Source organism: Pseudomonas sp. S2_H10 (genome assembly GCF_054668285.1).
The window spans coordinates 920,108-1,150,793 of sequence record NZ_CP162754.1; the positions used below are offsets into that span (position 1 = coordinate 920,108).

At 60.9% G+C, this 230,686-nt stretch carries 186 protein-coding genes, 3 rRNA genes and 10 pseudogenes (2 of these 199 cut by a window edge); 92 read left to right on the top strand and 107 right to left on the bottom strand.

Translation table 11 applies throughout. From position 1 onward, the window contains the following. From exaC to AB4O16_RS04040, 3 genes and pseudogenes are all read left to right on the top strand, one after another. Positions 1-753, top strand: the final stretch of a protein-coding gene (gene exaC, locus AB4O16_RS04030; RefSeq protein ID WP_460157070.1) for an acetaldehyde dehydrogenase ExaC. It extends 768 nt beyond the left edge of the window; the window shows 753 of its 1,521 coding nt (coding positions 769-1,521); the start codon falls outside the window, past its left edge; the stop codon is at positions 751-753. 187 nt (positions 754-940) lie between these two features. Further along, a pseudogene (locus tag AB4O16_RS04035) lies at positions 941-1,966 on the top strand (HAMP domain-containing protein); the annotation flags it as partial. 27 nt (positions 1,967-1,993) lie between these two features. Continuing rightward, positions 1,994-2,824 (top strand): methyl-accepting chemotaxis protein, encoded by an 831-nt coding sequence (locus AB4O16_RS04040; RefSeq protein ID WP_460158032.1) that lies wholly within the window; start codon positions 1,994-1,996, stop codon positions 2,822-2,824. Between the two features lie 204 nt (positions 2,825-3,028). On the opposite strand, the gene AB4O16_RS04045 is transcribed toward AB4O16_RS04040, so the two are convergent. The 5 genes from AB4O16_RS04045 to AB4O16_RS04065 all read right to left on the bottom strand — a co-directional run bounded on the left by AB4O16_RS04045 (position 3,029) and on the right by AB4O16_RS04065 (position 9,281). Then, a complete protein-coding gene (locus AB4O16_RS04045) occupies positions 3,029-3,460 on the bottom strand; it encodes a glycine zipper domain-containing protein (protein WP_460157071.1) in 432 nt (143 codons plus the stop codon). Positions 3,461-3,706: 246 nt separating this feature from the next. Next, the gene (locus AB4O16_RS04050; RefSeq protein WP_460157072.1) at positions 3,707-4,948 is read right to left on the bottom strand and encodes a thiolase family protein; all 1,242 of its coding nucleotides are present in this window, start codon (positions 4,946-4,948) and stop codon (positions 3,707-3,709) included. Then, entirely contained in the window at positions 4,945-6,828 is a 1,884-nt protein-coding gene (locus AB4O16_RS04055; protein WP_460157073.1) for a feruloyl-CoA synthase, read from the bottom strand. Before AB4O16_RS04055 ends, AB4O16_RS04050 begins: the two co-directional genes overlap by 4 nt. 90 nt (positions 6,829-6,918) lie before the next feature. Next, positions 6,919-8,367, bottom strand: a complete 1,449-nt coding sequence (locus AB4O16_RS04060) for an aldehyde dehydrogenase (RefSeq protein ID WP_460157074.1) — start codon at positions 8,365-8,367, stop codon at positions 6,919-6,921. Positions 8,368-8,450: 83 nt separating this feature from the next. Beyond that, on the bottom strand, positions 8,451-9,281 hold the full coding sequence (locus tag AB4O16_RS04065; RefSeq protein ID WP_056722899.1) for a p-hydroxycinnamoyl CoA hydratase/lyase: 831 nt from the start codon (positions 9,279-9,281) through the stop codon (positions 8,451-8,453). Between the two features lie 214 nt (positions 9,282-9,495). Between AB4O16_RS04065 and AB4O16_RS04070 the strand changes: the two genes are divergently transcribed. Further along, entirely contained in the window at positions 9,496-9,984 is a 489-nt protein-coding gene (locus tag AB4O16_RS04070) for a MarR family winged helix-turn-helix transcriptional regulator (protein WP_460157075.1), read from the top strand. A gap of 809 nt (positions 9,985-10,793) precedes the next feature. Here AB4O16_RS04070 and AB4O16_RS04075 read toward each other — a convergent pair. After that, entirely contained in the window at positions 10,794-12,101 is a 1,308-nt protein-coding gene (locus AB4O16_RS04075) for an OprD family porin (RefSeq protein WP_371925936.1), read from the bottom strand. A 346-nt stretch (positions 12,102-12,447) separates the two neighbouring features. Here AB4O16_RS04075 and mhpT point away from each other — a divergent pair, with 346 nt between their 5' ends. The 4 genes from mhpT (at position 12,448) to AB4O16_RS04095 (ending at position 17,784) form a co-directional block, all read left to right on the top strand. Next, complete coding sequence (mhpT, locus tag AB4O16_RS04080) at positions 12,448-13,665, top strand: 3-(3-hydroxy-phenyl)propionate transporter MhpT (RefSeq protein WP_460157076.1); 1,218 nt, start codon at positions 12,448-12,450, stop codon at positions 13,663-13,665. Positions 13,666-14,319: 654 nt separating this feature from the next. Further along, positions 14,320-15,654, top strand: a complete 1,335-nt coding sequence (locus AB4O16_RS04085; RefSeq protein WP_460157077.1) for an MFS transporter — start codon at positions 14,320-14,322, stop codon at positions 15,652-15,654. A gap of 141 nt (positions 15,655-15,795) precedes the next feature. Then, positions 15,796-16,986 (top strand): OprD family porin, encoded by a 1,191-nt coding sequence (locus AB4O16_RS04090; RefSeq protein ID WP_460158033.1) that lies wholly within the window; start codon positions 15,796-15,798, stop codon positions 16,984-16,986. An 84-nt stretch (positions 16,987-17,070) separates the two neighbouring features. Beyond that, positions 17,071-17,784 carry a GntR family transcriptional regulator gene (locus AB4O16_RS04095; protein WP_460157078.1) on the top strand — a complete coding sequence of 238 codons (714 nt, stop codon included), beginning with the start codon at positions 17,071-17,073 and terminating at the stop codon, positions 17,782-17,784. Positions 17,785-17,793: 9 nt separating this feature from the next. Here AB4O16_RS04095 and AB4O16_RS04100 read toward each other — a convergent pair whose 3' ends face one another. The 10 genes from AB4O16_RS04100 to AB4O16_RS04145 form a co-directional block, all read right to left on the bottom strand. Beyond that, a complete protein-coding gene (locus tag AB4O16_RS04100; protein ID WP_460157079.1) occupies positions 17,794-18,744 on the bottom strand; it encodes a PDR/VanB family oxidoreductase in 951 nt (316 codons plus the stop codon). A 73-nt stretch (positions 18,745-18,817) separates the two neighbouring features. Beyond that, positions 18,818-19,876 carry a Rieske 2Fe-2S domain-containing protein gene (locus AB4O16_RS04105; protein ID WP_460157080.1) on the bottom strand — a complete coding sequence of 353 codons (1,059 nt, stop codon included), beginning with the start codon at positions 19,874-19,876 and terminating at the stop codon, positions 18,818-18,820. A 362-nt stretch (positions 19,877-20,238) separates the two neighbouring features. Further along, positions 20,239-21,066 carry a nitrilase-related carbon-nitrogen hydrolase gene (locus AB4O16_RS04110; protein ID WP_460157081.1) on the bottom strand — a complete coding sequence of 276 codons (828 nt, stop codon included), beginning with the start codon at positions 21,064-21,066 and terminating at the stop codon, positions 20,239-20,241. Positions 21,067-21,143: 77 nt separating this feature from the next. Beyond that, on the bottom strand, positions 21,144-22,361 hold the full coding sequence (locus tag AB4O16_RS04115; protein ID WP_460157082.1) for a M24 family metallopeptidase: 1,218 nt from the start codon (positions 22,359-22,361) through the stop codon (positions 21,144-21,146). Positions 22,362-22,526: 165 nt separating this feature from the next. Then, entirely contained in the window at positions 22,527-23,411 is an 885-nt protein-coding gene (locus AB4O16_RS04120; RefSeq protein ID WP_460157083.1) for a polyprenyl synthetase family protein, read from the bottom strand. 34 nt (positions 23,412-23,445) lie between these two features. Continuing rightward, positions 23,446-24,906 carry an APC family permease gene (locus tag AB4O16_RS04125; protein ID WP_460157084.1) on the bottom strand — a complete coding sequence of 487 codons (1,461 nt, stop codon included), beginning with the start codon at positions 24,904-24,906 and terminating at the stop codon, positions 23,446-23,448. Between the two features lie 169 nt (positions 24,907-25,075). Then, complete coding sequence (locus tag AB4O16_RS04130; protein ID WP_160388062.1) at positions 25,076-26,104, bottom strand: helix-turn-helix transcriptional regulator; 1,029 nt, start codon at positions 26,102-26,104, stop codon at positions 25,076-25,078. A gap of 266 nt (positions 26,105-26,370) precedes the next feature. Next, positions 26,371-27,321 carry a LysR family transcriptional regulator gene (locus AB4O16_RS04135; RefSeq protein ID WP_460157085.1) on the bottom strand — a complete coding sequence of 317 codons (951 nt, stop codon included), beginning with the start codon at positions 27,319-27,321 and terminating at the stop codon, positions 26,371-26,373. 178 nt (positions 27,322-27,499) lie between these two features. Continuing rightward, positions 27,500-28,630 carry an alkene reductase gene (locus AB4O16_RS04140; RefSeq protein ID WP_460157086.1) on the bottom strand — a complete coding sequence of 377 codons (1,131 nt, stop codon included), beginning with the start codon at positions 28,628-28,630 and terminating at the stop codon, positions 27,500-27,502. Positions 28,631-28,833: 203 nt separating this feature from the next. Continuing rightward, on the bottom strand, positions 28,834-30,000 hold the full coding sequence (locus AB4O16_RS04145) for an MFS transporter (protein WP_460157087.1): 1,167 nt from the start codon (positions 29,998-30,000) through the stop codon (positions 28,834-28,836). A 312-nt stretch (positions 30,001-30,312) separates the two neighbouring features. Between AB4O16_RS04145 and AB4O16_RS04150 the strand changes: the two genes are divergently transcribed. Then, a complete protein-coding gene (locus tag AB4O16_RS04150; protein ID WP_460157088.1) occupies positions 30,313-31,206 on the top strand; it encodes a LysR family transcriptional regulator in 894 nt (297 codons plus the stop codon). 91 nt (positions 31,207-31,297) lie between these two features. Here the strand turns inward: AB4O16_RS04150 and AB4O16_RS04155 are convergent, their stop codons facing one another. Together AB4O16_RS04155 and AB4O16_RS04160 are read right to left on the bottom strand one after the other, a co-directional pair. After that, entirely contained in the window at positions 31,298-31,882 is a 585-nt protein-coding gene (locus tag AB4O16_RS04155; protein ID WP_160388057.1) for a hypothetical protein, read from the bottom strand. A 399-nt stretch (positions 31,883-32,281) separates the two neighbouring features. Next, positions 32,282-32,581, bottom strand: coding sequence for a hypothetical protein (locus AB4O16_RS04160; RefSeq protein ID WP_160388056.1), 300 nt, complete (start codon positions 32,579-32,581; stop codon positions 32,282-32,284). Positions 32,582-32,769: 188 nt separating this feature from the next. Here AB4O16_RS04160 and argP point away from each other — a divergent pair, with 188 nt between their 5' ends. Next, on the top strand, positions 32,770-33,774 hold the full coding sequence (argP, locus tag AB4O16_RS04165; RefSeq protein ID WP_460157089.1) for an HTH-type transcriptional regulator ArgP: 1,005 nt from the start codon (positions 32,770-32,772) through the stop codon (positions 33,772-33,774). Between the two features lie 188 nt (positions 33,775-33,962). Next, positions 33,963-34,577 (top strand): LysE family translocator, encoded by a 615-nt coding sequence (locus AB4O16_RS04170; RefSeq protein WP_160388054.1) that lies wholly within the window; start codon positions 33,963-33,965, stop codon positions 34,575-34,577. A 64-nt stretch (positions 34,578-34,641) separates the two neighbouring features. Here the strand turns inward: AB4O16_RS04170 and AB4O16_RS04175 are convergent, their stop codons facing one another. Both AB4O16_RS04175 and AB4O16_RS04180 read right to left on the bottom strand, forming a co-directional pair. Then, positions 34,642-35,313: a tetratricopeptide repeat protein gene (locus AB4O16_RS04175; RefSeq protein ID WP_160388053.1), complete on the bottom strand. Its 672-nt coding sequence runs from the start codon at positions 35,311-35,313 to the stop codon at positions 34,642-34,644. Positions 35,314-35,541: 228 nt separating this feature from the next. After that, positions 35,542-35,979, bottom strand: a complete 438-nt coding sequence (locus AB4O16_RS04180; RefSeq protein ID WP_160388052.1) for an NUDIX hydrolase — start codon at positions 35,977-35,979, stop codon at positions 35,542-35,544. Between the two features lie 343 nt (positions 35,980-36,322). Here AB4O16_RS04180 and AB4O16_RS04185 point away from each other — a divergent pair, with 343 nt between their 5' ends. Then, positions 36,323-37,276 carry an EamA family transporter gene (locus AB4O16_RS04185; protein ID WP_160388051.1) on the top strand — a complete coding sequence of 318 codons (954 nt, stop codon included), beginning with the start codon at positions 36,323-36,325 and terminating at the stop codon, positions 37,274-37,276. Between the two features lie 111 nt (positions 37,277-37,387). Here AB4O16_RS04185 and AB4O16_RS04190 read toward each other — a convergent pair whose 3' ends face one another. From AB4O16_RS04190 to AB4O16_RS04235, 10 genes are all read right to left on the bottom strand, one after another. Then, a complete protein-coding gene (locus tag AB4O16_RS04190) occupies positions 37,388-38,098 on the bottom strand; it encodes a GntR family transcriptional regulator (RefSeq protein ID WP_160388050.1) in 711 nt (236 codons plus the stop codon). Between the two features lie 71 nt (positions 38,099-38,169). Next, positions 38,170-39,192, bottom strand: a complete 1,023-nt coding sequence (locus tag AB4O16_RS04195) for a proline racemase family protein (protein WP_160388049.1) — start codon at positions 39,190-39,192, stop codon at positions 38,170-38,172. 11 nt (positions 39,193-39,203) lie between these two features. Beyond that, complete coding sequence (locus tag AB4O16_RS04200; protein WP_160388048.1) at positions 39,204-40,685, bottom strand: aldehyde dehydrogenase family protein; 1,482 nt, start codon at positions 40,683-40,685, stop codon at positions 39,204-39,206. Further along, a complete protein-coding gene (locus AB4O16_RS04205) occupies positions 40,682-41,980 on the bottom strand; it encodes an NAD(P)/FAD-dependent oxidoreductase (protein ID WP_160388047.1) in 1,299 nt (432 codons plus the stop codon). Before AB4O16_RS04205 ends, AB4O16_RS04200 begins: the two co-directional genes overlap by 4 nt. Then, a complete protein-coding gene (locus AB4O16_RS04210) occupies positions 41,977-43,020 on the bottom strand; it encodes a 4-hydroxyproline epimerase (protein ID WP_160388046.1) in 1,044 nt (347 codons plus the stop codon). The genes AB4O16_RS04205 and AB4O16_RS04210 overlap by 4 nt, the downstream gene beginning before the upstream one ends. Positions 43,021-43,079: 59 nt before the next feature. Beyond that, the gene (locus AB4O16_RS04215; RefSeq protein WP_160388045.1) at positions 43,080-43,961 is read right to left on the bottom strand and encodes a dihydrodipicolinate synthase family protein; all 882 of its coding nucleotides are present in this window, start codon (positions 43,959-43,961) and stop codon (positions 43,080-43,082) included. A gap of 37 nt (positions 43,962-43,998) precedes the next feature. After that, positions 43,999-44,664, bottom strand: coding sequence for an amino acid ABC transporter permease (locus tag AB4O16_RS04220; protein ID WP_160388044.1), 666 nt, complete (start codon positions 44,662-44,664; stop codon positions 43,999-44,001). A gap of 10 nt (positions 44,665-44,674) precedes the next feature. Beyond that, positions 44,675-45,346, bottom strand: a complete 672-nt coding sequence (locus AB4O16_RS04225) for an amino acid ABC transporter permease (protein ID WP_160388043.1) — start codon at positions 45,344-45,346, stop codon at positions 44,675-44,677. Positions 45,347-45,357: 11 nt separating this feature from the next. After that, complete coding sequence (locus tag AB4O16_RS04230; protein ID WP_371925930.1) at positions 45,358-46,179, bottom strand: amino acid ABC transporter ATP-binding protein; 822 nt, start codon at positions 46,177-46,179, stop codon at positions 45,358-45,360. 52 nt (positions 46,180-46,231) lie between these two features. Then, a complete protein-coding gene (locus AB4O16_RS04235; protein ID WP_160388042.1) occupies positions 46,232-47,074 on the bottom strand; it encodes a transporter substrate-binding domain-containing protein in 843 nt (280 codons plus the stop codon). 160 nt (positions 47,075-47,234) lie between these two features. Here AB4O16_RS04235 and AB4O16_RS04240 point away from each other — a divergent pair, with 160 nt between their 5' ends. The 5 genes from AB4O16_RS04240 (at position 47,235) to AB4O16_RS04260 (ending at position 49,742) form a co-directional block, all read left to right on the top strand. After that, a complete protein-coding gene (locus AB4O16_RS04240) occupies positions 47,235-47,522 on the top strand; it encodes a hypothetical protein (protein WP_256678305.1) in 288 nt (95 codons plus the stop codon). Between the two features lie 404 nt (positions 47,523-47,926). Then, positions 47,927-48,202: a metal/formaldehyde-sensitive transcriptional repressor gene (locus AB4O16_RS04245; RefSeq protein ID WP_160388041.1), complete on the top strand. Its 276-nt coding sequence runs from the start codon at positions 47,927-47,929 to the stop codon at positions 48,200-48,202. Positions 48,203-48,222: 20 nt separating this feature from the next. Further along, positions 48,223-49,146 (top strand): CDF family Co(II)/Ni(II) efflux transporter DmeF, encoded by a 924-nt coding sequence (dmeF, locus tag AB4O16_RS04250; protein ID WP_160388040.1) that lies wholly within the window; start codon positions 48,223-48,225, stop codon positions 49,144-49,146. Between the two features lie 39 nt (positions 49,147-49,185). Further along, a complete protein-coding gene (locus tag AB4O16_RS04255; RefSeq protein WP_160388039.1) occupies positions 49,186-49,557 on the top strand; it encodes a hypothetical protein in 372 nt (123 codons plus the stop codon). A gap of 2 nt (positions 49,558-49,559) precedes the next feature. After that, the gene (locus AB4O16_RS04260; protein ID WP_460157090.1) at positions 49,560-49,742 is read left to right on the top strand and encodes a DUF1289 domain-containing protein; all 183 of its coding nucleotides are present in this window, start codon (positions 49,560-49,562) and stop codon (positions 49,740-49,742) included. On the opposite strand, the gene AB4O16_RS04265 is transcribed toward AB4O16_RS04260, so the two are convergent. After that, positions 49,743-50,153 carry a response regulator gene (locus AB4O16_RS04265; protein ID WP_460157091.1) on the bottom strand — a complete coding sequence of 137 codons (411 nt, stop codon included), beginning with the start codon at positions 50,151-50,153 and terminating at the stop codon, positions 49,743-49,745. It abuts the gene before it with no gap. Between the two features lie 709 nt (positions 50,154-50,862). Between AB4O16_RS04265 and gabP the strand changes: the two genes are divergently transcribed. The 6 genes from gabP to arsH all read left to right on the top strand — a co-directional run bounded on the left by gabP (position 50,863) and on the right by arsH (position 55,940). Next, complete coding sequence (gene gabP / locus AB4O16_RS04270; RefSeq protein ID WP_460157092.1) at positions 50,863-52,263, top strand: GABA permease; 1,401 nt, start codon at positions 50,863-50,865, stop codon at positions 52,261-52,263. A gap of 276 nt (positions 52,264-52,539) precedes the next feature. After that, positions 52,540-52,995, top strand: a complete 456-nt coding sequence (locus AB4O16_RS04275; RefSeq protein WP_460157093.1) for a VOC family protein — start codon at positions 52,540-52,542, stop codon at positions 52,993-52,995. A 188-nt stretch (positions 52,996-53,183) separates the two neighbouring features. Beyond that, complete coding sequence (locus tag AB4O16_RS04280; RefSeq protein ID WP_460157094.1) at positions 53,184-53,990, top strand: lytic transglycosylase domain-containing protein; 807 nt, start codon at positions 53,184-53,186, stop codon at positions 53,988-53,990. A gap of 144 nt (positions 53,991-54,134) precedes the next feature. Further along, entirely contained in the window at positions 54,135-54,512 is a 378-nt protein-coding gene (locus AB4O16_RS04285; RefSeq protein ID WP_160388014.1) for a c-type cytochrome, read from the top strand. A gap of 289 nt (positions 54,513-54,801) precedes the next feature. Further along, positions 54,802-55,149, top strand: coding sequence for a metalloregulator ArsR/SmtB family transcription factor (locus AB4O16_RS04290; RefSeq protein WP_160388013.1), 348 nt, complete (start codon positions 54,802-54,804; stop codon positions 55,147-55,149). Positions 55,150-55,241: 92 nt separating this feature from the next. Then, the gene (arsH, locus tag AB4O16_RS04295) at positions 55,242-55,940 is read left to right on the top strand and encodes an arsenical resistance protein ArsH (RefSeq protein ID WP_160388012.1); all 699 of its coding nucleotides are present in this window, start codon (positions 55,242-55,244) and stop codon (positions 55,938-55,940) included. A 121-nt stretch (positions 55,941-56,061) separates the two neighbouring features. On the opposite strand, the gene AB4O16_RS04300 is transcribed toward arsH, so the two are convergent. Next, entirely contained in the window at positions 56,062-57,195 is a 1,134-nt protein-coding gene (locus AB4O16_RS04300) for an aminotransferase class V-fold PLP-dependent enzyme (RefSeq protein WP_460157095.1), read from the bottom strand. Between the two features lie 104 nt (positions 57,196-57,299). Then, complete coding sequence (locus AB4O16_RS04305; protein WP_460157096.1) at positions 57,300-58,517, bottom strand: M24 family metallopeptidase; 1,218 nt, start codon at positions 58,515-58,517, stop codon at positions 57,300-57,302. 160 nt (positions 58,518-58,677) lie between these two features. Here AB4O16_RS04305 and AB4O16_RS04310 point away from each other — a divergent pair, with 160 nt between their 5' ends. The 6 genes from AB4O16_RS04310 to AB4O16_RS04335 all read left to right on the top strand — a co-directional run bounded on the left by AB4O16_RS04310 (position 58,678) and on the right by AB4O16_RS04335 (position 65,076). Further along, positions 58,678-59,244 (top strand): helix-turn-helix domain-containing protein, encoded by a 567-nt coding sequence (locus AB4O16_RS04310; RefSeq protein ID WP_460157097.1) that lies wholly within the window; start codon positions 58,678-58,680, stop codon positions 59,242-59,244. Between the two features lie 264 nt (positions 59,245-59,508). Beyond that, entirely contained in the window at positions 59,509-61,110 is a 1,602-nt protein-coding gene (locus AB4O16_RS04315) for an ABC transporter substrate-binding protein (protein WP_460157098.1), read from the top strand. A 74-nt stretch (positions 61,111-61,184) separates the two neighbouring features. After that, positions 61,185-62,195, top strand: coding sequence for an ABC transporter permease subunit (locus AB4O16_RS04320; protein WP_460157099.1), 1,011 nt, complete (start codon positions 61,185-61,187; stop codon positions 62,193-62,195). 10 nt (positions 62,196-62,205) lie between these two features. Beyond that, a complete protein-coding gene (locus tag AB4O16_RS04325) occupies positions 62,206-63,117 on the top strand; it encodes an ABC transporter permease subunit (RefSeq protein WP_460155684.1) in 912 nt (303 codons plus the stop codon). Between the two features lie 10 nt (positions 63,118-63,127). Continuing rightward, positions 63,128-64,096: an ABC transporter ATP-binding protein gene (locus AB4O16_RS04330; protein ID WP_460155683.1), complete on the top strand. Its 969-nt coding sequence runs from the start codon at positions 63,128-63,130 to the stop codon at positions 64,094-64,096. Next, on the top strand, positions 64,096-65,076 hold the full coding sequence (locus AB4O16_RS04335; protein ID WP_460155682.1) for a peptide ABC transporter ATP-binding protein: 981 nt from the start codon (positions 64,096-64,098) through the stop codon (positions 65,074-65,076). Before AB4O16_RS04330 ends, AB4O16_RS04335 begins: the two co-directional genes overlap by 1 nt. A gap of 163 nt (positions 65,077-65,239) precedes the next feature. Here the strand turns inward: AB4O16_RS04335 and rrf are convergent. The 3 genes from rrf to AB4O16_RS04350 all read right to left on the bottom strand — a co-directional run bounded on the left by rrf (position 65,240) and on the right by AB4O16_RS04350 (position 70,214). Then, positions 65,240-65,355, bottom strand: a 5S ribosomal RNA gene (rrf, locus tag AB4O16_RS04340). Between the two features lie 153 nt (positions 65,356-65,508). Then, a 23S ribosomal RNA gene (locus tag AB4O16_RS04345) occupies positions 65,509-68,402 on the bottom strand. Between the two features lie 275 nt (positions 68,403-68,677). After that, a 16S ribosomal RNA gene (locus AB4O16_RS04350) occupies positions 68,678-70,214 on the bottom strand. The 16S, 23S and 5S rRNA genes sit together here, the layout of an rRNA operon. A gap of 638 nt (positions 70,215-70,852) precedes the next feature. Between AB4O16_RS04350 and AB4O16_RS04355 the strand changes: the two genes are divergently transcribed. Together AB4O16_RS04355 and AB4O16_RS04360 are read left to right on the top strand one after the other, a co-directional pair. Further along, positions 70,853-71,887 carry a sensor domain-containing diguanylate cyclase gene (locus AB4O16_RS04355; RefSeq protein ID WP_160390283.1) on the top strand — a complete coding sequence of 345 codons (1,035 nt, stop codon included), beginning with the start codon at positions 70,853-70,855 and terminating at the stop codon, positions 71,885-71,887. Positions 71,888-72,010: 123 nt separating this feature from the next. Then, positions 72,011-72,565, top strand: coding sequence for a YdeI/OmpD-associated family protein (locus AB4O16_RS04360; protein ID WP_460157100.1), 555 nt, complete (start codon positions 72,011-72,013; stop codon positions 72,563-72,565). Between the two features lie 173 nt (positions 72,566-72,738). Here the strand turns inward: AB4O16_RS04360 and AB4O16_RS04365 are convergent, their stop codons facing one another. The 9 genes and pseudogenes from AB4O16_RS04365 to AB4O16_RS04405 form a co-directional block, all read right to left on the bottom strand. After that, a complete protein-coding gene (locus AB4O16_RS04365; RefSeq protein ID WP_460157101.1) occupies positions 72,739-73,695 on the bottom strand; it encodes a hypothetical protein in 957 nt (318 codons plus the stop codon). Between the two features lie 563 nt (positions 73,696-74,258). After that, the gene (locus AB4O16_RS04370; RefSeq protein ID WP_460157102.1) at positions 74,259-75,416 is read right to left on the bottom strand and encodes an MFS transporter; all 1,158 of its coding nucleotides are present in this window, start codon (positions 75,414-75,416) and stop codon (positions 74,259-74,261) included. 15 nt (positions 75,417-75,431) lie between these two features. Next, a complete protein-coding gene (locus tag AB4O16_RS04375) occupies positions 75,432-75,803 on the bottom strand; it encodes an ethanolamine utilization protein EutQ (protein ID WP_160390287.1) in 372 nt (123 codons plus the stop codon). Next, entirely contained in the window at positions 75,800-77,128 is a 1,329-nt protein-coding gene (locus tag AB4O16_RS04380) for an NAD(P)/FAD-dependent oxidoreductase (protein ID WP_460157103.1), read from the bottom strand. The genes AB4O16_RS04375 and AB4O16_RS04380 overlap by 4 nt, the downstream gene beginning before the upstream one ends. Before the next feature lie 10 nt (positions 77,129-77,138). Then, positions 77,139-78,374, bottom strand: a complete 1,236-nt coding sequence (locus AB4O16_RS04385) for an FAD-dependent oxidoreductase (RefSeq protein ID WP_460158034.1) — start codon at positions 78,372-78,374, stop codon at positions 77,139-77,141. Beyond that, a pseudogene (locus AB4O16_RS04390) lies at positions 78,363-78,524 on the bottom strand (rubredoxin); the annotation flags it as partial. The gene AB4O16_RS04385 and the pseudogene AB4O16_RS04390, both read right to left, overlap by 12 nt. A 12-nt stretch (positions 78,525-78,536) precedes the next feature. Then, positions 78,537-79,982: an aldehyde dehydrogenase family protein gene (locus AB4O16_RS04395; RefSeq protein ID WP_460157104.1), complete on the bottom strand. Its 1,446-nt coding sequence runs from the start codon at positions 79,980-79,982 to the stop codon at positions 78,537-78,539. Between the two features lie 10 nt (positions 79,983-79,992). Further along, a complete protein-coding gene (locus AB4O16_RS04400) occupies positions 79,993-81,180 on the bottom strand; it encodes an aromatic ring-hydroxylating oxygenase subunit alpha (protein WP_460157105.1) in 1,188 nt (395 codons plus the stop codon). Positions 81,181-81,371: 191 nt separating this feature from the next. Continuing rightward, positions 81,372-81,650, bottom strand: coding sequence for a hypothetical protein (locus AB4O16_RS04405; RefSeq protein ID WP_460158110.1), 279 nt, complete (start codon positions 81,648-81,650; stop codon positions 81,372-81,374). Between AB4O16_RS04405 and AB4O16_RS04410 the strand changes: the two genes are divergently transcribed. After that, a complete protein-coding gene (locus AB4O16_RS04410; RefSeq protein ID WP_460157106.1) occupies positions 81,589-83,292 on the top strand; it encodes a BCCT family transporter in 1,704 nt (567 codons plus the stop codon). The two genes, AB4O16_RS04405 and AB4O16_RS04410, sit on opposite strands and share 62 nt — an antisense overlap. Before the next feature lie 74 nt (positions 83,293-83,366). Here AB4O16_RS04410 and AB4O16_RS04415 read toward each other — a convergent pair whose 3' ends face one another. Next, complete coding sequence (locus AB4O16_RS04415) at positions 83,367-84,275, bottom strand: LysR substrate-binding domain-containing protein (protein WP_460157107.1); 909 nt, start codon at positions 84,273-84,275, stop codon at positions 83,367-83,369. 558 nt (positions 84,276-84,833) lie between these two features. Here AB4O16_RS04415 and AB4O16_RS04420 point away from each other — a divergent pair. Together AB4O16_RS04420 and AB4O16_RS04425 are read left to right on the top strand one after the other, a co-directional pair. Then, positions 84,834-85,112, top strand: a complete 279-nt coding sequence (locus AB4O16_RS04420; RefSeq protein WP_160390292.1) for a DUF2790 domain-containing protein — start codon at positions 84,834-84,836, stop codon at positions 85,110-85,112. 280 nt (positions 85,113-85,392) lie between these two features. Continuing rightward, a complete protein-coding gene (locus AB4O16_RS04425) occupies positions 85,393-86,046 on the top strand; it encodes a hypothetical protein (protein ID WP_460157108.1) in 654 nt (217 codons plus the stop codon). A 61-nt stretch (positions 86,047-86,107) separates the two neighbouring features. On the opposite strand, the gene AB4O16_RS04430 is transcribed toward AB4O16_RS04425, so the two are convergent. Both AB4O16_RS04430 and AB4O16_RS04435 read right to left on the bottom strand, forming a co-directional pair. Further along, positions 86,108-86,407 carry a hypothetical protein gene (locus AB4O16_RS04430; RefSeq protein WP_460157109.1) on the bottom strand — a complete coding sequence of 100 codons (300 nt, stop codon included), beginning with the start codon at positions 86,405-86,407 and terminating at the stop codon, positions 86,108-86,110. A gap of 185 nt (positions 86,408-86,592) precedes the next feature. Continuing rightward, positions 86,593-87,234 carry a response regulator gene (locus AB4O16_RS04435; RefSeq protein ID WP_460157110.1) on the bottom strand — a complete coding sequence of 214 codons (642 nt, stop codon included), beginning with the start codon at positions 87,232-87,234 and terminating at the stop codon, positions 86,593-86,595. Positions 87,235-87,481: 247 nt separating this feature from the next. Here AB4O16_RS04435 and AB4O16_RS04440 point away from each other — a divergent pair, with 247 nt between their 5' ends. Then, positions 87,482-92,344, top strand: coding sequence for a HAMP domain-containing protein (locus AB4O16_RS04440; RefSeq protein ID WP_460157111.1), 4,863 nt, complete (start codon positions 87,482-87,484; stop codon positions 92,342-92,344). Next, positions 92,341-93,495: an ATP-binding response regulator gene (locus AB4O16_RS04445; protein ID WP_460157112.1), complete on the top strand. Its 1,155-nt coding sequence runs from the start codon at positions 92,341-92,343 to the stop codon at positions 93,493-93,495. Before AB4O16_RS04440 ends, AB4O16_RS04445 begins: the two co-directional genes overlap by 4 nt. Before the next feature lie 173 nt (positions 93,496-93,668). On the opposite strand, the gene AB4O16_RS04450 is transcribed toward AB4O16_RS04445, so the two are convergent. Genes AB4O16_RS04450 through AB4O16_RS04460 form a run of 3 tightly spaced genes read right to left on the bottom strand, consistent with a single transcriptional unit; the run spans position 93,669 to position 97,746 of the window. Continuing rightward, a complete protein-coding gene (locus tag AB4O16_RS04450; RefSeq protein WP_160390298.1) occupies positions 93,669-94,661 on the bottom strand; it encodes a thioesterase, FlK family in 993 nt (330 codons plus the stop codon). Next, the gene (locus tag AB4O16_RS04455) at positions 94,658-96,271 is read right to left on the bottom strand and encodes a class I adenylate-forming enzyme family protein (RefSeq protein ID WP_160390299.1); all 1,614 of its coding nucleotides are present in this window, start codon (positions 96,269-96,271) and stop codon (positions 94,658-94,660) included. The genes AB4O16_RS04450 and AB4O16_RS04455 overlap by 4 nt, the downstream gene beginning before the upstream one ends. 50 nt (positions 96,272-96,321) lie before the next feature. Continuing rightward, positions 96,322-97,746, bottom strand: coding sequence for a purine-cytosine permease family protein (locus tag AB4O16_RS04460; protein ID WP_460157113.1), 1,425 nt, complete (start codon positions 97,744-97,746; stop codon positions 96,322-96,324). A 143-nt stretch (positions 97,747-97,889) separates the two neighbouring features. Here AB4O16_RS04460 and AB4O16_RS04465 point away from each other — a divergent pair, with 143 nt between their 5' ends. The 3 genes and pseudogenes from AB4O16_RS04465 to AB4O16_RS04475 all read left to right on the top strand — a co-directional run. Continuing rightward, positions 97,890-98,807, top strand: coding sequence for a LysR family transcriptional regulator (locus AB4O16_RS04465; RefSeq protein WP_160390301.1), 918 nt, complete (start codon positions 97,890-97,892; stop codon positions 98,805-98,807). 332 nt (positions 98,808-99,139) lie between these two features. Continuing rightward, positions 99,140-99,475 (top strand): hypothetical protein, encoded by a 336-nt coding sequence (locus AB4O16_RS04470; RefSeq protein ID WP_178120835.1) that lies wholly within the window; start codon positions 99,140-99,142, stop codon positions 99,473-99,475. 309 nt (positions 99,476-99,784) lie between these two features. Beyond that, positions 99,785-99,901, top strand: a pseudogene (locus tag AB4O16_RS04475) (magnesium chelatase subunit ChlI family protein); the annotation flags it as partial. A gap of 20 nt (positions 99,902-99,921) precedes the next feature. Here AB4O16_RS04475 and AB4O16_RS04480 read toward each other — a convergent pair. The 3 genes and pseudogenes from AB4O16_RS04480 to AB4O16_RS04490 all read right to left on the bottom strand — a co-directional run bounded on the left by AB4O16_RS04480 (position 99,922) and on the right by AB4O16_RS04490 (position 105,476). Beyond that, on the bottom strand, positions 99,922-101,136 hold the full coding sequence (locus AB4O16_RS04480) for an aldose 1-epimerase family protein (protein ID WP_460157114.1): 1,215 nt from the start codon (positions 101,134-101,136) through the stop codon (positions 99,922-99,924). A gap of 169 nt (positions 101,137-101,305) precedes the next feature. Next, positions 101,306-103,814: pseudogene (locus AB4O16_RS04485) on the bottom strand (putative bifunctional diguanylate cyclase/phosphodiesterase). An 876-nt stretch (positions 103,815-104,690) separates the two neighbouring features. Then, on the bottom strand, positions 104,691-105,476 hold the full coding sequence (locus AB4O16_RS04490; RefSeq protein WP_460157115.1) for a FadR/GntR family transcriptional regulator: 786 nt from the start codon (positions 105,474-105,476) through the stop codon (positions 104,691-104,693). A gap of 160 nt (positions 105,477-105,636) precedes the next feature. On the opposite strand from AB4O16_RS04490, the gene AB4O16_RS04495 reads away from it, so the two are divergent. From AB4O16_RS04495 to AB4O16_RS04520, 6 genes are read left to right on the top strand one after another with little or no spacing between them, the layout of a single operon-like run. Further along, on the top strand, positions 105,637-106,947 hold the full coding sequence (locus tag AB4O16_RS04495) for an MFS transporter (RefSeq protein WP_460157116.1): 1,311 nt from the start codon (positions 105,637-105,639) through the stop codon (positions 106,945-106,947). 15 nt (positions 106,948-106,962) lie between these two features. Beyond that, positions 106,963-107,937: a D-erythronate dehydrogenase gene (gene denD, locus AB4O16_RS04500; protein ID WP_460157117.1), complete on the top strand. Its 975-nt coding sequence runs from the start codon at positions 106,963-106,965 to the stop codon at positions 107,935-107,937. A gap of 20 nt (positions 107,938-107,957) precedes the next feature. Continuing rightward, positions 107,958-109,250, top strand: coding sequence for a 3-oxo-tetronate kinase (gene otnK / locus AB4O16_RS04505; protein WP_160385877.1), 1,293 nt, complete (start codon positions 107,958-107,960; stop codon positions 109,248-109,250). Then, positions 109,247-109,885 carry a 3-oxo-tetronate 4-phosphate decarboxylase gene (otnC, locus tag AB4O16_RS04510; protein WP_160385878.1) on the top strand — a complete coding sequence of 213 codons (639 nt, stop codon included), beginning with the start codon at positions 109,247-109,249 and terminating at the stop codon, positions 109,883-109,885. The genes otnK and otnC overlap by 4 nt, the downstream gene beginning before the upstream one ends. 34 nt (positions 109,886-109,919) lie before the next feature. After that, entirely contained in the window at positions 109,920-110,711 is a 792-nt protein-coding gene (otnI, locus tag AB4O16_RS04515; protein ID WP_460157118.1) for a 2-oxo-tetronate isomerase, read from the top strand. A gap of 47 nt (positions 110,712-110,758) precedes the next feature. Beyond that, positions 110,759-111,241 (top strand): HIT family protein, encoded by a 483-nt coding sequence (locus tag AB4O16_RS04520; RefSeq protein WP_460157119.1) that lies wholly within the window; start codon positions 110,759-110,761, stop codon positions 111,239-111,241. Positions 111,242-111,296: 55 nt separating this feature from the next. Here AB4O16_RS04520 and AB4O16_RS04525 read toward each other — a convergent pair whose 3' ends face one another. From AB4O16_RS04525 to AB4O16_RS04535, 3 genes are all read right to left on the bottom strand, one after another. Next, positions 111,297-112,580 carry a type II toxin-antitoxin system HipA family toxin gene (locus AB4O16_RS04525; RefSeq protein WP_460157120.1) on the bottom strand — a complete coding sequence of 428 codons (1,284 nt, stop codon included), beginning with the start codon at positions 112,578-112,580 and terminating at the stop codon, positions 111,297-111,299. Further along, positions 112,580-112,876 (bottom strand): helix-turn-helix domain-containing protein, encoded by a 297-nt coding sequence (locus tag AB4O16_RS04530; protein ID WP_160385882.1) that lies wholly within the window; start codon positions 112,874-112,876, stop codon positions 112,580-112,582. The genes AB4O16_RS04525 and AB4O16_RS04530 overlap by 1 nt, the downstream gene beginning before the upstream one ends. A 233-nt stretch (positions 112,877-113,109) precedes the next feature. After that, complete coding sequence (locus AB4O16_RS04535) at positions 113,110-113,826, bottom strand: class I SAM-dependent methyltransferase (RefSeq protein ID WP_460157121.1); 717 nt, start codon at positions 113,824-113,826, stop codon at positions 113,110-113,112. A gap of 213 nt (positions 113,827-114,039) precedes the next feature. Between AB4O16_RS04535 and AB4O16_RS04540 the strand changes: the two genes are divergently transcribed. Beyond that, positions 114,040-114,669 (top strand): dihydrofolate reductase family protein, encoded by a 630-nt coding sequence (locus tag AB4O16_RS04540; protein WP_460157122.1) that lies wholly within the window; start codon positions 114,040-114,042, stop codon positions 114,667-114,669. Positions 114,670-114,690: 21 nt separating this feature from the next. Here the strand turns inward: AB4O16_RS04540 and AB4O16_RS04545 are convergent, their stop codons facing one another. The 17 genes from AB4O16_RS04545 to AB4O16_RS04625 form a co-directional block, all read right to left on the bottom strand. Continuing rightward, positions 114,691-115,833 (bottom strand): acyl-CoA dehydrogenase family protein, encoded by a 1,143-nt coding sequence (locus AB4O16_RS04545; RefSeq protein ID WP_460157123.1) that lies wholly within the window; start codon positions 115,831-115,833, stop codon positions 114,691-114,693. 12 nt (positions 115,834-115,845) lie between these two features. After that, positions 115,846-117,039: an acyl-CoA dehydrogenase family protein gene (locus AB4O16_RS04550; protein WP_160385886.1), complete on the bottom strand. Its 1,194-nt coding sequence runs from the start codon at positions 117,037-117,039 to the stop codon at positions 115,846-115,848. 191 nt (positions 117,040-117,230) lie between these two features. Further along, positions 117,231-118,313 carry a Zn-dependent alcohol dehydrogenase gene (locus AB4O16_RS04555; RefSeq protein WP_460157124.1) on the bottom strand — a complete coding sequence of 361 codons (1,083 nt, stop codon included), beginning with the start codon at positions 118,311-118,313 and terminating at the stop codon, positions 117,231-117,233. Positions 118,314-118,342: 29 nt separating this feature from the next. Then, positions 118,343-119,692, bottom strand: a complete 1,350-nt coding sequence (locus tag AB4O16_RS04560) for a coniferyl aldehyde dehydrogenase (RefSeq protein ID WP_460157125.1) — start codon at positions 119,690-119,692, stop codon at positions 118,343-118,345. Positions 119,693-119,823: 131 nt separating this feature from the next. Then, positions 119,824-120,033: a response regulator transcription factor gene (locus AB4O16_RS04565; protein WP_460157126.1), complete on the bottom strand. Its 210-nt coding sequence runs from the start codon at positions 120,031-120,033 to the stop codon at positions 119,824-119,826. Next, positions 120,009-122,015 carry a MalT transcriptional regulator family protein gene (locus AB4O16_RS04570; protein ID WP_460157127.1) on the bottom strand — a complete coding sequence of 669 codons (2,007 nt, stop codon included), beginning with the start codon at positions 122,013-122,015 and terminating at the stop codon, positions 120,009-120,011. Before AB4O16_RS04570 ends, AB4O16_RS04565 begins: the two co-directional genes overlap by 25 nt. Before the next feature lie 129 nt (positions 122,016-122,144). Continuing rightward, the gene (locus tag AB4O16_RS04575) at positions 122,145-123,512 is read right to left on the bottom strand and encodes a DUF1329 domain-containing protein (RefSeq protein WP_460157128.1); all 1,368 of its coding nucleotides are present in this window, start codon (positions 123,510-123,512) and stop codon (positions 122,145-122,147) included. Positions 123,513-123,538: 26 nt separating this feature from the next. Then, positions 123,539-125,371, bottom strand: a complete 1,833-nt coding sequence (locus tag AB4O16_RS04580; protein WP_160385890.1) for a DUF1302 domain-containing protein — start codon at positions 125,369-125,371, stop codon at positions 123,539-123,541. A gap of 167 nt (positions 125,372-125,538) precedes the next feature. Continuing rightward, positions 125,539-126,327, bottom strand: a complete 789-nt coding sequence (locus AB4O16_RS04585) for a crotonase/enoyl-CoA hydratase family protein (protein ID WP_160385891.1) — start codon at positions 126,325-126,327, stop codon at positions 125,539-125,541. 9 nt (positions 126,328-126,336) lie between these two features. Beyond that, on the bottom strand, positions 126,337-127,338 hold the full coding sequence (locus AB4O16_RS04590; RefSeq protein WP_160385892.1) for an acyl-CoA dehydrogenase family protein: 1,002 nt from the start codon (positions 127,336-127,338) through the stop codon (positions 126,337-126,339). Positions 127,339-127,362: 24 nt separating this feature from the next. Beyond that, on the bottom strand, positions 127,363-128,520 hold the full coding sequence (locus tag AB4O16_RS04595) for an acyl-CoA dehydrogenase family protein (protein WP_160385893.1): 1,158 nt from the start codon (positions 128,518-128,520) through the stop codon (positions 127,363-127,365). Continuing rightward, positions 128,517-129,725 carry a lipid-transfer protein gene (locus tag AB4O16_RS04600; protein ID WP_160385894.1) on the bottom strand — a complete coding sequence of 403 codons (1,209 nt, stop codon included), beginning with the start codon at positions 129,723-129,725 and terminating at the stop codon, positions 128,517-128,519. Before AB4O16_RS04600 ends, AB4O16_RS04595 begins: the two co-directional genes overlap by 4 nt. Positions 129,726-129,753: 28 nt before the next feature. Then, positions 129,754-130,893, bottom strand: coding sequence for an acyl-CoA dehydrogenase family protein (locus AB4O16_RS04605; protein WP_160385895.1), 1,140 nt, complete (start codon positions 130,891-130,893; stop codon positions 129,754-129,756). A gap of 256 nt (positions 130,894-131,149) precedes the next feature. After that, entirely contained in the window at positions 131,150-132,673 is a 1,524-nt protein-coding gene (locus AB4O16_RS04610) for an acyl-CoA synthetase (protein ID WP_460157129.1), read from the bottom strand. A 4-nt stretch (positions 132,674-132,677) separates the two neighbouring features. After that, entirely contained in the window at positions 132,678-134,234 is a 1,557-nt protein-coding gene (locus AB4O16_RS04615) for an acyl-CoA synthetase (protein WP_460157130.1), read from the bottom strand. A gap of 51 nt (positions 134,235-134,285) precedes the next feature. After that, a complete protein-coding gene (locus AB4O16_RS04620; RefSeq protein WP_460157131.1) occupies positions 134,286-135,089 on the bottom strand; it encodes an enoyl-CoA hydratase/isomerase family protein in 804 nt (267 codons plus the stop codon). Positions 135,090-135,127: 38 nt separating this feature from the next. Next, the gene (locus AB4O16_RS04625; protein ID WP_460157132.1) at positions 135,128-136,282 is read right to left on the bottom strand and encodes a CaiB/BaiF CoA transferase family protein; all 1,155 of its coding nucleotides are present in this window, start codon (positions 136,280-136,282) and stop codon (positions 135,128-135,130) included. Between the two features lie 198 nt (positions 136,283-136,480). On the opposite strand from AB4O16_RS04625, the gene AB4O16_RS04630 reads away from it, so the two are divergent. The 10 genes from AB4O16_RS04630 (at position 136,481) to AB4O16_RS04675 (ending at position 147,697) form a co-directional block, all read left to right on the top strand. Continuing rightward, on the top strand, positions 136,481-139,312 hold the full coding sequence (locus AB4O16_RS04630; protein WP_460157133.1) for a LuxR C-terminal-related transcriptional regulator: 2,832 nt from the start codon (positions 136,481-136,483) through the stop codon (positions 139,310-139,312). Positions 139,313-139,595: 283 nt separating this feature from the next. Beyond that, positions 139,596-140,696 carry an acyl-CoA dehydrogenase family protein gene (locus AB4O16_RS04635; protein ID WP_178120533.1) on the top strand — a complete coding sequence of 367 codons (1,101 nt, stop codon included), beginning with the start codon at positions 139,596-139,598 and terminating at the stop codon, positions 140,694-140,696. 27 nt (positions 140,697-140,723) lie between these two features. After that, on the top strand, positions 140,724-141,908 hold the full coding sequence (locus AB4O16_RS04640; RefSeq protein WP_460157134.1) for a lipid-transfer protein: 1,185 nt from the start codon (positions 140,724-140,726) through the stop codon (positions 141,906-141,908). Between the two features lie 29 nt (positions 141,909-141,937). Further along, positions 141,938-142,378: a MaoC family dehydratase N-terminal domain-containing protein gene (locus tag AB4O16_RS04645; RefSeq protein ID WP_150718269.1), complete on the top strand. Its 441-nt coding sequence runs from the start codon at positions 141,938-141,940 to the stop codon at positions 142,376-142,378. 14 nt (positions 142,379-142,392) lie between these two features. After that, entirely contained in the window at positions 142,393-142,809 is a 417-nt protein-coding gene (locus AB4O16_RS04650) for a MaoC family dehydratase (protein WP_460157135.1), read from the top strand. A gap of 30 nt (positions 142,810-142,839) precedes the next feature. Further along, positions 142,840-143,664: an SDR family NAD(P)-dependent oxidoreductase gene (locus AB4O16_RS04655; protein WP_160385904.1), complete on the top strand. Its 825-nt coding sequence runs from the start codon at positions 142,840-142,842 to the stop codon at positions 143,662-143,664. A 185-nt stretch (positions 143,665-143,849) separates the two neighbouring features. Beyond that, positions 143,850-144,494: a TetR/AcrR family transcriptional regulator gene (locus tag AB4O16_RS04660; protein ID WP_460157136.1), complete on the top strand. Its 645-nt coding sequence runs from the start codon at positions 143,850-143,852 to the stop codon at positions 144,492-144,494. Further along, entirely contained in the window at positions 144,491-145,123 is a 633-nt protein-coding gene (locus AB4O16_RS04665; protein ID WP_460157137.1) for an SDR family NAD(P)-dependent oxidoreductase, read from the top strand. Before AB4O16_RS04660 ends, AB4O16_RS04665 begins: the two co-directional genes overlap by 4 nt. An 84-nt stretch (positions 145,124-145,207) precedes the next feature. After that, on the top strand, positions 145,208-146,788 hold the full coding sequence (locus AB4O16_RS04670) for an arylsulfatase (RefSeq protein ID WP_460157138.1): 1,581 nt from the start codon (positions 145,208-145,210) through the stop codon (positions 146,786-146,788). 120 nt (positions 146,789-146,908) lie between these two features. Next, on the top strand, positions 146,909-147,697 hold the full coding sequence (locus AB4O16_RS04675) for a glycosyltransferase family 2 protein (RefSeq protein ID WP_460157139.1): 789 nt from the start codon (positions 146,909-146,911) through the stop codon (positions 147,695-147,697). Between the two features lie 65 nt (positions 147,698-147,762). On the opposite strand, the gene sorB is transcribed toward AB4O16_RS04675, so the two are convergent. From sorB to mqo, 3 genes are all read right to left on the bottom strand, one after another. Then, positions 147,763-148,395 carry a SorB family sulfite dehydrogenase c-type cytochrome subunit gene (gene sorB / locus AB4O16_RS04680; RefSeq protein ID WP_460157140.1) on the bottom strand — a complete coding sequence of 211 codons (633 nt, stop codon included), beginning with the start codon at positions 148,393-148,395 and terminating at the stop codon, positions 147,763-147,765. A 10-nt stretch (positions 148,396-148,405) separates the two neighbouring features. Then, positions 148,406-149,647, bottom strand: a complete 1,242-nt coding sequence (sorA, locus tag AB4O16_RS04685; protein WP_460157141.1) for a SorA family sulfite dehydrogenase catalytic subunit — start codon at positions 149,645-149,647, stop codon at positions 148,406-148,408. A gap of 447 nt (positions 149,648-150,094) precedes the next feature. Further along, positions 150,095-151,741, bottom strand: coding sequence for a malate dehydrogenase (quinone) (gene mqo / locus AB4O16_RS04690; RefSeq protein WP_160385911.1), 1,647 nt, complete (start codon positions 151,739-151,741; stop codon positions 150,095-150,097). Between the two features lie 387 nt (positions 151,742-152,128). Between mqo and ilvD the strand changes: the two genes are divergently transcribed. Next, positions 152,129-153,811, top strand: a complete 1,683-nt coding sequence (gene ilvD / locus AB4O16_RS04695; protein WP_460157142.1) for a dihydroxy-acid dehydratase — start codon at positions 152,129-152,131, stop codon at positions 153,809-153,811. Positions 153,812-153,943: 132 nt separating this feature from the next. On the opposite strand, the gene AB4O16_RS04700 is transcribed toward ilvD, so the two are convergent. From AB4O16_RS04700 to AB4O16_RS04715, 4 genes and pseudogenes are all read right to left on the bottom strand, one after another. Continuing rightward, a complete protein-coding gene (locus AB4O16_RS04700; RefSeq protein WP_371925841.1) occupies positions 153,944-154,807 on the bottom strand; it encodes a methyl-accepting chemotaxis protein in 864 nt (287 codons plus the stop codon). After that, positions 154,802-155,578: pseudogene (locus AB4O16_RS04705) on the bottom strand (MCP four helix bundle domain-containing protein); the annotation flags it as partial. The pseudogene AB4O16_RS04705 and the gene AB4O16_RS04700, both read right to left, overlap by 6 nt. A 76-nt stretch (positions 155,579-155,654) precedes the next feature. Beyond that, positions 155,655-156,329: a DUF2238 domain-containing protein gene (locus tag AB4O16_RS04710; protein WP_460157143.1), complete on the bottom strand. Its 675-nt coding sequence runs from the start codon at positions 156,327-156,329 to the stop codon at positions 155,655-155,657. 498 nt (positions 156,330-156,827) lie between these two features. Beyond that, positions 156,828-157,642, bottom strand: a pseudogene (locus AB4O16_RS04715) (helix-turn-helix domain-containing protein). Positions 157,643-157,776: 134 nt separating this feature from the next. Here AB4O16_RS04715 and AB4O16_RS04720 point away from each other — a divergent pair. Continuing rightward, positions 157,777-158,295, top strand: a complete 519-nt coding sequence (locus tag AB4O16_RS04720) for a carboxymuconolactone decarboxylase family protein (protein ID WP_460157144.1) — start codon at positions 157,777-157,779, stop codon at positions 158,293-158,295. A 26-nt stretch (positions 158,296-158,321) separates the two neighbouring features. After that, positions 158,322-158,573, top strand: a complete 252-nt coding sequence (gene grxC / locus AB4O16_RS04725) for a glutaredoxin 3 (protein WP_160385918.1) — start codon at positions 158,322-158,324, stop codon at positions 158,571-158,573. Between the two features lie 75 nt (positions 158,574-158,648). Here the strand turns inward: grxC and AB4O16_RS04730 are convergent, their stop codons facing one another. The 3 genes from AB4O16_RS04730 to AB4O16_RS04740 are packed head-to-tail and all read right to left on the bottom strand — an operon-like array spanning position 158,649 to position 161,625. Further along, positions 158,649-160,157: a tripartite tricarboxylate transporter permease gene (locus tag AB4O16_RS04730; RefSeq protein WP_160385919.1), complete on the bottom strand. Its 1,509-nt coding sequence runs from the start codon at positions 160,155-160,157 to the stop codon at positions 158,649-158,651. Positions 160,158-160,172: 15 nt separating this feature from the next. Next, entirely contained in the window at positions 160,173-160,658 is a 486-nt protein-coding gene (locus AB4O16_RS04735; RefSeq protein ID WP_160385920.1) for a tripartite tricarboxylate transporter TctB family protein, read from the bottom strand. Position 160,659: 1 nt separating this feature from the next. Further along, positions 160,660-161,625 (bottom strand): tripartite tricarboxylate transporter substrate binding protein, encoded by a 966-nt coding sequence (locus tag AB4O16_RS04740; RefSeq protein ID WP_460157145.1) that lies wholly within the window; start codon positions 161,623-161,625, stop codon positions 160,660-160,662. Positions 161,626-162,015: 390 nt separating this feature from the next. On the opposite strand from AB4O16_RS04740, the gene AB4O16_RS04745 reads away from it, so the two are divergent. The 4 genes from AB4O16_RS04745 (at position 162,016) to AB4O16_RS04760 (ending at position 166,965) form a co-directional block, all read left to right on the top strand. Further along, positions 162,016-162,273, top strand: coding sequence for a DUF2790 domain-containing protein (locus AB4O16_RS04745; RefSeq protein ID WP_460157146.1), 258 nt, complete (start codon positions 162,016-162,018; stop codon positions 162,271-162,273). An 84-nt stretch (positions 162,274-162,357) separates the two neighbouring features. Next, positions 162,358-163,029, top strand: coding sequence for a heavy metal response regulator transcription factor (locus tag AB4O16_RS04750; RefSeq protein WP_046040381.1), 672 nt, complete (start codon positions 162,358-162,360; stop codon positions 163,027-163,029). 8 nt (positions 163,030-163,037) lie between these two features. Beyond that, positions 163,038-164,468 carry a heavy metal sensor histidine kinase gene (locus tag AB4O16_RS04755; RefSeq protein WP_460157147.1) on the top strand — a complete coding sequence of 477 codons (1,431 nt, stop codon included), beginning with the start codon at positions 163,038-163,040 and terminating at the stop codon, positions 164,466-164,468. Between the two features lie 109 nt (positions 164,469-164,577). After that, complete coding sequence (locus tag AB4O16_RS04760) at positions 164,578-166,965, top strand: DUF3772 domain-containing protein (RefSeq protein ID WP_460157148.1); 2,388 nt, start codon at positions 164,578-164,580, stop codon at positions 166,963-166,965. 190 nt (positions 166,966-167,155) lie between these two features. Here the strand turns inward: AB4O16_RS04760 and AB4O16_RS04765 are convergent, their stop codons facing one another. Then, positions 167,156-168,643 (bottom strand): aldehyde dehydrogenase family protein, encoded by a 1,488-nt coding sequence (locus AB4O16_RS04765; RefSeq protein ID WP_460157149.1) that lies wholly within the window; start codon positions 168,641-168,643, stop codon positions 167,156-167,158. A gap of 136 nt (positions 168,644-168,779) precedes the next feature. After that, on the bottom strand, positions 168,780-169,169 hold the full coding sequence (locus AB4O16_RS04770) for a c-type cytochrome (protein WP_150718952.1): 390 nt from the start codon (positions 169,167-169,169) through the stop codon (positions 168,780-168,782). Positions 169,170-169,451: 282 nt separating this feature from the next. On the opposite strand from AB4O16_RS04770, the gene AB4O16_RS04775 reads away from it, so the two are divergent. From AB4O16_RS04775 to AB4O16_RS04785, 3 genes and pseudogenes are all read left to right on the top strand, one after another. Then, the gene (locus tag AB4O16_RS04775) at positions 169,452-170,774 is read left to right on the top strand and encodes an alginate export family protein (RefSeq protein WP_160385927.1); all 1,323 of its coding nucleotides are present in this window, start codon (positions 169,452-169,454) and stop codon (positions 170,772-170,774) included. Positions 170,775-171,047: 273 nt separating this feature from the next. Further along, positions 171,048-172,097: pseudogene (locus AB4O16_RS04780) on the top strand (methyl-accepting chemotaxis protein); the annotation flags it as partial. A gap of 261 nt (positions 172,098-172,358) precedes the next feature. After that, positions 172,359-172,955: pseudogene (locus AB4O16_RS04785) on the top strand (methyl-accepting chemotaxis protein); the annotation flags it as partial. An 865-nt stretch (positions 172,956-173,820) separates the two neighbouring features. Here AB4O16_RS04785 and srmL read toward each other — a convergent pair. After that, on the bottom strand, positions 173,821-174,972 hold the full coding sequence (gene srmL / locus AB4O16_RS04790; protein WP_460157150.1) for a PheS-related mystery ligase SrmL: 1,152 nt from the start codon (positions 174,970-174,972) through the stop codon (positions 173,821-173,823). 319 nt (positions 174,973-175,291) lie between these two features. Between srmL and AB4O16_RS04795 the strand changes: the two are divergent. The 3 genes and pseudogenes from AB4O16_RS04795 to AB4O16_RS04805 all read left to right on the top strand — a co-directional run bounded on the left by AB4O16_RS04795 (position 175,292) and on the right by AB4O16_RS04805 (position 178,904). Continuing rightward, positions 175,292-176,604: pseudogene (locus AB4O16_RS04795) on the top strand (amino acid permease). Beyond that, a complete protein-coding gene (locus AB4O16_RS04800; RefSeq protein WP_460157151.1) occupies positions 176,597-177,877 on the top strand; it encodes an aspartate aminotransferase family protein in 1,281 nt (426 codons plus the stop codon). The pseudogene AB4O16_RS04795 and the gene AB4O16_RS04800 overlap by 8 nt, the downstream one beginning before the upstream one ends. Positions 177,878-177,887: 10 nt before the next feature. Then, positions 177,888-178,904 (top strand): phosphotransferase enzyme family protein, encoded by a 1,017-nt coding sequence (locus AB4O16_RS04805; RefSeq protein ID WP_460157152.1) that lies wholly within the window; start codon positions 177,888-177,890, stop codon positions 178,902-178,904. 171 nt (positions 178,905-179,075) lie between these two features. Here the strand turns inward: AB4O16_RS04805 and AB4O16_RS04810 are convergent, their stop codons facing one another. Further along, on the bottom strand, positions 179,076-179,387 hold the full coding sequence (locus AB4O16_RS04810; RefSeq protein WP_160385932.1) for a DUF6124 family protein: 312 nt from the start codon (positions 179,385-179,387) through the stop codon (positions 179,076-179,078). A gap of 346 nt (positions 179,388-179,733) precedes the next feature. Continuing rightward, positions 179,734-180,816, bottom strand: coding sequence for a sigma-54 interaction domain-containing protein (locus tag AB4O16_RS04815; protein ID WP_160385933.1), 1,083 nt, complete (start codon positions 180,814-180,816; stop codon positions 179,734-179,736). A gap of 429 nt (positions 180,817-181,245) precedes the next feature. On the opposite strand from AB4O16_RS04815, the gene AB4O16_RS04820 reads away from it, so the two are divergent. From AB4O16_RS04820 to AB4O16_RS04845, 6 genes are all read left to right on the top strand, one after another. Further along, entirely contained in the window at positions 181,246-182,319 is a 1,074-nt protein-coding gene (locus AB4O16_RS04820; protein ID WP_460157153.1) for an ABC transporter substrate-binding protein, read from the top strand. 14 nt (positions 182,320-182,333) lie between these two features. Then, positions 182,334-183,557, top strand: coding sequence for a lipase family protein (locus tag AB4O16_RS04825; RefSeq protein ID WP_460157154.1), 1,224 nt, complete (start codon positions 182,334-182,336; stop codon positions 183,555-183,557). A 15-nt stretch (positions 183,558-183,572) separates the two neighbouring features. Further along, a complete protein-coding gene (locus AB4O16_RS04830; RefSeq protein ID WP_460157155.1) occupies positions 183,573-184,781 on the top strand; it encodes an LLM class flavin-dependent oxidoreductase in 1,209 nt (402 codons plus the stop codon). A 4-nt stretch (positions 184,782-184,785) separates the two neighbouring features. Further along, a complete protein-coding gene (locus AB4O16_RS04835; RefSeq protein ID WP_460157156.1) occupies positions 184,786-186,372 on the top strand; it encodes an ABC transporter substrate-binding protein in 1,587 nt (528 codons plus the stop codon). 146 nt (positions 186,373-186,518) lie between these two features. Continuing rightward, the gene (locus tag AB4O16_RS04840; RefSeq protein ID WP_460157157.1) at positions 186,519-189,101 is read left to right on the top strand and encodes a TonB-dependent receptor plug domain-containing protein; all 2,583 of its coding nucleotides are present in this window, start codon (positions 186,519-186,521) and stop codon (positions 189,099-189,101) included. 29 nt (positions 189,102-189,130) lie between these two features. Beyond that, complete coding sequence (locus AB4O16_RS04845; protein ID WP_421141131.1) at positions 189,131-190,216, top strand: LLM class flavin-dependent oxidoreductase; 1,086 nt, start codon at positions 189,131-189,133, stop codon at positions 190,214-190,216. 123 nt (positions 190,217-190,339) lie between these two features. Here AB4O16_RS04845 and AB4O16_RS04850 read toward each other — a convergent pair whose 3' ends face one another. From AB4O16_RS04850 to AB4O16_RS04885, 8 genes are all read right to left on the bottom strand, one after another. Further along, on the bottom strand, positions 190,340-190,798 hold the full coding sequence (locus tag AB4O16_RS04850) for an REP-associated tyrosine transposase (RefSeq protein ID WP_160385940.1): 459 nt from the start codon (positions 190,796-190,798) through the stop codon (positions 190,340-190,342). Between the two features lie 229 nt (positions 190,799-191,027). Continuing rightward, positions 191,028-192,842 carry a dipeptide ABC transporter ATP-binding protein gene (locus AB4O16_RS04855; RefSeq protein WP_460157158.1) on the bottom strand — a complete coding sequence of 605 codons (1,815 nt, stop codon included), beginning with the start codon at positions 192,840-192,842 and terminating at the stop codon, positions 191,028-191,030. Beyond that, on the bottom strand, positions 192,839-193,684 hold the full coding sequence (locus AB4O16_RS04860) for an ABC transporter permease (protein WP_460157159.1): 846 nt from the start codon (positions 193,682-193,684) through the stop codon (positions 192,839-192,841). Before AB4O16_RS04860 ends, AB4O16_RS04855 begins: the two co-directional genes overlap by 4 nt. Positions 193,685-193,694: 10 nt before the next feature. Continuing rightward, entirely contained in the window at positions 193,695-194,756 is a 1,062-nt protein-coding gene (locus tag AB4O16_RS04865; protein WP_160385943.1) for an ABC transporter permease, read from the bottom strand. Continuing rightward, positions 194,749-196,320 (bottom strand): ABC transporter substrate-binding protein, encoded by a 1,572-nt coding sequence (locus AB4O16_RS04870; protein WP_460157160.1) that lies wholly within the window; start codon positions 196,318-196,320, stop codon positions 194,749-194,751. Before AB4O16_RS04870 ends, AB4O16_RS04865 begins: the two co-directional genes overlap by 8 nt. 8 nt (positions 196,321-196,328) lie before the next feature. After that, on the bottom strand, positions 196,329-197,528 hold the full coding sequence (locus tag AB4O16_RS04875; RefSeq protein WP_460157161.1) for an LLM class flavin-dependent oxidoreductase: 1,200 nt from the start codon (positions 197,526-197,528) through the stop codon (positions 196,329-196,331). Positions 197,529-198,646: 1,118 nt separating this feature from the next. Continuing rightward, positions 198,647-199,393, bottom strand: coding sequence for a class II aldolase/adducin family protein (locus AB4O16_RS04880; RefSeq protein WP_460157162.1), 747 nt, complete (start codon positions 199,391-199,393; stop codon positions 198,647-198,649). Positions 199,394-199,408: 15 nt separating this feature from the next. Then, a complete protein-coding gene (locus AB4O16_RS04885) occupies positions 199,409-200,464 on the bottom strand; it encodes an ABC transporter substrate-binding protein (RefSeq protein WP_460157163.1) in 1,056 nt (351 codons plus the stop codon). 430 nt (positions 200,465-200,894) lie between these two features. Between AB4O16_RS04885 and AB4O16_RS04890 the strand changes: the two genes are divergently transcribed. The 15 genes from AB4O16_RS04890 (at position 200,895) to AB4O16_RS04960 (ending at position 220,648) form a co-directional block, all read left to right on the top strand. Beyond that, complete coding sequence (locus AB4O16_RS04890) at positions 200,895-202,160, top strand: acyl-CoA dehydrogenase family protein (protein ID WP_160385948.1); 1,266 nt, start codon at positions 200,895-200,897, stop codon at positions 202,158-202,160. Between the two features lie 154 nt (positions 202,161-202,314). After that, entirely contained in the window at positions 202,315-204,096 is a 1,782-nt protein-coding gene (locus AB4O16_RS04895) for an ABC transporter ATP-binding protein (RefSeq protein WP_460157164.1), read from the top strand. Next, entirely contained in the window at positions 204,089-205,957 is a 1,869-nt protein-coding gene (locus AB4O16_RS04900; protein ID WP_460157165.1) for an ABC transporter ATP-binding protein, read from the top strand. Before AB4O16_RS04895 ends, AB4O16_RS04900 begins: the two co-directional genes overlap by 8 nt. A gap of 169 nt (positions 205,958-206,126) precedes the next feature. Continuing rightward, complete coding sequence (locus AB4O16_RS04905) at positions 206,127-207,092, top strand: hypothetical protein (RefSeq protein WP_460157166.1); 966 nt, start codon at positions 206,127-206,129, stop codon at positions 207,090-207,092. A 176-nt stretch (positions 207,093-207,268) separates the two neighbouring features. Next, the gene (locus AB4O16_RS04910; protein WP_110661682.1) at positions 207,269-208,429 is read left to right on the top strand and encodes an LLM class flavin-dependent oxidoreductase; all 1,161 of its coding nucleotides are present in this window, start codon (positions 207,269-207,271) and stop codon (positions 208,427-208,429) included. A 20-nt stretch (positions 208,430-208,449) separates the two neighbouring features. Next, positions 208,450-209,502 (top strand): ABC transporter substrate-binding protein, encoded by a 1,053-nt coding sequence (locus AB4O16_RS04915; RefSeq protein ID WP_460157167.1) that lies wholly within the window; start codon positions 208,450-208,452, stop codon positions 209,500-209,502. 36 nt (positions 209,503-209,538) lie between these two features. Further along, positions 209,539-210,597, top strand: a complete 1,059-nt coding sequence (locus tag AB4O16_RS04920) for an ABC transporter substrate-binding protein (RefSeq protein WP_110661677.1) — start codon at positions 209,539-209,541, stop codon at positions 210,595-210,597. A gap of 383 nt (positions 210,598-210,980) precedes the next feature. Further along, positions 210,981-213,251 carry a TonB-dependent receptor gene (locus AB4O16_RS04925; protein WP_460157168.1) on the top strand — a complete coding sequence of 757 codons (2,271 nt, stop codon included), beginning with the start codon at positions 210,981-210,983 and terminating at the stop codon, positions 213,249-213,251. Between the two features lie 278 nt (positions 213,252-213,529). Further along, positions 213,530-215,992 (top strand): TonB-dependent receptor plug domain-containing protein, encoded by a 2,463-nt coding sequence (locus AB4O16_RS04930; RefSeq protein ID WP_460157169.1) that lies wholly within the window; start codon positions 213,530-213,532, stop codon positions 215,990-215,992. 237 nt (positions 215,993-216,229) lie between these two features. Further along, positions 216,230-216,991: an ABC transporter permease gene (locus AB4O16_RS04935; RefSeq protein ID WP_460157170.1), complete on the top strand. Its 762-nt coding sequence runs from the start codon at positions 216,230-216,232 to the stop codon at positions 216,989-216,991. A 9-nt stretch (positions 216,992-217,000) separates the two neighbouring features. After that, positions 217,001-217,762: an ABC transporter permease gene (locus AB4O16_RS04940; RefSeq protein WP_160388365.1), complete on the top strand. Its 762-nt coding sequence runs from the start codon at positions 217,001-217,003 to the stop codon at positions 217,760-217,762. A gap of 11 nt (positions 217,763-217,773) precedes the next feature. Further along, entirely contained in the window at positions 217,774-218,568 is a 795-nt protein-coding gene (locus AB4O16_RS04945; protein WP_460157171.1) for an ABC transporter ATP-binding protein, read from the top strand. 57 nt (positions 218,569-218,625) lie between these two features. Next, positions 218,626-219,438, top strand: a complete 813-nt coding sequence (locus AB4O16_RS04950; RefSeq protein WP_460157172.1) for an energy transducer TonB — start codon at positions 218,626-218,628, stop codon at positions 219,436-219,438. 84 nt (positions 219,439-219,522) lie between these two features. After that, on the top strand, positions 219,523-220,245 hold the full coding sequence (locus tag AB4O16_RS04955; RefSeq protein WP_160388362.1) for a MotA/TolQ/ExbB proton channel family protein: 723 nt from the start codon (positions 219,523-219,525) through the stop codon (positions 220,243-220,245). A gap of 1 nt (position 220,246) precedes the next feature. Beyond that, positions 220,247-220,648, top strand: a complete 402-nt coding sequence (locus AB4O16_RS04960) for an ExbD/TolR family protein (protein ID WP_160388361.1) — start codon at positions 220,247-220,249, stop codon at positions 220,646-220,648. A gap of 77 nt (positions 220,649-220,725) precedes the next feature. Here AB4O16_RS04960 and hpaC read toward each other — a convergent pair whose 3' ends face one another. Next, positions 220,726-221,238 (bottom strand): 4-hydroxyphenylacetate 3-monooxygenase, reductase component, encoded by a 513-nt coding sequence (gene hpaC, locus AB4O16_RS04965; protein ID WP_160388360.1) that lies wholly within the window; start codon positions 221,236-221,238, stop codon positions 220,726-220,728. Positions 221,239-221,495: 257 nt separating this feature from the next. Here hpaC and AB4O16_RS04970 point away from each other — a divergent pair, with 257 nt between their 5' ends. Next, complete coding sequence (locus AB4O16_RS04970) at positions 221,496-222,125, top strand: response regulator transcription factor (RefSeq protein ID WP_160388359.1); 630 nt, start codon at positions 221,496-221,498, stop codon at positions 222,123-222,125. Between the two features lie 277 nt (positions 222,126-222,402). Here the strand turns inward: AB4O16_RS04970 and feaR are convergent, their stop codons facing one another. The 9 genes and pseudogenes from feaR to AB4O16_RS05015 all read right to left on the bottom strand — a co-directional run bounded on the left by feaR (position 222,403) and on the right by AB4O16_RS05015 (position 230,289). Beyond that, the gene (gene feaR / locus AB4O16_RS04975) at positions 222,403-223,323 is read right to left on the bottom strand and encodes a transcriptional regulator FeaR (RefSeq protein WP_160388358.1); all 921 of its coding nucleotides are present in this window, start codon (positions 223,321-223,323) and stop codon (positions 222,403-222,405) included. 155 nt (positions 223,324-223,478) lie between these two features. Then, on the bottom strand, positions 223,479-224,429 hold the full coding sequence (locus AB4O16_RS04980) for a PDR/VanB family oxidoreductase (protein ID WP_460157173.1): 951 nt from the start codon (positions 224,427-224,429) through the stop codon (positions 223,479-223,481). Between the two features lie 144 nt (positions 224,430-224,573). Then, positions 224,574-225,314 (bottom strand): SDR family NAD(P)-dependent oxidoreductase, encoded by a 741-nt coding sequence (locus AB4O16_RS04985; RefSeq protein ID WP_460158035.1) that lies wholly within the window; start codon positions 225,312-225,314, stop codon positions 224,574-224,576. A gap of 15 nt (positions 225,315-225,329) precedes the next feature. Then, positions 225,330-225,824, bottom strand: a pseudogene (locus AB4O16_RS04990) (aromatic-ring-hydroxylating dioxygenase subunit beta); the annotation flags it as partial. Beyond that, entirely contained in the window at positions 225,821-227,104 is a 1,284-nt protein-coding gene (locus AB4O16_RS04995) for an aromatic ring-hydroxylating oxygenase subunit alpha (RefSeq protein WP_460157174.1), read from the bottom strand. The gene AB4O16_RS04995 and the pseudogene AB4O16_RS04990, both read right to left, overlap by 4 nt. Before the next feature lie 23 nt (positions 227,105-227,127). Further along, the gene (locus tag AB4O16_RS05000; protein WP_460157175.1) at positions 227,128-228,252 is read right to left on the bottom strand and encodes an amidase; all 1,125 of its coding nucleotides are present in this window, start codon (positions 228,250-228,252) and stop codon (positions 227,128-227,130) included. Further along, entirely contained in the window at positions 228,249-228,719 is a 471-nt protein-coding gene (locus tag AB4O16_RS05005) for a nuclear transport factor 2 family protein (RefSeq protein ID WP_460157176.1), read from the bottom strand. Before AB4O16_RS05005 ends, AB4O16_RS05000 begins: the two co-directional genes overlap by 4 nt. Positions 228,720-228,722: 3 nt before the next feature. Next, the gene (locus AB4O16_RS05010; protein WP_110661140.1) at positions 228,723-229,094 is read right to left on the bottom strand and encodes a hypothetical protein; all 372 of its coding nucleotides are present in this window, start codon (positions 229,092-229,094) and stop codon (positions 228,723-228,725) included. Between the two features lie 31 nt (positions 229,095-229,125). Next, positions 229,126-230,289 carry an acyl-CoA dehydrogenase family protein gene (locus tag AB4O16_RS05015; protein ID WP_460157177.1) on the bottom strand — a complete coding sequence of 388 codons (1,164 nt, stop codon included), beginning with the start codon at positions 230,287-230,289 and terminating at the stop codon, positions 229,126-229,128. A gap of 347 nt (positions 230,290-230,636) precedes the next feature. On the opposite strand from AB4O16_RS05015, the gene AB4O16_RS05020 reads away from it, so the two are divergent. Continuing rightward, positions 230,637-230,686 carry the 5' portion of a sensor histidine kinase gene (locus AB4O16_RS05020; protein ID WP_460157178.1) on the top strand. Its footprint extends 1,432 nt past the window's final position, so the window shows 50 of its 1,482 coding nt (coding positions 1-50); it begins with the start codon at positions 230,637-230,639; the stop codon falls past the right edge of the window.

Sequence of the window (230,686 nt, forward strand, 5' to 3'; positions counted from 1 at the left end):
ATTCCGTCCACCGTGGAGCTGGGTGGCAAATCGCCGAACATCTTCTTCGAAGACATCATGAAGGCCGAACCGTCCTTCATCGAAAAAGCCGCCGAAGGCCTGGTGCTGGCGTTCTTCAACCAGGGCGAAGTCTGCACCTGCCCGTCCCGCGCGCTGGTGCAGGAGTCGATCTACGACGAATTCATGCAAGTGGTGATGACGAAGGTCCTGCAAATCAAACGTGGCGACCCGCTGGACACCGACACCATGGTCGGCGCCCAGGCGTCCGAGCAGCAATTCGACAAGATTCTTTCGTACCTGGAAATCGCCAAGGGCGAAGGCGCCGAGCTGCTGACCGGCGGCAAGGTGGAAAAACTCGAGGGCAGCCTGGCGAGCGGGTATTACATCCAGCCGACCCTGCTCAAGGGCACCAACAAGATGCGCGTGTTCCAGGAAGAAATCTTCGGCCCGGTGGTGAGCATCACTACCTTCAAGGACGAAGCCGAAGCCCTGGCCATCGCCAACGACACCGAGTTCGGCCTCGGTGCCGGCCTCTGGACCCGCGACATCAACCGCGCCTACCGCATGGGCCGCGCCATCAAGGCCGGTCGCGTGTGGACCAACTGCTACCACCTGTACCCGGCGCACGCCGCGTTCGGCGGCTACAAGAAGTCCGGCGTCGGCCGTGAAACCCACAAGATGATGCTCGACCACTATCAGCAGACCAAAAACCTGCTGGTGAGCTACGACATCAATCCGCTGGGCTTCTTCTAAAAGCCGGGGGCGAAACAGGTGTTTCTGTGTCGCCCTGCAGTCAGTCATCGCGGGCAAGCCCGCTCCCACAGGGTTCTGTGTCAGGTTCCAAAAGGTGGATTCACCACAAAACCTGTGGGAGCTGGCTTGCCGGCGATGGCGGTCTCAAAACACAAAAAAATCACTTTCCCGCCGCGCGGAGCTGTCGATGAAAATCCGTTACAAGGTAAGCCTTGTGGCTGCTTGTGTGCTGTTCGTGACCACCAGTCTGCTGTCGCTGGTCCAGGTAGGACAGATACGTACGATTTTGCGTAACCAGGTCGAGGCGAGCATCGCTGAATCGAGCAATGCGGTGGCGCGACAGATTGAAAACTGGCTGAACGGCAAACTTCGCCTGATGGATCTGGCCGCCCAGGCGATCGACCGTCAGTACAGTGCGCAAGCGACCCAAAGCGTCATCGACTCGCCCGTTCTGAAGGATGAATTCAAGCTGGTTTTCGGCGCACTCGAATCCGACGGAAAACCCATCAAGAACACGGCATCGTGGAATCCGAAACCCGATTATGACGGTCGCACCCGCCCTTGGTACGCGACCGGCAAGGCAGGCAGCCAGGCTGTTCTGACCGAACCCTACAAGGACTCCACCACCGGTGAAATCCTGATATCGGCGGTTGCCCGGATCAGCGATGCGGGCCAGCTGCTCGGGGTGTTTGGCGGTGACATCCGCCTGACGTCGGTTGCCGACGCCATCAATACGCTCGACTTCGGCGGAGCCGGTTATGCGTTCCTGCTGAGTAAAAGCGGCAACATCATTTCCCACCCGGACGCTGAACTGAACGGCAAGCCCTACAGCCAGCTTTTCGCCGGAAGCGCCCTTGCGCTCGACAGCCGGCTTCAGGAAGTCAGCAGCGATGGAAAGACACGGCTGGTGTCCTTCATCCCCCTCACCGATCTCAGGGGCATGGACTGGTACATCGGCGTCGTGCTGGATCAGGACATCGTCATGGCCGCCGCCCATACCCTGACCTGGCGAGCCGTCATCGGTACCGGCCTGGGCGTGTTGCTCAGCCTGCTGGTGTTGGGGCTGCTGGTCCGGCGGTTGCTCCGGCCTCTGGATCGACTCAAGGAATCGCTGGCGGACATCAACCGCGGAGAAGGCGACCTGACCCGCCAGTTGCCCGTGACCGGCAGCGATGAAGTGGCGCTGGTCGCCGGGGAATTCAACCAGTTCCTGCACAACCTCAAGACGCTCATTGGCGATGTGAAAAGCAGCTCGCACCAGGTTCGCGAGAGCACCACCGCGACGTCATGTGAAGCGGATCAGGCCGCCGGCCGCGTACAGATTCAATTGCAGGAACTGGATCAACTCGCCACGGCCATGACCGAGATGGCCTCGACAGCGGAGGATGTGGCACGCAACGCTCAGGCCGCGGCCGAAGCGGCGATCGTTGCCACCGGGCAAGCAACGGACGGCGTCGCCCTGGTCTCCAGGTCAACGGGGGCGATCAAGCGTCTGGCTGACGAGATGGACGACACCGGTCATGCCATCAATGAACTGTCCACGCTCAGTCAAAGCATCGAATCGATCGTGGCGGTCATCACCAGCATCGCCGACCAGACCAATCTTCTCGCGCTCAACGCGGCCATCGAAGCGGCACGCGCCGGTGAATCGGGACGGGGGTTTGCCGTGGTTGCCGACGAGGTGCGCTCGCTGGCCTCGCGGACCCAGCAATCCACCCAGGAAATCCGCCTGATGATCGAGCAACTGCAGACGGGGGTCAAACACGCTCAAGGGCGAATGCAGCAAAGCCGCGACACTGCCAGCAAGACGGCAGGCGATGCCGATGCGGCCAATGCAACGCTTGAACGCATACGTGAAGCCATTTACCGCATCAATGACATGAACCTGCAGATTGCCGCCGCCGCTGAAGAACAGAGCGCCACGACCGAGGAAATCAATCGCAATACGAGCAACATCCGCGATATCAGCCTGGAGGTGTCCGGCAGTGCCGAGAAGCAGGTCCGCCAGTGTTCAGTGATGGGTGACCATGTAGGCCAGCAAGACAGGCTTCTCAGCCGCTTCAGAATCTGAATCCGGCACCACGGTCCCTTGTAGGAGCGAGCCTGCTCGCGATGGTCGTCAACGATAACGCGGGTGAACTGGATAAACGCGGTGCACTTGCGTCCATCGCCACGATGCGGCGACCCGACAAGCCGGCTCCTACAGGTTTGCGTTATCTGCCTTTCCCTGGATTGCGTGAAGAACCTTTTAAAGGCGGTGTCTCGGCGCCCGGGATCAGTCGTGATGCTTGTGCTTATGTTTATTCTTGTACTTGTTCTTGTGCTTGTAATCGGAGTCGTGGTGGTCGTTGTCATCGGCCAGATTGTTGCCGACAGCACTCCCTGCCGCGCCGCCCAGCCCGGCGCCGATCAGGCCGCCGGTGGAACCACCGACACTGTTGCCGATGACCTGACCACCCGCCGCACCGAGACCGCCGCCAATCGCCGTCTCGGTCTTCTTGCCACTCTTCGCGGTCATTGCGCCACCGGCCGCGCCACCTACGCCGGCTCCGATCGCAGCGCCAGTACTGCCTCCCATCGCCTGACCGACCACGCTTCCGAGGGCGCCGCCGAGACCGCCACCGACAGCCGTGTTGGTGGTTTCGCCAGCGAGGGAGTACTGCGATACAAGCAGACTTAATGCAATGACAGTGAACGACTTACGCATCAGACAGACCTTTGGAAGTAAACGAGAGCCGAAAAGTCTGTTGCTACGCCGCACTCAGGTCAACAGATATTCGGCGGTGCATTAATCTGGATCAACCGATCGGTGAGAAACAGGACCGCTTGTCGATCAACTGCCCTGCCCGCCCTACCCTCGACGAACCCGGAAACGAAGAAACCCCGCCGAAGCGGGTAATGCGGTTCACGACACAAAACCCGTGGCGAGGCGACGCAACAGGCTGGCTGAATCTCAGGCACGCCAGGCCGGGTTCTCGATCAACAGCGCCATGCCCTGCCCGCCGCCAACACAGGCCGCGGCGACCCCGTAGCGCAGATTGTGCTCACGCAGTTGTCGCGCCAGGGTCAACACCAGGCGCAAGCCACTGGCGGCCAGGGGATGGCCGAGCGCCAGCGAACCACCCTGGACGTTCAGGCGCGAACGGTCCAGTTCCAGTTCCTGAGCCACCGCCAGGACCTGGGCGGCCTGGGCTTCGTTGATTTCAAAGCGGTCGATCTGCTCCAGGCTCAAGCCGCTGCGCTGCAACAGCAGGCGAATTGCCGGGGCCGGACCGATGCCCATGAACTCTGGCGCCACCCCAACCACCGCGCTGGCGCGCAGCAAGGCCAACGGTGTATCCCGACAGGCCGAAGCGCGCCCGACCAGGGCCGCCGCCGCGCCATCGACCACCGCACAACTGTTGCCGGCGGTTTGCACCCCGCCTTCGTGCACGCTGCGCAATCGGGTCAACGCCGCAATGTCTCCGGGCCGTGGGTGGCTGTCTTCACTCACCGTGTCGACGCCGCGTGGCAGGCGGATGCTGCGCGGCTGGTAGCCTTGCAGTTCAAACACCTGATGGCCCACGGCAACGACCTCGGCTGCCAGCCAGCCGGACTGCTGCGCAGCGAACGCCCGTTGATGGCTGGCACAGGCGTAGGCGTCCACCGCTTCGCGACTCAGCCCGTAACGACGCGCCAGGTTGTCGGCGGTGTTTATCATGTCCACCCCGGGAGCCGGGTCGTACAAGGCTTCCCAGAGAAAATCCTTGAACTGCACCTCAGCGCCAAGGCGGAAACCGCCACGATGGGTATAGGCCGCAATCGGATTGCGTGACATCGATTCGGTGGCCACGCACAACGCCAATTGCACGCCGTCATCCAGTTGCTTGGCGGCCTGGCGCAGCAATTCGAAACCGGTCGCGCAGATGCGCTGCACCCCCAGCGCCGGAACCGATTGCGCCACGCCGCTGTACAGGCCGATGTGCCGTGGCAGCAGGTAGGCATCGAAGCTGGCCTGGGCCATGGAACCCGCCAGCACGCTGTCGACCGCCAACGGGTCGACTTGCGCGCGCGCCAGTACTTCGCGCCCGACCTTGATGCCCAGGTCGATCGGCGACACCTCGGCCAATGCCCCACCGAGGTCCACCCACGGCGTGCGCACCGCATCGAAAATTGCCGCATCGGCAAAGGCCGAGTACTGCCCACCTGTGCTCACGACTTCACCCCGGCACGCAGGATGGCCGGATCGAGCCCGCGATACAGCGCCTCGACCTGCTCCGCGCGCCACTGCAATACCGCACGCTGATTGATCGAACCCTTGTCGGTGATTTCCCCCCGGTCGATGGATGCCGGCTCGTCGAGCAAGGCGATCCATTCCAGGCGACTGGCATTGCCCGTGGCCTGGCGATTGAGTCGCTGCAACCAACCGGCAAACCATTCGCGCACCGGCGCGCTGGCCAACACCTCGGTGTCGCTGGCACTGGCCGCCAACCCTGACAGCCGTCGACATTCGAACATCCGTGGAAATACCAGCGCGCCCAGGCATTCGCGGTCCGGCGCGGTGACCACCAGGTCCTGGACATAGGGCGATCCTTCGAGCACCGCGCGGCTGCGCAACGGCCCGACGCTGACGAACACCCCGGATGACAACTTGAAGTCTTCGGCGATGCGCCCGTCGAACATCAGCCCCAATTGCGGATCGCGCGGGTCGGCGAGCTTGAGCGCATCACCGGAACAGTAGAAGCCCTGCCCGTCGAACGCATCGAGGGTCTGCTGCGCTGACCGCCAGTAGCCGGGCATGATGTGCGGCCCGCGAAAGCGCCCTTCCAATTTGCCGTCCACCGGCACCAGGCGCACCTCGCAACCCGGCGCCGGCAGGCCGACGTAACCGGCCATGGACAACGGCCCGGTGGTGAAGGTGCAGGACGGCGAAGCCTCGGTCATGCCGAGCCCGGCCATCATGCGGATACGCTCACCGCAGTGCTGTTCGGCGACGCGATCGAGGCGGTCCCAGACACTTTGCGACAGGCCGGCGGCGGCGAAGAAAAACAGGCTGATGCGTTTGAAAAAGACCTCGCGCAGCTCCGCGTCCTGCTCCAGTGCCGAGGCCAGCTCTTCCCAGCCCTTGGGCACGGTCAGGTAGGCGGTGGGCGATATTTCCTTGAGGTTGCGCAGGGTCTGCGCGAAACCCTGCGCCGTGGGTTTGCCATCGTCCAGGTAAAAGCTGCCGCCGTTGTACAGCACGATGCCGACGTTATGGCTGCCGCCGAAGGTGTGGTTCCACGGCAGCCAGTCCACCAGCACCGGCGGTTCTTCGCCGAACACCGGAAACGTCTGCAACAGCATCTGCTGGTTAGCGCACAGCATGCGTTGGGTGGTGATCACTGCCTTTGGCAATTTTGTCGAGCCAGAGGTGAACAGGAACTTGGCGATGCTGTCCGGCCCCGTGCCGGCAAACGCGGCTTCGGCCTCGGCCCCACCCGGCTGCTCAAGCAGGCTGGCAAAGCTGACCTGGCAACGCCCCGCGACTTCGCCCCGGACGGTAATCATGGGCGTTTCAGCGGGTAGCACGGCATCGATGGCACGCTGGTAGGCCGCGGCATCACCGACAAACACCAGGCCAGGCTGCAGCAGGTCGCAGACGTGACGCAGCTTGGCGAAATCCTGGGACAGCAGCGAATAGGCCGGCGACACCGGGCAGTAGGGAATGCCCGCATACAGGGCGCCGAAGGCGAGTTGCAAATGCTCGATGTCGTTGCCCGAGAGCAGCACCAGCGGTTTTTCTGCAGACAGGCCGTAGCTCAACAGGCTTTGGGCGATGGCCCGGACACTGTCGAGCATCTGCGCGTAGCTGACCCGGCGCCACTCACCGTCGGCCTGGCGGGCGGCGATGAAAGTCTGCTCGGGACGCACCTTGGCCCAATGCACCAGACGGTCGAGCAGTCGCGGTGGATAGTCGGCCAATGGCTCCAGGGAGCGCATGTGCAATGCACCCTGCTGTTCTGTCACCTCGACCGCTGCGCGACCGATGGACACGTGACGGTAGCGCGGCGCGCTGATCTGGGTGTGGGGTTGCGATCTGAATTCGGAACTCACGTGCTTGTTCTCCATCAAGGCACGCTACCACCAAGCCGCACGAACGGGCATGGTAGTGGCTGCAGCCTTTTTTATTGTTATTTCTGCGGTTCAGATCGGGTAATGCCGTGGTCCATGCTGCAAGGTGACCCAGCGCAACTGGGTGAAATGCTCGATGGACGCCTTGCCGCCAAAGCTGCCGTAGCCGCTGGACTTGACCCCGCCGAAGGGCATTTGCGCTTCGTCGTGCACGGTCGGGCCATTGATATGACAGATACCCGACTCGACCCGTTGGGCCAGTGCCAGGGCGCGCCCGGTATCGCGACTGAAAATCGCCGCCGACAAACCGAACTCGGAATCGTTGGCCAGGCGCAGCAACGCTTCATCGCCCTCCCCGCGCAGCAACACCGCCACCGGGCCGAAGGATTCCTCGCGATACAGGCGCATGGTGTCGTTCACGCCATCGAGCAGGGTCGGCTGCAAAATGCTGCCGTCCAGCTGTCCGCCGACCACCAGCCGCGCGCCCTTGGCCAGGGCATCGTCGATCAAACCCTTGATGCGCGTGCCGGCACTGGCATCCACCAGCGAACCGAGTACCGAATCCGCCAGCGCGGGATCACCGGCGCGCAGGGTCTCGACCTTGGCCGCCAGTTTGGCGACAAAGGCGTCGGCGACCTTGGCATCGACGATCAACCGTTCGGTGGACATGCAGATCTGGCCCTGATTGAAGTACGCACCGAAAGCGGCTGCCTCGACTGCAGCATCCAGGTCGGCATCATCGAGCACCAGCAACGGCGCCTTGCCGCCCAGTTCCAGCAGAGCCGGCTTGAGGTGGCGCGCCGAGAGTTCGCCGACAATGCGCCCGACATGGGTCGAGCCGGTGAAGTTGACCCGCCGCACCGCCGGGTTGGCGATCAGCCGCTCGACAATCGCCGCGGCATCCGTCGGGGCATTGCTGATGACGTTGACCACGCCATCACCCAACCCGGCATCCTGCAAGACCTGACCGATCAACCGGTGCACCGCCGGGCTCAACTCGGAGGCCTTGAGCACCACGGTGTTGCCGCACGCCAACGGCATGGCGATGGCGCGGGTGGCGAGAATCACCGGGGCATTCCACGGGGCGATGCCCAGCACCACACCGCAGGGTTGACGCAGGGCCATGGCAAAACTGCCCGGCACATCCGAGGGGATGACTTCGCCATTGATCTGGGTGGTCATCGACGCCGCTTCACGCAGCATGTTGGCCGCCAGTCGCACGTTGAATCCGTACCAGTTGGCCATGGCCCCGGTTTCGCCGGCCGCGGCAATGAACTCGTCGCTGCGCGCCTGCAACTGCTCGGCGGCCTTGAGCAAACGGCTGCGACGTTCATTGGGCGCCAGGGCGGCCCAGGCGGGAAACGCGGCCTGGGCCGCAGCCACCGCGGCATCGGCATCTTCCAGGGTGGCGGCGGCCACCCGCGATACCACTTCACCGGTCACCGGGTTGCGGCGTTCGAAGGTCCGACCGTCGCGGGCAGGCAGCGACTGGCCGCCAATCAGCAGGGGCACGTCCAGCATGGTGATTCCTCTTTATTGTCTTTATCGGGAATACAGTCGAGCGATGCAGAGCGCCGGGGCGGACACGCACCCGGCGATCAGTCTCAACGTTTGTAGGCCTGCAGACCGGGCTTGATGCTCTTGTCGTCGAGGAACTGCTTCATGCCCTGCTCGCGACCACCTTCGGTATCGAGCAGGCGCGACTGGTCGAGCTTGGCGTACAGGTAGTCCTCGTTCTGTTCCCAGGTCAGCTCGCGGCAGCGCTTGAAGCCGTGCTTGGCCGCACGCAGCACCACAGGGTTTTTCTCCAGCAGGTTGCGCGCCAGATCCACGGTGACTTCACGCAATTGCGCCAGGGGCACGCTTTCGTTGACCAGGCCCATCTCGGCGGCTTTCTGCCCGCCAAAGGTCTTGCCGGTCATGATGTAGTACAGCGACTGACGATGACCCACGGTGTCGGCCATGGCCTTGCTCACCAGGTTGCCCGGGGGGATGCCCCAGTTGATTTCCGAAAGGCCGAAGGTCGCTTCGTCGGCGCAGATCGCCAGGTCACAGGCCACCAGCGGGCTGAAGCCGCCACCGAAACACCAGCCGTTGACCATGGCGATGGTTGGCTTGGCGTACATGCGCAGCAATTTCCATTGCCATTGCGAGGCTTCGCGGCGGATCTTTTCCTGAAGGATCTCCGGGCCCGCGTCCACTTCGCGGAAGTATTCCTTGAGGTCCATGCCCGCGGTCCAGGCATCACCGGCACCGGTCAACACCAATACGCCGGCGGCTGGATCCTGCTCCAGGGTTTCCAGTACATCGATCATTTCCCGGTTGAGTGTCGGGCTCATGGCGTTGCGTTTTTCCGGACGATTGAGAATGACCCAGGCGATGCCTTCCTCGATCTCGACCTTGACGGTTGTCCAGCGACCTTCGTAGTTGCTCATGGCGATGCTCTCTTGTTCTTGGCTTGAAGATGACTGGAAATTAAAGGAGCCATTTAGTTATGTCAATTAACTATTAACAAAATTAACCATTTTTTTGTCCACCCGAAAATATCCTCCGAACCCATCGCCCTGAACGACGGGCATAGCCATCAGCGACCAACCCCGGCAAACTAGATACACTTGTTAACCTCCACCTCTTCAGGATTCACCCGCAATGGCCAAGCCTTCTCCCCTCGCCGAACAGAGCGAGTCCACGTCCGCCACCGCCGAGCTGCAGGCACCGCTGGATTCGGCACTGGATGACCTGATCGGCTACGCGATGCGGCGCGCCCAACTCAAGCTGTTCCAGAACCTGATTGGTCGCCTGTCGGCCCACGACCTGCGCCCCGCACAGTTCTCGGCCCTGGCGATCATCGACCAGAATCCAGGGCTGATGCAGGCCGACCTGGCCCGGGCCCTGGCCATCGAGCCACCGCAGGTAGTGCCGTTGCTCAATAAACTGGAAAGCCGCGCGCTGGCGGTGCGAGTACGTTGCAAGCCGGACAAACGCTCCTACGGAATCTTCCTGAGCAAGACCGGCGAAACCTTGCTCAAGGAGCTCAAGCAGATCGCCGCACAAAGCGATTTCGACTCCACTGCATCGCTGACCGGCGAAGAGCGCGAAGAACTGCTGCGCTTGCTGAGAAAGGTTTACCAGGACTGAACGCACGCTGCCGGCACGCCCCCTCCAAAAAAAGGTTCATCACGGATTACCGGGAACCTGTAGGAGCCGGCTTGCCGGCGATGGACTCAAGTGCGCCGCGTTTTTCCAGTTCATGCGCGTTATCGTTAACGACCATCGCCAGCAAGCCGGCTCCTACAAGGGACCGCGTCCGAGACGAGATGATGTGAACGCCAAACTGTAGGAGCCGGCTTGCTGGCGATGGACTCAAGTGCGCCGCGTGTATCCGGTTTACCGCGTCATCGTTGACGACCATCGCTGGCAAGCCGGCTCCTACAAGGGACCGCGTCCGAGTCGAAATGATGTGAACGCCAAACTGTAGGAGCCGGCTTGCTGGCGATGGACTCCAGTGCGCCGCGTTTATCCGGTTTACCGCGTCATCGTTGACGACCATCGCTGGCAAGCCAGCGCCCACAAGGGACCGCGTCCGAGCCGAAATGATGTGAACGCCAAACTGTAGGAGCCGGCTTGCCGGCGATGGACGCAAGTGCGCCGCGTGTTTCCAGTTCATGCGCGTAATCGTTGACGACCATCGCTGGCGAGCCAGCTCCTACAAGGGATCGCGTCCGGGTCGAAATGATGTGAACGCCAAACTGTAGGAGCCGGCTTGCTGGCGATGGACGCAAGTGCGCCGCGTTTATCCGGATCATGCGCGTTATCGTTAACGACCATCGCCAGCAAGCCGGCTCCTACAAGGGTCCATGCCCCCGCTGAAAATGAAGTGACCTCCAAACCAGTGAAAGCCCCCCAAAAAAAGGGACGGCCGGCGGCGAACATCGAAGGCCCCGGGATTACCAGATCGGCAAGGTATAGAGCACCAGGAAGCGGGTCTGGTTTTCATCACGAAACGCCGTACCGCTCGGGAAGTCATTGCGGTAGATCGCCTTGCGCGCCAACAGCCCGACGTTTTTCAGCGGGCCGCTCTGAATGACATAACCCAGTTCCATCTGGAATTCGCGCTCCTTGCGGTCCTCGGCGTTGTAGGCGGCCAACTCGATATTGTCGCCGCGCACGTAACGCAACCTTCCCTTCAAACCGGGCACCCCGGACGCGACGAAGTCGTAGTCATAGATCGCTTGCCAGGTGCGTTCCTTGGCGTTGAGAAAATCCGACGCCATGGTCAGTTCGCTCATGCCCATCAGCTCGGTGCCTGAGATGTACGGCGTTGCCGTGTCGCCACTGGAGTGCATGTAGCCAAGGCTCACCCGGTGCCCGCCGAAGCGGTAGCCGAACAATGCCGAGAGGTTGCGGTTGTCCACCCTGCCCGCCTTGGCGCTGCCATCCTCGCGGCTGAAAAAGCTGCGCAAGTCGCTGGTGAACACCCCTTCGCCCAGCGGCAGGTTGTGCAGCAACGCCAGGGTGTCCTGTTGGTACAGGTCGGTGACCTCGGCATGGTAGGCGCGCAGGCTCAGGTCCTTGTTGACCTGGTAATCACCCCCCAGATAGGCCAGGTGCGAGGTGGTGGCCGCGCCGTTGAAACGCCGGTTCGGCGAGGCGATGGTCATGGCCTGATAGTCCGTGGAATCGCGCTTGTTGATGCGATCGATGTAACCGGTGTTCAGGGTCAGGCCATCGAAATCCCTGGAACTGAGCGTGGTGCCGCGAAAGGTCTGTGGCAGCAGTCGCGACGGGCTGGCAAAGGCAAACGGCAGGAAGATCGAGACATCGCCGCTCTTTACCGTTGTCTGGGCAAACCGCAGCTTGGCCGTCGGCGCCAGCCGCGAATAGTCATCCGCCGCGCGCTTGTCGCTTGCCGACACCGGCAACAGCTCGGTGCCGCTGCGATCCGGAGCGGAGTCGAGCTTGACCCCCAGCAACCCCCGCACATCCAGACCAAAGCCCACAGTCCCTTCGGTAAACCCCGACTCCATGCCCAGGATGAAACCCTGGGCCCACTCCCGCGCGGCAGACTTGGCGCCGCCGTCCTGGTATTCACGGTCCATGTAGTAATTGCGCAGGGTCAGGTTTGCGTGACTGTCCTCGATAAACCCCTCGGCCCGCAGCTGAGAAGGCAGGACGCTGACGCCAAGCAGTGCCACGACCCACCCTGGATGGATGCTGGAGACGCAGGGGAGCGACGCTACGGAACCGGTGTTCATGGGGCGTTTTGGCATGTTCGATGTCCACTTTTTATTGTTGTTTGTGGGTGCCGGATCCGCACGGGATTGCCAGCTTCACGATCAGAGAATGGAAACAGCGACGGGCCGCCGTCAATCGCAGATGACCGATAATCGAACATTAATATCATTATCTTTTTTCACGACGCCTTTTCGATGCGCTTACAACAACCTGTTTTTAAACACTTTATTTGTGTTTTTTTACAATTTTCGGGACAGCATTCTTTTTTTAGTTATCTTTGTTATCTTAATCGTCAGCGGTCACTGACGGCGCACCCAACGCACGGAGGGCTCGACTGCATAACAAAAACAACAATGAGGTTCACCCATGGACAGTCCATCGCGTCGCTCGACGCTGACAATCGCTTTGTGCTTTATCGTTGCGCTGATCGAAGGGTTCGATCTGCAGGCCGCCGGCACCGCTGCCGCGGGATTGCGCCAGAGCTTTACCCTGGACCCGAAGATGATGGGATGGGTGTTCAGCGCCGGGATCATCGGCCTGCTGCCCGGCGCGTTTTTTGGCGGCTGGGTGGCCGATCGTATCGGCCGCAAGAAAATCCTCGTCGGCGCCGTGTTGCTGTTCGGTGTCTTCTCGCTCTGCACCGCTTATGTCGAGAGCTATTCCAGCCTGCTGCTGGTGCGCTTCATGACCGGCCTGGGCCTGGGTGCCGCCCTGCCCAACCTGATTGCCCTGTGTGCCGAGGCCGTGAGCGAGCGCCATCGCGGCACCGCCATCAGCGTCATGTACTGCGGCGTCCCCCTGGGCGGCGCGCTGGCGGCAGTGGTGGCGATGTTTTCCAGTGAACACTGGCAAACCACCTTCATCATCGGCGGTCTGACACCGCTACTGGTGGTGCCGCTGATGGCCCTGCTGCTGCCCGAATCCACTGCGTTCCGCCAGCAACACGTCAGCACCGCCAGCCCACGGTCATCTACCGCCCAGGCGCTGTTCGGCGAAGGACGCGCCCGCTGCACGCTGGCCTTGTGGTTGAGCTACTTCTTCACCCTGACCGTGATGTACATGCTGCTCAACTGGCTGCCCTCGCTGTTGCTGGAACAGGGTTTCACCAAGCCCCAGGCAGGCATGGTGCAAATGCTGTTCAACATCGGTGGCGCCATTGGCTCGCTGCTCGGCGGGGTGATGCTCGACCGCTGCAACGGCCTGAAAGTGGTCCTGTTCGTGTACGCCGGGGTGTTGGCGGCGCTGGCCGGGGTCGGCCTGTCAGTGGGTATCATGCCGATGGCAATCGCCGGGTTTGCCGTCGGGTTGTTCGTCATGGCCGCACAGCTTGTGCTGTATGCACTGGCGCCCCCTTCCTACCCGACTTCGGTGCGCGCCACCGGTGTCGGCGCTGCCGTGGCCATCGGCCGGCTCGGTTCGGTGGCGGGTCCCCTGGCCGCCGGCCAGATCCTCGCCGCCGGTGCCGGCACCACCGGCGTCCTGCTGGCCACTTCTCCGGGGCTGGTCATCGCCGCGCTGTCGATCCTCACCGTGATCACCCGCAACGGAGCGACCACCGAGTCTCAACCGCAAGCGGCAAATTGAGCCCCGCTACCAAGGTTTCAAAAATGAAAATGCCCGGCAATTTGCCGGGCATTTTTTATCGTCACCAAACCAACTGCCCGGTTAACGCAAGCTCGTGCCGTACTGGAGGCGAGAAGCAGAAACCGGCCAGAGGCAGTCACTCGCAGTCCCTTTGGGGTAATGTGCCGAATTGCCCCCTTCAAACTTCGCCCCCCCCTTCACTTGTGGATCTCTAATGACAACCCAACCCGCTATTGTCGAGGTGGTTCAAGAAACCGATCCCGTACTTCTCAGATCTTTGGGCGAAGCGTCACCACCGGCTACCGGTGCAACATCCCGAACCATAGATGCCACACATTGGATCCTTTACTACGAAAAACACATGCCGTCCGATAATCGAACGATTTATTAACATAGATAACTATTTGTTTTTAAACGATTTACTATAGAAAATAGAAAACTCAACGATAAATAATCCATCAATCTACTTTTCAATGGATCCATAAATTGATTGACTGGCACTGCACGGTGTCAGGTACAACGCCTGCCCGCTCATAAAAATAACAAGGGTGTCGGGATGAATGAGTTCTCAATCGGGATCGAGCTTCGGCTTGCACCCAGCTTCGTATGCCTTCCTCGCTTTGCCGTTATGCAGCCTCTTCTCGAGGGGCAGCCATGAGTGTCGATCTGAAGAGCGTGGTAGATGAACGTGCCATGGCGCGCTTCCAATGGCTGGCCGTGGGCATCTGTATTGTCCTGAACATGATCGATGGCTTCGACGTGCTGGTGATGGCCTTCACGGCGTCCTCGGTGTCTGCCGAATGGGGCTTGAATGGCGCGCAGATCGGATTGCTGTTGAGTGCCGGATTGTTCGGCATGGCGGCAGGCTCGCTGTTCATTGCGCCGTGGGCGGATCGTTATGGACGTCGGCCATTGATCCTGTTTTGCCTGCTGCTTTCGGGCATCGGCATGCTGTTGTCGGCCCTGAGCCAGACGCCGCTCCAACTGGCGCTGCTGCGTGGCTTTACCGGCCTGGGTATCGGCGGAATCCTGGCCAGCAGCAACGTGATTGCCAGCGAATATGCCAACAAGCGCTGGCGCGGGCTGGCGGTGAGCCTGCAGTCCACCGGTTATGCCTTGGGCGCGACCCTGGGCGGGCTATTGTCGGTGTGGCTGCTGACGCACTTTGGCTGGCGTTCAGTGTTCATCTTCGGCGGCGTCGCGACCCTGGCGGTGATTCCCCTGGTGTTGCTGTACCTGCCTGAATCGCTGGACTTCCTGATCGCCCGTCGCCCCGCAAATGCCTTGACACGCATCAATCGCCTGGCCGCCCGCCTCGGCCAGCCGGCACTGCGTGAACTGCCCGTCGCCACATCAGTGCCGACGTCAGGCCGTGGCCGCCTGGCACAGTTGCTCTCGCCGGATTCACGGCGCACCACCCTGCTGATCTGGCTGCTGTTTTTCCTGGTGATGTTCGGCTTCTACTTCGTGATGAGCTGGACGCCGAAGCTGCTGGTCTCGGCTGGGCTATCGGCACAGCAAGGCATCAGCGGCGGCGTGCTGCTGAGCGTAGGCGGCATCTTCGGCGCCGCACTGATTGGCGGCCTGGCCTCGCGCTGGCGGCTGACCCGGGTGCTGTCGCTGTTCATGCTCATTACCGCGGGCTTGCTGGTGCTGTTCGTCGGCTCCGCTTCATCAGTATCCATGGCACTCGGCCTGGGTCTGCTGATCGGCCTGTTCGCCAACGGTTGCGTGGCCGGCCTGTACGCGCTGTCGCCGATCGTCTACGACGCCTCAGTGCGTACCACGGGGGTCGGTTGGGGGATCGGTATCGGGCGCATCGGCGCGATCCTGTCGCCCACCGTTGCCGGTCTATTGCTCGACAGCGGTTGGCAGCCACTGCACCTGTATGGGGTGTTTGCCGTGGTCTTCGTGATTGCCGCCGCCGTGTTGCTGCAACTGCGGCCCAAGGCCCAAACACAACCAGGTGCCGAGCCTGTCCAGGCCTGAGCCATGCAGATGTGAGCCGCGCAAAACAGTAGCGATGCCCCGCCCTCGCTACTGACAACATCCTCCAGGAAAACAACAATAATGACCTACTTTCCTCTCCCTCCCCGGGCCCTGCTCGGCGGTGCAATAGCGTTTGCCCTGATGCCTTCGGCGTACGCTGAAAGCAACGGTTTTTTCGAAGATTCCAAGACCAGCCTGACCCTGCGCAACTACTATTTCAATCGTGACTTCAACGATCCCGGCGCCAGCAAGAGCAAGATAGAAGAATGGGCTCAGGGCGCGATTCTCAAGTTCAGCTCCGGTTACACCCCGGGCGTTGTCGGCTTTGGCCTTGACGGTATCGCGATGCTGGGCGTCAAGCTCGACAGCGCCCCGCAGCGCAGCGGTTCGGAGCTGCTGCCGGTGCACGACGACGGTCGCTCCGCCGACGACTACGGACGCGCGGGGCTGGCGGCAAAAATGCGTATTTCCGACACCGAGCTGATGCTCGGCGAGCTCATGCCGGATATTCCTCTGCTGCGCTACGACGACGGACGCCTGCTGCCGCAGACCTTCCAGGGCGCCATGCTGGTGTCCCGGGAGCTTCCCGGCCTGAGCCTGCAGGGCGGTCAATACACCTCGGTGAGCCTGCGCAATTCCTCGGACATGCAAGACCTCTCGGCCTGGGCTGCGCCCACTGTCATGTCGGACGGTTTCAACTATGCGGGTGCCGAATACCGCTTCAACGATCAGCAGACCCTGATCGGCGCCTGGCACTCGCAGCTCGAAGACATCTATCAGCAAAACTATCTGAACCTGCTACACAAACAGAAGCTCGGTGACTGGACCCTCGGCGCGAACCTGGGTTATTTCATCGACAAGGATGACGGCAGCGCCCTGATCGGCCATGTGCAAAGCCATACCGCCTACGGACTGTTCTCTGCCAACCTGGGTGGCCATACCCTGTACCTGGGGCTGCAAAAGGTCAGCGGCGATACCGGCTGGATGTCGGTGTATGGCAGCAGCGGGCGGACCCTGGGCAACGACATGTTCAACGGTAACTTCAGTAACGCCGACGAGCGCTCCTGGCAGGCGCGCTATGACTACAACTTCGTCGCCGTCGGCATTCCCGGCCTGCTGCTGATGACCCGCTATGGTCACGGCGACAACGCCACCACCAAGGCAGGCAGCAATGGCAAGGAATGGGAACGTGACACCGAAGTCAGCTACACCCTGCAAAGCGGCCCACTGAAAAACCTCAGTGTACGGGTCAACAACGCCACCAACCGGCGCAGTTTCAACAGCGACTTCGATCAGACCCGCGTCATCGTCAGCTACCCCCTCTCCCTCTGATCCTCCCGCCAGGGGCGCTCGTCGCCCCTGTATCTCTGCCCTCCTTGCGTTACTATGGCGAACCAACTTCTGGAAGTCGCCTGCATGAGCAAACCGGGTCAAATGGTGCTGGTCGCACTGCGCAAAATGATTGCCTCGGGCGAACTGGCGGCCGGCGAACGACTGATGGAGATTCCGACGGCGGAACGCTTCGGTGTTTCGCGCATGCCCGTGCGCATGGCCTTCCTGACCCTGGAGCAGGAAGGTTTGCTGGTGCGCCATGGTGGCCGGGGCTATCAGGTGCGCTCAGTGAGTGCCGACGATATCGCTGGCGCCGTGGAGGTGCGCGGAGTGCTGGAGGGTTTGGCTGCGCGGCAGAGCGCCGAACGCGGCTTGAGTGAGCAAGCACAGGCGGCGCTGCGCGAATGCCTGGTGCAAGGCGATGCACTGTTCGACAAGGGTTACGTGACGGAAGAAGACCTCGAGGCGTTCCATGACCTCAACATGCGCTTTCACCAGGTGATCGTCGACAGCAGCGCCAACCCGGCGATTGCCGAAGCCCTGGCGCGCAACGACCATCGCCCCTTCGCTTCAGTCTCGGCGCTGGCGATCGATCGTCAGGACATGGCCCGCGAATACCGGCGCTTCAACTTCGCACACATGCAACACCACTCGGTTTTCGACGCGCTGGTCAGCCGCCAGGGCGCTCGCGCTGAAGCCATCATGCGTGAACACGCCAATGCGACACTGCGCTACGCCGAGGTATTCGGTGCGATCAGCAACGGCGACCGGATGAAAGTGATCGCGCGCGGCGAGTGATCGGCCGGTTCAGAGGTCCAGCACCAACAGCTTGGACTTGGCCCTCGAGCAGCAGGGCGTGAACTGATCATTGGCCGCTTGCTCTTCTTCGGTGAGGAACAGGTCACGGTGCTCCGGCACCCCTTCCAGCACCCGGGTCAGGCAGGTGCCGCAGATGCCCTGTTCGCAGGAAAGCGCAATCTCGACGCCGTGGCTTTCCAGCACCTGGACCACCGTCTTGTCGGCCGGAATATCGAACACCTGCCCGCTGCTGCCCAGCTTGACCTGGAACGAACCGTCGGCACTGGTATCCACCGGCGCCGCGGCGAAGTATTCACGGTGCAAGTGCTCATCGCTCCAGCCCTGGGCCTTGGCGCTGTCGAGCACATGCTGCATGAAACCTGAAGGACCGCAGACGTATAGGTGCACGTCAGGTTGCGGATTGGCCAGGACCCTGGCGGCATCCAGGCGCGAATCGGCTTCTTCGTCGAAATGCAGGTGCACGCGATCGGCAAAGGATGCCCCTTTGAGTCGCTCGACAAACGCTGCGCGCTCACTGGAACGCGCACAGTAGTGCAGCTCGAAATCGGCGCCGCTGTGGGCCAGGTGCTCGGCCATGCACAGGATCGGGGTGATGCCGATGCCACCGGCGAACAACAGGCTGCGCCGCCCCTCGGCCACCAGCGGGAACAGGTTGCGCGGCTCACTGATGAACAGCCGATCGCCGCTGTTGATCTGCTCATGAAGACTCTGGGAACCACCGCGCGAGGCGACATCCTTGAGTACGCCGATCAGGTAGCGATGGCGTTCTTGCGGGTGATTGCACAGCGAGTACTGGCGGATCAGCCCGCCGGGCAGGTGCACGTCAATATGGGCACCGGCGCTGAAGCCGGGCAATTCCCCTCCTTGTGCACAGGCCAACTCATAGCTGCAAATATCCAACGCTTCGTTGTTGCGGGATGTCACGACGACTTCAATCATGGCGCACCTTCAAGACCGGCCACCGCAGTAGCCGGGAACAGTATCAATGGGAGTGGATGGCGTAGCGCTCGAACTAGGTTGCCGTAGCGATCAGCTCGACAACCGGCGCACGTTCACGGGCGATGATTCGCTCCAGCACGCGCCTGGACTGCACACCACCTGCATCGATATTGAGCTTGAGCAGGTTGCGCTCGGGATTGGCCAGCAGGTTCTTCTGCTGCTGTTCGAGCATGTCGAGGTCTTCGCTGAAGATCTTGCCCTGGCCCTCACGGATGGTGGCCGTCAGGTCTTCGTCATGAGGATTGAAATTGCGTGCCATGCCCCAGAAGTACCAGATCGACGTCTCGGTTTCCGGAGTGATGAAGTCAACCACGATGCTCGCGGCCTTGTGTTGCGGCTCGGCGTCGTAACCGCCCTTGCCGGCGTGGGCCACGCCCACCTCGATCAACACGTGGCTGGGTGGGCTGAAGCGGCAGATCTGCCAACGGTCTACCGGCACGTCGTCAGCCAGGTTGTTGCCGCGCAGGGCCATGCGCCAGAACGGCGGCGCCATGATGTTTTCCATGTGCCGCGCGGTAACCACCTCGTCACCTTCGACAGTGGTAATCGGTGCCGCTTCATCGATCTCTTTCTGGCCGATGCTCGAGGCGTGCACGTAGGTTTCGTGGGTGAGGTCCATCAGGTTATCGATCATCAATCGATAATCGCAATTGATGTGGAACAGCCCCCCGCCATACGCCCACTCATCGCTGACAGCCCACTCCAGATGATGGATCAGTGCAGGGTCAGCCTTGTCCTGCTCCCCGGGCCAGACCCAGATGAAACCGTAGCGCTCTTCAACGGCGTAAGTCTTGTTGCACGGAAAGCCCCGTACGCGCTGACCGGGCATTTCGACGGTCTTGCCGTCACAACCCATGACCAGGCCGTGGTAGCCGCAGACCAGGTTGCCGTTTTCAACATAACCCAATGAAAGGGGGGCGCCGCGGTGTGGGCAAAAATCTTCGACGGCGGCAACGCGCCCTTCTTGTCCACGATAGAAAACGATTTTCTCACCGCATATCTGCCGCCCCAGTGGCCTGGAAGCAATCTCGTCAGGGGTGCAGGCGACATACCAGGTGTTTTTCGGATACATAGGATTCTCCGGACAGGCTTGTTTTTATGGATCCAGTAAATCGGATTATTCCCATACACGTCAAGCTTTTCGCCGGAATATAAATACTAATGGATCCATTAAATCCTAAACCGATACCTTCACCGTTCGGATCGTGGCTCTGTTCTCAAGCCGGTGTGTGGTATTCCTGTCTTCGGGCCAACCTATTCACGGCCCACATGCCGTGGCGAATCCATTTGGATGGTCGGTGATCGCGCCTCGCAGTCTGTAGACACTGCCTGTTCGGTCTTCACGGTTGTGAATCGGCCAGATTCGTCCCGTTTTCTGCCCCTCGTGAAAGGCAAGAATCCACAGCCAAAAGCGGTCACTCACAAGTGTCCGTTTCACCCGGGAATGACGCTGACTGTGTTGACGACGCCGTCTTCGCTAGTGGCCCGTTCGATGCCCAGTGGAGTGGCACGTCGGTCTCGCAAATAGCGATAATTCTTTCGGCTCTCTTCAATCAGCCCGCGCTCCAGCGTGGCACGGACAGGATGTCCATCGATGGATTCGACCAACACATTTCCGAACGGATCGACGGCGACACTCTCGCCAGGAAACGACAGGCCCTTGCCTTCACCAATGCGGTTCACCAAAACGGCAAAGCATTGGTTTTCCATGGCGCGGCTGATCACGGCGCGTCGGTGTACGGGGCCGTAGGGGTTCATGTTGCCATCCAGCACGAGAATGAGGTCGGCGTCCAACAGGGCCAACGAGCGAGCGGTCTCCGGAAACTCGATGTCATAGCAGATGAGCACTCCTACGCGTAACGAGCCAATTTCACAGATCGAATACTGCGAGCCGGCATCGAAAACGCCCCAGTCCGTATCGGGCCAGAGATGAGTCTTGCGGTATTTGAGGGCAATGCGCCCCGATCCATCGACCAGCAACGCGGTGTTATACGCCCGCCCGTCAGCCACCTCGCAAAAACCGAAAGCGATGGCAGTATTGCTATTGCGTGCCGCCTCCTGAATGAGTCGGATGGGCTTGCCACGGGTCGTCAGCCCAACGGTGGCAATCTCATCCTTGGTGGGAAAACCTGAGAGCGTCGTCTCCGGAAACACGATTAAATCCGTATCGATCGGAGCATTGCGGATCATTGACAGCATGTTGCTCAGGTTGATGTCGACCTGTGCGTCCGCGATGGGCAGTTGTGCCAGCAAAATGTTCATGGAAACCTCCAAAAAAAGGGCATCGCACCTGGGTCGATGGAGCGGTGCCCTGAAACGTCAAACAATGCGACTGTCGATCAGAACCAGAAAACGGGGGTCGTCGTCAGCAACTCGATTCCAGTCCGGGTTACGATGAAGTTCTGCTCCCACCCAACGCTGCCGACACCTTTTCGTGTCATGAAGGACTCTCCGGAGGCGACCATCCCTTCTTCGAAAATATCGTCCGCCGTGACCGAGTCCCGGTTGATGATCGGGTGTTCCCACATGGAGCCGTTGCCGTGGCCAAAGTACGGCCATTGCTTGGCGGCCAGATCCTCTTCTTCGGCCACGCGTGCCTGCACGCGCTCGGCCTCGCCCACCACGTCGAGCACCCGGGCGCCGTGTTTCACGGAGTTCATCACCGCCTCCGTGATGGCGTAAGAGTCGATCAGCAGCGAGCGCTGCTCCGGGGTCGGCTTGCCGCCGCAAACCAGCGAGCGTCCGGGGTCGAGCCAGTACCCCTGATGGGTCGGCCCATAGATCCAGGTCCGGACCATATCGCCCTTGCTCGGCGCGCCCATGGAATACCCGTACATGGGATCACGCTCGAAGAACTGACTGTCCTCGTCGTTGCCGAAATTCACTGGAATCCGCAGCCAGCCTCCCCCACGCCGGGTAAGTTCATAAGCGCCCTCTGCCGCCGCCTCGGCCGCAGTCTTGCCTGCGTAAAGGCTGTCGCACACGCGGTACAAGGCGCTGGAGACCATCTGTCCCGCCTCGCGAAACATGTCCAGTTCTCGCGGGCTCTTGATCCGGCGGCAACGGCGGATCAGGTTATCGTCATACTCGAAGTGGATACCGGGCGTCTGTTCCGCGAGCTGACTGGCGTACTTCATCGGCAGATTGTCGGACCCGACGAACACGACGCTGCGATGCGGCTTGCGCGCGTTCAGAGCCTTGGCGACGCTGCTGATCGGGTCGTCACTGAAGAAATAATCGCCGCAGCGCACCATACGACGACGCACTGTCGCCACGTCGGCATGCAGTTCAGGTTTCTTTCCAGGCTCCAATATCACACAGCAGAAACCTCGTGCGTTCCAGATTGGAGAATCCGGTTCCTGGCCAGAGTGTTCCGACCAGAAGTTGGTCAGCCAAAGTGTTTCCATGGCCCGCTCATAATGACCAGCTGTCTTGCCCCAGACAATGGCCAACTCATAACCCTGCCGGCGCATTTCATCTTCCACTTTTCTCCAGCGATCTTCATATTCATCCACTGGAAAATAACCGTCAGGGTAATTCATTCTTTCGATAGTCATCACGATTACCTCAATCTTTGTTTTTATACATAAGTGCGTCGAATACTGATCAGCGTTCGAGCGCCGTAGCCGTCATATTCAACCCATGACAGGAGAATTCAAATACTGCAAATCTGCACTATTGCTATCGTTGTTAAATCAACCATGGAACGAAATTTCGTATCGCTAGAGGTCGCGTTCCACGACAACATGTGCAAGTTGTCGAAGTGCATCGGCTTCTGGGCCAAATGCATCCAGTGCCGTTAATGCCTCCCGCAGAAGTTGCCAGGCATATTGCTGCGCCCCTTCCAATCCCAATGAAGAAACAGCGGTGGACTTGTCAGCGTGCTGGTCCGCGTGAACCGCTTTCCCCAGGGCAACCCGATCTCCGACGACATCCAGAATGTCGTCGCGCACTTGAAAGGCCCTGCCGATCTGTTCGGCGTATTTTCTCAAGGCCACGAAGCGATTGGTTTCCACGCTTGCTCCACTCGCCATTGCGCCCAGCACAACGCTGGCCTCGATCAATGCGCCGGTTTTCAAACGCTGCATTTCGGCGACTTGCTCCAGAGTCGGTCGGGCACCGGCCAGCGCCATGTCGAGAAACTGGCCGCCTGCAAGACCGGCGGGGCCAGCCGCCCTGGCCATGACCGCCACCATTTGCAGGCGAATCCCGGCACTCACCGCTGATGGCTGCGCCAGGGATTCGAACGCCAGTGCCTGCAAGGCATCGCCCGCGATCAAGGCCGTGCTTTCGCCGTAGGCCACATGCAACGCCGGCTTCCCTCTACGAACGAGAGCGTCGTCCAGTGCCGGAAGATCGTCGTGTATCAAGGAATAGGCGTGCATCAGCTCCACCGCGCAAGCGACACCGTCGGCTGCGTCAAACTGCCCTCCCATGGCTTCACACGCATTGTAAACAAGCATCGGACGCAAACATTTACCCGGTTCAAATACGCCGTAAGCCATAGCGTTATACAGTTTCTCCAGTGAGGAACTTGAGTGTGTCAGTCGTTTCCGTAATTCATTGTTCAGACGCGCGCGAAGTATCAGATATCTTTCGCTGTCCATGGTTTTGTGTGCTCGCATCACTGGCTCGCCAGATTTATTCGTTATCCGCGACGGCGGCGCGTAACGTTGATTGCGTATAAGAAGGGGAGGCCCATTTCGAATAAATAACCCAGCCCGCCAGCGCCAGGAAAACAATCATGATCGGCACCGCCCAATTTTCGTACCACGACAGTTCCGGATAACGAGGCCACGAAATATTGACCGTTTCAAATAGAGTCCAACCGGTGGCCGCGAAGATGGTGGGAATACTCAAGATACCCAGAGAGAACGGCCCCTCTCGCCAGTCACCTTTCAATACACTTACACACGCCCCCACCAGCGGGAATGCAAAGGCGAGATAGAATCCGGCAATACTGAACGCCAATAACAGCGGATAAATATTGGTAAAAGACAACATGAACAATAATGCCGACAACCCGCCCGTTAACAGAAAAGCGCGCGTTGGCAATTTGTCGTCCCCACTCAACTGTCGCAGGAAATCCGAGCAGGGAATGGTTCTGTCCCGAGCGAACGCCCAAATGACCCGCGATACCGAAGCCTGAATGCCCAGCATGCACGCTAGAAACCCGATAATGAACAGCACCAGCATGCCCTTGTAGGCGATCTGACCTAAATGAGTGATCAGCGTCACCGTGACAGGGTCGCTTCCCGCAGGGAACTCCAGGGTGGGCAAGGCCAAAATCAGTGAAAACGCCGAGAATGCCACCACCGCGCCAACCGACAGCAGGCAAAACAGCATCGCCTTGGGTACCGCTCGTTCAGGATCCTTGACTTCCTCGGCAACGGCACCGGCGCTTTCAAAACCCACGAATGCCCAACCGCAGTAGGCAATGGCGAGCGCTACTTTTGAAGAGAAAAAGCCGGAGATACCCGGTTCCGGCCAGGCAAACACCTGAGCGTCGGGCATCAGGATGGACAGCGCGTTGACTTTGAACTCCATCAGCAACAACACGCCGATGCCGACCGAACCGATCACTTCGGCACCAATGCATAGCCAGACGATGGTCGAGAAAATCTTTCGGCCTTGGGTATTACCCCACGTGGCGAATGCGATGAGAAACAGGGCAATCGGCACACTGATCATCTTGTCGGTCGCATCGATGCCAAACAGTTGCGCCACGAATCCCGCGCCGCCAAGGGCTACCGTTGCAATGGTGATCGGCAGCGTGCAGATGTAAGTCCAGCCTGCAAACCAGCCAAAGCGACTGCCGAGCAGGTACTTGGACCACTGATAAATACTGCCCTCATACGGAAATCTCGATACCAGCATGGCGAAGACCAACGCCACCAGCAGTTGCCCTGCCATGGCCACCACCAACCCCCACCAGAAGGCAGGACCGACCGTTAAAATGCCGATTCCGAAGATGGAGTAAAGCGCCACAATGGGCGATATGAAGGCAAAAGCCAGGGAGAATGTGGAGGAAAAGTTCAGTTCACGCTGGAGGTGATGACCCTTTTCCTGACAATTGTCCTTGCCAACCGTTGTGCTGTTCATGAGCATACTCCCGCCGCTCGCGTAATACGCGAGTCTTCAAGTTCATATTGTTATCGTTGTAGGCCGGCCGCTGAATGACCGTTGTTGCGGGGATGCGTGCCGAGCCTTGAAGGCGATGTTAGCGCTCGTCACCGACTGTACCAATAGTGCTAATCTGCACTAGCTACCGTTATGGCTGCCCGAACATATGCATCATGAACAAAGAAAATATTTCCCGTTCACTGGTGATATCGAGTTTGGCGTACAACCGCTGTTTATAATTTCTGACCGTTCCCAGACTAAGATCCAGTTTTTCTGCGATCACGGGCATCGAATACCCGCGCAAGGTTTTTTCGACCAGTTGTCGCTCGCGCGGGCTGAGGTGATAAGTATCATAGAATTGTTCGAAGAACTCTTTTACATCCGTTTGTATATACCCTTCGCTTTTCTGTTCGAGAAATACTGCTCTGACGCTCGCAGTAGAAGCGGATACATTCCTGGAATATTCCCAGTGGGCAATCAAGCCTTCAACATGAACCGCTATCAGTTCAGGCTGACTCAATATTAATTCCAATTTTTCTTTTCCGAAGGTATGACCGGTCAAGGCGTGCCATGCGGGGTTTTGGTAGATGACCCTGTTATCACTTCCTAATGTGAGTACGCCGACCTTTCCATTCCCGAACAGGGCACCAAGCCCCTCCATGAACTCCGTTCGCATGTGCGCGGCATGCGCAGCGACGATGATCGGGTACAGGGCGGTGAAAAAGGCGATTTCATCCTCATTGAAGAGGGTGTACTCGCGATCAAAACAGAAACCCAGATACCCCCCACCGATGACAGGCAGCATCAGCGTCAATTCGTCCAGAATCTGCCCCGACTTGAATATTTCATCGTAATAAACATTGGACTCATCCTCGCTTTGCATGAGTGAAAACGTGACCACTGAGGGCACACGATCTTCAGTCACTAGCCGAAGCAGAGGGTCGATCCTATAAAGGTGATTCATGTATTGCGCAACCGCCTCGTGGCTCAAAGACGTATTGACGATGAATTCGGGGGCAGAAAATCTGCTGTACTTGATAGCCAGCCAACGCTCACAATCAATATATTGTCCTAGCGTCTCCAGCACGATGGCATAAAAGCCCTGTTGCCCTACAGCATCAACAACGGTCGCTATTGCTGCCGCCACACGCTTATGATCACGGAAGACTTCATTCATGGGATCTCCGATTCTGCAAATGCCTTATCACTTCAAGCATAGTCCCTTCACAGTGCAGCATGCCCACCAAACCAGTATCCACCGGTGGTGATGAAGTAACGCGTCAGCTACCGACAATCGACCACGCACACATCGGCAATTACCAAGCCACGTTAATTGACACAACGAAACCTGCAATAGTGCAACATGACACCATTGACTTTTTATCAAGAGGCAATACAACGCAGCGATTGAAAAGTTAAGCTCTTAAGCCAACCTCTGCATTTTCAAGTATCACCGTCAGTACCAGAACCACTGAGATCATCCCAATAGGGAGGAACGCCAATCGCGCTGATGAAGTAGTCCCACACCACGCGGACTTTCTGAGAGCGGAGTCGATTCTCGGGGGAAATCAAATGGATCTGGCTTGGCGTCTGCTCAACCGCCCCCTCCCAATCGGGTAAAAGCTGAATGAGCTGTCTGTTCATGAAACTCTCTCTACTGAAGAGCCAGGAAGGAAAAAACACAATCCCCCGCCCCGCGAGCGCCGCCTCTACCAGGACCTGGCCATTGTTGCTTCTGAGCGGCCCATGCACTTCGATGATTTTCACCTTGTCGCTGGCCGGCTTTCTGAAGTACCAGCGCTGCGCCCCACCGGTTCCCTTGTAGACCAGGCACGCGTGGTTCTGCAGATCCTCTGGCGAAGCGGGTTTGCCGTGCTTCGCCAGGTACTCTGCGCTAGCGCACAGCACGTATTGTTGGTCGCAGATTTTCCGGCCAATCAATCCGGAGTCCTCCAGGTGCCCCACCCGGAATATGATGTCTGCGCCCTCCTGAACCGGGTCGATAAAGGCATCGGTGACCGTCAGTTCAACGGTCAATTGCGGATACTTGTCATGCAGGCCATTCAACAGTTTCACGATATGCAGACTGCCGAACGCAACTGGCGCGTTGATCCGCACCAGGCCACGAATCTCGCCGCCCTTGCCGGTGACTTCCTCATCGGCGGCATCCAGCAACTCCAATACTTCGCGGATCTGCACGTAATAACGCTCACCCGCTTCCGTCAGCTTGACGGCGCGAGTATTGCGATACAGCAGCTGCTGGCCCACCTCCCGTTCCAGCGCCGCGATGAAGCGTGAAACGGAGGACGCAGGGACGCGAAAATGTCGCGCCGTCGCCGAGAAACTGCCGGTCACCGCAACCATGGCAAAGTATCGGTGCGCTTTGAGGTGCATAGGGGAAATCTCCAACAGAAGGCGCCGTGGAGCTGTACTAAAACAGAACGGCTGCTGATTGTCCTCTCGGACCCGCCTCCCGGACCTGTTTGCATCAGCCATGAAAAAGCAGCCGCACCGAATACCGGTGACGGCTGCCAAAATTTCAGGAAGTGGAACCTTGCCGGTTCGCGACTGCTTACCCTCGATGAGGCGCGTAATCGACATAACCTTCGGCCCCGCCGCCGTAGAAGGTTTCGCGCTTGGCGTCTGTCAAAGGCCAGTTGTTCTGCAGGCGCGCCACCAGATCGGGGTTGCTGATGTAAGCGGTACCAAACGCAGCGAGGTCGATGATGCCGTCGTTGATCAGGTCTTGCGCACGTTGGCGCGACATACCGCCAGCCAGAATGAGCGCCGTGTCAGGCAATCTTGATTTCATGGTCGACAGCAAATTGATAAAAGTCGCTTTCGGTCCGCCACCGCTACCCACAGTACCCGGGGCAGGAAATCCGGACTGATCCATGACATGAACATAGGCCAGCTGCCGAGCGCCAATCTCTGTGGCAAGCGCGGTGTAGGTTTCATCGATTTGCTCATACAACGGCATATCGAACAGTTGACCATAGGGCGAAATGCGGATGCCCACTCGGTCGGCGCCAATCCGCGCAACCACGGCGTCGATGACTTGCAGGGTGAAGCGCAGGCGATTTTCCAACTGATCGGCGGAGTATTGATCGGTTCGATCATTGACCAGCGGATTCATGAACTGCTCGAACAGATAGCCATTGGCACCATGAATTTCGACGCCATCAAAACCTGCCTCGATCGCATTTTCGGCCGCCTGCGCGAACTCACCGACGATCCGCGAAACCTCGGCCGTTGTCAGCTGGCGTGGCGCCGGTGGCGCTACCAACGCCGGTTTGCCGTCAGCGTCGTAGCCGAAAGCCGTCGCGCCAACCGCTTGCTTCGACGTGGCACTCACCGGCAGTTTCCCGCCCTCCTGGATCGACGGATGCGAAACACGACCCACGTGCCAGATTTGCGCAAACATCTTGCCACCCACGGCATGCACCGAGTGGGTGGTGAGGCGCCATCCAGCGATTTGCTCGGTGGTGAAGATCCCCGGATTGAAGAGGTAGCCCTGACCTTCACGGGATATCGGCGTGCCCTCGCTGACAATCAAGCCTGCGGTGGCGCGTTGCGCGTAGTACAACGCCACTCGCTCATCGGCGACATCATCGGGTGCGCGAGAGCGGGTCAAAGGCGCCATGACGATACGATTTTTGAGCGTGGTGTCGCCCATGCTGAATTCTTCGAAGAGTTTCGACATTGGAGTTTCCATATTTGATCGAGGGAGGGACGATCAGCTGAGCGACAGGTAAAAAGCTGTCTTTGACTCACGCCAAAAGTCTGATGAGTTGCAGCGATGGATCGATGCTAACTTCGGACTCCTGGCGCAACAATCCTCCCGAATCGCAAATGACTTTTGCTTTTTTAGCAACGCATGGAGGGTTGGGTCAAACCTGTCTTCCATCAAACCTGGTTTCGCGATGTGAAAAAAGCCAGCACTGCGGCGAGTACCAGCAAGACTGCGCTTGAGAGAAAGGTCATGCGATAGCCGCTCCCGTCGAACAGCAGCCCGCCGAGGGTCGAACCCAGCGCAATGGATAGCTGAATGACTGCCACCATCAGGCCGCCACCGGCCTCGGCATCCTTGGGCAACGCCTTGGCCAGCCACGACCACCACCCCACTGGCGCTGCCGTCGCGATCAGGCCCCACAGCCCCAGCAATACAAAAGCTGCCACGACTCCTGTGCCAAGGACTATCAAGGAAAGTGCAATGGCGGCCATCAAGAGTGGAATGCAGACCAGGACGCGATACATGCCGGTTTTCAGGAAAGTGCCGATCAGGATGGTCCCGAAAAAACCCGCCACGCCGATGACCAGCAGGATCATTGACAACATGGAAACCTCTACACCCGTGACGGTCTCCAGGAACGGGCGCAGATAGGTGAACAATACAAACTGCCCCATGAAGAAAATGCCCACACTCAACATGCCGAAACTGACCAATGGGCTCCTGAACAATCGAAAGACATTGCCATCCCCCGCTTTGCGCGGCGCCGCCTTCATGCCTGGCAGGCTGATCCACTGCCAGATCAACGCGATGATCGCTACCGGAATCAGGCAGAAGAAAGCACCCCGCCAGCCGATGACACTCCCCAGGTAGCTTCCCAGTGGTGCGGCCACGACGGTTGCCAAGGCATTGCCGCCGTTGAAGATTGCCAGAGCCTTGGGCACGCTATGGGCCGGTACCAGGCGCATGGCCATGGCCGCCGACATCGACCAGAACCCGCCGATCACCACGCCGATCAGCGCACGACCAATCATGTACACCTTATAGTTCGGCGCCAGACCGACCACCAACCCCGACACGCACATGATCGCGGTCAGTAGCAGCAACAGCGTCTTGCGGTCCATCGAGCCCGCAAGCCTGGAAATCGAAAGGCTTGTCAGCACCGCGAACGCGCCGGAGATGGCGATCCCATACCCGGCCAGTCCTTCACTGATTTGCAGATCCGATGCGATCGGCGTGAGCAAACTGACGGGCATGAACTCCGAAGCGATCAGCGCGAATACGCACAGCGTCATCGCAAAAATGCCACTCCAGTGAGCCGGCAGTTCCGCAGTGCCCGGCATGCCGAGGGCATCACCTACCGGAGTGTCGAATACTTGAGCCGTCATTTAAAAACCTCTCTTCCAATCGTTGTTGGCTGAAGCACTGGCGTTTCAGCCAACCACCGTCAGGTCGTACATGCCGACGTCGGTGGCCTTTACGAAGTCGCGCCGAACAAGCCCTGGAGGGGTCAAGGCTTCTACAGTCCCAAGGAGGGTTACAGCTGTCTCGCTCATCATCAGTACTCCGTTCCAGATAGGTGACAGAGCTTGACGGATTCGAGATACCCTGATTAGTAGGCATAATCTTCATGTAGTTTTGAGAAAAACTCAGCAATGGCCAATACCAAAGTCAACGACCTCCAGGCTTTTCTGGCAGTGGCGCGCGATCAAAGCTTTACCAAAGCCGCCGCCAAACTGGGCATTACGCCTTCTGCGCTGAGTCATACGATCCGGGCACTTGAACAAAGACTGGGGATACGTCTGCTGGCCCGCACGACACGCAATGTGTCGCCGACAGAAGCGGGAGAACGGTTGATGCGCTCGATCGCCCCGCTTTTTGACCAGATCGCTGTTGAGCTTGAAGCCTTGAGCGAATTACGGGACAAGCCCAGTGGCACGATTCGTATTTCCTGCACTGACGATCAGATAGAGTTGTGCATTCGGCCGATGCTTGCCGGCTTCCTGAAGAATTACCCGGATATCACACTGGAGTTCTACGTCGACTATGGATTCACCAACGTGGTCGAGGAACGCTTCGATGCCGGCATTCGCATGGGCGAATCGATCAGCAAGGACATGATTGCGGTTCGCATAGGACCGGATTGGCGGTTGGCGGTGGTGGGATCTGCGGCGTATTTCGAACATCACCCGGTACCCGCCACACCTCATGAGTTGACTGCCCATGACTGCGTCAACATCCGTCACCGGCCATCAGGGGCGATTTACGCCTGGGAGTTTGAACGAGATGGCCAGGCGTTTACGGTCAAGGCAGACGGGCAACTCGTTTTCAACAGCATCATGCATGTTCTCAATGCCGCCCTGGATGGCGTTGGTCTGGCCTACGTACCAGAGCAATTGGTCGCACCGTACCTGGCCGACGGCCGACTCAAGGAAGTCCTGGCCGACTGGTGTCCCGAGTTTCAGGGCTACCATTTGTACTACCCCAACAGACGCCAGGCATCTGCAGCCTTTTCTGCGTTTGTGGAGGCGCTGCGATATAGACGCTGAGCCTTGTGTACCGGCGCGCGGGGCCAGAAGCGGTCACTCCAACCGACCCGGTCAGGAAAAACCATTGCACAACGGCGGCTTTCCTTCTGAGTCAGTCCGCTATAAGGGTGAAGTACTCGACCGCAAAATAGCCGAGCTGATAGATCAGGCTAAACAGTGCAAGTGCCAGTTGTACTCGACGCCGCTTCTGTGTGATGCCAATCAACACGATGCCCAGCATGATGACGGTATGGGCGGTATACGCCGCTCCCAACGTCTGCCAGCGGGCGTTACCCTTGAGGGAGGTATCGACAAGGTCCATGGCCGTAAGAAGAGCGATGAGCCCGAAGAACCAGGCACGTCGTTCCAGCAGGTAGTTTTCATAGCTGCCGAACTCTCTCACGTCGGACGGAAACAGCATCGTCGATACCATGAAGTAGAGGGCGCAAAAGCAAACAATGAAAAAGTAAGACTCGAACGTCCATACCGGTACCTGCGTAAGACGAAACTCCCACCACCAGAATGTCATGATTGAAATGAGCGCCCACACCACCCAGCTCATGTGTATCCAGGACCATCCGAAACGGCGCGGGTGTTCGATGATCGATGCGATCCCCTTGAGCAACGTCGTTATGCCCAGCCCCAGAATGATGCTGAGGACGATGCGGATATGCGAATAGATTTGGTCTGGGGTCATCTCACTGCGCCGAATTTCTGAAGCGTTGCTACGACACTTGGGCGTCGAGTCCTGGGCTTTCAGGAAAAGAACCGACGCAGGTAAGTGCCCGCGTGCACCTATGGGTTGCAACCGCACTGCGATCCATACTGCACAACGACCGCTTTGCCCTTTGGGTCTTAGCGTAGATGGGCATCGATGACGTTATACGGCTTTTTTTCGCAGACGATTCCGTCACCCATCGATTCGGCCCCTTGACAAATCCACAGTAACCCAAGTCCATCCAGAGGGTGAAAAGATGCGCAATGCGTTGGCATTGTTCACGATAGCAACCACCGCCCTCACGGTCAGTGGTGCGGCGCTTGCCGATCCCCCAGGGCAATGCCTTCAGCGATAAATGAGTCACACCCCCAGGCTCGGCTACCCCACCTTGTGACTCGCAACCGGCTTGCAACGGAATGTCACGAAGGCAACGCCATTAACCGGAAACGACCAGCGCGATTGAATATCCAGAACGCTGATGTCGCTGCCGAGCGAGGTGCACTTGGCGTTCGCCGCCTCAAGCGCAAGGCGGCGGGCTCCGGTTTGTGCGCCGCGTGCCAGCGAAGCGTTCGCCGAGGTCTGATACAACTGGTTATCGAGCTTCAACGCTGGTGTTTGCCAAGCACAACCGGACAGCACTGCAAACGCCGCGATAGCAGCAACAATTTTGAGTGTCATGAGTTTCTCCTGAACTTGATGAGTGAGCGCGAAATCAGTCGCCTGCGCCGACTGGTTCGTGAAACGGCGACTCTGGTGATCAGAGGAGCGATGTCGCCGTGAAGCCATCATCGGCGTTAGCGGTTTCCTGGTTAAGAATAATGAAGTAACTTTCAGCATTGCTTAGCAAAACTTAATGAGGCCGCGCGGTGAAACTCGATGCCAAGCAGTTGCAAGCGTTCCTGGCAGTCGTCGACGACGGCAGTTTTGAGAAGGCCGCAAAGAGGCTCGCGATAACGCCCTCGGCTATTTCCCAGCGAATACACGCGTTGGAGGCCTACCTGGGCAGCCCGCTCGTGGTCCGAGGTCGACCCTGCGAGCCGACCCAGAGGGGACGGAGGCTGTTGCTTTATCTTCGACGCGCAACCGTGCTCGAGGAGGAATTGCTCAACGAGCTCTCGGGCGATCAAGACGAGCACCTACGGGTTGTCATCGCAGCCAACGGCGATACCCTCGCGACCTGGTTTTTCCCCGCTCTAGCGGCCATTTTTGTCAGCGAACGCATACTGCTCGACCTGGTCGTCGATGATCAGGACCATACGTACACGCTGCTCGAAAGTGGTCAGGTCATCGCTTGCATCAGCTCACGTGCGGAACCCATGCGTGGCTGTCTCGCCCTCCATCTGGGTTCTGTTCGCTATCGCCTCGTAGCGTCGCCCGATTTCCAGGCGCGGTGGTTTCCCAACGGACTCACTCGGGAGGCGGCGCGCAAGGCCCCCGTGTTTGCTTATTCACGCAAGGACACACTGCAGGATCAGTTCATGCAATCACACTTCGGCCTGCGCGCAGATGCCTATCCTACGCATTACTTGTCACTGCCCGAGGCCCGACTTGAAGCGATTCGCCGCGGCCTGGGCTATGGCATGGTGCCGCAAATACAACTGCGTGATTGGCTAAAAAACCGAGAGCTTGTGGACGTCGCACCGGGGCACTTCACCGACGTGGCGTTGTATTGGCACTCGTGGGCCGTGCAATCCCCGCGTATGCAGGCCCTGTCCCAGCGCAGTGTGGAAACCGCACGGCGCAGACTACTTCTGGAGGGGGGCCCGCTGCCGGAGGCACTGTTCCAACCCCCACGTGACAGGCAGCAATCGGCCAATTGCGGACAGCACACATCCGCCCCTAACAGCGAAGCATTCCTCGCCAGGCCATAGCGATCCCCGACCATCTCATCGCCGGGCAGGGTTTACTTGGCATAAAAGGTCACTGTATCGGAGTTTATTGTGGAATCTGTGTCTGACTGTCGGCCCCTTCGCTCGCTAGCATGGATGCTCTCGCGGCGACAAACGTGATGAAATCTTCAACCAGACGCTGATACCGATTAGCGCTAAGAGGCATCGAAATGTTCGACAGTACTGCGGTGCTTACTGTTTTCTGGGTTTATCTGGCGGGCGTAGTGATTCCGGGGCCGAACTTCGTCGCCGTTGTTCACAAGGCAGTAGCCGCGACACGTGCCGAGGCGTTGGCCTTGGTCGCCGGTATAGTGACCGTGAACCTGCTCTGGTCTGGCTGTGCGATCACAGGCCTGGGCCTTGTGTTTGCAGCCTTCCCATGGGCAGTACTGGTTGTGAAGATAATGGGTGCGACGTACCTGATGTGGTTTGGCGTACGCCTGATCGTTAAAGCAGGCAAGCACCCCGCCTTACGGCCTTGTGAGGGCACGGCTGGCAGCGTCCGGAAATCTTTCTTTCAGGGTGTCGTCACCAACATCGGTAATCCTAAATCCATGGCCTTCTACGCCGCCGTCTTTTCAGCAGCAGCCCCCGCCCACCCCTCGGTCAGCACCTTCGTCTCAATGCTGGCGGTTGTGGTGGTCGTTTCGCTGACCTGGTATGGACTGGTTGCGGTGGCTTTGTCGCAACCAAGGATTTCCTCGGCGTATCAGAAGGCTCGGAAAGTGATTGATCGCCTGTGCGGTGGTCTGATTCTGGGCCTGGGAGTACGACAGCTGATCTAAGTATTGAATCGACCGCGAGAGGTGGGGAGACTCCGCTCTCGGCCAGCAGCGGACACTCAAATACTCAACCGTGCACCAGATAGGCCCCAGCGGGAACCCGATGGCGCAGCTTCTTGCATTTACCGGGTGCAGGCTGATGCCCTGGCGGACGATCAGGAAACCAGATTCGACATTTGCCCGGAGGCGGCATATGACCGCGAGGAATCCCAAGCTCGGCGTACGCATGCTCTGTCTCTGCGCCAGCGATGTTGTCTGCGCCGCGTTGCGCAACAATCGCCATTTCCGCTTCGCGGCGCCTTTGAGCCTCCTCTTCCAGCCCTTTCTGTACTGCGGCCAAGTCCTCTTTGGCATTGGGTGGGGTACCCGTAGATTGGGCCTGCTGCGCCGCCTGGATCAATTGAAAGTTTCGGTTGCGTAATTGGACGTTTCCACCAACTCGCATGTTCGAGCGCGCCGCTAAGGTTTCAGCCTGCTGGAACTGCCCCTGCTGAAGACGCAACACACCGAGGTAATGCAGCGTCGCGGGATTGTTCGGCTGGATATGCAGGGCACGCTCCAACGTTGCAGCGGCCTGGTCCAACTGACCATTTTCATACTGCCGCGAGGCTGTTTCGATCAGGGCGGTTGATGCACTGTTACTTTGAGCGGGCGCTCTTCGCTCGGCAGCGACAGAACAAAACGAGGCGATAGCGCAGAACACCACGATGAGTCTCGGTAGAACACTCTTGGTTTGCATGAGGGGGCGGACTCGACTGAACTCGGACGGCACTGCCGTAAACAGACCACACCGCTGTTCGGCAATTGCGATACAGGGCCGCTATTGACCCGGCCTACACCCTGAAGTTCCAGGTGCAACGGCCGTCGCGATGAGTACCGCTTTTTACCCTCTCCCATCTAAGTACGATGAGTTGCTGCAGTTCACACGGGGCAGCCATCGGCCAAAAACAGTCGTTCCGTATTTGAATCAAAGATGCTTGCCCATCAAGTGCCCACGCGTTTCCAGGACCTCGCACAAAAAGACCAGCGCCCGACGAAAAACCGGGTGGCAATCGTCATAAGGTAAATGGTCGAGCGAAGCCCAGAAAAACTCGAAGAGGTGACCATGGTCATCTAGCGTTTGATGTGACCATTGTTCAGGTAGTGGCCCACCCGCCTGGCACAGTTGAAACGACCAGATCTGGCCGAGATGACCGGATTCCCAACTTCCCAGGTCGTCTTCGATTGCGGCCGCGCTTATACCAGACTCTTCCGCCAGTTCACGCAGGGCTGCTCGGCCCGGTGTTTCTCCCTTTTCAATGGTTCCCTTCACCAGTTGCACTCCAGCCTGAGGATGACGGAACAAAAGGATCCTGGGGGGCTGCGCGGGACAGAGAACTACTGAACACGCCTTGTCAGGACGCATGGCGATTTCCTTATCGGTAATGAAGGCTCGCCATCATACGCTTTCAGCCATTGCGCAAATGGTGTGGACTGGATCCTGAATGGCGTTGTGAGCGGCTGAAATGAGTTGTTTTCTGCCCCCTGGTGACAGGCAAGAATCGGCCAGTAACAGCCGTCCAGCCCATCAAAAACACACGAATGACGCATGTACTGATTCACCATGGTGTGACCGTCAAAGGCTACAGGCCACCCAATCTCTCTTGCCCGACCTATCCGATTACGGTACAAATCGATCAAGTTGTACGACAACATAATAAAAACCCGACGCCATCCCCGAACTGGCCTGTCACCCTTCGAGATCCGCCATGCCTCGCCCTACGCAGTCCGTATCGCCGCCCTTCCCCCGCCATCTCGCCGTTATCATTCTTTTGTGCATGGGCTGTGCGTTCGCCGGTAACCATGTGGCGGCGCGGGTCGCGTTTGACGATGGCGCGGGTGTATTGCTGGCGATTTTGATGCGTTCTGGCGGGACCTTGCTGGTGCTCGCCATCCTGGTGCTGTGGCAAAGACAAAGTCTGCGTCTGCCGGCGGGTGCCTGGCGCTGGCAATTGCTGTTGGGCCTTCTGATTACCGCGCAGAGCCTGTGCCTGTACTCCGCCGTCGCACGGGTCCCGGTGGCGCTGGCGCTGCTGGTGGCCAACGTGTTTCCCATCCTGCTGGCGTTGCTCACCTGGGCGCTGGGTGGCCCGAGACCCACTGCGCGCACCGCTATGTTGATGGGTTTGATTCTGGTGGGGCTGGTATTTGTGCTGGACGTCCCCGGGCGTCTTTCGACCGCGGCCAACGTCGGCCCGCAATGGCTGCTGGGCGTCGGGCTCGCGTTCTGCGCCGCCAGCGTGTTCGCCTGCGCGCTGTGGATTACCGACCACAAGTTGCCTCAGGTACGTGGTTCGGTGCGCAGTCTGTTGACCATTTTTATCGTCTTCAGCAGCGTCAATCTGGCAGGACTGGCTGACGCCCTGCCAGGCGGACTGAACCTGCCCGCGACCTCGACCGGATGGCTGGCCCTCGCCACATTGGTGGTGTTGTACGGCACCGGTTTTATCGTGCTGTTCATTTCAGTGCCTCGGCTGGACATGCCACGCAATGCGCCGGTGATGAACATCGAGCCATTGGCGACGTTGCTGATGGGCTGGATTGTGCTGGATCAAATGCTCAGTGCGGGGCAGATTCTGGGCGGGACAATTGTGGTCACCGGCATCGTTTTGCTGACCTATCGCAAATCAGCTATCAAGGCTGACGCCAAAGCTGTGGTGTGAGAATGCCTAAGGCCGCTGGTTACAAGCGCATGATGTTCTGGACAACCAGCGTGCTTACCGACGCCCGAAAGCTATATCAAAAGGTAGGTTTTCAATAGGTCGAAGCGCATCTCAACCAACAGACATCTTCTCGGTAAGGTTTTGTTGCAGGTACGCCAGGAAACGTCGCTGGAACAACATCGTGTGTTCATGCGCCGCCCGTTCAGCCTCGTCGGGCTTGCGCCCAGCAATGGCATCGACGATTTCATCGTGGTCGCGACCGATCGAAGAAGAGGTATTGGCTGAACTGATGATGTAGTCAAAGTGCAGGTGCAGCAATCGTTGACCTTCACCCAACAGCTTCTCGTAATAACTGATGAAGTACGGGTTTTTTCCGGCCTCGGCAATTGCCATATGCAAGGCTTTGTTGGTTTCGGACATCGCCTGGAAGTCCCCGGTGCTGACTGCGTCCAGATAGGCGGCATCAGCAGCACGAATACGAATCAGGTCCTCATCCGTACGATGCAGCGCCGCGAGGCGAGTCACTGCGCGCTGAATCAAGTCAAGGGCCGAAATGTAATTGGGGAACTCTTCGATTTCGAAGGGCGTCACCAACAGCGTGCGATTAGGCAGGATGGTGACCAAGCCTTCGCTGATTAAACGCGCAAGCGCATCACGCACCGGAGAACGGGAAAGACCAAACTGCGCGGCCAGGGACACTTCGTCCAGCGGCATACCGGGCTTGAGCTTCAGCGTCAGGATCTGCTTGCGCAACTCTTCGTAGATGTAGCGACCGCCATGGCGTTTGGCACCACCGGTAACTTCAGTCGTTTCTTTGCTCATCAGGTCATGCTCTCGGCAGTGCAGGCCGGTTATCCGGCCAGCCCACAACTTTAACATCCACCCGGGGTCAGTTAAAAACCCTCACCCCAAGTATCGCTCAGCATAAAACCATCCGCCAAAGGGTCATCCGGATCGACCCCGATCTGATGCAATCCGTAAATCCATGCCCTCCCCGTGATTCTGGGCAGGACCGCCGGTTTTCCGGCCACTTGCGTCAGCCCCAGCAACTCAACCTGAAACTCGCCGCCAATGGTCGACCGCGAGGTGAGTTTATCCCCCACTTCGACCAGATTCCTTGCGTTCAAGGTCGCCAGATTCGCCGAACTGCCCGTACCGCACGGCGATCGGTCGACTCGCCCCGGAGGCAGTGTCGTGCAGGTCTGGTAGGTTTTCGCGTCCACGCGGTTGCGGAACATCACATAGGCCACCTCGTTGAGCGCCTTGAACAGCGGATGACAGACCTTCACCTGCACATTGATCAGCCCCTTGAGACGAACGCCTTGAGTGGCCAGTTCACGAGCGTTCTCAGGGGCGATGGTCAAACCGATCTGATCAACGTCCACCAGTGCGTAATAGACACCGCCGAACGCGATGTCTGCCTTGATCACACCAAAGTCTGCGGTCTCGACCTTGGCATCCAGTTGCTCGACAAACGACGGCACCATGTCCAGCGAAACACTCTGGCAGCGCCCGTCCGCACACTGTGCACGGGCGGTAACCAGGCCGGCCGGAGTGTCCAGCACCACCGTAGTCACCGGCTCGAGCATTTCCAGCATGCCAAGCTCCAGCAACGCCGTTACCACGCAAATGCAGTTACTGCCGGACATGGGGTGAGCCTTGTCCGCTTGCAGCACGATGAACCCGGCCTGAGCCTCGGGCCGCGTCGGCGGCAACAGCACATTCACCGACATTTGCAGGCAACCACGCGGCTCCAGAATCACCAGGCGTCTGAGGCTGTCATCGACTTCGTTAATGTAGTTCATCTTGTCGAGCATGGTCTTGCCGGGGATATCGATGACCCCGCCGGTGATGACCTTGCCGATCTCACCTTCACAATGCACATCAGCCATTTGCAGCGTCTTTTTCCAGCGCATGACGGGCTCCTTTACTTGATGTACCAGCCCCACGGCTGATGACTGTCGTAACGGGTGATCTGCTTGGTTTCCAGGTAATTGCTCAACCCCCACTCACCCAGCTCACGGCCGATACCGCTTTGCTTGTAACCGCCCCAAGGAGCTTCGGTGAAAGTCGGTTGTGAGCAATTGATCCAGACGATGCCCGCTCGCAGTCGGCGGGCAACGCGCTCGGCACGGGCAAGGTCATGGGACATCACGGCAGCAGCGAGTCCGAAGCGCGAGTCGTTGGCGCTGCGCAATGCTTCGGCTTCATCATCGAAGGGTCGCACGCATACCACTGGGCCGAAGATTTCCTCTTTCCAGATCCAACTGTCTTGCGGCACGTCGGCAAAAATCGCCGGGGTCAAGAAGTAGCCTTTCTCGCAATTCGCCGGACGCGTACCGCCGGCAAGCAGCGTTGCGCCCTCCTCCCGACCCTGAGCGATGGCTGCCAGCACTTTGTCGTACTGGCCGCGATTGACCAGCGGGCCGAGCAGTACGCCCTCGTCCATGCCGTTGCCAATGCTGACGCGCTGGGTCTGCTCCACCAGTCGCTTGAGCAGTGGTTCGTACAGGTTGCGTTGCACCAGCACCCTTGAAGTTGCCGAACAGACCTGCCCCTGGTTCCAGAAGATCCCGAACATGATCCACTCGACCGCCGCTTCTATATCGCTGTCGTCGAAGATGATGAAAGGCGACTTGCCCCCCAGCTCCAGACTGATGTTTTTGATGTCGCGGGCGGCGGCCTGCATGATCCGCGTACCCGTTGGCACGCTGCCGGTGAACGCCAGTTTGTCGATGCCTGGATGCTCGCTCAGCGGAGCGCCGGCATCCGGACCGAGGCCGGTCACGACATTGAGCACGCCAGCAGGCAAACCGGCCTGATGGGCGATGTCCGCCAGCTCCAGGGCGGTCAACGGCGTCAGCTCCGAAGGTTTGAGCACCATGCAGCAACCAGCGGCCAATGCCGGCGCGACTTTCCAGGCGGCCATCAACATCGGGAAGTTCCAGGGAATAATGGCCCCGGCGACACCCACCGGTTCTTTGCGCGCGATGGACGTGAAGCGCTCATCGGCGAGGGAAATATTCTGCTCACGATGGCCATCAAGGTCATCGGCCAGATCGGCATAGTAGTCAAAGCAGCCTGCGGTATCGGCGATGTCCCACTGCGCTTCGGGCAACGGTTTGCCGTTGTCTCGCACCTCAAGTTCGGCCAGTTTGTCCTGACGTTCACGGATACCACGAGCGATGGCCCGCAGAATCGTCGCGCGTTCGGCCCCGGTCATTTGCGGCCATGGCCCCTCATCAAATGCACGGCGTGCGGCGTTTACCGCCAGGTCGATATCGCCTGCGGTGGCCGCGGCGACCTGGGTGATGACCGACTCGTTGCTCGGATCAATCGTGTCAAAGGTTGCGCCGTTCTTCGGACGAACCCACTGGCCGTCGATATAGAGCTGGTCATAGGATTTCATGCATGGCCTCCAACAAGGGCAAAGCGCTGGGCGCTAAAAGGGGTCAGGTCCTGGGCAGGTTTTCGACCGGCAACCAGGTCAGTGATCAGTCGTCCGGTGGTCGCTCCCAATGTCAGGCCGAGCTGGCCGTGACCGAACGCAAGGAACACGTTCGACAGTCGAGTGCTGCGATCGATAACGGGTTTGGTGTCGGGCAAAAACGGGCGATAGCCGACGCCGTACTCGACGTTATCCAGTTGCAACCGGGGAAGTATTTTTCGCGCCTTCTCAAGAATGATGTCGGCGCGCTTGAAGTTCGGCTCGGCATTGGGGCCGGCGAATTCGATGGTGCCGCCAATCTGTAATCCACGGGTCATCGGGCTGAAGCAGAAACCGCCGTCGGCATAAATCACCGAGTGACGAATCTCCACGCCGGGGGTGGGCAATAGCACCTGATAACCGGCGATACCGGCCAGCGGAACCTGCGCACCGAGTTGCTCGAAAAACTGACGCGAGCCAGTGCCGGCAGCGATTACCACATGATCCGCGGCGTAGCGTTGGCCATCGCCGAGGGTGACGCCGCTGGCGCGATCGGCCACCTCATCGATGCGCTTGACCTGGCCACGTACACGCACGCCGCCCTGGTCGAGAAAACTTTGCGTCAGCGCGGCAATAAAACCTTTGGTGTCATTAACCGACCGCCAGTCTGGGAACAGCAAGCCATGGCTGAATTTGCCGACCAATGACGGTTCGAGATCCGAGATTGCCGCCGCATCCAGCACTTCGGACTTGAAGCCCAGCGCCTGACGCAGCGCCAGATGCTCCCGTTCGTGTTCGATGCCTGAAGCCGAATCAAACAGCTCGAGGATTGGCCGTTCGCCCATCAGGGTCTTGTCCGGGCACGCTTCGAGCAAGGGCGCATAGTCCTCGTAGACATGGTGAGTGAGCGTCGCCATGTCTTCGGAAATTTCGACAATTTTCGAGTGGCGGGCACAAGCCAGAAACCGCAGGAACCACGGCAGGATGCCAGGTAACGCACCGGGCCTGAGCGCCAGCGGGCCCTTCTGATCGAGCAGCCAGCCCGGGATTTTCTTCAGGATGCCGGGCTTGGACAACGGGATGACCTCGCTGACCGCCATTTGCCCGCAGCTCCACTTGGCGGTGCTGTCGCCCGCGGCGGCCGGGTCGATCAGGGTCACCGCATAGCCTTCCCGTTGCAGGTAAAGGGCACAGCAGACGCCGACGATACCGCCGCCGACCACGACTACCTTTTCTCCGGGAACCGGGATTTGTGCAACGGGCTGCGCAGGTGTCATAGGGAAGTCTCTTGTGCAGAGGCCGGAGCGGCATAATCTTCCAGACTGAAGCCGTCCCACCAGGGTTGGGTATCGTCGACAATAAACTCAGCGCGCCCTGTGATCCATGCCCTTCCCTCAATACTCGGGCGAATAGCGGCACTGCCGTCTTCCAGGTGCAGCGTCTGCGCCACGCGACCGACAAAAAAACTGCCGATCAGGCTTTCGTGGCGATAGGCGCCCTCTTCGGCCAACCAGCCACGGGCATAGCGCTGGGCGACCCGGGCCGAACTTCCGGTGCCGCACGGCGACCGATCGATCAGGCTTTCACCGGCAATCACCACGGCCCGGCCCTGAGACTCGCAAGCCAGGGGCGCGCCTGTCCACATGCAGTGTTTGACACCTTTGATCGCAGGGTTTTCCGGGTGAACCACGTCCACCGACCGGTTAAGCAGATCCTGCATTTGCCGGCCCATTTCCAGCAGTTGCTGCGCGCTGAAATGCTCACAACCCGGATAGTTGGGCTGCACTTCGATAATCGGGTAAAAATTGCCGCCGTAGGCGATGTCGATCTTCAATGGCCCCAGTGGCGGAAAATCGATTTCCAGGTCACGGTGCAGCAAGAATGAAGGGACGTTGGTGAAACACACCGAGCTGACCTTGTCGCCGCTGCGGGTGTAGGTGGCGTGGATCTGCCCTGCCGGAACGTCCACCACCACGTTGCCCGGGGTCTTGGGCTCAATCAGCCCGGCCTCCAGCGCAAAGGTAATCGAACCCAACGTGGCATGCCCGCACATCGGCAGGCAGCCGGAGGTCTCGATGAACAGCAGGCTGAAGTCACTGTCAGCGCGCATCGGCGGGTAGAAGATCGTACCCGACATGTGCGAGTGGCCACGGGGTTCGAGCATCAGGCTGCGGCGAATCCAGTCGAAGTTGGCCATGAAATATTCACGCCGCTCACTCATGGTTCGCCCTTTGAGCGCGGGCGCACCGGCTATCACCATGCGCACAGGCATGCCTTCGGTATGGCCTTCGATGCTGCTGAAAACGTGTCGGGTCATCTCACTCTCTCCGATAAAGCCACATCAGTCGGGCGTGGCGACTGATGTGGCGGGCAACATCAGCCCTGGGCCAGTTCGAAAGCCTTGCGGAAGCTGGCTTTCTCGTCGTCGGTCAATGGTTGCAGCGGCATGCGCGCAGCACCGGCGTCAAAGCCTGCCAGTTCGCAGCCGTACTTGACCTTCTGGATGAACTTGCCCGACTCCATGTCTGCCAGTACCGGGAACAGCGAGCGCACGATGGCCTGTGCACCGGTCAGGTCGCCGCTGGTGTACTTGGTGTAGAAATCACAGACCTGTTGCGTCAGGCAGTTGGCCGGGCCGCAGATCCAGCTGCTCGCCCCCCACAGGAAGAAATCCAGCGCCTGGTCATCGGAACCGCAAGACAGCTGATAGTTGTCTTTGTAGGTGTTGCCGATTTCGATGGCGCGCAGCAGGTTGCCGCTGCTTTCCTTGATCGCGATCACGCGTTTGTTTTCCTTGAACGCATCCAGCACACCGAAACCGACTTCGACGTTGGTACGCACCGGGTAGTTGTACAGCACCAGGTCGATGTCCGGCACGGCATCGAGAATGGCCTGGTAGTGACCGACCAGCTCTTCCTGGGACGGCAGTGCGTAATAAGGCGGTGCGATCAACAGGTTGGTGTAGCCGGCATCACGGGTCTGCTTGACCTGCTCGATGACTTCACGGGTGCAGGAACCGTTGGCACCGGCAATCAGCACGCCACGGTCGCCGACTATTTCGCGCACAGTGGCCAGAATCTGCCGGCGCTCTTCGTTGGTCAGGGCGTAGTACTCACCGGTGGAACCCAGTGGCACGAAACCTTTGACGCCCGCCTTGAGTTGATGCTCGATGATGTTGCCGAGCATGTCGTAATTGACTTTGCCGGCCTTGTCGAACGGGGTGACCAGAGCAGGCAGGATACCTTTGAGTTGAGTCATTGCAGACACTCCACGGATTTGGATATGAGGGTTGGGGTTAGTACGCATAACGACGCAGCATCCGCGCCTCGATCACACCGACCAGACGGGTCAGCGGGAACGCCACGAGGAAATAGATCACAGCCACCGCCGAGAGAAACTCGACCGGGCGGGCCGTGCTGTTGGAAATGTTCTGGCCGACGAACATCAAGTCCGCGATGCCCACCGAAGAGATCAGCGCGCTCTCCTTGAACAGCGAAACCACGTTGGAGAGCAGTGGCGGAATGCCCCGAAGCAAGGCTTGGGGAAACACCACGAAGAGGGTTTTATTCCACGAAGCCAGGCCCAATGCGACGCAGGCATCATGCTGTTCGCCCGGGATGGACTTGAGCGCGCCGCGAAAGGTCTCGCTGGTGATCGCAGTCATGTACAGGGTCAGCGCCAGTAACACCGACAGGTAAGGCGGGATATCAACGCCAAACACCACCGGGAAACAGAAGAACACCCAGAACAGCTGGATCAACAACGGCGTACCGCGAAACAGCTCCACGTAAAGACCGGCAGGCACGCTCAACCAGCGACTGCGAGAGGCCCGCAACAGGCTCAACAGAAAGCCGCACAGACTGCCCAGAATCGCGCACCCGACGGTGAACACCAGCGTCAGCGCCAGCCCCTGCAACAAGGCCTGCCAGTAAGAAAACACCACGGTGAAATCAAGGTTCATCACAGCCTCCTCAGCGCGCGAGCGCGGTATCCTGGCGACGTTCCAGCCACTGCACGAACTGTGCGATGGGCAACGACAAGGCGAAGTAGATGAGCGCGATCAGCGAGTAGGTTTCCAGTGGGCGATAAGCCTCGGTAGCGATGCTTTTGCCGACGTACATCAGGTCGCCGACCGCTACGATTGCCACCAGCGCACTTTGCTGAAGGATCGAGATGCCATTGGTCATCAACACCGGAATGGCACTGCGCAATGCTTGCGGAAGAATCACGTAAAGCGTTCGTTGCCAAGGGCGCAGGCCCAAGGCGATGCTGGCGTCCAGGTGCTCATGAGGCACCGCCTGCACACCGGCCCGATAAGCCTCGGCGTTGAACGCGGTAAGGTTCAGGCCCAGGGCAAGCACGCCCATGGTGATCGGGTCGATGAACACGTCGAACAGCATGGGTACGCAGTAGAAGAACCAGACGATTTGCAGCAGCACCGGTGTGCAGCGAAAAAATTCGATGAACAACTGCGCCGGCCAGCGCAGGAAAAACCAGCGGCTCAAGGTCAGTAGGCACAAGCCGAAGCCCAGCACCAGCCCGACGATGTTCGACACAAGGGCCAATTGCAGAGTGACCTTCAACCCGTCCCATAACAGGCCAAAATTACCGCTAAGAAAGTTGAAGTCGAATTGATAATTCATGGCTGTGCTCCTCAGTCCAGGTGCAGCACTTTTTCCAGAAACTCGCGAGTGCGCGGTTCCTTGGGCTGGGTGAACAACTGGTCAGGATGGCCTTGCTCGACGACTTTGCCGTTGGCGCAGAACACCACGCGGGTGGCGATATGCCGGGCGAAGTGCATGTCATGGGTGACGATGATCATCGCCATCTTTTGCTCGGCCAATTGCAGCATCACGTTCTGCACCTCGATGACCATCTCGGGGTCGAGTGCTGAAGTGACTTCATCGAACAGCATCAATTTGGGTTCGAGCATCAGCGCCCGGGCAATCGCCACACGCTGTTTCTGGCCGCCGGACAATTGGCTGGGATAAACGTTGAGCTTGCTCTCCAGGCCCAATCGGGCGAGCAGCGTCCTGGCTTTCTCGGTGGCCTGCATTTTCGACAGGCCATGCACTTTCATCGGGGCCAGAATCAGATTGCCCAACACCGACAAATGCGGAAACAGCGTGTAATGCTGAAACACCATGCCGACCTGGGTCTGCAGTGTGTTGTCCATGGGCTTGCCCTTACCCCGGGCATTGCCGTCGATATACGGTTTGCCCTGGAAGCGGATGGTGCCGCCCTGAATGCTTTCAAGGCCCATCATGACTCGCAGCAAAGAGCTTTTGCCGCTACCGCTGGGGCCAATGATCACCAGGCGATCATCGGCCCGCATGTCCAGGTCCAGGTGATCCATCACCACCAGGTTTTCGCCGTAGGATTTGTAGACGTCGCGCAGTTGAATGAACTCACCGTTCATCTTTTCGCAGGCGTGCAGAGGCCGTGGCGGCACCGCCGCCAGATTGGAAGCTTTCATCGAAGATTCTCCGGGAGCGCGCAGCCCGCTGCGCGCTCGACATCGGCGGGATTTACTGAGGGGTTTTGTCGGCGTTGGCCAGTTGCGAGGCCTTATCGACCAAGGCGTCGATTTCACCGGTTTCGCGACGCTGGGAGAGGTAGATGTTCAGCGTCTGCAAATCAGCGGCGCTGACGTCTCGACGCACGCCGAACGCTACGCCTTGCTTGGCCAGTGCGGGTTTGGGCAACACTTCCTTGGTCCAACCGGGGTTGGCCACGGCGAACAAGTGGTTGGTGTCGCTGGCATCGACCAATACATCAGCGCGCTTTGACATCACCGCCATACGCACCTCATCCATGCCCGGCAGGCGCATGATCTTGCCCTGCTTGATGACCGCCGAGATGGCCTTGTCCTGAGCGGTGCCGGACATGACGGCGAAGGTCACGTCAGGCTTGTCGAAATCGCCGAGGTTGTTGCCGGCATTGGCCAGTTTCGGGTTGTCCTTGTTGACCAGGAGCGACACCTGGTAGTCCGTCGCCGGCACCGAAAAACTCACGGCCAGCGCGCGTTCAGGCGTCTGGTTGAGCGCCATGGCCATGTCCCACTTACCACCTTGCAAGCCCGCCACAAGATTGTCCCAGTTGGTGTCGACGAACTCGACCTTGACCTTCAGCACCTTCTCGCCGAAGTCACGGCACAGGTCTACGAAATAGCCGCTGTATTCACCAGAGCGAGCATCACGCATGACGTAAGGCGCGGCGACGGCCGCTCCACAACGCAGGACGCCTGCTTTCTGAATGTCTTTCCAGAGTGAAACATCAGCCGCCTGGGCTGGGACCTGAGTGAGCAGTGCGCCAATTGCGGATGCACAAACGAGCATGTTGCGGATGGTGCGAGGAAGGAACCGAGCCATTTTGACCTCTCCGATGATTTCGTTCTTGTAGGCAGGAAGGTACAAATCTACAACGTTGTGCGCCGTAATGTGTGCAGCGCTGTATGCAGATTAGAATCGAACGAATCGAACTGTCAACACAGGTCGGGAAAATTAATCGGCAAAGTGACTGAGCGGTCGAATGACCGCTCTGGGCAGGAAGGGACTGTCGCGGTTGCTGCAACGCTTCGAGGAAAGGGTCGAGAATCGGGCGAGGATGGTGGCCTGCGAGGATGAGCACGCCGGGCGGCGCCTGGATGAAACCAGTTGGAACACCGATCAGGACAACCCGTACTACCGCTCAAAAATCCTCTCTGAACGCGCCGCCTGGGAGACCGCCGAGGCCTGTGGGCTGCCGAGGCGGCGCTCAACACCTTATGCCCCGGCTATCGTCTGCCGCGCCGCGCACCAAAAGCCTTGCTGTTGTTGATCGCCTGACTGCAGGAACAGCGGGCACGCTACACCGGTCAGCCAGCCGAGCTGCTGCTCAGCCAGGTGCGGATGTTTTATGGGGTGCGCCAGGTCTACTACATCGACAAGGCCATCAATGAGCTGGGCTACCAGCCGCGCTCGCCACAGAACGCTCTCAAGCAGGCGTTTGCGCACTTGTTGGCGCGCTGATAGCGGGCGCAGCGCCAGGCGCTGACTTGAGCGCGAATTGCTGGTTGATCTGTTGTTGCAACAGCGGCTGCCAGCAGCTCGCCGCAGTTTACTGGCTTTCGGTGTAGTAGATCTTTCCTGTCACAAGCTGTAGATGATCTCAGCAGCCAGCAACCTTGCATAGGTATAGGGGGTATGCCTATCATGCGCAATACATAGGTAGGGGGGTATCCGATGGGCCATATCGCAGCAAACAAAGACGATCTTCTCAAACGCGTAAAACGGATCGCCGGACAAATCCAGGCCGTTGAACGGGCACTGGTATCGGATCTCGATTGCGCCAAGACACTGCACCTTGTTGCCGCCACTCGCGGGGCCATCAACGGCTTGATGGAGGAAATCATCGAGGATCACGCGCGCGAGCATGTTGCGAACCCAGGGCTCAGCGAAGAAGAGCGCAACAAGGGTGTCGAAGAGCTTCTTGAAGCCATTCGCCGTTACTCCAAGTGAACGCATCCGGGCACACACTCATGAACAGGACGAACATCAACTACACGCACGACCACGTGTTCCTGGGCTCGGCGCACGATGAAAATGCCAAGCGTACGCTTTGGGTAGTTGCACTCACCGTTGTGATGATGGTTGGCGAGATCACCGCCGGGTATGTCACGGGTTCGATGGCGTTACTGGCCGATGGCTTTCACATGGCGACTCATGCCGGCGCATTGGGCATCGCGGCGGCCGCTTACGGATACGCCAAACGCCACGCTTGCAGCCAGCGGTACAGTTTCGGTACCGGAAAGGTTGGCGACTTGGGCGGGTTCGCTTCGGCGCTGATTCTCGGCATGGTTTCCCTGGGCATTGGCGTTGAGTCGGTCATGCGCCTCTTGCAGCCAACGGAGGTTCAGTTCGGCACCGCCACGCTCATCGCGATCGCCGGTCTGATCGTCAACATTGTCAGCGCCCTGCTGCTGGGCCACGGGCACAGTCATGGGCACGATCATGACGATCATGGCCATCCCCATGCGCATCACGGGAACGACAACAATCTGAAATCGGCCTACGTCCACGTCATCGCAGACGCGCTGACTTCGGTGCTGGCCATCGTTGCACTGCTCGCCGGCCGGTATCTCGGTTGGGTGTGGCTGGACCCGGTCATGGGCATCGTTGGCGCCATCGTCATCGCGCGTTGGGCATGGACCTTGATGGGGACCACAGCAGGTGTACTGCTGGATCAGACAGATGCGCACGTTGCCGAGGAAATCCGCGCACGGGTCGAGAAACCGGGGGATGCCACTATCACGGACTTGCACGTATGGCGGGTTGGACCGCAAGCCCATGCGGCCATCGTCAGCGTCCTTGGTGAGGCCACTGCGAACGCCGATAGCATTCGTGAACGTCTCAAGCCGGTGCACGAAATCGGCCATCTGACGGTTGAGTTTCGACCGGTCTGATGCAGCGCTCCCCCACCCTTGTCTCCAAAGGAACCCGAAATGCCTCCAGGCAAACGTGAACTGGCGCGAATCGAACGCCGGTTGATAACCACACTCACCGAAGCGTGCGAAACAGCAAAAGGTGAAATCAAGGGCTTTACCTGGCTCACCCACACCGCTGACCTGAACGCGTTGGCAGGAACCCTGAAGGTAATCTGGGTATTCGAAACCCTGGCGGACCGAAAGCTCGCCCAGGTTGACGCCAAGGCGCGCATCTTTGAGTTGACGGCCATCGCGCTGAAAGAGGCGAACATCGACCTGACCCCTTCAGACCATAGTGTCCGCTTCGACTCTGAGGAGGAGTGTCAGCGAACCCATGGCGGCGACTGGAAAATCCGCCTGACTCGATCACGTGTGACTAAAGGTGGCTGACAATGGCTGAAGAAATCGAAAATCCTTGCATCTCGGTTTGCCAGCTCAGTGGTGATCTGTGCGTGAGCTGCGGACGAAGCAAGGAAGACATCAGAAAGTGGAAACGCATGAAGCGGCCTGAAAAAATGGCCGCTGTGCAAAGGGCGAATGTGCGCTTGAAAAGGCTGAAGAAAGCACAGGGATAGTCAGTGTTTTTTGAGGGGGCGACCAGGCTGAAGCAGGTTTACTACAGCCATCACCAGATCATCACTGGACCAGGGCTTGGCCAGGTACGTTGTCGAGTAAGGCACTACCGAGGCATCCAGCAAGTAACCGGAGGTGAGAATCGTAGCGGTAGCGGGCCATTTCGCCTTCACCAGCTTTATGAATTCCGCACCCTGGAGTTGACCGGGCAAAACTTGATCCGCGATCACCAGTGGGCAACCGTCCGGCATGCTCCGCAGGTAGTTCAAAGCTTCGTCGGCAGAGTCGAAATCCAGGGAAAGGAGATCGATATCTTTCAAGATATCGACTATCAGCTTGCGAACTGCCGGATCGTCCTCAACAACGATCGCCCACCCCACTACCATCGAGAGCTTTCCCCATTCTCTGTCCACGCATGGCTCCTTGATCGGGTTCGTATTCCGAAAAAACAGGCAGAGATAACGTGTCCAGTGTAGGTGCTTTCTACCCGGTACTACGGATCCAATCGGCGGGGAAAATGCCATAAGTGGGCCTGTTGTGAATGGTTGAGGGATTGTCGGCCATGGTTCGGTAACTGCCCTTCGCGACAGGCAGAAATCGGCCAAGAGCTGACCTTCAGCGATGCTACTCTTGACCTCAGGCTACTACCTAACCCTTCCATCGAGCTGACATGCGCCGACTAGCCAGGGCATGCAGCTCGTGTCAAACGTCGTCACATCCAAAAGGCCAGGTACGGTCAGAACAGCAGCCCCCGCAAGCAAACGCAGCTCGAAGTCCGCGCGACCCCACCCTTTAGCTGATCAACATCCAGCCCCGGCAGGATCCTCAACAAAACACAATGCCTGCGCCAGGCCATTTCATGACTGATTGGTGCTCATCGTGAACGCCGAATCTGCAGGTGTCGATATCAGACAAGGAGGTGACGCGAACAGGTAACTGAATCGTCGGGCAGGCCGGGTAAGGTGGCGCATCTTTTCATCTAAATAACCACATCGCGATGATGGGTTTGATAAGAACTGCAGCGTTTGAAGGGTCCCTCTTGCAGGACTCCCGGCAGGCAACAGTGATGACCCGTTGCCCCTGTCAACTCGCTTAAATGTCGATCAGCAGAGAAAAAAACCAATGATTAGCCCGAGCTCCAAGGATTTGAGTGGCCAATTGGCGCAGGGCTTCAAGCCTCGTCACGTAACGATGCTGTCAATCGCCGGTATTATCGGCGCCGGTTTGTTCGTTGGCTCGGGACATGCCATTGCAGCCGCCGGCCCAGCAGTCCTGCTGGCCTACCTGTTTTCAGGCTTGCTCGTCGTTCTGGTCATGCGCATGCTCGGTGAAATGGCGGTGGCCAACCCGGACACCGGCTCGTTCTCGACCTATGCCGACCAGGCAATCGGCCGTTGGGCAGGCTTCACCATCGGTTGGCTCTATTGGTGGTTCTGGGTGCTGGTGATTCCCATCGAAGCACTGGCCGCAGGTCATGTGTTGAATCAGTGGTTTCCCGGGATCGATGCCTGGCTGTTCGCTTTGGTGTCGATCATTGCACTGGTGGTGACCAACCTGTTCAGCGTGTCCAAGTATGGTGAATTCGAGTTCTGGTTCGCCATGGCCAAGGTCGTGGCGATCATCGGTTTCATCGGCGTGGGTTTTGCCGTGCTGATGGGCTGGGTGCCCGAACGGGAAGTCAGCGGCTTGAGCGGCCTGATGGCCGAACACGGCGGGTTCGCCCCCAACGGCCTGTCGGCGGTGGTGGGCGCCTTCATCACCATCATGTTCAGCTTCATCGGAACCGAGGCCGTGACCATCGCCGCCGCCGAATCCGACAATCCCTCGCAGAACATTGCCAAGGCCACGCGTTCGGTGATCTGGCGCATCGGCGTGTTCTACCTGTTGTCGATTTTCGTGGTCATCTCCGTGGTGCCCTGGAACGATCCGCTGCTCGCCCAGGTCGGCTCCTACCAGCGGGCACTGGAAATCATGAACATTCCCCACGCCAAGTTCATGGTCGACGTGGTGGTGCTGATCGCCGTGGCCAGTTGCATGAATTCCTCGATCTACATCGCTTCGCGCATGTTGTATTCGCTGGGCCGCCGTGGCGATGCGCCGAAGGCGCTGAAGGCGACGTCCTCCGAAGGCGTGCCGCGGGCGGCCGTCATCGCCAGCACCGTGCTGGGCGCGGCGATCACCGTGTGGAGCTACTTCATGCCCGCCGGGCTGTTTGACTTCCTGCTGGCCAGCTCCGGCGCCATTGCCCTGCTGGTGTACCTGGCCATTGCGGTGTCACAGCTGCGCATGCGCCGGATGTTGCGTCGGCAGAACGTCGAGCTGACCTTTCGCATGTGGCTGTTTCCATGGCTGACGTGGCTGGTGATCGTGTTCATTTGCGCAGCGCTGGCGGTCATGATGATCACCCCGGAGCACCGTACCGAAGTGAGCACGACCATTGGCCTGGCGCTGGCAATTTCCTTTATTGGCCTGGTGACGTCGCGTCACCCTGCGCAGGCTGCGAGGGTGACCTCCGCGGGATAATTTGCGCCGAACCGGATACTCCCTGCGCCGAGGCCGACGGTACGACTCAATCCGTTGGTTTTCTGCTGTTGTATTAATTCACACCCATTTCCCTGGCCTCGGCCACATTACCTGGCTGCAAGTCCTGGCACGTCTGATTTGGCGCAATCGTGCTGATCGGCCGTTGTTAATCACCGAACTGGCGCCCTTCCATATCAATAATATGGCTTCATGAATTCCATCGAACTCCGGGCGTGTCGGGCTTAACATGGACGTCGGTTCAACAGGAGGGCTGCAATGGATCTGAAGTTCAGTCACGTAGATGTACTGGTCAATAATCTCGACGAAGCCTGTGCCTACTATGCACGGATACTCAATGCCAGGATCTCCAGAACGCTCGTCTGGGAACGGGGCGGCCTGCACGTGCGCTACGCGATTGCGCTGATCGGTCAAGAGCGTTTCATGCTGGTACAGCCGTTGGCAGGGAACCTGAAGGAGTTATTGGACACCTCGGGTGAAGGGATGATTTATCGCCACTGCTATTCGACGCCGGACATCGAGAAGGCCTACGACGAATTGATGGTCGCCGGCGTTCAGCCAGAAGACGAAAACGGAAAGCCGTTGGCCCGCGCGAACCTGCAATCGCCGTCCGGGACACGCATTATCTGGTTGCCCAAGCGCTTCGGGCACTTCTCAATCGAAATCCTCGAAGACAAGGCGCTGGAGGCATTTGTAGAAGCTGCATTTGCCTGAGTGATGCGGCGATGAACGTCCCCGGCCCTGGCAGCCGGCAGCCCGTACGTCAATGCAAGTTCCACGGCCGGTTACAAGGGGTATAACTATCAGAACAAAAGGCGCATCACCCGGAACAGGCTCTCCAAAGGCAGCGCCCGGGCCAGGCGCCCCAGACCTGATCGGCGCCTGCGGCGCGGAGCGATGTGATGAGTTCCAGAGCATGGCAATGGGCTCGCAAGAGCCTTCCTGGCAGCATCGGACTGGCATTGCTGGTCGCGCCACTGTGCGCCAGCGCCATGTTCAAGTGCCAAACCAGGGACGGAACCATCAGCTACACCAGCCAGGCCATCGCCAACGCCCGCTGCACTCACCTGAATGACATCGCGGGTGCCGCTGGCGGCGCCAAGGCACAGGCCCTGCCACGGGTTGTGCAGGCCGACGACTCAGGCGCGGTGCGGGTCCGGGTGTTCACCTTCATCCACAAGGGTAAACGTCAATATGTGAGCCGGCGCCCCGTCGGGATCTCCGCGCGGGTCGATGTCCTTGAGCTCTACTACATCAAGGGCTGCTATCTGTGCATGGCGCCGAAGGATTTCAAGGTCACCGCACTGCGCCTGGACACCCATTCCTATCGGCAGGAGATCGAGGCCGCTTCGGGTCATTATGGTGTCGACAAGGCGCTGGTCCGCGCAGTGATACATGCCGAATCGGCGTTTCGCCCCAACGCCATTTCCGAAGCCGGCGCCCAGGGGCTGATGCAGTTGATGCCCGCCACCGCCGAACGCTTCGCCGTGGACAACCCGTTCGACGCACGACAGAACATTCGTGGCGGCGTGCGCTACCTGGCCTGGCTGCTCAAGCGCTTCAACGGCAACCAGATGCTGGCGTTGGCAGGTTACAACGCCGGCGAAGCGTCCGTGGTCGAACACAATGGGGTGCCTCCCTACGCCGAGACGCAATCCTACGTCACCCTCGTGCAGTCCTTGACCGAACGCTATCGCAACCAGCGCTAGTACCGTAGGGCGGCATAACCCGGAACAGGTAATACGCCGGGCGGGCATCAGAAATGACTGTGAGTGCCAACGCGCTGGCTGATATCTTTCCCGCGCTCCAAATCGCGTCCAATCAACGCTGATCCCATCAAGGAAGATAAAAAAATGAAAACATTATTCATCGTTACGCTAGGAATTTTATCGCTGACTCAAACATCACTATCCTTCGCGGATAATGCCAATGGAAAAAACCTCTATCTACAGCGATGCAGCATGTGCCACGGAATGGATCTCAAGGCAACAGGGCCACTGGCCAATAAAAGCAATCCGCCCACGCCTGATCTGACAACGTCCGCTTTCAAAAAACGATTAACTGATTATCCGGGCGTGATTGTGTCTTCGATAATACTTCGCCCAAATGGAGACCTGATTCCAAGAACCTTGCGTGAGAACGGTGTAAAGCTGTCGCCGCACTCATGGAGCATTCAAGATCTGCGCGATTTGAATCAATACATGGGCGGCGTCATTGCACAAAACCGATGATATTGAAAATGCCTGGTCCTGCGCTGTCACCTTCGATTGGCCTGACGCAAGCGCTTGACTCTGTACCTTGGGGCTACCCGTAACTGCCATGGCGCTGAGGGGTCAGCAGGCCCAGCTGCTCATACAAATGAATGGCTTTGGGAGTGCGCTCCTTCTGCTTACACAGAATTTAGTTGTGTTGCGTCGACCGGTTGAATCCACAGCCAAAAGCAGACAGTCGTCAAATTTTCTTCTTGCTCTACACATACGGATATCCGTATATTCGATTTTCCATATGTGCGGAGTTTACATGATCACGCCTCCAGAAATCTTCAAGAGCCTGGCCGACGAAACCCGAGTTCGCGCCACCCTGTTGATCGCTGATCAGGGAGAGCTGTGTGTCTGCGAGCTGATGTGTGCTCTCGACGACAGCCAGCCAAAAATCAGCCGTCACCTGGCGCAATTGCGCAGCAACGGTTTGTTGCTGGATCGTCGCCAGGGCCAGTGGGTTTATTACCGGCTTGATCCAGAGCTGCCCGATTGGGTCCGCGACATTCTGCAAGTGGCGTCCAGGGCCAACGCCGATTGGCTTAAGGACAACGTCGGCCGCCTGCAAGACATGGATGGCCGCCCCGTGCGTGAAACAACCTGCTGCTGAACCCGCCCTCTTCAAACTGCCCCTCAATACTCTCAGTCGCGATGAGCTCAAAAACCGAGCTGGATCGAATTGGCGCTCCCTAAGGAGGATTCATGTCTCAACATCTCCCTAACCTCGATCTGACCCTGTTCGATAATGTGCAAGCGTCGACGCCGGATCATCACAGACCACGCATCCTGCTGCTCTACGGATCGACCCGCGAGCGCTCTTTCAGCCGCCTGCTGGTTGAAGAGGCCGCGCGCCTGCTGGAACACTTCGGTGCCGAAACACGCATCTTCAACCCTTGCGGTTTGCCGTTGCCGGACGATGTTCCGGTCGATCATCCCAAAGTGCAGGAGCTGCGCGATCTGGTGCTGTGGTCGGAAGGCCAGGTCTGGTGCTCGCCAGAACGCCATGGCGCGATGTCGGCGGTGTTCAAGGCACAGATCGACTGGGTTCCTCTGGAGCTCGGCGCGGTACGCCCGACCCAGGGCAAAACGCTGGCGGTGATGCAGGTATGTGGTGGCTCGCAGTCGTTCAACGTGGTCAATCAACTGCGAGTGCTGGGACGCTGGATGCGCATGTTCACCATCCCCAACCAATCCTCTGTGCCGAAGGCCTACATGGAATTCGACGAAGCAGGACGCATGAAACCATCACCGTTCTATGACCGCGTAGTCGATGTGATGGAAGAGCTGGTGAAGTTCACCGTGTTGCTGCGCGATCGGCAGGAATTCCTGGTGGATCGCTATTCCGAACGCAAGGAAAGCGCTGAGCAACTGATGGCACGTGTAAACCAACGTTCTATTTGAGAGCGGTCATTCAACGAATGTCTGCTCCTGGCCGACGTCTGCCTGTCATGCTGCCGCCGCGCACGTGTCAGCAAGACACGTGCGCGGGTTTTCCCTTGTGGTTAGAGGGCAGGATGAGGGCTCAGCTGACCATCACCTCATCCAGTGCCTGCTCGAGGGTGCTGACCGTGCGCTCGATATTGTGCAGCTTTTCGAGTCCGAACAGACCGATGCGGAAGGTCTGGAAGTCGGCCGGCTCGTCGCATTGCAACGGCACTCCGGCGGCGATCTGCAGGCCTTGGTCGGCAAATTTCCTGCCGTTCTTGATGTCGGCATCATCGGTGTAGCTCACCACTACGCCTGGGGCCTGGAAGCCGGCGGCGGCCACGCTCTTGAAGCCTTTGCCGGTCAACATTGCGCGCACCCGATCGCCCAGGGCCTGTTGTTCGTCGCGGACCTTGTCGAAACCGTAGGCTTGCGTCTCGTTCATCACTTCGTTGAACCGCGCGAGGGAATCGCTGGGCATGGTCGCGTGGTAGGCATGCCCGCCCTGTTCGTAGGCTTGCATGATCTGCAGCCACTTTTTCAGGTCGCAGGCGAAGCTGCTGCTCTGCGTTTGTTCGATGCGCCCGAGGGCCAAAGCACTGAACATCACCAGGGCGCAGCACGGGGAGGCACTCCAGCCTTTCTGCGGTGCGCTGATCAGCAGGTCGACCGCGCATTTGTGCATATCGACCCAAATCGTGCCCGAGGCGATGCAGTCCAGCACGAACAGGCCACCCACCGCGTGCACGGCGTCGCCGACGGCCCGCAGGTACTCGTCGGGCAGGATAATCCCTGATGAGGTTTCAACGTGGGGAGCGAAGACAATCTGCGGCTTCTGTGCCGCAATGGCTGCCAGCACTTCATCCAGAGGGGGTGGTGCGTAGGCAGCCTGGCGACCCGTGTCGACCGGTCGAGCCTTGAGCACCGTGGTGGCCGCCGGGATGTTGCCCATCTCAAGGATCTGGCTCCAGCGATAACTGAACCAGCCGTTGCGTATCACCAGGCATTGCTGGCCGGTGGCAAACTGTCGCGCCACCGCTTCCATGCCGAATGTGCCGCTGCCCGGGACCACCGCAACGGCCTGGGCGTTGTAGACCTGTTTGAGGGTCGCGGAAATGTTCTTCATCACCGCTTGAAACGACTGCGACATGTGGTTGAGCGAGCGGTCGGTGTAGACCACTGAGTACTCGACCAGCCCCTCAGGATCGATACCGGGATATAGCTTTGACATGGGGTGACTCCTTTGGCAGAGATGTCAGTGGTATCGACCCTGCCCCAAACCTTGGCAAATGACAAGATTGCCCGGGATTGAATGGCGACGCCTGTCGCCTGCCCTCAGGCCTCCAACCCGAACGGGTCGTCTACGGAATGGCTCGGCTGGGTAAACCAGCGCGGGCCAGTGGCGGTCATGTAGAAATGATCTTCCAGGCGAATGCCGAACTCGCCCGGCACACAAATCATCGGCTCATTGGAGAAGCACATGCCCTCGGCCAGCGGCGTCTGGTCACCACGCACCAGGTAAGGCCCTTCGTGAATGTCCAGGCCGATGCCATGTCCGGTGCGGTGCGGCAGGCCGGGCAACTGGTAGTCCGGGCCGAGACCGGCGGCTTCCAGGCCAAGCCGTGCGGCGGCATCCACCACCTGGCAGGGTTCGCCCAGGCGGGCGGCGTCGAAGGCGGCCAGTTGGGCGGCCTTTTCCAGGTTCCACATGGCGCGCTGGCGGTCGCTGGGGGTGCCGAACACGTAACTGCGAGTGATATCCGACTGGTAGCCGTGGAGCAGGCAGCCCGTGTCGATCAGCACTATGTCGCCGTCCTTGAGCACTTGCGCGTGCTTCACCCCATGGGGGAAGGCGCTGGCCTCGCCGAACAGCACGATGCAGAAGGTCGAACCCGGCGCGCCCACCTTGCGGTGCGCCTCGCGGATGAACTCGGCAACCTCGGTGGTGCTGATGCCTGCGTGCAGGATGCTGGCGGCAGCCTTGTGCACTTGCAGGGTCATGTCTTTGGCGCGCTGCATCAGCGCCAGTTCTGTTGCGGACTTTTGATAGCGACACAGGTTTGTCACGCAAGAGGCGTCTACGAACGCGTAGCCCGATCCGAGGCGGCGGATGGCGTCGAACATGAAGAACGCCAGGGACGGGCACAGGCCCACCACTGCGTCGGCGGCGATACCCATTCCAGCGAGCATGTCGAGCAGCAGGCGGTAGGGACTCTCGTGCTCATGCCAACCATGGATAACCCCATCCACCTCGCGCAAGTCGCGGATGGTGCCCTCTTCGAAAGCCGGGGCGATATAGGCCAGCGGACCGTTGGCGGGCAGCACGGCGCCGACCATGCGTTCGCTCGGGCTCCACTTCACTCCGGTGAAGTAGTACAGGTTGCTGCCAGCGTTCAGGTAGAGGGCAGCGATACCCTGCTCGAGCATCAGGCTCTGGGCCTTGGCAATGCGTGACTGGTATTCGTCGAGGCCGATGGGCTGCATGCCCGCGGTCATCTTCACCAGGCCGGCCAGCGCCTGTTGCGGAGTTTTGCCACCTACACCCACTGTCATCTCGTTCTCCCGAATTATGTTTTGGTGCTCGAAATTTAAGTCAGGCTTAAATCATCGTCAACGTATATTTTCAGTGGTACTTAATTTCAATGAGGCGAAAAGCCTTTTCTGCTGTGCGCCGCCCGCTATACTGGCGCCTTTCAGAATACGAGCCACGCCAATGACCGTAGAACAGATCGGGGAACGGTTGCGCCGCCACCGGCGCGCCGCCAACAAGACCCTGAACCAGGTCGCCACTGAAACAGGCCTCACAGCCAGCTTCCTGTCACAGGCGGAGCGTAACCTCACTGGCGTGTCCATCTCCTCGCTGGCGAGAATCGCAAGTGCCTTGGGCGTTCCGCTCAACACCCTGTTCGACCAGCCCGCCCAGCCCCAGCCCGACTCCCATCAGGGCCAGCGCGTGCGGTACTCCATCGGCAGCCAGCCGCTGGTCTACGAGCGTCTGTCCAGCAACTTCCCCGGCAACCTGATCAACGCGATGAAGATGACCATGGCGGTGGGCTACCAGTCCGAACTCATCTCCCACGAAGGCGCAGAGTTCACCTATGTGCTCTCCGGGCAAATCATCTACACCATCGAAGGCCACACCTACCCGCTCGGCCCGGGGGGATCGGTGCATTTCGACTCCACCAAGCAGCATTCCATCGCCAACTCCGGCGACGATGTTGCCGAAGTGCTGGTCGTCACCACCATGGGCGGCCTGCTCGACGACCACCCCACAATCTGACCGCTCGCCCTCAAAAAGTAAGTACCACTGAATTTAAGTTGTATTTAATTTTAGAATCACTTAAGTTTTGCCTCGGCCGGTGGCGGCGCGAGCATCCCTCTCCCCCCCTTCAGCGCTAGCGCCCGAGCCAGGATGTCGGCCTTCGGCTCCCCGTTCGTAAATGACGGGCAGCCTGCAGTCCGTAAAGCCGCAGGATCAGGTGCATCCCCCCAGGAATGGACTACCTGATCTGCCGCCCTCAAAAATAACAACAATGAGGTTCGCATGCGCAAAAAGACCACGCTCAAGACCATGATTGCCGCCGGCCTGATCCTCGGTTCCGGCTTCACCCACGCGGCCAGCAATCTGGTGTTCTGCTCCGAAGGCAGCCCGGCTGGTTTCGACCCGGGCCAATACACCACCGGGACCGACTTCGACGCCTCGGCCGAAACCGTGTTCAACCGTCTCTCGCAGTTCGAACGTGGCGGCACCAAGGTCATCCCGGGCCTGGCAACCCGCTGGGACGTTTCTCCCGATGGCCTGAGCTACACCTTCCACCTGCGTGAAGGGGTCAAGTTCCACACCACCGACTACTTCAAGCCGACCCGCGACTTCAACGCCGACGACGTGCTGTTCACCTTCGACCGCATGCTCGACAAGGACATGCCGTTCCGCAAGGCCTACCCCACCGAATTCCCCTACTTCACCGACATGGGGATGAACGAAAACATCACCAAGGTCGAAAAAGTCGACGACCATACCGTCAAGTTCACCCTCAAGGGTGTCGACGCCGCCTTCATCCAGAACCTGGCCATGAGCTTCGCCTCGATCCAGTCGGCCGAATACGCCGGCCAGTTGCTCAAGGAAGGCAAGGCCCAGGACATCAACCAAAAGCCGATCGGCACGGGTCCGTTCGTGTTCAGCAAGTACCAGAAAGACGCCCAGATTCGCTACAAGGGCAACAAGGATTACTGGAAGCCTGAAGACGTGAAGATCGACAACCTGATCTTCGCCATCACCACCGATGCCTCGGTGCGCATGCAAAAACTGAAAAAGAACGAGTGCCAGATCACCTCCTTCCCCCGCCCGGCCGATATCAAGCCGCTGCAGGAAGACAAGCAGCTCAAGATGCCTAGTCAACCCGGCTTCAACCTTGGCTATATCGCCTACAACTTCACCCACAAGCCGTTCGACAAACTCGAAGTACGCCAGGCGCTGGACATGGCGGTAAACAAGAAAGCCATCATCGAAGCCGTTTACCAGGGCGCCGGCCAGTTGGCCGTCAACGGCCTGCCGCCGACCCAGTGGTCCTACGACGAGACCATCAAGGACGCCGCCTACAACCCGGAGAAGGCCAAGGAGTTGCTGAAGGCTGCAGGCGTGAAAGAAGGCACGCAAATCACCCTCTGGGCCATGCCGGTGCAGCGCCCCTACAACCCCAACGCCAGGCTGATGGCTGAAATGCTCCAGGCCGACTGGGCCAAAATCGGCATCAAGGCCAACATCGTCAGCTACGAATGGGGCGAGTACATCAAGCGCGCCCACGCCGGCGAGCACGACGCCATGCTGATCGGCTTCACTGGCGACAACGGTGACCCGGACAACTGGCTGGGCACCCTCTACAGCTGCAACGCGGTCAACGGCAACAACTTCTCCAAGTGGTGCGATGCTGGCTACGACAAACTGGTGAACGCCGCCGAGGCCACCGCCGATGTGGAACAGCGCACCGCGCTGTACAAAGAAGCGCAGCATGTCCTCAAAGCGCAGGTGCCGATGACCCCGATCGCCCACTCCACGGTCTACCAGCCGATGCGCGCCAGTGTGCAGGACTTCCAGATCAGCCCCTTCGGACTCAGCAGCTTCTACGGCGTCCACAACGAACAGTGAGTGACAGGGGCCGCTCAAGCGGCCCCCGGCACGCAGACCGGCATTACAAAAACAATAACGAGTGATAAGTCCAAATGCTGAGTTTTATTACCCGCCGACTGGGGTTGTTGATCCCCACGTTTTTCGGCATCACCTTGCTGACATTCGCGTTGATTCGCATGATCCCTGGCGACCCCGTGGAAGTCATGATGGGCGAACGCAGAGTCGACCCCGAAATGCACGCTCAGGCAATGGAACGCCTAGGTCTGAACAAACCCCTGTATGCCCAGTACCTGGATTACATCGGCAAACTGGCCCACGGCGATCTCGGTGAGTCCCTGCGCACCCGTGAAAGCGTCTGGACCGAGTTCACCTCCCTGTTCCCCGCGACCCTGGAACTGTCCATGGCCGCCCTGTTGTTCGCCGGCATCCTCGGTCTTCTGGCCGGGGTGATCGCGGCACTCAAGCGAGGATCGCTGTTCGACCACGGGGTGATGGGCATCTCCCTGGCGGGATACTCGATGCCGATCTTCTGGTGGGGCCTGATCCTGATCATGTTCTTCTCGGTGAGCCTGGGCTGGACCCCGGTGTCCGGGCGGATCGACCTGCTCTACGACATCGAGCCGCGCACCGGCTTCATGCTGATCGACACGCTGCTGGCCGACGAGCCGGAGGCCTTCTTCGATGCCCTGCACCACCTGATCCTGCCGGCCATCGTGCTCGGCACCATTCCGCTGGCGGTGATCGCGCGGATGACCCGCTCCTCGATGCTCGAAGTGCTGCGCGAAGACTACATCCGCACCGCCAAGGCCAAGGGCCTGTCGCCGTCGCGCGTGGTGTTCGTGCACGGCCTGCGCAACGCGCTGATTCCGGTGCTGACCGTGGTCGGCCTGCAAGTCGGCACCCTGCTGGCCGGTGCGGTCCTGACCGAAACCATCTTCTCCTGGCCCGGCATCGGCAAATGGCTGATCGAAGCCATTGGCGCCCGGGACTATCCCGTCGTGCAGAACGGCATCCTGTTAATCGCCTGCCTGGTGATTCTGGTCAACTTCGTAGTGGACATCCTCTACGGCTTTGCCAACCCACGCATCCGTCATCAGCGCTGAGATCATGACCATGACCACTCCAATTCCATCGGTAGCAGTCGATCAAAGCCTGCTGTACCCGTCCCCGTACAAAGAGTTCTGGCAAGCGTTCGCCAAGAACAAAGGCGCCGTCGCCGGCCTGATGTTCATGCTGCTGGTGATTTTCTGCGCCATCTTCGCCCCGTGGGTGGCCCCCCACGATCCGAGCGAGCAATACCGTGACTTCCTGCTGACCCCGCCGGCCTGGCTGGAAGGTGGGCAGATCCAGTTCCTGCTCGGCACCGATGAACTGGGCCGCGACCTGCTGTCGCGCCTGATCCAGGGTTCGCGCCTGTCCTTGCTGATCGGCTTGTCGTCGGTGGTGATGTCGCTGATTCCGGGCATCCTGCTGGGCCTGTTCGCCGGGTTCTTCCCGCGCGTGCTCGGCCCGACCATCATGCGCCTGATGGACATCATGCTGGCCCTGCCGTCCCTGCTGCTGGCCGTGGCGATCGTCGCCATCCTCGGCCCTGGCCTGATCAACACCGTGATCGCCATCGCCGTGGTGTCCCTGCCGTCCTACGTGCGTCTGACCCGCGCCGCGGTGATGGGCGAGCTGAACCGCGACTACGTGACCGCCGCGCGCCTGGCCGGTGCCGGCCTGCCGCGCCTGATGTTCGTCACCGTGCTGCCCAACTGCATGGCGCCGCTGATCGTGCAGGCCACCCTGAGCTTCTCTTCGGCGATCCTCGATGCCGCCGCACTGGGCTTCCTCGGCCTTGGCGTACAACCGCCAACCCCTGAGTGGGGCACCATGCTGGCCTCGGCCCGCGACTACATCGAACGCGCCTGGTGGGTGGTGAGCCTGCCGGGTTTGACCATTTTGCTCAGCGTGCTGGCAATCAACTTGATGGGTGACGGCCTGCGCGACGCGCTGGACCCGAAACTCAAGAACGCCGCCTGAGGAGATTCCCATGTCACTGTTAGAAATCAAGAATCTCAACGTGCGTTTCGGCGACAAGACCGCCACGCCGGTGGTCGACGGCCTCGACCTGAAAGTCGACAAGGGCGAAGTGTTGGCCATCGTTGGCGAGTCCGGTTCCGGCAAGTCCGTGACCATGATGGCGTTGATGGGGCTGATCGAGCACCCCGGCATCGTCACCGCCGACTCGCTCAGTTTCGACGGCAAGGACATGCTCAAGCTCAGCAACCGTCAGCGTCGGCAGATCGTCGGCAAAGACCTGTCGATGGTCTTCCAGGACCCGATGACCGCGCTGAACCCGAGCTACACCGTCGGTTTCCAGATCGAAGAAGTGCTGCGCCTGCACCTGAAAATGTCCGGCAAACAAGCACGCAAGCGCGCCATCGAACTGCTGGAGAAAGTTGAAATCCCGGGCGCCGCCAGCCGCATGGACGCCTACCCGCATCAACTGTCCGGCGGCATGAGCCAGCGTGTCGCGATTGCCATGGCGATTGCCGGCGAACCGAAACTGCTGATCGCCGACGAACCGACCACGGCATTGGACGTCACCATCCAGGCGCAGATCATGGACCTGCTGCTGGCGTTGCAGAAAGAGCAGAACATGGGCCTGGTGCTGATCACCCACGACCTCGCCGTCGTCGCCGAAACCGCCCAGCGCGTGTGCGTGATGTACGCCGGGCAAGCGGTCGAAGTCGGTCAGGTGCCGCAACTGTTCGACATTCCGGCGCACCCGTACAGCGAAGCGCTGCTCAAGGCGATTCCGGAACACAGCCAGGGCGCCGCGCGCCTGTCGACCCTGCCGGGCATCGTGCCCGGTCGCTACGACCGTCCGCAGGGCTGCCTGCTGTCGCCGCGCTGCCCGTATGTGAAAGACAACTGCCGTCAACAACGTCCGGCCCTTGACCCGAAAAGCAACAGCCTCGCTCGCTGCTTCTACCCGCTGAACCAGGAGGTGGCGTAATGGCCGTCGTTCTTACCGCCCGCGACCTGACCCGTCACTACGAAGTGTCCCGTGGCCTGTTCAAGGGGCACGCCACCGTGCGCGCGCTCAACGGCGTGTCGTTCGAACTCGAAGCCGGCAAGACCCTCGCCGTCGTCGGTGAATCGGGCTGCGGCAAATCCACCCTGGCCCGTGCCCTGACGCTGATCGAAGAACCGTCGTCCGGCTCCTTGAAAATCGCCGGCCAGGAAGTCGCCGGCGCCGACAAGGCCCAGCGCAAACAACTGCGCAAAGACGTGCAGATGGTGTTCCAGAGCCCGTACGCCTCGTTGAACCCGCGGCAGAAGGTCGGCGACCAGCTGGCCGAACCGCTGCTGATCAACACCAACCTGAGCGCCGCGCAACGTCGCGAGAAAGTCCAGGCGATGATGAAGCAGGTGGGCTTGCGTCCCGAGCACTACCAGCGTTATCCGCACATGTTCTCCGGCGGTCAACGCCAGCGGATCGCCCTCGCCCGCGCGATGATGCTGCAACCGAAAGTGCTGGTCGCGGACGAACCGACCTCGGCGCTGGACGTGTCGATCCAGGCCCAGGTGCTGAACCTGTTCATGGACCTGCAGCAGGAATTCAACACCGCCTACGTGTTCATTTCCCACAACCTGGCGGTGGTGCAACACGTGGCCGATGACGTGATGGTCATGTACCTCGGTCGCCCGGTGGAAATGGGTCCGAAGAACGCCATCTACGAACGCCCCCTGCACCCGTACACCCAGGCCCTGTTGTCGGCGACACCGACCATTCACCCGGACCCGAACAAACCGAAAATCAAGATCGTCGGCGAACTGCCCAACCCGCTGAACCCGCCACCCGGCTGCGCGTTCCACAAGCGCTGCCCGTACGCCACCGAGCGTTGCAGCACCGAAGAGCCGGCCCTGCGCCTGCTCGACGGGCGCCAGGTGGCTTGCCACTATGCCGAGCAATTCCTCGACGGCGCGGCATAAAAAACTGTGGGAGCGAGCTTGCTGGCGATGGTCGTCAACGATGACGCGGGCTGTCTGGGGCCCCGTGGTGTCCTGGCGTTTTTCGCGAGCAGGCTCGCTCCTACAATGCGGCGCAAAAACAAAACCCCTACCTGCATACGCAGATAGGGGTTTCGGAATTTAATCTTGACGATGACCTACTCTCACATGGGGAAACCCCACACTACCATCGGCGATGCATCGTTTCACTGCTGAGTTCGGGATGGGATCAGGTGGTTCCAACGCTCTATGGTCGTCAAGAAACTCGGGTACTGAGTCGTGACCAGATGGCCTCGCTTCAGCAAATTGGGTATGTGACAGCTTTCGGTGTTTTGTGAGTATCACGAACTTTCGGTTCATTTCGTCTTCACACACCGCAATCTGGCCTTTCGACGCAAATTGCTTGGGTGTTATATGGTCAAGCCTCACGGGCAATTAGTATTGGTTAGCTCAACGCCTCACAGCGCTTACACACCCAACCTATCAACGTCGTAGTCTTCGACGGCCCTTCAGGGGACTCAAGGTCCCAGTGAGATCTCATCTTGAGGCTAGTTTCCCGCTTAGATGCTTTCAGCGGTTATCTATTCCGAACATAGCTACCCGGCAATGCCACTGGCGTGACAACCGGAACACCAGAGGTTCGTCCACTCCGGTCCTCTCGTACTAGGAGCAGCCCCTCTCAAATCTCAAACGTCCACGGCAGATAGGGACCGAACTGTCTCACGACGTTCTAAACCCAGCTCGCGTACCACTTTAAATGGCGAACAGCCATACCCTTGGGACCGGCTTCAGCCCCAGGATGTGATGAGCCGACATCGAGGTGCCAAACACCGCCGTCGATATGAACTCTTGGGCGGTATCAGCCTGTTATCCCCGGAGTACCTTTTATCCGTTGAGCGATGGCCCTTCCATACAGAACCACCGGATCACTAAGACCTACTTTCGTACCTGCTCGACGTGTCTGTCTCGCAGTCAAGCGCGCTTTTGCCTTTATACTCTACGACCGATTTCCGACCGGTCTGAGCGCACCTTCGTACTCCTCCGTTACTCTTTAGGAGGAGACCGCCCCAGTCAAACTACCCACCATACACTGTCCTCGATCCGGATAACGGACCTGAGTTAGAACCTCAAAGTTGCCAGGGTGGTATTTCAAGGTTGGCTCCACGCGAACTGGCGTCCACGCTTCAAAGCCTCCCACCTATCCTACACAAGCAAATTCAAAGTCCAGTGCAAAGCTATAGTAAAGGTTCACGGGGTCTTTCCGTCTAGCCGCGGATACACTGCATCTTCACAGCGATTTCAATTTCACTGAGTCTCGGGTGGAGACAGCGCCGCCATCGTTACGCCATTCGTGCAGGTCGGAACTTACCCGACAAGGAATTTCGCTACCTTAGGACCGTTATAGTTACGGCCGCCGTTTACCGGGGCTTCGATCAAGAGCTTCGCGTTAGCTAACCCCATCAATTAACCTTCCGGCACCGGGCAGGCGTCACACCCTATACGTCCACTTTCGTGTTTGCAGAGTGCTGTGTTTTTAATAAACAGTCGCAGCGGCCTGGTATCTTCGACCGGCGTGGGCTTACGGAGCAAGTCCTTCACCCTCACCGGCGCACCTTCTCCCGAAGTTACGGTGCCATTTTGCCTAGTTCCTTCACCCGAGTTCTCTCAAGCGCCTTGGTATTCTCTACCCAACCACCTGTGTCGGTTTGGGGTACGGTTCCTGGTTACCTGAAGCTTAGAAGCTTTTCTTGGAAGCATGGCATCAACCACTTCGTGTTCTAAAAGAACACTCGTCATCAGCTCTCGGCCTTAAGATCCCGGATTTACCTAAGATCTCAGCCTACCACCTTAAACTTGGACAACCAACGCCAAGCTGGCCTAGCCTTCTCCGTCCCTCCATCGCAATAACCAGAAGTACAGGAATATTAACCTGTTTTCCATCGACTACGCTTTTCAGCCTCGCCTTAGGGACCGACTAACCCTGCGTCGATTAACGTTGCGCAGGAAACCTTGGTCTTTCGGCGTGGGTGTTTTTCACACCCATTGTCGTTACTCATGTCAGCATTCGCACTTCTGATACCTCCAGCAAGCTTCTCAACTCACCTTCACAGGCTTACAGAACGCTCCTCTACCGCATCACCCGAAGGTGATACCCGTAGCTTCGGTGTATGGTTTGAGCCCCGTTACATCTTCCGCGCAGGCCGACTCGACTAGTGAGCTATTACGCTTTCTTTAAAGGGTGGCTGCTTCTAAGCCAACCTCCTAGCTGTCTAAGCCTTCCCACATCGTTTCCCACTTAACCATAACTTTGGGACCTTAGCTGACGGTCTGGGTTGTTTCCCTTTTCACGACGGACGTTAGCACCCGCCGTGTGTCTCCCATGCTCGGCACTTGTAGGTATTCGGAGTTTGCATCGGTTTGGTAAGTCGGGATGACCCCCTAGCCGAAACAGTGCTCTACCCCCTACAGTGATACATGAGGCGCTACCTAAATAGCTTTCGAGGAGAACCAGCTATCTCCGAGCTTGATTAGCCTTTCACTCCGATCCACAGGTCATCCGCTAACTTTTCAACGGTAGTCGGTTCGGTCCTCCAGTTAGTGTTACCCAACCTTCAACCTGCCCATGGATAGATCGCCCGGTTTCGGGTCTATTCCCAGCGACTAGACGCCCTATTAAGACTCGCTTTCGCTACGCCTCCCCTATTCGGTTAAGCTCGCCACTGAAAATAAGTCGCTGACCCATTATACAAAAGGTACGCAGTCACCCAACAAAGTGGGCTCCCACTGCTTGTACGCATACGGTTTCAGGATCTATTTCACTCCCCTCTCCGGGGTTCTTTTCGCCTTTCCCTCACGGTACTAGTTCACTATCGGTCAGTCAGTAGTATTTAGCCTTGGAGGATGGTCCCCCCATATTCAGACAAAGTTTCTCGTGCTCCGTCCTACTCGATTTCATGACTAAGAGATTTTCGCGTACAGGGCTATCACCCACTATGGCCGCACTTTCCAGAGCGTTCCGCTAATCTCAAAGCCACTTAAGGGCTAGTCCCCGTTCGCTCGCCACTACTAAGGGAATCTCGGTTGATTTCTTTTCCTCAGGGTACTTAGATGTTTCAGTTCCCCTGGTTCGCCTCTTGCACCTATGTATTCAGTACAAGATAACCATCTTATGATGGCTGGGTTCCCCCATTCAGACATCTCCGGATCAAAGTCTGTTTGCCGACTCCCCGAAGCTTTTCGCAGGCTACCACGTCTTTCATCGCCTCTGACTGCCAAGGCATCCACCGTATGCGCTTCTTCACTTGACCATATAACCCCAAGCAATCTGGTTATACTATGAAGACGACATTCGCCGAAAATTCGCAAAACTCTTAAGAGTCACTCACAAATTTTACCTTAGCCTGATCCGTTACCAGTGAAAGTAACGTTCAGTCTATTTTTCTATCACATACCCAAATTTTTAAAGAACGGTTCTGAAAAGATCAGAGCTAAGTATTCGAAGCGAATATTTAACTCTGCACTTTTACAAACGCGTGAATCAAGCAATTCGTGTGGGAGCTTATGGAGCAGCTGAGTCGTCGATTAAGGAGGTGATCCAGCCGCAGGTTCCCCTACGGCTACCTTGTTACGACTTCACCCCAGTCATGAATCACACCGTGGTAACCGTCCTCCCGAAGGTTAGACTAGCTACTTCTGGTGCAACCCACTCCCATGGTGTGACGGGCGGTGTGTACAAGGCCCGGGAACGTATTCACCGCGACATTCTGATTCGCGATTACTAGCGATTCCGACTTCACGCAGTCGAGTTGCAGACTGCGATCCGGACTACGATCGGTTTTCTGGGATTAGCTCCACCTCGCGGCTTGGCAACCCTCTGTACCGACCATTGTAGCACGTGTGTAGCCCAGGCCGTAAGGGCCATGATGACTTGACGTCATCCCCACCTTCCTCCGGTTTGTCACCGGCAGTCTCCTTAGAGTGCCCACCATGACGTGCTGGTAACTAAGGACAAGGGTTGCGCTCGTTACGGGACTTAACCCAACATCTCACGACACGAGCTGACGACAGCCATGCAGCACCTGTCTCAATGTTCCCGAAGGCACCAATCCATCTCTGGAAAGTTCATTGGATGTCAAGGCCTGGTAAGGTTCTTCGCGTTGCTTCGAATTAAACCACATGCTCCACCGCTTGTGCGGGCCCCCGTCAATTCATTTGAGTTTTAACCTTGCGGCCGTACTCCCCAGGCGGTCAACTTAATGCGTTAGCTGCGCCACTAAGAGCTCAAGGCTCCCAACGGCTAGTTGACATCGTTTACGGCGTGGACTACCAGGGTATCTAATCCTGTTTGCTCCCCACGCTTTCGCACCTCAGTGTCAGTATCAGTCCAGGTGGTCGCCTTCGCCACTGGTGTTCCTTCCTATATCTACGCATTTCACCGCTACACAGGAAATTCCACCACCCTCTACCATACTCTAGCTTGTCAGTTTTGAATGCAGTTCCCAGGTTGAGCCCGGGGCTTTCACATCCAACTTAACAAACCACCTACGCGCGCTTTACGCCCAGTAATTCCGATTAACGCTTGCACCCTCTGTATTACCGCGGCTGCTGGCACAGAGTTAGCCGGTGCTTATTCTGTCGGTAACGTCAAGACAGCAACGTATTAAGTTACTGCCCTTCCTCCCAACTTAAAGTGCTTTACAATCCGAAGACCTTCTTCACACACGCGGCATGGCTGGATCAGGCTTTCGCCCATTGTCCAATATTCCCCACTGCTGCCTCCCGTAGGAGTCTGGACCGTGTCTCAGTTCCAGTGTGACTGATCATCCTCTCAGACCAGTTACGGATCGTCGCCTTGGTGAGCCATTACCTCACCAACTAGCTAATCCGACCTAGGCTCATCTGATAGCGCAAGGCCCGAAGGTCCCCTGCTTTCTCCCGTAGGACGTATGCGGTATTAGCGTTCCTTTCGAAACGTTGTCCCCCACTACCAGGCAGATTCCTAGGCATTACTCACCCGTCCGCCGCTGAATTCAGGAGCAAGCTCCTGTCATCCGCTCGACTTGCATGTGTTAGGCCTGCCGCCAGCGTTCAATCTGAGCCATGATCAAACTCTTCAGTTCAAACATCTTTGGGTTTTGAGAAAACCCTAAACTTGGCTCAGCAATCGTTGGTTACATCTTTGATTTCTCGCGGAGTAACTTGTGATGCTGATAATCTGTTGACTAGCAGTCTGACTCCACAAGCACCCACACGAATTGCTTGATTCAGTTGTTAAAGAGCGGTTGGTTAAGATCTTTCGTCTCAACCGAGGTGCGCATCTTACAGCGCATCTTTTCAATTTGCAACCTTAAAAGTTTCTGATTTTTCAACAAAATCAACTACTTAAGCCAAGATCAACATCGAGTTGCTCGTTAGCGGGAGGCGAATAGTACAGTATTAAAATACGTGGTCAACCCCCACCGGGAAATTCTTTTCCCTTATCAAAGAGCAAGGTTGCCACCATGAAAACCTTCAAGATCCGTACAAAGCACCAGGGCAGCAGAGTCGCCTGACGACGTCATCACTGAATCGCCCCTTATACGAGGATGCTGACTGACCACTTTTGGCTGCTCTCTGCCGGTCTCGACAGGCAGAAAACGGCCAGAAACGGTCGCTCTCTTGTCCTGGCAGCCTCATTCAACTGGCTCAAGCCCTGCGATGTTCAGTAATGCGCTGATTAGTCGATAATGAAATACCACTTAGCTATCGGCACGCCCAAATGGATCAGATTCTTTCTCTTCTCTCCGATACCATTCCAAAAGCCCAAACCCTGGAGCAACTAACGCGTCCCTTGCTGGCCCTGCTCAGCAAGGTAACCGGTATGGAGTCCACCTACCTGACGACCATTGATACCGACGAGGGTGTCCAGCGTGTCGAGTTCGCACGCAACGTCGGAGACATGGTGATTCCTGAAGGGCTGGTCGTGCCTTGGACAGATACTCTGTGCAAGCGGGCGCTGGATGAAAATCGCATGTACTCGGATAACGTTGCCGAATGCTGGAGTGACTCGCAGGCCGCCGCGGCCTTGGGCATCAGAACTTACGTGAGCGCGCCAATCAGGTCCCAGGACGGGCAAGTGCTGGGGACGGTATGTGCCGCCAGCTCGGATCAGGTGGCCCGCTCTCCTGACGTGGAACCCTTGCTGATGCTGTTGTCAGGGCTGCTGGGATACTCCCTTGAACGTGGACTGCTAGTTGAGCGACTCCAGGCTGCCAACGCCGAGTTGACCAAGCTGGCCCTGACGGACCCACTCACCGGCCTGTCCAACCGGCGTGCCATTTTAAACGATGCCGCGCGCCTGTTCGCCCTGGCCCAACGGGAGCACAAGTACATACTGATCGGTGTCATCGATCTGGATGGGTTCAAGCTCATCAACGACACCCGCGGTCACCTGGCAGGTGACCAGCTACTGCGCGACGTGGCCGCACGACTGCAGCACGTCCTTAGAAGCAGCGACATCATCGGGCGTACCGGAGGTGATGAGTTCATCGTGATCGCCTTGGGCACTCCATCCGAACACTCGGACCCGGAAAAGGACAAGCGACATGCCGCCGAACTGCTTCAGGAGCGCCTGTCCAAAGCGACAATAGGGCGATATGAGCTGGGCCACGGTCTTGATGATGTTCAATATGCCGGAGCGAGTGTTGGGGTCGTGGCAGTGGTTCCGGGGAGCATGACTGTGGACGAGGCCACAAAACTGGCAGACCGCGAGATGTATAAGGTCAAACAGCAGCGAAACCGTCAACGGCTGTAGGAACGCCGAAGCTCGGCATTGGGTCGGTAACTGCCGTTCGCGACAGGTAGAAAACGGCCAGAATCAGCCGCTGGACAGGCTAGTGACCAATAGCCGTCAAGCGTATTGGTTAAAGGAGTTGCAATGACAACAATCGATGTGAAATCCAGATTCGAAGCCAGGCTTCTTCGTCCGGCAAAGCCTGGCAGTGATGCGTCGTGGGCGTTCGTAGTACTGCCAACAGACGCAAGTGAACAGCTTCCGAGGCGAGGAAGGACGACCGTTGCAGGCACGATCAACGGGCACCCTTTCCAGGCAACCCTTGAACCGGATGGTCAACTGAGCCATTGGCTGCCGATAAGTAGAGAGTTAATCGAAGCCGCGGGCGTGGTCGTTGGGGATATCGTTACACTGGAGCTAAGCCCTGTGAAGAAGGAACCCGAGCCCGACATCCCGACAGATTTTCAGGAGGCGCTGGCAGCCACTCCCGAGGCTCGTGAAGTCTGGAACAATACGACGACCATCGCACGAGTAGACTGGATACACTGGATTACTTCAGCCAAGCAAACCAAGACGCGCGCAAAACGCATTGGCGACGCCTGCGATATGCTTGCATCCGGCAAGAAGAAGGTTTGCTGTTTCGACCCGTCCGGTTACTACAGCAAGGCCTTCCGTGCACCCGAGGCAGAAGATTCTTAACTGAAGGTCAGTGTGATGACACGAAGGGCGACGGGGTTGTCGGTGCCTACGCGTGTCGACTGGTTCTGAATAGACAAGGTGAGGCCATGCTAGTGCCGGGTGTGGTGGTGGACTATGCCGGATTGGATTTGAGTCTTGCCTGATCCCTGATCCTTAAGCTCCAACGCAGCACGTTACTCCTTCGGCTGTTCTTGAACGCCGAGATCTCGATACTTTTGCTTACCCCACACGGCAGGATCTGGAACCACTTCGATCACCCTGGTTGGCGGAGTATTGATATTAAACCCGGGCTCCATTTTCTCACGCATTTCCAGGTACTGGCCCAGGAAGGCGTCGTAAGCCAGGCGGGGCGCGTACTGAACGCCTCCTTTCTGGTCCACCGCCTCGCCGTGATAGAACAAATCCACGCCCTGGGTAAGCGGCACTAACAGGCTGGCGACAGGTTTGTAGTCACCCTCATAAAGAGTGAGCCGCAGCTTTGCCTTTGCACCGTACAGTTGCCCCATCTGTTCGGCGAACCAATTGACGTATTGGTCGCCGTTAATCCGCGTTGGGTTGGCAGGCAGCGTATAAGCAGTGTCCAGTTTTCGATTCTCACGGATGCGACTGGCCATCCCATTCAGCTCCAATCCTTCAGCGAACTCGACATCGACCTGTTCCCCAGCCTCGATTTTGATCGGCTTGTTCATCGAAATCACGGGCCACAACAAGTTCTTGGAGAAGTATGAGCCGCCACCTTTCGACAGGTTTCTCGCCTGCACTATCTCCCACTTGGCTGACGTCAGGAGAATTGGCGCCGCCGTTATATTGGTCACACGGACTGAAACATAGACCTGTTCATTGATGGTTTGCTCACCACCGCCGGGGCGTCCGAACATCGGAGTTGGGCTGAGCCAAGCCTCTGCCACAAAGAGCCTGCGGCCCTGGCTCGCGGCAGTGATGTCGGTCAGGCGCTCCAGTACTTCTTCCGTGACGCCGATGCAATAACTATTTCCCGATGCGCCCGCACCGGTAACGATCGACGAGCACGGTCCCGTGGTCTGCATATTCTGGGATTGCGCCAGAGCAAGCTGAGGCAACACCAGCACCGAAAGCATCATCACCGCATGGAGAAGTTTTTCCTTCGTCACGGCCGGGTGTCGACTGTGGATTTAACCACAGCGCCTTGCCCGGTCACGATTGGCGAGGCCGCTCCGTGAGTGGAAATTCCATTCTTCGCCGGGGCATCTGCAGGCGCCGACCTGCTTGGCCCTTTGACTTCGGTTACGACATGCGCATCAGCTGCGGTGATGATGGGAGAGGCGTCGCCATGGGTGGAGATTGAAGGGCTTGGATGCTGTGCTGGTTGCAGTGTCACGCCTATCCGATCGGGGTTTGCTTCAACTTGCAGCTCACGATTTTGAACGAGTGCCGAGATGGTCATCACCCCAATTACAACAACCAGGATGAACGTCGCTACCGACATCTTTCGGACACTTCTCGACCTTGCGGGCGGCTGTTGCGAATTTCCATTCAATTTTGAACTCCTGTAATTATTGGCGGGGCAGTATCCCTACCGCCGCTGCTGGCAGCTACTGTGCAAGGTACATCCATGCCTGAGGCGGTGAGAGTATTGATCAAACTGACTCTGGCTTTCATCGTAATAAATCCATGGCCCCTGCTTCAAGAGTTCCTCCAGGCGTTCACGCCCCACTCACGGCACCTGCGCAACAGCAGCAGGAACCCGTTGCCTGTCACTGACCAGGCAAACAACCAGCGCCGTCACGGCAATGCCGAACAGGTACAGAGCCTGGCGTCCAAAATGCTCCATCAACGCACCTGCCACCAACGGGCCGATGGTCGCGCCGATGCCGAACGTCACCAGTAACACCCCGGCGACGGATACGCGCAACTCCGGCTCCAGATTGTCATTGGCGTGCACAACGCCCAATGGATACAGGCAGAACTGCAGGAACCCGATGACTGAGCCCGCCAGCATGACCCAGCCCGGCCCTGGTGCCGGCAAAAAGGCCAATGGCAGGTAAGCGATGCAAAGCAAAGCGGCGGTCAGGCGAATCAGGCCAACACGGGAGAAACGGTCCGACAGTTTGCCCAGTGGCAGCTGCGCAAACAGTCCGGCCGCAATACTCAAGGCCATGAACTGACCAACCTGCGCGGGGCTGAAACCCGATTGCGCAGCGAAGATCGGCGTCAGTCCATAGAAGCAGCCGTTGAGCAATCCCGACGCGAGAATAGTGCCCAGCGATTGCGGGAGCCGCCGGACATAACGCATGAAGCTGACCCGCGTCTGACTGATCGGGCTGGGCTGTGTTCCCCTGTGCATGGCCATCGGCACCAGCCCCATGGCAAACGCGATCGCCACGCCCGACAACACCAGGGCATCGAGCCCGTTGCCGAAGCTGAGCAACAGTTGCCCCAGCATCATGCCGACGTAGCTGGCCACCATATACAGCGACATGGCACCGCCACGGCGGCCACTCGGCGCGCAGTCGTTGAGCCAGCTTTCGATGACCATCAGTTGGCACATCATCGCCACGCCGACCACAAACCTCAGCGCCAGCCACAGCGCCAGCCAGTCACTCAACTGATGGCTGAGGACCGCCGTGACGATCACGCCGGCACTCACCACGAATGCCCGCACATGCGAGATCCGGCCAATCAGCCAGTAACCGATCCGTCCTCCCAGTACCATTCCCAGCGCATTGGCCGCCATCAGTGCGCCGCCCCAGACCTCGGCGATACCGGCGGCGTTCAGGCGCAAGGCCAGATACGTCATCAGCAGGCTGGAGCCCAGTTGCATCAGCAGCGCGGCAGCGTAAATCGTTGCAAACACCTTGGTGAGCGCAAACATGTTCAGTTTCCCGGATCAGATGAGGCCGTGACGTTGCTTCCAGTCACCGGGATGCACGACATAGCCAAACAGTGCGTGGCCGCCGTAGACGAGCTCGGTACCTTCGGGAATCCAGAGCAATTGCCCAGGTACGACCCGGTACAGTTCGCCGTTCGCCCGCAGTTCGAAGCAGCCTTCGATGACGAAAATGACTTCGTCATACAGCAAGGTCCAGGCAACCTCGGCCCCCTCCCACCGCGCAAAGCCGATCCCCAGGTGAGGTGACACGTCGTTGCTCACGGCACGGGCAACGCTGGCGCCCCCGGGGGGGCCGCCGCGATGCACGAAGTCCAGGTCCCGGTGATCGACCAGCAGTACCGGTTTGCTGTCGGCCGGCGCACGGGTCATAGCTCGCTCCTGCTGTTCCAGGCCGCCCAACGGATACGCGAACGCACCCCGAGCCCCAGGAACGGTTCCGGCGGATTGCGCGAAGGCATGCCCGTCACCGTTTCGATGTCATCGAGCCGTTGCGAGTCGGCCCCCAGTACCTTGTCCGCCAGCAACGTGCCGGATATGGTGCCCCACGCGGCCCCTACCCCGTTGTCGCAAGCGGTGGCGAATACGCCGTCGTCGAGTTGCCCGAAGAAGTTGGTGAAGTTGCGCGAGATCGCGTAGACCCCGCCCCATGTGTGCGTAAAGGGTACGTGGGCAAGCTGGGGGTAACGGGAAAGGAATGCCGCATGATGATCCTCGCGGACTTTCAGGCGAGTTGCGTCATTGATGCTGCGCCCGTAGCGCGGCACATGCTTGTAGGTATTACGGATGATGAGACGGCGATCGCGGGTCATCCTCACCGTGGTACCGGCGTGGTCGGCTGGCGTCAGCCCCCAGTCGGCCTGGGCGCCGACAGTCGCCATCTCTTCGTCGGAGAGTGGACGCGTCCAGCTGGCAAACGTCATCACCGGCAGCAGCCGATTGCGCAGGTAACCGAACTCCTGGGTGAAGATACTGGTGCCAAGCAACACCTTCGGCGTTCGAATCAAACCCTCTTTGCCCTGCAGGATCCAGTTGCCGCCGGCGTCTTTCTCCAGGCGCTGGATGGGCGATTCTTCGAGTACTTCGACGTTGTCGGGCAGTGATGCGCCCAGACCGCGCACCAGTGCCGCCGGCTGCATGAGATAGCAACCCGGCGTAAAGATCGCGCGGCTGTAGTAGTCGGTGCCCAGCACGTTGGACAGTTCCTGGCGTTCCACCACGCGATAGGGCTCGCCGAGGTCCGCCATCAGTTTTTCGAAGTGACCGAGATACGCCAGGCCACGCTCACCCACTGCGCCTTGATACTTGCCGGCATGGGACCACTGACAATCGATGCCGTGACGACCGATCAGGGTCTGCAATTGGTCAATGGCCGCGCGATTGAGCCCGAGCAGGCGCTGCTTGTGCCGGGGGTCCGGATGCTCCAGGGCAAACTTGTGCGGCAAATCGATGACGAAACCGGAGTTGCGCCCCGATGCCCCGTAGCCGACACGCTGGGCGTCGACCAGCAGAATGCGCGACTGCGGCATGTGCTCGGCCAACCGGCGCGCCGCGGCGAGCCCGGCGAAGCCCGCGCCGATCACCACGTAGTCGGCCTTTTGCTCACCGCTCAGGCGCGTGGCTGGCAGCGGTTCCGGCAATGCGGCGTACCAGCCACAACTGCGGTCATCATGAGGCAGGTTAACGATACTGTTCATTGGTCGACTCTCAGGCCACATGCTGTTGGGTGTCCTGGCAGCGTTGCAGCCAGGCATTGCGTTGTTGTTGGGCCTGCCGTCCGAGCAGGACGAAGCCGCGCAAGGCGCCGGCGTTGTCACGGAAGGCAGCGCTCAGTCCGTCCCCGGTCGCGTCGCAGTGCCATTGCCCCTCACAATCGACGGGGGGCGGCAGCAGGCACAAAGGTGCCGCCGGCGTCTTCACCGTCACCGGCGCGAGTGGGTACGTCACCGGCGTCGGCTGCCCGGACAAGGTCCTGGCCAGGGCGCGGATGCCCTCGTTGATCGGCGCGAGATAGGGCAGCAATTGCCCATCGACCTCGATGCAATCGCCCAAGGCATAGATGCCGCGCTGCGAAGTCTGTAGCTGCGCATCCACCTTGATGCCGCGTCCGCAGGCCAGGCCGGCGGCTTGCGCCAGTTCCAGGTTGGGACGCAGACCGACGGCCGACAGCACCAGGTCCGCCTCGAAGTGCTGACCATCGGCCAGCGCCAGTCGATAGCCGTTCGAACCCTGCTCGATACGCTGCAAGGTCGTGCGCAAATGCCATTGCACGCCAAGACCGGACAATGCCTGTTGCAGTTGCAGGCCCGCCGGTTCCGGCAACAGGCGCTCCATCGGCCACTTGCCCAGACCGATGACCCGAACCTGATAACCACTGCTCGCCAGGTCATTGGCGAACTCACAGCCGATCAGCCCGTCGCCCAGCACCGCCACGCTGCGCACGCCGTCGAGACGTTCACGGAAGGCGCGGTAGTCCTGCAGGTTGTTGACGCTCAGCAGCGCATCGGCACAACCCTCGATGGGCAGGCGCAGCGGCGAAGCACCGCTGGCCAGGACGAGTTGGCCGTAGGCCATTTCGCCGAGATTGGTGTACAGGCGCCGTGCCTGGGCGTCGATTCGGTCGACCCGGCAATGGCTATAGATGCGAATGCCCAGGCGCTGTTCGAGGGCCAGCGGACTTTCCGTCGCCAGCGTCTCGGCGCTGCGCCCCTGGGCCAGGGCGATCGACAGCGCCGGCTTGGAGTAGTTGTGCCCGCAGTCCTGGGTCAGCACCCGGACATCGAGTTGCGGGTTGGCTTTGCGCAGCGCCTGCGCCAAGCCGTAACCGGCATGACCGCTACCGATGATGACCACCGGCTGGGCCGGCGCAACCACAGCAGCGGGCAGCTTGGCGATTGCCGGCGCAGCCGCCACGGCTTTCACCGGCTCGCTGATTTCGATCATCTCGAAATCGGCTTTGCCCACCTTGCACTCGGGGCACAACCAGTCTTCGGGGACGTCTTCCCAGCGGGTCCCGGCGGCAATGCCGTCGTCCGGCCAGCCCAGGGCTTCGTCATAAATCAGGCCACAGATAATGCAGAGCCACTTCTTCATGGTGCTTTCCCCTCACTCGCCCGCGATACGCACGGCCAGGTTTTTGGTGCGCACGTAGCTGTAGAGCGCTTCCTGGCCTTTCTCCCGCCCGAAACCGGAGAGCCCCACGCCACCGAACGGCGTTTCAATGCCGCCGGCGTACCACTCGTTGATAAACACCTGGCCAGCGCGCAGTCGCCGCGCACAACGCAGGGCACGATTGAGGTCCTGGGTGAAAACCCCCGCGACCAGACCGAATTCGGTGCCGTTGGCGATGGCGATGGCTTCTTCTTCGGTATCGAACGCAATGACCGCGAGCACCGGACCAAAGACCTCGGCCTGGGCGATCTGCATCTGCGGGGTGACGTCACGGAAAACCGTTGGCGCCATGAAATGCCCGCGCATCCCGCTGAGCGCCTCACCGCCGGTTGCCAACACAGCACCCTCTTCCTCGGCTCGCCGGCACATGGCTTCAATGCCCTGGAGCTGGCCTGCGGAGATCACCGGCGTCAGGTCCGGATTGTCCTGGCCGAGACCGACAGCCAGGCTTTCAGCCATTGCCACCACGTCCGCGACCACTTCTTCGTACAGGGACCGGTGCACCAGCAGGCGCGACATCGCCGAGCACACTTGGCCGGCATTGAAGAAGATGCCGTTGCGCACGCTGGCCAGCAGTTGCTCGCGATCGGCATCAGGAAACACCACGGCAGCCGACTTGCCACCCAACTCCATGACGCTGGGAATGGCATGTTCGGCGGCAGCCCGCAGGATGCTCTGACCGGTGCCGACGGAACCGGTGAAGACGATCTGGTTGACCGCGCGATGCCCGGCCATATAGGCGCCCACTTCCCGGCCGCGACCGCAGATCAGGTTGACGGCGCCCTGTGGCAACCCGGCACGCTCGATGGCCTGCAGCAGGACACACAGCCCCAGCGGAGAAATCTCCGGCGACTTGATCACCACGGCGTTGCCGGCAGCCAGGGCCGGTGCCAGCGAGCGGGCACAGATGGACACCGGAAAATTCCACGGCACGATCTGCAACGACACACCCATGGGGTCGTAGACCGTGAAGTCCATGTAGCCATTGCCCAGGGGAATGGAGGTGCCTTCGATCTTGTCGGCCATGCCGGCGTAGTACTCGAAGTAACGCGCCGCTTCGATGAACTCGTCGCGGGCATCACGCAGGCTCTTGCCGTTCTCCTGGCACAGGACCCACGCGCCCTCCTCGGTCACCGCGCGGATCTGCGCGGCAATTTCCAGCAGCCAGGTGACTCGCTGCGCAGGCCGCGCGCGGGTCAGTTCGCCGCTGTCGGCGCAGCGCCGTGCCGCCTGCAGCGCCCGCTCCGCGTCGGCCAGGCTGGCCTGGGCGATGGTGGCGACAGGCTCGGTTGTGCCTGGGTTATTGACGGTGAGGTGCTGCTCACTGTCGGTCCAGGTGCCGTCGATGAAGTTCAGCCAATGCGCTTGAATCGGATACATGGCCATGACCTCAAACGCTCTGCGCGCAGGCGAGAAGCTGACGCGCAGCCCACTGGTGGAAGAAGTGCGTCGGCAGATCCATTTCCGGGGAGAACGCGCCACCGCCATAACCCGGGGAGTGACGGCCTTTCTGCATGCCTTCGACCGAAGCGATGTCTTCGGCGAACACCACGCGCCAGGACTGCATGACCGCGTCACGCGCCGCTTCGAAACGGCTGTCGAGCGCCTCGTCGCCGACATAGAAAAGGCGCAGGTGCTCGACGGTCTTACCCGGTGCGATCGGCTCCAGCATCATGGCGAAGGCGTGGTCGGCCTGGATGCCCAGCAGGACGTTGGGGAAGAACGCGACGTATTCGGCGGTGCGCAAGCGATCCTGCGGCCAGGACGGGAAAATCGGCAGGTGTGTGCCGGCGACGTCGGACAGGTTATAGGCATGGCTGCCCTGGCCGGCGAACTGATCGAAGATGATGTTGTAGTGGTCTTCCAGGCGCGAATAGCTGTTCAGGCTCGGGTGCACCCAAGGCAGGTGGTAGGCCTCGCAGTAGTTTTCCACCGCCAGTTTCCAGTTGCAGTTGACCTCGATGCTCACGGCACCGCTGTTGGGTTCACGGCGCAGCAAGTCCATGCCATCGGTCCCGAGGAACTGGGTCCAGCGCTCGGTCAAGGGGGCGAGCTGCTCGTGCAGATCCGGTGCGTCGGCCGACAGGTTGATGAACACCATGTCCATCCAGATGGCGCTGCGCAATGCCTTCAGGCCATGCTTCTCGCAAGCGAAACGCTCGTCCTTGTGCTGGTTGATGCCGCCCACATGTGGCGTGCCCTTGAGGCCACCGTTGAGGTCGTATGTCCAGGAATGGTAGGGGCAACGAATCACGCCCTGCACTTCACCGGCTTGCTGCACCAGCTTGACGCCACGGTGACTGCAGACGTTGTGGAAGACCTGGACGACGCCTTCGCGGTTGCGCATCAGCAACAACGGCAGCCCCATGAAATCCACCGGCTTGACGTAGCTGTTGCTCGGCAGATCACTGGCGAAACCGACACAGGCCCAGTTGCGACCGAGCACGTGGTCGCGCTCCAGGTCGAAGTAGCGTTGGTCGGTATAAAACTCGTTGGTCAGACCATGGGCTTCATGGATAGGCGCCAGGACGGTTTCCAGGGCATGAGTGGGGATGAGGCGAGTCGCGGTCGTGGACATTATTGTTTTCTCTTGCTGGCACGAAAGGAAATACGCGGCAGGTCTGGGCTGCTGCATGGCGGCGAGTTTCGGCAAGAAGAGGAACAGTCGACAAACGATTTTTTAGGCATACATTAATGACTATTAATCATTAATGTAAAAAGCACTTTTGCTGATACGGTTCAGTGAACGCGGGAAAATACAGACCATCATTACGGCCCGATATTGATGATCAAATGTAATGACATGATGAGGATAAATGAGTTGTCGGCCGCCTGTGTCTCCACCATTTTGTTGCCACATCTCGAGCCTTGATCGCCTCGAGATTTCCCTGAGGTGCGAATCACCGGCAGCTGGCATCCGCCAAGACCGCCCCGCCCTTCACCCGGCAACATCCACAACCCTTGAACAATAATAAAAGGGGAAAAAATGCGTGCAGAATCGGGCCTTCTCAAAGGTCTCAACCCGAGTGTAACGTTGGCTTCGATCACGACCGTGGTCCTGTTTGTGCTGTTCTGTGCGTTCATGGATGAGCAAGCGGCAAAAGCCTTTGAAACAGCGTCGACCTTCATCCTGACTAACTTCAAGTGGTACTACCTGGCACTGCTGAGCGGTGTGCTTTGCCTGTTGCTGTACATCTCCCTGAGCCGCTTCGGCACCCTCAAGCTTGGCGCCCACAACGATCAACCCGAGTTCAGTTTTGGCTCCTGGATTGCCATGTTGTTCAGTGCCGGCATGGGCATCGGCCTGATTTTTTGGTCGGTCGCCGAGCCCATGCTGCATTACGCCGACAACCCGTTCTCCAAGGGGCTGACGGATGAAGCCGCGAGCATGGCCATGCGCATCACCCTGTTCCATTGGGGCCTGCATCCCTGGGCGATTTTCACCTTGATCGGCTTGAGCCTGGCTTACTTTGCCTATCGCAAAGGCTTGCCCCTGGCGCTGCGGTCCCTGCTCTACCCGCTGATTGGCGACCGGATCTACGGTTGGATCGGTCATGTCGTGGACATCATGGGCGTGGCGATCACCGCATTCGGTGTCTCCCAATCGCTTGGCCTTGGCGTTGCGCAGATCAACACCGGCCTTCACCAGGTCTTTGGCCTGCCCGTCAGTGTCGGGCTGCAGCTGTCGATCATCCTGGTCGTCACCATCATCGCCTCCATTTCACTCCTGGCCGGCCTCTCCAAAGGAATGAAGCGGATATCGACGCTCAACATGTACATGTCGATCCTGTTGATGCTGGTGGTTCTGCTGGTGGGTCCGACGCGCTACATCCTCAACCTGATGTTCGAGTCGACCGGGGACTACGTGCAAAACCTGGTCGGCTTGAGCCTGTGGATGGACACGCAGAAAGACACTCAATGGCAAAACTGGTGGACGGCGTTCTACTGGCCGTGGTGGATGACCTGGGGGCCGTTCGTTGGCCTGTTCATCGCACGGATCTCCAAGGGGCGGACCATTCGCGAGCTGATCGTAGGTGCCCTGGTGGTCCCCACGATGGTCACCATCCTGTGGATGTCGGTCTTCGGTGGTGCCGCGTTGAAGAGCGAGCAAACCGAGCGCCAGCAGTACCAGCAGGCCGCCGCCAGTACCGAACAGGTCACGGAAAAGGCCACGTTCGAAGGCGGCACCATTCTGCTTGCGACCAAGAAAGAACCCACGGCGGCGATGTTCACCCTGCTCGGCAAACTCGACGGGCCGTTGATCGGTGGCGCGCTTTCGATTTTCGTCTGCCTGCTGCTCGCCGTTCACTTCGTTACCACCGCCGACGCGGGCACCCAGGTGCTCTGCACATTGAATGCGATGGGCAGTACCAATCCGCCGAACTGGATCAGATTGCTCTGGTGCATTCTCGAAGGTGGCGTGGCGGCGGGGCTGCTCCTGGCTGGCGGGCTCAAGGCCATTCAGATGGCGAGTATCGCCGCGGGCCTGCCTATCGCGATTCTGATGACGATCATGAGCTACACGCTGATTCGCAGCCTGCGTGAAGAGCCATTCGGCGCCTTGCCGCACCCGCCGCCGGCTGGCCGCCTGCCGGTTCAGGAGCAAGCCCACGAGAGTGTCTCGCCACTGGGTGGTTCCATTCTGGGCGGGGCTGCGGATTCATTGCTGACCGCTCGAAAAGCCGGCTGACACCAGCCAGACACGCTGCCAAATAAAAAGCCGTCAGTGCAAGCTGACGGCTTTGTTCATTTCAGGACGACCCTTTATCCCTGGATGGAAGGCAGCCCCATCAGCCAGTCACGAAACAGCTTCACGCTTTGTCGCGGGCCGCGTGTACTGAGAGGCTCGAGCAGGCAGAACTTGGCGTTTGTCTGCAGCACGATATCGTTCGGCCGTACCAGCCCTCCCGTGCTCAGCGGATCATCGACCAGATTGTTCCAGGCCAGCGCAACGCCCTGCCCGCTGATGGCCGACTGGATCAGCATGCTGTAGCTGTTGATGTTGATCCGGTGTCTGGGCGCAACCGGTGTCTGCTCCAGACGCTTGAACCACTCCGGCCAGCCGATCCAGTCCCGCTGCGAATCCTCGAGCCACAGCCAGGTACAGGACGACAGCCCCTCGAGGGTTGAAAGCTGGGGATGTGTGGCCAGGTAGGACGGACTGCACACCATGAAAATCTCTTCCGAGAACAAGGGTGTCACGTCCAGGCCTTTAGGGGGTGCACCGCAGTAATACAGCGCCAGGTCGCAATCGAGCCTGGCGTAGTCCTTCACATGATCGATCGCAATGATCCGCAGATCGATCTCCTCATGCTGACGTTGAAACTCGGCAACCTTGGGCAGGAGCCAGAGCGAGGCCATTGCCGTGCTGGTGGCAACGGTCACCTGCTGATCCCCGCGCCATTGCCGAATCTCCCCCGTGGAGCGAGCCAGGCTCTGCAGACAGTCGCGAACCGTTTCGTGGTACTGGGCCCCGGTCGGCGTCAGGTTGATGGTCCGGGTTGTCCTTTCGAACAAGGTTTTGCCGAGATAATCCTCGAGCAATCGCACCTGGCGACTGATTGCGCCCTGGGTGACATTCAGCTCTTTGGCGGCAAAGGTAAAACTCAAGTGGCGGGCTGCAGCCTCAAAGGCAATCAAACTGTTGAGCGGCGGAAGAGGCTGAATTTTCAAGGGGCTTAAATCCACTGATTCTTGTTTTTTTCGGTCGCTCCATTCTAGTGATTCGCAGGCGCTCAGGCGCAGGTTTTATGCATGGACGGCGACAAGTCTTCCGGTCACTCCCCCTTTCGAGTAACCCGGCATGGTGATAGGCGTCACCCTGCAACCGCAGTCCCATGCGATTGATTGCATCCGCACGCGCTCTTGGAGCACCGCATTGGTGATGTGGTTTGCGAGCGCCATCGGGTGCTGCCGATTGCATTGTCTGAGTGCTGAAGTGATCGATCCGGGTCCTTCTTCACTGTCAGAAATCGTCCAGTACCTGACACTTCTTCCTGGGTAAAAATCCGTCATGACATGTCATGACCTCTTCCAAAAAGGGACTTTGACCAACAAATACGGGGGTTAAAGGACGAATGGTCAAGAGGCGTCAAGCGCGGGGAATTGCCGGGAGTTTACAGCCACTACAGGCTTTTCAGGAGGGCACGTTCGTCGTTGTCAAGTGAACTTCACTTTAACGACGTGTCACATTAAGTCCATGTCAAGCAAACGCAGTGGAGGTACAGTCTTATGAGCATGACCACGATTGTCAGTGCAGTAATTTCCAGTCTCGCACCCAGCGTCTTCGACCAGAACAGCCTGATGGAACCCGGCGCGCATATCTCAGCCGTTGAATACCACTACGGAATGGACATCGATGTGAAACGGGTGCTGCAGCGCACCGATACATCCGACAAGACCGGCGTGGTACCGGTGACCCTGGTCTACGAAGACAGCGAGGGCGAAGTCCACAAGATCCGTTTCCTCGAATGGGGTGGCAGCACCGCCGACCCAACCAGCATTGCCTGATCAACCAGTCGATCGAACTCCGGGCCTCGCCGCCCACCCCAGAAGCGGAAGTTAAACCTCATAGGCACTCAGTGCGGATGATGTTTTTTGTTACCTGAAAAATGGACATGATCGAATGACTGAAAGTTCATTCGCGAAACCCACCATTATCTTGATGGCGTAAATGCCGCAAGATTAATTGATAACAATTGCTGGATCTAAATGGCAGTCAGCAACGGCAACTTCCAATAAAGCCGTATCGACAGCCACGTTGATTCACTATTGAAGCCAAGAGGTAACCATGGATCTAAGTATGTTCTCTGCGTCCACCGTGGAATATACGCGTTTGGGCGTTGTATATTTCCATCTTATCGCCTGCTGTGTGGCAATCGGGCTTGTATTGACCAGTGACGTTGCAATGGTCAAACAACTCCTTAAAGGGGATGTGTCGGGTCACCACGATGACGCACACATGGAAAGCCTGCAAAAAACCGTAGTGCTCGCACTTGTAGCCCTTTGGATTACCGGCATTGGTATTGTCGGAATCGATTATGCCGGCAAAGGGATGGAATATTTCCTCAATCCAAAACTGCAAGCAAAAATCGGCATCGTTGTGCTGTTGACCTTTAACGGCTACCTGCTGCATAGCGCGGTATTGCCGGCACTAAAAAAAGCCGGTTCGTTACTCAAACTTTCCTTCACCCTGCGCATGCTCGCGCTGTTCTCCGGCGCACTCTCTGGCGTGTCGTGGTTCTATGCCGCCATGCTTGGTGTCGGTCGTCCGCTGGCCTGGAAGTACTCGCTGGTCGAGTTGCTGGCAGCCTACCCGGTACTCATCGTCGGTGGATTTGGCGCGATGGTACTGCTCACCGCCTGGGCCAAGGACCGAGACACCGAAGCGCGCATGGGCCACGGCACCAGGACTACAGGAAACGCCGCCCTGGCTGGATGGTGAAGTCAGCTTGAGCTTGAACAAGGACGTTCAGCTATCCCCCAGCCGACATGCAGACCGGCGACTATCGCTTGCCCTTCATGCAGACTACCGAAAGATAAACGCCCCATAGCAACCCAACTACGGCAAGTATCAGCTCCGGACTGAGAATGTTCTGATCGGCCGGTGTCACCAGGATTTCGCTGTAGAGGCACATCGCGCCCGCGATCAACGCCATGAAGTAGCCGGTCCGGTTCCTGGTCCGGCGCAACAGCAGAACCTTTTTCAAACCCTCGTCTTTCCATTCCTGAAGGGGCATGCGCTGGATCTCTTCCAGCAGCACTACGCCCCACAGCAATGCGCATAACCAATAACCTATCATCATGGCTCCCTTCAGTTAGAACCCTGATTCAACATCAGTGTTGGCGAACTGCATGATTAAACCGAGGGGTAAATATGCTTGATTGCAACGGCCAGCGCTATCGACGTTAGCAGGACTTCCTTGTGGCGTTATCGGCCAGGCGCTTGTAGTGATTCCACTACACGCTTACCGCAGAGAGTGAAGAATGTTTAAGTCAACAGGCCGTTTTCGAGTGCATAACGGGCCAGTTTCGCATTGCTGTCCATCCCTGTTTTTTCCAGGATACGTGCCCGGTACGTCGTCACGGTACTCGGGCTCAAGTGCAATATCTGCGCGATGCGCACGATCCTCTCACCCGAAGCGAGAAGCTTCAGTACTTCTAGCTCCCGGTCCGATAGCGCTTCGTGGGGGGCCGCGTCGCCTCCGCCGATTGCGTTGACCAGTTTCTCCGCAAGCTCGGGACTGACGTGCTTGCCGCCCGAGGCCACCTTGCGCACCGCCGCCACCAGGGTCGCTGCGGAAATGTCCTTGGTCAGATAGCCCGCTGCGCCCTGCTTGATTGCGCGTAACGCATAGGCCTCGACCGAATGCATGCTCAACATCAGAATCGCCAGCTTGGGCTTGTGCGCTCGCATGAGCTTGAGGAGTTCGAGGCCGGACTTGTCGGGAAGCTGGATATCGACCAGCGCCACGTCGAAATCCTGCTCCCGGACCAGGAGCATTGCGTCCTGTGCCGTCTCGGCCTCACCCGTCACGTCGATCTCGCCGGCAGTCTCCAGCATGCGGCGCACGCCGCTGCGCACGATGCTGTGATCATCCACCAGCAAGACTCTGGTTTTGTGGTCAATCATTGGTATTTCCCATTCGCACCCGCAGGGCCCTGGCGCACTTGTGCATGCCCACGTTAGCAGGCGCAGAGCACGCTTGCACCTTTGTCGCAACGGCCTGCTCCCGGCCAATTTCCCCGGAATCCGGGGCATTGCGCCAACCTTGCTAGTATTTCGTAAGCCAACGTTCGGTACTCGGCATGGTCAATACTGCAATGCCGGCTCCTGCATGACGCCTTGCGCGTGGCATCCATCCTGACTGGACATCGACATGGCCACAGTGACGACACCGACCGAAGCTTTCGACATGAAGACCTTGCTGGCAGCGCTGAAGGCGTTGCGCAATGGTGATTTCACCACGCGCATGCCGCAGGACTGGACCGGCATGCCGGGCAAGATCGCCGACACGCTCAACGAGATCTTCGACATGGCGGCCGACACCGCCACCGAATTCGAACGCGTGGCGCGACTGATCGGCAAGCAGGGCATGGTCGATGAGCGTATCCAATTGCCGATGATGAAAGGCTCATGGCAAAAGATCGTCAACTCGAGCAACGCACTCACCAGCGACCTCATCAGCCCGATGACCGAGATGATTCGGGTCATCGGTTCGGTTGCCGAGGGCAATCTGAGCCAGCAGGTACCACCGGTGCTCGACGGCCTGAGACTGCGGGGCCAGTTCCTCAAATCCGCCAAAATCGTCAATACCATGGTGACTCGCCTGGGCTCCTTCGCTTCGGAGGTCACCCGCGTGGCGCGCGAAGTCGGCACTGAAGGGATTCTCGGTGGGCAGGCCAATGTCAAAGGCGTGTCCGGCACCTGGAAGGACCTGACCGACTCCGTCAACGACATGGCCGCCAACCTGACCACCCAGATGCGCAACATCGCTTACGTGACGACCGCGGTGGCCAAGGGCGACCTGGGCAAGACGATTACCGTCGAAGTCAGGGGTGAGATTCTCGAGCTGAAAAACACCATCAACACCATGGTCGGCCAGCTCTCGAGTTTCGCGGCGGAGGTGACCCGCGTGGCGCTGGAAGTCGGTACCGAAGGCAAGTTGGGCGGTCAGGCGGAAGTGCGCGGCGTATCAGGCACCTGGCGCGACCTGACCGAATCGGTCAACGGCATGGCGGCCAACCTGACCACCCAGGTGCGCAACCTCGCACAGGTGACGACAGCGGTGGCGCGCGGCGACCTCGGCAAGAAAATCACCGTTGAAGCCAAGGGCGAGATTCTCGAACTGAAAAACACCATCAACACCATGGTCGACCAGCTCTCCAGCTTCGCCTCGGAGGTGACCCGCGTCGCGCTGGAGGTCGGTACCGAAGGCAAACTGGGCGGACAGGCCGAAGTCACCGGCGTGTCCGGCACCTGGAAGGACTTGACCAACTCGGTCAACGGCATGGCGGCCAACCTGACCACCCAGGTGCGCAACATTGCCGACGTGACCACGGCGGTGGCCAACGGTGACCTGTCACGCAAGATCACCGCCGAAGCGCGAGGTGAAATTCTGCAACTCAAGGAAACCATCAACACCATGGTCGACCAACTCTCGACCTTCGCCGACGAAGTGACGCGCATGGCTCGCGAAGTGGGGACTGACGGCAAGCTCGGCGGCCAGGCCAGGGTGACGGGCGTCGCTGGCACCTGGAAAGACCTGACCGACTCGGTCAACAGCATGGCGGCCAACCTGACCAATCAGGTGCGCAACATCGCCGACGTGACCACGGCGGTGGCCAAAGGCGACCTGGGGCGCAAGATCACCGTGGAAGCCAAGGGCGAAATCATGGAGCTGAAAAACACCATCAACACCATGGTCGACCAGCTCAACAGCTTTGCCGCCGAAGTGACGCGGGTGGCCCGTGAAGTCGGCACCGAAGGCAAGCTCGGCGGACAGGCTCAGGTGCAAGGCGTGTCCGGCACCTGGAGGGACCTGACCGAAAACGTGAACTTCATGGCGGCCAACCTGACCAGCCAGGTGCGCGGCATCGCCAAAGTGGTGACCGCCGTCGCCAACGGTGACATGAAGAAGAAACTGACCCTGGAAGCCAAGGGCGAAATCGCCGAACTGGCCGACACCATCAACGGCATGACCGATACGCTGGCGCTGTTCTCCGACCAGGTGACCTCGGTGGCGCGTGAAGTGGGCGTCGAGGGCAAGCTGGGGGGCCAGGCGAACGTGCCGGGTGCTGCCGGCACCTGGCGCGACCTGACCGACAACGTGAACGGTCTGGCGGCCAACCTGACCAACCAGGTGCGCGCAATCGCCGACGTGGCGACGGCCGTGACCAAGGGCGACCTGACTCGCTACGTGGAGGTGGAAGCAAAGGGCGAAGTGGCGGAACTGAAGGACAACGTCAACGAGATGATCCGCAACCTGCGCGAAACCACGCGGCAAAACGCCGAGCAGGACTGGCTCAAGAGCAATCTCGCGAAATTCAACCGTCTGCTGCAGGGCCAGCGCGATCTGGCGGCGGTCTCCAAGATGGTGCTGTCTGAACTGGCGCCGCTGATCAACGCCCAGCACGGTGTGTTCTACATGATGAACGAGAGCCCGCCCGATCCTGCGAAACTCATCCTGCTGTCCGCTTATGCGTACAAGGGCAACATCAATGTGAACGATGAGTGGCGGCTCGGCGAAGGCCTGGTCGGGCAATGCGCCTACGAGAAGCGGCGCATCCTGCTGACCGATGTACCCGCCGATTACGTGGCGATTTCATCCGGACTGGGTGCGGCCGCCCCGCTGAATATCATCGTGTTGCCGATCCTGTTCGAGAACAAGGTCAAGGCCGTCGTCGAAATGGCTTCGTTCACGCGCTTCAGCATCATTCATCAGACCTTCCTCGATCAGCTTGCCGAGTCGATCGGTATCGTGCTCAACACGATCGAAGCCAATATGCGCACCGAGGAACTGCTCAAGCAGTCGCAATCGCTGGCTCAGGAACTGCAAAAGCAACAAGAGGAATTGCGCCAGACCAACGAAGAACTGGGGGACAAGGCTGGACTGCTGGCGGAGCAGAAAGCCGAAGTCGAACGCAAGAACCGCGAAGTCGAAATCACCAAGCTGTCCCTGGAGGAGAAGGCCGAGCAGCTGACGCTGACCTCGAAGTACAAGTCCGAATTCCTCTCCAGCATGTCCCACGAGCTCAGAACGCCCTTGAACAGCTTGCTGATCCTCGCCCGGCAGCTCAGCGACAACGCGGAACACAATCTCACGCCCAGGCAGGTCGAATATGCCAAGACCATCCGTAGCGCGGGTAAAGACCTGCTGGAGCTGATCGACGAGATTCTCTATCTGTCCAAGATCGAGTCGGGCACGGTCACACTGGACCTCAATGAAGCGCGGTTCGCCGACCTGCACGAGCAGATCGAACGGACCTTCCGGCCGGTCGCCGAAAGCCGTGGCCTGACCTTCACGATTGAACTGGCGCCTGCCCTGCCCCCCGTCATCCGGACCGACGAAAAACGCCTGCTGCAGGTGGTCAAGAACCTGCTGTCCAACGCCTTCAAGTTCACTGAGCAAGGCAGCGTGAAGATCCGCATCGAACCCGCTGTGTCCGGGTGGAGCGTGGACAACAGCGAGCTCAATCGTGCCGATGCAGTCATCGCCTTCGTGGTCACCGATACCGGCATTGGCGTATCCGCCAGCAAGCAGAAGCTCATCTTCGAAGCGTTCCAGCAAGCCGATACCGGCACTTCACGAAAATACGGCGGCACCGGCCTCGGCCTGTCGATCAGCCGCGAGCTCGCACACCGGCTGGGCGGCGAGCTGCGGCTGCTTTCCGGTGAGATCGGCAAGGGCAGTACGTTCGCGCTGTACGTGCCCTTGCGTATCGAGGATGCCCAGCATCAGACGCTGGACGAATCGACGACAGAGGCAGTACCCGGCCAAGTCAGGCGCGACCTCGTCTCGAGCCCGTCGGCACAGATACTGGACGACCGCGAGTCTGTCCAACCCCGGGACCAGGTGCTGCTGATGCTCGAGGGCGACGCCCGATTCGCCGGCATTCTGCTCGAAGCCGCGCACCAGAAGGGGTTCAAGGCTATCGTCACGACCCGTGGCGCGCAGGCGCAGGCGCTTGTCGAGCGCTTCAAACCCGTCGCGATCACGCTGGACCCGGGCCTGACGGACATCGATGGCTGGGCGCTGCTCGAGCAGTTGAAGCGCAATTTCGCCACGCGGCACATCCCGGTCCAGATCATCTCGAGCGCTGACGACCACACACGCGGGCTGCGCTATGGCGCTTTCGACTGTCTGCTCAAGCCAGTCACCGCCGACGAGATCGAAAATGCGCTGGTCGGCATCGTGAAGTTCGCCCGACGCAAGAGCAGGAACCTGCTGCTCATCGATGGCGACGACGGCAGCCGCGCGCGCATCCTCGATCTGCTCGGCAACTCCGACGTGAAGATCGAAACGACCGCCAGCGGCGCGTCAGCCTTGAAGAAACTGGCAAAAAAACGCTGCGACTGCATGGCAATCAATCTCGAACTGCCCGACGCATCCGGCCTCAAATTTCTCGAGGTGTTGTTGCAAGACCCCGCCATGCGTGAGTTGCCGATTGTCGTCTATGGCGCAGAGACACTGACCAAGGCCCAACAGGAGCGCTTCAGGACATTGCTCGGCAAAGGCGTCATCAAGGCGGTTCAGTCACCCGAGCGCATACTCGACGAAACTGCACTGTTTCTACACCGCGTCATCGACAGGCTGCCGCCGACCCAGCGCAGGATGCTGGAAAAACTCTATGAAGGTTCGGACAGTCTCGAAGGTAAAACGGCCCTGGTGGTCGACGATGACGTGCGCAATATCTTTGCCCTGACCAGCGTGCTGGAACGCTACAAAATGCAGGTGGCCACGGCCGAGAACGGTCGAACCGCCATCGAACTGCTGCAGCAGCAGCCCGACACCGACATCGTGCTGATGGACATCATGATGCCGGAGATGGATGGCTTTGAAACCATGCGCCAGATCCGTACGTTCAAGCGATTTGAAACCCTGCCCATGATTGCGCTGACGGCCAAGGCGATGATGGGTGACCGTGAAAAGTGCATCGAGGCAGGCGCCTCGGACTATGTCAGCAAGCCGGTGGATACCGACCAGCTGCTGTCACTGATGCGCAAATGGCTCTATCGATGACGAAACGGCAAAAAAATATGCAGCAGGAACCCCCGGTATTCAATGAGAGCGCCCAGGCGCGGCACCCTCTCCCGCCTGATGGCGTGCCAGCGTCGGTGTTGCTGGTCGATGACAATCCCGCCAAGCTCACGGCGCTCGCCGCGGTGATTGCCGACATGGGCCTGGACATTGCCACGGCGACATCCGGACGCGAGGCGCTGCGTCTGCTGCTGCAGCGTGACTTCGCGGTGATCCTGCTCGACGTGAAAATGCCGGTGATGGACGGTTTTGAAACCGCCTCACTCATTCACGGCCGCCCGAAGTCGGCCCACACGCCCATTATCTTCGTCACGGCGGAGGCCGACACGGATTCCGAGCGTTTTCGCGGTTATACGTCCGGGGCCGTGGATTACATCTTCTCGCCGATCGTGGCCGAGGTGCTTCGCGCCAAGATCCAGGTGTTTGTCGACCTGTTCTACTTGCAGCGCACACTGACGATGCAGACCGAAGAATTGCTGCAATCGAAGCGGCAGCTGCGCGAACTGGCGTCCTATCAGGAGCACATCAAGGAAGAAGAGCGAAAACGCATCGCCCGCGACATCCATGACGAGCTGGGACAGAGTCTGCTGGCGTTGCGCATCGATGTCTCCATGCTGCAGGCGCGTACCGTTACCCGGCACCCCAGGCTCAACGAAAAGGTCAGCGATGCCCTGAATCACCTCGATACTGCCATCCGCAGTGTCCGCAGTATCATCAATGATCTTCGCCCGCCGGTACTCGACCTGGGCTTGCAGGCAGCGATCGAATGGCAACTTGAAGAGTTCCGGCAGCGCAGCGCGATCGATTGCACGATGTCGGCAAAAGACGAAAACTTTCGCTGCGACCTGCATGAAAAGTCCGCCACCACACTGTTCCGCATCGTCCAGGAATCGCTGTCGAATATCGCTCGTCACGCGCAAGCGACACAAGTGCATATCGAGCTCTCCAGGGAGGGTCGCCGGCTTTACCTGCAGATCAAGGACAATGGCGTCGGCATGACCGATCGCAAAAAATCGAACTCGTTCGGGCTGGTGGGAATGAAGGAACGCATCAGCATGCTGGGCGGGGAATTCACGATCGACAGCGCACCAGACAAAGGAACGAAATTAACCATATCGCTGCCGCTCGACTGAACTGGATGGTTCTGAAATTTCCCGTGCCTACCCGTCGCGACAGGCAGCAATCGGCCATAAGCAGTCAGTCGACTTGCTCCCGGGTATGAATTGAGGAGCGGTTCGTCAAATGAAGCAATACAGAAACCTTCTCACTCTTTAAGCCTGATTCAACGCTCCTCCATCGCCAGGGACTAATTGTTCTGACCGTTACTCTGGGCTAGATAATCTCCCATCATTTCCAGCCGATCATTGCCCCAGAACAGCTTCGAATCGGCGATGAAGGTCGGAGCACCGAAAACGCCTACCTGCACGGCTTGATCGTTGTTAGCCTCCAGTGCCAGTTTGAATCGCTCATCGGAAGCAGCTTGAATAGTTGCACTTCGGTCCAGGCCTGCTGCAATCGCCAGATCGCCGAGGATCTCCAGGTCGCTGATATCCCGGTTTTCACTCCAGTAAGCTCGCATCACGTTGAAGATGAACTCCACGCCCTTTCCCTTCTCGATTGCATACAAGCTGCAACGCAAAGCTCGGGAAGGCCGCAATGGAAACTGAGGGTGGTAGCTTAGCGTCAAGCGTCTCAGTCGAGCCCAATCCTGCAAATCCTGCTGAAACCACCGCACAAATGCTGGCGATGCTTCCAGTGGTCGCCGCCCCCCGATGTGATCGATCAGGTTAGCCAAGTGCATAGGCCGCCAATGAATCGCTCGACCATGGGCAGCGGCGATTTCTCGCAAGCGCGGCATAGCCAGGTAACACCATGGACTGTGAAAATCGAAAAAAAACTCAATTGGCTCGCCCGCGCTGATCGGTTGCGGTATGGAGAAGCGGTTGAGGTCGACCCTCACTCGTTCGTGATGGCCGCGCATCACTAACCGCCCTTGTTGGCTCGCGCTCACCGCGAAACTCAACGTGCGGCCCTTGGTCGACTCCAGCACGGCTTCGCACTGGACCTCAATGCCCGGCCAGGCCGGGCTCAAATGCGCAATATCCACTTTAGTGCCAACCGTGCCCCATCCCGGAACGCAGAAAGCCTGAACGCCACTGCCCGCCGTTTCCTCCAGCAGAGCAATAAGTGCCGGCGTAGATACCACCTGCACCCCGGCATTACCGATGGCGGCAGCCGTCTGTTGAAGCCCTGGTACGAATGCGCAGTGATGCCGGTGGCCGATGATCGGTGTGCTCATGGCAATTCCTCCAGCTGCATCGCCATGGCTTGGGCTTTCAGCTCGCGCTTGAGTATTTTTCCACTGGACGTCATGGGCCATTGGCAGACCTTGAACACCCTGGATGGATGCTTGAACCCAGCGATTTTTCCGGCACACGCTTGCTTCACCTGCGCAGCGGAGAGCGCCCCACCCAACTCGACCGCCGCGGCGACCACTTCGCCGTAGAAAGGATCCGGCATGGCAAATACAGCGATTTCGGTGATCGCCGGGTGGCCGCGTAGCAGGTTCTCCACCTCCACCGGGTAGATGTTCTCGCCACCGCGGATGATCATGTCGCGTAACCGTCCTCCCACAAGTTCCACTCGGCCATCGGCGGTAACGCGTCCGAGATCCCCCGTCTGCATCCAGCCATCGAGGTCGATACAACGAGCAGTCTCCAGCGGGTCACGATGATAACCGAGCATCACCATGGGCCCGCGCACCTGAACCTGCCCGGTCTCACCGCAGGCCAGCACCTGGCCGTTGTCCGGATCACACACGCGCACCTGCATGCCTGGCAATGGCATGCCGGCGGTGGTGAATCGCTGCGCACTCTCGCAACTGTCTAAAGCGATAAGGGTGCTGGCTTCGGTCTGGCCGTACACCTGCACCAGGCCTGGAATCGGGAACGCAGACGCGCAGCGTTCGAGCAAAGCTGGGTCGCAATCGGCACCACCGCAAGTACCCGCCCGCAACGAGCCAAGGTCGTACTGTGTTCGTCGCGGGTGCTCCAGCATGGCCAGATAAGAGGTGGGAACGCCCGTCAGCAGCGTACAGCGCTCGGCCTCCACGAGGTGCAACATTCGCTCGGCATCGAAGGCACTGACCCCCACATACGTAGCCCCTGCGGCCAGCGCTGAGAGCACATTCATAATGCAGCCCGCGCAGTGGAATAGCGGAATGATGGAAGTCCAGCGATCCTCGGCGGTAACGGCCAGCCGCGCAACGGTGCCTCGTGCATTCATCAACATGCCTTCGAAGCACAGTTCAGCGCCCTTTGGCCGCCCTGTGGTGCCGGAGGTGTACTGGATGCTGGCCAGCTCGCGAGGCGACCAGGGCCACGCCTGAAATGGCAGCTGCGGTCCTTCGCTCATCAGTGCTGTGTAACTCCAGCAATTCTCAGCGTGAAGCTCAGGTCCGTCGAAGCAAATCACGTCGCGCAGAAGGGGTAACCGGTTACGAGTGTCCAGTGTCATGGACAGATAGTCACTGGAGCGAAAGCGCGCGGAAAGCAAGATCGCCACCGACTGACTGTGGTCCAGCACATGCAGGAGGTCGTCCTCGCGAAAGTGCGTATTAACCGGCACCAGCACCGCACCAATGGCAGCGATGGCGACCTGCGCGATTGGCCATTCGATTCTGTTTTCCGCCCACAATGCCACCGAGCTGCCGGGTTGAATCCCGCGCCGCCGCAAGGCACAGGCCAGTGTCTGGGAAGCAAGCAACCATTGGCTGAAGGTCAGCCGCTGAGGTATGGAGTCAAATACGAGCGCCTCCTTGTCCGGCCAGCGGTTCGCGCAGTGCAACAGCATTGCGTATGGGTCGCCGGGCAAGTTTTCGAGTGCGAAGCGGGATTCATCCGATGTCATGAAAAGACTACCTGAGAGTGGAGTGAAGGCTGATTGGATTGGCAATCCAGTTAGGCTTTGCTGTCGAGAGCAGGCGTCAGGGACGGTGGCACCCTGGCGGCCATTCGCCGACTGACCAGGCAATAAAGCATTCCGGTACCCAGCAGGCCGACCACCCAGGAAACATCTGCATAGTTCAGCGCACGGGCGACCGGTCCGGTGTAGAAACCGCTGGAAATGAACGGCAACTCCATCAGCACCCCACAGCAGTAGGTGGCAATAACCGGCCAGTTCCAACGGCCATAGCGGCCAGCGGGATCATTGAGAGCTGCCAGGTCATAGCGCGTGCCGTTGACGAAGAACACGTCGGCCAGGCTGATAGCGCTCCAGGGGGTGATGAACGCCAGGAGAAAAATGAGGAAGGAAGAAAACGCACTGATAAAGCTGTGGGAACCGGCCAGGGCAATCAGCACTGCAACGGACACCATTCCCAGCACATAGATGAAGCGATGGGCCAGAGACACTTTGCTGACGCCGCAGAACGCGCTGACAATGGTCGCGCTGGACATGTAGCTGCTGTAAGCGTTGAGGGTCATCATGGTGATCTTGCCGAAGCCGACCACCAGATACAGGATCGTGGCCAACACACCCGTCGAGCCCAGGCTGACGACAAACTCTACCTCATGGCCCGAGAAGGCGGTTCCGGCGAGGGCTGCGGCAAACACACCGAAGGTCATGGCGGCCTGTGATCCCAGTACTGTGCCCAGCGATGCAGCCAGAAAGATCTTCAACTTGGACGTCTGACTGGGCAAATATCGGGAGTAGTCCGCTACGTATGGCCCATACGAAATCTGCCAGGCGGCTGCCAACGAGATCGAAAACACGAAGTTGGCAGCGACGAAGTGACGATTGTCGAGCAGCGCATGGATATCGTGCCGGGCCAGCAACGCACCGAACATGTAGATAAAGGCAACGACGCCCACCACGCTGGCTACTTTGGCGATGGAGTGGATGGTGCGATACCCAAGGGTCGCCAACAACAGGGTTACCAGGCCGAACAGAATGATGCCCTGCCAGTCCGCGATCGATAGCACTTTCGCCACCGATTGACCGGCCAGCAACGTGCCGCCCGCCGAGAACCCCACGTACAACAAACTCACCAGTACAAGCGGAATGACCGCACCATAGACACCGAACTGCACGCGACTGCGGATCATCTGTGGCAGGCCAATCGCCGGCCCCTGGGCGGCTTGCAGGCCCATGACGATGCTGCCAAGTACTTGGCCTATCAGAAGGCCAATCAACGACCAGAATACATCGCCTCCCAGCACCACCGCCAAAGCCCCGGTGACGATGGCCGTGATGTTCAGGTTCACACCCAGCCACAGTGTGAACTGACCGAATACGCTGCCATGGCGCTCGTTTTCCGGTATGTAATCGATGGAGCGGGTTTCAATTACCGACCTCGGTGCAACAGGCGCAGTTGAACGAGCCATGGGCGAATCCTCGATATTGTTAGAGCAGCATCTGCGCCAGATCAGCGCGTTTTTTGGAAGGACACAGGCTGTGGATGGACTGAGGTTAAGCGGCGGGGTATATAATTAAAAATATGCACTGTTGATACAGCGAATTAAAAATAATGATTCACTTCAGCCTTCGGCAAATCGAATATTTTGTAGCAGCGGCCCAATGTCGAAGTACTGTCAATGCGGCGAAGTCGCTGAGTGTGTCCCAACCCTCGATATCAAACGCGATTGCGGAGTTGGAAGCCTTATGGGATGAGCGCTTGTTCGTGAGGATTCCAGGGAAAGGGATCGAACTCAGCTCCGCCGGAACCCGCCGTTATCAGCAAGCAAGGCAGCTACTGCAAAGTGCCGCGCAGCTCTCTGCCAAGGAGACTGATAGCGTGGTGGGGGACCTTTCGGTGGGTTGCTTTGCAACGTTGGGCGCGCGACATGTCCCCACCATGGTCGAGCGCTTCAAGCAGCGTTTTCCTGAGGTACGAGTCGCCATTGTCGAAGGTGACACCGAGGAACTGATCGAACGGGTGGAGCGCGGCACCCTTGATTTAGCGCTGATCTATGACATGAACCTGGCTCGTAAGGTCAAGCTACAGGCGGTGGGACTGCAATCACCTTATGTGCTGCTGCCCGAAGGGCATCATCTGACAGCAAAAGCCAGCTTGTGTATTCAGGATTTGCAAACCGAGCCCTTCATCCTTCTAGACCTGCCTCACAGTCGCGACTATTTCCTGTCACTGTTCCGCTCGGGCGGTGTAGAGCCCAATGTCATTATGGAGTTGCGCTCGGTGGAAATGGTGCGCTCACTCGTGGCACATGGGCACGGAGTGTCGATTCTCGTCACTCGACCCGCTGGAGACTTGAGCTATGACGGGCGACCCATCGTGTGTCGCCCATTTGACGCTAGCATCCCACCGCAACGAGTCGTGATCGCCTCGTCGCAAACCCAGAACCCATCCCGCCCGGCTGAAGCGTTCGTGGTGGTGATGCGCGAACTGTTCAATGAAGCCGATACGCTTGAAACCTCGACGATCTGATGAAGGTTTTTGATTTCTCCGCCGAGCTATTTTCAGAAGTCCGTTGCGGAGCAGTTTTCCGCTGGTGAACGACAGCTATGGGTCGACTGCTGCCCCTCGTGACGGGCAGCAATCGGCCAGAAGCACTCATTCAATATCGGATTTTGTTTTGCCAGACAGATTGGGAGCGATTCAGGCTGGCGTTACATTGCGAGCCCAGAAGATCTCTTGGTGGAAAACAGCGACGCTTCCCTCAACGCCCCTCAGGCCCAATGATAGAATCCTGTTTTGAAAAAGGAGTTTCATCTGTGGAGGCTGGAAAAAAGAGTTGCCCATATTGCGCGGAAGTCATCATGGCTGAAGCCATCATCTGCAAACACTGCAAATCTGACCTCGGGCAAAAAATACGCATCCCACCGGGATGGCCACTACCGTCAGAAAAGAGAATCGGCCTGGACAGCAAGATCGTCATCGGAATCATTATCGCCATCACGTTGTGCCTGGCTTTCGGCTTTTACGTCAGCAACACATCGCAAGACAAGGAAATAACGCAGGTCCGAGAGGCCGCCGAACGATGCCGCGAGGAAGTAAACAGCTACTCCGGGCCGGCAGTCGGGAAAAACGTTATCGCAGAAGTTTGTCGAAAACTGGAGGTCGAACTCCGCAAGAGTTTGGGCCACGCGCTATAGGAAAAGCCGATTCCGAAGCCCGCCATTGAGCGGGCTTTTTTACCCTTGGCACCAGGCAACAATCGGCCAAATCAGTTGATACTGAAAGGCAGCTATGGGTCCAGGCTGTGTGAAAACACATGCACCGTTTTGAAGTCCGCGTTTCTACGTAAAATCTGCCAGCGTTTGGTTGTCCAGCCGCTCTGAAATTTGCATAGGATCGCGTTTTTCGTTGCGATCCTGACGGTCAAACTCGCTCTAAAACGTTTTCACACAGCCTGGGTCGGTTACTGCCCTTCGCGACAGACAGAAAACGGCCAGGAGCGGACAGTGACCAAATCGTTGCGAGCAGCCCATCGACTGCTCAAGGTCGCGCGCACGCTGGCGGACCTTGAACAAGCCGAGGGGATCAGAGGCGAACATTTGGCCGAGGGCTGCAACATCCGCCGACAATGCTCCAGCCGGTGTCACCCCTTGGTCAGATCAACCAACGGCGTCTGCCGCACCTCAGTCTCCCGCCCACCCTGAATTTCGCTCACCTGCTTCAAGGCCTTATCCACAGCCGCCTTGTCCGCCAACAAGCTGTAGCTGATGCGGAACTGCTTGTGTTCCTTCGGCCCAATTGTTGGCACCAGGTTCAGTGGCCGCTGATAACGGCGGTTGTAGGAAAAACTTGTCCCCGGCTCCAGCCCCGTGACATAGCCCTGGCCTTGGGTATCGGTGTTTTTCCACAGGGAAAACACGGGCAGTGTCTGGGTATTGAAGCCGACCGAAACGCCCAGGCTGCCGGCCTTGTTATGCAACACGGTCAACGTATCGCCCTTGGCATCGGCATACGGCACCACGTTGTAGACCGTTTCGTCGTAGTCCCTGGTCGGTGCGCGGTAGGTTTGCCAGTCGGGCAGATCGCCCTTGGCCTTGTCGTTGAACGGCGATACCTGTTTCACCGGCGCGGCGAAACGAGCGCCCTCCTCCAGGAACGGGTTGCTGAAGTTACTGTGATACAGCGCCTGGTATTCCTTCGGATAGTCGCCGTTGTTGGTCAGGGTGTCGTTGAGGGCGAACACGACGCTGCCGGATTCGGTGACCAGTTCGGTCGCGACGGAGAAGTCTACCTTCTTGAACGCCTGCTCTTTCAGTTCGCCGCGCAGGGTGATGGCGTACGGTGGTTTTTCATCGATGTGCAGTGTGACTGTGTTCGCAGGAATGTTGGCGGCCCGACCGTGCAGGGTCAGCAGTTCGCCGTTGTCGACGCCGGGGTGGCCGACCCATTCGTATCCGCAGCGGGTGACCAGCTCATTGAAACCTTCCAACCAACCCAGACCACCGCGACCATTGAGTTCGATGAAGGACGGATTGACCACTTCCTTGACCGGCGAATCCCAGCCCATGCGCACATTGCCGACCGATGCCTGCAAGACGTTCATTCCGCGAGTCGGCACTACCGAGAGTTTCATCGTGCCGTTATCGATGTCGACGATGCTGACGCCCTCCTGCCGACCGCCGTGCAAGGTGCGCAGGGTAACGCTGAAGGGTTTGTCGGTTTTTATGCCGAGTTGCTCGCTGGTGATCTGCCAGTTCTGCGCGGCTTTGTCGGTGTCGAGCAGAACGTAATCCCAGGCCATGGCGTGGGAGGCACCGGACAGTGCGCTGAAGGCAACAAAGAGTTTGATCGGGGTCATGGCAGCAGCCTTTCTTGGAGTTGTGCCATTTTTATAAACTTGATGAAACGTTTCAGCAAGCTAAAAAAGCGACCCAATGACGACGAGGCTGGCAGCGTGCAGCGAGCGCAGGGCAAACACGGTAATGTCACTGATAGCCGAAAGCGGACGTTCCCAGGCACCTGCGAAGTTATGGCGATTTAGTCTTGGTCCTGGAAATCAGTGCTCGCCATTGATCTTTCGTGAACATACGCCTCAAATTGTTCGGCTGGCAGTGGCGGGGAAAACAGGAAGCCCTGGTAGGTCTGGCAGCCATGCTTGAACAGAAAGGTGCGCTGAGCTTCTGTCTCCACACCTTCTGCAATCACCGAAAGCCCCAATATCTGGCTCAGGCTCACAATCGCGCAGGCGATGGCGGCGTCGTTGGGATCAACCAGCACATCCCTGATGAAGGACTGGTCGATCTTGAGTTGATCCAGCGGAAGGCTCTTCAGGTATGACAGTGACGAGTAGCCGGTTCCGAAATCATCCAGCGAAAGACCTATGCCGATCGATTTCAACTCGATCATTTTGGCGACAGTACTTTCCATATCCTCTACCAGCAGGCCTTCGGTCAGTTCCAGTTTCAACTTCTTCGGATCGGCCCCCGTGCATCTCAGTACTTGCAGTACCTCCTCGACGAAGTCCGGATGGTGAAACTGGCGGGCGCTGACATTCACAGCCATACCCAGTCGGGCGGTATGCGAATGCTTTGCCCAGGCAACCAGCTGAGTGCAGGCAGCCTGCAGCGCCCAACGGCCTAACGGCAGAATCAACCCCGTTTCCTCTGCCAATGGAATGAACTCTCCTGGAAACACGACTCCGCGCTCGGGATTCTGCCATCTCATCAGTGCCTCTGCGCCAATGATACGGCCCTCACTATTCACCTGCGGCTGGTAATGAAGAAGGAATTCGTGGTCCTGCAGGCCTCGGCGCAAGTCCACTTCCAGTCTGGCGCGTGCCGTGGCAACCGCCTGCATTTGCGGATCGAAGAAGCGCATGGTATTGCGGCCCGCCGCCTTCGCGCGATACATCGCCAGGTCAGCGCGCTTCATAATATCGTCCACCGTGCTCATCTGCCCCTGGAACAGCGCAATGCCGAGGCTGGGGGTGCTGTGGTGCTCATATCCATCCAGCTGGTAGGAAATGTTCAGAGCGTCGAGAATTTTTTCGCCAATAGCCTTGGCCTGGATAGCTGCGTCTGGAGGATTCTCATTCAGGCCGTCCAGCAGGACGACGAATTCGTCTCCGCCCAGGCGAGCCACGGTGTCGCTCTCGCGTATGCAGCCGCAAAGGCGCAGAGCAACTTGCTGCAGCAACATGTCGCCTCTGTCATGCCCCAGCGTGTCGTTCAGTGCCTTGAAGTTATCCAGGTCAATGAGAATGATCGCGTTCGTATGCAGGCTACGGGGGCTGCCCGCCAGCAGATGCTGTAACCGGTCCAACATGAGCCGCCTGTTGGCCAACCCGGTCAACTGATCGTAGAAGGCCAAACGCTGGACCTCTTGCTCAGCGGTCTTGCGGTGGGTGATGTCAGTATTGATCGACAGAACGGATTGCGGCTGGCCATCATCGTCTCGCACCAGTGTTCGATGACTATCGAACGTGATGGTGCAGCCATCCCTGCGTCGAAGGGTAACTTCGTCCGCCCAGTCACCCGTTTCGATCAGGCTGTCAGTGGCCGCATTGAAAGCGGCGCTACCCTGGTAGATCAACTCCTGTGCCGATTTGCCGAGTGCCTCTTCCTTTGACAGACCGTAGAGACGCTCGGCACTTTTGTTCCAGTACAGGATGCGGTTATCCATCCCGTGAACGACAATGGCGTCCTGGGCCTTGTCCAGCAGCGATGCCTGCTGGCGGGCCTGCTTCTCGCTTTCGCGCAGCACTGCCAGATAACCTTCCCTTTCGGCTGCCTGCGACTCCATTTCGCGCCTGATCTTGCCCCCGTAGATAACGGCCGCACTGACCATCAGTAGCACGAACAGCATGATCGCGTATTCGACCCGGCGCAGTTCTTCGACCGACTCAAGCTCCTCCTCCAGAAGCTTGCTTTGCACCAGGCCAACGCGATCACGCACGGTACTGAGTGAGGCGAGCAACAGGGAAAACTTCCTGTCCATCGTTGCCATGCGTTTGCCGGCATTATCCGACTGCCCTTCCCTGAAGTAGGAAAAGATCAGCAAGGCCTCGTTCACCATTTCGACCATCGCGGCATCAACGGCACCCACCTCATCCTTCAATGCAAGGATAAAGGCCTGGATATCTGCACTGTGTTCAGCCTCATTGGCGATCCGTGCTTCCAACTGTTTTTTGGTCATTGCCAAATGCTCGTTGAAGACGCGCAAGGCTTCATTCATGTTCCGCGATTCGGCTTCAACATTATGTGTATCGAACACATTATTGCCCGGCGCATTGACTGTGGAAGCCAGGCTGCCCAGCGTTGAATAGCTCGACAGCTGTTGGACCCACGACTGGTTTGCCTTGATGGAGCGGTGATAGGTATCGACGATCAGGTGATTCAATAGCACGCTAAGCACAACAACCAGTACGTCGAATCCCGCAAGAAAAAAGTACATGCGGTGCCATTTGGTCGAGCGCGGCTTATTCAAACGGGTGGGTATGGCTTGCTGTGCGGCGCTTTTATCCCTGAAAGAATCCATTTCACAATCTCCAAACATAATCCTTCTAAATTGAGCAATAGAAGCGGTATTCGGAAACCAGATAACCTTTTGTGCCGACACCTGAACCTGAGAACACACCGCACGTAGCATTAGCCACGATTCTCCTCGCTCTCCAGTGTAGAACTGAATGTCGGCAACCACTTTTGCCAGATGTTCTGTTCCTTTCAATTTCTTCGCAGAATAGTCCGGTGACATAGGGCACGTTGCGGTTCATTTCCGCGCAGCCTGCCGGACCGTCTGATCAGTTTCGTCAGTAGACAAAGCATAGCCATTAATTTGCCATTATTCTGGTCGCCAACTACTCCGGGTCGGTAGCAGGCCTTGATGGTCGGCAGCTTTCAGCCGGGATGAACAGCGCTGAAAAGATGGCTGCGGATGTCATTCATGCTTTGTCGCAAGAAGCGCAATAGCTCGAAACCGGAACGGCAGAGGCGCGTCCTCATACAGGTATTGTGTTGCCCGTGTTACCCGGGACAGGACGCGGTCGCTTGCTGGCGATGGTCGTTAACGATAACGCGTGTGACCTGGAGAACCGCGGCGCACCTGAGTTCATCGCCAGCAAGCCGGCTCCTACAGGTATTGTGTTGCCCGTGTTTCCCGGGTCTGGACGCGGTCCCCTTGTAGGAGCCGGCTTGCTGGCGATGGTCGTTAACGATAACGCGTATGACCTGGATAAACGCGGCGCACTTGAGTTCATCGCCAGCAAGCCGGCTCCTACAGGTATTGCGTTGCCCGTGTTTCCCGGGACAGGACGCGGTCGCTTGCTGGCGATGGTCGTTAACGATAACGCGTGTAACCTGGATGACCGCGGCGCACTTGAGTCCGTCGCCGGCAAGCCGGCTCCTACAGGCGGTGCTAGGACTTTCTCGCCCCCGGGTTCTGCCAGAACGACGGATCGGCACTCTTGAGCCGCTCGACGGCATTGTTGATGTGGTTCAACGCCGCATGGCGCGCGCCTTCGGGGTCGCGTGCGGCGATGGCCGCGTACACGGCAAAATGCTCGGCCCGCACGGTCTTGGCCAGATCCCGGCGGCGCTCCTCGTTGGAGCGCGTGATGCGGATCGCCTCCTTGATGTATTGCGCGATGAATTCGTGCAACGACGGGTACAGCGGGTTGCCCGTCGCCCGGGAAATCGAGTGATGGAACGCGAGGTCTTCCTCTACCCCGTCGCGACTCTCCTGCTCGGCTGCATCGATGGCCTTCAGTGCCTGATGAATGGCTTCGAGCTGCGCCGGCGAATGCCGCTGGGCCGCCAGTGCAGCCGCCTCGCCTTCGATCCCGCGGCGCAGTTCGGTGACCCTCAACACCGCCTCGATCGACCCGCCGACATCCAGATCAATCGTGAACGCCTTGATGTGCGCACCTTCGCTGACCACGGTACCGCTGCCCTGGCGGACTTCGACCAGACCGGCTGACTTGAGGCGCGAGATCGCCTCGCGGATGACGGTCCGGCTGACCCCGAAACGTTCCGAGAGCACGGGCTCGGTGGGCAGGCGATCGCCCGGCAGCGCTTCGCCGCTGGCGATAAAGGCCTTGAGGGCCGCCGTCACCTGATCGGACAGCGTGCCCTTGGCGGAGTCCTTCAGGACCCCCAGCGCATCGGCGGCACAGGGAGATTTGTCAGGAATGGGCATAGGCATCTCTGGGCTCAAATCGGTGAACGGTACTGCATTTTAGACCCGCCGTCCTCTTTGGATTTAGGCGTTGAATTCGTATGACGTATTATGATAAAAAACGCCACATCATGTAATCCGACAAAAACAAAGTCACCCACTACAAAAATAAGGATGGGGGAAACACATGACTGAATCAGTGATTCAAACCGGTGCCGCCGTGCCCGCCGATCGCTTCGAGGATCTGGCGTACCGCAAAGTGGCGTGGCGTATCCTGCCGCTGTTGTTGCTGTGTTACCTGGTCGCCTATCTGGACCGGGTGAACGTCGGTTTCGCCAAGTTGCAGATGTCCGACGATCTACAGTTTTCCGAAGCCGTCTACGGCCTTGGCGCAGGGATTTTCTTCATTGCCTACTTCCTCGTGGAAATTCCCAGCAACCTGATCCTGCATCGCGTCGGCGCGCGGCTGTGGATCGCACGCATCATGATCACCTGGGGCATCATCTCCTCGGCCATGGCCTTGGTGAATACGCCGATGTCCTTCTACATCATGCGCTTCCTGCTGGGGATCGCCGAAGCCGGGTTCTACCCGGGCGTCATCCTCTACCTGTCCTATTGGTTCCCGACCCACCGCCGCGGCAAGATGTACGCCCTGTTCGCCACCGCCGTGCCGCTGTCCGGGCTGATCGGCGCGCCCTTGTCCGGCTGGATCATGAGCGCCTTCAACGGTACCCACGGGTTTGCCGGCTGGCAGTGGCTGTTCTTTCTCGAAGGACTGCCCTCGATCGCCGTCGGCATCCTGGTGATTTTCTGCCTCAGCGACCGCATCTCCAGTGCCGGCTGGCTGACCCGGGAAGAAAAAACCCTGCTGCAGACACGCATCGACGCGGAAACCGCCGGCCACCAGAAACACAGCCTCAAAGAGGTGTTCCTGCAACCGCGCATCTGGCTGCTGACGGCCATCTACTTCTGCATGATCGCCGGCTTCTACACCGTCGGCTTCTGGTTGCCGACCCTGATCCGCCAGGCCGGCGTCAGCGATGTCCTGCAAGTGGGCATGCTCACCGCCATCCCTTACGCCGCAGCGGCCATGACCATGATCCTGGTGTCGCGCAGCGCCGACCGGCTGCGCGAGCGGCGCTGGCACCTGGCGCTGACCGCCGTGCTCGGTGGCATCGGCCTGTTCATCTCCGCCACCTGGAGCGACAACTTCACGGTTTCGATGATCGGCCTGACCCTTGGCTCGATGGGGGCGATGAGCACCCTGCCACTGTTCTGGAGCCTGCCGACCGCCTTCCTCGGTGGTACGGCAGCCGCAGCCGGCATTGCCCTGATCAACTCCTGGGGCAACCTGGCGGGCTTCGTCTCGCCGTACCTGATGGGCTTCCTCAAAGACGCAACCCACAGCACCACGATCGGCATGTATGTGATGGCAAGTGCCTTGTTCCTCGGCGCCCTGCTGGTCTTCAGAATTCCCGGAAAACTCGTCAACCGCTGACGTTTGGAGTAACTCATGAATATTCTCGTGACCGGCGCGGCCGGCTTCCTCGGCCGCCGCCTGATCGAAGCGCTGTTGCTGCGTGGCTCGCTCACCGACCGTACTGGCGAGTCCCGGCCCATCGGCCAGATCGTCGCCTTCGACATGGTCGAACTCACGGGGATCGACGATCCCCGGGTCAAGGTGGTGTGTGGCGATATCGCCGACCCTGAAGTGCTGGACCGCCTGATCGATGCCGGCACCGACAGCATCTTCCACCTGGCCGCCGTGGTTTCCAGCCAGGCTGAAGCCGACTTCGAACTGGGCATGCGCATCAACTTCACCGCGACCCGGAACATGCTCGAACGCGTGCGCGCGCTCGGCACCTGCCCGAAATGGGTGATGACCAGCTCGGTCGCGGTGTTCGGCGGGCAACTGCCGGAACGCGTCCGCGACGATCAGGTCTGGGCGCCGCAGAGTTCCTATGGCACGCAAAAAGCCATGAACGACCTACTGCTCGCCGATTATAGCCGGCGCGCATTCGTCGATGGCCGCAGCCTGCGCATGCCGACCATCGTGGTGCGCCCGGGCAAGCCCAACCTGGCCGCCTCCAGCTTTGCCAGCGGGATCATCCGCGAACCGCTCAACGGCCAGCCCAGCGTATGCCCGGTACCGCTCGATACGCGCCTGTGGCTGATGTCGCCAGCGCAGGCGATTCGCAACCTGATCCATGGTCATGAACTGCCCGCCGAGCAATTGACCGAAGGTCGGGTGATCAACATGCCGGGCCTGTCGATCACCGTCGAACGCATGATCGATGCCCTGCGCCAGACGGCAGGCGAGGAAGTGGCCGCACGGATCCGCATGGAACGCAACCCGGCGATCGAGCGCATCGTCGGCTCCTGGCCAGGTGCATTCTGCGCCACCTACTCCCGGGACCTGGGCTTCACCGCGGATGAGCATTTCACCGATGTGATCGAGCAGTTCATCAATGAGTACCTGCCCGGCTAAACCGGATTGAGGAGTTCAACATGTCGAATGCCCCTGCCCGGCCGCTGCTGGGCTGCATCGCCGACGATTTCACCGGTGCCACCGACCTTGCCAACATGCTGGTGCGCGGCGGCATGCGCACCGTGCAAAGCATCGGCATACCCGCTGCCGATGTCGCCGGCCAGCTCGACGCCGACGCGGTCGTCATCGCCCTGAAGTCGCGAACGGTACCGGCGGCCGATGCGGTGAAGGAATCGCTCGAAGCGTTGCGCTGGCTGCGTGAGCGTGGCTGCGAACAGATTTTCTTCAAATACTGCTCGACCTTCGACTCTACCCCGGCCGGCAACATCGGCCAGGTCAGCGAAGCCTTGCTCGAGGCACTGGACAGCGATTTCACCCTCGCCTGTCCGGCCTTCCCGGAAAACGGTCGCACGGTCTTTCGCGGGCATTTGTTCGTACAGGACCAACTGCTCAGCGAGTCGGGCATGCAGCATCACCCGCTGACGCCGATGACCGACGCGAACCTGGTTCGCGTGCTGCAAGCGCAGACCCGGGGCAAGGTCGGCCTGTTGCGCCACGACAGCGTGTCCGGCGGCGTCGAAAGCATTCGAGCGCGCATCGCCCGGCTTCGTGCCGACGGGGTGCGCATGGCCGTCGCCGACGCCGTGTCCGATGCCGATCTCCATGCACTGGGCGAAGCCTGCGCCGACCTGGCGCTGCTCACCGGCGGTTCCGGACTGGCGCTGGGCTTGCCGGCCAACTTTCGTCGAGCCGGCAAGTTGCGCGACCTCGACGCCGCCCAAGTGCCTGCGGTCGAAGGCGGTGAAGTGGTGCTCGCGGGCAGCGCTTCGCAGGCCACCAACGCTCAGGTCGCGACCTGGCTGCAGGCAGGCCGTCCGGCCTTTCGTGTCGACCCGCTGGCCCTGGCGGCAGGACAACCGGTCATCGAGGAGGCCCTGGCCTTCGTCGCCGACCATGCGCAAACCGTGCTGATCTACGCCACCAGCACCCCTGATGAGGTCAAGGCGGTGCAACGTGAGTTGGGCGCCGAGCGCGCCGGGCATCTGGTCGAGCAGGCCTTGGGCCGGATCGCCAGCAGGTTGCGCGAGACGGGGGTACGGCGCTTCGTGGTCGCCGGAGGGGAAACCTCCGGGGCCGTGGTCCAGGCGCTGAACATCCAGCTGTTACAGATCGGCGCACAAATCGACCCGGGGGTGCCCGCTTGCGTCAGCACGCCCGGGGAACCGCTGGCCCTGGCACTCAAGTCGGGCAATTTCGGTGCCGCGGACTTCTTCGACAAGGCGCTCAAGCAACTGGCAGGAGTACCTGCATGAGCAACGAAAACGCCCTGCGCGAAGAGATCTGTGAGGTCGGCGCGTCGTTGTATGCCCGTGGCTACACGGTGGGCAGCGCCGGCAACATCAGCGCCCGGCTGGAAGACGGCTGGCTGATCACGCCCACGGACGCGTGCCTGGGGCGCCTGGACCCGGCCGCGATTGCCAAGGTCAGCCTGGCGGGGGAATGGGTCAGCGGCGACAAACCGTCCAAGACCCTGGCCCTGCACCGCCAGGTCTACGATCGCAACCCGGGGGTTGGCGGCGTGGTACACACCCACTCCACCCACCTGGTGGCATTGACGCTGGCCGGGGTCTGGCATGAGGATGACATCCTGCCGCCGCTGACCCCCTATCAAGTGATGAAGGTCGGGCACATCCCGCTGATCGCCTACGAGCGTCCCGGTTCACCGAAAGTGGCCGAACGTGTGGCGCAGCTGGCCAACCAGGTGCGCGGCGTGATGCTCGAGCGCCTGGGCCCGGTGGTCTGGGAAAGCTCGGTGTCCAAAGCCAGCTATGCCCTGGAAGAGCTGGAAGAAACCGCACGCCTGTGGCTGATGAGCCATCCACGACCGACCCCGCTGCACCAGGCGGCGCTGGATGAATTGCACCAGGCCTTTGGCGTCCGGTGGTAACCCACAGATTGATATTTTGACCGCAGGAGTCTTCATGCCTCGTTTCGCTGCCAACCTCAGCATGCTCTACCCCCAACATGACTTTCTCGACCGTTTCGCCGCCGCCGCCGCCGATGGTTTCCAGGCCGTGGAATACATGTTCCCCTACGACTACAGCGCGCAGCAATTGAAACAGCGGCTCGACGACAATGGCCTGGTCCAGGCCCTGTTCAACGCCCCGCCTGGCAACATCGCGGCAGGCGAAAAAGGCACCGTCTCCCTGCCAGGCCGTGAAGCGGAGTTTCGCGCAGGTTTCGACCAGGCCCTGGAATATGCGGCGGTACTGGGCAACGAGCGCATTCACGTCATGGCCGGACTGCTGGCGAACGAAGCGGATCGTGCCCGGCACCAGCAAACCTACCTGGAAAACCTCAGCCACGCAGCGACGCAAGCCGCCAAGGCTGGCATCACCGTCTTGCTGGAACCGATCAACACCCGCGACATGCCGGGGTTTTTCCTCAACCACCAACACCAGGCCCAGGCCGTCTGCAAGGCCGTCGGCCAGGCCAACCTCAAAGTCCAGTTCGACGTCTACCATTGCCAGATCGTCGAGGGCGACGTGGCGACAAAGCTGCGACGGGACTTCGCCGGCATCGGCCATATCCAGATCGCCGGCGTACCGGACCGCCACGAACCGGACCTGAACAACGAGCTGAATTATCCCTACCTGTTCGAACTGATCGATCAACTGGGTTACGACGGCTGGGTAGGTTGCGAGTACAGGCCGCGCGGGGATACGTCCGAGGGGCTGCAGTGGCTGCGCGATTGGCAGGCGCGGACATTGTGAAGTGACGTTGCTATTCTGGCGTGTCATTCACCCAGGACATACGGCATATGGAAATTGCCCCGCAGTTCATCATTCACCAAACCGACCACTGGATCATCAACCACCACCTGTCCAGCGCCCTGCCCGGCTACCTGATGTTAGCCACGAAAATGCAGACCTCATCGCTGGCAGAACTATCGTCTGCTGCACTTGCAGAACTGGGAGTCCTGCTCGCCAGGACTCAGCAGACAATCGAACGGCAACTGCAGCCCAAGCGCCTCTACATCGGGCGCTTTGGTCATGATCCGGGCTGGCCCATCCACTTCCATTTCATACCGGTCTACCACTGGGTCGAAGACCTCTTCTGGAATGACGCCCGCTATCGGCAGCTTGAAACCTTTGCCTATGCCGAGAACGCTCTCTCTTCAACGGATGGAGCAGAGCTGACGATGTTTGTCTGGCGAGAGTTTGGTGAAAACCCCACGCCACCAAAGATCCAAGGCCCCTCTATTGACGAGGTGATCACAAGGCTGCGTAGCGCATTCACTTGATCGAGCGGTTGGGTCCCCGAAAGCAGACGCTTGGTGCGTGCGTGTAAGCTTCGCGCTACTTCTCAAAGTCTTTGTGCAGCTTCGCCAGGACGTTGAAGATTGACTCGCCGGCTTTATGTGGGATCTTCAATTGAGTGAATACCTTCTTCCAATCTGACAGCGCGGCGAGGGTCTGCTCGATGTAATCCTCGGCTTTTAGGTATTTGTAATCCCTACAGATCTCCATGATCCTCCTCCTGGTCGGTTTGCCCGGGGTGCGCCCCCCGAAGTCAGTGGTGTGCTCACCCATAGCGTTTGAGAACGTCACGTCGTAAGCGGGGGTAAGCGCCCAGGTTTCCTTCTCGCCAGGCGTTGCAGGATCGTGACAAAGGAAAGCGAAGTTTTTCGCGTGGTCATCATGGTTATGTGACAGAGCGTTGAAGATCATCAACCGGGCCATCTTTTCGACTTCAATGGAGTTCTTGGTCATCGCCTGGGTGAGCTTCAGCAGGTTGGGGTAATCGATGGATGACAAAGCGCGGTAATTCGCATACATCAGTGCCGATACGGTCATCATGTGTATCCTGCGGTCGCCCTCCCGGTCGAAGCGCTTGGTCGCGAAGAAATGCTCAACCTGGCCGTTGGGCATATGCATATTCAAGAGCCTCGACTCAGCCATGGTGACCCCGGCTGCCTTGGCCATCTCTGCATAGGCGAACTCGATGCCCCCTGTTTCCACCGGCTCGTGCAAAGCTCTGAACTTGACGATCCAGTGTGCATAGCCCTCGGGAAGAGGCCCGAAGGCCGAGGTTGCATTGGCTCCATCGGCAGAGAGAGCCACAATCGCCTTTGGACGAGCACCACCCGGTGAGCCACCGGCAAGCCGTAGTTTGGTGAGCACTGTTTGGGTCCCGCCCTCCTGAACCTCGATGGACGCTTCATACAGCTGGCAGAGATCAATAGGACCAGCCAGTTCTGTTTTTTCAGCCTCTGGCTGATACTCAAAAGCTCCCATGCTTCGGTCACCCATGTAGGCCAGGCGATCCAGGGCAGTGACAGTGAGATGGGTGCCGTCACCGAAGGTGCTGTTGAAGAACCTGTCCATCAGCAGCATGCCCCAACCATCTGGCAGGGAATCAGCGAATGGTCCATGGAGCCCTTCGAAGAGGCTTGTGTCTTTGGCAAGCTGTGGTTTTTCGTCCCAGGCCATCGTGAGCGGCGAGAGATTGTAGCCAGTGGCGAGCCACCCCTGATCGTAAGCGAAGTAGATCCCCTTCCCTTCGACTTTATGGAGCTCCCCGACCTTAGCGCCGCTTTTCATGACGCTCAGAGCTTCGGTGCGTTTGAACTCCTTCGTCATTACCTCATCCCCCGCTTGCGCTTGGCATTCTTGAGTTCATCAACTGACTTCGGATGCTCAGGCTTGAAGAGTCTGGTCACGCAAGTAAGCTCATCAAGAGCGGTGGCAACAAGAATCAGAGCCTCCAAGGTCACCAAACCGGTCATCTCAAATCGCTTGATGGTGGACTCAGACACCCCCGATTTTTCGGCGAGCGTCTTCCGGGAGAGGTTTTTTGAGAGACGAAGTGTCTTCGCGTTCTCTCCAACGTTCCTGGCGATCTCAGCCGGCGAATAGAGCAAGTGCATGAAAGACATGGGCGCCCTCAAAATCTACGATAATGGCCATACCTGACCAATTATATCAGTAAATCGCTCCACTTTAGTCAGATATGACCTTTTACAAAGATAGTACATTCTGAAAAACTCCTACTAAGCAAAATGGTCATATAAGGCCTTTATTGAGTATAAAATGGTATCAGTTGGTCATATATGACTACTTAAACACTACAATCCCATCACAATCAGCAACCGCCAAACACCAACCCCCATCAACAAGTCTTACACGTCAACCACGCCCCCCAGAAAAGGCTGCTGAAAAAGCGCGTAGCCTCAGCGAACCCACAGTCGTGCAACAGCTGTTGCACCGCCGCCTCGGAATGCGGGGGATCGGCGCCTTGCAGAATCTTGCCCAGCTTGACCTTCACTTCCTCCGGGCTGGCTCCATGCTGGCGCCAGCGCTGCCCCCAGGCTTCGAGCAACAACGGTTGGCTGGCATAAGCATAGTGATTCCCCGCCACAATCAACGGCGCACCGGGCTTCAGACGAGCATGGATGGACCGCAGGATTTCGCGCTTGGCGTCATCGCCCGGCAGATGATGCAGCACCCCGATCAGGGTGGTCGCGTCGTATGACTCATCGGCCGGCAAGTCTTCAACACGCCCCGGATGCACGTCCGTCCTGGCAAGCAGGTCGTTTGCCTGGAGTTGCTGCGTCGCGGCTTCGAGCATTGGCGCGGAGGGGTCAACGGCCATGAAGCGCCAATTCGGTTCCAGCCTGGCCATCGCAATGATTTCCTGGGCCATACCGCCCGCGCCAACCACCAGTACGTTCGCCGAAGTGGTGCTGCCCAGGCTTGCTGCCAGCATGCACGCGGCCAGATCGTGGCAGGCGTCATAGCCGGCCAACGCGATGCGGCTCTGCCTGGCGTACTCGTTGGCGCGTGAGGTATCAAACTTTTCAGCGGTGTGGGTAGAGGATGTTTTCAAGGCGATTCTCCATGTCGTCGAATAAAACTACGCCACCCAAAACGATAATAAAAATTCATTAATTTTATTCAATGCATTCCCATGAGGAATGAGACCCGCGCATCCTGTTGTCGATTTCCCGACGTCCCGTTCGACTATCGTTCAGGGAATGGTCTCAAGGGGCCGCAGACTTCCCTGCCCAACTCTTTCACCAAGGCGAATCAGGAGAAGACCATGCGCACACTCACCGTTGCCGCGTTCATCAGTCTGGACGGTGTCATGCAGGCGCCCGGCGGGCCTGAAGAGGACACCAGTGGCGGATTCCGCTTCGGTGGCTGGATAGTGCCCTACGCCGACCCGACAACCGGCCAGGCCGTGCAGGCGCTGTTCTCGCAGCCATTCGAGTTGCTGCTGGGACGTCGCACCTACGACATCTTCGCCTCCTATTGGCCGCACGTTCAGGCCGACGCCCCCCACCACGGCATTGCCGAGCTGTTCAACGGCGCAGCCAAGCATGTGGCCACCCATCACGCCGATACGCTGGAGTGGCACAACAGTCGTGCGCTGCCGGGCAACCCGGTCGACGCGGTGCGCGCGCTCAAGCGCCAGGAGGGGCCCAGGCTGCTGACACAAGGCAGCGGCGACCTGGTGCGGCAACTGCTCGGCGCCGGCCTGGTCGATGAGCTGCGGCTGATGATTCACCCCATCCTGCTGGGTCGCGGCAAGCGCCTGTTCGACGACAACGCACAAGCCTCTGCCTTCACCTTGCAGAACTCGCTCAGCTCGCCCGGGGGTGTACTGATCGCCCAATACACCCGCAGCGGCGAGGTGCGCACAGGTTCGTTCGAAGGCGCCCGGCAGTAATCCATTTTAGTGAGGGGGGGCTCAGGCCACTTGCAGCAACTTCGCGTAAGCCTGCAGATGGTGATCGTCGTCGCCGAACTGACGCGCCACCATCAGCAGATGCTTGGCATGGTGCGACAGCATGTATTCCCAGGTCAGGCCGATGCCGCCGTGCAGCTGGATGCCCTGGTCCGCGACAAATCGACTGGCGCGACTGACGATGAACTTGGCGGCGGCCAGGATTCGGCTGCGTTCATCGCTGTCCGCCTGATCGGCCACGCAGGCGGCGAGCAGGGTCATCGAGGTGGCCTGGTCCAGTTCGATGCGCATATCCACCATGCGGTGTTGCAGCACCTGGAACTTGCCGATGGGCTGCCCGAACTGCTGGCGGGTTTTCAGGTAGTCGAGGGTCAAGGCGCACGCCGCTTCCATGCTGCCGACGGCTTCGGCGCATTGCGCGGCGATGCACCGGCCTTGCTGATAACGCAGCGCCGGCAAGGCCTGGCCCACTTCGCCGAGGACCGCAGTGCTTTTGACGAAGACGTCTTCCAGGTACAGCTCGCAGGCCATCCGCCCGTCCAGGGTGTCGAAGCTGCGTCGACTGACGCCGCGGTCTTGCGGATCGACCAGGAACAGGCTGATGCCCTTCTCGTCCCGAACTCCGTGGCTGGTGCGTGCCGAAACCAGAATCAGCCCGGCGCTCTGGCCGCCGATGATCACCGATTTGCGACCATTGAGTTTCCAGCCACCGCTGACGGCCTCGGCGCTCGTCTGCACGTCGTGCAACTGATAGTGACTCTGCGGCTCATCGAGGGCCACGGCCAATTGCAGGCTGGCGCTGCCGACTGGCGGCAACAGTGTGTCTTTCTGGGCGGCGGTGCCTAGCTGCTCGATCAGGCCGCCGGCGAAAATCACCGAGTGCAGGTAGGGTTCCAGACACAAGCCCCGGCCCAGTTCGGTCATGATCAGCATGTTCTCCACACCGCTGCCGCCGTAACCGCCATAGGCCTCGGCAAAGGGCACGGCGCACAGGCCGAGCTCGCCCAGTTGCTGCATGAACGGGCCGCTGAAACCCTGTGTGCTGCGGCGGTATTGCTCGCGCTGCTCAAAACCATACACGTCACGCACCAGGCGCGCGGCGGTGTCCTGCAGCATCTGTTGCTCTTCTGTCAGTTTGAAATCCATGATCGTGGCGCCTTACAGTTCGAGGATCATTTTCGCGATGATGTTCTTCTGGATTTCGTTGGCGCCGCCGTAGATCGAGGCCTTGCGCGCATCCAGATACTGGTAGGTGGCCGCGCTGCTGTAGTCGGTGTACAGCAACGGTTCGCTGCCATAACCCAGTTCATCTTCAATGAACGGCAACGCGTACGGCCCCACCGCCTTGCTGATCAGATAGGTTATGGCCTGGCGGATCTCGGTGCCCTTGATCTTCAGGAACGAGCTTTCGGCACCGGGTACATCGCCGTTCCGGGTCGCCGCCAGCGTGCGCAGATTGCTCATCTCGGCCGCCATCAACTGCATCTCGACTTCGGCGATCTGCGCACGGAACAGCGGGTCTTCGATCAGCGGCCGCCCGTCACGCACCTCCTGGCTGGCAATGCGCTTGAGCCGCGTGAGCAAGGCCTTGTTCTGCGCGATCCCGCCGATGCTGGTGCGCTCGTGGGTCAGCAGGTACTTGGCGCAGGTCCAGCCCTCGTTTTCCTGCCCGACCAGATTGGCCACCGGCACCCGCACATTGTCGAAGAACACTTCGTTGACTTCATGTTCGCCGTCCAGGGTGATGATCGGCCGCACGGTGATGCCCGGGGTTTTCATGTCGATCAGCAGGAACGAAATGCCACGTTGCTGCCGGGCCTCGGGGTCGGTGCGCACCAGGCAGAACATCCAGTCGGCGAAGTGCGCCAGGGTAGTCCAGGTTTTCTGGCCGTTGACCACGTAGTGATCGCCCTCGCGCACGGCGCGGGTTTTCAACGACGACAAGTCAGAGCCGGCACCGGGTTCGGAGTAGCCCTGGCACCACCAGTCTTCGCAGGAAAGAATCCGTGGCAGGAAGTGTGCCTTCTGCTCGGCGGTGCCGAACTTGATGATCACCGGAGCGACCATTTTCAGGCCGAAGGACACCACTTTCGGCGCACCGGCGGCGAAGCATTCTTCGTCGAAGATATGTTTGTGCACCGCGCTCCAGCCGGTACCCCCGAACTCAACCGGCCAGCCCGGCGCGAGCCAGCCTTGCCGGTCGAGGATCTGCATCCATTGCACCTGATGTTCCTTGCTCAGGCGTTTGCCGAGGGTAATTCGCTCGGACAACTCCTTCGGCAAGTTGTCACGCAAAAAGGCCCGGACATCCTGGCGAAAGGCTTGTTCGTGCACCGAAAATTCAATGTCCATCCATCAACTCCAAAAAGCGTTTGGGCGTGCCCTGCCTGTTTGTATCTCTGTAGGAGCGAGCTTGCTCCGGGCGGCGTTCCGACGATGGACTCAAGAGCGCCGCGTTCAACCCGCGAACCCGCGTTTTCGTTAACGACCATCGTCGGAACGCCGCCCGGAGCAGGCTCGCTCCTACAGGGGAATGAGGCCAATCAATCGAAAACGATCACCGAGCGCGCCAGTTCACCGCGACGCAACTCATCGAACGCCTCGTTGATCTGGTCCAGGCGGATACGCTGGGAAATCATCTCGTCGAGCTTGAGCCGGCCCTGCATGTAGAAATCCACCAGGCGCGGCATGTCCACCGGGAAGCGGTTGGAGCCCATCAGCGAGCCCTGGATGCACCGCTCGTGGAGCAACTGCAGCGGGTCCAGCTCGATCTTCAGGCCAGGCTTGAGCATGCCGATCACGGTGGCGGTGCCGCCGCGCGCGAGCATGGCGAACGCCTGTTCGGCGGTCTGCTTGAGGCCGATGCATTCGAAGGCGTGGTGCACGCCACCACGGGTCAGCTCCAGCACCTGTTTGGCGGCATCGCCGTCACGGCCGTTGATCACATCGGTGGCGCCGAACTGCCGGGCCAGTTCCAGCTTCGAGTCGAGCATGTCGATGGCGATGATGCGCCCTGCCCCGGCCAGCGCCGCGCCGTTGATCGCGGCCAGGCCGATGCCGCCGCAGCCGATCACGGCCACGGTCTCGCCCGGACGCACCTTGGCGGTGTTGAACACCGCGCCGGTGCCGGTGGTGACCGCGCAACCGAGCAAGGCGGCACGGTCCAGCGGCATGTCGCGGCGGATCGCCACGCAGGCGTTTTCGTGCACCAGCATCTGCTCGGCGAACCCGGACAGGTTGACGAATTGCGGCATCGGCTTGTGCACGTAGGTCAGGCGTGGCTCCTCGTCCTTGCCGCGCTTGGTTTCCGGCGACACGCAGCGCGCCAGGTGACCGGTCACGCAGTGATCGCAGTGACCGCAGAAAACGGTGAGGCAGGTGACCACATGGTCGCCGGGCTTGACCGAGCGCACTTCGGAGCCGACCTGCTCGACCACGCCAGCGGCTTCATGGCCCAACACCATGGGGCCCGGGTACGGGAACGAACCGTCGATGACGTGCAGGTCCGAGTGGCAAACGCCGACCGCTTTGGTGCGGATCAACACTTCGCGCGGGCCCGGTTTGCCGATGCCCACTTCTTCAATGACCAGCGGGGCTCCAACCTGATGGAATACAGCAGCTTTCATGGCAGTTCTCTCGACAATGATGGGGGGGGTCAGGCCGGGTTGGCCGTGCGCAGTACGGCTTTGGCGTGGCTGAAGGTGCGGAAACCGTCGATGCCGTGGTAGGCGCCCATGCCGCTCGGGCCGACGCCGCCGAACGGCAGGCCTTCGGTGCTGGCGTGGCTCATCACGCCGTTGAGGGTCACGCCGCCAGAGCAGGTGCGCGCGAGCACTTGCGCTTCTTCGCTGGCGTCTTTGCCGAAGTAGTACAGCGCCAGCGGACGCGGCCGCGCATTGATCTGGGCGATGACTTCGTCGAGGGTTGCGTAGGGTTTGATCGGCAGCAGCGGACCAAAGATTTCGTCCTGCATCACCTGCAGATCGTCGCCGGGGTTGCGCAGCAGCGTCGGTACGATCTTGTTCAGCGTCGATTGGCTGAAGTCTTCCGCCGCGGCGTTCAGTTCGATCAACTCGACACCGGCGGCGCGGGCCTCGCTCAGGTAGCCCTGCAAGCGTTCGAAATGGCGGGCGTTGATGATCGAGGTGTAGTCAGGGTTGTCCTTGAGCGTCGGGAAGAATTTCGCGACCACGGCCTTGGCCACGCCGATGAAGGCGTCCACCGACTCCTGCGGGACGAACACATGGTCCGGTGCCACGCACAACTGGCCGGCATTGAGCAGTTTGCCGATCACCACCTTGGCCACCGCGTCGTTGAAGTCCGCCGAGCGCGAGATGATCGTCGGCGACTTGCCGCCCAGCTCCAGGGTCACCGGCACCAGGTTCTCCGCCGCCGCCCGCAGCACGTGCTTGCCGATGCTGGTGGCACCGGTGAACAGCAGATGGTCGAACGGCTGGCCGCAGAACGCCTGGCCGACCTGCGCGTCCCCCAGGATCACCGCCACTTCCTCTTCGGCGTACACCGAACGGATCAGCCTGGCGATCAGTGCCGAGGTCTGCGGGTTGTATTCCGACGGTTTGATCATCACCCGGTTGCCCGCCGCCAAAGCGCCGGCCAGCCCGCTGAACACCATATAGCCGGGCACGTTCCACGCGGTGACGATGCCGACCACGCCAAGCGGCTGATACTGTACCCAGGCTTCACCGGCCCGGGCCTGACGTTGTTCCGGGCGCATCCATGACGCCAGTTCGGCCTTGGTCTGCTTGAGCGTGGCCAGCGGCGACAGCACTTCACTGCCCTTGGAAAAACCGGGGCTGCGATGGCCGAAATCGGCGGTCAGGGCGTCGATGATTTCCTGCTCATGGTCGACCAGCAAACCGATTGCCCGGTCGAGCAATTCACAGCGTTCTTCCAGGCTATAGGGCACACGGGCCTGGAAGGCCGCTCGCTGTTTTTCCAGGATCGTGCGGATGTCACAGCTCGTCGAACTCTCGATGGCGCTCATCACTACCTCTCTTGTTTTTGTCGGGAAGCGCCCGCGTGGGGCTGCAATGCACAGGGTCTGGCTGCATGGTTGATCATCGCCGGCGCGACGCCGCCACCCGGACCGGGTGGGTGGCGGCCGCTCGAAAGGGTTCAGGCGAGAATGCCCATGGCCTTGGCGCTATTGATGGCCTGGGTGCGACGGCACGCGCCGAGCTTGACGTTGATGTTCTTGGCGTGGGTTTTCACGGTGTTTTCCGAGATGAACAAGCGGCTGCCGACTTCGCGAACCGACATGCCTTCGGCCAGCAACTTGAGCACCGACACCTCGCGGGGGGTCAGGTCATCCTGATAATCCGGCACGCCGCTCGTGCGCACCGGCGAGACTTTTTCGTCGTTGGCCGGTTGCTCGCGGGCGGCGATCCTGGCTTTGTGCCGGGCGATCGGCCCCTGGTAGCACGCCGGGTGGATCTTGCCCCAATGCATGCGCCGCTCGGCTTCGTGCAGATGCCAGCGGGCCTTTTCCGGGTCATGGCGGCGTGAGGCGATTTCCGCCAGCAGCAGATAACCGTTGAGCACAAAGGTGCGCAGCAGTCGCGGACCTGCAACAGCCCCGCCTGTACCACCGCCTCGGCTTCGTTGGCGTGGCCCTGTTGCAACAGCAACTCGCCTTGCGCAAACAACAACCGTCCCAGCAAGGGGTACGGCCGCGCCCCGCTCGTGGTCAGTCGATTGAGCTCGCTGCGTACCAGCGATTGCGCCAGGCCCAATTGCCCCTGAAGGATCAGCAGGCGCACCCGGTCGACGTTGACCAGCACTTCCGATTCATGACTGCCCTGGCGTCGGGCCAGTTCCAGTGAGTGATCCAGCAGCGATTGCGCTTCGACCAGGTCGCCCGCCTCCATCGCAATGCGCGCCAGGATGCAGTGACACAACAGGACCGACAGCCAATCCTCGGCCGACAGACAGTCGAGGGCCGCACGGCAATGCAGGCGCGCACAATCGGCGTGGCCGCGCAGTGCCTGCAAGGTGCCGTACAGCGCCTGCCAGTTTGCCAGCAGGCGCTGGTTGCGCCGCGTATCGGGCAACGGCAGAAAATGCCCCAAGCGCGTCAGGCATTCGCCGGCTTCGTCCAGCCGCCCACTGAACAACAACGCCTTGGCACACAGGTAAATCAGGCGCGGGCTGCTGTGCAACAGTTGCGGCTCGATGCGCTCGCGCCAGTCCATCAGCTTGTTCAGATGCCGCTCAGCGAGGATCCAGCTCAGCCACAGGCGCTCCATGTAATTGGCCGCCACCTCGGGTTGGTCGGCGCACAACGCCTGCTCCACCGCGTCGTCGACCTGCCCCAGCACGCTGAGCAATTGGCAGGCCCGCAGGCGCAAGCGGTTCAGCGCCACGCCGGTCAGTTGCGGCTGCAACGCCCGGGCCACGGCCGGCAGCAGCCGGTACCAGCCTGGTTGTTGCTCGACCGGGAACACAAAGGCCTGGCCGTGCAGCAGGCTGTTGAACACCCGCCCGCCCTGCTGGCCTTCCCACAACTGTTCGCAGAGGTCGGCACTGACCCGGGACAAATGCGCGAGGCCGCCAAGGACCTCGCGCTGTTCTTCGCTGAGCCGCGACAGCAATTCACGCTCAAGGTACTGACCGAGCAAGGGAGCCGAAAGCGCAAGGCGAACACCGGCGCACCACCCGCCGGTCTCATGCCAGAGCTTTTCCCTGGCCAGTGCATCGGTGTGCGGCGCGAGGGCATCGATCATCGATTCGAATTCGTCGGGGCGCAGGGCCAGTTGCCGGGCATCGAGTTCCAGCAGCTGGCCGGTCAGCATCAGGCGCGGCAGATTCCAGTCCGGGCGCTGGCGACAGGTGACCAGCACTTGCAGTCGGGGGTTTTTCAGGGACAGGAGTTGGTCGAACCAGTGGTTCAGTTCTGGCGGCAGGTGTGCCGGGAGGTCGTCGAAGATCAGGCTTAGCTTGGGATCTTCGCTGTTCGCCAGGGCCTCTTCGCGAGCAGGCTCGCTCCCACAGTTGACAGCAATCCCCTGTGGGAGCGAGCCTGCTCGCGAAAGCGGAGTAACAGGCACCGACGCTCCTGAATCGAGAAACGCCAGCACCACATCCGCCGCCGTATCAACCGCCAACCCCAGCGCCCCCGCCAATCGTGCAATGAAGTGCTCAAGCGTCAAAGCCTGCCCACCCAAAGACACCCACACCACCGTCGCGACACCCTGCAAATACTCCTGCAAAACGGAAGTCTTGCCATACCCGGCAGGCGCGCAAAGCAGTTGCAAGCGGCAAGGCTTGCTCTCGAGTACGTCGCACAGATGCGGTCGTGGCATCAACATGGCAGACCTCATTGATGGAAAGTGAACTCCATCATTGGGCCAGTCGGCAGTTCAGGCGCCACCCGCATCAGGTGGGTATCAACGCACAACGCCCTGCGAACAGGGCGTTGTCTGAAGCCGGACAAGCGGTCAGCGAATGCCGTCGTTACGCAGCGCCGCCGGGGTGAAGTCGGTCATTTTCGCGGTCATGCCGTAGGTGGTGGCATGCCTGGACTGGTTGGTCATCGCCAACACGTTGTAGCGACCGGCGATCAGGTCGTAGATGCCGAGCATGGCAAAGTTCGACGCACCACGCTCGTAATCGTTGACCGCATAACCTTCCGCCACCCGCCACAGCTGGCCACGGCCATCGTAGTGATCGACTTCGGCCAGTTGCCAGGTGTCTTCGTCGAAGTACATGTCACGCTTGGCGTACACGTGGCGCTGGCCCGGCTTCAACGTGGCCTGCACGTGCCACACGCGGTGCAGCTCGTAACGCGTCAGGTCCTGGTTGATGTGTCCCGGCTTGATGATGTCGTCGTACTTGACCTTCGGTGACTGCAATTTGTAGTTGTTGTAAGGGATATACAGTTCCTGTTTGCCCACCAGCTTCCAGTCATAGCGATCCGGCGCACCGTTCATCATGTCGGTGTTGTCGGCGGTGCGCATGCCGTCCGAGCCGTTGCCCGGCCCGTCATACGCCACCTGTGGCGCACGGCGCACCCTTCGCTGGCCGGCGTTGTAGACCCACGCCAGGCGCGGTTCCTTGACCTGGTCGATGGTCTCGTGGATCAGGATCACGCTGCCGGCCATGCGTGACGGCGCGGTGATTTCCTGTTTGTAGTAGTACAGGACGTTGTCGGCCTGCCCGGCATCGACGCCGTCCATCAGTTGCGGGAAGGCCAGTTTGTCCTCGTACTCGACGATGGAGTAAGACCCGTTGGTTTGCGGAGCGGCCTGGGCCGCAATGCGTTCCATGTTGCCGCCGCGATAACGGTTGGTGTGGTTCCAGTACACCTGCACACCGTTCTTTGGGATCGGGAACGGGTAATAGCGGGTCTGGGTGAAGTTCACCAGGCCGTTGCCATCGGGGGTCAGTTCGGTGGTCACCGCACTCTTTTTGGCAATGTCATAGATGTTCTGAGGCGAGGCGGCGGTGCGCTGGGTCTTGAACACCGGGATCTTGTAGCTGTCCGGATAGCGCTTGAACATCGCCATCTGGCCGGGGGTCAGCTTGTCCTTGTACTGCTCGACGTTGGCTGCCGTGATCACGAACTGCGGCTTTTCACCGGCGAACGGATCGCCGAGAAAACCATTGTCGAGTGCCGCCGCGCCGGGTTTGAGGCCTCCGGTCCACGCCGGAATGGTGCCGTTGGCATTGCCCTCTTTCTGCGCGCCCAGTGGCGTCAAAGTGGTACCCAGTTGCGCGGCTTCCTGCGGGGTAACAGCGGCCATCACACCGCTGGCCAGCAACGACAGACTCAGTGCGCCGGCGCGCAGCATTACACGTGCGTTCATGTTCGGATTCCTCTGGCAGGCTTGCATCAGAAATTCACGCCGAAGCTCAGCGCGGCGTAGTCGCGGTCGACGTTGGTATTGAAATCACCGCCGAAGTAGTTGGTGTAACTGAGGCTGGCGGTGTAGGTGTTCTGGTAGTCGGCATCGACACCGACGCTGACCGCCTTGGAGCCTTCATCGAAGTTCGGGCCGTAACCCTGGACGTCGTGGGACCAGGCGATGTTCGGCGACAGGTTGATACCGGCGATCACGTTCTGGTAATCGAGCTTGCCGCGCAGGCGATAGCCCCAGCTGCTGCTGGTGTAGAAACCATCGTTGTTGCATTCCTGCGCCGGGTTGCTGGCGTTGGGCAGGCCCGCTGCGGTGCCACGGCAAGTGGCGGCACCCGCGGCACCCGGCAGTTCACCGGAACCGAAAGCCGGGCTGCGACCGAAGCGCAAGTCCGTACCGTCCGCCTTGCCCAGGCCGTTGATCTTGTTGTAACCCACCTCGCCCACCAGGGTCAGGCGACTGGCGCCGAAGACCTGATCGAAGAACTGCGTGGCGGTCACCTGCGCCTGGGTCACCGGCATGCGCTTGTAGCCATTGACCTCGCCGCCCAGGGTACGCCCGGCGAAACCGGTGGTGATCAGCGGCGACGTCGCACCGAAGGTCGCCGAAGACAACAGGTCGGCAGTGTTCAGTTGCAGCGGCATGTTCGGCCGGTAGCTGACTTCGCCACCGAGCGAGACGCCGGCGACGTTGGTCTGGAAGCTCAAGCCATACAGGCGGATGTCTTCCGGGTAATCGATGAAGTAGCGGGCACTGCGCGCCGAGGCCACGCCACCGGCCGGGTTGCTCATCTGATTGATACTGAGGAACGGGCTGCGGCTGTGGTAGTTCATCGCGTAGGCACCGAACTCGGTGTCATTGGCTTCCGGCACGTACCAGCGCAAGGCCAGGCCGTACTGGCCGCTGTCGCGTGCATCGTTGTCGTTGAGGCGCGGAATGAAGGCGTCATCGCTGCCCGCGGCAATGGCTGCCAAGCCACCGGTGTTCTTCGCCACGCCCGGCGGCAGGTCGAGACCGGCGATCACCAGGCGGTCGTCGCAGCCTTGGGGTACGCCGTCACTGCCGAAGAACGTGCCGCAGTTGTCCACCACCGACTTGTCCCATTGCAGCTGATAAAACGCTTCGGCGGTGATGTTGTCGGCCAGGCCCTGGGACACGTAAAGCAGGTTGACCGGGATCAGGCCTTCCTTCACTTCCGCCCCTGGACGGCGCAGCGCGGCGACGTCGATCGGGTTGATGCTGTTGATCGAGTTGCCGATGAAAGTGCTCTCGCCCCAGCTCACCACTTGCTTGCCCAGGCGCACGTTGCCGACCTGATCGCCGATCGTGTAGTTGTGGTAGATGAAGCTGTCGAGGAACATCGCGCCGGACGACTTGGCCGCACGGTCGCGCCCCGAGTCGTTGATGTCATAGAACGGACGGCTCTCGTCCATCAGCTCGAAGTCGTACCAGTACTTGCCGCGCACGAAGGCGCCGCTGTCGCCGTATTTCAGCTCAAGGTCATGCACGCCCTTGAAGATCTTCGAGAAGGTTTCACCCTTCTTGAAGTTCAGGCGGTTGTCGTCTGTCGTGCGGGACGAAGACTGGCCGCCGGTGACGCCCTGGGAGTTGAAGTTGGAGATGAATTGCTTGTCTGGATCAGCCGTCGACCAGCTCGCACCGACCGACAGCGACGAATCGAAATTGCCCTGGATTTCCCCGATGTTGAAATCAACAGCGTGAGCCTGATTGCTCGCGCAAGCGGCAACCATCACAGCGACGGCCAGCAGACTCGGCTGGAAGACTCCGCGCATTGTTTTTGTTGTCATGCGGTTTCTCCGGTTAAGGATTAAGTGTTGGAGCGCCCATGCTAGTGGGGCTCCGTTGGGGGTCTCACACCCGAACGGGTGATTTGAAGCAGCGTTATCGATGGGATTTTGTGCCGCGTAACCACCCGGTCTGAACGCCGCTCACCGGGCGTTACGCTCGGTGACACTCACCCGGTAAAAGTCGGTGGCCGCTTGTCGATAAACGCCGCCACGGCTTCGCGGTGGTCGGCGGTCTGGTGCGACAGCACCTGGAACGTCGCCGACATTTCCAGCAGCGTGTCGAGTCGGGTGTGCAAGGCCTCGCGCAACAAACGCTTGGCCAGGCGCACGGCGTGAGGCGGGTTGGCGGCAATCGACGCGGCGATGTCCCGCGCCGTATCCAGCAACTGCTCGGCGGGAACAACGCGGGACACCAGGTTCCATTGCTCGGCCTGGCGCGCGTCGATCATTTGTCCGGTCAGGGTCAGTTCGGTGGCGCGGGACAAACCGATGATGCGTGGCAACAACCAGGCACCGCCGTCGCCAGGAATGATCCCCAACTTGACGAAACTCTCGGCAAACTTCGCATGCTCCGATGCCACGCGGATGTCACACATGCACGCCAGGTCCAGCCCCGCGCCGATGGCCGCGCCATTGACCGCGGCGATCACCGGTACTTCCAGATTGAACAACGCCAGGGGCAAGCGCTGAATGCCGGTGCGATATTCCTGACGCAACTGCATGCCCGACATCTGCGCGTAGCGATCCATGTCGCGCACGTTGCCACCGGAGCAGAACGCCGTGCCGGCGCCGGTGATGATCACTGCACGCACACTGCTGTCGCGTTCGATTCGCTCAATGGCTTCGAGGAATTCCGGCACGGCGCTGTTGCCGGTCAGCGGATTGCGTCGCTCGGGGTCATTCATCGTCAGGGTGACGACATGACCTTCCTGTTCGTATTTCAAAAACGCGCTCATGAATGATCCTCAGGCCGATGGGGACGGGGTGACTTGACGCACGAAATGGCTGGCGCAGGTGTCCGGCTGTGCGAGAAACGCCTGGCCGACGATGCCGTTCCACCAGGTTTCCGAGCCGTCGCTGATACGCCACTCGTGCAGGCGCCGGGTGAACAGTTGCAAGTCCAGTTCTTCGGTCACGCCGATGGCGCCGAACAGTGCGTGGGCGATGGCCGTGACTTGAGGCACGGCCATGCTGGTCCGCGCCTTGGCAATGGCCGTCGCCATCCGGTCCGGCACCTGGAAATCGCCGGAAAACGCCAGTTCAGCGGCGATGCGCGCGGCGGCCACTTGCTCGGCCATCACGCTGAGTTGATGCTGCACGGCCTGGAACTTGCCGATGGCCTTGCCGAACTGCACCCGGTCGTTGCAGTACTCCAGCGTCATGGCGAGAACCTGCTCCATGGCCCCGGCGATGGCGGCGGCGTGGATAGCGGCGTTGAACACTCGAACTTCTTCGCCGTTATGACCGATTGCGCTGCCGAGTGAATCCTGCGGCCAGTACAAGGTGGCGCATTGACTGCCGTGAACGCCCGTGGACTCGCGGCGGGCGAGGCTGCAATCGAGCAGCAGCAACTCGCCTTCCAGGTTGACCAGGGCGAAATCAGCCAACAAGCCAAACGCCACACGCGGCACACACAACAGGCCATCGGACTGGCGACAGGCTGTACCGGCCAGGGTCACCATGCCGGACGGTGGCGCGCTCGGGCAGTCACGCAGCAACGCGCGGGCGGCAATGCTTTGCGCCGCCGGGACCGGCAGTGCGCAGCGACCGAAGGCGACAAAAATCGGCAGCAGTGCATTCAGCGCCAGTCCCGCGCCACCGGCGATTTCTGGCGTCAGCAATTCGAGAAAGCCGCTGTCTTCCAGGGCACTCCACAGCGTTGCAGCGCTGTCTGCGCCTTCCACCGCACGGACCAGCGCCGGCGTGCATAAGTCGCTGAGGATCTTTTCAATGGCTTCAGTGAACATGAAGTTTTTCCTATTCGAGGTGCATCAGCGCAGGCCGAGGCCGCGGGCGATCATGCCGCGCAGGATTTCCCGGGTGCCGCCGCGCAACGAGAAAGTCGGCGCGACCTGGTTCAGGTAGGCGACCGTGCGGTACAGCTCCTCATCGACGGGTACATCCGGATTTGCGCTGATCGCCGAGGCAATCGCTGACGGGATCGCCTGTTCGAATTCAGTGCCGATGTCCTTGACCAGCGCGGCTTCCACCACCGGGCTTTGACCCCGGGCGAGCAATGCCGTCAGCGCCAGCGAGAGATTGCGCAGGCAGGTCAACTGCGTGAGGAAACTGCCGAGCAACGCGGATTCCTGTGCAGTGGCGCCATGACGACGCAAGGTGTCGGCCCACAGATCGAGCAACACCACGCTGGAGTAGAAGCGTTCCGGCCCGCTGCGCTCGAAGGCGAGTTCGGCATTGACCTGCTTCCAGCCGCTGCCCTCCTCGCCCACCAACGCGTCTTCGCCGAGCAAGACGTCGTCGAAGGCCACTTCAGAGAAATGCGCGTCGCCGGCGAGGTCGACAATGGGACGCACGCTGATGCCTGGCTGCCTGAGGTCGATGATGAATTGCGACAGCCCGTTGTGACGGTCCTCGGGCGAGCCGCTGGTGCGCACCAGGGCGATCATGTAGTCGGCGTGATGGGCATTGGTGGTCCAGATCTTGCGCCCGCTCAGACGCCAGCCTTCAGGGCAACGGGTGGCGCGGCTGCGCACGCTGGCCAGGTCAGACCCTGAATTCGGTTCGCTCATGCCGATGCAGAAAAACGCCTTGCCGGCGCAGATGCGCGGCAGGAAAAAATCCTTCTGCGCGTCGTTGCCGAACTTCAGGATCAACGGTCCGCTCTGGCGGTCGGCGATCCAGTGCGCCGCCACCGGAGCACCGGCCGACAGCAGTTCCTCGACCAGCACGAAGCGACTGAATGCATCCAGCCCGGCACCGCCATAAGCGGCCGGCAAGGTCAGGCCGACCCAGCCACGTTGCGCCAGTTGGCGACTGAAACCGGCGTCAAAACCGGTCCAGCTGCGGGCCCGTACATCCGCCGGGACGCTCGGCAGATGCTCGCCCAGAAAACCTTTGACCTCGGCACGAAAGGCCTCGGCGTGTGGCGGCAGCGCGGTCAGGCGAAAGGCCTCGAGCAAGCTGCTCACCGGGCACCCCCACTGGCCTTGCCGTACAGCGTCACCACACATGCACCGCCCAGCCCGAGGTTATGGGCCATGGCCAGGCGTGCACCTTCGACCTGGCGTTGGTCGGCGTTGCCGCGTAACTGCCGGGTCAGCTCGTAGCACTGCGCCAGACCGGTCGCGCCCAGCGGATGGCCCTTGGAAAGCAGGCCGCCGGACGGGTTGATGACGATCTGTCCGCCGTAGGTGTTGTCGCCGTCCATGACGAACTTCTCGGCCCCGCCCTCCGGGCAGAAACCCAGCGACTCGTAGCAGATCACTTCGTTCTGGGCGAAGCAGTCATGCAGCTCGCACACATCGATGTCCTGCGGGCCGACCCCGGCCTTCTCGTAGACCTGGCCCACGGCGGCGTCAGTCATATGGGTACCGACCCAGTCGAGCATCGACGGTTTTTCGAAGTTGAAGGATTCCGGGGTGTCGGTGGTCATCGCCTGGGCGAGGATTTCCACGTCGCGGCGCAGGCCATGCTTCTTCGCAAAACGCTCGGACACCAGGATCGCCGCGGCACCACCGCAGGTTGGCGGGCACGCCATCAGGCGGGTCATGACGCCTGGCAGAATCACCGGGTCGTTCATCACGTCTTCGACGCTGAGCACCTTGCGAAACAATGCGAGCGGGTTGTTGGCGGCATGACGGCTGGCCTTGGCGCGCACGGCGGCGAAGGTTTCCATTTTGGTGCCGTATTTGTGCATGTACTCGCGCCCGGCACCGCCAAAGGTACGGATGGCCTGAGGCATGCCATCCATATCGGCGGTGAGACCGCGCAGGATCGGCAGGAAGCGTTCACGGGTTGGCGGGCGGTCGTCCCAGTGGGACTTCAACGCGCCGGCCTGCATCTGCTCGAATCCCACCGCCAATACGCAATCGGCCGAACCGGACTCGATGGCCTTGCGCGCCAGGAACAGCGCGGTGGAACCGGTGGAGCAGTTGTTGTTGACGTTGACCACAGGAATCCCGGTCATCCCCACTTCGTACAGCACGGTCTGGCCGCAGGTAGAGTCGCCGTAGACATAACCGGCATAGGCTTCTTGCACCTGTTTGTAGTCGATGCCCGCATCCGCCAGGGCCAGGCGTATCGCTTCGGCACCCATCTGCACATAGGTCGGGCTTTCGCTGGGCTTGCGGAACGGGATCATGCCGACGCCGGCAACCAGGACTTTTTCGCTCATGGTGTCACCTGAAAATGAGGAGGAAGGATCACAACTGGCGCGCGATCAGCTCGCGCAGCACTTCACTGGTGCCACCAAAGATGCGCGTCACACGCATGTCAACGAAGGCGCGGGCAATCGGGTACTCGAGCATGTAGCCGTAGCCGCCGTGGAGCTGGACCATGTCGTCGATGCACTGCCAAAGCGTCTCGGTGGCGTACAGTTTGGCGATGGCCGATTCCTGCACGGTCAGGCGCCGGCGCATGTGTTCGGCGATGTAGTGGTCGATGGTCAGGCGCACCGCGGTGGCCTTGGCCTTGATGTCGGCGAGCTTGAATTTGGTGTTCTGGAAATCCCACACCGTCTGGTTGAAGGCCTTGCGGTCCTTCACATACTCGACGGTCTGCTCCAGCAGGCGTTCGAGCTTGGCGGCGCTGTACAGGGCGATCACCAGGCGTTCCTGCGGCAACTCTTCCATCAGGTGCATGAAGCCTTTGTTTTCCTCACCGAGCAGGTTGCCCACCGGCACGCGCACGTCGTCGAAGAACAGCTCGGCGGTGTCGGCAGCATGCTGGCCGACCTTCTCCAGCTTGCGGCCACGACGGAAACCTTCGCGGTTGCACTCCACCATGATCAGGCTGCAGCCCTTGGCGCCAGCGCTCGGGTCGGTCTTGCACACCACCACGACCATGTCGCAGGTCAGGCCGTTGCTGATGAAGGTCTTGCTGCCGTTGATCACCCACTCGTCACCGTCACGCACGGCGGTGGTGCGAATGGCCTTGAGGTCGGAACCGGTGCCCGGTTCGGTCATGGCCACCGCCAGCACGGTTTCGCCGGTGCAGATTTTCGGCAGCCATTTGTGCTTCTGCTCTTCGGTGCCCAGGCGCACGATGTAGGGCGCGACGATGTCCGAATGCACGCCCAGGCTCCAGCCGGAGACACCGGCGCGGTAGAGCTCTTCGATCAGCACCGCCGAGTGGCCGAAATCGCCGCCGCCACCACCGTACTCGGTGGGCACGGTGAGGCACAGCAGGTTATGGCGGCCCGCCTTGAGCCAGGTTTCCCGGTCGACCTGCCCGGCCTCGTCCCACTGCGCCTGCTTGGGCAGGCATTCGCGCTCGAAGAAACGCCGCGCGGTTTCACGCAGCATTTCGTGGTCTTCACGGTAGACGGTACGGTTGATATGCATCGGGATCTCCAGTGGATTGCCAGGCAGACGAGCGCCTGGTTCGTGAGTCCACTGTATTGATGCGGGTGGGTGGTGAAGCCACCCGGATCGGGTAGCGAAAATCGAAGGTTTGAAACACGGCCCCCCCTGTAGGAGCGAGCCTGCTCCGGGCGGCGTTCCGACGATGGACGTCAACGATAACGCGTGCTGCCTGAATTTACGCGTCGTCCTTACGTCCATCGCGAGCAGGCTCGCTCCTACAGGGGGTGTGGTGTGGTTATTTACGCAGTTCGCGCTTGAGGACCTTGCCGGCCGCCGACAGCGGCAGGTCATCGCGGAACTCCACGCTCTTGGGGCACTTGTAGCCGGCGATGAATTCACGGCAATGCAAGCGCAGCTGTTGCTGATCGACCCAGGCACCTGGCTTGCGCACCACCACCGCGTGCACCGCCTCGCCCCACTGCTCATGGGGAATGCCGATCACCGCGCACATCGCCACGGCCGGGTGTCGCGCCAGTACGTTTTCGACTTCCGCCGAGTAAACGTTTTCCCCACCGCTGACGATCATGTCCTTCAAGCGATCGACGATGAACAGGTAGCCCTGCTCGTCCATCCACGCCGCGTCGCCGGTGTAGAGCCAACCGTCGCGCAACGCCCTGGCGGTTTCCTCGGGCTTGTTCCAGTAGCCCTGCATGATGTTCGGCCCGCGCACGATGATCTCGCCCACCGTGCCGCGCGGTACCTCCTGGCCCTGCGGGTCGACGATCTTCACGTTGACGCCCAGGCCACCGCGCCCTACCGAGCGGGAAAGGCCACTGATGCGCGCCTCTGGCGTGTGATTGCACGGCAGATTGCTGGACACCACCGGGCAGGCCTCGGTCAGCCCGTAGGAATGTGAAAGTTCGATGTCCGGCAGTCTGGCCAGCACTTGCTCGACCATATCCCCGGCACTGGGTGAAGCGCCGTAGGTCAGGCGCTTCAGGCTGCCCAGGTCATACTTGTCAAAGTCTGGATGAGCCAACAGCGCAAGGATCATGGTCGGCACCAGCAACGTCTCGGTGACCCGTTCGCGCTCAATCATCTGCAAGGCCTGCAACGGGTCGAAGCTCGACACCAGCACATGGCTTTCACCGGCCAGAAACTGAATCAGCGCACGGGCCATGCCGGCGACATGGAACAATGGCGCGACATGCATCAACAGACCGCCACGGATCGGCGGCATGTCCACCATGCGTGGCATGCACGCCGACCACAGGTTCAGGTGCGACTGCATGACACCCTTGGGAAACCCGGTGGTGCCGCCGGTGTACATGATACAGGCGAGGTCCTCACCGCCGCGCCCGGCGTCCTCGACCGGCGTGGCCTGGGCAATCAGCTGCTCAAAACCGAGCATGCCCACCGGCACTTCGCCCTCACCGGCATAAATGAATCGGGGCGCATGGCGCGTGACTTTGCGGATGTCTTCGGCCAGCGTGGCAAAGTGTTCGTCGACGATCAGGATGGCGGTATTGCAATCGTCCAGCGAGTAGACAATCTCCGGCACACTCCAGCGCACATTCACCGGGTTGAGCACCCCGCCGCCCCACCACACGCCCATGATGTATTCCAGGTAGCGGTCGGAGTTCAGCGCCAGCATGCCGACCCGGTCACCAGCCGCCATGCCGAGTTTCTGCAAGGCGCCCGCCAGGCGAGCGACCCGTTCGCCAAATTCACGGTAGGTGTGGCGACGCTCGCCACAGATAGTCGCGATGTGATCCGGGTTCTGTTGCAGTGTGCGCTGCAGGCATTGGGTCATGTACATGCTGTCAGCTCACACCCCGATCCGTGCTGCGCCAGAACGGTTCGCGCAGATCGCGCTTGAGCACCTTGCCCGCACCGGACAACGGCAACGCAGCGCGGAACTCCACGGATTTCGGGGTCTTGTAGCCGGCAATCTGCCGACGGCAGTGCTCAATGATCTGGGCGCTTGCAACCTCGTTGTCCGGTTTGAGCACCACCACCGCGTGCACCGCTTCGCCCCACTGCGCGCAGGGAATGCCGATCACTGCGCAGGCGGCGACGGCCGGGTGGCTGGCGATGGCGCTTTCCACCTCGCCGGAATACACGTTCTCGCCACCGCTGACGATCATGTCCTTGAAGCGGTCGACGATGTAGATGAAGCCATCGGCGTCCATGTAGGCACCGTCGCCGGTGTGCATCCAGCCGCCGCGCAAGGCCTTGGCGGTTTCCTCGGGGTTGTTCCAGTAGCCGAGCATGATGTTCGGGCCGCGCACCACCACTTCGCCGACGGTGCCGCAGGGCACTGGGTTGTCCTGTTCGTCGACGATGCGCACCGTGACACCCAGCCCCGGGCGCCCGGCCGAGCGCAGGCGGCCATTGGCGATGCCTTCGGCGCTGTGGTTTTCCGGGCCGTTGGCGGAGATCGGCGGCGCCGCTTCGGTCATGCCGTAGCCTTGGGTGAACTCGACATTCGGCAAGGCCTTGAGTGCCATTTCCAGCAAGGGCACGGCAATCGGCGAGGCGCCGTAAGTGAGACTGCGCAGGCAGCTCAGGTCATGCCCGGGGAAATCCGGGTGCATGATCAGCGCCTGAAGCATGGTCGGCACGATCAGGATATCGGTGATGCGCTCGCGCTCGATGGTGCGCATCACGTCCAGGGCATCGAAGGCCGGAACGAAAATGCTCGGCAGCCCCAGCAGCGAAATCAGGATCACCCGCGACAGCGCCGCCAGGTGGAACATCGGCGCGATGTGCAGGGTCAATGCATCCACCGGCACCGGTACGTCGGCGGCGCGGGCCACGGCGGCGGACCACAGGTTCATGTGCGACTGCATCACGCCTTTCGGTCGGCCGGTGGTGCCGCCGGTGTACATGATGCTTGCCAGGTCGTCGCCGCCGCGAAACGCGTCGTCCACGGGCGTGGCGTCACCCATCAACTGCTCGTAGGACAGCATGCCTTCTGGCAACGGCCCGTCGCCGATGTGGATCAGCAACGGCCGCACCCTGGCGCTGCCGGCAATGCCTTCGGCCATGGGCAGGAAGGTGTCGTCGATCAGCAGGATGCGGGTGTCGCAGTCGTCCAGCGAATAGACGATTTCCGGCACGCTCCAGCGAATGTTCACCGGGTTGACCACGCCACCACCCCACCAGGTCGCCAGGAAATACTCAAGGAACCGGTCGGAGTTCAGGCCCAGCAGACCGACGCGATCGCCGGTCCGCATCCCCAGTTGCTGCAGGGCCCCGGCCAGGCGAGCCACCCGGTCGGCCAGTTCGGCATAGGTGCGGCGGCGGTCGCGAAAGACCGTCGCTACGGCATGGGGACGTTGCTGCAGCACACGGTGCAGGCCTTGGGTCAGATACATGAGGTTCTCCTGTGAATTATTGTTGTCAGGTAACGAACGCGAGGATACGGATCAGGTACCGGTGTATTTCGGTGAGCGCTGCTCGACCTGGGCCATGCGCCCTTCGGCGTGATCTTCGCTGTCGCGCAGCAAGCCCCAGTGCAGATGGGCCTGGGTGACGAAGTCCCGGGGCGCGAGATGGGCGCTCTGCAAGGCCAGGCGCTTGATCGACTGCACCGCGAGCGGGCCATTGGCGGCAATGCGCTCGGCCAGATCCAGCGCCGCTGGCAGCAGGCGGTCCTCGGGCAACAGCTCGATGATCAAACCGATGTCCAAGGCCTGCCCGGCGTTGATCGATTCCCCGGTCAGCGCCATTTTCATGGCATGGGCCGCTGGAATTGCACGCAGCAAGTACTGCACGCCACCGGCCGCCGGAATGGTCGCGTCGCAAACCTCTGGCAAGCCGAACGTGGCGCTGGCCGAGGCAATGCGCAGATCGCATTGCAGCGCCAACTCGAGACCGCCACCCAGGCAGGCACCATTGATGGCGGCAATCACCGGTTTCCAGATGTCCAGGTCGCTGAGGTCGAACAGCCGGCTGTAGCCACCCTCCTCGGCTTCTGTCTCGCGGCTTTTGAGGGTGCAGGCGACAAACCCGGATGCCCCCAGCAACGACTCCTTGTGGCTTGCACCGCTGCAAAACGCGCGTTCGCCGGCACCGGTCAAGACGATCACCCGCACCTGCTCGTCATCCTGGCAGGCACCCAGGGTCTTGCGCAGGTGCATCAGGTCGCTGACGGTCAGCGCGTTGTTCGACTGTTGCGCATCGAGCGTGATGAGTGCCACGTGATCGATGATCTTGAATTGAATGGCCATGGTGTAACTCCTGCGCTGCGCGATTCTTCATGTTGTTTTCAGGCGCCAAAACCCAGGCCCAGTTCACGCAAGCGCTCGATGGCCGCAGCGTCGAAGCCCCAGTCGAGCAGTGCTGCGCCGCCGTGTTCTCCACGCTCGGGCGCCGGTTGCGGTTGCGCCGATGGCGTGCCGAGGAAACGCGGAGCCGGCACCGGTTGCACCACCCCGGCGACCTCGATGAAGCTGCCACGGGCAATGCCGTGGGGGTGCCTGGCCGCTTCGGCGAGCCCGAGCACCGGCGCAACACAGGCGTCGCTGCCTTCGAAGGCCTCTTCCCACTGCTTGCGGGTACGGCCGAGGAACGCGGCGGTGAATGCCTCACGCAACCGTGGCCAGCCAGCCCGGTCGTGCTGGCTGGGCAGGTCGGCGCTGGAGAGTCCGAGAATGTCCAGCATTTGCCCATAAAAGCGCGATTCAATCGGTCCGATCGCCATGTACTGGCCGTCGCCGGTTTCGTAGGTGTCGTACCAGGGTGCACCGCCATCGAGCAGGTTGCTGCCGCGCTGTTCTTTCCAGTGACCGCCGGCCAGCAGGCCCCAGATCACCGAGCCCAGCTGCGCCGCACCTTCGGTCATCGCCGCGTCGACCACCTGCCCGGCGCCGCCGCGCTGCACATTGACCAGCGCCGCCAGTACGCCCATCGCCAACAACATGCCGCCACCGCCGTAGTCACCCACCAGGTTCAGCGGCGGCACCGGCCGACCACCGGCCGGACCAATACTCGACAGCACTCCCGACAAGGCGATGTAGTTCAGGTCATGACCGGCACGGTCGGCCATCGGGCCAGTCTGGCCCCAGCCGGTCATACGGCCGTAGACCAGGCGCGGATTGCGCTGTAGCGCGACTTCCGGGCCGAGACCCAGGCGCTCCATCGTGCCGGGGCGAAACCCTTCGATCACCACGTCGGCGCGTTCAATCAACTCCAGCGCGACGGCGACACTGTCGGGGTGCTTCAGGTCGAGGGTGACCGAACGGCGGCTGCGCCCGGTGATGTCCGCGCGCTTGCCCTCAAGCTTCGGCCCCAGGTCAGCGGCCTTCTGCGGCCGGTCGATGCGCACCACGTCGGCGCCCATGTCGGCCAACAGCATGGTGCCAAACGGCGCCGGCCCGATTGCCTCGAATTCCACCACCCGAATGCCGCTCAGTACGCTCATCGCCAACGCTCCCTGATTCTTCTGGAGCGCCAGCAGCACTCCTATTGTTGTGCCATCCAGTAGATCAATCCCGAACCCACCGACCACCACCCGCATCGGGTGGTGGCCGCCAAAGACAGGGTCATCCCGCCCATGGTCTGGGTTACACTCGATGAGATTCGGCGCACTCACAAAACAAAAAAAGAATCGGACAGCCCCATGGATAAACACCGCAAGTCCAATGCATCGGACACCCATGCCAGCCAGGCCTTCAATCCGGTTCAGTCCCCGATCGTCAGTACCAAGCTGACTCCGCCGCGCAGCGCCGGGCGCCTGATTTCCCGCGAGCGCCTGCAGGAGCAAATGCTCAAGGCTCGCCGCCTGCGTTGCATCGTGCTCAAGGGACCGGCCGGGTGTGGCAAGACCTCGACCCTGATCGCCTGGCGTCAGGCGCTGTTGCCGCTGGGGTTCGACGTGGCGTGGCTGACGCTGTCGGCCGACGACAACGAACTGGCGCGCTTTCTTGACTATCTGCTGGCAAGCCTCGGCCAGATCGACCCGACGCTCGTGCGCGAAGCGACTCAACTGGAAGGTCGCGGCCTCGACAGCGAAGCCGTGGAGCGCACCGTCATCACCCTGGTGCGCAGCATTGCCAGTCGTGGCCGTGAGCTGGTGCTGGTACTCGACGACCTGCACCACCTGACGGACGTGGGCATTCACCAGGCCTTGCAATGGTTGATCGACTACGCCCCGGCCAACCTGCACCTGGCGCTGATATCGCGCAGTGTCGTGCCGCTGTCCCTGGCGCGGTTGCGCAGCCAGGAACTGGTGCTGGAGCTCAACCTGCGGGACTTGCGTTTCACCGCCGCCGAATCCGAACAGTTCCTCAAGGCGCAATTGGGCGAGATCAGCGCCCGGGACGCCCGGATGATGCATGATCTGACCGATGGCTGGGTCGCCGGCCTGCAACTGCTCGCCGTCAGCCGCAAAAAGAATCGCCCGCCTGCCGCCACGCAGGCAACGTCGGTGCAGGCGCAGCTACGGGACGATCAAGCCTTCGCCAGGTTTTTCGAAGTCGAAGTGTTGTCCCACCTGTCACCGACCGACCTCGACCTGCTGCTGCTCATGGCCGTGTGCAACCGTTTCTGCGCCTCGTTGTGCGCGGCCTTGAGCGGTCAGCCGCAGGCGGTTGCCGAAGCGAACGCGCTGCTGACGCGGCTGGAGCGGGACAACCTGTTCCTGATTCCGGTGGACAGCGCCGAGCGCGAAACCTGGTATCGCCTGCACCCATTGCTGCGTGAAACCCTGCTCAAGTATTTCGACTCGCGCAGCAACGCCGAGCAACAAGCGGTGCACGTTCGCGCATGGAACTGGTTCCGCGAGCACAATCACCTGGATGAAGCGGTGCACCATGCGGTCATGGGCGGCGACCCGTCGGCCGCCGCCGATCTGGTGGAACAACACTGCGAGGCGCTGTACGCCCATGGCGACCTGCGCATGCTGATCGAGCTGGTGCGGCTGTTGCCGGTCGAACAGGTACAGGCCCGAGTCAAGCTGCGCATTCTCAAGACGCGCATGCAGCTGTATGCAAGGGACTTCGTGGCCTGCACCGCCAGCCTCGAACAACTGTTTCGCGACGTTCCCGAGAGCGAAGTCCATGACCGCTTCATGATCTCGCTGCTGCGCGCCTCTTTGGCCCTGCAACGGGATGACACCGATGCAGCCATGACGGTCCTGCCGCAATTGCTCAACCCGCCCGCGGGCAGCAACAGCGTGGCCATCGGCTCCTGTGCCAACATCCTGTCCTGGCTGTACATGCACCGCGGTGAATACGAAAAGGCCCGGCAGGTGCAACTCGACCGGCCGAACCTGCTGATCAATGGCCAGCCCCTGCTGGGGACCACGGCGGGCAGCCTTCAGGGCCGTTGCCTGATCGGCTTGAGCCTGGCCCTTGAAGGCCAGATGACCCAGGCGGAACGGGTTTACCGCGATGTGTTGCATGAAGCCGGCCAATGCGGCAAGGGCGGTGCCGACGCGACTTATCTCTCCGCTGCCCTGCTCGGTGAAGTGCTGTACGAAACCAACGACCTCGACGCCGCGTTCAAGATGCTCTCGGGCTGGATCGACATTCTCGAACGGATCTCGATTCCCGATTCCGTGCTGCGAGTGCTGCAAGTGCTGTGGAATGTGCAATGGCTGGCGGGTAACCATCAGGAGGCCCTGGCGTTCGTCGAGCGCCTTGATGAGTACGCGATCAAACTCGGCCTGGAGCGTCTGCAAGCCTATTGCCTGACCTGGCAGGTGCGCTGGTTGCTGACGCTCGGCGAGACCACACAAGCCCAGGCCAGGCTGGCGCGCCTGGAAGCCATCGACGCGCGTCACCCGGACGCCGGGCACACGGCACTCAAGGAAATCCATATCCTGGCCGAGAACGCCCGCGCTCGCTGGCAACTGGCACAGGGCGACCTGGACGGTGCCTTCGCACGCATAGAACTACTGATCGAAACCTGTGAAAGGCACCGCCGCCAACTCGGCGCAGTGCGCCTGATGGTGCTCAGTGCCGTGATCGAGTCCGAACGGGGTCGACATGAGCAGGCGCGGGACAAAGTCATGGAAGCACTGCGCCGAGGGCAACGCTTCGGCCTGGTACGCAGCCTGCTCGACGCCCATCCGGACGGGTTGCAACTGATCTGCGACATCACCAGCCGGGAAGTCCTGGACCCGGTGCTGGCGTTTTATGTCGAACGCTTGCAGGCCGCCGGGGCCACCGCGCCTGCGGTCTCGAAAGCCAAGCCTGAGAAGGCGCCAACCAGCAAACCGTTGGCGGCCGGGATCGAGCCCTTGAGCGAGCGGGAGATCGAAGTGGTGCGCCTTCTGGCCCAGGCCCTGCCCAACAAGAAAATCGCCCGTGCGCTGGGGCTGTCCCCGGAAACCGTGAAATGGCACCTGAGCCATATCTACAGCAAGCTCGGCGTCAGCAGCCGCGATGAAGCGGTGGCGCGGGTGCGGGATCTGGAGTCGCAGGGTGATCCAGGCACTGGTACTCACTAACTGCCAATAGAGAAACCTGTGGGAGCGGGCTTGCCCGCGAAGGCGGTGCGTCAGTCAACACAGATGTTGAATTTGCTGGCCTCTTCGCGGGCAAGCCCGCTCCCACAGGGATTGTGTTGTCTTCAGTGATTTTTTAACCGCCACCCACCTCGGGTGGCGTTCGCTCGCTGCCCCCCACCTATCGTAACCCTCAAATCACAGGCGCTTGGCCCAATGCCGGCCCGCTATCTTTGAGGAGTCTTGCGTGCACATCGCCCGAACCGTTTTCCGCGACGACCATGAGATGTTCCGCACCACCGTGCGACGTTTTTTCGAGCGTGAATGCCTGCCGCGCCAGGCCGCCTGGGACAAGGCCGGCCAGGTCGACCGCGAAACCTGGCTCAAGGCCGGTCGCGAAGGTTTGCTCGGCATCACCCTGCCCACCGAATACGGCGGTGGCGGCGGCGATTTCGGCCATTGCGCGGTGTTCAACGAAGAGTTCGCCCGGGCCGGTGTGAGCGGCGCCTACTTCGGCATGCACTCCGACGTCATTGCCCCGTACATCAACCGCTGCGGCAACGAAGAACAGAAACAGAAGTGGCTGCCGGGTATCTGTTCCGGTGAAATCATCCTCGCCATCGCCATGACCGAACCCGGCACCGGTAGCGACCTGAAAGCCGTGCGCACTACCGCCGTGCGCGACGGTGACGAGTACGTGATCAATGGCAGCAAGACCTTCATCAGCAACGGCCTGACCGCCGACCTGGTGATCGTCGTGTGCAAGACCGACCCGGCGGCCGGCGCCAAGGGCATCAGCCTGATTGCCGTGGAAACCAGTCGCCCCGGTTTCAAGCATGGCCGCAAGCTGGAAAAGGTCGGCCAGCACGCCCAGGACACCGCCGAGCTGTTCTTCGACAACGTCCGTGTGCCGGTGGGCAATCGCCTGGGCGAGGAAGGCCTGGGCTTCACCTACCTGATGGGGGAACTGCCGCAAGAGCGTTTTTCCATCGCAGTCTCCGCCGCCGCCAAGCTGGAGCGCCTGCTGGAGCAAACCATCGAGTACGTGAAGGACCGCAAGGCCTTCAACCAGACCGTGTGGGACTTCCAGAACAGCAAATTCAAGCTCGCCGACATCAAGGCCCAGGCCACCGCGCTGCGGGTGATGGTCGACTACTACCTGGGCGAACACATGCGTCGCCGGCTGACCCTCGAAGAAGCCGCCATCGCCAAGCTCCACACCACCGAAACCCTGTGGAAATGCATCGACGACATGGTCCAGCTGCACGGCGGCTACGGCTACATGATGGAGTACCCGATCGCCCGCGCGTTCGTCGACATGCGCGTCAACCGCATCTACGGCGGCACCAGTGAAGTCATGCGCGAAATGATCGCGCGCAAGCTCTGAACCTCTCAAACAACAAGGAAAACAACGATGAGCAATAAAGTGTTCGTTGCTGGCGTCGGCATGATCCAGTTCAAGAAACCGGGGACCAACGAGCCCTACGACATCATGGGCGAACAGGCGATTCGCCTGGCCCTGGCCGATTGCGGCCTGGACTTCAGTGACATCCAGCAGGCTTACGCCGGTTACGTCTACGGCGACTCCACCTGCGGCCAGAAAGCCCTGTACCGCGTCGGCATGACCGGCATCCCGCTGATCAACGTCAACAACAACTGCGCCACCGGCTCCAGCGCACTGTTCCTGGCCCGTCAGGCCGTGGCCAGCGGTGCGGTGGACTGCGCCCTGGCATTCGGCTTTGAACAAATGAACCCGGGTGCGCTGAAATCCGCCTGGACCGACCGCGCCCCGGCCACCGAACGCGCCCTCAAGCTGACCAACGAACTGGTCGGCATGCCCGACCTGCCGACCGCCATCCGCCAGTTCGCCGGTGCCGGTTACGCACACATGCAGAAGTACGGCACCCGGCTGGAAACTTTCGCCAAGATCCGCGCCAAGGCCAGCCGCCACGCCGCCAACAACCCGCTGGCCGTGTTCCGCAACGTGGTCAGCAGCGAAGAAGTCCTGGCCGCGCCGATGCTCTGGGAAGGCGTGTTGACGCGCCTGATGGCCTGCCCGCCGACCTGTGGCGCCGCCGCCAGCATCGTGGTCTCCGAAGCGTTCGCGAAAAAGCATGGCCTGCGCACCGACGTGCTGATGGCCGGCCAGGCCCTGACCACCGACCTGCCGAGCACCTACGACGCCAAGGACATGATCCGCGTGGTCGGTTTCGACATGACGCGCATGGCCGCCGACATCGCCTACAACCAGGCCGGCATCGGGCCGAAAGACATCGACGTGATCGAGTTGCACGACTGCTTTGCGCAGAACGAACTGCTGACCTACGAAGGCCTCGGCCTGTGCGCCGAAGGCGGCGCCGAGCAACTGGTCAACGACGGCGACAACACCTACGGCGGCCAATGGGTGACCAACCCGTCCGGCGGCCTGCTCTCCAAGGGCCATCCGCTGGGCGCCACCGGCCTGGCCCAGTGCTACGAGCTGACCCACCAGCTGCGCGGCACCGCCGAGCAGCGCCAGGTGCAGAACGCGCGCATCGCCGTGCAACACAACCTCGGCCTGGGCGGCGCCTGCGTCGTCACCGTGTACCAGAAAAACTGAAGCGGCCAGCACACCCGGGAGTCATTCAGATGATCGACAAAAAACACATCGGCAAGCAGTTGCCCACCTTCCTCGTCACCGCCGAAGCCGGGCAACTGCGCTTCTTCGCCAAGGCCACCGGGGAAACCAACCCGGTCTACTTCGACGAGCAGGCCGCTCGCGACGCCGGGCATCCAGCCCTGCCGCTGCCACCGACCTTCCTGTTCTCGCTGGAATTCCAGATCCCGTCCAACGCCTGGCGCGATGAACTGGGCATCGTCACCGCGCGCATCCTGCACGGCGAAGAGTCGTTCCGTTATCACCGCATGGCCTATGCCGGCGACACCCTGCGCTTCGACGTACGCATCGCCGACATCTACGACAAAAAAGCCGGCGCCCTGGAATTCGTGGTGCGCGAGACCCGGGTCACCAACCAGCACGGTGAGCACGTCGCGGACCTGCGCAGCGTGCTCGTGCAGCGCAACAGCTGAAGCGGAGAACAACCATGAACGCGATAAGCCTGGAAAAAATCAACGTCGGCGACACCCTGCCGGCGCTGGAACTGCCGCCGATCAACCGCACCACGCTGGGACTGTTTGCCGGCGCGTCAGGGGATCACAACGCCATTCACATCGACACCGATTACGCACGCAAGGCCGGCATGCCCGATGTGTTCGCCCACGGCATGTTGTCGATGGCCTACCTCGGTCGCCTGCTGACCCAGTGGGTCGATCAGCGCCAGGTGCGCGAATTCGGTGTGCGCTTTCTCGGCATCACCCACCTGGGTCACCGCATCACCTGCACCGGCACTGTGGTCGAGCGCTTCGAAGCCTGCGGCGAGCAGCGGATCAAGGTCGAAGTACGCACCACCAATCAATACGGCGAGACCAAGATCGTTGGCGACGCCGTGATCGCTCTGTAAACAAACCCAAGAATTGAGGAGCAACACCCCATGGCAAAACTCGAAGGCAAAGTCGCACTGGTCACCGGTTCCGGTCGTGGCATCGGCCAGCAAATCGCCCTGAAACTGGCGAGCGAAGGCGCGCGCATCGTGATCAACGACCTGGACGCCGATCCGGCCCACGAGACCGCAGAACTGATCCGCAAGATGGGTGGCGAAGCCGCCGTATGCCACGGCAACGTCAGCGCCCCGGACTTCGGTGACCGCTACGTCAAGACCGCGATGGACAACTTCGGCGGCATCGACATCATCGTCAACAACGCCGGCTACACCTGGGACGACGTGATCCAGAAGATGAGCGACGAGCAGTGGTACGCCATTCTCGACTGCCACATGACCGCACCATTCCGCATCCTGCGTGCGGCCTACCCGATCATCAAGGCCCAGGCCCTGGCGGACGCTGCAGCCGAACGCGAAGTGTTCCGCAAGGTGGTCAACATCTCTTCGGTCTCGGCCCTCAACGGCAATGCCGGGCAGATGAACTATTCCTCGGCCAAGGCCGGTGTGATCGGCATGACCCGCGCGCTGGCCCGCGAATGGGGCCGCTTCAAGGTCAACGTCAACGCCGTGGCCTTCGGTTTCATCGAAACCCGCATGACCAAGGCCGACGCCCACGCCGGCGCCACCGTGAACATCGAAGGCCGTGACATCCGCGTCGGCATCAGCCCGGAAGCGGCCAAGTCGTTCGCCCAGCGCAACCCGCTGGGCCGCCCGGGCACCGTGCAGGAAGCGGCCGACGCCGTGTACCTGTTCTGTTCGCCGGAGTCGAACTACATCACGGCGCAGACCATCGCGGTGGCCGGCAATCTGCAATAACCAAACGGCCTGCGGCCAGGGAGCTCTCTGTAGGAGCGAGCTTGCTCGCGATGGACGTCAACGATGACGCGGGCTGCCTGATTGCTCGCGGTGTCCTGACGTTTTTCGCGAGCAAGCTCTCTCCTACAGAGATCTCCCTGGCCACGATAGCTGTGTTTGCATATTGATGACCGCAGGATCACACCATGAACACCACCGAAACCAACATCCGCCAGGCTGCCGTCAAACTGATCTCGCGTAATGGCTACGGCTCGATGAGCCTTCGGCAACTGGCGGCCGAATCGGGGATCAATTGCTCGACGCTGTACCTCTATTACCAGGGTAAAGGCGAATTGCTGCTGGAGCTGATCCTCGAATACTTCGAGACATTGTCCCGGGAGTGGGCTCGATGCCGCCCTGCCGTAGCGCGCGCCGATAGCAGACTCCGCGCTTTTGTCGCCTGCCATGTGCGTTATCACCTGGAACATCAGGACCAGGCCGTACTCGGCAACCTGGAATACCGGAGCCTCGACGAAGAGTCCCTGGCCCTGGTGCGTCAGGCCCGCCGGGTGTACCTCAAAGACTTGCAAGCCCTGCTCGAACAAGGCGTTCGGGAAGGTTCGCTGAGCTGCGCCGAACCGAAATTGATGGCGCGCACGCTGTTCAACATGCTCACCCACGCCTGTGTCTGGTATCAGGCCGATGGCCGCTGGAGCGTCGACGACGTCATCCGCCATTACTCGGAACTGGTGCTGAAAATGCTCGGTGCCGTGCCCATTGCATCACCCCGTCCAGCCGTGCGCCGCGCGGCCATTACCCGCCGCGCCGCGCCGCTGGAGGCCGTGTCATGAGCGACCTCATGCAACCCTTTTCCATGGCCGGTAAAACCGTGCTGGTGGCCGATGCCACCACGCAACTCGGTGCCCATTTCGCCCGGCTGATCAGCCTCGCGGGCGCCCGGGTGGCCCTCGGCGCGCCATGCCCTGCGCAGCTTGAGCAGTTGCAAGCCGACCTGCGCTGGGATGGCGGTGAAGTGCTGATCGTCAGCCTCGACAGCGCCCGCCGAGCCAGCATCGAGGCGGCGCTTGGTGCCGTCGAGTTGCGCTTCGGCAGCGTCGATGTGCTGATCAACAACAGCGCCGAACGCGAACATCCGGCGCGCAACAACCACCTGGTCCATTGCACCAGCCGGCACATGATCAAGGCCGAGCGCGGCGGCAGCATCGTCAACATCGAGCCGCCACCGCGCCCGATCAGCCAGCTCAACCCGTGCCTGCGGCCCAACAGCAGCCTGATCCGCATGAGCCGGGCCATGGCCCAGTCGCTGACGCCACACCGGATTCGGGTCAACGTGATCGCGGCCGGACGCGGCAAGGACGCGGGGCTGCAGGAGCTCAACGGCCCCTTGCTATTGCTGGCCAGCGGCGCCGGTGCCAGCGTCACCGGCGCGGTATTGCACATCGACAATCACGCCACCTGATACGGGTGGCGCTTGGTGTCCGACGACCCTTGAACATCGGGGCCGGTCGCTCTGCGCGACGCCCGTCAACAAGGAGCCAGTCAGATGACTCGCATAAAAAAGTGGCTGCCGAAACTCGCCTTCATCGCGACAACGGTCATGGCAATGGCGGCAAACGCCGCTGACAAACCCAACATCCTGGTGATCTTCGGCGACGACATCGGCCAGACCAACATCAGTGCCTATTCCATGGGTGTGGTCGGCTACAAGACCCCGAACATCGACCGCATCGCGCACGAAGGCATGCTGTTCACCGACTATTACGCGGAGAACAGCTGCACCGCCGGGCGCTCGTCGTTCATCACCGGCCAGTCACCGCTGCGTACCGGCCTGACCAAGGTCGGCGTGCCGGGCGCGCCCATCGGTATCCAGGGCCGCGACATCACCATCGCCCAGGCCCTCAAGTCCCAGGGCTACGCCACCGGCCAGTTCGGCAAGAACCACCTGGGTGACAAGGATGAGTTTCTGCCGACCCACCACGGTTTCGACGAGTTCTTCGGCAACCTGTATCACCTCAACGCCGAAGAAGAACCCGAGCGCCCCTACTGGCCCAAGGATGACCCGGACTTCGTCAAATCCCGCACACCTCGTGGCGTGATCCACAGCTACGCCGACGGCAAGATCGAAGACACCGGTGCGCTGACCGCCAAGCGCATGGAAACCATCGACGATGAAACCACCGCTGCGGCGCAAGCGTTCATCGAGAAACAGGCCAAGGCGGACAAACCCTTCTTCGTGTGGATGAACACCACGCGCATGCATGTATTCACCCACGTGCGCGAGTCGATAAAGGGCCAGAGCGGCATGCCCGGCAACGAGTATGCGGACGGCATGCTCGAACACGACGGCGACGTCGGCAAACTGCTGCAGACCCTCGATGACCTGAAAGTTACCGACAACACCATCGTCGTCTACACCACCGACAACGGCCCTAACCAGTTCTCCTGGCCGGACGCGGCGACCACGCCGTTTCGTAACGAGAAGAACTCCAACTGGGAAGGCGCCTACCGGGTCCCGGCCATCGTGCGCTGGCCGGGCAGGATCAAGGCCGGTGAAGTGTCCAACGAGATGTTCTCGGGCATGGACTGGTTCCCTACCCTGCTCGCCGCGGCGGGTGATACCGAGGTGAAGGACAAACTGCTCAAGGGCTGGGCACCGACTTCCGGCGGCACCAGCTTCAAGGTGCACCTGGACGGCTACAACCAGCTGCCCTACCTGACCGGGCAAAAGCCCAAGGGCGAGCGCCGCGAGTTCTATTACTTCAACGACGATGGCGTGCTGGTCTCCATGCGCTTCGACAACTGGAAAGTAGTGTTTGCCGAACAGCGCGAGCCCGGCGGTTTTGCGGTGTGGAGCAGCCCGTTCGTGCCGCTGCGCGTGCCCAAGCTGTTCAACCTGCGCATGGACCCCTATGAGCGGGCAGACCTGGTCTCGGATCAGTACAACGACTGGCTGGTAAAGAACTCCTACCTGCTGGCCGCCGGTGTGGCCAAGGCCGCGCGCTTCCTGCAGACCTTCATCGAATACCCGCCGAGCCAGAAACCCGCGAGCTTCAGCATCGACCAGATCCGTGCTGCGGTAGACGCGAAAATCGAAGAGAAGCTGAAAAGCCAGGTCAAACCGTAAGCGCCTCTCTACGCCGATACGGCCTGAATGCCAACGGCCAACCCGCCCAGGTGAAATTAAGCTTGGGCTAAGGTTGCCTGTTTAATCTTCGACACTTTCGGTTAGTCGAGCATTTCGAAGATGGCAAAACCTCCGTTCAGCATCGTTCTGGTGAATTACAAAACCCTCGACTTGACCAGGATCTGCCTGGACCTGTTACGCGAGCCTGCACGAAAAGCCGGAATCCCGGTCTGGGTGGTCGATAACGATTCGGCGGACGCCAGCGTCGAGTACTTGCGCTCACTCGACTGGATCAACCTGATCGAACGCGCTGTCCCCGGCAAAGAGCCGGGCCATATCGCCCACGGCAAGGCGCTGGACATGGCGCTGGCCAGGGTCGATACCGACTACCTGTTCCTGATGCATACCGACACCTTCGTCTTCAATGCAGACGTCTTTGCGATGATGATGGAGCACTGCGCCAAGGATCGAAACGTCATCGCGGTCGGCTGCACCGAGCAACTCAACCGAGGGTTGCCAAGGACGGTCTGGCGCTTCACCTCCCGCTTCGCCAAGCACCATTTCCGCCGCCTGAAACTGTCCCTGGGCCTGCGCTCAAAAGAACCCAAGCCCTATACCGAGACTTACCTGAAAAGCTTCTGCACCCTGTGGAACTGCAGGCTGATGAAACAACAGGGCCTGCAGTTCCAGATCGACGATCGGGTGCCTGGGTATGAACTGCAAGACCGGGTGATCGGCCTTGGCTATAAGGTCGTGTTTCTTTCGCCCGGCAAGATCTTCAAGTACCTGGATCACGTGCAGGCCGGCACCGTTGCCGCCGCTGGAGGATATGGCCAGGGTCATCGGCGGACGAAAATGTACCAGGACATTCTCAAGCGCTTCGGTGCGGTGAACACCTCGATGTCGTGAACAAACCTCACACCCAAAAAAGCCCACTGACCATTACCGGTCCAGTGGGCCTTTTTGCATCAGGTTCACTGGCTCATGATGAACGTCGCCAGGCTTTTCAGATCGTCCGGGCTCAACTGCGCAAACGGCGGCATGGGCACATCCCCCCACTTTCCGCTCCCGCCGTGCTGAATGCTGGACATAAGCCGGTCCATTGCCTGCGGGTCCTTGGCATATTTGGCCGCCACATCGCGGTAGGCCGGGCCTACCACTTTATGGTCAATCGCGTGACAGGACAGGCAGGCGTTGTTCTGCAGCAAGGCCTTCGCGTCGACTTTTGCCACAGCCACCGCCGGGGCGTTCGAGGCAGCCTGAACATCGGCATCATTGGCCTTCGCACTACCATAGGTCACCGCCAGATAGGCACCGATAACACTCACCTCCTGGTCGCTGATCGGCGCACCGTACACGTGCTGCATCTTGCCCGCTTCGGCGGTCCACTGCGCCAGGCTCATGCCCGGAGGCTGGAAGTTGATGTAGTCGGCTGAATGGCAGACGGAACACTTCTGCTGCGCCAAAGCGTAGCCAGGCATCGAACTGGACTTGAACGCCGCCGTTTCGGGCGGCAACGTGATCGAAAGCGGCGCTGCACTGGCCAGAGTGGCCAAACCAACCTGAGCCGCGCAGAGCAAGACGGTCATGCTTTTCACAAGTTTCATACGGCCCTCCTCAGGCGACGGTCACGTGGGTGGTTTCGACGACGTGGCGGCGGTAGCCGGCTGGGTTCCAGTCGGCCTGCAGCGGTTGTGTCTCGCCGGCACTGTTGCTGGCTCGCACCATCAACTGCGTGGTGCCCTTGCCGGTAAAGATGATCGGCAGTGTCCACTCACGAAAGGAGAAACGGCCAAGGTCCTGCCCGAGCGTGGTTTCGCGCCAGGTTTTTCCGCCGTCGATCGACACCTCCACCTTGTTGACCCCAACGCCCCCGTCGAACGCAATGCCCTTGAGCTCCAGGTTTTTGTTCAGCGGCAATACATCGCCGTGTTTGACGCTGGTGATGAAACTGCGTACCGGCAACTTCGAAATTGGCTGGGTTTTCGCCGCCGTGGTACCGGGCGCGATGCAGAAGCAATCGTTGTCCGGAACCCGGTAACCCTTGGCCATGAAAAAACCGTCGTAGGTCGTGTCGACGACTTCGATCTCGCTCAGGTGCTTGACCCAATAAGTGCCGAAATAGCCTGGCACCACCAGACGAATCGGGTAGCCGTTGAGAAATGGCAGGTCTGTGCCGTTCATGGACCAGGCGATCATCGGCTCGCCATCCATGGCATGGCTGATGTCCAGCGCCTTGATGAACTCCGGTGTGCTGGGCAACACCGGCTTATCCAGCCCACGGAAAGTCACTTGCGCGGCGCCGGCCTTCACCCCCGCCTTTTCCAATACCGCCTTGAGCGGTACCCCCACCCACCGCGCATTACCCATCGAGCCATTGCCCAGTTGGGCACCGAACACTCGGGGCATCGAGAAGCCACGGCTGTTGCCCGAGCACTGATTGACCGCCACCACTTCCACCGGTTCGGCGAGGGCCTTGAGTTCGGCCAGGGAAAGCGACAGCGGCGTGTCGACCGAGCCCTTGATCGTCAGGCGGTAGGTGTCGGGATCGATGCTGGTCGGAAAATTAGCCAGGTGATAACGCACGAAAAAGGCGTCATTGGGCGTGATCGGCCCTTCGTTGAAGACAGGGAATGGCGTCTCCAGATGCGGCGGCCGCGTGGTCACCAGGGTCAACGGGCGTTTTTGCGGGTATTGCACCAGCGGGCGCGGGCCAGCGGCAAAGGTCACTTCTTCAGCGTTGTCATCGGCTGCCCTGGCGAGACTTGCCAAAGGCGAGGCCGCCACGGCCAGCGTGAATGCATCGCGTAAAACCCGCCGGCGGCTCGGCTGGCTGCTGTCTAAAAAACTGAACTTCATTCTGCGCTCTCTATGATTGTTTTATTGAGATGCAACTGACAGTCCCTTTGTCAGGGTGAAGAGGCATCGGCCTTTTTGTGCCAGTGCGGGAGAGCCAACCAGTATCGACACGTGCAAGCGGGCTGCTTCACATTGGGCGTCAGGGACTTGGCAATTGATGACAGGGGGCTATGTTGCGTTCTTCTGTAGGAGCGAGCCTGCTCGCGAAGATCGTCAACGATAACGCGCAAATCCGGTAAAACGCGTTGCCCCGAAGTTTTTCGCGAGCAGGCTCGCTCCTACAGGGAATCCGGGGTATTTCGAGCGAGGTCACGGTCCCGTGTAGGAGCCGGCTTGCTGGCGATGGTCGTCAACGATAACGCGTGAGAACTGGATAAACGCGGCGAACCACAAAAAAACCCACTGACCGTCGCCGGTTCAGTGGGCTTTTTTTGATCTGGTTTCTAGTTACAGAGCCATATCACTCGCAGCACTAGCCTTCGGTGCTTTCGCATCGGTATCGACAGTCACCGGAGTCACAGCCGGCGCGATCACCGCAGGTGGCGGAGTCAGTTCCAGCACCTTGGCGGTGTAGGCCCACTCCTCGGCAACCTTCTCGGGACTGCCGTTCAGCTGGGTGCCGTAGCTCGGCACGATCTGGTGCAGTTTTGCCTGCCATTCAGGGCTCGCGACCTTGTCCTTGAAGACTTTCTGCAGCACGGTCAGCATGATCGGTGCGGCGGTCGAAGCGCCTGGGGAGGCGCCCAGCAGGCCGGCGATGCTGCCGTCTTGCGAAGCGACGATTTCGGTGCCCAGTTTCAGCACGCCACCGGCAGCTTCATCACGCTTGATGATCTGCACGCGCTGGCCGGCTTGCCACAGGCGCCAGTCTTCAGCCTTGGCGTTCGGGAAGTATTCCTTCAGGGCGTTGAGGCGGTCTTCATCCGACAGCATCAACTGGCCTGCCAGGTACTCGACCAGCGGGTATTCCTTGATGCCGACCTTGGTCATTGGCCACACGTTGTGCGTGGTGGTGGTGGTCAGCAGGTCCAGGTACGAACCTTCTTTCAGGAACTTGGTGCTGAAAGTCGCGAACGGGCCAAACAGGATCACGCGCTTGCCGTCCAGCACGCGGGTGTCCAGGTGCGGAACCGACATCGGCGGTGCGCCGACGGAGGCTTTGCCGTAGGCCTTGGCCAGGTGTTGCTCGGCAATGGTCGGGTTCTCGGTCACCAGGAACGAGCCACCTACCGGGAAGCCTGCGTATTCCTTGGCTTCAGGAATGCCGGACTTCTGCAGCAGGTGCAGGGCACCGCCGCCGGCGCCGATGAACACGAACTTGGCGTCGGTTTCGGTCTTGCTGCCGTCTTTGAGGTTTTTGTAGCTGACGCGCCAGCTACCGTCTTCGTTCCTGGTGATGTCCTGCACTTCGCTGGACAGCTTCAAGTCGAATTTCGGAGTGGTTTGCAGGTGCGCAACGAACTGACGGGTGATTTCGCCGAAGTTCACGTCGGTGCCGAGCGGGCTCCAGGTGGCCGCGATCTTCTGGCTCGGGTCACGCCCTTCCATCATCAGCGGCACCCACTGCTTGATCACGGCCGGGTCTTCGGAGTACTGCATGCCGGCGAACAGCGGGCTCGCTTGCAGGGCTTCGTAGCGTTTTTTCAGGAACTTGATGTTGTCGTCGCCCCACACGAAGCTCATGTGCGGCGTGGAGTTGATGAACGAACGCGGGTTCTTCAGCACGCCTTGCTGAACCTGCCAGGCCCAGAACTGACGGGAGATCTGGAAGGCTTCGTTGATTTCAACGGCCTTGGGGATCGAGACATTGCCCTTGTCGTCTTCCGGGGTGTAGTTCAGCTCGGCCAGGGCGGAGTGACCGGTACCGGCGTTGTTCCAGCCGTTGGAGCTTTCCTGGGCGACGCCGTCGAGGCGCTCGATCATCTGCATCGAGGTAGCAGGCTCCAGCTCATTGAGCCAGACACCGAGGGTCGCGCTCATGATGCCGCCGCCAATCAGCAGTACATCGACTTTCTTGGCTTCTTCGGCCTGGGCCGTCGTCATCCCCAACGACAAGGCCAGCCCCAGCAGGGCTGTGTTCACTTTCTTAAACATCTGTAGCACCTATGATAAAACGCCATCCGCCCTTCCATCCTCGCGCACACAGCCCCGTGTTTCACGGCAGTCACGGGTGCGGCACTCAAGGATTGCAGGGTGGGCACACAAGGCCGACGAACCGCATCGACCCCAGTTTAATGTCCCTTCTGAACTGACTTCTTATCTTTATTGGCTTCAGCTACTTGAGCGACAGTAATTCCGTCGGCACGTCTCAAGGACATGCAAACTGAACAGGTCAAACCAAGTTGTCGCGAAGAATATCACGACAAGGCTTACCCGCGCGTCTGTTCGCGACTGTCTGGTCCGGTCAATGATGGATCTGTAGGAGCCGGCGGATCGGCGACTATACTCAGTGGTCTTCAGATGAGCCGGTGAGGACAAGTCATGAGCGACAAAGACGATCTGCGCAAGTACTCCTCTCAAGTGATCGACGGCGTGGAGGCCGCCCCCGCGCGCGCCATGCTGCGGGCCGTGGGCTTCACTGACGCCGACTTCCAGAAGCCGCAGGTCGGCATCGCCTCGACCTGGGCCATGGTCACGCCCTGCAACATGCACATCGACAAGCTGGCGCTCGAAGCCGAAAAAGGCGCGAATGCCGCAGGCGCCAAGGGCGTGATCTTCAACACCATCACCATTTCCGACGGCATCGCCAACGGCACCGAAGGCATGAAGTATTCGCTGGTGTCCCGGGAGGTGATCGCCGACTCCATCGAAGTGGTGGTCGGTTGCGAAGGCTTTGACGGCCTGGTGACCATCGGCGGCTGCGACAAGAACATGCCGGGCTGCCTGATCGGCATGGCACGGCTCAATCGTCCGTCGATCTTTGTCTATGGCGGCACCATCCAGCCGGGGGCCGGGCATACCGACATCATTTCCGTATTCGAGGCCGTGGGCCAGCACGCGCGCGGCGATATCAGCGAGATCCAGGTCAAGCAGATCGAGGAAGTGGCGATTCCCGGCCCCGGGTCCTGTGGCGGCATGTACACCGCCAACACCATGGCTTCGGCCATCGAGGCGCTGGGCATGAGCCTGCCCGGTTCCAGCTCCCAGGACGCCATTGGCGGCGACAAGGCCTCGGACAGCTTCCGCGCCGGCCAGCAGGTCATGGAGCTGCTCAAGCTCGACCTCAAGCCGCGCGACATCATGACCCGCAAAGCCTTCGAGAACGCCATCCGCGTGGTGATCGCCCTCGCCGGCTCGACCAACGCCGTGCTGCATCTGCTGGCCATGGCCAATGCGGTCGACGTTGAGCTGACCCTGGATGACTTCGTCGAGCTGGGCAAGATCTCCCCGGTGCTCGCCGACCTGCGCCCCAGCGGCAAATACATGATGAGCGAGCTCGTGGCCATCGGCGGCATTCAACCTTTGATGAAGCGCATGCTCGATGCCGGCATGCTGCACGGCGATGCGCTGACCGTCACCGGCCAGACCCTGGCGGAAAACCTGGCCCATGTGCCCGACTATCCGGCCGGGCAGGACGTGATCCGGCCGTTCGACCAGCCGATCAAGAAGGACTCGCACCTGGTCATCCTGCGCGGCAACCTATCGCCCACCGGCGCCGTGGCCAAGATCACCGGCAAGGAAGGCCTGCGCTTCGAAGGCACGGCGCGTGCCTATCACGGCGAGGAAGGTGCGCTGGCCGGCATTCTCAATGGCGAGGTGCAGCCCGGCGAGGTGATCGTGATCCGCTACGAAGGGCCCAAGGGTGGCCCGGGCATGCGCGAAATGCTCTCGCCGACGTCGGCGGTCATGGGCAAGGGGTTGGGCAAGGATGTGGCGCTGATCACCGACGGGCGGTTTTCCGGTGGTTCACATGGCTTCGTGGTGGGACATATCACGCCGGAAGCCTTTGAGGGCGGGCCGATTGCGTTGATCGAGAATGGCGACAAAATCACGATCGACGCCGAAACCCGGCAGATCAGCGTTGATGTCTCCGATGCCGTGCTGGCCGAGCGCAAGAGCCGCTGGGTACGGCCGGAGTCGAAATACAAGCGCGGGGTGCTGGCCAAGTATGCGAAGACGGTGTCCAGTGCCTCCGAAGGGGCGGTGACAGACAAATACCTCTAGTTCGCCAGTCTGGCGGTGGCTGAACCACCGCCATCGCGAGCAAGCTCGCTCCCACACTGAATCTCCATACGCCGAAGATCCCCTGTGGGAGCGAGCTTGCTCGCGATGGCGTCAGTTCAGGCAACCTCTACCTCAAAGCCTGAACCGATCCACCGACTGCGACAACTGCCCCGCCAGGCTCGACAACTCATCGGTGGTCGAAGCCGTCTGCCCGATCACCTTGCTGTTGCCTTCGGACATGCCCGCAATCATCTCCACCTGATGGGCGATTTCGTTGCTGGCCAGGCTTTGTTCGCCGATGGTGCGGCTGATGTCATTGACCAGTTGCGTGGTGTGCAGCGTGGCCTCGAGGATCTCGCGGATGGCGCGCTCGACATCGGCCGTCACCGCCATGCCTTTGTCGACCTGGGCCACGCCCTCCTCCATGCTGATCACCGCCTCGCGGGTGCTTTGCTGGATGCGTGCGACCATGCTGGCGATCTCCTGGGTGGAGGCGCTGGTGCGCCCCGCCAGGCTGCGGACCTCATCGGCCACTACGGCAAAACCGCGCCCCTGCTCGCCGGCGCGGGCGGCTTCGATGGCGGCGTTGAGAGCCAGCAGGTTGGTCTGGTCGGCGATGCCCTTGATCACCTGGATGATGTTGAAGATCCCTTCGGACTCCTTGTCCAGCGTGCGGATCACCTGGGCCGACTGCTGCGCCGACCGCGCGATGCCGTCCATGTCGCTGACCACCTGATGGATCACACGGCCGCCGTCCTTGGCCAGCGATTCGGCCTGGTTGGCCATGTCCAGCGCACGCTCGGCGTGGCGAGTGATTTCCTCGATGCTCGCGGTCATTTCGCTGGCGGCCGCGGCCATGGTGCTGGCTGCCGCGCTTTGCTGCTGGCTGCTGCCGGCCACCTCATGGCAGCCGTTGCTCAGTTGCTTGCTCATGCCGCTGACGCCGTGGGCGTTGCTGCGCACCACCTCGATCATGCCGCGCAAGTCCCGTTGCATGGTCGCCAGGCTACGGATCAGCGCGCTGGCTTCGTCGTTGCGGGTGGGCTCGACAATTGGCTCGCTGAGGTTGCCATGGGCGATGCTCTCGGCAATGCGGCTGGCGGTTTGCAGCGGGCCCATGATGCTCAGGATCGCCGAGCGCCCCAGGGCCAGCAGCAGCAACAGGCTGGCGATCAGCACGCCACCGAGGGTCAGGTTGGCGTTGCTGATGGCGTGCGCGGTGCCCTGGCTGGTCTGTTGCGTGTCGTTTTCGATCAACTCGCTGACGGCGGCCATCTGGTCTTCCAGCTGGCTGAAGGCACTGTTGAAGGTGCCCAGTTCCTGTTGCGCGGCGTCCGTGTTCTCCAGCGCCAGCCCGGCGATGCGCTCGGCGGAGCTGATGTAAGTGTCGAGACTGGGCTTGATCTTGTTCAGGCCGGCCTTGATGGTGTCGTTGACCGGCAGCTTGAGGTTTTCCCCGAGCACTTCGCGAAAGCGCTGGGCGTGCTCTTCGAGGGAACTGCGCACCTCGGCTTTGCTGTTGGTGCTTTTGTTCAAGCCCACCAACATCGACGACAACACGTCGGCGCGCAGCGCGTCGTGCATCATGTCGGCTTCGAGGTGATTGCGCAGCGCGGCCATGCTGACGTTGTTGTCGTCCACGGCCCCGGCCATCCGGGTGTTTCCCAGGTAACTGACCAGGCTCATGATCAACGCAGTGAGCAATCCGGTGCCGATCAGCAATATTAAACGCAGTTTTATGGACACTCTGTGGTTCCTCTCTGGCACGTCGGGTAGCGGGGTTTGCCCCGTGCGGATGGCACGCTTCAAGAGGTTATCGACGGGATTGCGCAGTTATTGAAGCCTATCCCCACAGATTGTTTTTTTTGCGACATGCGGTCGTCATCGGCTGTTTTTGCGCCGTGCCGCGCAGAGACACCAGCAACAGGCTGGCAAACGCACCGGCGACTGCGATGGCCATGTCCTTTTGCGAATCCCAGGGATCGTTTTGAGCGCCGACGAAGGCGTTGGCCGTGTCATTGCCCAGGAAGGCACCGCCGATCCACTCCACCAATTCGTACACGGCGGATGTCGAGAGCATGATGTTCAGGGTCACGAAAAACAGCCAGAACCCGCGCAGCGGCGTCAGGCGCCCCAAGACTTCACGCACCGGATAAACCAGCAGCAGCCCGTAGCTCAGATGCACCAGACGGTCGTAGTAATTGCGGTGAATACCGGTCGCCCGTTCGAAACTGAAACCCAACCACGCCGACGACCAGTGTTCGTAAGGCACCAGGGAATAGGTGTAGTGGGCACCCAGTTCATGCACGCACAAAAACGCAAACACCAGTGTGATGGAGGTCGTCGACAAGCGGAACCGCCCGGCAACCGCGACCAGCGTCCCGACCAGCAGTAGCACCAGCAGGTTTTCCAGGGCCCAGTCCACCCGGCTTCGGGGATCAAAGCCTGATATCAGCACAATCACCAGAAACACCATGAGCAACGTCAGGTCGTACCGTGAATGTTGGCGGGACTGCATGGCTTGAGTTCCTCGAAGTCTGGACAATGACCCTTTCAGTTCGAGGAAAAGCTGCGGCGCAAAGTTCGCTTTTTTCCGATGAGCCGATGACCTGTAGGAGCCGGCTTGCCGGCGATGGCGGTCTTGAGCCATGCATCGATCTTTCGGGCGCCATCGCTGGCAAGCCAGCTCCCACAGTGGGCTGTACGCAGGTTTGCCTTTGTAGGAGCCGGCTTGCTGGCGATAGCGGTCCTGAGCCATGCATCGATCTTTCGGGCGCCATCGCTGGCAAGCCAGCTCCCACAGTGGGCTGTACGCAGTTCTGCCTTCGTAGGAGCCGGCTTGCTGGCGATAGCGGTCCTGAGCCATGCATCGATCTTTCGGACGCCATCGCTGGCAAGCCAGCTCCCACGGTTTGCCTTTGTAGGAGCCGGCTTGCCGGCGATGGCGGTCCTGAGCCATGCATCGATCTTTCGGGCGCCATCGCTGGCAAGCCAGCTCCTACAAGGGGGGTGTGGGTCAGTTGCCTTTCCACTCCCCGGGACTCAGCCCGGTCTTGCGCCGAAACGCCCGGGCCAGCGCCGAGGGGCTTTCGTAGCCGACTTCCTCGGCGATCAGCGCAATCGGCCGGCCCTCGCGCAAGCGTTTCTGCGCCAGGCTGATGCGCCAGCTCACCAGGTAATCCACCGGCGTCTGCCCGACCACCCGGCGAAAATGCTCGGCGAAACCGGCCCGCGACATGTTCGCGGCCACCGAGAGTTCGGCCACGCTCCAGGCCTTGGCCGGGGCTTCGTGCATCAGGCTCAGCGGCCGCGCCAGGCGTGCGTCGGCGAGGCCGGCCATCATGCCCGGCTGCTGGCCGGTGGTGCTCAGGATGTGCCGCAGCAACAGAATCACCAGCAACTCGAACAGGCGATCCATCACCGCTTCGCGCCCGCAGGTACCGTCGAACGCCTCGTTGAACAGCCATTCCAGGGTCCCGGCCAAGGAAGGAATTTCATCGAGCTTGAGCACCAGGTAATCCGGCAACGCCGCCGCCAGGGCATTGCCCGCCCCGCCGTCAAAATCCAGGGTCGCGCAGACCAACTGCGTGCCGGACGCTTCAGAAGCGAACAGACGATGTCGATAGGGCCGGGGAAAAAGATCAGGGTCGGTTCGCTCAGTTGCAGGTCCGGCTGATCGCCCATCTTGAGCAGCAGGTCGCCGGCCTGCAGCAAGTGCAGGTGACCGCTTGCCTGTTGGCCGTCGTAGGCGGCGGTGCCGCAAAACGTGCCGCTGTGAAAGGTGCCGGCATTGACGCCGAAGTGTGTGAGCAAGGTGGACAAGCGATCCATGACAAGGCTCCGGGAGGCATCTTTGGACGATCTGTCGCATATCCTCGACGATTTGCACCCAACAAGCCAGGCGCTCTCCCTAACATCAGCTCCGTACCCAGCGCATACCGCGCTTCACACTTCGGAGTATCACCATGACCCGCATTGCCCCGATCAGCCTCGAACATGCCACCGACACCACCCGTCCGCTGCTGGAAGCTGTGCAGAAGAAAATCGGCTTTCTGCCCAACCTGTTCAGGGTGCTGGCAAACGCCCCTGTCGCGCTGACCTCGTACCTGCAAATTTCGGCAACCCTGGCCAAGACTTCCTTGAGCGCCACGGAAAAAGAAGCGGTGTTCCTCGCCACCTCGCAGGTCAACGGTTGCGACTACTGCGTGGCGGCTCACACATTTTTCGCCGGCAAGGTCGGGCTGTCGCAGCAGGACATCCTCAGCGCACGACACGGCGAGCTCAACGCCATTGCCGCCCTCGCCCGCCAGATCACCGAAAGCCGCGGACACCTGAGCGCCGAGCAACTCGCCGCCGCCCGCGCCGCCGGTATCGACGACGCCAAGATCATCGAAGTGATCGCCCATGTGGCGGCGCAGACGCTGACCAACTATCTGAACAACACCGCGCTGACCGACATCGACTTCCCGGCCATCGACGCCTGAATGACTGGATTGACGGAGGACCCACCATGAACACCGTGACCCTATACACAACCGACACCTGCCCTTTCTGCCGCAACGCAAAAGCCTTGCTGGCGAGCAAAGGCGCGGTGATGCAAGAGATCAATATCGAGCGCGAGCCCGGAAAAATGCAGGAAATGCTCAACCGCAGTGGTCGACGCAGCGTGCCGCAGATCTTCATTGGCGACACGCACATCGGCGGCTTCGACGACCTGGCCAAACTGGATCGTCAGGGTGGGTTGATGTCGATGCTGGCCTGAGTCAGTCAGGTATTGGTTTTCCACCTGGTCCACTGCAAGACCCTGTGGGAGCGGGCTTGCTCCCACAGGGTGGACTCAATCATCCTCATGCAACTTGATGCCGCGTTTATGCAGCACATGCGGCACCACCAGCACCAGCAGCGTCAGGGCGAGGAAGAACGCCGAGATCGGTTGCGTGAGGAACACTGTCCAGTCGCCCTCGCCGATGGACAGGGCGTTGCGCAGCTGTTTCTCGGCCATCGGCCCCAGCAGCATGCCGACGATCACCGGCGCGACGGGGAAGTCGAACCGCCGCATCAGCACCCCGCCCCAGCCAATCGCCAACATCAGCAGCAGGTCGAAAGATGAGTGGCGCATGCCGTACACGCCGATGGTGGCGAAGACGAGGATGCCGGCGTTCAGGTAGGGCCGGGGGATTTGCAGCAGCTTGACCCACAGCCCCACCAGCGGCAGGTTCAACACCAGCAGAATCACGTTGCCGATGTACAGCGAGGCCACCAGCGTCCAGACCAGGTCGGCGGAGGTTTCGAACAGCATCGGCCCGGGTTGCAGGTTGTAGTTCTGGAACGCCGCCAGCAGGATCGCAGCGGTGGCGGACGTCGGGATGCCCAGGGTCAGCAACGGCACCAGCGAGCCGGTCGCGCTGGCGTTGTTGGCCGCTTCCGGGCCGGCGACGCCTTCGATGGCGCCCTCGCCCTTGTTGGCGGAAAACTCCTGGGGGTACTTGCTGAGCTTGCGTTCGGTGGAATAGGACAGGAAGGTCGGAATCTCGGCGCCACCGGCCGGAATCGAGCCAAACGGAAAACCGATCAGCGTGCCGCGAAGCCACGCCGGCACCGAGCGCTTCCAGTCGGCACGGGTCATCCACAACGAGGTCAGGCGATGCCGGCCTTCGTTGGCTTCGGTTTGATAGAGCAAGCTGTACAAGGCCTCGCCTACTGCGAACAAACCGACCGCCACCAGCACCACTTCGATGCCGTCCACCAGTTCGGGCACGCCGAGGGTGTAGCGGGCAATGCCCGAGGTCGAGTCCAGGCCGATCAAACCGATGGTCAGCCCGACACCCAGTGAAGCGAACCCGCGCAGCATGGACGCGCCGAGCACCGCCGACACGGTGGTGAACGACAGCACCAGGATCGCGAAGTATTCGGTGGGGCCGAAATTCAGGGCCAGCCTGGCCACGATGGGCGCAAACAGCGTCAGCAAAACCGTGGCGATGGTGCCGGCGACGAATGAGCCGATCGCCGCCGTCGCCAGCGCGGGTCCGGCGCGGCCGTTTCGCGCCATGAGGTTGCCTTCCAGGGCCGTGACCATCGACGACGATTCGCCGGGGGTGTTGAGCAGGATCGAGGTAGTGGAGCCACCGAACTGCGCGCCGTAGTAGATACCGGCGAACATGATCAGCGCCCCGGTGGGATCGACCTTGGCGGTGATCGGCAGCAACAGCGCCACCGTCAGCGCCGGACCGATCCCCGGCAACACGCCGATGGCGGTGCCGAGCAGGCAACCGATGAACCCCCACATCAGGTTGATCGGCGTCAGCGCCGAGGAAAACCCCATCGCCAGGCTTGAAAGAATGTCCACGGTGTCGCTCTCCTTTCAAAGCCAGATATTGATCAGCGACGGCAGGGAAACCCCGAGTCCGGCGTTGAACAGCCAGTAGATCGGCAGGGTCAAGGCGATGCCGATGGCCAGGTCCCGCACCGGATGACGGCTACCGAAACCTCGCGCCGAACAGGCAAACAGCAACCCGGCGGCCAGCACGAAACCGATCAGGTTGATCAGCAGCGCCACCCCGACAAGCCCCGCAGTCACCCAGGCCGCGCCGGCCTTTCCACCGGGCACCGTGCCCGTGTCGTCGTTACCCAGCTCGCGAAAACCGCCGCTGAGCGCCTGATAACTCAGCAACAGGCCCACACCGCCGAGAAACGCCGCCACGACATAGGGGTAAACGTACGCAGGCAGGATGACGAACCCCATTTCAGGCGGAAAACGGTAGGCACCCATCGCCAAGATGACGCTGATGGCGATCAGGCCGATACCGACCGCCAATTGCGTCGGCACCACGGCGCGCTGTGTGGCCATCTCAAAGCAGCCCGACCTTGACCAGCATGGCGCGCAACCGCACGTGTTCTTCCTCGACGAATTTGCCGAACTCATCGCCGGTCAGCACGCTGGGCGTCCAGGCGTTGGCCTGGATATTGTCCTGCCAGACCTTGCTGTTGGTGGCGGCCACGACGGCGTCGGTCACCTCTTTACGCTGCTCCGGGGTGAGGCCCGCCGCACCATAAACGCCGCGCCAGTTGCCGATGATCACGTCATAGCCACTCTCTTTGAGGGTCGGTGCATCAATGCCGGGAACACGCTCCGGCGCGCCGATGGCGAGGACACGGAACTGACCGTTCTTGATGTACTGGCCAAGCTCGGCGTAACCGCCGGTGATCACCTTGAGCTGGCCGCCCAGCGCCTGGGCAACCACCTCGCCGCCGCCGCCAAAGGCCACGTAGTTGACCTTGTTCACCGGAACGTCCAGCTTGCCGGCAAGCTCGGCGATACCGATGTGGTCGACCGAACCCTTGGAGCCGCCGCCCCAGGTGATGCTGGTCGGTTTGTCCTTGAACGCCTTGATCAGGTCATCGAGGGTCTTGAATTCAGATTCCTTGCGCACCGCGATCACGTTGTACTCGGTGAACAGCCGGGCAATGGGCGTCACATCCTTCAGGCTGATCTGCGATTTGTTCTGTTCGATGCCCGCGACCATGATCGCGCCAACCACCAGCAATGCGTTCGGGTCGCCCTTGGTGCTGTTGGCAAACTGCGCCAGACCCAGGGTGCCACCCGCCCCGCCCTTGTTCTCGAAGGTCACGGCCTTGGCCGTACTGGCCTCGACCATGGCCTTGCCCAGCACCCGGGCGGTCTGGTCGTAACCACCGCCCACCGAGCCCGGGGCCATGAACTTCACGGTATCCAGCGCGAAGGCTGGCGCGACCAGCACGGCAGCGGCCAAACCGGCGGCCATGCAGTGGCTGAAACGACGGATCAAAGCAGACATGGGCATCTCCTGATTGCGTTGTTTTTATGGGTGCCGTGGGTCCATCGAGCTGCTCGATGGAGATGGGCCTGCGAACAAGCTTAGGCCATGGATGGGTGGGTTGATCTGTTTTGCTGAAACCGCCCGCCAATGGCGCCGCAACCCCCCTTGTGGGAGCGAGCCTGCTCGCGATGAACCTACAGTCACCGCGTTTATTCAGGTAACCCGCGTAATCGTTAACGACCATCGCGAGCAGGCTCGCTCCCACAAGGTCCTGGGCGCTCCTGCCATCCATTCATTACAACTTTGTCATCAAGCTGTTGGTCGGCTGTCGGGATCGCCTCGTTAACCTGAGCTCACTGCCAGGCCAACCTTCGGCAGCCACCCTGCCCTTGTAGAGAGAGATCCGTCATGAAAATGTTGATCGCAGGTTTTGTCGCTCTGCTCGCCACCGGATCGGCGTTTGCCGCTACCCAGCCCACCTCGCCGGTCATCCACGACAAGGACGGCTTCTATGTCCCGGTGGATGTGGCCAAGGTCCTGTCCATGACCGACCTGTCCGGCAAGTGCGGCATCGTGCCGGCGCAGTTCAACTACCTCGACCACCAGGGTCGCGAACACCAGCTGGACTATCAGGTCCAGGGCGTGGGTTGCCTTGGCGAGAACTGATCGAATGCCTGTATTGACGACTGGCCGGGCTACACTTGCGCCAGAGATGCGCCTCCGTAGTCCGACCGAAACAGGCAGCGCCCGATGAACATCCTCGTAGTCGAAGACGAACCCAAGGCCGGCAATTACCTGCTCAACGGCTTGCAGGAACTCGGATACACCGTGAGCCTGGCGCGCGATGGCGTCGATGGCCTGCACCTGGCCCTGGAACACGATTTCGATGTGATCGTGCTGGACGTCATGATGCCGAAGATGGATGGCTGGGAAGTCCTGCGCCGCCTGCGCAAGGAAGCCGACACGCCGGTGCTGTTCCTCACCGCCCGGGATGACATCGCCGACCGCATCAAGGGCCTCGAACTGGGCGCCGACGACTACCTGATCAAGCCGTTTTCCTTCGCCGAACTCGTGGCACGCCTGCGCACCCTGACCCGCCGTGGTCCTACCCGCGAAGAAGAACACCTGCACGTCGACGACCTGCAGATCGACGTGCTCAAGCGTCGCGTCAGCCGCGCCGGCAACCGCATCACCCTGACCAACAAGGAGTTCGCCCTGCTGCACCTGTTCGCCACCCATCAGGGTGAAGTGTTGTCACGCTCGATGATCGCCTCGCGGGTCTGGGACATGAATTTCGACAGCGACACCAATGTCGTCGATGTCGCGGTGCGCCGCCTGCGCCTGAAAATCGATGATCCGTTCCCGCTCAAGCTGATCCACAGCGTGCGCGGCATCGGCTACCGCTTCGACACTCAACCCTGAACGCCCCCATGAATGCCATGACGCCGCTGCGATCGGCCTCCCGCCTCAGCCATTCCCTGACCCTGCGCCTGGCGCTGGTGTTTGCCCTGCTGGCGTTTGTCTCGCTGGCGCTGCTGGGTGTCGCGCTGTACCGCGACCTGGAGCGCGAGCTGATCCATCGCGACGACATCGCCCTGATCACCCGCATCGACCAGTTGCGCACCTTCCTCAACGACAGCAATACCCTGGACCTGATCAAGGCCAAGCCGGCGCTGTTCCAGAACATGATGGGCAACCGCGAGGCCCTGCTGACCATCGGCACCCCCGGCCAGCCACCGTTGCTGGTGGTCAACCCGGGCAACCTGAACATGCCGGTGCTGACCCCAGTGGCGATGGATCATCGGCTGACCCTCGACGACGTGCAGCATTTGCCCAACGTCAATGGCGTGCCGTTTTCCGCCCTGGCGGCGACCATCGACTCGGGTGACCTGGGCAGCCTGCAAGTGGTGACCGGGCGCCTGATGACCGAGCGCACCGCCGTGCTCGCCGAATACCGCTTCAATGTCTACCTGTTCGCCAGCGTCGCGGCGATTCTGCTGGCGCTGTCCGGCTATCTGCTGGTGCATCGCGGCCTGCTGCCCGTGCGACGCCTGGCCCGCCACACCCAGAGCATCGACGTCGGCAACCTCAACGAACGCCTCGACAGCCAGGGTGCGCCGCTGGAACTGTTGCCCATGATCGACGCCTTCAACGCCATGCTCGACCGCCTGGACAAAGGCTTCATCCAGCTGGGCCAGGTATCGACCGACATGGCCCACGAGCTGCGCACGCCGATCAACAACCTGCTCGGCGAAACCCAGGTGGCCCTGCAGCAGAACCGCAGCACCGACGCCTATCAGCAGCTATTGGCTTCGAATGTCGAAGAGCTCGAACGCCTGGCGCGCATGCTCGACAACATGCTGTTTCTGGCCCGCACCGATCCGCGCAGTGCCTTGCGCCAGCGTCAGGAGCTGGATGCCGCCGACGAAATGCAACGCATGGCCGACTATTTCGAAGGCCCGGCGACCGACGTTGGCATCTGCATCGATGCCCGGGGCAGCGGTCTGATCTGGGCCGAACCGATGTTGCTGCGTCGCGCTCTGGCCAACCTGTGCGCCAACGCCATCAAGTACGGCGCCCCGCATTCCGAGCTGTGCATCCACGCCCACCCGACCGACGACGGCATTCAAGTGCAGGTGCGCAACCACGGCCCGACCATCCCGGCCCGGCATCTGCCAAGGCTGTTCGAACGCTTCTACCGGGTCGACGAGTCCCGCGAACGCTCGGCCCAATCCAACGGCCTGGGCCTGTCGATCGTGGCGACGATCATGCAACTGCACAACGGTGCCTGTCATGTCAGCAGCGCCGACGGCATCACCTGCTTCGAACTGTTTTTTCCGGCGCGGCAGCGGCATGAGTAGCGCCCGGGCGAAAAACGCCCCGGGGCACTTCCGACAAAACAACGCTGCAGGGCGCGTGTCATGGCCTAACCTCATTGGCTAAGTGACTAACAACCCGTCGAGCACGCCGATGCGCAATGTATGGAAGTCAATGATCTGCGTCGCTTTCGCGCTTCTGACGGCAAGCCCGGGATGGCTGTTGGCGGTGCCCACGGCCGACACCCTTGCGCCCACTCCCACAGCCCCGGTCATCAGCATCGCCGACGAAGAACTACTGGGATTGCAAAACCAGCTCAACAGCCTCAAGCAGCAGGTGTCCCAAGCGAGCAACTACACCCAGCTGGAAAGCTCACAGGACCTGGTGCAGGTACTGATTCAGGATATTGAACGCCTGTCCACATCGCTGCTGCCTGGACAGGCGCAGTTGCAGGCACAACTCAACGTGCTGGGACCCGTGCCGCTCGCCGAGAACGCCCCGATAACGTCTGCCATAACCACCCAGCGAGACACCCTCAGCGAGCAAAAAAGCAAGATCGATGGCCAACTCAAAACCCTGGCCGCGTTGAAAATAAGTGCCGCCGAGTTGATCACCCAGATCGCCAGTATTCGGCGCAGCCTGATCGAAGCGGAAGTGACCCAGCAAACCAGCAGTATCTTGAACCCGGGCTTCTGGTCGCCATTGTTCGATCTTCCGTACGATGACCGCCAACGCTTCAATACGCTCATCGAGCAGCTCGACGCCACGCACCGAGCCGCCTGGCAACCCGGACAACGCGGGATCACCGCCGCCCTGCTCCTGCTCGCCCTGGTCATCTGGACCGTGGGGCGAAAGCTCGCCGGCCGGTTTCTGGCATGGTTGTGCATCCATCGAATGCCTGAAGGCCGGCTGCGGCGCAGCTCCCTTGCGCTGGCCTCGGTAGTGGCGACGGTGCTGAGCGCCGGCATCGCCCTGCAACTGCTGCACTTTGCCGGGACCCGCCAACTGCCCTACTCGCCGCTGTTGGCCGACCTGGCGCAGTACCTGGAAAAGCTGGCCTATACCTGCGTGCTGATCACCGGATTGAGCCGCGCACTGTTGTCGACCAAACACCCCTCCTGGCGCCTGCCCGACATTGCCGATGAGGTGGCACTGGCGATGGAGCCCTATCCGCGGTTGCTGGCAAGCCTGTTGCTGGTGCTGGTGACCCTGGTGCAGATGAGCAATGTCACCGGCATGAGCGCCGAAGTGGTGTTGTTCGGCCGGGGCATCGTCGCGTTGGTCGCGGCACTGGTGATCGGCGCGTTGCTGTTGCGCGTCAGCAAGACTCGCCGGGAGCTGATAGTCGCCGGCGAAGCCCCCGAAGGCGTCACCACCTTCGCTGGCCTGATCTACACGTTTACCGGCGTTGCCGTGGTGGTGTCGCTGTTCGCCCTGGTGATCGGCTACGTGACGATGGCCCGGTTCATCACCTATGAAATGGTCTGGGTCTTCATCATCTTCTCCGGTTTCTACCTGCTCACCCAGGTTTACCAGGACACCTGCGACTACCTCTTCTCGCCCCGACAAGCTGCCGGCAAGGCGATCAAACAGCTGCTGGGCATCGGCAACCCGCGACTGGAGCAAATCTGCACGGTGTTCTCCGGAGCAGGCCGCGCCATCCTCATGCTGATCGGCGTCATCGCCCTGTTTGTCGGCGGTGTGGGGACGACGCTCGGACAACTGGTCACCGGCACCGTAGCCATCCTCGGCGGTGAAGGCCTGCGCAAGCTGAACATTGTCCCGGACAACCTGCTGCGTGCCTTCCTGACGCTGATGATCGGTGTCTACCTGATACGCACGCTACGCCGCTGGCTGGATCGCGAATTCCTGCCGAAAACCGAGATGGACCCTGGCATGTGCGCCTCGCTCAGCACGCTGTTTGCCAACATCGGTTACGCCTCCGTGGTGCTGCTCACACTGTCGTCGCTGGGGATCCAGTGGACCAACCTGGCCTGGATCGTCAGCGCCTTGTCGGTGGGCATCGGCTTCGGCCTTCAGGAGATCGTGAAGAACTTCATCTCCGGCCTGATCCTGCTGACCGAGCGCCCGGTGAAGGTCGGCGACCTGATCAGCATCAGTGGCGTGGAAGGCGATATTCGACGGATCAACGTGCGGGCCACGGAAATACAACTGGCCGACCGCTCGATCATGATCGTGCCCAACTCGCACCTGATTTCACAGAACCTGCGCAACGTCACCCTCGGCGGCAGCGCCCAGGGCGTGGTGATTCTCGAACTGATGTTCCCACTGGATATCGATCCGGAGCTGGTGCAAAACCTGCTGATGGACAGCTACACCGAACACGAGTCGATTCTGGATAAACCAGCGCCGTTCCTGCGCTTCAGTCAGCTGAAACCTGAAGGTATCACGCTGACCATCACCGGTTATGTCGGCAGCCCGCGCACGGTCGGCGCGATCAAGAGCGAGCTGCTCTTCGAGATTCTCAAGCGGCTGGGCGCCGCCGGAATTGCACTGACGAAACCACCACCGGCAGCGTGATTGTGGGAGCGAGATGCGGCGATCCGACGCAAATCAAACTGTAGGAGCTGGCTTGTCGGGTCGCCGCATCGCAGCGATGGTCGTTAACGATTACGCGTGTGACCTGGATAAACGCGGTGCACTTGAGTCCATCGCCGGCAAGCCGGCTCCTACAGGACCGCATTAACCTGACGTCGCTCCCACAGCTCAATCAATGCGCGATACACACCGACTTAAGCTCGGTATAAGCCTCAATCACCGCACGCCCAAACTCGCGGCCCATGCCCGATTGCTTGACGCCACCGAACGGCATCGCCGGGTCGAGCAGCACGTGGGCGTTGACCCACACGGTGCCGGCCTCGATGCGCGGCACCAGGTTCATCGCCTTGCCCAGATCATTGGTCCACAGGCTCGCGGCCAGGCCGTAGCGGTTGTCGTTGGCCAGTTCGATCACGGCGTCTTCGTCGTCGAACGGCATCACGCCCAGCACCGGGCCGAACACTTCTTCACGGGCCACGGCCATGCTGTGGTCGATGTCCGCGAGAATGGTTGGCTGCACGAAGAAACCGTCGCCTTGCAGCAATTCACCGCCCGTCACCACCCGCGCACCTTGCTGGCGGGCCAGTTCGATGTGCTTGAGCACGCTTTGTTGTTGCTTGCGCGACACCAGCGGGTTGATCGCCGCGTCACAGTTCATGCCGGCGCCGATCGGCATCGCCTTGACAGCGGCGGCCAGGGCTTCGACGAATTGGTCGTGGATCGAGCGGTGCACATAAAAACGCGACGCTGCGGCGCAGACCTGGCCGTTGTTCAGCAAACCGCCAAGTATCGCGCCTTGCACGGCTTTTTCGATGTCGGCATCGGCGAGCACGATCATCGGGTTCTTGCCGCCCAGCTCCAGAGAGAAGCGCGTCATGTTTTCCATGCACGCCACGCCGACGCTCTTGCCCACGGCGGTGGAGCCGGTGAACGACACCTTGCTTACCATAGGGTGCGAGGTCAGCACGCCGCCAACCGAGGCGCCGCCGGTGACCACATTGAACACGCCGGCCGGGATGCCCGCTTCCAGCGCCAGCTCAGCCAGGCGCATGGCGGTCAGCGGGGTTTCCATCGCTGGCTTGATGATCACCGTGCAACCGGTGGCCAGGGCCGGCATCAGTTTCCAGGCGGCGATCAGCAGCGGGAAGTTCCACGGCACGATGCCGACCACCACGCCCACCGGCTCGCGCTTGGTGAATGCGGTGAACTTGGCGCCTGGCGGCAGCGGGATCGATACATCGAAGGTCTGCCCTTCGATCTTGGTCGCCCAGCCGGACATGTAGCGCATGAATTCCACGGTGGCGTTGAGGTCCAGCGCGCGGGCCATGTTGATCGACTTGCCCTGGCTCAGGGTTTCCAGCTGGGCCAGTTCTTCGGCGTGCTCTTCGACCAGGCGGGTGAAGTTCAGCAGGATGCGTTCACGGTCGGCCGGACGCAGGCTCGACCACACGCCGGACTTGAACGCCTTGTGCGACGACTGCACGGCGCGTTCGACGATTTCCAGCGGCGCGTCCAGGGTTTCGCACAGGGTTTGCCCGGTGGCCGGGTTGACCACGGCGATGCTGTCGCCCTCGGCAAACAACCACTGGCCATCAATGAAGCAGCCGTGACGACGTTCGAGGAATGCAGCAACCTGGGGCAGGATTTCAACGTTGCTCATAAATCACCTTTCATTCAGATGCAGGAGCCGGCTTGCTGGCGATAGCGTCTTGACGGGCAGTGCAGACTCAAGGCCGTCTCGCTGGCAAGCCAGCTCCTACAGGGGGTGGTTGGTTGTCAGTCAGTAATCCGACTGATCAGTGTTGTTCTTTGAGGAAGCACGCGACCGCCTGGCGGTCATCGGCGGAAGCCAGGCCCATGTACGGCATGTAGGTGCCCGGTACGTAGGCCTGGGGCTGGGTGATCAATTGCGTGATGGTCTCGGCTTGCCAACTGACGTCTTTGTCACGCATGGCCTGGGAATAGCTGAAGCCGGCCAGCGAGCCGGACTTGCGTCCGTACACGCCGAACAGGTTCGGCCCCATCATGCCGGTCGTGCCCTTGGTCACCGCGTGGCAGACGCTGCACTCGGTGGCAAACACTTCGGCACCACGATGGGTGTCCGTGGCGCATTCGGCAGCAGACACCGCCTGAACCAGGGTGAAGGACAGCAAGCCGATGAGGGGCAAACGCAGCGAAGTGAACATAGGAAAACGACCTTGAAAATCCACGCGCCCGCCAGCAGGCGAACGCCAACACTAAAAACGCCGAGGCAACGGTGCTTCGGCAGGTTGGAAAGGATTGTCGGTGGTCGCCGGCACGCAGGTTTTGCCCTGCGTGCCAGTTGTATTGGCCGGGCTGCCAAACCGGCCAATCTGGCATGCACAACCAACTAATTGGCAAACAGGGAAAAGGGCAATCGAAAGCCGCGACTTAGTATCCGGGCAGACCGCAAACCTGCGCTCAAGAACAAGAACGGATGCCACACCATGCTCAAGTCCCCCTTGCTTCGTCTCTCGACGCTCGCGCTGATGATCAGTGCCGGCAATGCCGGTGCCTATGAACTCTACGCCGATGACGACAGCCATCTGAACGCTACCCTCGAGGCCGTGTTCGGCATTTTCCACAGCCAGGAAAACTACGCCCTGTCCGGCCGCCTGAGTGAAGGCAGCTCGTCGTGGCGCGAGGGCTACATCAAATACGGCTTGAGCTTCGACCAAGGCCTGGGCGGTGTGGGAACCGCGTACGGCGCGGGCAACATGCTCAGTTCCGGCACCTGGGGCGATGGCGATGCCGCCGGTTTCAGCGATGGCTCGGAACGCACCACCAAGTTCGAAGACGCCTACCTCGGCTGGCGCTCGGCCGACCTGTTCAGCGCGCTGGGCAGTGACGGTGTAGACCTGTCCTTCGGCCGGCAGAACATCGTCGTCGGCGACGGTTTCCTGATCGACGGCGACGCGCTGAACATGGGCAAGGGCCTCGCCGACGGCGAATTCAACCGTGGCGGCGCCTACTACCTGGCGGCGCGCAAGGCCTTCGACGAAACCGCCGTATTGCGTCTGGGCGGCAAGGAAGGCTGGCGCAGCGACCTGATGTGGCTCAAGTCCGACAACCGCGCCCAGGCCAAGACCGAAATGTACGTCGGCACCCTGGAGCACGTGGCCGAGGCCGGCACGGTCGGCCTGACCGTCATCAAGACCACCGACATCGACGAACAGTACGCCTCGCCGATCCAGCTCGAACGCGACGGCATGAAGACCTACAGCCTGCGCGCGGCGGGCAACGCCGGGGTGAAAGACCTGTTCCTGTCCGGTGAATACGCCAAGCAGGACAAGCCGCACACCTCGACCGAAGACGCCTGGTACCTGGAAGCCGGCTGGACCTTCTCCGACGCGGTCTGGACGCCGAGCGCCAGCTACCGCTACAGCCGTTTCTCGGAAGGCTACGACACCCTGTTCTACGGTTTCAGCCGTGGTTATGGCACCTGGTTCCAGGGCGAGGTCGCGGGCAACTACGCCGGGCCGTTCAACAGTAACTCGCGCATCCAGAACGTCACGCTGAAAGTCTCGCCGCTTGCGAACCTCAACATCGGCGCGATGTACTTCAACTACGACACCATCGACCGCAGCCTGGGCAACACCGATGGCCACGAAGTCGACCTGTACGCCGAGTGGCACGTCAACGACCACCTGACCGTGATGCCGCTGGTGGGCATCTACCAACCGGACAAGAGCGCCGAAGACGGTGGTACCCAACTGGGTAACAACGACAAGAACGTCTACGCCCAGGTGGTGTTCGCCACCGGTTTCTAATCTCGGCCGCGGGCAGTGGCCAGGCCATTGCCCGCGTGGAAAAAGGTATTTCCAATGCACAGAACATTCCTGACGATCCAGAGCAAGATCGCCCTCCTCGCCGGCCTCTGCCTGCTGCTGGTCGTCGGCTTGTTGATGGGGCTGTCGCTCTATCAGACCCACAAGAGCAGCCAGCAAGTGGCCCAGGCCAGCGGCGACATGCTCGCCAATGCAGCCAGGGAACACATGCAGGCCCTGGGCAAAGTGCAGGCCATGCAAGTGCAACGCACCTTCATGCAGACCCACGAATACGGCCAGGGGTTATCGCGCTATTTGCTGTACCTGCGACAGTTGCAACAACAGGGCAGCCTGACCCGCCAACAATTGCGCCAGGAGCTGAGCACCCAGCTGCACCAGGCCTTGATCGACAAGCCCGACCTGCTCGGGCTTTATGTCATTTTCGAACCCGGTGGACTCGACGGCTCCGACGCCGACTTCGTCCACCAGACCGAACTTGGCAGCAACGAAACCGGACGCTTCGCCCTGTATTGGGTGCAGAGCAAACCCGGTGAACTGCAAGCGGTGATCGGTGACGAAGGCCTGCTCGCCAACACCGAGCCGGGGCCGAGCGGCGCGCCGTACAACGCCTTCTACACCTGCGCCCGCGACACCCGCCAGGCCTGTGTGCTGGAACCCTATTTCGATGAAGCCTCCGGCAGCCGCAAACTGGTGACCAGCGTGGCGTTCCCGTTGATGGAAAACGGCAAAGTCATCGCCGTCGTCGGGCTCGACATCAACCTCGCCGCCCTGCAACAGAACAGCGAGGCCAGCGCCCGTGAGCTGTTCGATGGCAACGGCCAGATCAGCATCGTCAGCCCGCGCGGGGTGATCTCCGCCAATAGCCAGGACGTCGGCCGCCTCGGTCAACCAATGGACAACGTCGAGGTGATGGACAGCCTGCGTCAGGGCCAGCCAAAAGTATTTGTCGACGCCCGGCAAATCACGGTCCTCGAACCCTTGTCGCCGATTGCCGGTGCCGCGCCTTGGGGCGTGCTGGTCGGTGTGCCGCAGAACGTGTTGCTGGCACCGGTCACCACCCTGCAGAAAGAACTCGATGCCCAAGGCGTGCAAAGCACCGCGCTGGAACTGCTGCTCGGCGGCGGCTCGGCCCTGCTCGGCCTGCTGCTGATCTGGTACACGGCGCAACGCATCACCCGGCCACTGCAAGTGCTGACCCGAGTGATGGAGGACATCTCCCTGGGCGAAGGCGACCTGACCCGGCGCCTGCAAGTGCAATCGCGCGATGAAATCGGGCAACTGGCGACCGCCTTCAATCGCTTCGTCGAGCGCATCCATCATTCGATCCGCGAAGTGTCCTCGGCGGCACTGGGTGTGAACGAAGGCGCGCGGCGCGTACTGGATGCGTCGAACTCATCGCTGAGCAATTTCGACGATCAATCGACCCGCACCAACAGCGTGGCGGCGGCGATCAACCAGCTCGGCGCGGCCGCCCAGGAGATCGCCCATAACGCCTCCGATGCCTCGCAACAGGCTTCGTCCGCACGCCAGCAAGCCGAGGATGGACGTCAGGTGGTGCAGCGCACGATCGAGGTGATGAACGAACTGTCCGGCAAGATCAGCGCCTCATGCGCCAACATCGAAGTGCTCAACGACAAGACCGTGAACATCGGGCAGATCCTCGAAGTGATCAAGGGCATCTCCCAACAGACCAACCTGCTGGCGCTCAACGCGGCGATTGAAGCGGCGCGGGCCGGTGAGGCGGGCCGTGGTTTCGCCGTTGTCGCCGACGAGGTGCGCAGCCTGGCCGGACGCACCCAGGCCTCGGCGCTGGAGATCCAGCAGATGATCGAGGAACTGCAGGTGGGCGCCCGGGAATCGGTCACCACCATGACCGAAAGCCAGCGCCACAGCGAAGAAAGCGTCACCATCGCCAACCTCGCCGGCTCCCGCCTGGGCAGCGTGACCCAACGCATCGGCGAGATCGACAACGTCAACCAGTCCGTGGCCGCCGCCACCGAGGAACAGACCGCCGTGGTCGAAGCCTTGAACGTCGACATCATCCAGATCAACACCCTGAACCAGCAAGGGGTGGAGAACCTGCAGGCGACGTTGCGCGCCTGTACCGAGCTGGAGCAACAGGCCGGGCGATTGAATCAGTTGGTGGGGAGCTTTCGGATCTGAGATTTGTGGTGCCTGATGTACCGCTTTCGCGAGCAGGCTCGCTCCCACACTTTTGACCTTTGTCGTACACAAATCCCGTGTTCACCGAAGATCCCTGTGGGAGCGGGCTCGCCCGCGATGAGGCCGGCACACCCAACATCACTGGCGCCTGACACGCCGCCATCGTCGGAACGCCGCCCGCAGCAAGCCCGCTCCCACAATTGGATTTTGTCGCCCACAAATCCCGTGTTCACCGAAGACCTCTGTGGGAGCGGGCTCGCCCGCGATGAGGCCCGCACATCCAACATCACTATCGCCTGACACCCCGCCTTCGCGAGCAAGCCCGCTCCCACAATTGGATTTTTGTCGCCCACAAATCCCGTGTTCACCGAAGCCCCCTGTGGGAGCGGGCTCGCCCGCGATGAGGCCCGCACTTCCAACATCACTGTCGCCTGATACTCCGCCATCGCGGGCAAGCCCGCTCCCACATTTTTGACCTTTGTCGTACACAAATCCCGTGTTCACCAGAGATCCCTGTGGGAGCGGGCTCGCCCGCGATGAGGCCCGCACTCCCAACATCACTGGCGCCTGACACTCCGTCATCGCGGGCAAGTCGGATCGCCGCACCGCCGCTCCCACATTTTTGATTTCTGTCGTACACAAATCCTGTGTTCACCAAAGATCCCTGTGGGAGCTCGCCCGCGATGAGGCCGGCACCTCCAACATCTCCACCGCCTGACACGCCGCCATCGCGGGCAAGCCCGCTCCCACAATTTTGACCTTTGTCGCCCACAGATTCCTTGCTCACTGCAGATCCACTGTAGGAGCGAGCCTGCTCCGGGCGGCGTTCCGACGATGAGGCCCGCACTTCCAATATCGTTGCTAGTTAACTATTGGTGAGATCCATCCTGTAACCCGCCCCCGGTGCACCTTCATGCAACGCCACCTGAATTTTCGAATACAAGGTATTTGCCTCATCAGCGGTGATTGATCGCGAACAATCACGCAGTACAACACGCAGCAGCACATTCTCCTGCCCCGGCAGCAATCCAAGGCGATCGATGGCCTGCGCAGGCAGTTCCGTGAACGCCCAACGCCCTTTGATTTGCATCTCCTCGATCCAGTCCGAACAATCGCCAGCGGCCTGCAACATCCTTTCAGTCAGCACTTCCTCGCTGAGCCCCGGCGTTACCGCCAACGAAATATCACGAGTAATCGAAGGCAGCCGAGAGACGGCACTCCACGGACTCAAATCATGCATCTGCGCCTGCACTCTTTCGTTCTGATCACGCAGCAAACGAATATCCGGGATACCTTTTCTCAGCATGGTCAAGCGATCCAGGCCCATGCCCAGAGCCAATCCACCATGATGCAAAGGATCGATCTTCAGTCGCTCAAGCAAGGACCTGGCAATGCGGCCACACTCCAGAACCTCGACCGGGACGCCATCATTCAAAAGATTTACTTCGATCCCGCCTTCAGTGTAGTGATGTGGACTTTCACCGTAGATCCAAGGCATATCAGGAACGGCAGATTTCAGAATATCGCCGACCAGGCGCAACAGATGCTCATGCGTCGACAAATCAGGATCACCGAGTACCCAGATATCCATCTGATGCGGCTCCGCGCAATGCCAACGGTCCCGGCTGTCGCGCCGAAAAGTGATACCAGGCGCAGCCAATAATATTGACTGTCCTGGTTGTCGCGACTGAGCCGCACTCTGTAGCGCTGCTGGAATTTGACTGGTGGTTTGCGTCCGCAACAACGAACATTCATCAACCCAGCGGGTGTGCGCACTTCCGAGGGTGATTTCTGCCGGGTCATAACCGAGCAAGCCGTAGTTTTCTTCTGCGGACACGACTCTTGGGCCCGTCTGTACCTGGGCTTGCGGCCAACCCTGGTTCGCCAATCCCTGAAGAACCTCTTTGAGCAACAACCTTATCGCGTGATCGGGTGCAGCGGGCTCTGTCAGGTCAGCCAGCAAAAGGGCTTGATTGAGTCCTATGTCGGTAATGGTTCGCTTTGAAGATGTCTCCATACTTTTTCTGCCCTTAGTTCCAGATACACAATACCGGCACAGTACACAGACATGGGTGGGTATCGCCGCAGCATCAGAAAAATCAGATCGTACTGACAGCCGTGTCTTACACCCCATGTGGAGCACAAAAGTCTTTCTCAATCTGGCACCCACAACCAACCACATGGCATGCGCACACACCCGCCGCGCCCAACCCCGGGCGTAGTATCGAAACCGACCTTCAGGGCTCAACCCGCTTCAGGGGGCCTTGCGATGCAACGCTGAACCCCTCCATTTCTCACTAAAACAATAAACGGCCTTCGGGTCGCGGGAGATTTCTGTGCTCAAGAAAAGTGCGCTGGGCTGGCCCAAGATTGCCGGCCTCGGAATTGCGTTGGTGGTGGCCGGGCAGTTTTCCGGCTGGAACTTCGGGTTGGCGGCCGGTGGCTGGTTGAACATGCTGATCGCCACTTTGTTGATGGCCCTGCTCTGCGGCGGCCTGGCCTTGTGCGTGGCGGAGCTGTCGACGGCGCTGCCGAGTGCCGGGGGGTGTTCGTGTATGCGCAAAGCGCGTTCGGGCCGTTCGTGGGTTATCTGGTCGGGGTGGCTTGTGCGCTGGCGCTGACCATCGGCACGGGTGCGGCAGCGACGTTCATCTGCGCCTACACCGAGTCGATTTTCGGTCTCGGCGGCTGGCCGGTGAAGATCGCCCTGTTCGCAGTGATCATCGGCATCCACATGCGCGGCGTCGGTGAGGCCATGGGCCTGACCTTCATCGCAGGCATCATCGCCGTGGTCGCCCTGCTGACGTTTGGCGTGGCCATGGCGCCCCACGTCGAACTGGCCAATTTGCTGACATTGCCGGCCAACGTGACAACGCCGGTGAGCCTGGGCGGTATCTTCGCCTGCGTGCCGTTCGCCATCTGGCTGTTCATCACCGTCGAGCAAACCGGCTCGGCCGCCGAAGAAGCGCACAACCCCGGCCGCACCATGCCCCGCGGCATCCTGGCAGCCATTGGTACCTTGCTGGTGACCGCGCTGGTGGTGCTGGTGTGCGCACCGGGTGCCGGTGGCGTCGAACTGGTCGGGTCGGCGGGCGATCCGCTGTACGCGGCGATGTCCAGCAACAGCGCCTTCGGTGACGGCTCATGGCTGGCCAAGGTGATCGGCTGTGGCGCCGTGTTCGGCTTGATCGCGACCTTCTTTTCCCTGGTCTACGCCGCTTCCCGGCAACTGTTCGCCATGGCCCGCGACGGCCTGTTCCCGCAATGGCTGGGCAAGACCGGCAAACGCGGCACGCCCTGGCCGGCGCTGTTGCTGATCGGCGCCATCGGCCTGCCGCTGTCGGAAGTGGACCCGGCCACGGTGATGCTCGCAGTCGTGCTGCTGCTCAACGTTTGCTACCTGCTCATCTTCGGCGCCTACCTGCGCATCAAGACCCGCCAGCCAGATCTGCCACGGCCGTTCACTTTGCTCGGCGGCAAACTGGTTGCCTGGCTGGGCCTGGCCCTGACGCTGGTGGTGATCGCTGCGTGCTTCCAGCTCGACATGCTGATGCTGATCGCCCTCGCCGTGACCTTCACCCTGTGCATTTTCAACTACCTGCTGCGCAACCGTCGCGCCACAGCCATCGAGATTCCAGACCATGCCTGAAGACACTCTGCTGCAACGCCGTCATCGCGTGCTCGGCAGCGCCTCGCCGCTGTTCTACGACAAGCCCTTGCACCTGGTGCGCGGCGAAGGCGTCTGGCTGTTCGATGTCGACGGTCGCCGCTACCTCGACGTCTACAACAACGTGCCCTGCGTCGGCCACTGCAACCCCCGCGTGACCGAGGCCATGCACCGCCAGGCCACCACGCTGAACATCCACACACGCTACCTGGATGAGCAAGTGGTGCGCTACGCCGAACGCCTGACCGCGACGTTTGGCGAGTCGCTGGACACCGCCATGTTCACCTGCACCGGCAGCGAGGCCAATGAACTGGCGCTGCGCCTGGCACGCTTCGCCAGCGGTGGCACCGGCATTATCGTCAGCGACTACAACTACCACGGCAACTCCGCGTCGCTGGCCGAAGTCACCACCGCCCTGCCCTCGCCGGAACCCTTCGCCGCCCATGCCCGAGCGGTGCCGATTCCGTGCCTGTACCACGCACCGGTCGGCACCACCGAGGCGCAACTGGCCGAGCAGTACGCGGCCAATATCGCGGCGGCGATTGCCTCGATGCAGGCCCAGGGCATTCGCCCGGCCGCGCTGCTGATCGACACCCTGTTCGCCAACGAAGGCCTGCCGCGGGTGCCGGCCAGTTTCGTCAACAGGGCGGCAAAGCTGATCCGCGATGCCGGCGGCCTGTTCATCGCCGACGAAGTGCAGTCCGGTTTCGGCCGCACCGGTGATCACCTGTGGGGCCACCAGGCACACGGCGTGGTGCCGGACATCGTCACCCTCGGCAAACCGATGGGCAACGGCTATCCACTGGCCGGGCTGATCACCCACAAGGCCTTGGTCGAATCCTTCGGTCGCCACGCCATGTACTTCAACACCTTTGGCGGCTCGCCGGTCGCGGCAGCGGTCGGCATGGCGGTGCTGGATGTGATCGAGGAACAGCAACTGCTGAAGAATGCGCAAAGCGTCGGCGCCTATGTGCAGCAACGCCTGCAAGTGCTGGCCGGCAAGCACTCGATCATCGGCGACGTGCGCGGCAAGGGATTGTTCTTCGCCATGGAACTGGTGCGTGACCACGCCAGCAAGGAGCCGGCCGGGCTGGAGGCGCGCAAGGTGGTCAACGACATGCGCGAGAACGGCGTGCTGATCAGCAAGATCGGCGCCGGCGACAACATTCTCAAGCTACGCCCGCCGCTGGTGTTCGGCCGCGATCACGCCGACCTGTTCGTTGACACGCTGGATAACGCGCTCAGCGCGATTTGAGGCTTTTGCCATGACTGAATTCCACACCCTCCCCCATGACCAGCAAGTCGCCCGCCTGCACGAACTGGCGCGCCATGCCCTGCAACAGTGGGAAGGCGATTTCGCTGACATCGAACTGGTGAAATTCCGCGAGAACGCAGTGTTCTCCGCGCACCGCCACGATGGCCAGCGGGTAGCCCTGCGCATCCACCGCAATGGCTATCACTGCGAAGCCGCGCTGCGTTCCGAGCTGCAATGGATGGAAGCCCTGGCCGGTGCCGGCATCACCGTGCCGCAAATAATCCGTGCGCAGAATGAAAGCCATCTGATCGAAGTCACCCATCAAGCCATCGGCGAACCGCGCCACATCGACATGCTCGCCTGGCTGCCCGGTGCGACTGCCGGCACGTCCGAAGCAGGGGTGCAGGCCGATACCGAAATCGATTTCCTGTTCCGTGAAGCCGGGGCGATTGCCGCACGGATTCACCTGCATTCGGCGCAGTGGCAACAGCCGGACGAGTTTGTCCGGCATGCCTGGGACGAGGAAGGCTTGATCGGCGCCAACCCGTTCTGGGGGCGTTTCTGGGAGCTTGCGCAGCTCAGCGATGAGCAGCGGAATCTGCTGCAACAGGCGCGGCGCACGGCGCGCAGGGACTTGCGTCAGTATGGTCGGCACCTGGGCAATTTCGGCATGATCCACGCCGACCTGGTGCCGGAAAACCTGCTGATCGAAGGACCGCGCCTGCGCCTGATCGACTTCGACGATGCCGGGTTCGGCTGGCACATGTTCGAGTTGGCCACGGCGCTGTACTTCTGCCTGGATGACCCGCGTTATGAGCAGATCAAGGCGGCATTGCTCGACGGGTACAACGCGATCAAGCCGCTGACCGAGGCGGATCGCAAGACCCTGGCGCTGTTCCTGATGCTGCGCGGCACCACGTATCTTGGCTGGATTCACACCCGCCAGGGCACGCCGACAGCGATCGAGATGGCGCCGATGCTGATTGAGCGGGCGTGTGTGTTGGCTCGCGGGTATTTGCAGGCCTGATACATCGCCATCGCGAGCAAGCTCGCTCCCACACTGGACTTCAGTGAACTCAGAACCTGTGTTCGACGACGATCCACTGTGGGAGCGAGCTTGCTCGCGATGGCGTCTTCACATCCAGCATCATTGCTGACTGATACTCCGCCATCGCGAGCAAGCTCGCTCCCACAGGGGTCAACTGTGTGACGCAGATTCCAGCGGATCGAGCCTGTCCAACACCCGATTCACCGCCAACTCCCCCAGCATGATCACTTGCGCGATACCCAGCAGGGTGTTGCGGTGCGTGCCTTCCAGGAAGCCCGCCAGGTCATGGGCCATGACGTTCGCAGACGCCAGCGATTCGCAAGCGTGGACCAGCAGGGTTTCGGTGTCGATGTCGGGGTTGATGGTGAACAGGGTGGAGGGTTTGTGCGGGGTGGCCATGATGTGCAGGGCCGGGTTGGGACAAGTGTCGTTGTCCGGTGGATCGGGGGTAACTTTCAACATGATTCGAACTCCAGAAACTTGGAGCCGTCACCGAATCGCTGCTAAACGAAGGGGTGGCGGCTGTACGCAGGTTAGCAGACCGGGGAGTTACGAAACCGGCGCGCCCGAAGGCGCCCTGCGCACAGCTGCCATCAAGTGCAGGGATGGGGAATACCTGACTGTCTGGACTGCAAATACGCTTCATAACACCCCGGGCTGCTAAACCCGATCACTGGGAATCAGTGACGCGGACCAAGTTACCGATGGCCTCCAAGGCGCACAAGCCGGCGGATTCTGGCGTAGCTGTAGGCAATGCCGCAAGGTGCTGTAGCTTGCAGGACGTTACGCCTACAGCCGTTAAACATGCTCACGACTCCCCGACCGACAATGGCTTGCTCAGCTCACCAATCTTTTCCAGCCGCGCCCGAACGATATTGCGGCTGATGTTCAGCAACCGTCCCGTCTGCAACTGGTTGCCATGGCAGAATCGGTAAGCAGCGCGAAAGATGGTCTCCTCGATATGTTCATACAGGTCTGGAATATTCTGTTCGAACAAGGCGTTGAGCGCCGCTTCCAGGTTTACCGGTCCGGCAACGGCATGGCCCGTTTGCACCGCCTGCTCCTGCTCATGGCGGATGCCCGAGGAACGCATGTCCACCAGGTGCAGATCCGCCGGAGCGACCCGCTGATTGCGGCACACCAGCAAGGCATGGTGAATCGAGTTTTCCAGCTCGCGGATGTTGCCCGGCCAACTGTGCTCCAGCAGTTTGCGTTCCGCCTCGATGCTCAACGTGGCGCGGTTGTAGCCCAGTCGCTGGCAATGTTCTTCGAGGAAAAACTCAGCCAGCGGCAGGATGTCTCCCGGCCGTTCGCGCAAGGGTGGAAGGCGAATCGTGGCGACGTGCAAACGGTAGAAAAGATCCTCGCGAAAGTGCCCGGCAACCACCGCATCCGCCAGGTTGACGTTGGTCGCGGCCACCAGGCGTACGTTGATTGGAATGGGCGTACGCGACCCCAGGCGCACCACTTCACGTTCCTGCAAGACCCGCAGTAACTTGACCTGCATGTTCAACGGCAGATCACCGATTTCATCGAGGAACAGCGTCCCGCCATTCGCGGCTTCGAACCACCCGGCCTTGGTCGTGGTGGCGCCAGTGAACGCGCCTTTTTCATGCCCGAACAGTTCACTTTCCACCAGGGTTTCGGCAAAGGCACCGCAGTTGACGGCAACAAAGGGTTCACGCCCCCTGCGGCTCAGGTGGTGGATATGCCTTGCGACCAGTTCCTTGCCGGTTCCGGTTTCACCAATGATCAGCGTATTGGCTTCACTCGGGGCCAGGCGCTCGATGCGGCTGAGCAGTTCCTGGGAGCGCGGGTCCTTGAACACCAGGACGGTGGCCCGGACCGACTTGGTCAGTTCGCGAGCGTTTGGATGAGTGATCAGCGACATGGTGCATTCCTGGCAGTAAAAGCGCGTGCTCAATAGTGCATGAAGATTGTTAGACTAAAAAATTATTAATTAGTATTTACATATTCCTAATATGAATATGCCAGTCAATTGTTCCTGGCCTGCTGCCAGAGCAGCAATTGGCAAGCATCACCCTGCTTGCAGATCAGCACCCTGCCCGCTTCAGCACTACCACCCACTCCCCTACAAGCCCCGCCGCAAAAGGCCTGCAGCCGTTTTCTCGAGCGATGGCATGCAATCTGCTCTGTCCCCTCCCACCACTCATAAACGACACGCCCCCCTGTAGGAGCTGGCTTGCTAGCGATGGCGTCCGCAAAAGCGCTGCAAGGCTCGAAGGCCTCATCGCCAGCAAGCCGGCTCCTACAAGGGCAATCGCGTGGTTTTTCGTACAGTCGACTCAGGGAGATTTCAATGAAACGTTTCTGGCGCAACAGCCTGGTCGCATTGACCGGTTTACTGCTCAGTGCCACCGCACTGGCCGAACAGGCACCGGCTTCGGTGAAGATCGCCATCGTTGCCTACACGCAGGGTGGCAAGCCGGTGTTTGGCGGTATCGCCGGCCGAGTGATCGAGGACGGCTGGCTTGAACAGCAGCTGAGTCAACGCGGCGTGAAACTTGACTGGATCGCCCTGCCCCACGCCGGCGCCGGTCCGCAGATCAACGAAGGCTTCAGCAACAACAGCATCGACTTCGCCGTGCGCGGCGACCTGCCCTCGGTGATCGCCGGCGCGGGTGGCGTGCCGGGCAAGCTGATCGTCCCGGGTGGCAGCGGCAACAATATCTATCTGGTGGTGCCGGCCGGCTCCGAGGCCAAGAGCATTGAAGACCTCAAGGGCAAGCGCCTGGCCCTGCATCGCGGTCGTCCCTGGGAGTTCGCCTTCAGCAATTTCCTCGCCAGCAAGGGCCTGAAGCTCGACGACTTCAAGATCGCCAACCTCAATCCGCAAGTCGGCGCGGCGGCGGTATCCGCCGGCAAAGTGGATGCGGCGGTGCTGCTCAGCGAGGCCTATGCCCTGGAAGACAAAGGCGTGGGCAGGATTCTCTGGTCAACCAAGCAAGGTGCGAATGACTGGCGCCTGGTGTCCGATCTCTGGGGCACCGACAGTTTCGTCGCACAACATCCGGACATCACTCAGCTACTGGCGACGGCCTGGGTCAAGGCTGCGTGGTGGATTTCCCAGGAACAGAATCAGGACGCCTACTACCAGCTTTCCTCCCGCGCAGGCACGGCAGAAAGCGTGCTGCGCCGCGATGACTCGGACGATCCCGTGGCCTGGAAAGAGCGCTGGGCACCGAAGAGCGATCAACAGCTCAAGGCCCACTACCAGGCACTCACAGCCTATGCGTTGGCCAATCACCTGATTCGCGACAACTACGACATCAGCCCTTCGCTGGCCACCGGTTTTACCAACCAGGCGCTGATCGATCTGAAGCTCACCGACTACTGGCCGGCCCTGCGTGGCCAGGTCAGCAACAATCCATGAATAGGGAATTTGTGATGAAACTGCCGCAAAAATTCGTCTTCGGCCTGAGTGTCCTCGCGCTGTCCATGAGTGCCATGGCCGCAGGTGCACACGCGCCCAAACCCGACCCGCTGCAAGGTGATGGCCGCGTCTCGGCCTTCTACACCTGGCAAGAGACGATCCCGTCGACGCCGGGCAAGCTTCTGCGCAGCGAGCCATTGGAAAAAACATTGAGCCTGCCCAACGCGGCCAGCGCTCAACGGATTCTCTACAGCTCAACCGACGGCGTTGATAACAAGACCCCGATCGTGGTGTCGGGCACCTTGTTCCTGCCCAAGGGCAAGGCACCCGCCGGTGGTTGGCCGGTCGCCAGTTGGGGCCATGGCACGGTCGGTGTAGCGGACGTGTGCGCGCCGTCCTGGCAAGGCCGCTCCTATCGCGACGTGCAGTACCTCAGCCGCTGGCTGGACGAAGGTTATGCCATTGTCGCCACCGATTATCAGGGCCTCGGCGTACCCGGTGGCCATCCGTTGCTGAACAATCGCATGGCCGCCTACGGCATTCTCGATGCGGCCAAGGCCGTGGTCGCCGGCGTTCCGGGGCTGGCCAACAAAGTGTTGATCGTCGGTCAGTCCCAGGGCGGTGCGGGTGCGTTCGCCTCGGCGGCCTATGCCCCGACTTATGCGCCCGACCTCGGCGTCAAAGGCAGCATCGGCACCGGCGTGATTTACACCGTGGGCGCGAAAAACGTCGGTGAACAGGACCCGGACAAAGTCGATGCGTCCCTCGCCTACGGTTTCTACACATTGCTGGCTGCCCAGCAGTACGACCCAAGCATCAACCCCGGGGACTTCTACACCGACAAGGCATTGCCACTGTTCGAGCAGGCCCGCACCAGTTGCCTGGCGGCGTTGGTCAGCGACGTGATCGGCGTCGGCCTGACTCCGGCCAATGCGAAAAAGGACTACAAGGGCGACCAGCTTGCCCTGTGGCAGAAACAAGTGTCCTACCCGACGCTGAAACTGGCCCAGCCGATTTTCATCGGCACCGGTGCCGAGGACAAAACCCCGGCGGCCTCGACCCAGGTTGCGCTGATGCAGGACGCCTGCAAAACCGGCTCGGTGGTTGAGGGCCATCTCTACAAAGGGCTGGGCCACAGCGAAACGGTCAACGCCTCGCTCAAGGACTCGGTGCCCTTCGCCCACAAGGTCATCAACGACCAGCCCATCACCCCGATCTGCAGCCCCACTGTGCAGTGAGACGGAGCCCTCGACATGAGCATTGAATTTTTCACTCGCCTACCCCTGCATGGCGAAACCCAGTTCCTCCCCGGCGACCCGCGCAACCGTGGCGACTGGCACCGTGGCGGCCCGAGCACCGGCGCCGTCTCGGCGTTCAGCGTGGGCGATCACTTCACTTACATCGATTACCTGGGGCAGATCGCCAGGGCCGCAGAGATCAACGGTTTCGGCGGCGCCCTGATGGTCAATGCGCCCTCCGGCGAGGAGCCCTGGACAGTCTGCTCATTGCTGGCCCGGGAAACCCGTACGCTGAAATTCGTCACGGCGTTCCAGCCCTATCACTACACGCCGTGGGTGGCGGTGCAGCAAGCCGCGACCTATCAGCGCGCCACTGGCAATCGCCTGGTCTGGAACATCATCAACGGCGGCTCGGATGCGATTCAGCGCCAGGTCGGTGACTTCAGCGACCACGATGAGCGCTATGAACGGGCCATCGAGTTCATGGATGTGGTCAAGGGCTATTGGCACAACGAGAACTTCCACTACGAGGGCAAGTTCTACCAAGCCGAAGGGGGTGGCTTGCGCGGGCCATTGAAGAAAGCCGAATTGCCACTGATCTGCACCGCCGGTTCATCGGTCCCGGCTCGGGAGTTCGCGGCCAAACATGCCGACTTCTACCTGATGCGCGCTGAGCATCCGGACGAAATTGCCGCGCTGATTGCCGATATTCGCGAGCGTGCCTTGAAGTACGGGCGCACCGACATTCGTTTTGGCTTGTCGATCGATGTCATCACCCGGGAGACCGAGGAACTGGCCCGCACCGAAGCCAAGCGGTTCTTCGACGAAGGCATCGCCAGAGGCGCGGTCAAGGCTGTGGCGGCCCATGCCGGTCTGCGCACCGCGCGCAAGCTCAGCTACGAAAACCAATTCGCGCAAAAGGCCGAGACCCAAGGCTTCGACGACTTCTTCATCCACCCCAACGTCTGGACCGGCTTCGGCTACATCGGCATTCCGCCCGGTTGCGCGCTGGTGGGCAGTTACGAGAATGTCGTGGCGCGGATTCGCGAGTACAACGCCATCGGCATCGATCTGTTCTTCCTCGCCGGCTACCCGCACCTGGAAGAAGCCTATCGCCTGGGCGAACACATCCTCCCGCACTTTCGCACTGAGCGCGTCCAGCTGAGTCGCCCGTCAGAAGCGCCGCTGGAGCTGCGTTCCGCCAACGGCCCGGCCGGAGCCTGATGCCATGAGCGACGATCACTCATTATTCAGCCGCCGGGATTTTCTCGGCCACAGCGCGCTGCTGGGCGGTGGTTTGCTGCTCGGTGGCGGACTGCTCGCCGGCTGCGGCCCGAGCGACGACAAACCGGCCGTGGCCGTCGCCACCGACGATAATCCGCGCTACGGCGGACGTCTGCGCCTGGGCATTCTCGACGGCAACCAGAGCGGCAACCTCGATGCGCACAAGCCCATTGGCAGCGGCATCGTTCGCGGCTTTGCCCTGTACAGCAAGCTGTGGGAGTGGGACGAGCAGATGCAGCCGCGCCTGGCCCTGGCCGAATTCGCCGAGCCGAATGCCGATGCCAGCAGCTGGACCCTGCGCCTGCGCCCGGACCTGGAATTCCACCATGGCAAGACCATCGACGCCGATGACCTGATTTTCTCGATACGCCGTCTGACCGATCCGCAATTGGCCTCGCCCTATGCCGCGCTGTTGCACTGGGTGGACCGCGACAACCTGGTCAAGCTCGACTCGCGCACCGTGCGCCTGAACTTTCGTGAAGGCCGCAGCTACATGCCGCTGGCGGAAACCTGGGTCAACTTTGGCGGGATCGTGCCGGTGGACTATCACCCGGTGTCCAACCCGGTGGGCGCCGGTCCCTACAAACTGAAAAGCTTCACCCCGGGTCAGCGTTCACTGTTCACGCGGTTCGAGAACTACTACAAGGACGGCAAGCCGTACGCCGATGAACTGGAAATCATCGACTTCAAGGATCAGGTATCGCGCCTGGCGGCACTGCGCTCCGGGCAAATCGACATGGCCAACGTGATGCCCACCGAACAGCTGGAGGTATTGCAGCGCGATCCACGCCTGAAAGTAGTCAAATCGGTGACCGGCAACTGGTTGTCGTTCGACATGAACCTCGACAAACCGCCATTCAACGACCCACGGGTACGCGAGGCATTCCGCCTGCTGGCCGACCGGGAAGAACTGGTGCGCCGGGCGCTCAATGGTCAGGGGCGCGTGGCCAATGACCTGTACGCACCCAGCGACCCCACCTTCAACCACACCCTGGGACCGCGCCCTCACGACCCGCAGCGTGCGGCGCAACTGCTCAAGGAAGCCGGGCATGAAAACCTTGAACTGGAACTGGTGACGACACCGGGTCCGGGGCTGACTTCGGCGCTGGTGCTGGCCGAACAGGCCAAGCGCATTGGCGTGACCCTCAAGGTCAAGCAGGTCGATCTGGCTACATTCCAGGGGCCGTTGCGCAACGACTGGACGCTGAGTACCGGCGGCAGCATCGGCGCGCCATTCCTGGCCAGCGCCATTCACACCGACGCGCCGTTTGCCGTGTCGAACAAGACCCATTTCAACGACCCGCAGTTCAGCGAGCTGTTTCTGGCGGCCATGGCCCAGCCCGATCTGGAGAAGCGCAAGGCCCTGGTCCACCAGGTCCAGCAGATCCAGTACGAACGCGGCGGCATGTTGATCTGGGGCTACGCCGATCTGCTCGACAGCGTGGCCAACCGCGTGGGTGGCGCGACGGCCGAAGAGTCGCTGTTCAGCACCTGGCGCTTTGAAAAGCTCTGGTTGAAAGACACGGCATAACCAGACACCACCGACCTGTAGGAGCCGGCTTGCCGGCGATGGCAATGGTGGCCGTTATGACGCCATCGCCAGCAAGCCGGCTCCTACAGGGGCGATGTTGGCGTGTTTACGCAATTCAATGAATTCATCTTTCGAGGCACATTTTCATGCCCTCTATCGGCTTCGTTCGTCCCGCTTCTGGCCACGCTCTGGCATTGGTCATTGTTTCTACCCTGTCGACAGCAGCATTTGCCGCCGACACTCAACTGCAAACCGTCACCGTTCAAGCCAGCGCCGGTGATTCCGACGATGACGCCCTGCCCACCCGGCCCGAGTCTTCGATCTATGGAGGCATCGAAACCAAGGTGCTCGACACCCCGCGTTCGATCTCTCAGATCAATGCCGAACAGCTGGCCGACGACCCGATCCGCAGTGCCGACGATCTGGTCAAGTACGCGCCTGGCATTACCCGTGGCGGTGGCCAGAACGCCGGGATCGCGCCGCAATTCCGTGCCCAGGGTTCAGAAGTGTTCCAGGACGGGCAACGTGCCTACGGCGTGCGCCATCCGGCCAACTTCAACGCCTATGAAGGCGCCGACATCGTCGCCGGTCCGTCCTCGGTGACCTACGGCTCGGTGTCGGGCAGCGGCGGGTACGTCAATTACCTGAGCAAAAAGCCGAACTTCAGTGAATTCAAGACCAGGCTCAGTGGCGAGGTGGGCAGTTGGGTGCCTGACGGTGAATCCCGCGACGCCACTAAATTCAGCGTCGATAACACCGGCCCGCTGAGTGACAACTTGGCTTATCGGATCAGCATCACCAAACAGCGTCAGGAAGACTTCTACGACAACGTCGACAACAACTTCGACGCGTTCTACGGCGCCCTGGCCTGGCGCAATGACAACGTGCGCGTGGACTGGAATGCCAGTTACGACGACTACTACGACTACAACATCACCCACGGCTGGAACCGCGCCAACCAGGAACTGGTGGACAGCGGCAAGTATTACGCCGGACGGGCCACGCCGATCATCCAGAACGGCAACACGCTGTGGTCGCCGGTGCTGGCCTCCGGCGCGGCCGATGCGCCGACCCTGGGCTGGGTCAAACGCCAACGCAACGCACAAGGGAAATACAGCGTGGTCGACGGCAGTTTCCAGGCCGCCTCCCCCAACACCCGCAGCAACCCTGGCAGCCTGCGTGGCTGGGTCTACGACCCGACACTCGCCGGCAACGGCCTGACCTCCCTGTCGTCACAAACCGGCCAGCGCGATGAGGATGAAAACACTTCGCGACGCTTCACCACGCAACTGCGGGTGGAGGCCGACCTGACGCCGACCATCACCCTGGCCAACAACACGTTTTACCAACGCTCACGCGACATGACCGACGCCGTCGGCTCATTCCAGGTGCAGTCCAAGGACAACATTTTCGATAACCGCTTCGAGTTTCGCTCGCGCAACGAAACGCAGCTGGGCGGCTTGACCCTGCGTGATGACAGCAATACAGGGCTGATCTACCGCCGCGAATTCAACCAGTCGATCGCTGCCAACAACAGTTTCGGCTCGACCATCAATGCCTATGACCTGACACAGGACCCTTCGGGCAAGAACCCCGGGAGCCTTCTGGGACTGACCGGCTCCAACCCGGCCGGCGGTAACGCTGCCTGGATCGGCCAGGCTGGCGTACCACAGTTTTCCAACCTCTACGGCTGGCTGAACCTGCCGCCGATGTACCCGGCCGGTCATGGCTTGTACGCTGAATCCGTCGCGCCCTACACCGCTGAAAGCACCTGGACCACCCAGACATTGTTCACCCAGCACAACCTGCGCCTGGGTGAGCGAGTCGGCCTGAACATCGGCGCCAGCCGCAGCTGGATCGATGCCGAAATCGATAACCCGTTCGTGCTCGCCGGTGGCAATCCGCGCAAGGACAGTGACAACTACCGACTGTTTGCCTTTCAGGTCAGCCCCTACATCAAGCCGACCGAAAACAGCACGTTCTACTACACCTTCGATCGCTCCCTGGCCGTCAACACCGGGTTCTTCTCCAATGGCCTTGGCTGGGGCAGCGGCGCGGGCGCGAACCTGCTCAATCCGTTGGCGTTCGAAAGCCTGAGTGTCTTGCACGAAGTCGGGTTGAAAGTCGAAGCCGTGCCCAACGAATTGTTCATGACCCTGGCAGCGTTCAAGCAGGAACGGGATCAATCACCCGACAGCAACAACAACATCGCGCGACTGGTGATCAAGGGCGTGGAGTCGAGCATTCGCTACCAGCCTGACGATCACCTGCGCACGGCGTTGAACCTTACGAAACTCACCGCCTACAACGAGTTCGCCTCCCAGGCCGGTTTTGCCTCGGCCGGGTTCATCCCCGACAACGGCACGGTGTTTGGGGACAACAACAGCCTCAACCAGCGGCCTTCGGGGCGTTTTGATGCAGTGCAGATTCCCGAATACACCGCCAGCGGCTACGTCGACTATCGCTTCGACTCAGGCTTTGGTGCCGAGCTGTCCGGGTGGTGGACCAGTAGCTGGTACCTGAACCTGAGCAAGACCGTGAAGGTCCCGGACGAGTACAACCTCGACCTCGCGGTTTACTACCGCCAGCCCCAATGGAGCACCACCGTGCGCGTGCTCAACCTGACCAACGAACTGAATTTCGTCAGTGGCCTGGCCGGCTCCACCAACACCTTCCTGCAACCCATGCCCGGTCGCACGTTGCTGGCCCAGGTCGATTACCAGTTCTGAACCCACTTATTTCCATCAGGAGTGTTCCCATGTCCATCGAATTTGTCGGCATGATTTTCCCCCGCCAGTGGTCCGAGACCCGGGGTGTTCGCAGTCCGGATTTCGATCTGGAGTTTATCCGCCATCACGCCCGGGCCCATGAACACGCAGGTTTTGATCGGGTGCTGATCGCCAGTGGACCGGGCAGCGCCGACAGTTTGCAGATCGCCGCCTACGCCGCCGCGCACACCGAGCGTCTGGGATTCATGATCGCCCACCGACCGGCCCTCACCGCCCCGACCGTCGCCGCCAGGGCCTTTGCGACACTGGATCACACCACGGGTGGCGGACGGATTCGCCTGCATGCCATTACCGGCATCACCGCCGAACCCCAGGAAGGCGACTTCCTGCTGGACAAGACAGAACGCTACAAACGTACCGATGAGTACCTGGAAATCGTCCGGCGAACCTGGACAGCCGAGGAGCCTTTTGACTTCGAAGGGCAGTACTTCAACATCAAGGGTGCCTTCTCGCCGGTCAAGCCGTTGCAGCAGCCGCACATTCCGATTTCCTTCGGCGGGTCTTCGGATATCGCCTATCAGATCGCGGTGAAGCACGCGGACCTGTATGCCTTGTGGGGTGAGCCCTTGAGCGGTGTGGCCGAGCAGATCGGCAAGCTTCGTGCGGCCGCCAGCGCGGCGGGCGTGGAGGCGCCGAGGGTCAGTCTGTCCGTGCGCTTGATCCTGGGCGCGACCGAGGAACTGGCGTGGCAACGGGCGCAACAGATCCTTGAGCAGATCAAGGCCAACCCACAGTTTGCGGCCGGCAGCCCCTGGCAAAAACGCATCAAGGGCACCGGCTCCGAACGCCTGCTCGCCGCCGCCGCGGCGGGTGACCGTCATGACCGCGCGCTATGGATGCCCACCGCCACCGCCGTCGGTGCCTACGGCGACACCACCGCCCTGGTCGGCACCCCGGAAACCGTGGCTCAGGCCTTGCTCGACTACGTCGACCTGGGAGTGACCACATTTCTCAACCGCGGCTACGATCCGCTGTACGACACCGTGGATTACGGACGCTGGATCATCCCGGCGGTACGCGAAGAGGCACGCCGGCGAAAGGCGCGCGTGGCATAAGTACGATGCAATGTTGACCAACGCCATCGCCAGCAAGCCGGCTCCTACGGGTTCGGGTGTGCCAACACAATATCGGCACTGTAGGAGCCGGCTTGCTGGCGATGGCGTCACAACAGCCACCATCTACAGCCATTTGGCATCCCACAAAGAATAATCGTGCACGCGACTCACCAAGCCCGCACGTAACGGATTGGCAACGATGTATCGGGCCACAGCCTGTAAGTCCTCTTCCCGTCGAATTGCACGGTCGTGAAAACCTCTCTGCCATACCGGCCCCCTGCGGTTCAACGACGCATTTACCACCTGGGCGCTGCGGGATTTGGTGGCGAGCATCAACGCCGGTAACGTGCTGTTCTTCAGTTCGACCAGCCAATGGAAATGGTCGGGCATTACCACCCAAGCGAGTGAGTCGGCCCATTCTTCTGCATGGGCCTGGCGAAATTGATCCACCACCAGGCGCCCCATACGCCAATCAGCAAATAGCGGATCACGGTGATGAGTGACGGCAGTGAGCAAATAGATTTGTCCGGATTGGGAATAACGTCCGGTGCGAAGCCGATTGGCGTGAGGAAGTTCAGGCAATCCATTGCCCTCCTGTGTTCGAGACCGAAACACAAGGCTAGTGCGCCAGAATCAGGAACGTCGTCAAAGTCTGGTTCTGGATGTGACAGTACGACCGCCATCGCCAGCAAGCCGGCTCCTACGGGTTCGGGTGTGCCAACATAATATCGGCACACCCACGATCTGTAGGAGCCGGCTTGCTGGCGATGGCGGCATGACGTTCACCGCCGAATCGCTGACAAACCAGCACCTACAAAACGCCGCCCGCCAACGTCGGCGAGTTCTCCAGCAATGTGCGTGTATACGCCGCCTGCGGTTGATCCAGTACCTCATCCACCCGCCCCTGCTCCACCACACGGCCGGATTTCAATACCAACACCCGGTCGGCGATGGCGCGGACCACGCCCAGGTCATGGGTGACGAACAGCAGCGTCAGCCCTTCCCCTTGCAATTGCCGCAACAGCGCCAGGATCGACGCCTGTACCGAGACATCCAGGGCCGAGGTGATTTCATCGCAGATCAACAGCCTTGGCTCGCAGACCAATGCCCGGGCAATCGCTACGCGCTGGCGCTCCCCACCAGACAGGCTGTGGGGATACAGATCCGCCACCGACGCCGGTAGCGAAACCCGCTTGAGCACCGCCTCCACTCGCTCCCGTGCGGCAGCGCCCTTGATCCCGAAGAAATGCTCCAGAGGCGCGCTCAGGGTCTGGAAAACACTTTGCCGGGGGTTCAACGCCCGGTAGGGATTCTGGAAGATGTACTGGATCTGATGCCGTTGCGCCCCGTCACGCTGTCGCGCGGACAGGCTCAACAACCCGCCCGCATAAAACAGTTCGCCCTCGGCGTTTTCCCCCAACCCGGCAACGGCGCGTGCCAGGCTGGTCTTGCCCGAACCGGATTCGCCCACCAGCGCGAGGCATTCCCCGGCAGACACCTGCAGAGAAACATCGAACAGTACCTGGCGGTCGTAGGCCACGTTCAGGTCCTTGATCTGCAACAGTGGCGTGCGCTCCACCGAGTCGGTGACTGGCGCAACGCAAGCTTGGGCAACCCGTTGCAAGGGTTGCAAATGCGGGGCCAGGCAGGCCACCCGCTGCTGTGACGACAGGGCCTGCAATTGCGGCTCGAGCACCGAGCACGCCGCGAGGCGACGGGGGCATCGAGGCGCGAAGGCACACCCCTGTGGTCGCTGCCCCGGTGCCGGCGCATGCCCCGCAATCGCCGGCAAATCCCGGCGTTGCGCCACATCGGGAATCGCCGCCAGCAAACCTCGGGTATAGGGATGAGCCGGCTGATGGAACAGCATTTCGCGCTGTGCAACCTCGACGATACGCCCGGCATACATCACCATCACCCGGTCCACCAGGTCCTTGATCACCGCCAGGTCGTGGGACACATACACCGCAGCGATACCCTGGCTTTTGCACAACCGGCGCAAGGTGGCAAGGATGTGGGCCTGGGTGGTGACGTCCAGCGCTGTGGTCGGCTCATCAAGCACGATCAATGCCGGACGCAAGACAAAGGCCAGTGCCAACATCACCCGTTGCTGCTGTCCGCCGGACAGTTGATGGGGAAAGCGTCGCAGGAACTGCGCATCGTCGGGCAGACCGACATCACGCAACGTCTCGACGATGCGCTGCTGTTGAGCGGCACGGTCCAGTTCAATCTGATGGGCACCCAGGGTTTCGCGCAGCAAACTGCCGATTCGCAGTGCCGGATTCAGGGCGGTCGCCGGGTCCTGGGCCACGTAGCCGATCAGGCTGCCGCGGGCCCGGCGCAGGTCTTCGCCCTGCAGCGTCAGCAGCGATTGACCGGACACTTCGACTTCCCCGCCGACGATCCGCGCGCCCCTTCGGGCGTGGGCCAGCAAGGCAGTGGCCAGGGTGGTCTTGCCGGAACCGGACTCGCCGACCAAGCCAAGAATTTCTCCGCGTTCAAGACTGAAGGTCACGCCGGACAGCACATCGATCTGCCCCGGCAACTCGACTCGCAGATCCCGAACCTGCAACACCTGCGCAGTCTGCGCAAGGGGGTGGGACGCGATCCCGGCAATGGCGTTCATGGTTGTTTTTCTCCGATCCTGGAACTGCTGCGGCCAATGCCTTCGGCCAGAATGTTGGTGCCATAGGCGAAGATGCCAATCAGGATGGCCGGCGCCAACACCGCCCAGGGCTGAACCAGCAACCCTGCCTGGTTCTCATTGATCATCAACCCCCAATCAGCGGTCGGCGGCGCCACACCGTAACCGAGAAAACTCAGGCCCGAGAGCATGCCTACGCCCCAGGTCAGCATGTTGCCGAAGTGCACCAGCAGCGGTGTGAGGATGTTCGGCAGGATTTCCCTGAACAGAATCCGCCGCCTTGAATAGCCCATCATCTGCGCGGCCTCGACGAACTCCTGCCCGGCCACCGCCACCGCGCTGCCACGGGCCAGACGAATCACTCCCGGAGTGAACGCGATGGACACGGTCAGCACGATCAGCCAGGGCGCGCGACCCAGCATGGAGACGATCAACAGCACCAGGATCAGGTCGGGAAACGCCAGCGATACGTCCGCCAGCCATGTGATCAGTTGATCCAGGCGCCGCCGGGAAAATCCCGCCAACAGGCCTAACGTGCTGCCCGCCAACAGTGCGATCGAAGCCGCCGCCACTGACATCCACAGCACCGACACGCCGCCACTGAGCAAGCGCGACAACACGTCATGCCCGAGAAAGTCATAACCCAGCAACGCCGCCCCCACGGGCGCGCCGTACACCGAACCAACCATTTCCGTCGGGCTGTGGGGTGCCAGCCACGGGCCAAGCAGCGCCAGCAGCACCACCGCGAGGGTGATCAGCGCGCCCTTGCGGGTTTGCGGTTGCGCCAGCCATGGCTGCCAGCGCGAAAATCGGGAGTCAGTCATGCATCACCTCTCAAGGCGCCTTGGGTTGGGAGCGTCGCCACCAGGGCTGGATGCCCCGACGGTTGCGCCGGATCAGGGTCACCCGGCGGGCGGTGCGCAGTTTCGGCGTCAGCAGCACGGTCAGCAGATCGGCCAACAGGTTGATCAGCACCACGCCCAGCGTGATCGACAGCACGATGGCCTGGACCATCGGCAGATCACGCATCTGGATCGCCGAGTTCAGTGAGGTGCCGATGCCCGGGTAACTGAAGATCACCTCGGCGAGCAGTGCCCCACCGATCAGGGTGCGCAGGGTCAAGGCCACGCCCTGGATCGCGGGTATGAGCGCGTTGGGCAACGTGTGGCGCCAGACGATTCGCCACTCGGCAATACCGCGCAGCCTGGCGGCGATGACGTAATCGGATTCCAGCGCTTCGATCATCGACGCTCGCACCATGCGCGTCAGGTACGGCAGGGCTGACAGACTCAGGGCCAGCACCGGCAGCACCAGAAACTGCAACTGGCGCAGCAGCGACTTGTCCGGATCGATAATCGACACTGCCGGCAACACGTCCATGTGGGGCATGGAAAACAACAGGACCAGGCCGATGGCCAGGAGAAAACCCGGCGTGGCCTTGAGGAAAATCAACAGCGACAGGCACCAGCGATCAAGGCGACTGTCACGGCGCAAGGCCAGCGACACACCGAGCAGCAACGCCGCAGGCACCACCACGGCAATCACCCCGGCCAACAGCGCCAGCGTATAGCCAAAACGGCCGAACAGAATGCTGCCAACCGGTGCGTTGGAGTCGAGCGACACCCCCAACTCGCCACTCAGCGCGTGCCCGAGCCAGCGCAGGTATTGCTCCAGGATCGGCCGGTCCAGGCCCAACTGCCGTTGCAGGGTGAGGATGCTTTCCAGCGGTGCATCGGGCCCCAGGATCACCCTCGCCGGGTCTGAGGGCAGCGCCTGGGTCGCGATGAACACCACCAGGCTGATCACCCACGCCGTCAGCAGGCCATAGCCCAAACGCCCGATGAACCACGACAGCCAGGCCGGTGTGCGTGGAGGTTTGCAGGACGGATCAGGCATGGTTCACCCACATTTCATCGAAGCGCCAGGAGGCAAACGTCGTCTGTTCGGGTGCCAGTCCACCGACCCGCACGGAAGCAGCGTCCAGCACGTCGTTGAAGCCCCAGATCAGCAGCCCGCCACGGTCGTGCTGGATGCCTTGCGCTTCATGCACCAGTACCCGGCGCTGTTCCAGATCGGGCTGCGCCAGGGCCTGTCGGTACAACGCGCTGAAGCGCTCATCATGGAAATTGCTGCGGTTGTAGATGGCCTGCGGGGCGTCGTTGTGCAGCGCCGAAGCCAGGAACCCCCGGGCCGGCGTGGAGCCTGGCGACATCAGCCAGTTTTCACGTTGCGGGCCGTTGAACACCGAGCCATCGACCTGAGTGACCTTGATCTCGACCCCGGCCTTCTTCGCCTGTTGGGCAAACACCAGCGCCGCATTGACGCCAGGTCCCGGTGTGGTGGTCAGCTCCACCCGCAGATCGTTCTGCCCGGCCTGGCGCAACAGCGACCGCGCCTGCTCCAGGTCGTACGGACGCTGGGCAATGCCGTGGTTGTACGTCGGGTCATGGGGCGAATACAGGTCATTGGCGATCCGCCCGAAACCATTGAGCCCGCGCTCGACCAGCTCGCGACGGTCGGCCAGCAGACGAAATGCCTGGCGCACTCGCTGATCCTGAAACGGCGCCTTGGCCAGGTTCAGGTTGAATCCGGTAAACGAAGTGCTCGGCGATGCGTACAACTTGAGTCGTGCGTCAGCCTTGAGCAGCGCGCTGTGCTCGGCCTGCACGCCGCTGGCGACATCGATTTGCCCGGCGCGCAGGGCCGCAGCGCGGGATACCTGATCCTTGAACTCGATGATTTCCAGCTCATCGGCATAGGGTTGACCGGGTTTGTAGTAGTTTTCGAAACGCTGGTAGAGCGAGCGCTGGCCGGGGATGAAACTTTTCAGTTTGTACGGCCCGGCACCGACCGGATTGCTGACCGGGTCGTAATCGGTCGGCACGATGCCGCCGAAACTGATCAGGGTCTCATCCAGCGGATAGAAGCTTTGGCCCTCCTTGAAGCGAATCTCGATGGTGCGCTCGTCCAGTTTGCGCAAGGCGTTGCGGTCGATCGCCCCCACCAGGCCGGCAAATGGCGACGCCAGTTTCGGGTCCGTCAGGCGCAGGATCGAGAACAGCATGTCGTCGGCGCCGATGCTCTTGCCGTGGTGAAACTCCAGCCCCGGCTTGATGCGAATGGTCCAGGCGCTGGCATCGGCATTGGGCTCGGCAAACTCCGCCAGGGCCAGGCGCGTGCTGACGTCGGTGTTCCATTCCCAGAACTTGCTGTACAGCGCCCAGCCGCGAATGATCCCGCCGCCCACCGGTTTGTGCGCATCGAGATTGCCCGATTGATCGCCGTCGATAATGCCGACCCGCAAGCGCCCACCCTGCACCGGAGTGCTGGACAAGGCCGCTGCGCCACTGACTGCTGCGCCACTGTCGCAACCGCTGAGCAGGCTGCCGCCCAGTATCAGGCCACCGCCGACCGCCAGGCCGTTACCGAGAAACGTACGGCGGGAAAATCCCTCGTTCATGACTATCCTCAGGCCCGCTCGACCACGTTGCTGTATTGCGCCACCGGCGTGTCAGCCCGCAGGCGCGGCACGTCGAAACCGTGATCGAGGTCCAGCAACGGGAACAGCAGGTCCGCGACCCGGTGCGCTTCATCGATCAGCGGAAAACCCGAGAGAATGAACGCTGACGTGCCTTGTGCTTCGTACTCACGAATCCGCTCGGCAACCTGCTCGGCGCTGCCCACCAGATAAGTGCCTGCGGCCGGGCCGAGGATGTTGAAGCCGAACAGGCTCGGGCCGAGCCAGACGTTGGGATAGATCTCGAGATCCCTCGCCTTGGGCAGGCGACCTGCACGGACGGCGTCGACGTTGCGCTGGATTTGCGGGTCGTCGCTGTGGAAGCTGTCCAGGGTTTGGCCGGGTGGCAGTTGCCGTTCGATGGCCGTGCGCGCGGTTTGCAGCGAGGTGCGCTGCAAGAGTTTTTCGGCGTGGGCCCAGGCCTCCTCTTCGGTCTCGCGGACGATGATTTGCAGACGCGTGCCGAAGGTCAGCTCGCGGCCGATCTTTGCAGCCTCTGCCGCGACTTTGCGGAATTTCTCCCCGAGTTTCGGCGGGGTGTTGGCGAAACTCAGGTAAACATCGAGCAACTGCACCGAATGGGCAACGCCGGGCCCCGAGGTGCCGGCGCCCCACAATGGAATGCCGGGTTTCTGTTTGGGCGGATGCCAACCGCCCAGCGGATGACTGGCAGCAGCCGGTGAGCGAGGCGCGAGCTTGACGTATTGACCGTCATAGCCCGACGTGTCGCCGGCATAGAAGTTCTGGAAGGCGCGCCAGTATTCGAGACTGAAGTCATAACGTTCATCGTGAGGGTAATGCACGCCAAGGGTGGCCAGGCCGGCGTCGTTGCCGTTGACCACGTTGAACAACAGGCGACCGTTGGAGAATTGATCGAAGGTCAGCGCCCACTTGGCCAACACGGCTGGCGACAACTCGCCAGGGTGTTGCGCCACGAGAAAACGCAAACGCCGGGTGGCATCGATCAACGCGGCTGAAACAGCCAGGCTTTCGTTGGGGCTGGAGCCCAGCAACGAACCGTAATACCCCAGGCGATCACTGGCCACGGCCAGTTGTTTCAGGTGCTCGAAATCAGTTTTCCAGCGCCCTTCGGGCTCCCACGGATAAGGCCCGTCAGGGGTCGTCAGGTACCAGAGAATTTTTACAGCCATGGTGGTATTCCTTGAGTTGTGTATCGACCTTGCGACCGCCATCGCCCCCTGTGGGGAGACGGCTTGCCGGCGATGAGTCCTGCGAGCCTTGCGCCAATCCCGCGGACGCCATCGCTGGCAAGCCAGCTCCCACAGTTCAATGTTGCGAATACGCCCTCGTAGGAGCCGGCTTGCCGGCGATGAGGCCTTCGAGCCTTGAGCCAATCCCGCGGACGCCATCGCTGGCAAGCAAGCTCCCACAGTTCAGTGTTGCGAATACGCCCTCGTAGGAGCCGGCTTGCTGGCGATGGGGCCTTCGAGCCTTGCGCCAACCTCACGACCGCCATCGCTGGCAAGCCAGCTCCTACAGTTCAGTGTTGCGAATACGCCCTCGTAGGAGCCGGCTTGCTGGCGATGAGGCCTTCGGACCTTGCGCCAACCCCACGACCGCCATCGCTGGCAAGCCAGCTCCCACAGTTCAGTGTTGCGAATACGCCCTCGTAGGAGCCGGCTTGCTGGCGATGAGTCCTTCGAGCCTTGCGCCAATCCCGCGGACGCCATCGCTGGCAAGCCAGCTCCCACAGTTCAGTGTTGCGAATACGCCCTCGTAGGAGCCGGCTTGCCGGCGATGAGGCCTTCGAGCCTTGCGCCAATCCCGCGGACGCCATCGCTGGCAAGCCAGCTCCTACAGTTCAGTGTTGCGAATACGCCCTCGTAGGAGCCGGCTTGCCGGCGATGCGGCCTTCGAGCCTTGCGCCAATCCCGCGGACGCCATCGCTGGCAAGCCAGCTCCCACAGTTCAGTGTTGCGAATACGCCCTTGTAGGAGCCGGCTTGCTGGCGATGGGGCCTGCGGGCCTTGCGCCAATCCCGCGGACGCCATCGCTGGCAAGCCAGCTCCTACAGTTCAGTGTTGCGAATACGTCCTCGTAGGAGCCGGCTTGCCGGCGATGAGGCCTTCGAGCCTTGCGCCAATCCCACGACCGCCATCGCTGGCAAGCCAGCTCCTACAGTTCAGTGTTGCGAATACGCCCTTGTAGGAGCCGGCTTGCTGGCGATGGGGCCTGCGGGCCTTGCGCCAACCTCACGACCGCCATCGCTGGCAAGCCAGCTCCTACAGGAGGTGTGGTGGTCGGTGGATCAGGTGCGCCGGTCGATGGCAGGTACCAGGCCCAGTTCGGTGGCTCTGTCGTACAGGCCGCTCATTTTCCATTGCTGGGTCAGAACGCCCGGGCCGTAAGGACGGGAACCGCCCAGGGCATCGGCGAGCAATTGCAGTTGCGCGCCCTCCTCCAGCAACAGGATGAATTCGGCAGTGGCGCGCAAGCCTTGCTTGCCCCACACGGTGGAACCGCCATTGGCTTCCAGGATCGCCAGGTTGAAGGGGTTTTCAGCGATCTTTTCCAGAATGAAATCGACTTCCGGCTGACGTCGGTCGATGTACACCGGCAGCTCCCGGGCCAGTTGATACCGCTGCACCGGCACGTAGTGGAACGGCAGCGTGCGATGGGTTTGCGCCCAGGCACCCAGGTACGGCGAATGCACATGGGACACGGTGGTGATGTCCGGGTGCTGCTGGAACAGTTTGGTGTAGCGCCCCAAGCCACCCTTGCCTGTGCCGTAGATGACGTTGCCTGCAAAGTCGGTGACCGTGGCCTGCAGTGGTTTGCGGTAGTTCCACGGCCCGCCATAGTTGACCGACACCAGCAACTCCTGGCCCGGTACGCGCTCGATGAAACCGACGGTGCCATTAGCCGTGATGGTGTTGGTTTCACGGAACACGGTGAAGGCTTCTTCAGCCTCGATCAGCACCTTGTCGATAAAGTTCTTCAGTTCTTCGCTGATCAGTTGTTCGTTGATTGGTTTTTCGTAGACGAGAGTGGTCATGGCAGATCTCCGGATTCAGGCGCGGCGCTTGGCCAACAGTTCATGGGCAGCTTGCAACGGGCGCGGATCGACCCAGTCGGCGATGGAAAAATCGCGTTCCAGGAAGCCGTGCAGATAGAGAAAGTCTTTCTGGATATCGAGAAACTCAAGGCGCTGTGAGGACAGATCCGGCGCCAGCGTGGTGTGGAATTCGCCGCGATAGGCCTCGGCGACCCCGGCGCTGCCGGCGCGGGTTTCTTCCTCGAGAATGGCGTTCAGTGCCTGCCGATTGTTGGCGGCCCAATCAGCGGCGCTGAGGGTTTGTGCGAGAAAACGCACCACCAGGTCGAAGTGGTTGTCGAGCAGGCTCTGGTGGACAGTGATCGGACGCGGTGTGCCGTTGTTGATGCGATAACGGGGCTCGGCGATCAGGTCCAGGTCGATGCCCACCACCAACCCGAGACGCCGCGCCGCATCGGCGGCGGAAGCGCCCTTGACGTAGACCGCGTCCACCTCGCCGCGCACCAGGTAATCAAGCCCTGACCACAAACGCTGCAAGCCTTCCTGCGGGTTCGCCGCGCGTTCCTGATCCTGCAACGCGACTTCCACCAGTTCGACATCGTCGAACCCCAGCCCGGCCAGGCTCAGCGCGCCTTTATAACCGTGCAGGCTCATGGCCCGGGCGATACTCCCCGGACGGGTTTCACCCCAGGCCGGCAGTGCCAGGCGCTTGCCCTTGAGGTCTTGCGGATGACGAATGCCGGAGTCGGGGCGAACCAGGATGGTCTGCCATTCTTCGATCCAGGTCAGGCCGATCAGACGGCTCGGCGCACCCGCCGCCCGGGCGGCCAATGCCGGGACGTTTCCGCCTTCGCGAAACAGCCCGGGCAGTTCGTGATCGTAGTGGTGATGACCCAGTTGACGGGCCTCCTGCAAGGTCGAAACCGGCAGGCCGTCGGCAGCGAACTCTTCGCTGAGCCAGCCGAGTTTGTAGGCGATTCCGGAGGCCGTCGGCACCGGGCAACGGGTGAACCAGATCTGCTCGAGTTCAGCTGTGGTATCGGGGCGGGCGTGTTTGGCAGCAAGCGTCATGGGCAGCTCCATCTGGGTTGGCAAGTGACTGTTGCCGGAGCTATTGCACCGCCCGTGCCAAGAAACGAAAGCCACGATTCATGGGGCTTTGCGCCTGTACCCGGATGCCCGACCGCTTTCAATTGCTGGTCTGCCAGCAGCATTGCGCGGCGACTGCTGCTGATCGAGCAGAGGGCTGCTTCCACAGCAGCACCCGTGCCTCTCGCAGACTGATAAACCCCGCGTCAACAGGCACCAAAGCCCTTGGCGCAGAACTTGCTCAGCCCCTCTCAACGCCCGGAAAACTCCCCCCTGTAGGAGCCGGCTTGCTGGCGATGGCGTCGACGGGATCAGCGCAAGGCTCGAAGGCCAATCGCCAGCAAGCCGGCTCCTACAGGGGACAGGTGTGATTTTCGTGGCCATCAGCCGATCAATTATCAGAGGTAGAGCAATGAGCAAGGTCGAACACAACCCCGGCGGGCAACTGATCCAGGAGCAGGCGCCGATCCGCTTGCTTCAGAGCGAAGCCCAAGCCATCGCCGTGGCGAAGGAGATCGCCGTGGAGATCGCCGAAATCGCCGCCGATGCCAGTCAGAACGGCCAACTGCCCCGGCGGCAGGCGCAACTGCTGTCCGAAAGCGGCCTGACCGCCATTGGCGTTCCCAAGGCATTTGGCGGGCTGGGTGCCTCGGTGGAAACCATCGTCGAAACCGTGCGCATCATTTCCGTAGCCGACGGCGGCGTCGGTCAATTGCTGCAAATCCACAACGTCATGCTGCGCGGGATTTTCACCGGCTACTCCGAGGACATTCGTGACCGGTTGATCCGCGATGTATTGGCCGGCAAACGTTTCGGCAACGCCCTGGCTGAAGTGGGTGGCAAGAACAAGTTCGCGCTCAAGACGCGGGTTGAACGGCGTGCCGACGGCAAGCTGATCCTCAACGGCAGCAAGTTCTACTCCACCGGTTCCTACCTGGCCGAGTGGATTTCCCTGACAGCCGCCAGCGATGACGGCGGCGCCGGCGTATTGCTCAATCGCAACGCGCCGGGCTTGACCCTGGTGGATGACTGGGAAGCCTTCGGCCAGAAAAACTCGGTCAGCGGCACAGTGATCTTCGACAACATCGAACTCGACGAAGGCTTCGTCTCCCAGCGCAAGGGACCGATGAAGCGCACCGGCCTGACCTTCCCGCAGATTCTGCATGCCGCCATCGACACCGGCATTGCCGAAGGCGCGCTGTCTGCTGCGGTGGACTACCTCAATCATAACGCCCGTCCCTGGGTGGAAAGCGGTGTCGACCAGGCCAATCAGGAGCCGCACATCATCAAGCAGATCGGCGAATACGCCGTGGCCTTGCGTGGGGCGCAATCACTGTTGCGAGACGCTGCACAGGTGTTCGACCAGCACGAACTGGACCCGGACAACAAAGCGTTGCAGGACGAGCTGATTCTTTCGGTGGCCACCGCCCGCGCCCACTCCGACGCGGCCTCGCTGAAAATCTCCAGTGACATCTTCTCCCTGCTCGGTGCCAGTTCATCGCTGACCAAGTGGAACCTCGACCGCTTCTGGCGCAATGCCCGGGTCCATACCACCCACGACCCGATCCGCTGGCGCCTGCATCACGTCGGTAACTACTACCTCAATGGTGTCGATCCGGGCGAATACACCGCGATCCTCAATGCCAAGGAGAAACAGGGGGCTACCAGCCCGGCATAGAGCTGACGGCCCCCTTCGCCAGCAAGCCGGCTCCTACAAGGGCGTATTCACAACACTGACCTGTAGGAGCTGGCTTGCCAGCGATGGCGTCATCAATACCGCTACAAATCCACAGGTCCCATCGCCGGCAAGCCGGCTCCTGCAGAGCTATTACATGATCGAAAAACATCCCCTGTTACGCTGCCTGGCGATTTATCGGGAAATGCCCTGGCGCTTCGCCCTGGTGGCGGTGCTGTTCATTGCAGCGAACCTCGGGCTGGTCTGGCAACAATGGCTGATCGGACACGCGGTGAACGACGTCAGCGCCGGTCGCGCGGTGATCCGGCAAGCCGATGGCAGCCTCGACGCCAGCCTTGGCTGGTACTGGTTATGGCTGATGCTCGCCGTGGCCCTGGGCCGTGGCGTGTTGCAATACGCCGCGAGCGTGTTGTCGCTGGTGCTCAGCCAGGAACTGCTGACGCGCCTGCGTGAACGTATCCTGCAACAGGTACAAACCCTGCACCTGGGCTACCACTGGCAACACGGCATGGGGGAAATGATCACCCGCACCACCCGTGATGCCGACAAGGTTCGCGATGCCCTGATCAGCTTCTGGCGGCAGGTGGTGGAAACGCCGCTGGTGGTACTGGCAACCGTCGGCCTGCTGAGTTGGTACAACCCGTTGCTGGGGCTGGTTCCACTCTTGCTGACGGTGTTCGGCCTGTGGATCTTTGTGCGCCAGACCGAACGTCTGGTCAGTCTCGACCGGGCCGTCGGCCAAGCCTACGACCGGGTCAACCAGGACCTCAGCGAAGGTATTGGCGGCGTGCGGGTGATCAAGTCGTTTGGCCTGGAACACCACCGCATCCAGCGTTTCGCCACGCAGGTGGCGGTGTTCGCCGACCACGCCCGCGACGCCCTCGCCTATTCAAGTTCGCGGATACCGCTGCCCCAGGCCGTCGTCGCATTGGCGCATGTGTGGATTCTGGTCTACGGCGCCCACCTGGTGGCAAGCGAACGGCTGGGCATCGGCGAGCTGGTCACCTCGCTGCTGATTGCCACCACCCTGGTGTTTCGCATCGAGGGCATCGGCCGCGTCATGCAGACGTTCGCCGACGCGCGCTCCAGTGCCGAGCGGATCTGGCAACTGCTGGACGAGCCGGCCGCCATCCGCAGCGGCAATGCCAGCCTGCCCGACACGCCGCTGGGCTTGAAACTCGAGCATGTCTGCGTCAGCGCCCCCGGTGGCGGCCTGGATATCCTGCAGGACTGTTCGCTGACGCTGCAGCCGGGCGAAATCGTCGCGCTGGTCGGCGCGACCGGCACCGGCAAAAGCCTGTTGGCCAGCCTGTTGCCGCGCCTGAGCGACATCAGCTCCGGGCGCCTGTCGGTAGGCTCGAACAGCGCCGGCTGGCAGGACATTCGTCAGTTGAACCTGGACGAACTCAGGCGACGGGTTCACGTGGTCCCCCAGGAAAGCTTTCTGTTTTCCGACACCCTCGCGGCCAACCTGCGCCTGACGGCACCGCACGCCAGCGATCAACAATTGCTTCACGGTTTGCGCCTGGCCGCCGCGGAAGATGTGCTCGAACGCCTGCCCCAAGGACTGGCCACGCCGCTGGGCGATCGTGGCGTGACGCTCTCTGGCGGCCAGCGCCAGCGCCTGAGCCTGGCCCGTGCGCTGCTCGGCGAGCCGGACATCCTGTGCCTGGACGATGCCACCAGCGCGCTGGATGCGATCAGCGAACGCCAGGTGCTGAACAACATTCGCCAACTGCGTCGTGAACAGGGGCGTGCCACCACCTTGCTGGTGATCTCCAGCAAGCTCTCGACCATCCTCCTGGCGGACCGCGTGCTGATGCTCCAGGACGGCCGGATCGCCGCCAGCGGCACCCATGCCGAACTGTTGAATACCTCTCCTGATTATCGCGACCTGCTAGGGATCGACCATGGCTAATCCAATCGCCGGCAAAGCCTTGAGCGATATCGAAATTGAAGAAATGCTGGCCAGGAAGGCCCTCGACCGCAGCATGTTCAGTCGGCTATTACCGCTGCTGAAGCCGATTCGCCGGCACATTTTCGGAGTCATCGGCATTGAGCTGTTGCTGGTATTCACCGTGTTCCTGCGCCCTTGGTTCGTCCGTGAACTGCTCGACCGTGGGCTGATTCAACAGGGCAGTCACTGGTTGCTCGATGAGCGCCTGGTACTTTGGCTCGGCCTGGGGTTGGCGGCCAGTTGGCTGGGGCGTTTCCTGCTCGCCGGGGTCTCGCAGTTCGTCGCCGGCAGTGCGGCGATCCGGGTGTTGAATAACCTGCGGGTGCGGGTGTTTGCCCATGTCCAGAGCTTGAGCGTCAGTTATTTCGACCGGACCAAGGCTGGACGGATCATTTCCCGAGTCGACCGGGATGTCGATGCCCTGGAACCGCTGTTGATTCAGGGGCCACCGGAGTTGCTGGGCGCGCTGCTGCGCTGCGGGCTGGCCTCGGTGATGCTGTGGCGAATCGATCCGCGATTTTTTCTCAGTCTCGCTGCGACGGTGCCGTTGCTGGTGCTGGCGACCTGGAGTTTCAAACGCATCTCCCAGCGCAACTGGGCAAGGGTTGCCGAGAACCGCAGCCGCTTCACCGCGCATCTGGTGGAAAGCGTCAGCGGCGCGCGCATGTTGCAGCAGTGTGCGCAACAGGCGCCGAACCTGCGGCGCTATCGCGGCCTGCTGGATGACTTCAACCAGGCGCTGATCCGTGGCAGCCTGCGGTCTGGCTGGTTCGCTCCCTTTACCGCGCTGCTCAGCTCGGCCGGCATGGCCGTGCTGTTGCTGGTGGGCGCCTACGGTCTGGCGCAGGCGGATGTGACCGTGGGCCAGATCGCCGAGAGTCTGTTTTATGTATTCCTGTTCCTCGGGCCATTGCAGGAGCTGTCGGACCTGTTCGAGCGCTACGCCACCGGTTCGGCTTCGGCGCAACGCATCTTCCTGTTGCTCGACACCCGCGCGCAAATCAACGACAGCGCCACACCGCAACGCGTGGGCAGGGCCCGCGGCGAGGTGAGCTTTGAACAGGCGCGCTTCAGCTACGACGCCAACAGTTCGACGCCGGTGATCAACGACCTTGACCTGCACATTCCTGCCGGTGAAGTGCTGGCGATTGTCGGCCCCTCGGGCCATGGCAAGAGCACGCTGGTGCAGTTGCTGACGCGTTTCTACGAGGTGCAATCGGGCGCCGTCAGGCTGGACGGCATCGATGTTCGCAACCTGACCCAGCATGAACTGCGGCGTAATGTCGGCGTGGTCTTGCAGGACAATGTGTTGTTCAGCGGCAGCATTCTCGACAACCTGCGCCTGGCCTCCCCCCAAGCCGACGACGCGAGCCTGATTGCGGCGGCCCGGGAGTTGGGTGCGGACGAGGTGCTGGAGCGCCTGCCGCACCAATACCAGACCGAAGTCGGACCACTGGGCGGGCACCTGAGCCATGGCCAGCGGCAATTGGTCTGCCTGGTGCGCGCCTACCTCGCGGACCCTGCGGTACTGGTGCTGGACGAGGCGACCTCGGCCGTCGACATCCATACCGAGCGCCGCATCCAGCGAGCGTTTCGCCGGCTTTGCGAAGGTCGCACGGCCATCATCATCGCCCATCGCCTGGCAACCATCCGCGATGCCGACCGCATTGCGGTCATCCGCCACGGTCGCCTGGTCGAACAAGGCCCTCACCGCCAATTGATCGATCAGGGTGGCGCTTACGCGGCGCTGTACCAGACCTACCTGCGCAGCGCCGAAGCGGGCGCCTCGATTGACGACATCGTCGCCACCGCACCGGCGTAATCAACACTGCCATCGCCCGTAGGAGCCGGCTTGCTGGCGATGGCAATCTCCAGAACACCACCAAAACCCGCCTGCTGCATCGGCGTTATTAAAATCGCCATCGCCAGCAAGCCGGCTCCTACGCAATCGCGGACAACACACATCCCCTGTGGGAGCTGGCTTGCCAGCGATGGCAATCTCCAAAACACCATCAAAACCCGCCTGCTACATCGGCGTATTCAAAATCGCCATCGCCAGCAAGCCGGCTCCTACGCAATCGCGGACAACACACATCACCTGTGGGAGCTGGCTTGCCAGCGATGGCAATCTCCAGAGCACAACCAAACCCGCCTGCTGCATCGGCGTATTCAAAATCGCCATCGCCGGCAAGCCGGTTCCTACGCAATCGCGGACAACACACATCCCCTGTGGGAGCTGGCTTGCCAGCGATGGCAATCTCCAAAACACCATCAAAACCCGCCTGCTGCATCGGCGTATTCAAAATCGCCATCGCCGGCAAGCCGGCTCCTACGCAATCGCGGACCACACACATCCCCTGTGGGAGCTGGCTTGCCAGCGATGGCAATCTCCAGAACACCATCAAAACGCGCCAGCTGCATCGGCGTATTCAAAATCGCCATCGCCAGCAAGCCGGCTCCTACGCAATTGCGGACCACACACATCCCCTGTGGGAGCTGGCTTGCCAGCGATGGCAATCTCCAGAGCACAACCAAAGCCCGCCTGCTGCATCGGCGTTATTAAAATCGCCATCGCCAGCAAGCCGGCTCCTACGCAATTGCGGACCACACACATCACCTGTGGGAGCTGGCTTGCCAGCGATGGCAATCTCCAGAGCACAACCAAACCCGCCTGCTACATCGGCGTATTCAAAATCGCCATCGCCGGCAAGCCGGCTCCTACGCAATCGCGGATAACACACATCACCTGTGGGAGCTGGCTTGCCAGCGATGGCAATCTCCAGAACACAACCAAACCCGCCTGCTGCATCGGCGTATTCAAAATCGCCATCGCCGGCAAGCCGGCTCCTACGCAATCGCGGACCACACACATCCCCTGTGGGAGCTGGCTTGCCAGCGATGGCATTCTCCAGAACACCATCACCCCCCCCTGCTGCACCCCGAACAACCATTGCTGACGGACTGCTGCTACAGCAGCACCCCCGCCTTCACCCCCTCTCCCTTCCCCCCGCCAACCCCCCGGCCCCGCTGGCCCAAACCCGGCGGGCCGGGCATGGCATGTCCGTTGCAATCCACCTGACAGGACAGCCTCGCACCTGCGCGATCTTACGCGTACTTGAATCAGGAGCAACCCATGAGCACTGAGTTTTTCTGGCGCCTGCCACTGGGCACCGACGGCCCGCAACTGACCACCGACAAACACAACCGCGGCAATCCGCACTATCGCCCGGGCAACATCGCACCGGGACGGCTGCCCAATGGCGAACCGGACGACTTCACCTACATCGACTACATCGCCCAGGTCGCGAAAGCCGCAGAACTGGCAGGCTTCGAAGGCGCCTTGTTGCCTACCGGCCCCGAGCCATGGATTGCCGCAGCCGCCCTGGCCCGGGAAACCCGCCGCATCAAATTCCTGATCGCGTTCCAGGCGACCTGGACCCTGCCGGCCTACGCCGCGCAACAAGCGGCGATCCTGCAGAACCTCAGCCGCGGACGCCTGGAGTGGAACATCATCACCGGTGGCAACCCGGCCAGCCAGCGGGCCAACGGCGATTTCCTCGAACATGACCTGCGCTACAAACGCACGGGTGAATTCCTCGACATCATCCAGGGGCTTTGGCAAAACGAACGTTTCTCCTACGAAGGCGATATCTACCAACTGGAGAACGGTGCCCTGCCCCACGGCCTGCAGAACGAGCGCAAGCCCGGGGTGTACTTCTCCGGGTTCTCCGACGCCGCCCTTGATGTCGCCGCCAAACACGCCGACGTCTACCTGAACTGGGCCGAGCCCATCGACAAGCTCAAGCCGCATATCGATCGGGTACGCGAACTGGCGGACAAGCAGGGTCGTAGCGTGCGCTTTGGTCTGCGTGTCGACCTGTTCGCCCGGGAAACCGAAGAGCTGGCGTGGAAAGATTTGCGTCGCCAGTTCGACAAACTTGAAGGCAAGAGCAGCGTGGTCGCCAAGGGCTTCACCAGCGGCTCCGATTCGGTAGGTGGCGCACGGCAAACCGCCTACCACCAGAACATCGACCGCTTCGACGACCTGATCATCGGCCCAAACCTGTGGGCCGGCTTCGCCAAAGCCAAGCCGGGGCCAACCGTGGGCCTGGTGGGCAGCCACCAGAACATCGCCGAACGCCTGGTGGAGTACCGCGATGCCGGTTTCTCGACCTTCATCCTGGCGGGCAATCCTCACCTGGAAGAAGCCCTGCGTATCGGCCAGGAGGTACTGCCACTGGTGCACCAACGTCCTGCCGTACAACCGGCAACTCATTTGAAGGCCAGCGCCTGAGCGCTGCGGGAGAATCATTGATGACTCAAGCTCTGGACACCCTCTGGTACACCCGCTGCCCGGTACCCACCGGGCTGGGCATTGCCGTGCAAAAAGGCTGGCTGCAAGACACCGTCGGCGCGTTGGGCACGCAAGTGCAGTCGCTGCGCGAATCCACCGACAAGGCCGTGCGTGAATCGCACTTCGATCACACCCTGCGCAACTCGGTGCGCCACGGCGGCAACATCCCGGCCATCTGGGCCAGGGCCCAGGGCCGGGAGACACGGGTGATTGGCCTGTCCTGGGCCGATGAAGTGCAACTGATCCTGACCCTTCCCGACAGCGGCATCAAAACCGTCAAGGACCTCAAGGGCCGTCGTTTCGGCTTGCCCGACTGGGCCGGCGCGCAAATCGACTTTACCCGCGCCCAGGCCCTGCGCGGGCTGGAAAACGCCCTGAGCCTGGAAGGCCTGCAAGTTGGCGATGTGCAGCTGGTGAATTTTCGCTATGAAGGTACGTTCAGCGATCCGCAGGTCAGCACTGTGAACGGCACGCCGGTCAGTGCGCAACGGGTCGAGGGGCGCAACCTGGAACTGGTGGGTCTGCTGCGCGGCGAGGTCGATGCAATCTTCCTCAAAGGCGCCAGCGCCGCCCGGCAGGCCCATGAGTTCGGCCTGCACACCGTCATCGACACCGGCTCGCACCCCGAGCCCCTGATTCGCAGCAACAATGGCACCCCCCGCACGCTGGCCGTGGACCTGAACCTGCTGGACAACCACTTCGATGTCGCCACCGGCATTCTCGATTCCGTACGACGCGCCGAACATTGGGCCCACACCCATCCGGAAGACACCCGCCGCTACCTGGCCCGGGAAACCAACAGCAGCGAGTACTGGGTCAGCGCCGCGTATGGCAACGATGCCCATCTGCGCTTGCGCACCGAACTGGATGAGCAGGCCATCGACGCCCTGCAGGACTTCACACTCTTCCTGCATCGCTGGCGCTTCATCCCAAACAGCTTCGATGTGCGCGACTGGATCGATCCTCGACCGCTGGACGCGTTGCTGCAAACCCCTACCGCACTGGCAGGCTAACCCGCCAGGTTTCATGGATCGGCACTGAAGGACTTTATGAGCAAACCACTCGATACGCTTTGGTACACCCATAGCCCTGTGCCCACGGGGCTTGGCATCGCCGTGCAATCCGGTCGACTGGCGCAAGCCTTTGCGCCGTTCGGCACGAATATCCAGTCACTGCGCGAGTCCAGTGAGCGGGAGGTTCGCGAAGCCCATTACGACCATCACCTGAAAAACTCGGTGCGTCACGGCGGCAACATCCCGGCCATCTGGGCCTATGCCAGTGGCGTACAGACCCGCGTGCTGGGGCTGTCCTGGAGCGACGAGGTGCAGCTGATCCTGACCACCGCGGAATCCGGTGTGAAGAGCATTCGCGACCTGAAGAACCGCCGCTTCGGCTTGCCGAAATGGGCCAACGTGCAGATCGACTTCACTCGCGCCCAGGCCCTGCGCGGCCTGGAAAACGCCCTCAAGCTCGAAGGCCTGGACGTGTCCGATGTCGAGTTGGTGGACTACCCCTATGGCGGCACCTACAGCGACGATCAGAAACAGCATGTCTACGGCTCGGAAGTCAGCCTCGATGTCACGCGTGTCAGCCGCCGCAACAACGAACTGATCGGATTGTTGCGTGGCGACATCGATGCGATTTTTCTCAAGGGCGCGCACGCCGTGCACCTGGCCAACGAATTCGGTTTGCAGGTGGTCGTCGATACCGGCTCTCACCCCGACCCGCTGATTCGCTCGAACAACGGCACGCCACGGACCCTGACCGTCGACACCCACTTGCTGCACGAGCATTTCGACGCCAGTGTGAACATCGTTGATACCGTGCTGCGCACCGAGCAATGGGCCTGGGCCAACCCAGACGAAACCCGGCGTTTTCTGGCCCGGGAACTGAACACCAGCGAGTACTGGGTCGCCGCCGCGTACGGCGAAGACGCCCATCGGCGCCTGCGCACGACACTGGATGCACGATCCATTGAAGCGCTGCAGGACTTCACCGATTTCCTGCATCGCTGGGACTTCATTCCACGGCGTTTCGATGTGCGTGACTGGATCGATTTCAGTGTGCTGGAAAAGGTCATTGGCTCCACGTCACGATTGGCGGTTTGAGATTTTCAGCGTCTGTCAGGACGTCATCGCCAGCAAGCCGGCTCCTACAATGTTTATTCCGTTTCAACACAAAACCTGTAGGAGCCGGCTTGCTGGCGATTCTTCCTCAACAACAATGAATTGCTGGCCTGGCAACACTTTCCTCCGTTCCGCCTGCTTCTCCAGCAACACCCGCCAAGCAACTTCTGCTGAATGCCTGACAGGCACTTCCCGGCAGACTGGATCCAACTAACAAACTCATAAAAAATCGGCTGAACGCACAGCTTTCGCCAACAACAAATCCTTTATTTTCAACACCTTGATAAAACTAACCACGCAAAAAAAGCACTTGGCACGATCTCTGCTCAACCCCCACTAGTGAAACTTTCCTGGGGGAGACTCAAATGCATAAACTTAATCCAATCACCAAAAGTATCTGGCTAACCCTGTTACTCGCCGGGGGTGGCGTCAGCGAGGGTTTGCTGGCAGCAGAAACCACAGAAACCGACAGCAGCAAATCGGCTGCGGAGCCTTCGCTGAAAACCGTGACCGTCACCGCGCAACACCGGGAGGAAACCCTGCAAGAGATTCCGGTGGCGGTGTCAGCGATCCAGGGCACCAGCCTGGTGGCCGACGGCGTGCGCAACATGGGCGACATCACCACCTTCGTTCCCAACACGTCGGCGAAAAACCCGGACGGCGATGGCCGCCCACGTTGGTACATCCGTGGTCTGGGTACCGGTGATACCGGCGCAGCCACCGTTTTCCCGGTGGGGATCTACGCCGATGACGTCTACCTCAATGCCCCGGTTGCCGGCGGCGGGCCGCTGTTCGACCTCGAGCGCATCGAAATCCTGCGCGGGCCGCAAGGTACGCTGTACGGCAAGAACACCACCGCGGGCGCCGTGAACGTCATCTCGAAAAAACCGACCTTCGACACCGACGGCTTCGGCACGATCGGATTTGGCACCAAGAACGAACGCATCGTCAGCGGCGCTCTGGGGGGAGCGCTGGTGGATGAAAAACTCGCGGCGCGGGTCTCGCTGTACTCCGAGGAGCGTGACGGTTTCCAGGAGAACCTGGTCGATGACAACACCTATGGCGATGTGAACAAGAAGGCCGTCCGCCTGCAGTTCCTTGCCCAGGTCAATGACGATCTCGAGGCACTGCTCAAGGTCCACAGCCGCGAATTCAAAGGCGACGGCAGCAACGGCTCGCTCGCAGTCGGGCGTTATTACAACGTCGGTTACGAAAGGCCTCGCGGGCGCGATATCGCCATCAATGTCAATGAAGACTCCAAGCTCAATCACGACGGCACGTCGCTGACCCTGAACTGGCACCTGGGTGACTACACCCTGACCTCCATCAGCGCCTACGACTACATTCGCAACCAGGCGACCAGCGACGCCGACTACACGCCTTATGAAGTCAACGGAGCAGCGATTTCCGACAACAAATACGCTCAATACACCCAGGAGCTGCGCCTGGCATCGCCACAGCAGGAAACCCTGCGCTGGCTGCTGGGCGCGCATTACTTCCACGAAGACCTCGACAGCTCTGCCCAACGCATTGTCACACCCGGCCCGACGCCTAACGGTACCGGCTCCAACCAGATCGGCGGCGTCACCGACTTTCGTGATCTGAGCTATGACCACAAGACCGACAGCTACGCGCTGTTCGGCAACCTGACCTACGACTTCACCGAAGATTTCAGCGTCACCGGTGGCCTGCGCTGGACCCAGGAAAAGAAAGACATCGACCTCGACCTGACGCAACTGACCCGCTTCACGGCCAACGGCCCGCTGGTGCCGCTGCCTGGTGTCGGCACCAATGGCAATCGTCAGGAAGACAAGACCTGGGAAGCCTGGACCTATGACCTGACGCCGGAATACCGGATCAACGACAACGTGCGGGTGTTCTTCCGTTACGCCCATGGCTTCCGTTCCGGCGGTTTCAACACCGGCCTGTCCACCAGCCTGTCGCAGCTGACCACGGTCGATCCGGAACAACTCGACGCCTACGAGATCGGCCTCAAATCCGAGTGGTTCGATCATCGCCTGACCGCCAACGCCAACATCTTCTACTACGACTACTCGGATATTCAGGTGAACCTGCTGACGGTCAACAACGGCGTGCTGACCACCGCATTGACCAACGGCGCCAAGGGTACGGTCAAGGGCGCCGAGCTGGAACTCGAAGCCCAGCCGACCGACTTCCTGCACCTGCGTGCCGCGGTATCGTTCCTCGACACCGAATACACCGACTTCAAGAACACCAACCCCAACACCGGGGTGGTCACGGGTGACTACAGCGGCAACAGCTTCGTGCGTTCACCGCGCAACGTGGTGGCGCTCGGTGGCGATTACACCTTCCCGCTGGAAGTCGGTGGCAAGTTGGTGGCCGGTGGCGATGTGAGTTTCCGCGACAAGGAATACTTCCTCGCCGACCGCCAGAGCAGCGCCGACAAGACCCTCAGCCAGGCGCACTACACCCTGGCCAATACGCGCCTGACCTGGTTCAGCCCGGATGAAAAACTCAGCGTGACCGGTTTCGTGAACAACGTCACCGACCGCCGCTACCAGGTACACGGTCGTCCGAACGGCACCCTGGGCCAATACGTGATCACCTACGGTGACCCGCGCACCGTCGGCCTGAGCGTGACCAGTCGCTTCTGACCCGAAACCTCCCCTTGCCGGCGATGGGCCCGCATGCCTTGCATCGCCCTCTTGGCCGCCATCGCCAGCAAGCCGGCTCCTACAGAAAAATCATCGAATCCGGACTACCGGTACGCACCCATAAAACCATCGATTTCCGGACCTCCGGCATCCACACATCCACTGTAGGAGCCGGCTTGCCGGCGATGAGGCCCGCAAGCCTTGCATCGCACTTGAGGCCGCCATCGCCGGCAAGCCGGCTCCTACAGGGTCTTCATTTGTCTGGAAGGAATTTAGCCATGTTCCATCACACCCCGTTGGCCGGCGCTGTCGCGCTGGTCATTGGCAGCCTTGCCATGCCTGTCGTGGCTGCCGAAACCCAACCCACAGCCAGCAGCGACCACCTCGACACCGTGGTGGTACTCGGTACGCGGCGCAGCGACGTGACCGCGCTGGAAAGCGCCGCGCCGATAGATGTGCTGTCCAGCGAACAGCTAGAACAGACCGGTGCCAGCGACCTGTCCGGCGCCCTCACCGCCCTGTCACCGTCGTTCACCTATCCGCAGTCGCCCCAGGGCGCTTTTGCCGGCTCCATCGCCCAAGGCGCGTCGTTGCGCGGCCTGGCATCCGATCAGGTGCTGGTGCTGGTCAACGGCAAGCGCCGCCACACCAGCGCCAACGTCACCCGCCAAAGCCTGGTCAACGGACGGGGCGCGGCAGCGGTCGACCTGAGCCTGATTCCCCTGAGTTCGATCCAGCGCGTGGAAATCCTGCGCGATGGCGCGGCGGCCCAATACGGCTCGGACGCCATCGCCGGGGTGATCAACATCGTGCTCAAGGAGAAAGACGACGGCGGCGACCTCGGTTATCGCTTTGGCGGCTACGACAAGGGCGATGGCATCCAGCGCAAATTCAGCGGCTGGAAAGGCATCGCCCTGCCCAACGACGGCTTCCTGACCCTGAGCTTCGATGCCGGCAGCCAGGACCCGGCCAGCGACACCAACCCCGACAACCGGATCTTTTACCCCGGCTCCACCAGCATCAACACGCCCCGCGAGCAGAACAACCGCTACCGCACCTGGCGCTGGGGTTCGGGCAACGTGTCGGACCAGTACAACTTCGCCCTGAACAGTGAAGTCGGGATCGGCGAAGGCCTGACCGCCTACGGCTTTGCCACCTACTCCCACAAGAACACCGACGCCGAAGGCTTCTTCGATCCGCCCACGACGTTGCGCAACAACTACAGCAGCACCGCGTTGCAACGCTTCCCGGATGGACGCCTGCCCATCACCCGCTACTCGCTGGAAGACTATGCGCTGACCGGTGGCCTGCGTTACGAAGACGAGCAACTGGGCAAGTTCGACCTTGCCGCGAACCATGGCGACAACACCCTGAAGTCCACCGACCGCAACGCGATCAACCCCAGCTGGGGCGCCGACAGCCCGGAAAAGATCTACACCGGTGAACGCGAGGCCGATCAGACCAACGTGACCCTGGACTGGGTGCGAGACTTCCCGACCGACCTGTTGTTCAAACCGCTGACACTTTCCGCCGGCCTGGCCTGGCGCCAGGAGAACTACGAACTGAGCGCCGGCGAAGCGGCGGGATGGCAGAACGGCCCGCTGTTCAACACGGTCGACCCGGTGACCCGCCGGCGCATTCCCGGGTACTACTCGGGCATCACCCAGGTCGACGCCGCCTCTCTGGAACGAAACGTACTGGGTGCCTATGTCGACGTCGAAGGCCAGCTCAGCGAAAAATTCCAGGCGGGCGTCGCGGTGCGCACCGAGCACTACTCGGACTTCGGTGACACCACCAACGGCAAGCTCTCCCTGCGCTACGACTTCACCCCGCAGATCGCCGCACGAGCCACCGCCAGCACCGGCTATCGCGCGCCATCCCTGGTGCAGAGCGGCTTGTCTTCGTTCAGCGTGCAGGTGGTGGAGCAGCCACCGGGCAGTGGCAACTTTGTCGAAGTGCAGCAGCGCACATTGCGCGCCGACAGCCCGGAGGCAGCACTGTTGGGCGGGACATCGCTCAAGCCGGAAGAGTCCACCAGCTATTCCCTGGGCCTGGTCTGGCGTCCGCTGGCCAATGCGTCGGTGACGCTGGACGCCTACCGCATCGATATCGACAACCGCATCACCCTCTCCGACCAGTTGCCCGCGTCGGTCGTTTCGCCGATCTTTGCCGGAACGCCTTACGCCAATATCCAGAGTGCGGCCTTCTACACCAACGTGGCCGACACCCGCACCGACGGTGTCGAGCTGGCCGGCAACTATCAGCTGGACCTGCAGCAATGGGGACGCCTGAACCTGAATGCCGGCGTGAGCCAGAACAACACCAGAATCACCGCCCTGCGCGACGTCGGCAACATCAAGGGCTCGCAGATTGTCGGCCGCACCACCCAAGGCCTGATCGAGGACGGCACGCCCGACTCCAAGCTGATCCTCAGTGCCAACTGGCTGTATGACGGTTGGGGCGTCACCGTGGCCCAGCGCCGCTATGGCGAATGGAAAAGCCTCAACTCCACCAACCCGACCCTGGACCAGACCTACAGCCCGCAATGGGTGACCGACCTGGATCTGTCATACACCTTCGACAAGGCGCTGAAGGTGTCGGTGGGGGCAATCAACCTGTTCGACACCCATCCGGACAAGGCTGACGGGGCGCAGTTGTACGGCGTGCCGAAGTACTCGATCACCAGCCCCGAAGGCGCCCAGGGCGCGTTCTACTACACCAGCGTCAGTTACGACTTCTGAGTGGGCTGCTGCCGGGGTGTTGCCCTGGCAGCAGCGGGTGCGGATCAGGCATCAATCGCCGGGACGACGAGCCCTGTAGGAGCTGGCTTGCCAGCGATGCGCTCAGCACGATTTGTGTCGGCCGCACCGCCGCCATCGCCAGCAAGCCGGCTCCTACGGATTTAACCCGCCCGATCCCGCCGCGCTGGCACAGCTCTTGCGATACCCCTTCGGTACTTCGCCGAATTAAGAACCGCCATGCGTACTCAACGTCTGTTGTCCTCCCTGACCTGGCTCATCTCTCCTGTTGCCCTGTTGTTGCTGTGGGCGGTGGTCGCCGAGGCCGGGATTTTTCCGCGCAACCTGCTGGTCCCTCCCGCTCGGGTGTGGCAGACCTTCGAACAATTGTCCGCCAGCGGTGAACTCCTCGAACACCTCCTCAACAGTCTGTCGCGCCTGGGGCTGGGGTTCGGCATCGGCTCACTGTGTGGCCTGGCGTTCGGCGTGCTGATGGCCCTGTCGAAGAATGTCGAGATCTACTGCTCGCCGCTGTTCCACACCCTGCGCCAGATTCCCAGCATCGCGTTGATCCCGATGTTCGTGCTGCTGTTCGGCATCGATGAAACCTTCAAGATCATCATCGTAGCCAAGACCGCATTCTTCCCGGTTGCGCTGGCCGCCAGCGAAGGCGTCAAGGCCATTCCGCGCAGCTACTTCGAGGTGGCTGACGTTTACCGCTTGCGCTGGCCGACACTGGTCCGCGAGATCGCCCTGCCCGCCGCCGCGCCGCCCATCATCACCGGTTTTCGTATCAGCCTGACCCGCGCCTGGGTGGTGCTGGTGGCCACCGAGTTGCTCGCCGCCGACAGTGGCCTGGGGCAGATGATCGAGATGAGCCGGCAAATGCTGCGCATCGATGTGGTGATGGTCGGGATCGTGGTGACCGGATTGATCGGCTTCACCCTGGATTTCAGCTTTCGCCAACTGGAACAGCGGCTGTTCCGCTGGCAGACCCGCTAGGAGCCTTCGATGTCTGGACTGATTGCCAAATCCCGTGGCCTGTTGCTGCCGCTGTTGTTGATCGGCGGCTGGGAATACCTGTCACGCCAGGACGCGGCGGGGGCTTACGCCTTTGTGCCGCTGTCGACCATCGGCGCCGCCTTGCTCGAGCTGCTGGGCAATGGCGAACTGCTGGTGAACCTGTTGGCCAGCCTGGCGCGTACCAGCACCGGGCTGGCGCTGGGGATTTTCTTCGGTGTCCTGTTGGGCGTGTTGATGGCGCTGTCGGGACTTGCCAACCGGCTGATCGGGCCGCTGTTTCATTCGATCCGCCAGGTACCCATGCTCGGCTGGATTCCGCTGATCGCCATGTGGTTCGGCAACGGCGAGTTCTCCAAGGTGCTGATTGTGAGCCTCGCGGCTTTCTACCCCATGGTGCTCAACACTTACCAGGGCTTCAGCCATGTCGAGCAGCGCTATCGCGAAGTCGGCCAGGTGCTGGTACTGACCCGCTGGCAACGGTTTCGTCATGTGCTGTTGCCCGCGGCGCTGCCGAGCATCGCCACCGGTGTGCTGCATGCGCTCGCGTTTGCCTGGGTCACGGCGGTGGGCAGCGAGTTGTTCCTGTCTTCGGGAGCCGGTCTGGGCAACCTGATGATGAACGCCGAAGCCGGCTCACGCATGGAAGTCATCGTCCTCAGTGTGCTGTGCATCGGTCTGTGCGGTTACCTGATGACCCTGCTATTCACCCTTCTAAGCCGCCATTTGCTGCGCTGGCGCAACATTCGTTGAAAGGCCACTCCATGAACGCAATCGCCCAATATGTCCCGCCCCATAGCACCCCGCTACAGTCCGGCGCCCTGCAAATTCGCGGCCTGAGCAAATCCTATCGGATCGAAGGCCAGCCTTTGCCGGTGCTGCGCAGCATCAACCTCGACGTTCGCCCCGGCGAGTTCGTCAGCATCGTGGGTGCCAGCGGCTGCGGAAAATCCACGCTGCTGCGACTCATCGTCGGGCTGGAGGCCGACTACGAAGGTGACATTCTGCTCGATGGCAAACGGATCGTGGCCACCAGCCTGGAACGCGGGATCGTGTTTCAGGATCACCGTTTGTTTCCGTGGATGACCCTGAGCCAGAACATTGCCCTGGCCTTGAAAAACCACCCACTGTCCCAGACCGAAAAAGACCGTTTGGTGGCCGAACACATTGCCCTGGTCAACCTCGACGGCTTCGAGAATGCCTACCCGCACCAGTTGTCCGGCGGCATGGCGCAACGAGCCGCCATTGCCCGGGCGCTGATCAACAAACCGAAAGTGCTGTTGCTCGACGAACCCCTCGGCGCGCTCGACGCCTTGACCCGGGTACGGCTGCAACACGAGTTGCAGCGCATCTGGGTGCAGCAACGCTGCACCGTGATCATGGTCACCCACGACATCGAGGAAGCCCTGTACCTGGGTGACCGGGTGATCGTCATGGACGCCCATCCGGGACGGATCAAGCACGAAATCAAGGTCGACCTGCCCCATCCCCGGGACCGGGCGTCAAGCGTACTGCAAGGCTACAAGGAACAACTGCTGGAGGAACTGGTGGGGCATTGAAGCCCGGACCGGTCCGTCCAAGCGTGGAAAAAACACAGGATTCACAGGAGTAAACAAATGGGCAATGTCCAAAGCCCCGCCAGTCTGCCGCAGGTGTTCCAGAGCCCGGGCCTGGGTGAGCTGCTCAACCTTGGCCGGGTGTTTCGCGAGCCCCTGGCACTGTCTCGCCTGCAACGTACACCGCAACGGCTGTTGAATCGTCGCGAGGTGGTCTTGCTCGCCGTGTTGGCGCTGGTCCTGCATGGCGCGGTGATCGTCTGGGTCAACCAGATACCGGCGCCGGAACTGCCTGTGGTGCCGCCGGAAATTCCGCCGATGACCATCGAGTTCTCGCAACCGGCGCCACCCGTTGTCGAACCACCTGCGCCCGAGCCGATTGCCCAACCCGTGGTGGAACCGCCGCCACCGGTGGAAGATGAACTGGCCGTCAAGCCGCCACCGCCCAAGCCGATACCCAAGCCCAAGCCTGTGATCAAGCCAGTGCCTAAACCGGTGGCCAAACCCGTGACAGCGCAACCTGCCCCGCCCGTAGCAGCACAACCGGTAGCGGCGGCGCCAGCACCTGCGGCACCGCCTGCCCCTCAGCCGGTGACCCCGGCTTCGGCGACTGCCGGTTACCTGCACAACCCGGCGCCGGAGTACCCGTCCCAGGCCATGCGCCGGGGCTGGCAAGGCACGGTGTTGTTGCGCGTGCATGTGTTGGCCAGCGGTAAACCCGGTGAAATCCAGATTCAGAAAAGCAGTGGCCGCGAATCGCTGGACGACGCCGCACTGGCCGCCGTGAAACGCTGGAGCTTCGTCCCGGCCAGGCAAGGCAACACCGCGCTGGACGGCTGGGTCAGCGTGCCCATCGACTTCAAGATCAAGTAACTCAAACCTATCGATACCTCGCGGGCTACCTGACAAAAGGCGCATCGCTACAACCGATCCAATGCCTTGCTGGAGCACCCGACCATGAATCTACTCACCTCCCCCTTCGAATCCATCGAACACGCCGTCATCTGGCTGTTGATCGTCTTCTCCGTCGCGACCTGGGGCCTGGCCTTGCTCAAGGGACTGCAGTTCACTCGGCTGAAGGCGCAGGACCGCAAATTCCACCGGCAGTTCTGGGCCGCCTCGAGCCTTGAATCGGCCGCCGATTTCGCCAACAACCTGCCTGGCGCCGCGGCCCGCGTTGCGCTTGCCGGTTACAACGCGATCCAGATCAGTGACAGCCAGAACGCCGACCTCAGCCAGTCGATCAATCATCAGGACCGCCTCGAGCGTGCTCTGCGCCAGCAGATCGTGCGTGAACGGCGCTCCCTGGAAACCGGCTTGGCAATCCTCGCCAGTATCGGCAGCACCTCGCCCTTCATCGGCCTGTTCGGCACCGTCTGGGGGATCATGTCCGCGTTGAAAGGGATCAGTGCAGCGGGTTCGGCGAGCCTGGAAACCGTGGCGGGCCCCATCGGCGCCGCACTGGTCGCCACCGGCGTCGGTATTGCCGTCGCCGTGCCGGCGGTGCTGGTCTACAACTACTTCCTGCGTCGCCTGAAGCTGACGGCGGCAGACCTGGATGACTTTGCGCACGACTTCTACAACCTCGCGCAGAAGCACGCATTCCGCGTACTGCTGACCCCAGTCGCGGGCAAATCCGGCGCCAGCACCTCCGGGCAGAAAATCAAGGAGGCGTCCTGATATGGCCTTTTCGACTCAAGACAGCGATGAAGTACTCAGTGAGATCAACGTCACGCCCCTGGTGGACGTGATGCTGGTGCTGTTGGTGGTGTTCATCGTCACCGCGCCGCTGCTGACCAATGCGATCCCGATCAACCTGCCCAAGACCGAAGCCGTGGCGCCCGTGGAGCAGAAAGACCCGTTGGTGGTGAGCATCGACGGCGCCGGTAAAGTGTTCATCAACAAGGATGAAATCCAGCCGGATCTGCTGGAGTTCAACCTTAAGGCGGCCAAGGCCAAGGACCCGGAAGTGCGCGTGCAATTGCAGGCCGATGACGGCGTGAATTATGGCGAAGTGGCTCGCGCCATGGCCTCGATCGAGCGGGCGGGGATCAGCAAACTGTCGGTGATCACTGCGAGGTAGGAGCCGGCTTGCTGGCGATGGCGGTCTTCAGGGCCTCATCGCTGGCAAGCCAGCTCCTACAGGTTGGGTGGGGGAGTTCAGCAATGCGCCCCGGCATGCTCGAGGCGATGAAACAGGCGGTTGAAATACACCAGGCTGTCACGCGGTTCGCGCACGCCGACCTTCGTCAGCTCGACGAACATCACCGAATGCGAGCCCACTTCCTTGCATTCGCTGATGCGTCCTTCCAGTTGCACCAGGGCATCGCGCAGCACCGGCACGTCGGCGGCGCCGTCGTCCCACAGGTCCCAGGCGAAGCGTTCGGCCATCGGCACCTGGGTCATGCCGGCGAAGTGCCGGGCCAGTTCTTCCTGCTCGCCACACAGCACGTTGATGCACAGGTGGCCGTTGGTGCGGAACACGTCGTGGGTGGCGCTGTTGCGGTTGACGCACACCAGCACCGTGGGCGGCGAGTCGGTCACCGAGCACACGGCGCTGGCGGTGATGCCGCAACGGCCGCCGGGGCCGTTGGTGGTGATGATGTTCACCGCGGCAGGCAGCTGCGCCATGGCGTTGCGAAAGTCGATTTGCTGCTGGCTCAGGTCGGCCATGTCGATGCCCCTTCCTTCTGGAGGACCGGCGTTGCGCGGTCCGTAGGTGATGGAACAAGACTAAGGCCGTGGCTGCGCCGCAACCATTCTGACGATCCCCATGACGAGGTTGGGTTTCCGCTAGTCGACTAGGTGGTTTCTTTATCGCAAGGGCCGGCCACAGTGGGTATTCTGCTTACTGACTCGGCAAAGACGAGCCGATGCGTGCCGCGCGTTCGCGTGCGAAAACAATAATTAGAATTTTCGTGGCAGCCCCGATGGAAACCCGCAAACCGATTGTTTACATCGTTGACGACGACAAGGACCTGCGCACTTCGCTGGCGTGGTTGCTGGAGTCGGTCAGCGTGCAGGCGCAGTGCTTTGCCGGCGCCGAAGAATTCCTCAGCCAATACGACCCCAAGCAGCCCGCCTGCCTGGTGCTCGACGTGCGCATGCCGGAGACCAGCGGTTTCCAGTTGCAGGAAATCCTCAACCAGCGCGGCAGTACCCTGCCGACCATCTTCGTCTCGGCCCATGGCGATATCCCGATGTCGGTCGCGGCGATGAAGAACGGCGCGCTGGACTTCGTCGAGAAGCCCTACAACCCGCAGCAGATGATCGACCGCATCCAGGCGGCGCTGAAAACCGCCGTGCACGCCCAGGCCGATCAGCAGCAGCGGCAGAACCTGCAAGGCAAGCTGGCGCTGCTGACCAGCCGAGAGCGCGAAGTGTTGATGCTGGTGATCGATGGCAAGGCCAGCAAGGTGATCGCGCGCGAGCTCAACATCAGCGTGAAGACCGTTGACGTGCACCGCACCAAGATCAAGGAAAAGATGGGCGTGACCAGCATCGCCATGCTGGTGCGCGAAGTGCTGCATTTGCCGGTGGAAGAGCCGGTGCGGCATTGAGGGATCTGTGGCGGTCATCAGACCGCCATCGCTGGCAAGCCAGCTCCCACAGGTTCTTTAGTGCACACAGCATTTGTGTACGACGCAGATACTGTGGGAGCGGGCTTGCCCGCGATGAGGCCGGCACATTCAACATTGATAGTGACTGACACACCGCTTTCGCGGGCAAGCCCGCTCCCACAGGTTCCTCAGTGCACACAGCATTTGTGTACGACGCAGATACTGTGGGAGCGGGCTTGCTCCGGGCGGCGTTCCGACGATGAACGATAACGCGCTGTCAGATCTGGCTATAGCGCTTGCGATAAGCCCCCGGCGACACGCCAAAGCGCGACTTGAACGCCGACGAGAAGTAGCTCGAGTCCGAGAACCCCCACGCATAACACAACGCCGACAGCTTCTGATCGACATCGGCGCGGCGCAGGTTTTCCGCGCAGAAGTCCAGGCGGCGATGCTTGATGTATTGCGCCACCACCAACCCGCGCTTGGAGAACATCCGGTACAGGCCGCGCACGGATATGCCCACTTCACGGGCGATCAGTTCGGGGCACAGTTCTTCGTCGCTGAGGTGTGCATCAATGAACGCGATGATCTTGCGGAATTGCCGTTCATGGGGATCGGCAGCGCTGTCGCGAGCGCTGATGCCCGGCAGCAGCAGGCTGGCCAGGGCATCGAGCACGGCCTCGCTTTCCTGCATGTCCAGGCCTTCGTGCTGACGGGTGTCCAGCACCAGCTTGTTGGCCATCGCCGCCAGGGGGCTGCTCGCCGCGATGCGCGTGGCACAGTTGACGGCGTTGAAGTGCGAACCACGTTCCACCACCTGGCGCGGAAGTATCAATGACAGCTGTCGACAGTCGTCGTTGTAGATCATGTCGCTCGGACGGCTGGCGTCGATCAGCGCGATGTCGCCACACCCCAGGTTCGCGCGGTTGTCGCCCTGCTCCAGCTGCGAGCTGCCGCGCATCTGGAACACTGCGTAGTAGTGTCCGTCGCTGCTGGTGCTGACGTCCTTGCTGGTGCGATACAAATGCACATGCGCCATGTCGACCACACTGAGGTTGATCGCACCGCTGCGAAATTCCGCCAGTTCGCCGTAGAAATCCGTGTCCAGCGCCCGCGCGTCGAAACGCCCACAGGCCTGGTTCACCTGGCTCAACCAACTTTCGAACGCCTCGTTGCGCACCGTCGATGCTGTAATCATGTCCGCAAAGCCTCAGGGTTTTTGTTGTTATTTTCCGACCGCTTCGTCGAGCGGTTCGCTAAAAATCATTCTCGTTTGTAGCCGTCTCCTCCCTCGACGGCCGCCGGGCGCCCATTCAACAGGCTCCGGCGCATGCTTTCCAGCCTTCCTTAGTCTTACAGGTCCAATACCAGACGAGCGGAAAGCGCCCGCGATACACAGGCGCAGATCTGCTTGTTGGAGGCCTTTTCCTTGTTCGACAGGCAGTTGTCGCGATGCTCCGGCAAACCGTCCAGGACCTCTACTATGCAGGTGCCGCAGATGCCTTCGCGGCACTCGGTGTCGATGTCGCAGCCGTGGGCTTGCAGCACGTCGACCAGGCTGCTGTCGGCCGGCACGTGTAGCACCACGCCGGAACTGGCCAGTTCCACTTCGAAACCGCCGGCCGGGGCGCTGTTGGCCGCCGGGTCCGCGGCGAAGTGTTCGAGGTGGATGGCATCGTCCGCGCGACTGCGCGAAGCCACTTCCACCACCTTGTTCATGAACGGTGCCGGGCCGCAGGTGTAGACGTGGGCCGCGCCGCCGGCGCGCTCCAGGCATGCGCTCAGGGCGCCGTCCAGATCCGCCGGCTCCACGCCGTAGTGGAATTCCACCTGATCGGCAAAGTTTGTCGCCAACAGCTCGGTAAACGCGGCGTACTGCGCCGAACGAGCGAAGTAGTGCAGGCGGTACGGCTGGCCGCTTTCCGCCAGTCGATAAGCCATGCTCAACAGCGGCGTGACGCCGATACCGGCGGCGAACAGCACGTGTTCGCGGGCACTTTCATCAAGACGGAACAGGTTGCGCGGCGCCCCCATTTCCAGCTCCATGCCCTCTTCTACCTGCTCGTGCAGCGCCAGGGAACCACCGCGCGACTGCGCTTCTTTCTTCACCGCCACCAGATACGCACGGCGATCCTGCGGCGGGCTGCACAGCGAATACTGGCGGGTCACCCCGGTCGGCCCGGTCAGGTCGACGTGGGCGCCCGGCTCATAGGTGTCGAGCGGCTGGCCGTCACTGCGCACGAGGCGAAAGGAACGGATATCCAGCGCTTCGTCGACGATCCTTTCGATCTTCACCTTCATCATTGCATCACCTGAATATATTTTTGTTTAACACAGCACTTGTAGGAGCCGGCTTGCTGGCGAAGGCGCCCTGATAGGCGATGCATGACTCAAGGCCGCCATCGCCAGCAAGCCGGCTCCTACAAGGGTTATTTTTCGGCGAGCCAATCAGCGCATGAACAAGCCGCCGTTGACGTCCAGGCACGCGCCCGTCACGGAAGTCGCGTTATCGGCGATCAGCAGCAACACGCTGTCGGCGATGAACGCAGGGTCACCGAGGGTGCCGGCCGGGATCATCTTGAGAATCTGCTCCAGACGCTCCGGCGCCACACTTTCACGCACTATCGGCAAGTCCAGCGGACCCGGCGAGATGCTGTTGACCGTCACCCCTTGCGGCGCCAGTTCCCGGGCGAAGACCTTGGTCAGGGTCGCCACGCCGCCCTTGGCCGCCGCGTAATGCGCGCCGGTGGCGGTGCCGCCGTTTTGTCCGGCCAGGGACGCGATGTTGACGATGCGCCCGAAACCGCGCTCGGCGAAGTGCGCGCCGAACACCTGGCAGGCGACGAAGGTGCCGCGCAGGTTGATCGCCATCGACTCGTCGAACTCTTCCGGCGTGATGTCCATCAACGCCGCGACCTTCGACACACCGGCATTGTTCACCAGGATGTCCGTGCCGCCCCAGCGCTCGGCGAGCAGGTCGCGGGCACGCAGGAAGTCAGCCTTGCTGCGCACATCCAGCTCGATGGCGACGGCGCTGGCGCCACTGCCATCCAGTTCTGCGGCCAGTTGCTGCACGCCATCGAGGCGCACATCCGCCAGGGCGACGCGATAACCCGCCGCGTGCAGACGCCGGGCGATGCATTCGCCCAGCCCGCGCGAGGCACCCGTTACAAGGGCTACTCGACTCATGATGTTGCCCTCACAAAGGAAGCCGAGCGCGCTCAGGCTGTCGGTGGAGTTGATCAGGCGCACCACTTTGCGCTCCAGGGTCGGCACGCCGTCGGTGAAGCGGATACGGTGGTTCAGGTCGGCCACGAACGGCGTGTGCACGCCGCGCTTGTAGGCGTACAGCAGCTGCGCGGAGTTCACTTCGACGATGTCGCCGGCCGCTTCCACCAGACGGAAACGCGAGACCGTGCGAATGGTTTTCGCAGCGTCCACCGCCGACGGCGAGTAGCCGGCGGTCAGGCGTTCGATGCGCAGGTCACGCATGCGCGCATCGTCGTAGGCGTAGTTCAGGGTCGCCTCGAAATCTTCGGTATCCGGGTCGATCGGCACGATGTACTTGCCGCTGTCGCTCCACAAGGTTGCCCATTCGGCGTAGTTCTTGTGGTCGAGCAGTTCGGCTTCGCGCCAGATGAATTCGATGGCCTGGGCCAACGGGCCGGAAAAACCATTCAGGGTGTCGTGATTGCTCATTGGCTCATCATCCTTTTCCACATGTCGTAGGCACCGCGCATGCCGCCTTCGTCGGTGGCGTGGCTGACCTTGTCGCCGTTTTCAGCGGTGATTTCGCGGTTCAGGCCGCGGTTGACCAGGATCGGCGCGTCGACGCCGGCATACGAGCCGCGCTGCACGCGGTCCCAGGCCTCGGCATCGTCGGGGCTGCCGAAACCGAACGGGCCCTGGAAGTGTTCGTGGATGCGCATGCGCTCGCGGTTGGCGACTTCCGGGCCGCCGTCCATGCCGAGGGCAACGTGACGGATCTCCGTCTCGGTGACCGACACCGGGCGCAGCACACGGAAGAACGACATCGACATCGCCACGTTGGGGAACAGGTTCAGGTTGAACCCGGCGCCGTGCAGCGAACGCACGATGCGACGCACCTGATCGGCCGGCATGGTTTTCGACAGCTCTTCAGTGACGTGGGCGAAGCGTTCCTGCAACTGCTCGGTGCCGTCGTCGTGATCGAGGTCGACGTGCTCCGGCACCATCACCATCACGCTGTGGCCGTTGCCCGGGGAGTGGGTCACGGCTTGTTCGTCGGTCATGAACGAGAGCATTTCCGAGGTCTCTTCATCCACCGACGACATGAACGACTTGTGCACGATCGGGAAGTGGTAACCGTCGGTGGTGTTTTCCAGCTGGATCTTCCAGTTGCCCTTGAAGCTGAACTTGTGCTCGCCCTGGGTCTTGATCGGGTAGCCGGCGCCCTGCTTCATGAACAGGTCCATCCAGTGCTTCGCGCCACCGAGGAAGTCTTCCAGCGGCTCGATCTCGTCGTTGTAGCTGGCGAAGACCATGCCGGCGTAGCTTTCGACCCGCAGGCTGGTCAGCGGCAGCTCGGATTTCTCCAGGATGCCTTCGTAACCGTCCGGATACGGCAGCGCGCGCAGCTTGCCGTCCAGGCCATAGGACCAGCTGTGGTACGGGCAGGTGAATCCGGTGGCGTTGCCCTTGTGCTTCTCGCACACGGTGGCGCCACGGTGGCGGCAACGGTTTTCCAGCACGTTGATGTTGTTTTTCTTGTCGCGCACGACAATCACCGGGCGACGGCCGACCATGGCGGTCTTGAAGTCGCCGCTGTTGCGCACTTCGCTCTCGTGGGCAACCCACACCCAGGTGCGGTAGAAAATCTTGTCCAGCTCGGCTTCGAACAGTGCTGGATCGTTGTACAGCGAGACGTCGACGCGGTCGTGCTGGACCAGGTCTTCGGGGCTTTTCGACGATGCGATCAGCTGATATTCATGAGTGCTCATGCGGTTCTCCTCATGGCTTCTTTTTATGATTGAGTGATAGAGGCTTGCAGCTGCGCACCAAAGGCGCAGACCAGTTCGTCCTGACCTTTGCGACCGACTATTTGCAGGCCGACTTTCAGCCCGCCGCAATCGAGTTCCACCGGCACCGTCAGGGCCGGATGGCCGCTGAGGTTGAAGGGACGTACCAGCGGGGTCATGCCGGCCACGGCCTTGCTGCCGGCGCGGGCTTCGCCGAGGGTCGGCGGCAGGGTTGGCAGTGTCGGCAGCAGCAATACGGCAAAGTCTTCCAGCGCTGCGTCCACTTGTTGGGTGAACGCTGTGCGCACGGCCTCGGCCTCGGCCAGGTCTTGGCGCGTGGTGCGGCTGGCCGCCAGCAAACGTGTTTCCACGTCGGCGCCGATCAAGCCTTTGCCGGTCAGGTGGCCGAACGCCGCCCAGTTTTCGAAATTGATCACGGTCAGGCCGGCGGCGAACGCTGCTTCGAACTCGCTCAAATGCAAATTGCCGCGGCGCCATCCGGCGCGGTCGGCGGCGGCACCCAGGCAGGCTTGCAGGTGCGGGTCGCAGTTCACGTCAAGGAAGGCGACTTTTGCACCGGCGCCCGGCAAGCCCTGAACGGCAAAGCCCGGACAGATCACCTGCATCGCCGCGATCAGGTCGTCCATGCTTTTGGCGAACGGCCCGACGCAATCGAGGCTGGATTCCAGCGGATGGGCGCCAACACGGCTGACTCGGCCGTAAGTCGGCTTGAGCCCGGCCACGCCGCAGCAAGCGGCCGGCACCCGCACCGAACCACCGGTGTCGGTGCCGATGGCGATGTCCGCCAAACCTGCCGCGACCGCCGCAGCCGAACCGCTGGACGAACCGCCCGGCACGCGGTCCGGCGCCTGCGGGTTGATCGGCGTGCCGGTCAAGTCGTTGATGCCGGTGACGCCAAACGCCAGTTCATGCAGGTTGGTCTTGCCGACGATTTGCCAACCGGCGTCGAGGATCGCGTCGACTACTTCGGCGTTTTTCGTTGCCGCCGGTGCATCGGCAAAAGCACGGCTGCCCGAGCGGGTCGGGTGGCCGGCGATGTCGATGGAGTCCTTGATGGCGACGCGCTTGCCGTTGCCACCGAGAAGGAATTCGCTGATGAAGGTACTCATGCACTCAACTCCGTATTGAACAAACGCTGCGTACGGAAATGCGCGATCAGCCAAGTGCCATCCACGCAACGAAAATCAATGTTCAGACGCGTGCCGAACAGCTCGTTGCGGCCATCGGCGTAAGTCGAGATCTGCTGCATGATCCACTGCCCTTGCGCCTTGTTACCGTCGACCACGATCGACTCGCTGGTGAGGTAATGCAGGTTCAGCTTGAAGTGATCGGACGGCGGCAGATAACCGCCGACAAAGGTCGCCACCGCCGCACGTCCGTGGTGCTGGCCGAAGGTCTGCGCGGTCTGGGTGCCGAGGCCTTCCCAGACCGCATCTTCGGTGAACAGTTGCGCCAACTGGCTCAAGTGAATCGCCGCCCGCGGCACATCGCACAGGTCCATGTAGCGCGCCATCAAACGACGCACTGCGCTTTCCCCTTCGAGCGTCGCCAGACGCTGCAGCAAGGCCTCGTTCATGGCTTACACCCTGGCCGCATCAGGGATGGTCAACGGGCGACCGATGCGCGCTTCGATCTTGGCGTAGCGCCACAGGCTGTATTGGCCGACCGGCGTGGTGCGGAACAGGTTGCAGGCGTCGATCACCGACTGGTGGCAGTCGACGTCGGCCATGATGTACACGGTCCATGGCGAGGTGGTGGACGGGCCGACCATCAGGCGGTCGTCGTCCATGGCACCGAGCACGGTGATGCCCGGCATGGCGCCGAGGTCGCCCATCATCTGGCTGAAGCCTTTCCACACGCTCAGGCCTTCGCCGGTGGGCAGGTCGAAAAAGTTCTGGGTGATGCCGATGCAGAAGACGACGCGCAATGGCTCTTGGGTGGTTTGCGACATGGGTGCGATTCCTTGAAAAAGTAATGGGGGTTCAGATGTAGCCCGGGAACGGCGGGACGCCGAGGAACACCGAGCCGGCGCCGTCATACAGGCCTTCGCTGAGGAAGGCGTGCTGGGTCACCACCATCGAGTCGCGCAGGTAGCGCTGCAGCGGATGGCGCAGGTAAATGGCGGTGGTGCCGGCCAGGCTGTAGGCGCTTTGCACCACCTCGGCACCGGCCTGGGACACGTGGATCGCCGACAGGCGCAGCAGGCTGGTCTGCTCCGGCGTGACCGGGTTGCCGGCCAGGATCGAGTTCCACACCTGTTCGGTGGCGTTGTAGAAGAAACCGCGCGCGGCGCTGAGCTTGGCTTCAGCCTTGGCGATCTCGATGCGCACGTAAGCGCGGTCGGACAATTTCGGTGCGCCGGTGATGCCGCTGCCGCCCGCCATGCGGCTGATTTCGTCCAGCGCTGCGCGGGCCAGGCCGAGGTTGACCACCGCCAGCACTTGCGCGGCATAGGCGATCGACGGGTAGCGGAACAGCGGTTCGTCGATGGTCGCGGCACCGCCACGGATGAAGGTCCAGCGCTCATCAACGCGCTTGTCCGTCACCCGCAGGTCGTGGCTGCCGGTGCCTTTGAGGCCGACCACTTCCCAGTTCTCGACGATGTCTACCTGCCCAGGGCGAAATACTGCGGTGCGCGGCTTGCCGCCAGCGGCGCCGATGCCCACGCCCAAAAGGTCTGCGCCTTTGCAGCCGCTGGCGAATTTCCAGGTGCCGTTGACCTGATAGCCGCCTTCGACCGCTTCGGCCGGTTGCAACGGAAACAGGCCGCCGGCGAACACCAGGTCCGGGCTGTCGGCATAGAGTTCAGCCAGGGTTTCTGGCGGTAAGGCGGCCAGATAGACACCGGCGCTGCCGAAGCTGGCGACCCAGCCCGCCGAGCCGTCGGCTTCGGAGATGCGTTCGATCATTTGCAGGAACAGTGCCGGAGCCAGGGCGTCGCCGCCGAAGCATTTCGGCGTGGCAGCGCGGTAGATACCCACCTGCTTGAATCGCTCGATCATGTCCCGAGGCACGTGGGAGCCGGCGTCGAATTCCTCGCGGCGTTGACGCACCTCATCCAGCACTTGCTGAAATAGCTGACTCTCGACCATTGGCACGACCGGGGCGGACACAGGGTCTTGTTGCGCGACAGCTGAACGCAGCATGGGCTAGTTCTCCGTTGTGATTATTGTTGGTGGGCTCCGCTGTTCCCTCTACCTGTAGGAGCGAGCTTGCTCGCGATGGACGTCAACGATAACGAGCCCAGTCTGGATGACTGCGTTGTTCAGACGTTTTTCGCGAGCAAGCTCGCTCCTACAGGGGTAAGGAGCGCGGTGGTTGCCCTTGCATTGAGGTCCAGTGTAAAAACCGCGTCCGGCCGCAACTATTGGGGCGTGCAGCCCCCGCGCTAAAGAAAACCCCTAGGCCCACGCCGGTTACCTCTGAGCGCATCGCGCTGTGCGAGCAGGTATAAAACGCCATACTGCAAATCTCTGCCGCCAGGGGCCGTGCGATGTACCTGCCAAAACCGAACGACTTTCATGCGCTGATCGAAGCCATGCC

Bases quoted from the DNA above. Each gene is read 5' to 3' on its own strand.
- ilvD (WP_460157142.1), top strand. From the start codon at position 152,129: ATGAGCGACAAAGACGATCTGCGCAAGTACTCCTCTCAAGTGATCGAC.
- AB4O16_RS04190 (WP_160388050.1), bottom strand. From the start codon at position 38,098: ATGAGCAAAGAAACGACTGAAGTTACCGGTGGTGCCAAACGCCATGGC.
- AB4O16_RS04425 (WP_460157108.1), top strand. From the start codon at position 85,393: ATGGATCTAAGTATGTTCTCTGCGTCCACCGTGGAATATACGCGTTTG.
- AB4O16_RS04585 (WP_160385891.1), bottom strand. From the start codon at position 126,327: ATGAGCGCGTTTTTGAAATACGAACAGGAAGGTCATGTCGTCACCCTG.
- AB4O16_RS04440 (WP_460157111.1), top strand. From the start codon at position 87,482: ATGGCCACAGTGACGACACCGACCGAAGCTTTCGACATGAAGACCTTG.
- AB4O16_RS04855 (WP_460157158.1), bottom strand. From the start codon at position 192,842: ATGAACGCCATTGCCGGGATCGCGTCCCACCCCCTTGCGCAGACTGCG.
- AB4O16_RS04140 (WP_460157086.1), bottom strand. From the start codon at position 28,630: ATGTCGAAACTCTTCGAAGAATTCAGCATGGGCGACACCACGCTCAAA.
- AB4O16_RS04985 (WP_460158035.1), bottom strand. From the start codon at position 225,314: ATGAGTCGAGTAGCCCTTGTAACGGGTGCCTCGCGCGGGCTGGGCGAA.
- AB4O16_RS04065 (WP_056722899.1), bottom strand. From the start codon at position 9,281: ATGAGCAACTACGAAGGTCGCTGGACAACCGTCAAGGTCGAGATCGAG.
- AB4O16_RS04745 (WP_460157146.1), top strand. From the start codon at position 162,016: ATGAAAATGTTGATCGCAGGTTTTGTCGCTCTGCTCGCCACCGGATCG.
- AB4O16_RS04260 (WP_460157090.1), top strand. From the start codon at position 49,560: ATGGCTGAAGAAATCGAAAATCCTTGCATCTCGGTTTGCCAGCTCAGT.
- AB4O16_RS04755 (WP_460157147.1), top strand. From the start codon at position 163,038: ATGAATGCCATGACGCCGCTGCGATCGGCCTCCCGCCTCAGCCATTCC.
- srmL (WP_460157150.1), bottom strand. From the start codon at position 174,972: ATGGAGACATCTTCAAAGCGAACCATTACCGACATAGGACTCAATCAA.
- AB4O16_RS04945 (WP_460157171.1), top strand. From the start codon at position 217,774: ATGAACGCAATCGCCCAATATGTCCCGCCCCATAGCACCCCGCTACAG.
- AB4O16_RS04600 (WP_160385894.1), bottom strand. From the start codon at position 129,725: ATGAGCGAAAAAGTCCTGGTTGCCGGCGTCGGCATGATCCCGTTCCGC.
- AB4O16_RS04240 (WP_256678305.1), top strand. From the start codon at position 47,235: ATGACCGCTCTGGGCAGGAAGGGACTGTCGCGGTTGCTGCAACGCTTC.
- AB4O16_RS04530 (WP_160385882.1), bottom strand. From the start codon at position 112,876: ATGTCTTTCATGCACTTGCTCTATTCGCCGGCTGAGATCGCCAGGAAC.
- AB4O16_RS04495 (WP_460157116.1), top strand. From the start codon at position 105,637: ATGACTGAATCAGTGATTCAAACCGGTGCCGCCGTGCCCGCCGATCGC.
- AB4O16_RS04370 (WP_460157102.1), bottom strand. From the start codon at position 75,416: ATGTTTGCGCTCACCAAGGTGTTTGCAACGATTTACGCTGCCGCGCTG.
- AB4O16_RS04645 (WP_150718269.1), top strand. From the start codon at position 141,938: ATGATCGACAAAAAACACATCGGCAAGCAGTTGCCCACCTTCCTCGTC.
- AB4O16_RS04305 (WP_460157096.1), bottom strand. From the start codon at position 58,517: ATGACAGTGGGTGTAGGTGGCAAAACTCCGCAACAGGCGCTGGCCGGC.
- AB4O16_RS04835 (WP_460157156.1), top strand. From the start codon at position 184,786: ATGAGCGACGATCACTCATTATTCAGCCGCCGGGATTTTCTCGGCCAC.
- AB4O16_RS04905 (WP_460157166.1), top strand. From the start codon at position 206,127: ATGGCAATCTCCAAAACACCATCAAAACCCGCCTGCTACATCGGCGTA.
- AB4O16_RS04225 (WP_160388043.1), bottom strand. From the start codon at position 45,346: ATGAATTATCAATTCGACTTCAACTTTCTTAGCGGTAATTTTGGCCTG.
- AB4O16_RS04360 (WP_460157100.1), top strand. From the start codon at position 72,011: ATGACAACAATCGATGTGAAATCCAGATTCGAAGCCAGGCTTCTTCGT.
- AB4O16_RS04540 (WP_460157122.1), top strand. From the start codon at position 114,040: ATGCGCACACTCACCGTTGCCGCGTTCATCAGTCTGGACGGTGTCATG.
- AB4O16_RS04275 (WP_460157093.1), top strand. From the start codon at position 52,540: ATGGATCTGAAGTTCAGTCACGTAGATGTACTGGTCAATAATCTCGAC.
- AB4O16_RS04635 (WP_178120533.1), top strand. From the start codon at position 139,596: ATGTTCCGCACCACCGTGCGACGTTTTTTCGAGCGTGAATGCCTGCCG.
- AB4O16_RS04935 (WP_460157170.1), top strand. From the start codon at position 216,230: ATGCGTACTCAACGTCTGTTGTCCTCCCTGACCTGGCTCATCTCTCCT.
- hpaC (WP_160388360.1), bottom strand. From the start codon at position 221,238: ATGGCCGACCTGAGCCAGCAGCAAATCGACTTTCGCAACGCCATGGCG.
- AB4O16_RS04700 (WP_371925841.1), bottom strand. From the start codon at position 154,807: ATGCAACGGGACTTGCGCGGCATGATCGAGGTGGTGCGCAGCAACGCC.
- AB4O16_RS04590 (WP_160385892.1), bottom strand. From the start codon at position 127,338: ATGTTCACTGAAGCCATTGAAAAGATCCTCAGCGACTTATGCACGCCG.
- AB4O16_RS04045 (WP_460157071.1), bottom strand. From the start codon at position 3,460: ATGCGTAAGTCGTTCACTGTCATTGCATTAAGTCTGCTTGTATCGCAG.
- grxC (WP_160385918.1), top strand. From the start codon at position 158,322: ATGAACACCGTGACCCTATACACAACCGACACCTGCCCTTTCTGCCGC.
- AB4O16_RS04455 (WP_160390299.1), bottom strand. From the start codon at position 96,271: ATGACATCGGATGAATCCCGCTTCGCACTCGAAAACTTGCCCGGCGAC.
- AB4O16_RS04400 (WP_460157105.1), bottom strand. From the start codon at position 81,180: ATGTCCACGACCGCGACTCGCCTCATCCCCACTCATGCCCTGGAAACC.
- AB4O16_RS04180 (WP_160388052.1), bottom strand. From the start codon at position 35,979: ATGCGTCCTGACAAGGCGTGTTCAGTAGTTCTCTGTCCCGCGCAGCCC.
- AB4O16_RS04245 (WP_160388041.1), top strand. From the start codon at position 47,927: ATGGGCCATATCGCAGCAAACAAAGACGATCTTCTCAAACGCGTAAAA.
- AB4O16_RS04840 (WP_460157157.1), top strand. From the start codon at position 186,519: ATGCCCTCTATCGGCTTCGTTCGTCCCGCTTCTGGCCACGCTCTGGCA.
- gabP (WP_460157092.1), top strand. From the start codon at position 50,863: ATGATTAGCCCGAGCTCCAAGGATTTGAGTGGCCAATTGGCGCAGGGC.
- AB4O16_RS04575 (WP_460157128.1), bottom strand. From the start codon at position 123,512: ATGAACGCACGTGTAATGCTGCGCGCCGGCGCACTGAGTCTGTCGTTG.
- AB4O16_RS04775 (WP_160385927.1), top strand. From the start codon at position 169,452: ATGCTCAAGTCCCCCTTGCTTCGTCTCTCGACGCTCGCGCTGATGATC.
- AB4O16_RS05005 (WP_460157176.1), bottom strand. From the start codon at position 228,719: ATGAACGAGGCCTTGCTGCAGCGTCTGGCGACGCTCGAAGGGGAAAGC.
- AB4O16_RS04230 (WP_371925930.1), bottom strand. From the start codon at position 46,179: ATGAAAGCTTCCAATCTGGCGGCGGTGCCGCCACGGCCTCTGCACGCC.
- AB4O16_RS04750 (WP_046040381.1), top strand. From the start codon at position 162,358: ATGAACATCCTCGTAGTCGAAGACGAACCCAAGGCCGGCAATTACCTG.
- AB4O16_RS04610 (WP_460157129.1), bottom strand. From the start codon at position 132,673: ATGTACATGACCCAATGCCTGCAGCGCACACTGCAACAGAACCCGGAT.
- AB4O16_RS04130 (WP_160388062.1), bottom strand. From the start codon at position 26,104: ATGAATGAAGTCTTCCGTGATCATAAGCGTGTGGCGGCAGCAATAGCG.
- AB4O16_RS04880 (WP_460157162.1), bottom strand. From the start codon at position 199,393: ATGACCACTCTCGTCTACGAAAAACCAATCAACGAACAACTGATCAGC.
- AB4O16_RS04280 (WP_460157094.1), top strand. From the start codon at position 53,184: ATGAGTTCCAGAGCATGGCAATGGGCTCGCAAGAGCCTTCCTGGCAGC.
- AB4O16_RS04740 (WP_460157145.1), bottom strand. From the start codon at position 161,625: ATGTCTGCTTTGATCCGTCGTTTCAGCCACTGCATGGCCGCCGGTTTG.
- AB4O16_RS04185 (WP_160388051.1), top strand. From the start codon at position 36,323: ATGCCTCGCCCTACGCAGTCCGTATCGCCGCCCTTCCCCCGCCATCTC.
- AB4O16_RS04520 (WP_460157119.1), top strand. From the start codon at position 110,759: ATGGAAATTGCCCCGCAGTTCATCATTCACCAAACCGACCACTGGATC.
- AB4O16_RS04170 (WP_160388054.1), top strand. From the start codon at position 33,963: ATGTTCGACAGTACTGCGGTGCTTACTGTTTTCTGGGTTTATCTGGCG.
- AB4O16_RS04095 (WP_460157078.1), top strand. From the start codon at position 17,071: ATGAGCAAACCGGGTCAAATGGTGCTGGTCGCACTGCGCAAAATGATT.
- AB4O16_RS04630 (WP_460157133.1), top strand. From the start codon at position 136,481: ATGGATAAACACCGCAAGTCCAATGCATCGGACACCCATGCCAGCCAG.
- AB4O16_RS04085 (WP_460157077.1), top strand. From the start codon at position 14,320: ATGAGTGTCGATCTGAAGAGCGTGGTAGATGAACGTGCCATGGCGCGC.
- dmeF (WP_160388040.1), top strand. From the start codon at position 48,223: ATGAACAGGACGAACATCAACTACACGCACGACCACGTGTTCCTGGGC.
- AB4O16_RS04480 (WP_460157114.1), bottom strand. From the start codon at position 101,136: ATGACCCCGATCAAACTCTTTGTTGCCTTCAGCGCACTGTCCGGTGCC.
- AB4O16_RS04620 (WP_460157131.1), bottom strand. From the start codon at position 135,089: ATGGCCATTCAATTCAAGATCATCGATCACGTGGCACTCATCACGCTC.
- AB4O16_RS04950 (WP_460157172.1), top strand. From the start codon at position 218,626: ATGGGCAATGTCCAAAGCCCCGCCAGTCTGCCGCAGGTGTTCCAGAGC.
- AB4O16_RS04920 (WP_110661677.1), top strand. From the start codon at position 209,539: ATGAGCAAACCACTCGATACGCTTTGGTACACCCATAGCCCTGTGCCC.
- AB4O16_RS04995 (WP_460157174.1), bottom strand. From the start codon at position 227,104: ATGAGCACTCATGAATATCAGCTGATCGCATCGTCGAAAAGCCCCGAA.
- AB4O16_RS04450 (WP_160390298.1), bottom strand. From the start codon at position 94,661: ATGAGCACACCGATCATCGGCCACCGGCATCACTGCGCATTCGTACCA.
- AB4O16_RS04615 (WP_460157130.1), bottom strand. From the start codon at position 134,234: ATGTATCTGACCCAAGGCCTGCACCGTGTGCTGCAGCAACGTCCCCAT.
- AB4O16_RS04330 (WP_460155683.1), top strand. From the start codon at position 63,128: ATGTCACTGTTAGAAATCAAGAATCTCAACGTGCGTTTCGGCGACAAG.
- AB4O16_RS04915 (WP_460157167.1), top strand. From the start codon at position 208,450: ATGACTCAAGCTCTGGACACCCTCTGGTACACCCGCTGCCCGGTACCC.
- AB4O16_RS04210 (WP_160388046.1), bottom strand. From the start codon at position 43,020: ATGACCCGACACGTTTTCAGCAGCATCGAAGGCCATACCGAAGGCATG.
- AB4O16_RS04310 (WP_460157097.1), top strand. From the start codon at position 58,678: ATGACCGTAGAACAGATCGGGGAACGGTTGCGCCGCCACCGGCGCGCC.
- AB4O16_RS04195 (WP_160388049.1), bottom strand. From the start codon at position 39,192: ATGCGCTGGAAAAAGACGCTGCAAATGGCTGATGTGCATTGTGAAGGT.
- AB4O16_RS04315 (WP_460157098.1), top strand. From the start codon at position 59,509: ATGCGCAAAAAGACCACGCTCAAGACCATGATTGCCGCCGGCCTGATC.
- AB4O16_RS04800 (WP_460157151.1), top strand. From the start codon at position 176,597: ATGCCTGAAGACACTCTGCTGCAACGCCGTCATCGCGTGCTCGGCAGC.
- otnC (WP_160385878.1), top strand. From the start codon at position 109,247: ATGAGCAACGAAAACGCCCTGCGCGAAGAGATCTGTGAGGTCGGCGCG.
- AB4O16_RS04870 (WP_460157160.1), bottom strand. From the start codon at position 196,320: ATGAACGAGGGATTTTCCCGCCGTACGTTTCTCGGTAACGGCCTGGCG.
- AB4O16_RS04845 (WP_421141131.1), top strand. From the start codon at position 189,131: ATGTCCATCGAATTTGTCGGCATGATTTTCCCCCGCCAGTGGTCCGAG.
- AB4O16_RS04625 (WP_460157132.1), bottom strand. From the start codon at position 136,282: ATGAGCGTACTGAGCGGCATTCGGGTGGTGGAATTCGAGGCAATCGGG.
- AB4O16_RS05015 (WP_460157177.1), bottom strand. From the start codon at position 230,289: ATGCTGCGTTCAGCTGTCGCGCAACAAGACCCTGTGTCCGCCCCGGTC.
- AB4O16_RS04770 (WP_150718952.1), bottom strand. From the start codon at position 169,169: ATGTTCACTTCGCTGCGTTTGCCCCTCATCGGCTTGCTGTCCTTCACC.
- AB4O16_RS04895 (WP_460157164.1), top strand. From the start codon at position 202,315: ATGATCGAAAAACATCCCCTGTTACGCTGCCTGGCGATTTATCGGGAA.
- AB4O16_RS04720 (WP_460157144.1), top strand. From the start codon at position 157,777: ATGACCCGCATTGCCCCGATCAGCCTCGAACATGCCACCGACACCACC.
- AB4O16_RS04640 (WP_460157134.1), top strand. From the start codon at position 140,724: ATGAGCAATAAAGTGTTCGTTGCTGGCGTCGGCATGATCCAGTTCAAG.
- AB4O16_RS04710 (WP_460157143.1), bottom strand. From the start codon at position 156,329: ATGCAGTCCCGCCAACATTCACGGTACGACCTGACGTTGCTCATGGTG.
- AB4O16_RS04955 (WP_160388362.1), top strand. From the start codon at position 219,523: ATGAATCTACTCACCTCCCCCTTCGAATCCATCGAACACGCCGTCATC.
- AB4O16_RS04465 (WP_160390301.1), top strand. From the start codon at position 97,890: ATGATTCACTTCAGCCTTCGGCAAATCGAATATTTTGTAGCAGCGGCC.
- AB4O16_RS04605 (WP_160385895.1), bottom strand. From the start codon at position 130,893: ATGCATATCAACCGTACCGTCTACCGTGAAGACCACGAAATGCTGCGT.
- AB4O16_RS04255 (WP_160388039.1), top strand. From the start codon at position 49,186: ATGCCTCCAGGCAAACGTGAACTGGCGCGAATCGAACGCCGGTTGATA.
- AB4O16_RS04900 (WP_460157165.1), top strand. From the start codon at position 204,089: ATGGCTAATCCAATCGCCGGCAAAGCCTTGAGCGATATCGAAATTGAA.
- AB4O16_RS04220 (WP_160388044.1), bottom strand. From the start codon at position 44,664: ATGAACCTTGATTTCACCGTGGTGTTTTCTTACTGGCAGGCCTTGTTG.
- AB4O16_RS04560 (WP_460157125.1), bottom strand. From the start codon at position 119,692: ATGAGCGCCATCGAGAGTTCGACGAGCTGTGACATCCGCACGATCCTG.
- AB4O16_RS04940 (WP_160388365.1), top strand. From the start codon at position 217,001: ATGTCTGGACTGATTGCCAAATCCCGTGGCCTGTTGCTGCCGCTGTTG.
- AB4O16_RS04125 (WP_460157084.1), bottom strand. From the start codon at position 24,906: ATGAACAGCACAACGGTTGGCAAGGACAATTGTCAGGAAAAGGGTCAT.
- AB4O16_RS04970 (WP_160388359.1), top strand. From the start codon at position 221,496: ATGGAAACCCGCAAACCGATTGTTTACATCGTTGACGACGACAAGGAC.
- AB4O16_RS04875 (WP_460157161.1), bottom strand. From the start codon at position 197,528: ATGGCTGTAAAAATTCTCTGGTACCTGACGACCCCTGACGGGCCTTAT.
- AB4O16_RS04375 (WP_160390287.1), bottom strand. From the start codon at position 75,803: ATGACCCGTGCGCCGGCCGACAGCAAACCGGTACTGCTGGTCGATCAC.
- AB4O16_RS04675 (WP_460157139.1), top strand. From the start codon at position 146,909: ATGGCAAAACCTCCGTTCAGCATCGTTCTGGTGAATTACAAAACCCTC.
- AB4O16_RS04760 (WP_460157148.1), top strand. From the start codon at position 164,578: ATGCGCAATGTATGGAAGTCAATGATCTGCGTCGCTTTCGCGCTTCTG.
- AB4O16_RS04205 (WP_160388047.1), bottom strand. From the start codon at position 41,980: ATGACACCTGCGCAGCCCGTTGCACAAATCCCGGTTCCCGGAGAAAAG.
- AB4O16_RS04285 (WP_160388014.1), top strand. From the start codon at position 54,135: ATGAAAACATTATTCATCGTTACGCTAGGAATTTTATCGCTGACTCAA.
- AB4O16_RS04735 (WP_160385920.1), bottom strand. From the start codon at position 160,658: ATGGCCACACAGCGCGCCGTGGTGCCGACGCAATTGGCGGTCGGTATC.
- AB4O16_RS04100 (WP_460157079.1), bottom strand. From the start codon at position 18,744: ATGATTGAAGTCGTCGTGACATCCCGCAACAACGAAGCGTTGGATATT.
- AB4O16_RS04235 (WP_160388042.1), bottom strand. From the start codon at position 47,074: ATGGCTCGGTTCCTTCCTCGCACCATCCGCAACATGCTCGTTTGTGCA.
- AB4O16_RS05010 (WP_110661140.1), bottom strand. From the start codon at position 229,094: ATGTCGCAAACCACCCAAGAGCCATTGCGCGTCGTCTTCTGCATCGGC.
- otnK (WP_160385877.1), top strand. From the start codon at position 107,958: ATGTCGAATGCCCCTGCCCGGCCGCTGCTGGGCTGCATCGCCGACGAT.
- AB4O16_RS04980 (WP_460157173.1), bottom strand. From the start codon at position 224,429: ATGATGAAGGTGAAGATCGAAAGGATCGTCGACGAAGCGCTGGATATC.
- AB4O16_RS04910 (WP_110661682.1), top strand. From the start codon at position 207,269: ATGAGCACTGAGTTTTTCTGGCGCCTGCCACTGGGCACCGACGGCCCG.
- AB4O16_RS04335 (WP_460155682.1), top strand. From the start codon at position 64,096: ATGGCCGTCGTTCTTACCGCCCGCGACCTGACCCGTCACTACGAAGTG.
- denD (WP_460157117.1), top strand. From the start codon at position 106,963: ATGAATATTCTCGTGACCGGCGCGGCCGGCTTCCTCGGCCGCCGCCTG.
- AB4O16_RS04155 (WP_160388057.1), bottom strand. From the start codon at position 31,882: ATGACCCCAGACCAAATCTATTCGCATATCCGCATCGTCCTCAGCATC.
- AB4O16_RS04150 (WP_460157088.1), top strand. From the start codon at position 30,313: ATGGCCAATACCAAAGTCAACGACCTCCAGGCTTTTCTGGCAGTGGCG.
- AB4O16_RS04380 (WP_460157103.1), bottom strand. From the start codon at position 77,128: ATGAACAGTATCGTTAACCTGCCTCATGATGACCGCAGTTGTGGCTGG.
- arsH (WP_160388012.1), top strand. From the start codon at position 55,242: ATGTCTCAACATCTCCCTAACCTCGATCTGACCCTGTTCGATAATGTG.
- AB4O16_RS04960 (WP_160388361.1), top strand. From the start codon at position 220,247: ATGGCCTTTTCGACTCAAGACAGCGATGAAGTACTCAGTGAGATCAAC.
- AB4O16_RS04570 (WP_460157127.1), bottom strand. From the start codon at position 122,015: ATGTTGATGCCACGACCGCATCTGTGCGACGTACTCGAGAGCAAGCCT.
- AB4O16_RS04110 (WP_460157081.1), bottom strand. From the start codon at position 21,066: ATGAACATTTTGCTGGCACAACTGCCCATCGCGGACGCACAGGTCGAC.
- AB4O16_RS04765 (WP_460157149.1), bottom strand. From the start codon at position 168,643: ATGAGCAACGTTGAAATCCTGCCCCAGGTTGCTGCATTCCTCGAACGT.
- AB4O16_RS04580 (WP_160385890.1), bottom strand. From the start codon at position 125,371: ATGACAACAAAAACAATGCGCGGAGTCTTCCAGCCGAGTCTGCTGGCC.
- AB4O16_RS04300 (WP_460157095.1), bottom strand. From the start codon at position 57,195: ATGTCAAAGCTATATCCCGGTATCGATCCTGAGGGGCTGGTCGAGTAC.
- AB4O16_RS04555 (WP_460157124.1), bottom strand. From the start codon at position 118,313: ATGAAAGCTGCTGTATTCCATCAGGTTGGAGCCCCGCTGGTCATTGAA.
- AB4O16_RS04070 (WP_460157075.1), top strand. From the start codon at position 9,496: ATGGCCAAGCCTTCTCCCCTCGCCGAACAGAGCGAGTCCACGTCCGCC.
- AB4O16_RS04815 (WP_160385933.1), bottom strand. From the start codon at position 180,816: ATGTCGCTGATCACTCATCCAAACGCTCGCGAACTGACCAAGTCGGTC.
- AB4O16_RS04175 (WP_160388053.1), bottom strand. From the start codon at position 35,313: ATGCAAACCAAGAGTGTTCTACCGAGACTCATCGTGGTGTTCTGCGCT.
- AB4O16_RS04200 (WP_160388048.1), bottom strand. From the start codon at position 40,685: ATGAAATCCTATGACCAGCTCTATATCGACGGCCAGTGGGTTCGTCCG.
- AB4O16_RS04525 (WP_460157120.1), bottom strand. From the start codon at position 112,580: ATGACGAAGGAGTTCAAACGCACCGAAGCTCTGAGCGTCATGAAAAGC.
- AB4O16_RS04430 (WP_460157109.1), bottom strand. From the start codon at position 86,407: ATGATGATAGGTTATTGGTTATGCGCATTGCTGTGGGGCGTAGTGCTG.
- mqo (WP_160385911.1), bottom strand. From the start codon at position 151,741: ATGTTTAAGAAAGTGAACACAGCCCTGCTGGGGCTGGCCTTGTCGTTG.
- AB4O16_RS04545 (WP_460157123.1), bottom strand. From the start codon at position 115,833: ATGGATTTCAAACTGACAGAAGAGCAACAGATGCTGCAGGACACCGCC.
- AB4O16_RS04650 (WP_460157135.1), top strand. From the start codon at position 142,393: ATGAACGCGATAAGCCTGGAAAAAATCAACGTCGGCGACACCCTGCCG.
- AB4O16_RS04290 (WP_160388013.1), top strand. From the start codon at position 54,802: ATGATCACGCCTCCAGAAATCTTCAAGAGCCTGGCCGACGAAACCCGA.
- sorA (WP_460157141.1), bottom strand. From the start codon at position 149,647: ATGAAGTTCAGTTTTTTAGACAGCAGCCAGCCGAGCCGCCGGCGGGTT.
- AB4O16_RS04355 (WP_160390283.1), top strand. From the start codon at position 70,853: ATGGATCAGATTCTTTCTCTTCTCTCCGATACCATTCCAAAAGCCCAA.
- AB4O16_RS04805 (WP_460157152.1), top strand. From the start codon at position 177,888: ATGACTGAATTCCACACCCTCCCCCATGACCAGCAAGTCGCCCGCCTG.
- AB4O16_RS04435 (WP_460157110.1), bottom strand. From the start codon at position 87,234: ATGATTGACCACAAAACCAGAGTCTTGCTGGTGGATGATCACAGCATC.
- AB4O16_RS04930 (WP_460157169.1), top strand. From the start codon at position 213,530: ATGTTCCATCACACCCCGTTGGCCGGCGCTGTCGCGCTGGTCATTGGC.
- AB4O16_RS04385 (WP_460158034.1), bottom strand. From the start codon at position 78,374: ATGATCGAAATCAGCGAGCCGGTGAAAGCCGTGGCGGCTGCGCCGGCA.
- AB4O16_RS05000 (WP_460157175.1), bottom strand. From the start codon at position 228,252: ATGAGTACCTTCATCAGCGAATTCCTTCTCGGTGGCAACGGCAAGCGC.
- AB4O16_RS04075 (WP_371925936.1), bottom strand. From the start codon at position 12,101: ATGAACACCGGTTCCGTAGCGTCGCTCCCCTGCGTCTCCAGCATCCAT.
- AB4O16_RS04120 (WP_460157083.1), bottom strand. From the start codon at position 23,411: ATGGACAGCGAAAGATATCTGATACTTCGCGCGCGTCTGAACAATGAA.
- AB4O16_RS04860 (WP_460157159.1), bottom strand. From the start codon at position 193,684: ATGACTGACTCCCGATTTTCGCGCTGGCAGCCATGGCTGGCGCAACCG.
- AB4O16_RS04090 (WP_460158033.1), top strand. From the start codon at position 15,796: ATGCCTTCGGCGTACGCTGAAAGCAACGGTTTTTTCGAAGATTCCAAG.
- AB4O16_RS04660 (WP_460157136.1), top strand. From the start codon at position 143,850: ATGAACACCACCGAAACCAACATCCGCCAGGCTGCCGTCAAACTGATC.
- AB4O16_RS04470 (WP_178120835.1), top strand. From the start codon at position 99,140: ATGGCTGAAGCCATCATCTGCAAACACTGCAAATCTGACCTCGGGCAA.
- AB4O16_RS04145 (WP_460157087.1), bottom strand. From the start codon at position 30,000: ATGCCGGGCACTGCGGAACTGCCGGCTCACTGGAGTGGCATTTTTGCG.
- AB4O16_RS04550 (WP_160385886.1), bottom strand. From the start codon at position 117,039: ATGGACATTGAATTTTCGGTGCACGAACAAGCCTTTCGCCAGGATGTC.
- AB4O16_RS04830 (WP_460157155.1), top strand. From the start codon at position 183,573: ATGAGCATTGAATTTTTCACTCGCCTACCCCTGCATGGCGAAACCCAG.
- AB4O16_RS04655 (WP_160385904.1), top strand. From the start codon at position 142,840: ATGGCAAAACTCGAAGGCAAAGTCGCACTGGTCACCGGTTCCGGTCGT.
- AB4O16_RS04665 (WP_460157137.1), top strand. From the start codon at position 144,491: ATGAGCGACCTCATGCAACCCTTTTCCATGGCCGGTAAAACCGTGCTG.
- AB4O16_RS04060 (WP_460157074.1), bottom strand. From the start codon at position 8,367: ATGCTGGACGTGCCCCTGCTGATTGGCGGCCAGTCGCTGCCTGCCCGC.
- AB4O16_RS04810 (WP_160385932.1), bottom strand. From the start codon at position 179,387: ATGTTGAAAGTTACCCCCGATCCACCGGACAACGACACTTGTCCCAAC.
- AB4O16_RS04925 (WP_460157168.1), top strand. From the start codon at position 210,981: ATGCATAAACTTAATCCAATCACCAAAAGTATCTGGCTAACCCTGTTA.
- AB4O16_RS04460 (WP_460157113.1), bottom strand. From the start codon at position 97,746: ATGGCTCGTTCAACTGCGCCTGTTGCACCGAGGTCGGTAATTGAAACC.
- AB4O16_RS04105 (WP_460157080.1), bottom strand. From the start codon at position 19,876: ATGTATCCGAAAAACACCTGGTATGTCGCCTGCACCCCTGACGAGATT.
- AB4O16_RS04395 (WP_460157104.1), bottom strand. From the start codon at position 79,982: ATGTATCCGATTCAAGCGCATTGGCTGAACTTCATCGACGGCACCTGG.
- AB4O16_RS04325 (WP_460155684.1), top strand. From the start codon at position 62,206: ATGACCACTCCAATTCCATCGGTAGCAGTCGATCAAAGCCTGCTGTAC.
- AB4O16_RS04885 (WP_460157163.1), bottom strand. From the start codon at position 200,464: ATGACGCTTGCTGCCAAACACGCCCGCCCCGATACCACAGCTGAACTC.
- AB4O16_RS04490 (WP_460157115.1), bottom strand. From the start codon at position 105,476: ATGCCTATGCCCATTCCTGACAAATCTCCCTGTGCCGCCGATGCGCTG.
- AB4O16_RS04160 (WP_160388056.1), bottom strand. From the start codon at position 32,581: ATGACACTCAAAATTGTTGCTGCTATCGCGGCGTTTGCAGTGCTGTCC.
- mhpT (WP_460157076.1), top strand. From the start codon at position 12,448: ATGGACAGTCCATCGCGTCGCTCGACGCTGACAATCGCTTTGTGCTTT.
- otnI (WP_460157118.1), top strand. From the start codon at position 109,920: ATGCCTCGTTTCGCTGCCAACCTCAGCATGCTCTACCCCCAACATGAC.
- AB4O16_RS04115 (WP_460157082.1), bottom strand. From the start codon at position 22,361: ATGACTATCGAAAGAATGAATTACCCTGACGGTTATTTTCCAGTGGAT.
- AB4O16_RS04320 (WP_460157099.1), top strand. From the start codon at position 61,185: ATGCTGAGTTTTATTACCCGCCGACTGGGGTTGTTGATCCCCACGTTT.
- AB4O16_RS04410 (WP_460157106.1), top strand. From the start codon at position 81,589: ATGCGTGCAGAATCGGGCCTTCTCAAAGGTCTCAACCCGAGTGTAACG.
- AB4O16_RS04135 (WP_460157085.1), bottom strand. From the start codon at position 27,321: ATGCACCTCAAAGCGCACCGATACTTTGCCATGGTTGCGGTGACCGGC.
- AB4O16_RS04215 (WP_160388045.1), bottom strand. From the start codon at position 43,961: ATGACTCAACTCAAAGGTATCCTGCCTGCTCTGGTCACCCCGTTCGAC.
- AB4O16_RS04420 (WP_160390292.1), top strand. From the start codon at position 84,834: ATGAGCATGACCACGATTGTCAGTGCAGTAATTTCCAGTCTCGCACCC.
- AB4O16_RS04820 (WP_460157153.1), top strand. From the start codon at position 181,246: ATGAAACGTTTCTGGCGCAACAGCCTGGTCGCATTGACCGGTTTACTG.
- AB4O16_RS04670 (WP_460157138.1), top strand. From the start codon at position 145,208: ATGACTCGCATAAAAAAGTGGCTGCCGAAACTCGCCTTCATCGCGACA.
- AB4O16_RS04825 (WP_460157154.1), top strand. From the start codon at position 182,334: ATGAAACTGCCGCAAAAATTCGTCTTCGGCCTGAGTGTCCTCGCGCTG.
- AB4O16_RS04865 (WP_160385943.1), bottom strand. From the start codon at position 194,756: ATGCCTGATCCGTCCTGCAAACCTCCACGCACACCGGCCTGGCTGTCG.
- sorB (WP_460157140.1), bottom strand. From the start codon at position 148,395: ATGAAACTTGTGAAAAGCATGACCGTCTTGCTCTGCGCGGCTCAGGTT.
- AB4O16_RS04890 (WP_160385948.1), top strand. From the start codon at position 200,895: ATGAGCAAGGTCGAACACAACCCCGGCGGGCAACTGATCCAGGAGCAG.
- feaR (WP_160388358.1), bottom strand. From the start codon at position 223,323: ATGATTACAGCATCGACGGTGCGCAACGAGGCGTTCGAAAGTTGGTTG.
- AB4O16_RS04445 (WP_460157112.1), top strand. From the start codon at position 92,341: ATGACGAAACGGCAAAAAAATATGCAGCAGGAACCCCCGGTATTCAAT.